The organism is Sphingomonas sp. PvP055 (assembly GCF_040546365.1).
GTDB lineage: Bacteria > Pseudomonadota > Alphaproteobacteria > Sphingomonadales > Sphingomonadaceae > Sphingomonas > Sphingomonas echinoides_A.
Genome location: NZ_JBEPNS010000001.1, coordinates 3363381 through 3594066, shown reverse-complemented (window position 1 = coordinate 3594066; position 230686 = coordinate 3363381). Strand labels below are relative to the sequence as shown.

195 protein-coding genes and 3 pseudogenes (2 of these 198 only partly in view) are annotated in these 230686 nt (G+C 65.8%); 92 read left to right on the top strand and 106 right to left on the bottom strand.

Annotated elements, in window-relative coordinates:
* Together ABIC16_RS16910 and ABIC16_RS16905 are read right to left on the bottom strand one after the other, a co-directional pair.
* On the bottom strand, positions 1 to 473 hold the 5' end (the start) of the coding sequence (locus ABIC16_RS16910; protein ID WP_354291954.1) for an ABC transporter permease. 784 nt of this gene lie to the left of the window's left edge; only the first 473 of its 1257 coding nucleotides appear in the window; it begins with the start codon at positions 471 to 473; its stop codon lies off the left edge, out of view.
* Positions 470 to 1408, bottom strand: a complete 939-nt coding sequence (locus ABIC16_RS16905; protein ID WP_354291953.1) for an ABC transporter ATP-binding protein — start codon at positions 1406 to 1408, stop codon at positions 470 to 472. Before ABIC16_RS16905 ends, ABIC16_RS16910 begins: the two co-directional genes overlap by 4 nt.
* 36 nt (positions 1409 to 1444) lie before the next feature.
* Between ABIC16_RS16905 and queG the strand changes: the two genes are divergently transcribed.
* The gene (gene queG, locus ABIC16_RS16900) at positions 1445 to 2527 is read left to right on the top strand and encodes a tRNA epoxyqueuosine(34) reductase QueG (RefSeq protein ID WP_354291952.1); all 1083 of its coding nucleotides are present in this window, start codon (positions 1445 to 1447) and stop codon (positions 2525 to 2527) included.
* A 227-nt stretch (positions 2528 to 2754) separates the two neighbouring features.
* Here the strand turns inward: queG and ABIC16_RS16895 are convergent, their stop codons facing one another.
* Both ABIC16_RS16895 and ABIC16_RS16890 read right to left on the bottom strand, forming a co-directional pair.
* Positions 2755 to 3168 carry a hypothetical protein gene (locus tag ABIC16_RS16895; RefSeq protein WP_354291951.1) on the bottom strand — a complete coding sequence of 138 codons (414 nt, stop codon included), beginning with the start codon at positions 3166 to 3168 and terminating at the stop codon, positions 2755 to 2757.
* A complete protein-coding gene (locus tag ABIC16_RS16890; protein WP_354291950.1) occupies positions 3149 to 3829 on the bottom strand; it encodes an EI24 domain-containing protein in 681 nt (226 codons plus the stop codon). The genes ABIC16_RS16895 and ABIC16_RS16890 overlap by 20 nt, the downstream gene beginning before the upstream one ends.
* Before the next feature lie 131 nt (positions 3830 to 3960).
* Between ABIC16_RS16890 and ABIC16_RS16885 the strand changes: the two genes are divergently transcribed.
* Entirely contained in the window at positions 3961 to 4959 is a 999-nt protein-coding gene (locus tag ABIC16_RS16885; RefSeq protein ID WP_354291949.1) for an adenosine kinase, read from the top strand.
* A gap of 184 nt (positions 4960 to 5143) precedes the next feature.
* Here ABIC16_RS16885 and ABIC16_RS16880 read toward each other — a convergent pair whose 3' ends face one another.
* From ABIC16_RS16880 to hisB, 9 genes are all read right to left on the bottom strand, one after another.
* The gene (locus ABIC16_RS16880; protein ID WP_354291948.1) at positions 5144 to 6697 is read right to left on the bottom strand and encodes an amino acid permease; all 1554 of its coding nucleotides are present in this window, start codon (positions 6695 to 6697) and stop codon (positions 5144 to 5146) included.
* Positions 6698 to 6786: 89 nt separating this feature from the next.
* A complete protein-coding gene (locus tag ABIC16_RS16875) occupies positions 6787 to 7164 on the bottom strand; it encodes a histidine triad nucleotide-binding protein (RefSeq protein ID WP_354291947.1) in 378 nt (125 codons plus the stop codon).
* An 11-nt stretch (positions 7165 to 7175) separates the two neighbouring features.
* The gene (locus ABIC16_RS16870) at positions 7176 to 7499 is read right to left on the bottom strand and encodes a phosphoribosyl-ATP diphosphatase (RefSeq protein ID WP_277967820.1); all 324 of its coding nucleotides are present in this window, start codon (positions 7497 to 7499) and stop codon (positions 7176 to 7178) included.
* Between the two features lie 32 nt (positions 7500 to 7531).
* Positions 7532 to 7657 carry a hypothetical protein gene (locus tag ABIC16_RS16865; protein WP_277967819.1) on the bottom strand — a complete coding sequence of 42 codons (126 nt, stop codon included), beginning with the start codon at positions 7655 to 7657 and terminating at the stop codon, positions 7532 to 7534.
* Between the two features lie 74 nt (positions 7658 to 7731).
* Complete coding sequence (hisF, locus tag ABIC16_RS16860) at positions 7732 to 8499, bottom strand: imidazole glycerol phosphate synthase subunit HisF (RefSeq protein WP_354291946.1); 768 nt, start codon at positions 8497 to 8499, stop codon at positions 7732 to 7734.
* A 127-nt stretch (positions 8500 to 8626) separates the two neighbouring features.
* Positions 8627 to 9361: a 1-(5-phosphoribosyl)-5-[(5-phosphoribosylamino)methylideneamino]imidazole-4-carboxamide isomerase gene (hisA, locus tag ABIC16_RS16855; protein WP_354291945.1), complete on the bottom strand. Its 735-nt coding sequence runs from the start codon at positions 9359 to 9361 to the stop codon at positions 8627 to 8629.
* On the bottom strand, positions 9358 to 9963 hold the full coding sequence (gene hisH / locus ABIC16_RS16850; protein ID WP_354291944.1) for an imidazole glycerol phosphate synthase subunit HisH: 606 nt from the start codon (positions 9961 to 9963) through the stop codon (positions 9358 to 9360). Before hisH ends, hisA begins: the two co-directional genes overlap by 4 nt.
* Positions 9960 to 10274, bottom strand: a complete 315-nt coding sequence (locus tag ABIC16_RS16845) for a YciI family protein (protein ID WP_354291943.1) — start codon at positions 10272 to 10274, stop codon at positions 9960 to 9962. The genes hisH and ABIC16_RS16845 overlap by 4 nt, the downstream gene beginning before the upstream one ends.
* Before the next feature lies 1 nt (position 10275).
* A complete protein-coding gene (gene hisB / locus ABIC16_RS16840; RefSeq protein WP_354291942.1) occupies positions 10276 to 10863 on the bottom strand; it encodes an imidazoleglycerol-phosphate dehydratase HisB in 588 nt (195 codons plus the stop codon).
* 71 nt (positions 10864 to 10934) lie between these two features.
* Here hisB and ABIC16_RS16835 point away from each other — a divergent pair, with 71 nt between their 5' ends.
* Genes ABIC16_RS16835 through gmk form a run of 4 tightly spaced genes read left to right on the top strand, consistent with a single transcriptional unit; the run spans position 10935 to position 13834 of the window.
* A complete protein-coding gene (locus ABIC16_RS16835; RefSeq protein ID WP_354291941.1) occupies positions 10935 to 11417 on the top strand; it encodes an SspB family protein in 483 nt (160 codons plus the stop codon).
* 46 nt (positions 11418 to 11463) lie between these two features.
* The gene (fumC, locus tag ABIC16_RS16830; RefSeq protein WP_354291940.1) at positions 11464 to 12849 is read left to right on the top strand and encodes a class II fumarate hydratase; all 1386 of its coding nucleotides are present in this window, start codon (positions 11464 to 11466) and stop codon (positions 12847 to 12849) included.
* Positions 12850 to 12906: 57 nt separating this feature from the next.
* On the top strand, positions 12907 to 13131 hold the full coding sequence (locus ABIC16_RS16825; RefSeq protein WP_277967811.1) for a hypothetical protein: 225 nt from the start codon (positions 12907 to 12909) through the stop codon (positions 13129 to 13131).
* Positions 13132 to 13177: 46 nt separating this feature from the next.
* A complete protein-coding gene (gene gmk / locus ABIC16_RS16820; protein ID WP_277967810.1) occupies positions 13178 to 13834 on the top strand; it encodes a guanylate kinase in 657 nt (218 codons plus the stop codon).
* A gap of 32 nt (positions 13835 to 13866) precedes the next feature.
* On the opposite strand, the gene ABIC16_RS16815 is transcribed toward gmk, so the two are convergent.
* From ABIC16_RS16815 to crcB, 6 genes are all read right to left on the bottom strand, one after another.
* Positions 13867 to 14559, bottom strand: coding sequence for an ATP12 family chaperone protein (locus ABIC16_RS16815; RefSeq protein ID WP_354291939.1), 693 nt, complete (start codon positions 14557 to 14559; stop codon positions 13867 to 13869).
* A complete protein-coding gene (locus ABIC16_RS16810) occupies positions 14556 to 14777 on the bottom strand; it encodes a hypothetical protein (RefSeq protein WP_354291938.1) in 222 nt (73 codons plus the stop codon). The genes ABIC16_RS16815 and ABIC16_RS16810 overlap by 4 nt, the downstream gene beginning before the upstream one ends.
* Entirely contained in the window at positions 14774 to 15451 is a 678-nt protein-coding gene (locus tag ABIC16_RS16805; protein ID WP_277967807.1) for an HAD-IA family hydrolase, read from the bottom strand. Before ABIC16_RS16805 ends, ABIC16_RS16810 begins: the two co-directional genes overlap by 4 nt.
* Positions 15452 to 15524: 73 nt before the next feature.
* A complete protein-coding gene (locus ABIC16_RS16800) occupies positions 15525 to 16124 on the bottom strand; it encodes an FMN-binding negative transcriptional regulator (protein ID WP_354291937.1) in 600 nt (199 codons plus the stop codon).
* A gap of 34 nt (positions 16125 to 16158) precedes the next feature.
* Entirely contained in the window at positions 16159 to 17280 is a 1122-nt protein-coding gene (locus ABIC16_RS16795; protein WP_354291936.1) for an RluA family pseudouridine synthase, read from the bottom strand.
* Entirely contained in the window at positions 17277 to 17651 is a 375-nt protein-coding gene (crcB, locus tag ABIC16_RS16790) for a fluoride efflux transporter CrcB (RefSeq protein ID WP_354291935.1), read from the bottom strand. Before crcB ends, ABIC16_RS16795 begins: the two co-directional genes overlap by 4 nt.
* A gap of 158 nt (positions 17652 to 17809) precedes the next feature.
* Between crcB and ABIC16_RS16785 the strand changes: the two genes are divergently transcribed.
* Positions 17810 to 18034 carry a hypothetical protein gene (locus ABIC16_RS16785; RefSeq protein ID WP_502958357.1) on the top strand — a complete coding sequence of 75 codons (225 nt, stop codon included), beginning with the start codon at positions 17810 to 17812 and terminating at the stop codon, positions 18032 to 18034.
* Between the two features lie 61 nt (positions 18035 to 18095).
* On the opposite strand, the gene ABIC16_RS16780 is transcribed toward ABIC16_RS16785, so the two are convergent.
* The 6 genes from ABIC16_RS16780 to ABIC16_RS16755 form a co-directional block, all read right to left on the bottom strand.
* The gene (locus ABIC16_RS16780) at positions 18096 to 18644 is read right to left on the bottom strand and encodes a glycine zipper 2TM domain-containing protein (RefSeq protein WP_354291933.1); all 549 of its coding nucleotides are present in this window, start codon (positions 18642 to 18644) and stop codon (positions 18096 to 18098) included.
* Positions 18645 to 18760: 116 nt separating this feature from the next.
* Positions 18761 to 19189: an OsmC family protein gene (locus ABIC16_RS16775; RefSeq protein WP_277967802.1), complete on the bottom strand. Its 429-nt coding sequence runs from the start codon at positions 19187 to 19189 to the stop codon at positions 18761 to 18763.
* Positions 19190 to 19266: 77 nt separating this feature from the next.
* Positions 19267 to 19590, bottom strand: coding sequence for a glycine zipper 2TM domain-containing protein (locus tag ABIC16_RS16770; RefSeq protein WP_277967801.1), 324 nt, complete (start codon positions 19588 to 19590; stop codon positions 19267 to 19269).
* Positions 19591 to 19765: 175 nt separating this feature from the next.
* On the bottom strand, positions 19766 to 20692 hold the full coding sequence (locus ABIC16_RS16765; RefSeq protein WP_354291932.1) for a bifunctional riboflavin kinase/FAD synthetase: 927 nt from the start codon (positions 20690 to 20692) through the stop codon (positions 19766 to 19768).
* 34 nt (positions 20693 to 20726) lie between these two features.
* Positions 20727 to 21899: a dipeptidase gene (locus ABIC16_RS16760; RefSeq protein WP_354291931.1), complete on the bottom strand. Its 1173-nt coding sequence runs from the start codon at positions 21897 to 21899 to the stop codon at positions 20727 to 20729.
* A 110-nt stretch (positions 21900 to 22009) separates the two neighbouring features.
* Complete coding sequence (locus ABIC16_RS16755) at positions 22010 to 22480, bottom strand: dihydrofolate reductase (RefSeq protein WP_354291930.1); 471 nt, start codon at positions 22478 to 22480, stop codon at positions 22010 to 22012.
* 244 nt (positions 22481 to 22724) lie between these two features.
* Here ABIC16_RS16755 and ABIC16_RS16750 point away from each other — a divergent pair, with 244 nt between their 5' ends.
* Positions 22725 to 23399 carry a tetratricopeptide repeat protein gene (locus ABIC16_RS16750; protein WP_354291929.1) on the top strand — a complete coding sequence of 225 codons (675 nt, stop codon included), beginning with the start codon at positions 22725 to 22727 and terminating at the stop codon, positions 23397 to 23399.
* On the opposite strand, the gene ABIC16_RS16745 is transcribed toward ABIC16_RS16750, so the two are convergent.
* Complete coding sequence (locus tag ABIC16_RS16745) at positions 23350 to 23847, bottom strand: TspO/MBR family protein (RefSeq protein ID WP_354291928.1); 498 nt, start codon at positions 23845 to 23847, stop codon at positions 23350 to 23352. The two genes, ABIC16_RS16750 and ABIC16_RS16745, sit on opposite strands and share 50 nt — an antisense overlap.
* Before the next feature lie 78 nt (positions 23848 to 23925).
* On the opposite strand from ABIC16_RS16745, the gene ABIC16_RS16740 reads away from it, so the two are divergent.
* Genes ABIC16_RS16740 through ABIC16_RS16725 form a run of 4 tightly spaced genes read left to right on the top strand, consistent with a single transcriptional unit; the run spans position 23926 to position 27710 of the window.
* On the top strand, positions 23926 to 24906 hold the full coding sequence (locus tag ABIC16_RS16740) for a magnesium chelatase ATPase subunit I (RefSeq protein WP_354291927.1): 981 nt from the start codon (positions 23926 to 23928) through the stop codon (positions 24904 to 24906).
* Entirely contained in the window at positions 24903 to 26615 is a 1713-nt protein-coding gene (locus ABIC16_RS16735) for a magnesium chelatase subunit D (RefSeq protein WP_354291926.1), read from the top strand. The genes ABIC16_RS16740 and ABIC16_RS16735 overlap by 4 nt, the downstream gene beginning before the upstream one ends.
* The gene (gene bchO / locus ABIC16_RS16730; RefSeq protein WP_354291925.1) at positions 26612 to 27526 is read left to right on the top strand and encodes an alpha/beta fold hydrolase BchO; all 915 of its coding nucleotides are present in this window, start codon (positions 26612 to 26614) and stop codon (positions 27524 to 27526) included. The genes ABIC16_RS16735 and bchO overlap by 4 nt, the downstream gene beginning before the upstream one ends.
* Positions 27527 to 27530: 4 nt before the next feature.
* A complete protein-coding gene (locus ABIC16_RS16725; RefSeq protein ID WP_354291924.1) occupies positions 27531 to 27710 on the top strand; it encodes a hypothetical protein in 180 nt (59 codons plus the stop codon).
* Here the strand turns inward: ABIC16_RS16725 and ABIC16_RS16720 are convergent.
* Together ABIC16_RS16720 and crtD are read right to left on the bottom strand one after the other, a co-directional pair.
* On the bottom strand, positions 27657 to 28475 hold the full coding sequence (locus ABIC16_RS16720) for a carotenoid 1,2-hydratase family protein (RefSeq protein ID WP_502958326.1): 819 nt from the start codon (positions 28473 to 28475) through the stop codon (positions 27657 to 27659). The two genes, ABIC16_RS16725 and ABIC16_RS16720, sit on opposite strands and share 54 nt — an antisense overlap.
* 14 nt (positions 28476 to 28489) lie before the next feature.
* Positions 28490 to 30079, bottom strand: a complete 1590-nt coding sequence (gene crtD, locus ABIC16_RS16715) for a 1-hydroxycarotenoid 3,4-desaturase CrtD (RefSeq protein WP_354291923.1) — start codon at positions 30077 to 30079, stop codon at positions 28490 to 28492.
* 80 nt (positions 30080 to 30159) lie between these two features.
* Between crtD and ABIC16_RS16710 the strand changes: the two genes are divergently transcribed.
* The 11 genes from ABIC16_RS16710 to ABIC16_RS16660 all read left to right on the top strand — a co-directional run bounded on the left by ABIC16_RS16710 (position 30160) and on the right by ABIC16_RS16660 (position 41270).
* Positions 30160 to 31284 carry a methyltransferase gene (locus ABIC16_RS16710; protein WP_354291922.1) on the top strand — a complete coding sequence of 375 codons (1125 nt, stop codon included), beginning with the start codon at positions 30160 to 30162 and terminating at the stop codon, positions 31282 to 31284.
* Positions 31285 to 31369: 85 nt separating this feature from the next.
* Positions 31370 to 32296 (top strand): chlorophyll synthesis pathway protein BchC, encoded by a 927-nt coding sequence (bchC, locus tag ABIC16_RS16705; RefSeq protein ID WP_354291921.1) that lies wholly within the window; start codon positions 31370 to 31372, stop codon positions 32294 to 32296.
* Positions 32293 to 33276, top strand: coding sequence for a chlorophyllide a reductase iron protein subunit X (locus ABIC16_RS16700; protein WP_354291920.1), 984 nt, complete (start codon positions 32293 to 32295; stop codon positions 33274 to 33276). The genes bchC and ABIC16_RS16700 overlap by 4 nt, the downstream gene beginning before the upstream one ends.
* A gap of 85 nt (positions 33277 to 33361) precedes the next feature.
* Entirely contained in the window at positions 33362 to 34858 is a 1497-nt protein-coding gene (bchY, locus tag ABIC16_RS16695; protein WP_354292366.1) for a chlorophyllide a reductase subunit Y, read from the top strand.
* Positions 34859 to 34991: 133 nt separating this feature from the next.
* Positions 34992 to 36437: a chlorophyllide a reductase subunit Z gene (gene bchZ / locus ABIC16_RS16690; RefSeq protein ID WP_354291919.1), complete on the top strand. Its 1446-nt coding sequence runs from the start codon at positions 34992 to 34994 to the stop codon at positions 36435 to 36437.
* A gap of 124 nt (positions 36438 to 36561) precedes the next feature.
* Entirely contained in the window at positions 36562 to 36723 is a 162-nt protein-coding gene (gene pufB, locus ABIC16_RS16685) for a light-harvesting antenna LH1, beta subunit (RefSeq protein ID WP_277967785.1), read from the top strand.
* Between the two features lie 33 nt (positions 36724 to 36756).
* Positions 36757 to 36939 carry a light-harvesting antenna LH1, alpha subunit gene (pufA, locus tag ABIC16_RS16680; RefSeq protein WP_277967784.1) on the top strand — a complete coding sequence of 61 codons (183 nt, stop codon included), beginning with the start codon at positions 36757 to 36759 and terminating at the stop codon, positions 36937 to 36939.
* A gap of 116 nt (positions 36940 to 37055) precedes the next feature.
* Positions 37056 to 37895, top strand: a complete 840-nt coding sequence (gene pufL / locus ABIC16_RS16675) for a photosynthetic reaction center subunit L (RefSeq protein ID WP_277967783.1) — start codon at positions 37056 to 37058, stop codon at positions 37893 to 37895.
* 12 nt (positions 37896 to 37907) lie between these two features.
* Positions 37908 to 38882, top strand: a complete 975-nt coding sequence (gene pufM / locus ABIC16_RS16670; RefSeq protein ID WP_277967782.1) for a photosynthetic reaction center subunit M — start codon at positions 37908 to 37910, stop codon at positions 38880 to 38882.
* Positions 38879 to 39976 (top strand): photosynthetic reaction center cytochrome PufC, encoded by a 1098-nt coding sequence (gene pufC, locus ABIC16_RS16665; protein ID WP_277967781.1) that lies wholly within the window; start codon positions 38879 to 38881, stop codon positions 39974 to 39976. Before pufM ends, pufC begins: the two co-directional genes overlap by 4 nt.
* 34 nt (positions 39977 to 40010) lie before the next feature.
* Positions 40011 to 41270, top strand: a complete 1260-nt coding sequence (locus ABIC16_RS16660) for a DUF3422 family protein (RefSeq protein ID WP_354291918.1) — start codon at positions 40011 to 40013, stop codon at positions 41268 to 41270.
* Positions 41271 to 41496: 226 nt separating this feature from the next.
* On the opposite strand, the gene hemA is transcribed toward ABIC16_RS16660, so the two are convergent.
* From hemA to bchF, 14 genes are read right to left on the bottom strand one after another with little or no spacing between them, the layout of a single operon-like run.
* On the bottom strand, positions 41497 to 42717 hold the full coding sequence (gene hemA, locus ABIC16_RS16655) for a 5-aminolevulinate synthase (protein ID WP_277967779.1): 1221 nt from the start codon (positions 42715 to 42717) through the stop codon (positions 41497 to 41499).
* 17 nt (positions 42718 to 42734) lie between these two features.
* Entirely contained in the window at positions 42735 to 43514 is a 780-nt protein-coding gene (gene puhE / locus ABIC16_RS16650; RefSeq protein ID WP_354291917.1) for a putative photosynthetic complex assembly protein PuhE, read from the bottom strand.
* Positions 43511 to 44572, bottom strand: coding sequence for a magnesium-protoporphyrin IX monomethyl ester (oxidative) cyclase (gene acsF / locus ABIC16_RS16645; protein WP_354291916.1), 1062 nt, complete (start codon positions 44570 to 44572; stop codon positions 43511 to 43513). The genes puhE and acsF overlap by 4 nt, the downstream gene beginning before the upstream one ends.
* A complete protein-coding gene (locus ABIC16_RS16640; RefSeq protein ID WP_354291915.1) occupies positions 44569 to 44865 on the bottom strand; it encodes an O2-dependent cyclase accessory protein in 297 nt (98 codons plus the stop codon). The genes acsF and ABIC16_RS16640 overlap by 4 nt, the downstream gene beginning before the upstream one ends.
* Positions 44862 to 45341 carry a photosynthetic complex assembly protein PuhC gene (puhC, locus tag ABIC16_RS16635; RefSeq protein WP_354291914.1) on the bottom strand — a complete coding sequence of 160 codons (480 nt, stop codon included), beginning with the start codon at positions 45339 to 45341 and terminating at the stop codon, positions 44862 to 44864. Before puhC ends, ABIC16_RS16640 begins: the two co-directional genes overlap by 4 nt.
* The gene (gene puhB / locus ABIC16_RS16630; protein WP_354291913.1) at positions 45338 to 45988 is read right to left on the bottom strand and encodes a photosynthetic complex putative assembly protein PuhB; all 651 of its coding nucleotides are present in this window, start codon (positions 45986 to 45988) and stop codon (positions 45338 to 45340) included. Before puhB ends, puhC begins: the two co-directional genes overlap by 4 nt.
* On the bottom strand, positions 45985 to 46758 hold the full coding sequence (gene puhA / locus ABIC16_RS16625; RefSeq protein WP_277967773.1) for a photosynthetic reaction center subunit H: 774 nt from the start codon (positions 46756 to 46758) through the stop codon (positions 45985 to 45987). Before puhA ends, puhB begins: the two co-directional genes overlap by 4 nt.
* Positions 46759 to 46774: 16 nt before the next feature.
* The gene (locus tag ABIC16_RS16620; protein WP_354291912.1) at positions 46775 to 48274 is read right to left on the bottom strand and encodes a BCD family MFS transporter; all 1500 of its coding nucleotides are present in this window, start codon (positions 48272 to 48274) and stop codon (positions 46775 to 46777) included.
* Entirely contained in the window at positions 48271 to 48954 is a 684-nt protein-coding gene (bchM, locus tag ABIC16_RS16615) for a magnesium protoporphyrin IX methyltransferase (RefSeq protein ID WP_354292365.1), read from the bottom strand. The genes ABIC16_RS16620 and bchM overlap by 4 nt, the downstream gene beginning before the upstream one ends.
* Positions 48954 to 49841: a ferredoxin:protochlorophyllide reductase (ATP-dependent) iron-sulfur ATP-binding protein gene (gene bchL / locus ABIC16_RS16610; protein WP_277967771.1), complete on the bottom strand. Its 888-nt coding sequence runs from the start codon at positions 49839 to 49841 to the stop codon at positions 48954 to 48956. The genes bchM and bchL overlap by 1 nt, the downstream gene beginning before the upstream one ends.
* Before the next feature lie 11 nt (positions 49842 to 49852).
* Positions 49853 to 53623 carry a magnesium chelatase subunit H gene (locus ABIC16_RS16605; RefSeq protein WP_354291911.1) on the bottom strand — a complete coding sequence of 1257 codons (3771 nt, stop codon included), beginning with the start codon at positions 53621 to 53623 and terminating at the stop codon, positions 49853 to 49855.
* Positions 53613 to 55223: a ferredoxin:protochlorophyllide reductase (ATP-dependent) subunit B gene (bchB, locus tag ABIC16_RS16600; RefSeq protein ID WP_354291910.1), complete on the bottom strand. Its 1611-nt coding sequence runs from the start codon at positions 55221 to 55223 to the stop codon at positions 53613 to 53615. The genes ABIC16_RS16605 and bchB overlap by 11 nt, the downstream gene beginning before the upstream one ends.
* 5 nt (positions 55224 to 55228) lie before the next feature.
* On the bottom strand, positions 55229 to 56527 hold the full coding sequence (locus tag ABIC16_RS16595; protein ID WP_502958325.1) for a ferredoxin:protochlorophyllide reductase (ATP-dependent) subunit N: 1299 nt from the start codon (positions 56525 to 56527) through the stop codon (positions 55229 to 55231).
* Positions 56524 to 57054 carry a 2-vinyl bacteriochlorophyllide hydratase gene (bchF, locus tag ABIC16_RS16590; protein ID WP_354291909.1) on the bottom strand — a complete coding sequence of 177 codons (531 nt, stop codon included), beginning with the start codon at positions 57052 to 57054 and terminating at the stop codon, positions 56524 to 56526. Before bchF ends, ABIC16_RS16595 begins: the two co-directional genes overlap by 4 nt.
* A gap of 283 nt (positions 57055 to 57337) precedes the next feature.
* On the opposite strand from bchF, the gene ABIC16_RS16585 reads away from it, so the two are divergent.
* The 7 genes from ABIC16_RS16585 (at position 57338) to ABIC16_RS16555 (ending at position 63947) form a co-directional block, all read left to right on the top strand.
* Positions 57338 to 58180 (top strand): cobalamin B12-binding domain-containing protein, encoded by an 843-nt coding sequence (locus tag ABIC16_RS16585; RefSeq protein WP_354291908.1) that lies wholly within the window; start codon positions 57338 to 57340, stop codon positions 58178 to 58180.
* A gap of 66 nt (positions 58181 to 58246) precedes the next feature.
* A complete protein-coding gene (ppsR, locus tag ABIC16_RS16580) occupies positions 58247 to 59671 on the top strand; it encodes a transcriptional regulator PpsR (protein WP_354291907.1) in 1425 nt (474 codons plus the stop codon).
* Positions 59672 to 59736: 65 nt separating this feature from the next.
* Positions 59737 to 60660: a chlorophyll synthase ChlG gene (gene chlG, locus ABIC16_RS16575; RefSeq protein WP_354291906.1), complete on the top strand. Its 924-nt coding sequence runs from the start codon at positions 59737 to 59739 to the stop codon at positions 60658 to 60660.
* On the top strand, positions 60657 to 62012 hold the full coding sequence (locus tag ABIC16_RS16570) for a BCD family MFS transporter (RefSeq protein ID WP_354291905.1): 1356 nt from the start codon (positions 60657 to 60659) through the stop codon (positions 62010 to 62012). Before chlG ends, ABIC16_RS16570 begins: the two co-directional genes overlap by 4 nt.
* Positions 62009 to 63193, top strand: a complete 1185-nt coding sequence (locus tag ABIC16_RS16565) for a geranylgeranyl diphosphate reductase (RefSeq protein ID WP_354291904.1) — start codon at positions 62009 to 62011, stop codon at positions 63191 to 63193. Before ABIC16_RS16570 ends, ABIC16_RS16565 begins: the two co-directional genes overlap by 4 nt.
* Entirely contained in the window at positions 63190 to 63693 is a 504-nt protein-coding gene (locus ABIC16_RS16560) for a TspO/MBR family protein (RefSeq protein ID WP_354291903.1), read from the top strand. The genes ABIC16_RS16565 and ABIC16_RS16560 overlap by 4 nt, the downstream gene beginning before the upstream one ends.
* 56 nt (positions 63694 to 63749) lie before the next feature.
* The gene (locus tag ABIC16_RS16555; RefSeq protein ID WP_277967762.1) at positions 63750 to 63947 is read left to right on the top strand and encodes a hypothetical protein; all 198 of its coding nucleotides are present in this window, start codon (positions 63750 to 63752) and stop codon (positions 63945 to 63947) included.
* 117 nt (positions 63948 to 64064) lie between these two features.
* Here the strand turns inward: ABIC16_RS16555 and ABIC16_RS16550 are convergent, their stop codons facing one another.
* The 3 genes from ABIC16_RS16550 to ABIC16_RS16540 all read right to left on the bottom strand — a co-directional run bounded on the left by ABIC16_RS16550 (position 64065) and on the right by ABIC16_RS16540 (position 67027).
* A complete protein-coding gene (locus ABIC16_RS16550) occupies positions 64065 to 64637 on the bottom strand; it encodes a c-type cytochrome (RefSeq protein ID WP_354291902.1) in 573 nt (190 codons plus the stop codon).
* 140 nt (positions 64638 to 64777) lie between these two features.
* Positions 64778 to 65929: an endo-1,4-beta-xylanase gene (locus ABIC16_RS16545; RefSeq protein WP_354291901.1), complete on the bottom strand. Its 1152-nt coding sequence runs from the start codon at positions 65927 to 65929 to the stop codon at positions 64778 to 64780.
* 84 nt (positions 65930 to 66013) lie between these two features.
* Positions 66014 to 67027 (bottom strand): aldo/keto reductase, encoded by a 1014-nt coding sequence (locus ABIC16_RS16540; protein WP_354291900.1) that lies wholly within the window; start codon positions 67025 to 67027, stop codon positions 66014 to 66016.
* Positions 67028 to 67259: 232 nt separating this feature from the next.
* Here ABIC16_RS16540 and ABIC16_RS16535 point away from each other — a divergent pair, with 232 nt between their 5' ends.
* Genes ABIC16_RS16535 through ABIC16_RS16525 form a run of 3 tightly spaced genes read left to right on the top strand, consistent with a single transcriptional unit; the run spans position 67260 to position 72980 of the window.
* Entirely contained in the window at positions 67260 to 68021 is a 762-nt protein-coding gene (locus ABIC16_RS16535; protein ID WP_354291899.1) for an ImuA family protein, read from the top strand.
* Positions 67936 to 69720 carry a DUF6504 family protein gene (locus tag ABIC16_RS16530; protein ID WP_354291898.1) on the top strand — a complete coding sequence of 595 codons (1785 nt, stop codon included), beginning with the start codon at positions 67936 to 67938 and terminating at the stop codon, positions 69718 to 69720. The genes ABIC16_RS16535 and ABIC16_RS16530 overlap by 86 nt, the downstream gene beginning before the upstream one ends.
* Positions 69717 to 72980 carry an error-prone DNA polymerase gene (locus ABIC16_RS16525; RefSeq protein WP_354292363.1) on the top strand — a complete coding sequence of 1088 codons (3264 nt, stop codon included), beginning with the start codon at positions 69717 to 69719 and terminating at the stop codon, positions 72978 to 72980. The genes ABIC16_RS16530 and ABIC16_RS16525 overlap by 4 nt, the downstream gene beginning before the upstream one ends.
* A 23-nt stretch (positions 72981 to 73003) precedes the next feature.
* On the opposite strand, the gene ABIC16_RS16520 is transcribed toward ABIC16_RS16525, so the two are convergent.
* Positions 73004 to 73681 carry a fumarylacetoacetate hydrolase family protein gene (locus tag ABIC16_RS16520; RefSeq protein ID WP_354291897.1) on the bottom strand — a complete coding sequence of 226 codons (678 nt, stop codon included), beginning with the start codon at positions 73679 to 73681 and terminating at the stop codon, positions 73004 to 73006.
* A gap of 40 nt (positions 73682 to 73721) precedes the next feature.
* Complete coding sequence (locus ABIC16_RS16515; RefSeq protein WP_354291896.1) at positions 73722 to 74618, bottom strand: thymidylate synthase; 897 nt, start codon at positions 74616 to 74618, stop codon at positions 73722 to 73724.
* A gap of 149 nt (positions 74619 to 74767) precedes the next feature.
* Here ABIC16_RS16515 and ABIC16_RS16510 point away from each other — a divergent pair, with 149 nt between their 5' ends.
* A complete protein-coding gene (locus ABIC16_RS16510) occupies positions 74768 to 75172 on the top strand; it encodes a JAB domain-containing protein (RefSeq protein ID WP_354291895.1) in 405 nt (134 codons plus the stop codon).
* A 5-nt stretch (positions 75173 to 75177) separates the two neighbouring features.
* On the opposite strand, the gene ABIC16_RS16505 is transcribed toward ABIC16_RS16510, so the two are convergent.
* The 4 genes from ABIC16_RS16505 to ABIC16_RS16490 form a co-directional block, all read right to left on the bottom strand.
* Positions 75178 to 75861 (bottom strand): class I SAM-dependent methyltransferase, encoded by a 684-nt coding sequence (locus tag ABIC16_RS16505; RefSeq protein ID WP_354292362.1) that lies wholly within the window; start codon positions 75859 to 75861, stop codon positions 75178 to 75180.
* 104 nt (positions 75862 to 75965) lie between these two features.
* Positions 75966 to 77093 (bottom strand): peptide chain release factor 2, encoded by a 1128-nt coding sequence (gene prfB, locus ABIC16_RS16500; RefSeq protein ID WP_029623721.1) that lies wholly within the window; start codon positions 77091 to 77093, stop codon positions 75966 to 75968.
* Positions 77094 to 77217: 124 nt separating this feature from the next.
* A complete protein-coding gene (locus ABIC16_RS16495) occupies positions 77218 to 79749 on the bottom strand; it encodes a penicillin-binding protein 1A (protein ID WP_354291894.1) in 2532 nt (843 codons plus the stop codon).
* Between the two features lie 96 nt (positions 79750 to 79845).
* On the bottom strand, positions 79846 to 80814 hold the full coding sequence (locus tag ABIC16_RS16490) for an N-acetylmuramoyl-L-alanine amidase family protein (RefSeq protein WP_502958324.1): 969 nt from the start codon (positions 80812 to 80814) through the stop codon (positions 79846 to 79848).
* A 490-nt stretch (positions 80815 to 81304) separates the two neighbouring features.
* Between ABIC16_RS16490 and ABIC16_RS16485 the strand changes: the two genes are divergently transcribed.
* From ABIC16_RS16485 to ABIC16_RS16455, 7 genes are all read left to right on the top strand, one after another.
* Entirely contained in the window at positions 81305 to 84190 is a 2886-nt protein-coding gene (locus ABIC16_RS16485) for a ribonuclease E/G (RefSeq protein ID WP_277967752.1), read from the top strand.
* Positions 84191 to 84478: 288 nt separating this feature from the next.
* The gene (locus ABIC16_RS16480) at positions 84479 to 85573 is read left to right on the top strand and encodes an AI-2E family transporter (RefSeq protein WP_354292360.1); all 1095 of its coding nucleotides are present in this window, start codon (positions 84479 to 84481) and stop codon (positions 85571 to 85573) included.
* 122 nt (positions 85574 to 85695) lie between these two features.
* Positions 85696 to 87051: a M48 family metalloprotease gene (locus tag ABIC16_RS16475; protein WP_277967751.1), complete on the top strand. Its 1356-nt coding sequence runs from the start codon at positions 85696 to 85698 to the stop codon at positions 87049 to 87051.
* Positions 87051 to 87776: a DsbA family protein gene (locus ABIC16_RS16470; protein WP_354291893.1), complete on the top strand. Its 726-nt coding sequence runs from the start codon at positions 87051 to 87053 to the stop codon at positions 87774 to 87776. Before ABIC16_RS16475 ends, ABIC16_RS16470 begins: the two co-directional genes overlap by 1 nt.
* Positions 87777 to 87867: 91 nt before the next feature.
* A complete protein-coding gene (gene crtY / locus ABIC16_RS16465; RefSeq protein WP_354291892.1) occupies positions 87868 to 89034 on the top strand; it encodes a lycopene beta-cyclase CrtY in 1167 nt (388 codons plus the stop codon).
* A 74-nt stretch (positions 89035 to 89108) separates the two neighbouring features.
* A complete protein-coding gene (locus tag ABIC16_RS16460) occupies positions 89109 to 90041 on the top strand; it encodes an ABC transporter ATP-binding protein (RefSeq protein WP_277967748.1) in 933 nt (310 codons plus the stop codon).
* A complete protein-coding gene (locus tag ABIC16_RS16455; protein ID WP_277967747.1) occupies positions 90038 to 90826 on the top strand; it encodes an ABC transporter permease in 789 nt (262 codons plus the stop codon). The genes ABIC16_RS16460 and ABIC16_RS16455 overlap by 4 nt, the downstream gene beginning before the upstream one ends.
* 18 nt (positions 90827 to 90844) lie before the next feature.
* Here the strand turns inward: ABIC16_RS16455 and ABIC16_RS21190 are convergent, their stop codons facing one another.
* Positions 90845 to 92983, bottom strand: a complete 2139-nt coding sequence (locus ABIC16_RS21190; RefSeq protein WP_502958323.1) for an autotransporter family protein — start codon at positions 92981 to 92983, stop codon at positions 90845 to 90847.
* 790 nt (positions 92984 to 93773) lie between these two features.
* Positions 93774 to 97547, bottom strand: a pseudogene (locus ABIC16_RS16440) (beta strand repeat-containing protein); the annotation flags it as partial.
* Positions 97548 to 98481: 934 nt separating this feature from the next.
* Here ABIC16_RS16440 and ABIC16_RS16435 point away from each other — a divergent pair.
* Positions 98482 to 99096: a phage tail protein gene (locus ABIC16_RS16435; protein ID WP_354291891.1), complete on the top strand. Its 615-nt coding sequence runs from the start codon at positions 98482 to 98484 to the stop codon at positions 99094 to 99096.
* A gap of 30 nt (positions 99097 to 99126) precedes the next feature.
* On the opposite strand, the gene ABIC16_RS16430 is transcribed toward ABIC16_RS16435, so the two are convergent.
* Positions 99127 to 99417 carry a DUF6916 family protein gene (locus ABIC16_RS16430; protein WP_354291890.1) on the bottom strand — a complete coding sequence of 97 codons (291 nt, stop codon included), beginning with the start codon at positions 99415 to 99417 and terminating at the stop codon, positions 99127 to 99129.
* Positions 99418 to 99523: 106 nt separating this feature from the next.
* On the opposite strand from ABIC16_RS16430, the gene ABIC16_RS16425 reads away from it, so the two are divergent.
* Positions 99524 to 100087 carry a GNAT family N-acetyltransferase gene (locus tag ABIC16_RS16425; protein ID WP_354291889.1) on the top strand — a complete coding sequence of 188 codons (564 nt, stop codon included), beginning with the start codon at positions 99524 to 99526 and terminating at the stop codon, positions 100085 to 100087.
* Positions 100088 to 100091: 4 nt separating this feature from the next.
* Here ABIC16_RS16425 and ABIC16_RS16420 read toward each other — a convergent pair whose 3' ends face one another.
* The 6 genes from ABIC16_RS16420 to ABIC16_RS16395 all read right to left on the bottom strand — a co-directional run bounded on the left by ABIC16_RS16420 (position 100092) and on the right by ABIC16_RS16395 (position 111136).
* Positions 100092 to 101525 carry a carboxylesterase/lipase family protein gene (locus ABIC16_RS16420; RefSeq protein ID WP_354291888.1) on the bottom strand — a complete coding sequence of 478 codons (1434 nt, stop codon included), beginning with the start codon at positions 101523 to 101525 and terminating at the stop codon, positions 100092 to 100094.
* Positions 101526 to 101618: 93 nt separating this feature from the next.
* A complete protein-coding gene (locus tag ABIC16_RS16415; RefSeq protein WP_502958356.1) occupies positions 101619 to 104399 on the bottom strand; it encodes a hybrid sensor histidine kinase/response regulator in 2781 nt (926 codons plus the stop codon).
* A 442-nt stretch (positions 104400 to 104841) separates the two neighbouring features.
* Positions 104842 to 105444: an alpha/beta hydrolase gene (locus ABIC16_RS16410; protein ID WP_277967740.1), complete on the bottom strand. Its 603-nt coding sequence runs from the start codon at positions 105442 to 105444 to the stop codon at positions 104842 to 104844.
* Positions 105445 to 105681: 237 nt separating this feature from the next.
* Positions 105682 to 107106 carry a glucoamylase family protein gene (locus ABIC16_RS16405; RefSeq protein WP_354291886.1) on the bottom strand — a complete coding sequence of 475 codons (1425 nt, stop codon included), beginning with the start codon at positions 107104 to 107106 and terminating at the stop codon, positions 105682 to 105684.
* 75 nt (positions 107107 to 107181) lie between these two features.
* Positions 107182 to 110112 carry a TonB-dependent receptor gene (locus ABIC16_RS16400; protein WP_502958355.1) on the bottom strand — a complete coding sequence of 977 codons (2931 nt, stop codon included), beginning with the start codon at positions 110110 to 110112 and terminating at the stop codon, positions 107182 to 107184.
* A 22-nt stretch (positions 110113 to 110134) separates the two neighbouring features.
* Positions 110135 to 111136: a LacI family DNA-binding transcriptional regulator gene (locus ABIC16_RS16395; protein ID WP_354291884.1), complete on the bottom strand. Its 1002-nt coding sequence runs from the start codon at positions 111134 to 111136 to the stop codon at positions 110135 to 110137.
* Positions 111137 to 111326: 190 nt separating this feature from the next.
* Here ABIC16_RS16395 and ABIC16_RS16390 point away from each other — a divergent pair, with 190 nt between their 5' ends.
* Positions 111327 to 113621 carry a glycoside hydrolase family 3 N-terminal domain-containing protein gene (locus tag ABIC16_RS16390; protein ID WP_354291883.1) on the top strand — a complete coding sequence of 765 codons (2295 nt, stop codon included), beginning with the start codon at positions 111327 to 111329 and terminating at the stop codon, positions 113619 to 113621.
* A 3-nt stretch (positions 113622 to 113624) separates the two neighbouring features.
* Here the strand turns inward: ABIC16_RS16390 and ABIC16_RS16385 are convergent, their stop codons facing one another.
* Positions 113625 to 114992: an MFS transporter gene (locus ABIC16_RS16385; protein ID WP_354291882.1), complete on the bottom strand. Its 1368-nt coding sequence runs from the start codon at positions 114990 to 114992 to the stop codon at positions 113625 to 113627.
* A gap of 112 nt (positions 114993 to 115104) precedes the next feature.
* Here ABIC16_RS16385 and ABIC16_RS16380 point away from each other — a divergent pair, with 112 nt between their 5' ends.
* The 4 genes from ABIC16_RS16380 to ABIC16_RS16365 all read left to right on the top strand — a co-directional run bounded on the left by ABIC16_RS16380 (position 115105) and on the right by ABIC16_RS16365 (position 119905).
* Positions 115105 to 116001: a diacylglycerol/lipid kinase family protein gene (locus tag ABIC16_RS16380; RefSeq protein ID WP_354291881.1), complete on the top strand. Its 897-nt coding sequence runs from the start codon at positions 115105 to 115107 to the stop codon at positions 115999 to 116001.
* Positions 116002 to 116106: 105 nt separating this feature from the next.
* Positions 116107 to 117633 carry a GH39 family glycosyl hydrolase gene (locus tag ABIC16_RS16375; protein ID WP_354291880.1) on the top strand — a complete coding sequence of 509 codons (1527 nt, stop codon included), beginning with the start codon at positions 116107 to 116109 and terminating at the stop codon, positions 117631 to 117633.
* A 566-nt stretch (positions 117634 to 118199) separates the two neighbouring features.
* A complete protein-coding gene (locus ABIC16_RS16370) occupies positions 118200 to 119174 on the top strand; it encodes a hypothetical protein (protein WP_354291879.1) in 975 nt (324 codons plus the stop codon).
* Entirely contained in the window at positions 119171 to 119905 is a 735-nt protein-coding gene (locus tag ABIC16_RS16365) for an ATP-binding cassette domain-containing protein (protein ID WP_354291878.1), read from the top strand. The genes ABIC16_RS16370 and ABIC16_RS16365 overlap by 4 nt, the downstream gene beginning before the upstream one ends.
* A gap of 317 nt (positions 119906 to 120222) precedes the next feature.
* On the opposite strand, the gene ABIC16_RS16360 is transcribed toward ABIC16_RS16365, so the two are convergent.
* The 3 genes from ABIC16_RS16360 to ABIC16_RS16350 form a co-directional block, all read right to left on the bottom strand.
* Entirely contained in the window at positions 120223 to 122916 is a 2694-nt protein-coding gene (locus tag ABIC16_RS16360) for a glycoside hydrolase family 3 C-terminal domain-containing protein (protein WP_354291877.1), read from the bottom strand.
* Positions 122917 to 122945: 29 nt separating this feature from the next.
* Complete coding sequence (locus ABIC16_RS16355; RefSeq protein WP_354291876.1) at positions 122946 to 124490, bottom strand: tryptophan halogenase family protein; 1545 nt, start codon at positions 124488 to 124490, stop codon at positions 122946 to 122948.
* Positions 124491 to 124551: 61 nt separating this feature from the next.
* On the bottom strand, positions 124552 to 127605 hold the full coding sequence (locus ABIC16_RS16350) for a TonB-dependent receptor (RefSeq protein ID WP_354291875.1): 3054 nt from the start codon (positions 127603 to 127605) through the stop codon (positions 124552 to 124554).
* A 265-nt stretch (positions 127606 to 127870) separates the two neighbouring features.
* On the opposite strand from ABIC16_RS16350, the gene ABIC16_RS16345 reads away from it, so the two are divergent.
* From ABIC16_RS16345 to ABIC16_RS16335, 3 genes are all read left to right on the top strand, one after another.
* On the top strand, positions 127871 to 128554 hold the full coding sequence (locus ABIC16_RS16345) for a SapC family protein (RefSeq protein ID WP_277967729.1): 684 nt from the start codon (positions 127871 to 127873) through the stop codon (positions 128552 to 128554).
* Positions 128551 to 129576 (top strand): cupin-like domain-containing protein, encoded by a 1026-nt coding sequence (locus ABIC16_RS16340; RefSeq protein ID WP_354291874.1) that lies wholly within the window; start codon positions 128551 to 128553, stop codon positions 129574 to 129576. The genes ABIC16_RS16345 and ABIC16_RS16340 overlap by 4 nt, the downstream gene beginning before the upstream one ends.
* Positions 129577 to 129698: 122 nt before the next feature.
* The gene (locus tag ABIC16_RS16335) at positions 129699 to 130808 is read left to right on the top strand and encodes an alpha/beta hydrolase (RefSeq protein WP_354291873.1); all 1110 of its coding nucleotides are present in this window, start codon (positions 129699 to 129701) and stop codon (positions 130806 to 130808) included.
* Between the two features lie 32 nt (positions 130809 to 130840).
* On the opposite strand, the gene ABIC16_RS16330 is transcribed toward ABIC16_RS16335, so the two are convergent.
* Entirely contained in the window at positions 130841 to 131608 is a 768-nt protein-coding gene (locus ABIC16_RS16330; protein ID WP_354291872.1) for a FadR/GntR family transcriptional regulator, read from the bottom strand.
* A 273-nt stretch (positions 131609 to 131881) separates the two neighbouring features.
* Here ABIC16_RS16330 and ABIC16_RS16325 point away from each other — a divergent pair, with 273 nt between their 5' ends.
* From ABIC16_RS16325 to ABIC16_RS16315, 3 genes are all read left to right on the top strand, one after another.
* On the top strand, positions 131882 to 132229 hold the full coding sequence (locus tag ABIC16_RS16325) for a response regulator (protein ID WP_354291871.1): 348 nt from the start codon (positions 131882 to 131884) through the stop codon (positions 132227 to 132229).
* A gap of 163 nt (positions 132230 to 132392) precedes the next feature.
* The gene (locus ABIC16_RS16320) at positions 132393 to 132884 is read left to right on the top strand and encodes a GAF domain-containing protein (RefSeq protein WP_277967725.1); all 492 of its coding nucleotides are present in this window, start codon (positions 132393 to 132395) and stop codon (positions 132882 to 132884) included.
* A gap of 137 nt (positions 132885 to 133021) precedes the next feature.
* Positions 133022 to 133849, top strand: coding sequence for a glycosyltransferase family 2 protein (locus ABIC16_RS16315; RefSeq protein WP_354291870.1), 828 nt, complete (start codon positions 133022 to 133024; stop codon positions 133847 to 133849).
* Positions 133850 to 133871: 22 nt separating this feature from the next.
* Here the strand turns inward: ABIC16_RS16315 and ABIC16_RS16310 are convergent, their stop codons facing one another.
* On the bottom strand, positions 133872 to 134768 hold the full coding sequence (locus ABIC16_RS16310) for a glycosyltransferase family 4 protein (RefSeq protein ID WP_354291869.1): 897 nt from the start codon (positions 134766 to 134768) through the stop codon (positions 133872 to 133874).
* A gap of 300 nt (positions 134769 to 135068) precedes the next feature.
* Between ABIC16_RS16310 and ABIC16_RS16305 the strand changes: the two genes are divergently transcribed.
* Positions 135069 to 136454, top strand: coding sequence for a hypothetical protein (locus tag ABIC16_RS16305; RefSeq protein ID WP_354291868.1), 1386 nt, complete (start codon positions 135069 to 135071; stop codon positions 136452 to 136454).
* On the opposite strand, the gene ABIC16_RS16300 is transcribed toward ABIC16_RS16305, so the two are convergent.
* From ABIC16_RS16300 to ABIC16_RS16270, 7 genes are all read right to left on the bottom strand, one after another.
* The gene (locus tag ABIC16_RS16300) at positions 136451 to 137872 is read right to left on the bottom strand and encodes an efflux transporter outer membrane subunit (RefSeq protein ID WP_354291867.1); all 1422 of its coding nucleotides are present in this window, start codon (positions 137870 to 137872) and stop codon (positions 136451 to 136453) included. The genes ABIC16_RS16305 and ABIC16_RS16300 overlap by 4 nt on opposite strands.
* Before the next feature lie 8 nt (positions 137873 to 137880).
* Positions 137881 to 141084, bottom strand: a complete 3204-nt coding sequence (locus ABIC16_RS16295) for an efflux RND transporter permease subunit (RefSeq protein WP_354291866.1) — start codon at positions 141082 to 141084, stop codon at positions 137881 to 137883.
* 133 nt (positions 141085 to 141217) lie between these two features.
* Positions 141218 to 142486, bottom strand: a complete 1269-nt coding sequence (locus ABIC16_RS16290; protein ID WP_354291865.1) for an efflux RND transporter periplasmic adaptor subunit — start codon at positions 142484 to 142486, stop codon at positions 141218 to 141220.
* Positions 142483 to 142902: a hypothetical protein gene (locus ABIC16_RS16285; RefSeq protein ID WP_354291864.1), complete on the bottom strand. Its 420-nt coding sequence runs from the start codon at positions 142900 to 142902 to the stop codon at positions 142483 to 142485. The genes ABIC16_RS16290 and ABIC16_RS16285 overlap by 4 nt, the downstream gene beginning before the upstream one ends.
* A 331-nt stretch (positions 142903 to 143233) precedes the next feature.
* On the bottom strand, positions 143234 to 143848 hold the full coding sequence (locus ABIC16_RS16280) for a TetR/AcrR family transcriptional regulator (RefSeq protein ID WP_277967717.1): 615 nt from the start codon (positions 143846 to 143848) through the stop codon (positions 143234 to 143236).
* A gap of 75 nt (positions 143849 to 143923) precedes the next feature.
* The gene (locus ABIC16_RS16275) at positions 143924 to 144838 is read right to left on the bottom strand and encodes an EthD domain-containing protein (RefSeq protein ID WP_354291863.1); all 915 of its coding nucleotides are present in this window, start codon (positions 144836 to 144838) and stop codon (positions 143924 to 143926) included.
* Positions 144839 to 145026: 188 nt separating this feature from the next.
* Positions 145027 to 146220: an MFS transporter gene (locus ABIC16_RS16270; RefSeq protein WP_354291862.1), complete on the bottom strand. Its 1194-nt coding sequence runs from the start codon at positions 146218 to 146220 to the stop codon at positions 145027 to 145029.
* Positions 146221 to 146326: 106 nt separating this feature from the next.
* On the opposite strand from ABIC16_RS16270, the gene ABIC16_RS16265 reads away from it, so the two are divergent.
* Positions 146327 to 147235, top strand: a complete 909-nt coding sequence (locus ABIC16_RS16265) for a LysR family transcriptional regulator (RefSeq protein WP_354291861.1) — start codon at positions 146327 to 146329, stop codon at positions 147233 to 147235.
* 1 nt (position 147236) lies between these two features.
* Here ABIC16_RS16265 and ABIC16_RS16260 read toward each other — a convergent pair whose 3' ends face one another.
* The 3 genes from ABIC16_RS16260 to ABIC16_RS16250 all read right to left on the bottom strand — a co-directional run bounded on the left by ABIC16_RS16260 (position 147237) and on the right by ABIC16_RS16250 (position 150527).
* Positions 147237 to 148499 carry an MFS transporter gene (locus ABIC16_RS16260; protein WP_354291860.1) on the bottom strand — a complete coding sequence of 421 codons (1263 nt, stop codon included), beginning with the start codon at positions 148497 to 148499 and terminating at the stop codon, positions 147237 to 147239.
* A 47-nt stretch (positions 148500 to 148546) separates the two neighbouring features.
* Positions 148547 to 149812, bottom strand: a complete 1266-nt coding sequence (locus tag ABIC16_RS16255; RefSeq protein ID WP_354292358.1) for an arsenic transporter — start codon at positions 149810 to 149812, stop codon at positions 148547 to 148549.
* A gap of 289 nt (positions 149813 to 150101) precedes the next feature.
* Positions 150102 to 150527 carry an organic hydroperoxide resistance protein gene (locus tag ABIC16_RS16250; protein ID WP_277967712.1) on the bottom strand — a complete coding sequence of 142 codons (426 nt, stop codon included), beginning with the start codon at positions 150525 to 150527 and terminating at the stop codon, positions 150102 to 150104.
* A gap of 157 nt (positions 150528 to 150684) precedes the next feature.
* Here ABIC16_RS16250 and ABIC16_RS16245 point away from each other — a divergent pair, with 157 nt between their 5' ends.
* Together ABIC16_RS16245 and ABIC16_RS16240 are read left to right on the top strand one after the other, a co-directional pair.
* Entirely contained in the window at positions 150685 to 151758 is a 1074-nt protein-coding gene (locus ABIC16_RS16245) for a glycosyltransferase family 4 protein (protein ID WP_354291859.1), read from the top strand.
* The gene (locus ABIC16_RS16240; protein WP_354291858.1) at positions 151755 to 152666 is read left to right on the top strand and encodes a glycosyltransferase family protein; all 912 of its coding nucleotides are present in this window, start codon (positions 151755 to 151757) and stop codon (positions 152664 to 152666) included. Before ABIC16_RS16245 ends, ABIC16_RS16240 begins: the two co-directional genes overlap by 4 nt.
* Here the strand turns inward: ABIC16_RS16240 and ABIC16_RS16235 are convergent.
* Positions 152582 to 153850, bottom strand: a complete 1269-nt coding sequence (locus ABIC16_RS16235; protein WP_354291857.1) for a glycosyltransferase family 4 protein — start codon at positions 153848 to 153850, stop codon at positions 152582 to 152584. The genes ABIC16_RS16240 and ABIC16_RS16235 overlap by 85 nt on opposite strands.
* Positions 153851 to 153974: 124 nt before the next feature.
* On the opposite strand from ABIC16_RS16235, the gene ABIC16_RS16230 reads away from it, so the two are divergent.
* Together ABIC16_RS16230 and ABIC16_RS16225 are read left to right on the top strand one after the other, a co-directional pair.
* On the top strand, positions 153975 to 155984 hold the full coding sequence (locus ABIC16_RS16230) for an HAD-IIB family hydrolase (protein ID WP_354291856.1): 2010 nt from the start codon (positions 153975 to 153977) through the stop codon (positions 155982 to 155984).
* Positions 155981 to 156826 (top strand): glycosyltransferase family 2 protein, encoded by an 846-nt coding sequence (locus ABIC16_RS16225; protein WP_354291855.1) that lies wholly within the window; start codon positions 155981 to 155983, stop codon positions 156824 to 156826. The genes ABIC16_RS16230 and ABIC16_RS16225 overlap by 4 nt, the downstream gene beginning before the upstream one ends.
* Before the next feature lie 15 nt (positions 156827 to 156841).
* On the opposite strand, the gene ABIC16_RS16220 is transcribed toward ABIC16_RS16225, so the two are convergent.
* From ABIC16_RS16220 to ABIC16_RS16205, 4 genes are all read right to left on the bottom strand, one after another.
* Entirely contained in the window at positions 156842 to 158011 is a 1170-nt protein-coding gene (locus tag ABIC16_RS16220) for a glycosyltransferase (RefSeq protein ID WP_354291854.1), read from the bottom strand.
* Between the two features lie 71 nt (positions 158012 to 158082).
* Entirely contained in the window at positions 158083 to 158361 is a 279-nt protein-coding gene (locus ABIC16_RS16215) for a DUF6916 family protein (RefSeq protein ID WP_354291853.1), read from the bottom strand.
* A gap of 133 nt (positions 158362 to 158494) precedes the next feature.
* Entirely contained in the window at positions 158495 to 161353 is a 2859-nt protein-coding gene (locus tag ABIC16_RS16210; protein ID WP_354291852.1) for a PAS domain-containing protein, read from the bottom strand.
* Positions 161354 to 161371: 18 nt separating this feature from the next.
* The gene (locus ABIC16_RS16205) at positions 161372 to 162820 is read right to left on the bottom strand and encodes an ATPase domain-containing protein (RefSeq protein WP_354292357.1); all 1449 of its coding nucleotides are present in this window, start codon (positions 162818 to 162820) and stop codon (positions 161372 to 161374) included.
* Between the two features lie 202 nt (positions 162821 to 163022).
* Here ABIC16_RS16205 and ABIC16_RS16200 point away from each other — a divergent pair, with 202 nt between their 5' ends.
* The 3 genes from ABIC16_RS16200 to ABIC16_RS16190 are packed head-to-tail and all read left to right on the top strand — an operon-like array spanning position 163023 to position 167238.
* A complete protein-coding gene (locus ABIC16_RS16200) occupies positions 163023 to 164684 on the top strand; it encodes an MFS transporter (protein ID WP_354291851.1) in 1662 nt (553 codons plus the stop codon).
* Positions 164681 to 165853 carry an HlyD family secretion protein gene (locus ABIC16_RS16195; RefSeq protein ID WP_354291850.1) on the top strand — a complete coding sequence of 391 codons (1173 nt, stop codon included), beginning with the start codon at positions 164681 to 164683 and terminating at the stop codon, positions 165851 to 165853. The genes ABIC16_RS16200 and ABIC16_RS16195 overlap by 4 nt, the downstream gene beginning before the upstream one ends.
* Positions 165850 to 167238: an efflux transporter outer membrane subunit gene (locus tag ABIC16_RS16190; protein ID WP_354291849.1), complete on the top strand. Its 1389-nt coding sequence runs from the start codon at positions 165850 to 165852 to the stop codon at positions 167236 to 167238. The genes ABIC16_RS16195 and ABIC16_RS16190 overlap by 4 nt, the downstream gene beginning before the upstream one ends.
* Positions 167239 to 167260: 22 nt before the next feature.
* Here the strand turns inward: ABIC16_RS16190 and ABIC16_RS16185 are convergent, their stop codons facing one another.
* Both ABIC16_RS16185 and ABIC16_RS16180 read right to left on the bottom strand, forming a co-directional pair.
* Positions 167261 to 168217, bottom strand: coding sequence for a Gfo/Idh/MocA family protein (locus tag ABIC16_RS16185; protein ID WP_354291848.1), 957 nt, complete (start codon positions 168215 to 168217; stop codon positions 167261 to 167263).
* A 59-nt stretch (positions 168218 to 168276) separates the two neighbouring features.
* Positions 168277 to 169002, bottom strand: coding sequence for a FadR/GntR family transcriptional regulator (locus ABIC16_RS16180; protein WP_354291847.1), 726 nt, complete (start codon positions 169000 to 169002; stop codon positions 168277 to 168279).
* Between the two features lie 160 nt (positions 169003 to 169162).
* On the opposite strand from ABIC16_RS16180, the gene ABIC16_RS16175 reads away from it, so the two are divergent.
* The 5 genes from ABIC16_RS16175 (at position 169163) to ABIC16_RS16155 (ending at position 174783) form a co-directional block, all read left to right on the top strand.
* The gene (locus ABIC16_RS16175) at positions 169163 to 170053 is read left to right on the top strand and encodes a 2-dehydro-3-deoxygalactonokinase (RefSeq protein ID WP_354292356.1); all 891 of its coding nucleotides are present in this window, start codon (positions 169163 to 169165) and stop codon (positions 170051 to 170053) included.
* 4 nt (positions 170054 to 170057) lie between these two features.
* Positions 170058 to 170684, top strand: a complete 627-nt coding sequence (locus ABIC16_RS16170; protein WP_277967698.1) for a 2-dehydro-3-deoxy-6-phosphogalactonate aldolase — start codon at positions 170058 to 170060, stop codon at positions 170682 to 170684.
* Between the two features lie 126 nt (positions 170685 to 170810).
* Positions 170811 to 171275, top strand: a complete 465-nt coding sequence (locus ABIC16_RS16165) for a MaoC family dehydratase (RefSeq protein WP_354291846.1) — start codon at positions 170811 to 170813, stop codon at positions 171273 to 171275.
* A complete protein-coding gene (locus ABIC16_RS16160; protein ID WP_354291845.1) occupies positions 171272 to 172162 on the top strand; it encodes an HpcH/HpaI aldolase/citrate lyase family protein in 891 nt (296 codons plus the stop codon). Before ABIC16_RS16165 ends, ABIC16_RS16160 begins: the two co-directional genes overlap by 4 nt.
* Before the next feature lie 287 nt (positions 172163 to 172449).
* Complete coding sequence (locus tag ABIC16_RS16155) at positions 172450 to 174783, top strand: TonB-dependent receptor domain-containing protein (protein ID WP_431358339.1); 2334 nt, start codon at positions 172450 to 172452, stop codon at positions 174781 to 174783.
* 110 nt (positions 174784 to 174893) lie between these two features.
* Here ABIC16_RS16155 and ABIC16_RS16150 read toward each other — a convergent pair whose 3' ends face one another.
* Positions 174894 to 176216, bottom strand: a complete 1323-nt coding sequence (locus ABIC16_RS16150) for a sugar MFS transporter (RefSeq protein WP_354291844.1) — start codon at positions 176214 to 176216, stop codon at positions 174894 to 174896.
* Between the two features lie 78 nt (positions 176217 to 176294).
* On the opposite strand from ABIC16_RS16150, the gene ABIC16_RS16145 reads away from it, so the two are divergent.
* Positions 176295 to 178091, top strand: coding sequence for an IlvD/Edd family dehydratase (locus tag ABIC16_RS16145; RefSeq protein WP_354291843.1), 1797 nt, complete (start codon positions 176295 to 176297; stop codon positions 178089 to 178091).
* Between the two features lie 186 nt (positions 178092 to 178277).
* Here the strand turns inward: ABIC16_RS16145 and ABIC16_RS16140 are convergent, their stop codons facing one another.
* Together ABIC16_RS16140 and ABIC16_RS16135 are read right to left on the bottom strand one after the other, a co-directional pair.
* Positions 178278 to 178799 carry a PEPxxWA-CTERM sorting domain-containing protein gene (locus ABIC16_RS16140; RefSeq protein ID WP_354291842.1) on the bottom strand — a complete coding sequence of 174 codons (522 nt, stop codon included), beginning with the start codon at positions 178797 to 178799 and terminating at the stop codon, positions 178278 to 178280.
* A 576-nt stretch (positions 178800 to 179375) separates the two neighbouring features.
* The gene (locus tag ABIC16_RS16135; protein WP_354291841.1) at positions 179376 to 179813 is read right to left on the bottom strand and encodes a winged helix-turn-helix transcriptional regulator; all 438 of its coding nucleotides are present in this window, start codon (positions 179811 to 179813) and stop codon (positions 179376 to 179378) included.
* Between the two features lie 69 nt (positions 179814 to 179882).
* On the opposite strand from ABIC16_RS16135, the gene ABIC16_RS16130 reads away from it, so the two are divergent.
* Positions 179883 to 180839, top strand: coding sequence for an aromatic alcohol reductase (locus ABIC16_RS16130; protein ID WP_354291840.1), 957 nt, complete (start codon positions 179883 to 179885; stop codon positions 180837 to 180839).
* A gap of 447 nt (positions 180840 to 181286) precedes the next feature.
* Here ABIC16_RS16130 and ABIC16_RS16125 read toward each other — a convergent pair whose 3' ends face one another.
* From ABIC16_RS16125 to ABIC16_RS16115, 3 genes and pseudogenes are all read right to left on the bottom strand, one after another.
* On the bottom strand, positions 181287 to 181982 hold the full coding sequence (locus ABIC16_RS16125; protein WP_354292355.1) for a FadR/GntR family transcriptional regulator: 696 nt from the start codon (positions 181980 to 181982) through the stop codon (positions 181287 to 181289).
* Positions 181983 to 182068: 86 nt separating this feature from the next.
* Positions 182069 to 183041 (bottom strand): annotated as a pseudogene (gene araD1 / locus ABIC16_RS16120) (AraD1 family protein).
* Positions 183038 to 184618 (bottom strand): aldehyde dehydrogenase (NADP(+)), encoded by a 1581-nt coding sequence (locus ABIC16_RS16115; RefSeq protein ID WP_354291839.1) that lies wholly within the window; start codon positions 184616 to 184618, stop codon positions 183038 to 183040. Before ABIC16_RS16115 ends, araD1 begins: the two are co-directional and overlap by 4 nt.
* Before the next feature lie 78 nt (positions 184619 to 184696).
* On the opposite strand from ABIC16_RS16115, the gene ABIC16_RS16110 reads away from it, so the two are divergent.
* A complete protein-coding gene (locus ABIC16_RS16110; RefSeq protein ID WP_354291838.1) occupies positions 184697 to 186370 on the top strand; it encodes a glycoside hydrolase family 43 protein in 1674 nt (557 codons plus the stop codon).
* Positions 186371 to 186427: 57 nt separating this feature from the next.
* Here ABIC16_RS16110 and ABIC16_RS16105 read toward each other — a convergent pair whose 3' ends face one another.
* The 3 genes from ABIC16_RS16105 to ABIC16_RS16095 are packed head-to-tail and all read right to left on the bottom strand — an operon-like array spanning position 186428 to position 189924.
* Entirely contained in the window at positions 186428 to 187126 is a 699-nt protein-coding gene (locus ABIC16_RS16105; protein WP_354291837.1) for an SDR family NAD(P)-dependent oxidoreductase, read from the bottom strand.
* 53 nt (positions 187127 to 187179) lie between these two features.
* The gene (locus tag ABIC16_RS16100; protein ID WP_354291836.1) at positions 187180 to 188538 is read right to left on the bottom strand and encodes a methyl-accepting chemotaxis protein; all 1359 of its coding nucleotides are present in this window, start codon (positions 188536 to 188538) and stop codon (positions 187180 to 187182) included.
* 42 nt (positions 188539 to 188580) lie between these two features.
* Complete coding sequence (locus ABIC16_RS16095; RefSeq protein WP_277967946.1) at positions 188581 to 189924, bottom strand: methyl-accepting chemotaxis protein; 1344 nt, start codon at positions 189922 to 189924, stop codon at positions 188581 to 188583.
* Between the two features lie 232 nt (positions 189925 to 190156).
* Here ABIC16_RS16095 and sdhC point away from each other — a divergent pair, with 232 nt between their 5' ends.
* From sdhC to sdhA, 3 genes are read left to right on the top strand one after another with little or no spacing between them, the layout of a single operon-like run.
* The gene (gene sdhC / locus ABIC16_RS16090; protein WP_277967686.1) at positions 190157 to 190576 is read left to right on the top strand and encodes a succinate dehydrogenase, cytochrome b556 subunit; all 420 of its coding nucleotides are present in this window, start codon (positions 190157 to 190159) and stop codon (positions 190574 to 190576) included.
* Position 190577: 1 nt separating this feature from the next.
* Positions 190578 to 190976: a succinate dehydrogenase, hydrophobic membrane anchor protein gene (sdhD, locus tag ABIC16_RS16085; RefSeq protein WP_277967685.1), complete on the top strand. Its 399-nt coding sequence runs from the start codon at positions 190578 to 190580 to the stop codon at positions 190974 to 190976.
* On the top strand, positions 190969 to 192771 hold the full coding sequence (gene sdhA, locus ABIC16_RS16080; RefSeq protein ID WP_354291835.1) for a succinate dehydrogenase flavoprotein subunit: 1803 nt from the start codon (positions 190969 to 190971) through the stop codon (positions 192769 to 192771). Before sdhD ends, sdhA begins: the two co-directional genes overlap by 8 nt.
* A 517-nt stretch (positions 192772 to 193288) precedes the next feature.
* On the opposite strand, the gene rplA is transcribed toward sdhA, so the two are convergent.
* The 4 genes from rplA to rplJ all read right to left on the bottom strand — a co-directional run bounded on the left by rplA (position 193289) and on the right by rplJ (position 195691).
* Positions 193289 to 193987 (bottom strand): 50S ribosomal protein L1, encoded by a 699-nt coding sequence (gene rplA, locus ABIC16_RS16075; RefSeq protein ID WP_354291834.1) that lies wholly within the window; start codon positions 193985 to 193987, stop codon positions 193289 to 193291.
* Between the two features lie 4 nt (positions 193988 to 193991).
* Entirely contained in the window at positions 193992 to 194423 is a 432-nt protein-coding gene (gene rplK, locus ABIC16_RS16070) for a 50S ribosomal protein L11 (protein WP_010160412.1), read from the bottom strand.
* A gap of 286 nt (positions 194424 to 194709) precedes the next feature.
* On the bottom strand, positions 194710 to 195087 hold the full coding sequence (rplL, locus tag ABIC16_RS16065) for a 50S ribosomal protein L7/L12 (protein WP_242139444.1): 378 nt from the start codon (positions 195085 to 195087) through the stop codon (positions 194710 to 194712).
* A gap of 70 nt (positions 195088 to 195157) precedes the next feature.
* Entirely contained in the window at positions 195158 to 195691 is a 534-nt protein-coding gene (gene rplJ / locus ABIC16_RS16060; RefSeq protein WP_277967682.1) for a 50S ribosomal protein L10, read from the bottom strand.
* 474 nt (positions 195692 to 196165) lie between these two features.
* On the opposite strand from rplJ, the gene ABIC16_RS16055 reads away from it, so the two are divergent.
* On the top strand, positions 196166 to 198046 hold the full coding sequence (locus tag ABIC16_RS16055) for an AsmA family protein (RefSeq protein ID WP_354291833.1): 1881 nt from the start codon (positions 196166 to 196168) through the stop codon (positions 198044 to 198046).
* Positions 198047 to 198168: 122 nt separating this feature from the next.
* On the opposite strand, the gene ABIC16_RS16050 is transcribed toward ABIC16_RS16055, so the two are convergent.
* On the bottom strand, positions 198169 to 200241 hold the full coding sequence (locus tag ABIC16_RS16050; RefSeq protein ID WP_354291832.1) for a catalase: 2073 nt from the start codon (positions 200239 to 200241) through the stop codon (positions 198169 to 198171).
* A gap of 290 nt (positions 200242 to 200531) precedes the next feature.
* On the opposite strand from ABIC16_RS16050, the gene ABIC16_RS16045 reads away from it, so the two are divergent.
* The 15 genes and pseudogenes from ABIC16_RS16045 to ABIC16_RS15975 all read left to right on the top strand — a co-directional run bounded on the left by ABIC16_RS16045 (position 200532) and on the right by ABIC16_RS15975 (position 218987).
* A complete protein-coding gene (locus ABIC16_RS16045; RefSeq protein ID WP_354291831.1) occupies positions 200532 to 201776 on the top strand; it encodes a tetratricopeptide repeat protein in 1245 nt (414 codons plus the stop codon).
* 78 nt (positions 201777 to 201854) lie between these two features.
* A complete protein-coding gene (locus ABIC16_RS16040) occupies positions 201855 to 202427 on the top strand; it encodes an ATP-dependent Clp protease proteolytic subunit (RefSeq protein WP_354291830.1) in 573 nt (190 codons plus the stop codon).
* Positions 202428 to 202566: 139 nt separating this feature from the next.
* A complete protein-coding gene (locus ABIC16_RS16035) occupies positions 202567 to 203352 on the top strand; it encodes a succinate dehydrogenase iron-sulfur subunit (RefSeq protein ID WP_277967677.1) in 786 nt (261 codons plus the stop codon).
* 52 nt (positions 203353 to 203404) lie between these two features.
* Positions 203405 to 203875 carry a PaaI family thioesterase gene (locus ABIC16_RS16030; RefSeq protein ID WP_277967676.1) on the top strand — a complete coding sequence of 157 codons (471 nt, stop codon included), beginning with the start codon at positions 203405 to 203407 and terminating at the stop codon, positions 203873 to 203875.
* 7 nt (positions 203876 to 203882) lie between these two features.
* Positions 203883 to 204993: pseudogene (gene zapE / locus ABIC16_RS16025) on the top strand (cell division protein ZapE).
* A 268-nt stretch (positions 204994 to 205261) separates the two neighbouring features.
* Complete coding sequence (mdh, locus tag ABIC16_RS16020; protein ID WP_354291829.1) at positions 205262 to 206224, top strand: malate dehydrogenase; 963 nt, start codon at positions 205262 to 205264, stop codon at positions 206222 to 206224.
* Positions 206225 to 206286: 62 nt separating this feature from the next.
* Positions 206287 to 207171 (top strand): succinate--CoA ligase subunit alpha, encoded by an 885-nt coding sequence (sucD, locus tag ABIC16_RS16015; RefSeq protein WP_010218020.1) that lies wholly within the window; start codon positions 206287 to 206289, stop codon positions 207169 to 207171.
* 103 nt (positions 207172 to 207274) lie between these two features.
* Positions 207275 to 210208, top strand: coding sequence for a 2-oxoglutarate dehydrogenase E1 component (locus tag ABIC16_RS16010; RefSeq protein WP_354291828.1), 2934 nt, complete (start codon positions 207275 to 207277; stop codon positions 210206 to 210208).
* Positions 210209 to 210341: 133 nt separating this feature from the next.
* Positions 210342 to 211598, top strand: a complete 1257-nt coding sequence (odhB, locus tag ABIC16_RS16005; protein WP_354291827.1) for a 2-oxoglutarate dehydrogenase complex dihydrolipoyllysine-residue succinyltransferase — start codon at positions 210342 to 210344, stop codon at positions 211596 to 211598.
* Between the two features lie 164 nt (positions 211599 to 211762).
* A complete protein-coding gene (locus tag ABIC16_RS16000) occupies positions 211763 to 211996 on the top strand; it encodes a GIY-YIG nuclease family protein (protein WP_354292354.1) in 234 nt (77 codons plus the stop codon).
* A 98-nt stretch (positions 211997 to 212094) separates the two neighbouring features.
* Positions 212095 to 213492, top strand: a complete 1398-nt coding sequence (lpdA, locus tag ABIC16_RS15995; RefSeq protein WP_354291826.1) for a dihydrolipoyl dehydrogenase — start codon at positions 212095 to 212097, stop codon at positions 213490 to 213492.
* Positions 213493 to 213616: 124 nt separating this feature from the next.
* Positions 213617 to 213901, top strand: a complete 285-nt coding sequence (locus ABIC16_RS15990; protein ID WP_277967671.1) for a hypothetical protein — start codon at positions 213617 to 213619, stop codon at positions 213899 to 213901.
* Between the two features lie 115 nt (positions 213902 to 214016).
* Positions 214017 to 216446 carry a ligase-associated DNA damage response DEXH box helicase gene (locus ABIC16_RS15985; RefSeq protein WP_354291825.1) on the top strand — a complete coding sequence of 810 codons (2430 nt, stop codon included), beginning with the start codon at positions 214017 to 214019 and terminating at the stop codon, positions 216444 to 216446.
* Between the two features lie 41 nt (positions 216447 to 216487).
* Positions 216488 to 217486 (top strand): aspartyl protease family protein, encoded by a 999-nt coding sequence (locus tag ABIC16_RS15980; protein WP_354291824.1) that lies wholly within the window; start codon positions 216488 to 216490, stop codon positions 217484 to 217486.
* Between the two features lie 91 nt (positions 217487 to 217577).
* The gene (locus ABIC16_RS15975) at positions 217578 to 218987 is read left to right on the top strand and encodes a M20/M25/M40 family metallo-hydrolase (RefSeq protein WP_354291823.1); all 1410 of its coding nucleotides are present in this window, start codon (positions 217578 to 217580) and stop codon (positions 218985 to 218987) included.
* 35 nt (positions 218988 to 219022) lie between these two features.
* Here the strand turns inward: ABIC16_RS15975 and ABIC16_RS15970 are convergent, their stop codons facing one another.
* On the bottom strand, positions 219023 to 219280 hold the full coding sequence (locus ABIC16_RS15970) for a hypothetical protein (protein WP_354291822.1): 258 nt from the start codon (positions 219278 to 219280) through the stop codon (positions 219023 to 219025).
* A 232-nt stretch (positions 219281 to 219512) separates the two neighbouring features.
* On the opposite strand from ABIC16_RS15970, the gene ABIC16_RS15965 reads away from it, so the two are divergent.
* Both ABIC16_RS15965 and ABIC16_RS15960 read left to right on the top strand, forming a co-directional pair.
* Positions 219513 to 219992, top strand: a complete 480-nt coding sequence (locus tag ABIC16_RS15965; protein WP_354292353.1) for an ankyrin repeat domain-containing protein — start codon at positions 219513 to 219515, stop codon at positions 219990 to 219992.
* A gap of 354 nt (positions 219993 to 220346) precedes the next feature.
* A complete protein-coding gene (locus tag ABIC16_RS15960; protein WP_354291821.1) occupies positions 220347 to 221141 on the top strand; it encodes a DODA-type extradiol aromatic ring-opening family dioxygenase in 795 nt (264 codons plus the stop codon).
* A 65-nt stretch (positions 221142 to 221206) separates the two neighbouring features.
* On the opposite strand, the gene ABIC16_RS15955 is transcribed toward ABIC16_RS15960, so the two are convergent.
* The 8 genes from ABIC16_RS15955 to ABIC16_RS15920 form a co-directional block, all read right to left on the bottom strand.
* The gene (locus ABIC16_RS15955) at positions 221207 to 221572 is read right to left on the bottom strand and encodes a response regulator (RefSeq protein WP_354291820.1); all 366 of its coding nucleotides are present in this window, start codon (positions 221570 to 221572) and stop codon (positions 221207 to 221209) included.
* On the bottom strand, positions 221556 to 223706 hold the full coding sequence (locus tag ABIC16_RS15950; RefSeq protein WP_354291819.1) for a PAS domain-containing protein: 2151 nt from the start codon (positions 223704 to 223706) through the stop codon (positions 221556 to 221558). The genes ABIC16_RS15955 and ABIC16_RS15950 overlap by 17 nt, the downstream gene beginning before the upstream one ends.
* Positions 223707 to 223932: 226 nt before the next feature.
* Entirely contained in the window at positions 223933 to 224721 is a 789-nt protein-coding gene (locus tag ABIC16_RS15945) for an acid phosphatase (protein ID WP_354291818.1), read from the bottom strand.
* 84 nt (positions 224722 to 224805) lie between these two features.
* Complete coding sequence (locus ABIC16_RS15940) at positions 224806 to 225447, bottom strand: DUF1826 domain-containing protein (protein WP_354291817.1); 642 nt, start codon at positions 225445 to 225447, stop codon at positions 224806 to 224808.
* Complete coding sequence (locus ABIC16_RS15935) at positions 225447 to 226664, bottom strand: GTP-binding protein (RefSeq protein ID WP_354291816.1); 1218 nt, start codon at positions 226662 to 226664, stop codon at positions 225447 to 225449. Before ABIC16_RS15935 ends, ABIC16_RS15940 begins: the two co-directional genes overlap by 1 nt.
* A 228-nt stretch (positions 226665 to 226892) precedes the next feature.
* A complete protein-coding gene (locus tag ABIC16_RS15930) occupies positions 226893 to 228632 on the bottom strand; it encodes a M14 family metallopeptidase (protein WP_354292352.1) in 1740 nt (579 codons plus the stop codon).
* 77 nt (positions 228633 to 228709) lie between these two features.
* On the bottom strand, positions 228710 to 230074 hold the full coding sequence (locus tag ABIC16_RS15925; protein ID WP_354291815.1) for an ABC transporter permease: 1365 nt from the start codon (positions 230072 to 230074) through the stop codon (positions 228710 to 228712).
* A protein-coding gene (locus ABIC16_RS15920) for an ABC transporter permease (RefSeq protein ID WP_354291814.1) crosses the window boundary here: on the bottom strand, positions 230071 to 230686 show its 3' portion. It continues 803 nt past the right edge of the window; only the last 616 of its 1419 coding nucleotides appear in the window; its start codon lies beyond the right edge, outside the window; it ends in the stop codon at positions 230071 to 230073. The genes ABIC16_RS15925 and ABIC16_RS15920 overlap by 4 nt, the downstream gene beginning before the upstream one ends.

Genomic DNA, 230686 nt, shown 5'->3' with positions numbered 1-230686 from the left:
CTCCGATCCGCGCGCACCACGTCCTCCGCCAGAAGCGCGAGATAATCGGCCGAACGCAGGCTCGTCGGCGTGTACAGCAGGTGCGGGGTGGTCAGTGGACCGTACAAAACCGCAACCACGTCGACGCGCGTGTCGTCGAACAGCGCGCGCGCCTGCGCTGCCGGGTCGGCGGCGGGGGCAACCGTCTCGAGCATCGGCGGCGCTTCCTCGGACTGGCGGTACAGCCGCCGCAGGCGCTGGTCGATCGCAGCGACGTCCGCGCTGCGCGCCGGATCGACGATCGCCATGATCCGCGTCTTGGCTTCCGCCCCCTTGGAGGCGGCGTTCGCGCCAAGCCCGCCGATCGCACCGAACGACCCCATCACCACGGGCGCGAGCAGGAAGATCAGGAAGGTCGGGGTGAACACCGTCGCGACGAAGTCCCGCCGCGCGATCGTCCAAATCTGGCGGAGCAAAATGCGAAACCGGCTCATGCGGTCTTCTCCCCGGCGGCATCGTCCAGCGCCGCCTGGCCGACGACCTTGACGAACACGTCGTGGAGCGACGGCCGTTCGATCGACAGGCCCGATATGCCATGTCCCGCAGCGATCAGCGCAGAGAGGATCCGCTCTACGCCGTCGTCGGGGACGGTAAAGCGCCAGCCGTCGCCGACCGGCTCTGCATCGGGGGGCAAATGCCCCGCAAGACCGCTATCGTTGCGCGTCGGCGTATACAGCGCGCGCATCGGCAGCATCGCGCGTGCGTCGCCGACGGTGCCCTCGAACCGGCGCTTTCCGCCCGCGATGATCGCGAGCCGGTCGCACAGTCGCTCGGCATGGGCCATGACGTGGGTCGAAAACAGGATCGTCGCGCCGCGGTCGCGTTCGGCGAGGATCAGCGCCTCGAGCCGTTCCTGATTGACCGGATCGAGCCCCGAAAAGGGTTCGTCGAGCACGAGCAGGTCGGGCTGGTGGACGACCGAGCCGAGCAACTGGACGAGTTGCGCCATGCCCTTCGACAGCTTGCGGATCTTGGTGTCGATCGCGTGGCCCAGCCCGGCGGTTTCGAGCAACGCTACCGCGCGCTTGCGCCCGGTCTTGAGATCGAGCCCGCGCAGCGCGCCCATGAACGCGATCGCGTCCTTCGCGCGCATCGCCGGATACAGGCCGCGTTCCTCGGGGAGATAGCCGACGCGGTCGCTCGCCTCGCGCGGGCGATCATGCCCGAGCAGGGTGCGATGCCCGGAATCGGGTTCGATGATCCCGAGCAGCATCCGCAGCGTCGTGGTCTTGCCCGCACCATTGGGCCCGAGGACGCCGTAGATCGCCCCCTTGGGCACCGCGATATCGACCCCGTCGACGACGCGCCGTCCGCCGAACAGCTTGACCAAGCCCGATGCGTCGACCGCCAGATCCTGCCGCAACGCCAATTCCCCAGATAGCCCCGCTCGTGGTAGCGGGGCCGGGTGCAGGAAGACAAGACACTGGTGCAGCGGCTCCGCGCCAAGGCGAGCGAATTGGGGTTCGTCGCCTGTGGGGTCGCGCGCGCGGATGCCGCCCCGCAAACCGCGGCGCGCCTCCAAGCGTGGCTCCGCGGCGGGATGCACGGGGACATGATCTGGATGGAGGAGCGCGCGCATCAGCGCGAGAGCCCTGCTGCGTTGTGGCCCGAAGTCCGCAGCGTGATCGCGCTCGGGATGAGCTATGCGCCCGCCGTCGATCCTTTGGCGCTGGCGGATCACGGCGAGATCGGGCGAATCTCAGTCTATGCGCAGGGGGGCGACTATCACGACGTGGTGAAGCGCGCGCTCAAGGCGCTCGCGCGGTGGCTGGTGGCCGAAGTGCCGGGGACCGACCTCAAGGTGTTCGTCGATACCGCGCCGGTGATGGAGAAACCGCTCGCCGCCGCGGCGGGGTTGGGATGGCAAGGGAAGCACACCAATCTGGTCAGCCGCGACCACGGGTCCTGGCTGTTCCTGGGCGCGATCTACACCACGCTCGAGGCTAGCGCGTTCGAGGGGGTTTCCCCGGCGGATAAGGGGGAGGGGGAAGAGCAAAATGTCATCGATCGGTGCGGGTCCTGCGACGCCTGCCAGCGCGCGTGCCCGACCGATGCGTTCCCCGCGCCCTACCGGCTCGATGCGCGACGGTGCATCTCGTATCTGACGATCGAGCATGCCGGCCCGATCCCGCATGAATTCCGCGAAAGCATCGGCAACCGCATCTACGGGTGCGACGATTGCCTGTCGGTCTGCCCGTGGAACAAGTTTGCCGAACGTGCCGCCGCGAACCGCGCGTTTCTGCCCCGCGCGGAAATGGTCGCCCCCCGGCTGGCGGATCTGCTCGCGCTGGACGACGCGAGCTTCCGTCAGGTTTTCGCCGGCTCGCCGATCAAGCGGATCGGCCGCAACAAGATGATCCGCAACTGCCTGATCGCCGCTGGCAACAGCGGGGACACCGAGTTGATCGAACGCGTACAGGCATTGCGCGACGATCCGGACACGGTCGTGGCGGAAGCCGCCGAATGGGCGCTGGCACGCCTCTCCTAGTCTAAAGCCCCTCCCCTTCAGGGGAGGGGTTGGGGTGGGGAAGTCCAGCAGAACGAACCTCTCTGCGAGACACAGCCCCACCCCCAACCCCTCCCCTGAAGGGGAGGGGCTTTAAAGCGGCCCAACCCAACCCAGTGTCGGGTCGGTCATGCTGCCAGCATGACCTCAAGAGCGCGGCGCGCTGTTCACCCGATACTCCTGAAGGGGAGGGGCCTGCGAGAAGCCCCCTACTTCCGGCGCCCGATCTGCAACGCCCCCACGCAACTCGCGCGGTCGATCGGCGATCCGTCGGTCTGCCGGGTGTCGAGATAGGTCACGACCGGCTCCGCTTTCCCCTTGGGATAGAGATAGGTGTCGAGGACGCAGGTCGCGTTGCTGAACTGGAGTTTGCGCGCGGTGCCTTCGCGCACGTCCGCGATCGGCGTGCCGAACATCCGCGTCAGGTTGGCCGCGGTCGCGCCGACGACCTGGCCGAGGCCCGTACCCGTCGGAATGGGAATGATCGGCGCACGCGCGACAGGGATGCTCGTCGCGGTGGACGCGCACCCGCCCAGCACCGCCAGCAGCAGGGCCGATCCCGCCAGCTTCCTCACGGTTTCCCCCGCTTCGTCACGCGTTTCGTCATACCGAACGTCTTTCATGGAACAAATGTGTCGCCATCGCCGCGCCCAGGATCGGGGCGAACAGGTTGAGGAACGGAACCATGAACAGCGCGGTCCCCGCAACCCCCAGTGCGAACCGGTCGACCGCGCCGGTCTTGCGCCAGTCTCGCATCATCGCAGACGGCACGTGCCGCGCGGCCACCATCGTCCCGAGGTCGAGCCCGAGCAGCCAGCCGTTGACGAGAAAGAACAGCAGCCAGGTACCGACCCCAGTGACGAGCAATGCGACATACACCGGCGCCAGCGCCAGGTTGATCAGGATCGCGCGCGCTGCGGAGCGCAGCCCGAGTCCGATCCCGCGCGCCATCGACAGGTTCTGCGCGGTGGCGAGCGCCTTCGGGTAATGCCGCGCCTCGACCGCGATGACGACATCGTCCGCGAACACGCCCATCACGCCGATCGCGATCGCGCGGAACAGCAGCCAGCTGACTCCGAAGGCGGCAAGCAGCGCAACGGCGCCGAGCAGCCCGCCCGATGTCGCGTCCCAACCCCATCTCGTCGCCAGATGCGTCGCGCCATACCATAAGGCGGCACCGAAGGCAGCGATCAACACTACCGTCACCGCGAGCGATTTGAGGAACACGGCCAGGATTCGGCGGTCGCCGAGCTGGGCCAGCGATAGGAGGAATGCGCGCACCATGTCAGTGCCGTAGCCGAATTCCTTACCGACAGGAATTCTTCTGTCGGGCACGCGAGACAGTGTTCCGGTTGCGCCGCAAGCACCCCCCCGGTACGGCGCGGCAACTGAATATTGGAACCGGAGATTTCCCTGTGAGCGAGCCAACCTATGATGTCGTCGCGATCGGCAATGCCATCGTCGACGTACTGTCGCAGTCCGACGATGCCTTTCTCGCTTCGGCGGCGATGACCAAGGGCTCGATGCAGCTGATGTTCTCGCCGGAAGAAGCCGACGCGCTCTACGCGAAGATGGGCCCGGGGATCGAGGCGAGCGGTGGCTCGGCGGCCAATACGGTGGCCGCGATCGCGGCGATGGGCGGCAAGTGCGGCTTCATCGGCCAGGTCGCGAACGACGAACTGGGCGACATCTTCGCGCATGACATCCGCGCGGTCGGGATCGATTTCACGACGGCGGCGCGCGAGGGCGACCCGACCACCGCACGCTGCCTGATCTTCGTGACGCCGGACGGCCAGCGCACGATGAACACCTTCCTCGGCGCGTCGCAGTTCCTCCCCGAGGCGGCGCTTGACCGCGAGCTGATCGCCAATGCGGCGATCCTGTATCTCGAGGGCTATCTGTGGGATCCCGAGGAACCGCGCCAGGCGATGCGCGCCGCGATCGACATCGCGCGGGCGGCGGGGCGCAAGGTCGCGTTCACGCTGAGCGACACGTTCTGCATCTCGCGCCACGGCGGCGACTTCCGCCAGCTGATGGCGGACGGCCTCATCGACATCATGTTCGCCAATGAAGCCGAGATCACCGCGCTGATGGAAACGTCGGACTTCGACGCGGCCGTCGCGGCGGCGGCGGCGGAAGTGCCGATGCTGGTGGTCACGCGCAGCGAACATGGCGCGATCGCGGTGACGGGCGGCGAGACCGTCCACGTCCCCGCCGAGCCGATCGAGCGCGTGGTGGATACGACCGGCGCGGGCGACCTGTTTGCCGCGGGCTTCCTGCGCGGACAAGCGCAGGGCAAGGACGTCGCGGCATCGCTCAAGATGGGAGCGGTCTGCGCGGCGGAGATCATCTCGCACTACGGCGCCCGCGCCCAGGTCGACCTGAAGGTGCTGGTGGAATCGAAGCTGGGGTAAGGGACACTCCAAGCCCCTCCCCTTCAGGGGAGGGGTTGGGGGTGGGGCAGTCTAGCAAAACCGTCCTCTCTGCGAGGCACAGCCCCACCCCAACCCCTCCCCCGAAGGGGAGGGGCTATAAGGCAGACAACAAAAAGGCCGGGGATCGCTCCCCGGCCTTTTGCATACCTAGCAATAACAAAGATTACCGCGGTGGCGGCATCCCCGCCAGCTCTGCTTCCTCCGGATCGTCCAGCCCGCGCCCGACATGGCTGCGCTGGCGGCTGTAGAGGAAGTAGATCAGCAACCCGATCAGCCCCCAGCCCGGCAACACCAGCATCGCGACCAGCGGCAGGTTGAAGAACAGGAACAGGCAACCGACGATCGTCAGCGGCGCAACGACCCAGGCGAACGGGGTGCGGAAGCTGCGCTTGCGGTTGGGCTGGACCTTGCGCAGCACGAGCAGCGCGATCGCCACCATCATGAACGCGTACAGCGTCCCGGCATTGGCATAATCGGCCAGCTGCCCCACCGGCAGGAACGCCGCCGCCAGCGCGACCGCGCAGCCCGTGATCATCGTCACGATATGCGGGGTCTTCCACTTCGGATGGACCTTGCTCCACGCAGCGGGCAGCAGCCCGTCACGGCTCATCACGAAGAAGATGCGGGTCTGGCCGAACAGCAGCACCAGAATCACCGATGGCAGCGCGATGAAGGCGGCATAGCCCAACATGTTGCCGACCTGGCCGAAGCCGATCTGGCGCAACACGTGCGCCAGCGCCTCGTTCGAGCAGACCAGCGCGTCCCGATACGCGGGCAGGGTGCATTGCCGCGCCAGCTCTTCCGACCCGGTGGGGAAGGGGATCCCGTTCGGGCCCATGATCGGCTGGCCGCCGACCGTGCCGATCGCGCCCGCCGCGACGATGATGTAGAAGATGGTGCAGAACAACAGGCTGCCGATCAGACCGATCGGGACGTTGCGTTGCGGGTTCTTGGTTTCCTCGGCCGCGGTCGAGACCGAATCGAACCCGACGTACGCGAAGAAGATCGTCGCCGCCGCACCGACCGCGCCGACGCCCGTACCGAACCCGCCGAACAGCCCTGCCGGCAGGAACGGATTGAACTGCGCCGGGTCGATCCGCGGCACGGTGAGGAACATGAACACCAGCAGCGCGGCGATCTTGATCATCACCAGCACCGCATTGACCTTGGCGCTCTCGCTCGTGCCGATCACGAGCAACCAGGTAACGAGCAGCGCGATCGCGACGGCGGGCAAGTTGATGAACCCGCCCGGCGCGCCACCAAGCGCAAGCGGCCCCGCCGCAAGGTAGGGGGGCAAATGGATCCCGAACGTATGTTGAAGGATCGTGCCCGAGAAATAGCCCGACCACCCAACCGCGACCGCGCTGGCGGCAACCGCATATTCCAGGATCAGCGCCCAGCCGACCGTCCAGGCGAGAAATTCGCCCATCGAAGCATAGGTGTAGGTGTAGGCGGACCCGGCAACCGGGATCATCGCGGCAATTTCGGCATAACACAGCGCGGCGACGATGCAGATCGCGCCGGCGATCGCAAAGGCGAGCATCAGGCCGGGGCCGGCCTTTTGCGCACCGGCGGCGGTCAGCACGAAGATGCCGGTGCCGATGACGCAGCCGATCCCGAACAGGGTCAGCTGGAACCACCCGAGCGAGCGGTGCAGCGATTTCTTTTCGGCTGTCGCAAGAATGGCGTCGAGAGACTTGATACGCCCAAATAGCATGCGGTGACTTCCCCTGGGGATGGGCGCGGTCTGGCGCCGCGCAATGATTGTGCGCGAGCCTAGCCGCAAATTACCCTCGCGCAAGACCCTTAGCGCGCGAGCAGTGGCCCGAGCCCGCGCCCTGCGAAGATATGCACGTGAAGATGCGGGACTTCCTGCATCGAATCCTTGCCCGCATTGGCGAGCAGCCGATACCCCGGCGCGACCAGCCCCGCGTCACGCGCAACGGCGCCGACCGCGCGGACGAAACCGCTGATCTCCGCGTCAGAGCCGCGCGCGCTGAAATCGTCCCATGACACATAGGCCCCCTTGGGGATCACCAGGATATGCGTCGGCGATTGCGGGTTAATGTCGGGGAAGGCGATCGCGAAATCGTCCTCATACAGCCGCTTGGCCGGGATCTCCCCGCGCAGGATCTTGGCGAAGATGTTCTGGTCGTCATAGGGCAGGGTGGCGTCGACGGGCATGGGGCTTCCTCTCAATCCGGTTTGCGCGCGGCCTTTTCGTCGATCCCCGACACGCCTTCGCGGCGTGCGATCTCGGCGCGGACGTCGTCGAGCGTCACGTCGCAATCCGCCAGCAGGACGAGCAGATGGAAGACGAGGTCGGTCGCTTCGCCGACCAATGCGGCCTTGTCCTCGGTCAGCGCGGCGATCACGGTCTCGACCGCTTCCTCGCCGACCTTCTGCGCGATCTTCCTGCGGCCCTTGCCGAACAGCTTGGCGGTGTAGGAGGTCGCGGGGTCGGCATCCTTGCGGGCAAGGATCGTCGCGGCGAGCGTATCGAGAATGTCGTCGGCCATGCGGTCGGGGCTGGCGCAACCAGGCGCGCGCGTCAATCCTTGGGTGGTCGCTTCAGGAGGCGTTTGCGCAGCGCCCGGCGGACGAGGAACACGCCGATCGCCGCGACGACGAACAAGGCGATGTCGGAGAGTGCGGGGCCAGTGCGCGGGGTGGCCACGCCGCTGTGCGGGGCAGCGAAAGCCTGGGTTGCCCCAAATGCCCCAATCAGGAAGATTTTGCGATGAGCAAACCTCACGCCACCGGCCGCCGCACGGGAATCCCCGCCGCCGCCAGCGCAGCATGCGCGTCCGCGATGCTCGATTCGCCGAAGTGGAAGATCGACGCCGCCAGCACTGCGCTGGCGTGACCGTCGACAATCCCCGCGACCAGATCGTCCAGCCCGCCGACGCCGCCGCTCGCGACGACCGGCACGCGGACCTGATCGGCAATCGTGCGAATCAGCTCCAGATCATACCCGCCGCGCGTCCCGTCACGGTCCATCGAGGTGACGAGCAATTCGCCCGCGCCGAGCTCGGCCAGCCGCAGCGCGTGCGCGATCGCGTCGATCCCGGTGGCGCGCCTGCCGCCATGCGTGAAAACTTCCCAACCGTCCGCAACGCGCCGCGCATCGACCGAGGCGACGACGCACTGGCTGCCGAAGCGGTCCGCCATGTCGCCGACCAGCTCGGGCCGTGCGACCGCGGCGCTGTTGACCGCGACCTTGTCCGCACCCGCCAGCAGCAGCGCGCGCGTATCGGCGACCGAGCCGACCCCGCCGCCGACGGTCAGCGGCATGAAGCACACTTCGGCGGTGCGGCGCACCACGTCGAGGATCGTTCCGCGCGCTTCATGACTTGCGGTGATGTCGAGGAAGCAGAGCTCGTCCGCCCCCGCCGCATCATAGGCGCGGGCTTGCTCGACGGGATCGCCCGCATCGCGCAGTTCGACGAAGTTGACGCCCTTGACGACGCGCCCGTTGGCGACATCGAGACAGGGAATGACGCGTGCACGGACGGTCATCGAAAGCCCCTCCCCTTTAGGGGAGGGGTTGGGGTGGGGCCGTCCAGCGCGCCGATCTCTCTACAAGGCACAGCCCCACCCCTAACCCCTCCCCTGAAGGGGAGGGGGAAATTCCCTGCGGCGCCCCTCACGCCGCCTTCGCCACGGCAAGCGCCGCCGCCAGATCCAGCCGCCCGTCATACAGCGCCCGCCCGGTAATCACGCCCTCAACCCCATCGCGGTTATGCAGCGCGAGCACATGGATCTCGGCAATCCCCTTGACCCCGCCGCTGGCGATCACCGGGATCCGCACGCTCCGCGCCAGATCGACCGTCGCATCCACGTTGCACCCCTTGAGCATCCCATCCCGACCAACGTCGGTGAACAGCAGCGCCGCCACGCCCGCATCCTCGAACCGCCGCGCCATGTCGATCACCTCGACCGTCGAGACATCCGCCCACCCCTTGGTCGCCACGAACCCGTCTCGCGCATCGACCGCAACGACGATCCCGCCCGGAAAATCGCGCGCAGCGTCGCGCACCAGCTCCGGATTCTCGAGCGCCGCGGTGCCGATCACCACGCGCGAAACGCCGAGATCGAACCAGCGTTCGATCCCCGCACGGTCGCGAATCCCGCCACCCAGCTGCACATGCCCCGGAAATTGCGAAACGATCGCCCGCACCGCATCGCCATTGACCGATTCCCCCGCGAACGCGCCGTCGAGATCGACCACGTGCAGATGCTCCGCGCCAGCCTCGGCGAACAGCATCGCCTGCGCGGCGGGATCATCGCCATAGACGGTCGCACGGTCCATATCGCCCTCGGCAAGGCGGACGACCTGGCCGCCCTTGAGGTCGATCGCGGGGAAAACGATAAGGCTCATGGCTTCCAGCTCAAGAAACGGGTGAGAAGATCGAGCCCATAACGCTGGCTCTTTTCGGGATGGAACTGGACGCCGAGCAGATTGTCCCGCCCGATCGCCGCGGTGACCGGCCCGGCATGGTTCGTTCCGGCGATCACGTCGGCGCCTTCGAAGGCGTAGGAATGCAGGAAATACGCTTCGCCTGGCACGATCAGCGGATGATCGCGGCTGGGCACCACGTCGTTCCAGCCCATGTGCGGCACCTTGGCGGACGCATCGTCGGGGGTCAGGTGGCGCACCGTCCCGCGGATCCAGCCAAGCCCAGCATGGGTGCCGTGTTCCTCGCCGGTTTCCGCCATCAACTGCATGCCGACGCAGATCCCGAGGAACGGCACCGCATCCCGTTGGACGCGTTGCTCGAGCGCCTCGACCATCCCCGGCACCGCGCGCAAGGCGGTGGCGCAGGCGGCGAACGCGCCGACGCCGGGAAGGACGATCCGGTCGGCGTTCGTCACGGCGTCGGCATCGGCGGTGATCAGCATGTCGGTGCAGCCGGCCGCCTTCAACGCATTGGCGACCGAATGGAGGTTGCCCGCGCCATAGTCGATCAGCGCGAGCGTCATGCCAGCAGCGCCGCAATCTCGGGCAGCGCGAAGCTCGCGTTGAACTGGACGACTCGCGCGGTCGCGACGCCGCTGGTGACGAACGGGTCGGTCGCGGCGAGAGCCTCCGCCTCGGCCTTGCGCCCGCGCGCGACGATCACGCCGCCGGTGCGCGGATCCTGCCGCCCGGCAATGAGGAACACGCCCTCCGCGAACCCCTTTTCGAGCCAGGCAACATGGTGCTTCAACTGCGCATCGACTGCTTCGAGCGAGGGGCCATAGTCGAGCAGGATCAGGCAAAGCGGCCCATCGGCGCGAAACGAAGCGGCCATGTCAGAGCGTCCCCTTGGTGCTCGGGATCGCATCGGCCTTGCGCGGGTCGATCTCGACTGCTTCGCGCAAAGCCCGCGCGACACCCTTGAACGCGGCCTCGGCAATATGGTGGTTGTTGCTGCCATAAAGCGTCTCGATGTGCAGCGTAACGCCTGCAGTCTGCGCGAAAGAGTGGAAGAAATGCTCGAACATTTCGGTGTCCATCTCCCCCAGCCGCTTCTGCGAGAATTCGGTCTTCCACACCAGATACGGCCGCCCCGAGATGTCGATCGCCACGCGCGTCAGCGTCTCGTCCATCGGCGACAGCGCATCGGCATACCGCCGGATCCCGCGCTTCTCGCCCAATGCCTTCAGGACAGCCTCGCCGATCGCGAGGCCGGTGTCCTCGACTGTATGATGCTGGTCGATATGCAGATCGCCCACCGTCTTGATGTCCATATCGATCAGCGAATGGCGCGAGAGCTGCTCGAGCATGTGGTCAAAGAAACCGACCCCGGTCGAGACGGTGTAACGACCGGTCCCGTCGAGGTTGACGGTGACGTCGATCGAGGTTTCGCTGGTACGGCGGCTGATGGTGGCGGTGCGCATGGCCTTCCCATAACGCTTCTTTGCACCCGTGCAATCTTGACCGGGGACCAAAGGGCGCTACCCAAGGGCGCATGAGCGATGGTCTTCCCGATAGCCTGATTCCCTACGACGATATCGTGCAGGAGGCACTGCGCGCAGTCGTCGGCCGCGTGCTCGGCTCGGTTGCCGAAAGCGGCGGATTGCCGGGGGAGCATCATTTCTACATCACCTTCAAGACCCAGGCCCCCGGCGTGGACATCCCGACTCGGTTGATGGAGCGTTTTCCCGACGAGATGACGATCGTCATGCAGAACCGCTATTGGGATCTGCTGGTCGATGACACCAAGTTCTCGGTCGGGCTGAGCTTCAACCAGGTTCCGTCGAAACTGGTCATTCCCTATTCGGCGATCACCGGGTTTAGCGATCCTGCGGTCAATTTCGAACTGCGGTTCCAGGCGGCGGAAGGTTCCGAGGGCCCCGAACCGCACGACGAAGCCGAGAATGACGGCCCCACCGCGACTCCGATCGAGGATGGATCGAACGTCGTCGCGGTCGATTTCAAGCGCAAGAAATAAGCCCTCCGGTCCCCGCTGACGGGCGCGGGGGCAGTGGAGACTGGCGATGACCGACACCCGTACCGAAACCGATTCGCTCGGCCCCGTAGAGGTTCCGGCAAGCGCCTATTGGGGCGCGCAGACGCAGCGCTCGACTGAAAACTTTCCCTTCCCGGCGACCGAGCGGATGCCGCTCGCGATCGTCCACGCGCTGGCGATCGTGAAACAGGCCGCCGCGCGGGTGAACCGCGCACACGGCCTCGACGCTGCGATCGCCGAAGCGATCGATTCGGCGGCGGCGGAACTCGCGGCGGGCAAGCTCGACGACCAGTTTCCGCTGGTGATCTGGCAGACGGGCTCGGGCACGCAGACCAACATGAACGTCAACGAAGTGATCGCAGGCCGCGCAAATGAGCGCATAACCGGCGCACGTGGCGGCAAAACGCCGGTCCATCCGAACGATCACGTCAACAAAAGCCAGTCCTCGAACGACAGTTTCCCGACAGCGCTCCACATCGCCGCCTCGATCGGCGTGGTTGAGCGGCTGTTTCCGGCGCTGGATCGGCTGCAGACCGCTTTGGAGCAGAAGGCGGCTGCGTGGAGCGGGATCGTCAAGATCGGCCGAACGCATCTGCAAGACGCCACGCCGATCACCTTGGGTCAGGAATTCTCGGCCTACGCCAATCAGTTATACCGCTGCCGACGCCGGATCGAACCCGCTGTCACGCACGGCACCAACCGTCTCGCCCAAGGCGGGACCGCAGTCGGCACCGGGCTCAATGCGCCAAAGGGCTTCGCGCGCGACATCTGTCTGGTCATCTCTGAGATCACCGGCCTGCCGTTCCATCCGGCGGAGAATGCGTTCGAGGCGCTCGCGTCGAACGATCCGATCGTCCAGCTGTCGGGGACACTCAACACGCTGGCGGTCGCACTCACCAAGATCGCCAACGATATTCGCCTTTTAGGCTCGGGCCCGCGTTCGGGGCTGGGCGAACTGCATCTTCCCGAGAACGAGCCGGGCAGCTCGATCATGCCGGGAAAGGTCAATCCGACCCAGTGCGAGATGCTGACGATGGTTGCGGCGCAAGTGATCGGCAATCATCAGGCGATCACGATCGGGGGCTTGCAGGGGCATCTCGAACTCAATGTGTTCAAGCCGATGCTCGGCGCGGCGCTGCTCCGCTCGATTGATCTGCTCGCGGTCGCGATGGAGAGCTTCGCGACACGCTGCGTCGAGGGGATCGAACCCGACGAGACGCGAATCGCCGAGCTGGTCGATCGCTCGCTGATGCTTGTCACCGCGCTCGCCCCTGAGATCGGTTACGATAAAGCCGCCAAGATCGCCAAGTATGCGCACCACGAGGGCCTGACGCTGCGCGAGGCGGGGCATGCACTCGGATTGGTGGACGATGCAACGTTCGACCGGCTGGTGCGGCCCGAAACCATGGTCTGACGCAGACGGAACCAACGCCGCGCCCGAACGCTACCGCTCCCGACACAGGAGATCATCATGAGCGTAACGACCCTTATCGGCGCAGCCATCGGCGCGGCAATCGACGGTTCCGACGGCGAAGACAGCAACCTCGACGGCGCGATCGGCGGCGCGATCGCGGCCAAGGTGATCACCGCGGTGATCCCACTCGCGCTGACCTTCGCGACCGGCTGGTTCGTCCTGCGCGGCATCGGCAAGCTCAAGGACGAAGTGTTTGGCACGGACGAACCCGTACGCCGCTGAGCGCCGGATGGGTTGACGCCTTCCGGCGTGCGCGCCACTAGCGGGCATGCCCGACCATCGCTCTTCGCAGCCCAAAAGCTTCAAACGCCGTGGATTGATGTTCGTCCTGTCCTCGCCTTCTGGCGCGGGCAAATCGACGATCGCCAATCGCCTGCTCAAGGAAGAGCGTAACAAGCTCAAGATGTCGGTGTCCTACACGACTCGCCCGATGCGAAAGGGCGAAGTCGAGGGACGCGATTATCATTTCGTCGACAAGGAAACCTTCCGTCACATGGCGGAGGACGACCAGTTCCTCGAATGGGCGCGTGTGTTCGACGAACGCTACGGCACGCCGCGGGACACCGTCTTCAAGGATTTGGAGCACGGGCAGGACATTCTGTTCGACATCGACTGGCAGGGTGCGCAGCAATTGTTCCAGCTCGCGGGCGGCGATGTGGTACGCGTTTTCATCCTGCCGCCGGGGTTGAAGACGCTGCGCGACCGGCTCGAGAAGCGCGCAACCGATTCGCAGGAGGTCATCGACCGCCGCATGGATCGCGCGCTTGCCGAAGTGAGCCATTGGGACGGCTATGATTATGTGCTGGTCAACGACGATCTCGACGACTGTTACGAGTGCGTCCAGACGATTTTGACCGCAGAACGGCTGAAGCGGTCGCGCCAGCGCGGAATGATCGGATTCATCCGGCGGTTGCCGGAGAAATAAGGAGCGGTTGGGGCGAGGCCTATGCCTAGAAATCAGTCCCCCAGCAACTCCAGCATCCGCACGCCGCCGCCGAAATCACGCCGCCGTGCGGCAATGCCCGCCTCGGCGAGCGGGTCGCGGCCCCAGCGTTCCGCCTGATACTCTTCGTCGAGCGTCACCGCGTCCCACACCTGTTCCGCCGTTGCCGCACGCTCGACCAAAGCGAGCGCAGCGATCAGCGAGCCGCCGATCGTCACCACCGGCGACAGCGCTGCCAGCGTGAACGCATCGCGCGCTGCGATCGCGTCCCCCAGCCGGGCGAGCGTCACAGCAGGCTGGGCGCGGTGAAGGATTCCGGTCGCGACTTCGATATGCGCATCGTAGCGCGCCCGCGCCCAGTCGAGCAGCGGATCCCACGCCGCCGCCTGCCGCGCGACCAGGTCCTCGGGCGAATCCGCCCGGTAACAGAGCAGATCGCTCTCGCCATAATGCGCGAGACCCGCCGCAAACAGCGCCTGGTCCGCGCCGACCCGGTCGATCGCGGCATTGCCGAGGCCCGTCAGCGGCATCGCGCGCGGGTCGATCTCCTGGCCATCCTCCACCGCACGCCATTCGTCGGCAACCGCCTCCGCCAGCGCCGCGGTCGGCAGCACGAGCGGCACGCGCCCCGGCGTCCGCAGCGGGCGCTCGTCGAGCCGGATCCCGCGCTCGGCATCGACCGCGACGTGTTTCCAAAAGCGCTTCATGGCTGCGGCGGGGTCCGCCAGCGCCGTGCCAGCGCGCGCGGGACGATCGCGATCAGCAGCAGCGCGGAAATCACCAGCGCGGTACCGATCGCCTTGGGGACAGTCGCGTCGGCGCGCGCGATCAGGACCAGCCCGAGCAGCGCGCCGGCCACGCCCAGCAGGCGCGCGCCGACCATCGCGAAATAGCGGTTGCGCGCGGTAGTATCCGGGTCGTTCATCGGTGTTCCATCAATCGGGGAAGCGCGGCGACCGTCTCTGCTATCGCATGCGCGCCCGCTTCGGTCAGTTCGTCGGCGGGGTGATAGCCCCACGCTACACCCAGCGCGCGCGTCCCCGCCGCGCGTGCCATCAACATGTCGTAGCTGGTGTCGCCGATCATCACGGTCGTTTCCGGCACCGCGCCCGCATCCGCCATTGCGGTCTCGATCATCGAGGGATGTGGTTTTGAAGGGTGACGGTCGGCGGTCTGGAGCGTGATGAAATGCGCAGCGATCCCGTGATGTGCCAGGATATGCGCAAGGCCCCGGTCGGATTTGCCGGTCGCAACGCCGAGTTTCCAGCCGTCCGCCGCAAGATGGTCGAGCACGTCGAGGATGCCGTCGTACAGCGGTTCGGCGCTCATCGCGCCCGAGGTCCGCATCTTGAAGAACGCCGCTTTGTAGTCGTCCGCCAATGTGCGGTGCAGCGCGGAGTCGCCTTCGGGCAACAGCCTCTCCATTGCCTCAACGAGGCTGAGGCCGACGATTCGACGGATTGCGCCGCGATCGGGCGCGATCAGATTTGCCCCGGTGAACGCTTCCTCGACCGAGCGACAGATATTGTCCTGACTGTCGACCAGCGTGCCGTCGCAATCGAACAAAGCGAGGCGGGCGGGAGAAGGGATGGCTGTCATACGATGCTCCGTTCCGCGGCGCAGGCCGGGGTCTCGTCGTGCTGGCGATCGGGCTGGGTGTTGCGTGCGGGCGTCATACGTTCCGCATCCAATGTGCGATCCCGCGTCGCCCCGCCGCTTCGACGCCATCCGCCGCCGCGAGCCGCGCCGCTTCGGGCTTGTTCTGCCCGAGCTTCAGCGTGCCCCGCCACGCCTGGACGGTGAGCGTGAACCCGAGGATTCCGCGCGTCATCCGCTCGAACAGCGCGGCATCCATCTTGTCGCGGGTCCACGGCGTCTTGGGCGCGAGCCGTTCCTCCTGCAGCGCCGAGACGCAGTCGACCTGCTCGACCAGCCCGTCATGATCAAGCCGCGCGATCCGGCCCTCCAGCTCGACCGCGACGTAATTCCACGTCGGCACCTGGTCGGGGCCGAGCCCGTACCAGTCGGGGCTGACATAACCGTCCGGGCCCTGCACCACGAATACGCCAGTCGCGCCGTCGAGATGCCGCGCGATCCCGTTGCCGCGCGAGACGTGGAAAGCGAGCGTTGTGTCGTCGTTCCACACCACCGGGACATGCGCCACGCGTGGGCCATCGGGCGTCGCGACGAACAAAGCGCCAAAGCCGAGTTCGCGCACCAGCGCGCGCATCGCGTTGCGGTCTTCCCAGCGAAAGGCCGGATCGGGATGCATCAGCCTAACGCATGCGCAGGAAGGCGGATGCCGATCACGTCGCCGAACCGCGCCGCCGCCGCTCGCCCTTGCGATCCTTGCGGTAGGTCTTGGCGTGCTGGCGCGCTTGCTGCTTCTTGACCTCGCGGCTGGGCGGCGGGGGCGATTCGAGCGGCATCATGTTGCCGAGCATCTCGTCGAACCCGAGCTGCTTGAGGCTCTCGGAAAAATGCGTCGGCAATTCGGCCTGGACGTCGATCGCACCGCCATCGGGATGGTCGATCCGGATCCGGCGCGAGTGCAGATGCATCTTGCGCGAGATGTTGCCGGTCAGAAACGCGGCCTGCCCGCCATATTTGCCGTCGCCGACGATCGGATGCCCGATCGCCGCAAGATGGACGCGCAACTGGTGCGTACGCCCGGTATGCGGGATCAGCTCTAGCCACGCAGTGGTCGTCCCCGCCATCTCGATCACGCGGTAGCGCGTGCGCGCGGGGCTGCCTTCCTTCTCGTCGACGTGCATCTTCTCGCCGCCGGTGCCGGGCTGCTTGGCGATCGGCAGTTCGATCATCCCGTCCTCGATCGACGGCACGCCGACGACCAGCGCCCAATAGGTCTTGCGCGCCGTGCGTGACGAGAAGGACTTGGAGAAATACGCCGCCGCGCGCGCGGTCCGCGCGATCAGCAACGCGCCGCTCGTATCCTTGTCGAGCCGGTGGACCAGCTTGGGGCGGCCCTCCATGTCGTCCTGCAACGCATCGAGCAGACCGTCGACATGCTCGATCGTCTTGGTCCCGCCCTGCGTCGCGAGGCCGGGTGGCTTGTTGAGCACGATCGCCTGCGCATCGCGGTGGATCACCATTTCCTGCGCGAAGGTGATCTCGTCGTCGCTCAGCGGCGGACGCTCGCGCTTTTGCGGCGCGTCGACGCGGACCGGCTCGGCCGGGGGCACGCGGATCGCCTGGCCGGCGACGACATGGTCGCCCGGCTTGGCGCGCGCGCCATCGACGCGGAGCTGCCCGGTGCGCGCCCATTTGGCGACGGTGGTGTAGCTCGTGTCGGGCAGATGCCGCTTGAACCAGCGGTCGAGCCTAATTCCGTCATCGTCGACACCGACGCTGAACTGGCGGACGTCGCTGGTGGCTTTGCTGGGTTTGTCGGGAGTTTTCGTGGTCATGCTGCGATCCGGGTAAGCCAGAGGCCGGCGAACAGCGCCAGCACCGCGCCGAGGACCGACGCAAGGACATAGCCGAGCGCGGTCATCCACGCATCGCGCTCGACCATCGTCACGACCTCAAGCGAGAATGAAGAGAAGGTTGTAAAGCCGCCGAGTACCCCGACGCCGAGCAGCAGCCGTGTATTCTCGTTGCCACCGACACGCGCAAGCATGCCCATCAGCACACCCATCGCGAACCCGCCGATCAGGTTGACCGCAAGCGTGCCGAAAGGAAAGACCGGGCCGAACGCGGCGACGGCGCCACGCCCGACGAGATAGCGCGCTGCAGTGCCCACGGCACCGCCCGCCATAACGAGGAAAAGCTGATACATTGCGGCTGCGTTAGCGCGGAATGAAGCCGTCGTCACCCCGGCCTGCGGAAACGTCGTGCGACGCACGTTGACGACCGCCGGATCGCCGTGGATCCACGTGGCCTTAGGGGCCGCACCTTGCATAAGCTCGCCCCCGACGTCATGTTCGCGTCATGGGTATGATCTTCAACATCGTTTCAGTTCTGGTCGGCCTTGTAGCCCTGCCGGTGGCACTCGTCGGGCTTGTGCCGTTTTTTGGCCTCGCCAATTACCTTGCGATTCCGATCGCGGTCGTTGGCGCTGCGCTCGGCATGCTGTCGGGACACAGGAGCGGGCGGAACTTCAATATCTTCGTGCTGATCGTCGCGGCGATCCGGCTGATGCTCGGCGGCGGATTGCTGTAACGCCGAACAAGAAAAAGGGCCCGGCGTCTGCACGCCGGGCCTCTTCATCCTGTCGATTACCTTAGCGGCAGACGACCTTCCCGCGGTCGACCGACTGGCCAAGCAGCGCACCCGCGCCGCCGCCGATCAATGTCCCAAGCAGACGCGAACCGCCACCTGCGATCGTGTTGCCGAGCGCACCGCCAGCAAGACCGCCGATAATCAGACCGGTGGTGCCGTCACCACGGCGGCAATAATAGCGATTGTCGCGACCGCGATAGATACGGTCGTTGCGAGTCAGGCGGCGCGGCTGGTAGTATTGGCCGTTGCGATAGTAATTTTCCGCGTAATACGCGCGCTGGCCATTCTCGAAACGATTGTAATCGTAGTTGCGATACTGGCGCCAATCACGATTGCGGTCGCGCCGAGCGTCGCGCACGTCGCGACGATAATCCTGGCGGGCGTCGCGGACGTCATCGCGCGAGTCGGCGTTGCGGATGTCGCGACGGTACTCCTGGCGGGCGTCGCGGACGTCCTCGCGATATTCGCGGTTGGGATTGTTCTGGGCGACTGCGGGAATCGCGGTGAGCGTGCTCGCTGCGATTGCCGCTGCCAGAATGAACGTACGCATTGGGATGAGCTCCTTGAACCAAATCCATGTCGTGGATCAGGATAGAGAACTCATCCCCCGCCGCTAAGTTGCGTGAACCGAAAACTACCGTTCGTTCACACTCTTGTCAGATAAAATTAAGCGTTAAGCGAATGGGTTAATGTAATCTCGGCATTCAGCACTTTGGAAACCGGGCAATTCGCCTTTGCGCCCGCTGCGATCTCTTCGAACTTGGCGGGGTCGATCCCGTCGACCGTCGCCTTGAGGTCGAGCGCGGACTTGGTGATGGTGAAACCATCGCCGTCCTTGTCGAGCGTAACCTTGGCGGTCGTCTCGAGCTTGCCGTCGGTGAAACCGGCCTTCGCGAGTGCAAAGCTAAGCGCCATCGTAAAGCAGCTTGCGTGCGCGGCTGCGATCAGTTCCTCGGGGTTGGTGCCGGCACCGTCCTCGAAGCGGCTGTTGAAGCCATATTGCGTGTCCGAAAGAACGCCCGACTGAGTCGAGACATGGCCCTTGCCGGCCTTGCCGAGGCCGTCATATTTGGCCGATCCGCTGCGTGTGGTCATCGTCATTCTCCTTGGCGCATAAAAAACGCGGGCCCGTTGGGGCCCGCGCTGGATATAGGGTGCGGATGTGACGGCTGTTAGTTGCAGCGACGGCTCGCCGTGCTGGCGCGGTCGATCGCGCGGCCACCGAACGCCCCTGCCACGCCGCCGAGGACGGTGCCCAGCGTCTTGTCGCCGCGACCGGCGATCTGGTTGCCGAGCAACGCTCCGCCGACGCCGCCGATGAGCAGGCCGGTCGTGCCGTCCGAATGGCGGCAATAGCGGCGACCGTCGCGCCCCTCATAGACGCGCGGCGCATAGCGGCGATGATGATCGCGCGCACTCGCTTCCGCGGTCGGGAACGCCATGGTTGCGGGGATGGCGAGCGAAGCGGCGCTGAGCGCCATCAAGAACGTACGCATGAAAGTTTCTCCCAGTTACACCGTGCTTGGATCAATTCCACAGCAAGAACGATCGCTGTTCTAGCAACGTTGCATGAACCTGAAACAACCTGCCGTTCAGCTACGCGCAGTGTGTCGGAAAATGCGGGGAGTACTTGAGAATATCGAACGAAGTCTTGGCGTTACCTGGTTAACGTCAGGCCGAGAGCAGGTCTCGCGCGCGCAGACAGTCGGCGTCCATCTGCGTGGTGAGCGCTTCCAGCGTGTCGAACTTCGCCTCTGGGCGGAGATATTCGATCAGCGCAACCTCGATTACCTGACCGTACAGATCGCCCGAAAAGTCGAAGAAGAACGGCTCGAGCAATTCCTTCGGCGGATCGAAGCTTGGGCGGATGCCAAGGTTCGCCGCACCGTCCACCATCCGCCCGTCCGCCAGACGTCCGCGCACTGCATAGATGCCGTAGGCCGGCCGGACATACTGCCCCATGTCGAGATTGGCCGTCGGGTAGCCGATCGTCCGCCCGAGTTTGTCGCCATGCTGGACGGTACCTTCGATCGCAAACGGGCGCGTGAGCAGGCGCGCGGCGCCGCGCGGATCGCCCTGCTGAAGCAAGGTGCGAATGCGGCTCGACGAAACCGGTGTATCGTCGAGCATCACCGGCGCCACCGTATCGACCGAGAAACCACGCGTCGCGCCAATCTCCGCCAACATTGCGACCGATCCGCTGCGGCCCTTGCCGAAGGTGAAGTCTTCGCCCGTAACCGCGCCGGCGATCCCGATCTGGTCGATCAGCAACTGCTCTACGAACGCCTCGGCCCCCAGCGCGGCGAGCGCGGTGTCGAAGTGGAACACCACCATCGCGTTTGCTCCGGCTTCCGCGAATAGGCGTTGGCGTTGATCGAGCGTGCTGAGCCGGAACGGAGCACTGTCGGGCACGAAATGGCGGATCGGGTGTGGATCGAACGTCCCGACCAACGCCGGACGTCCCTCGGCGCGCGCGCGCGCAACGGCACGGCCGACCACGGCCTGATGCCCCAGGTGAAATCCATCGAAATTGCCGAGCGCGATGATCCCGCCGCGCAAGCGCTCCGGAACCGCCGAGCTGCCGTCGAGCCGCTCCATGAATGCGGCCTATAAGCACGGCGAAGCGGCTGCGCTAGGCAGGTTTGTTCGGAACGATCCCAGCGCGGATCACGCGGAGCACATTGCCCCCCATCACCTTGCCGATCTCGGCACCGCTGAACCCGCGATCGAGCAGCGCTTGCGTGATCGCGGCAACGTGCGCCGAATCGAACGCCGTGGTGACCGCGCCGTCGAAATCGGAGCCGAGGCCGACATGATCCACTCCGACGAGATCGCGCACGTGGGCGATCGCCGCCGCAGCCGCATCCGGCTGCGTCGAGCAGATCGCGCCGTCCCAATAGCCGATTCCGACGACGCCACCGGTCCGGGCGACGCCGCGGATTTCCGCGTCGGTCAGGTTGCGATTGATCCGGCACGTCGCTTGGACGCCGCCGTGGCTCGCGACCACGGGGCGGCGGGCCAGCGCGAGCACGTCGGCGATCGTCGCGTGACTGGAATGGGCGATATCGACGATCATCCCCAGCGCTTCCATCCGCCGCACCACCTGTCGTCCGAGCGGCGTGAGACCTGCCTTGCGCTCCCCGTGCATCGATCCCGCGACATCATTGTCGAAGAAATGCGCAAGCCCCGCCATCCGAAACCCGGCGCCGTGCAGGACGTCGAGATTGGAAAGCTGACCTTCGAGGTCCTGCAACCCCTCGATCGACAGCATCGCGCCGACGACCTTGGCGCCTTCGACTCGATCGGCGAGCAGGCGGTCGAACTGCGCGGCGGACCGGATCACGCGCAAGCGTCCGTTCGAGGCGGCGGCAAAACGATCGAGCTTGCTGGCATGCCATAGCGAGCGTTGCAGCAGCGATCCCCACGTGCGCGGTGGCTGCAATTGGGCGATGGCGAGCGCGGTTATGGTGTCGCTGTTGGCCGGGTTCGAGTCGTAATTCTGCCGTTTCGGTGTCTTCGTGACCGACGAGAACACTTGCAGCGCGACATTGCCTTTCAGCAGTCGGGGGACGTCGACCTGTCCCTGCCGCGACTCCGTCAGCAGGTCGCGGTTCCACAGCAGGCTGTCGGCATGCATGTCGGCGACCTGCAACCGCGCGTGCAGCGCCGCGGCGCGCGGCGAGATCGGTAAGGGCAGCGGTGCCACGACGTTCATGCTGCGCTCGACCATGCCGGGCGCGAGCATGAAGAACAGGATTGCCGCAAGCGCGACGATGCCGGCCACCGCCCCCAGGACTTTGCGCATCGGCACCGCTCTCCATCATGCAGGACTTTTATGCGGCATCCGCGATGCCACGTCCGGTCACGCCGTCGGTATGCGGTCTGGTAACGGTGGCGACAACCCCGCGCCGCGTTTCAAAGTCTTGCGGAGGTTACAAAGCTGTACGCCGGTTGCGATTCGGTCGCGGAATGGTCTTCCCGCGCGGTTTCCTGCCAACCGACGAAGCGCGGGACGGTCACGTCGCCTACGGGCGAGGCATGGACTTCGGTGAGTTCAAGCTTGTCGGCGAGCGGTTCGAACAGCGCGAACACCTCGGCGCCCCCGATCACCGCAACCGCTTCGTCGCCGGCGCAAGCGAGTGCGGCGTCCACGTCGTAGACCGGTTCCGCCCCGTCGGCGCGCCAGTCCCGGTCGCGGGTCAGCACGATATGGCGCCGCCCCGGCAGCGGCGCGGGGAAACTGTCGAAGGTTTTCCGCCCCATGATCATGGGTTTGCCCATAGTCAGCGCTTTGAAGCGTTTGAGGTCGGCGGGAATGTGCCACGGCAGCGCGCCGTCCCGACCGATCACGCCATTCGTGGCGCGCGCCAGAATCAGCGTGATCATTGCGGCGTCCCGGGGTTGAATGGCTTGGTCACAATGGGCTCCTCCTGCGCCGGTCATAGCGAGCCGGGTCGGTCGCGGTCGATCTGTTTGCGCTGCCGATCTGCCGCTCCTTTGAAATTGTGGCGCTCGGATCGAAGGAAGCGTATCCCGTACCGGTGTCGAAATGTCCTGCCCTGGCCGATATGGCGGATCGGTTGGTCGGGGTGGAGCGCATCGGCACGGCAACCGTGCGGGGCGTGATGCTATGAACATGGTGATGCTGGCATTGATGGGGGCGGCGACCGCGGGTCTGCTGTGGTCGCTGGGAATCGCGCGGTCGCTCGCGATGCTGGTCGGCGCTACGCTGATGGTCGGGGCGACCGGGTTTGCGGTGCAGGCAGTTCGGCACCAGCCGGGGATCCCGGTCCGCGCCGCCAGCGTACCGATTGCGGTGGATCCCGGAATGGTGGCGTTCCGGACGGCGGTGTTCGCGCCGCAATCGCCGGACGCGCTCGCGCTCGCCAGTGCGGATGGACGGCTCGAGACGGGGGATACGCACGCCGCCGCGCAGGGGCTGTTGCAGGATCTCGCGCAACGTCCGCGTGATTCGGCGTTGTGGACCGAACTCGGCTATGTCCTGGCCTTGCACGATCGCGCGGTGTCGCCCGCCGCAAAATTCGCGTTCAGCCGAGCGGTGGCGCTTGCGCCCGGCACGCCGGGGCCGGCGTTCTTTCTCGGAATGGCGTATGTCGACGCGGGCGATCTGACCGCGGCGCGTCCCTTCTGGGCGTATGCGCTGGCGGTGACGCCGGCGGGCGCGCCCTACCGCGCCGACATCGTCGAGCGGGTCGCCGCGATCGACCAGTTCGCGCGGATGGCGGCGGCGCAGTCTAGGACTGGGCGCGCGGTGCCCGATCCGCTTGTCCGAACGGCGCGTTGAGGCGCACGATCGCCCAGTTGAGCACCGCAGCGAAGCTGACCCACAGGAAATAGGGCACGATCAGCAGCGCGGCAAAGCCTGAGATCGGCGCAAGGCCAACGAGGAGCGCGACGAGCGACCCCCACAGGAACACGACCTCGATGAGGGCCCAATCGGGACGGCGAAGCGCGAAGAACAGCGGGCTCCACAGGAAATGGAACAGCGCGTTGACCGCGAACAGGATGACCACCGTGGTGCGCCCCGCCGCATCCGGAGCCGCAGTCCACGCGATCGCCGCCGACCAGGCCGCGAGGCCCAGCAGAATCGTCCATGCCGGACCGAACAGCCAATTGGGGGGCTGCCAGCTCGGCTTGCGCAAATCGCGGTACCAAGCGCCGATCGGCGTTGCGAGACCGCCGGCTACGAGAAGCACGATCGCACAGGCGCCGGAGACATAGAGCGGATTCATCGTAAATTCCTTGAAGCATCGCGCCCCGAAACACCAGTGTCCACTTGCCCGGTGTCAAGTGTGTGATACACCAAGCGTATGGGCAAGGCCTTTCCCTTTTCGGCGATCGTCGGTCAGGACGAGATGAAGCTCGCGCTGCTGATCGCCGCGGTCGATCCGCGGATCGGCGGCGTGATGGTGTTCGGGGATCGCGGGACGGGCAAGTCGACCGCAGTGCGGGCGCTGGCGGCGCTACTTCCGCCGATGTCCGCCGCGCTCGCGGGGTTCCATCCGGAGGGCGCAGTACCGCCGCCGGCGAAGGCCACCGTACCGGTCCCCTTCGTCGATCTGCCCTTGGGCGCCACCGAGGACCGGGTCGTCGGCGCGCTCGATCTCGAGCGTGCGCTGGGGGCTGGCGTGAAAGCGTTCGAGCCTGGTCTGCTGGCGCGCGCAAATGGCGGGTTCCTGTATATCGACGAGGTCAATCTGCTCGAGGACCATATCGTCGACCTGCTGCTCGACGTTGCAGCCTCGGGCGAGAATGTCGTCGAGCGGGAAGGGCTGTCGGTACGGCATCCCGCACGCTTCGTGCTGGTCGGCAGCGGCAACCCCGAAGAAGGCGAACTGCGTCCGCAATTGCTCGACCGCTTCGGCCTGTCGGTCGAGGTGCGGACCCCGCAGGACCTGGCAAGCCGAGTTGAGATCCTGAAGCGGTGCGACGCGTTCGAGCGAACCCCCGAAGCCTTTGCCGAAAGCTGGCACAGTTCCGAAAAGAAGACGGTGAAGCGGATCGCGCGCGGACGCGCAGCCGTGTCCGCGGTGGCAGTGCCAGACGCGATGCTCGCCCGTGCGGCTCAATTGTGTATGGCGGTTGGGGCGGACGGGCTGCGCGGCGAGCTGACGCTGATGCGCGCGAGCCGCGCACTCGCGGCGCTGGAAGGCGCAGGGTCGGTCGCGGCGGATCACATCGCACGGGTCGCGCCGCTCGCGCTGCGGCATCGATTGCGGCGTGGGGTGCTCGACGAAACCGGATCGACCGTCCGTATCGAACGCGCGCTGGAAGACCTGGCGGCGGCATGATCGCCGAGCCTTCGGCGCTGGACGATGCGCTGATGGCAGCACGTTTATGTGCAATCGATTCGGTCGGGCTGGGCGGAATCATCCTGCGGGGCGGCGGAGATCTGCGCGACGAGGTGGTCGCGGCCCTGCACGCGGCGCTTCCGGACAACGCCCCGCTGCGGCGAATCCCTGCGCATGTCGATAGCGACGGACTGGTCGGCGGGCTCGATCTCACCGCAACGCTCGCGCTTGGCCGACCGGTGCGGCAACCCGGCGTGTTGGCTGCTGCGGACGGTGGCGTGGTCGTGCTACCGATGGCGGAGCGTATGAGTGGGGCGACGGCGGCGCAGATCGCGGCGGTGCTCGATGCGGGGGCGGTGGATGGCGCACCCGTACGGCTTGCGGTGATCGCGCTCGACGACGGCGTCGAGGAAGAAGCACCACCGCCCGCGCTGGTCGAGCGGTTGGCGTTTCGGATCGATCTTTCCGAATGCAGACTCCCGGATGCCGCTGTCCCGGGCACGCTCGCGGAACAGCGCATGGCGGCGCACCCGCCTGTTTCGACAAGCGGCACGGAAGACGACTCTTCCGCGATCGACCCCGTCACGATCCTCGCCGCGACCGCGCTGGCGCTTGGCGTCGAGTCGGCGCGCGCACCGGTATTCGCGCTCCGGGCGGCTCGCGCCGCCGCAGCATTGGCCGGGCGTTCGACGATCGACAGCGATGACGTGCTGCTCGCGGTGCGCCTCGTCCTTGGCTCGCGCGCGACCCGGCTTCCACCGACGTCCGAGCCCGACAGGACCACCGCCCCACCACCGCCGCCGCCCGAAAACAACGAGGGCGAGGGGGAGCAGACCGGATCCGAGCTTCCCGAGGATGTGATCCTCGCCGCCGCGCTGGCGACGCTTCCGCGCGACGTGCTCGAACGCCTTGCGCTCGGACGGGGACCGCGCGGGAGCACTCGGTCGCGGGGCGCGGGGGAACGGCGCAAGTCCGCCGTGCGCGGACGGCCGTTGAGTGCGCGCGCAGGGGTGCCGCGCGGCGGATTGCGGCTCAGTCTGATCGATACGCTTCGCGCCGCTGCGCCGTGGCAGGCGCTGCGCGATCGGGGGGACGGCCCGATCCGTATCCGCCGGGACGATTTGCGCATTCGCCGGTTCGAGGCGCGCGCGGAAACGCTGACGATCTTCGCGGTCGATGCATCGGGATCGGCGGCTGCCGCGCGACTGGCGGAAGCCAAGGGCGCGGTCGAACTGTTGCTCGCCCAGGCCTATGTGAAACGCGCGCAGGTCGCGCTGATCGCGTTTCGCGGGACTGCGGCGGAGGTGTTGCTTCCGCCGACGCGCTCGCTGACGCGTGCCCGGCGCGTATTGGCGGACTTGCCCGGGGGCGGAGGAACGCCACTGGCCGCCGGCCTCGATGCCGCGCGCGCGCTGGCGGAAGCGGCGCGCGGGCGGGGACGGACGCCGTTTCTCGTCGTCCTCACCGATGGTCGCGCGAACATCGCGCTCGACGGCAGCGCGGTCCGCGCGCGCGCCGAGCAGGAAGCCGAGCTGGCGGCGCGCTCGATCGGGCAGGCGCGGATCGGGGCGGTGTTCATCGATACCGCCGCCCGTCCGCGGCCTGAGGGCGCACGGCTCGCGCTGGCGATGGGCGCGCGCTACCTGCCGTTGCCGCGCGCCGATGCCGCGGCGATGCACCGCGCGATCGCGGCGGTACAGGCAGCATGAGTCGTGTGACCTGGTCGGACGAGGGGCGCGACTGGCCCAACCGCGCGGCGAGCCGTTTCGTCGATACCGGGCGGATCCGCTGGCACGTGCAGGTCCTCGGCGCAGAATTAGGCACTGCGCCGGTAGTGCTGCTGCTACACGGTACGGGCGCGGCAACGCACAGCTGGCGGGCGCTTGCCCCCTTGCTCGCGGCGGACTTCACGGTGATTGCCCCCGATTTGCCGGGGCACGGCTTCACGACCGGGCGTCCGACCGGTGGTCTGGCGATGCCCGCAATGGCGCGGAGCGTCGGCGACTTGCTCCGGGTGCTCGGGGCTGCGCCCGATCTCGTCGTTGGGCATTCCGCCGGTGCCGCGATCGCGTTCCGGATGGTGCTGGATGGCATCGTCGCGCCGAACGCCGTCGTCGGCCTCAACCCGGCGCTGATGCCGTTTCCGGGGCTGGCCGCGAAGCTGTTCCCGACCTTCGCCCGGATGCTGTTCGTCAACCCCTTCGTACCGCATCTGGTCGCGGGGCTCGCCCGCGGACCGGGGGATGCGGCGGCCTATCTCCAGCGCGCGACGGGGTCGCGGATCGATCCCGTTGGGGTCACCTTGTACCGTCGGCTCTTCGCGACGTCGGATCACGTCGAGGGAGCGCTGACGATGATGGCCGCGTGGGATCTCGACACGTTCGCGCGCGACTTGCCCCGGATGACCGTGCCAGCGCTACTGCTCCACGGCGGGGCGGATGCGGCGATCCCGCTGGCGTCGGTCGAGCAGGCGGCGAAACGGATGCCCGCCTGTCACGTGCAGGTCCTGCCGGACCTGGGGCATCTGGCGCATGAAGAACGGCCCGCCGACGTCGCGGCGATCCTCCGCGCCTTTGCAGCGGAATCGGCATCGACGCCGGTCCCCCAAGCGGTGTCGTAGCGCAATGCCTGCCGGCCTGTTCGCGTTGATGGACATGGCGATCGTCGGAGTGCCGACGATCGTGTTCGTCGTCTGGCAGCTCGTCTCGATCAACCGCGAGATCGCGCGGGACAAGGCGAAGAAGGCGGAGTCACCAGAAAGCGCGGGGCATGCGGTAGGGGAGCATCGACTGGACGATGGGTGAGCGGAAACGCCCCAGCGACAGGCTCTCGTGCACCGCCCGCACGGGCTCGCCGAACAGCTGCGTATCCAGCGCGGAGCGGGCGTAGAAGGGCGCATCGATCCAGGTCTTCGCGACTTTCGGGTGCGATCCGACATCCGCGCGAGTCGCCCGCGACACTAGCCAGCCCGTCCGCGGCAGGGCGACTCGCGGTGGTGGCGCAACATCGTGCCAGCGCCCCTGCCGGTCGAACTTGAGCGCGAGATCGAACGGCTCGCCACTTCGGCGGCGGCCTTCATAAAGAACCGCGACGTCGCGTGTCAGATGCGCGCGCGACCAATGCCAGTCGTCGAACCCGGTCTCGAGCGGCTCGTCCCCGAAGTTCGAATCGAAATATCCGTCCCCCGACCAGCGCATGTCGGGATGGATCATGTCGACCTCGACGCGCGCGCGCGGGGCGACCGGGTGCCAGCGATGCCGCGCTGCCGGATCGAGCGCGAACGCGGTCGTGCCGATCATCTCGGGCTTCACGCGGATTGTGCCGCGCACGGGATAGGGCAACGGAGCGGAAATCTCCGCAATGTCGATCACCAGCGTATCGCCGTCCCAGCTCAGCGCGCTCGGTCCGATCGCGAGATGGTCCGCGTCGCGCCGCACGCGTTTGTGCCCGCGTTCGGTCATTGCCCACGCCCCTCCGCGCGGCCCGCAGAGCGACACGTTGATCGCGCAATGATTGTCGGGCCGTTCGCGACCCGAGAGTTTGTAATAGGGGGAGAAGACGCTCCCCACGAACGCGATGATGGTCAGGCCGAAGCGGCGGTCCGCGCTGAAGGCATCGACGTACCACCAGGCATAGCCACCGGGTGCGACCGCGCCATCGAAGCGTGGTCCGTGAGCAGGGATGCGACGGCTAGGCGGGCGGACAAGGCCGCCATCGGGACGCCCGCGCCCGGATGGGTACTCCCGCCCGCGCAATAAAGCCCAGGGATCCGCGTCCGGCTGCCCGGGCGGCGGAAGGATGCCGCCCACCCGTGCGAGGCCGGTCCATAAAGGGCTCCACCCGTCTGTGGGAACAGCGTGGCGAAAGTAGCCGGCGTCGTGAGAACCGTCGCTTGTGCCGGCAAGTCCAGCGTCAGGCCGGCGCGGCGCAGCGTTGCGTGCATCGACTGGGTACATTGGTCCGTCTCCGCTTGAGTCAGGGGGGAAGTGTCGCCGGTGGGTGGCGCGTTGACGATGATCTGGAAGCGCTCGGGGTTCGGCGTGCGCCCGTCGGGGGCGTCTCCGGACGCGTGCTCCGACCGGTCTGCGCCGCGATCCTGCGCGCAGACGTAGACGCTCGGGTCGTCGGCCAGCCGGCCCGCCGCGAGCGCACCGAATTCGGCCTGGGATTGCCCGGAGAAGAACACGTTATGGCGGACCAGCGGAAATCCGTCGGCGGTTCCGCGCGCGCACCACACCAGCGCCGACAGCGACCGCCGCTCCGGTGCGACGCCGGAAACGGCCCGGCGGACGGAATCCCCGAAGGCTCCTGCGGCAAGCGCCGCAGGATCGGCGTTGCACACCACCGCGGCGGCCGGGATCCGTTCCCCCGATGCGAGGATGACGCCCGCCGCCCGTCCGCGGTCCACCATAATCTCGCGAACCGGCACGCCGTATCGAAAGGTCGCGCCATTGCGGATCGCGAGCGCTTCGAGCGCACGGGCCAAGGCGTGCATCCCGCCGTCGATCAGCCAGACCCCCGCTGCCTCGACATGCGCGATCAGCATCAGCGTTGCCGGGCAGGCGTACGGCGACGATCCGGCATAGGTCGCGTACCGCCCGAACAATTGCCGGAGTCGCGGATCCTGGAAATGGCCGGCAAGCGCCCGCGACAGCGTTTCATACGGGCGAATGCGCGTGAGGTCGGCAAACCCCCGCCACCCCATCCGCCACGTCAGTCCGAGCGGATTGGTGGCGGGCGCGCGCAGGAAGGGACGGTCGAGCGTCTCGAAAATGTGCTTCGCCTCGGCCCGGAAGGCGCGATAGCCCGCCGCTTCGCGTGCTCCCGCAAAGGCACCGATCGCAGCTTCGCTTTCCGCGGGGTCGGCGAACAGGTCGAGCCGATCGGCTCCCCAGGCGTGGCGGGTAAAAATAGCGGCGGGGCGCAGCGAGAGATGGGCGTCGAGCGTCGAGCCGCAGCGTTCGAAAACCTCGTCGAACACGTCGCGGAGCGTAAACACGGTCGGTCCCGCATCGATCGCAACCCCGTCTGCAACGATCTCGCGCAGCTTGCCCCCGGGGGCTACGCCAGCCTCTACCACCGTGACGCCGATGCCGCGTGCGGCAAGCAGGGCAGCACTCACCAGTCCGCCGATCCCGGCCCCGATGATCACGGTATTGTGCTGCGATACCATCGAACGCGCTCCCGCCAGTTGACCGAAGCAGGATTTATGTCCAATCAACTGGACATATGGTGTCGTCCACTTCAAGCAACATGTCAAAGGGCTATCTGTTGCGGATGCGGACGGCGTGGGTCGGCTGGCGCAACCGGGTGCTGGCGTCGCCGCGCTTTCAGCAAGCGGCGACGCGCTTCTGGCCGACCCGGCCGATCGCCCGTGCGCGCGCACGCGAATTGTTCGATCTGGTGGCGGGGTTCGTCTACACGCAGACGCTGACGGCATGCGTTCAGACCGGGCTGCTCGACCTGTTGGCGCGCGGGCCGACCAGCATCGAGCACGTTTCGGAGCACTGTGCCTTGCCGCCACCCGCGGCGCTCCGGCTGCTGCGTTCGGCGGCGGCGTTAAGGCTGGTCGAACACCTCGGCGAGGATTGGGCGTTGGGGCGTGCCGGGGCGGCGCTGTGCGGCAATGCGGGTATCACCGAAATGGTCACGCATCACCCGATGCTCTACGCCGATCTCGCCGATCCGGTCGGGTTGCTGCGTCGGGGCGGGGGCGGCGGACGCCTGGCCAACTATTGGGGCTATGCCCGGACGGACGACGCCTTGGAGTCGGCGGAAGTCGACCCGTATTCGCGGCTGATGGCCGCGTCGCAGCCGCTGGTCGCCGCGCAAATCGTTCGATCCTATCGGTTTTCCAGGCATCGGCGCATGCTGGATATCGGCGGTGGGGAAGGGCGGTTTCTCGAAACGGTCGCGGGTACGGCCAAGGCGCTCAACCTCGGCCTGTTCGATCTTCCCGCCGTCGTCGAGCGCGGGCGGGCGCGACTCGGCGAAGCGGGGCTCGAATCGCGAACGACGTTCCATGCCGGAAGTTTTCTGGGCGATCCGTTGCCGCGGGGGTATGATCTGATCACGTTGGTGCGCGTGCTGCACGATCATGACGATGCACCGGCGCTCCGCCTGTTACGCGCGATCCACGACGCGCTCCCGGCAGGAGGACGCCTGCTGATCGCGGAACCGATGGCGGGAACGCGCGGGGCAGAACCGGCGGGGGACGCCTATTTCGGAATGTATCTGTTTGCGATGGGGTCCGGTCGCCCGCGGACGTCACACGAAATCGACGCAATGCTCCGGCTGGCCGGGTTCGCAACGGCGCGCATGGTCGCGACCGCCTTGCCGTTGACGTGCAGCATCATCGTCGCGTCGCGCGGTAATTGATCAACGATATTGACAGTCAGAAATGTCCAACTAAAATGACACTCAACGATATCGCTGGTTCGGCGGTTGGTTTGGGAGAGGCGCGGTGGAGACACTGGCAGTGGTTTTGGAGGCGCCGGAACGGCTGTTGCTCCGTCCGCTCGCGCTGAACCCGATCGGCGCCGGAGACGTGCTGATCGAAGTCGCCTGGAGCGGGATCAGCTCGGGCACCGAGAAACTGCTGTGGTCGGGCCGGATGCCCGCCTTCCCGGGCATGGGGTATCCGCTGGTGCCGGGATATGAGTCGGTGGGGCGTATTGTCGATGCCGGATCCGATGTGCGGGGGCGGATCGGGGAATGGGTCTTCGTCCCTGGCGCCAATTGCTACCGGGACGCGCGCGGCTTGTTCGGGGGAACGGCACGCCGGGTCGTACTTCCGTCGCTCCGTGCCATGCCGATCGACGAACGTCTCGGCGCCGACGGAACGCTGACCGCTTTGGCGGCGACGGCCTATCATGCGGTGGCGGGGGGCAATCCGCCGGATCTGGTGATCGGTCACGGGATCGTCGGACGCCTGATCGCGCGGATCGTGGTCGCGCTCGGCGCACCCGCGCCGGTCGTTTGGGAAACCAATCCGGCACGCCAGGACGGCGACGGCTATACGGTGATCGACCCGAGTCAGGATGACCGCCGCGACTATGCGACGATCTGCGACGCCAGCGGCGCGGCCGACATTCTCGATCTGGCCGTGTCTCGCCTCGCCAAACGCGGAGAGATCGTCCTCGCCGGGTTTTACGACCGGTTGAGCTTCGCGTTTCCGCCGGCTTTCCAACGCGAGGCACGGTTCCGCATCTCCGCCGAGTTCACGCCAGCGGATGTCGCCGCCACGACCGCGCTGGTGGCGACCAAAGCTTTGAGGTTCGATTCCCTGATCAGCCACGTTCGCCCAGCCGCCGATGCGGCCGATGCCTATCCGGCGGCGTTCGGCGACCCTGCCTGCCTCAAGATGGTACTCGACTGGAGAGCCGTATGACGATGCTCGATCCCGGCCCCCTGCGCGACGAAGCCGCCCAGGAACCGGACCCGGTCCCGACCGGCCCGGTCACCAAGGAAACCCAGATCATCGCGATCTACGGCAAGGGCGGCAGCGGGAAATCCTTCGCGCTCGCCAACCTCAGCTACATGATGGCGCAACAGGGCAAGCGGGTTCTGCTGATCGGCTGTGATCCCAAGAGCGACACCACGTCCCTGCTGTTCGGCGGGAAATCCACACCGACGATCATCGAAACTTCGTCGCGCAAGAAACTCGCGGGCGAGGAGATCGGGATCGAGGACGTCTGCTTCCAGCGCGACGGCGTGTTCGCGATGGAGTTGGGCGGACCCGAGGTCGGGCGCGGATGCGGCGGGCGCGGGATCATCCACGGGTTCGAGACGCTCGAGAAACTCGGCTTCCACGAATGGGGCTTCGACTATGTCCTGCTCGACTTTCTGGGGGACGTGGTGTGCGGCGGCTTCGGCCTGCCGATCGCGCGGGACATGTGCCAGAAGGTGATCGTGGTCGCCTCGAACGACCTGCAATCGCTCTATGTCGCGAACAACGTGTGCAAAGCGGTCGAATATTTCCGCAAGATGGGCGGCAATGTCGGCGTCGCGGGGATGATCCTCAACAAGGACGACGGCACCGGCGAAGCGCAGGCGTTTGCCGCAGCGGTCGGCATCCCGGTGCTGACTGCGATCCCCGCGAACGAGGACATTCGCAAGAAAAGTGCGAACTACCAGATCATCGGCAAGCCCGGCGGGCAATGGGCGAGCCTGTTCGAAGAGCTTGCGGTCAACGTTGCAGAAGCCCCGCCGCTACGGCCGTCGCCGCTGGATCAGGACGGGTTGCTGGGGTTGTTCTCGGCGGACGTGACGGGGGCGGACTATGCCCTGAAGCCCGCGAGCCAGGCGGACATGCGCGGTGTTGCCTATGTGTCGAAGCCGACGCTCGAGGTCGTGTACGATGCCGTCTGAGGGCCAAGATCTTCTCAAGCCCCTCCCCTTCAGGGGAGGGGTTGGGGGTGGGGCCGTGCCTGCTTCCGGCGGTGTGTCTGCTGGACTGCCCCACCCCAACCCCTCCCCTGAAGAGGAGGGGCTTGCGTGTTCGAACGGCACCACCCTCCGAGAAGCTGCCGAGCTCGCTGGAAAATCCGACATCCTAGCCCGCTACGACGCCGATTACCCCAAAGGTCCTCACGACCAACCGCAATCGATGTGCCCCGCTTTCGGCTCCCTCCGCGTGGGCCTGCGGATGCGCCGCACAGCGACCGTCCTCTCCGGTTCGGCCTGCTGCGTGTACGGCCTGACCTTCACTTCGCATTTCTATGGCGCCAAACGCAGCGTCGGCTACGTCCCCTTCTCGTCCGAGACGCTGGTGACGGGCAAATTGTTCGAAGACATCCGCGATGCCGTCCACCAACTGGCCGACCCGGCGCTGTACGACACGATCATCGTCACCAACCTCTGCGTCCCCACCGCCTCAGGCGTGCCGCTGCAATTGCTCCCCGACCAGATCAACGGGGTGCGGATCATCGGAATCGATGTCCCCGGCTTCGGGGTGCCGACGCATGCCGAGGCAAAGGATGTCCTGGCGGGCGCGATGCTCGCCTATGCGCGCAAGGAGGCCGAGCTCGGCCCCGTCGCTGCGCCCAAGCAACGACCGGACCGGCCGACCGTGACTCTCCTGGGCGAGATGTTTCCGGCCGACCCGCCAGGAATCGGGCTATTGCTCGAACCGCTGGGCCTCGCGGCCGGCCCGGTCGTTCCTACGCGCGAATGGCGCGAACTCTACGCCGCGCTCGACGGCGCCGTCGTCGCGGCGATCCACCCCTTCTACACCGCGAGCATCCGCGAGTTCGAGGCGGCGGGGCGCACGGTCGTCGGCTCGGCGCCGGTCGGCGCGGACGGGACCGCGGCGTGGCTCGACGCGATCGGCGCGGCCTGTGGCATCGCGCAGGACAAGGTCGATGCGGCGAAGAATCGCTTCCTCCCCGCCATTCGCGGCGCGCTTGCGGCCAAGCCGATCGCCGGGCGGATCACCGTCTCGGGGTATGAAGGCTCCGAGCTGCTCGTCGCGCGGCTGTTGATCGAAAGCGGCGCGGACGTGCCCTATGTCGGCACCGCCTGCCCGCGCACCCCCTGGTCCGAACCCGACCGCGACTGGCTGGTCAGCCGCGGCGTCCAGGTCCAGTATCGCGCAAGCCTCGAACAGGATCTCGCCGCGGTCGATGCCTTCGGCCCCGATCTGGCGATCGGCACGACTCCGGTGGTGCAGCATGCCAAGCAGAAATCGATCCCCGCGCTGTATTTCACCAACCTCATCTCGGCGCGCCCGCTGATGGGCCCGGCGGGGGCGGGGAGCCTTGCGATGGTCGTCAACGCGGCGCTCGCCAATCAGGCGCGCTTCGACAAGATGACGGCGTTCTTCGAAGGGGTGGGCGTAGGTGCGACGGCTGGCGTGTGGGAAGACACGCCAGTCGACCGGCCCGAGTTCAAGGCGAAATACGCCGCCAAACGCATCGCTGCGGCCAAGGCCGAAGAAAGCGTCGGGGTATGAGCGGCCCCCTTCTTAGCCGTCACCCTGAACGCGTTTCAGGGTCCACCGCGCAACAAGGGCAGACTGCCATTGTGACGCGGTGGATGCTGAAACAAGTTCAGCATGACGGAGCATTCGGGGGGGAGGTAACGCAATGACCCTCATCCTCGATCACGACCGCGCAGGCGGCTATTGGGGCGCGGTCTACGCCTTCACCGCGATCAAAGGGTTGCAGGTCATCATCGACGGCCCGGTCGGGTGCGAGAACCTCCCCGTCACCTCGGTGCTCCACTATACCGATGCGCTGCCGCCGCATGAATTGCCGATCGTCGTGACCGGGCTCGGCGAACAGGAACTCGGGCGCGACGGGACCGAAGGCGCGATGAAGCGCGCTTGGGCGACGCTCGATCCGGATCTGCCCGCGGTGGTGGTGACCGGCTCGATCGCCGAGATGATCGGCGGCGGCGTCACCCCCGAAGGCACCAATATCCAGCGCTTCCTCCCGCGCACGATCGACGAGGATCAGTGGCAGTCGGGGGACCGCGCGCTGACCTGGCTGTGGACTCAGTTCGGGCCGAAGAAGGTCCCGGCGCCGCGTCCGCTCAAACCGGGTGAGCGTCCCAGGGTCAACATCATCGGGCCGATGTACGGCAGCTTCAACATGCCCTCCGATCTTGCGGAGATCCGCCGCCTGATCGAGGGGATTGGCGCACAGGTGGGCATGGTCTTCCCGCTCGGCAGCCATCTCGCCGATGTCCGCAAACTCGCTGACGCGCAGGTCAACGTCTGCATGTACCGCGAATTCGGGCGCGGCCTGTGTGAGGCGCTGGAGCGGCCGTATCTGCAGGCACCGATCGGGCTGGAAAGCACGACGCTGTTCCTGCGCACGCTCGGCGATCTGCTCGGTCTCGATCCCGAGCCGTTCATCGAACGCGAGAAGCACACCACGATCAAGCCGCTCTGGGACCTGTGGCGCTCGGTCACGCAGGACTTCTTCGGCACCGCAAGCTTCGGCATCGTCGCTACTGAAACCTATGCGCGGGGAATCCGGAACTTCCTCGAAACCGACATGGGGTTGCCGTGCCATTTTGCGTTCGCTCGGTCGGCGGGCGTGAAGCCCGATAATCAGGCGGTGATCGACGCAATCCGCACAAATCCGCCGCTGATCGTGTTCGGCAGCTTCAACGAGCGGATGTACATGGCCGAAGCGGGTGCGCGCGGGGTCTATATTCCCGCAAGCTTCCCCGGCGCGGTGATCCGCCGCCATACCGGCACCCCGTTCATGGGCTATGCCGGTGCGACCTATCTGATCCAGGAAGTGTGCAACGCGTTGTTCGACGCGCTTTTCCACATCCTTCCGCTCGCTGGGCAGCTCGATCAGGTCGATCCGACACCGGCACGGGTTGATCGCGCGGTCGCCTGGGAGGACGCCGCCAAGGCGGCGCTCGACGCAGCGGTCGAGCGGGAGCCGGTGCTGGTCCGGATCTCCGCCGCCAAACGCATTCGCGATGCCGCGGAACGTGGCGCCCGCCGTGCAGGCGAGGAATCGGTCACCCCGACTCGCCTTGCGCACGCCCTTCTCGAGAGCCGCGGCGGATGACTCCGCGCGCGCTCCCTGCCGCGGCAACGCGGACCCCAGATCCCCACGGTGCAACGCCGCGCGGATGCAGCCGGGGAGCGCATCCGACGCTCCTGATATTGGTCGTCACGATGGAGGCGGAACAATGAGCGACAAGAGAGACGAGAGATTCGGTCCGGGAACCTACCTGACCCCTGAAGAGGCGAGGGAGTTCCACAAGATCTTCATCACCAGCTTCGCCCTGTTCACGGCGGTTGCGATCGTCGCGCACATTCTGGTGTGGATGTGGAAACCGTGGATCCAGTGATCGCCTGATACAGATAAAAGGGAGACTTCCACCATGTGGAGAATTTGGCTCATCTTCGATCCGCGACGGACGCTCGTCGCGCTGTTCGCCTTCCTGTTCGTGCTGGCATTGTTGATCCACTTCATCCTGCTCAGCACCGACCGGTTCAATTGGCTCGACGGTCCGCATCACGCGCAGGCGGTGGCAACCGCGCCAGCGGCGCCGCCGGCGCAGTGAAACGCAGACATTCGGTGCGGCGGGTGCGGAATATCCGTTCCCGTCGCAGCGAACCGCAAAGACTGTAAACCCGGGTCTGGGCCGTCCGCGACCTTCCGGGGGAGGAGGAAGTCGTCATGGCGTTGCTGAGTTTCGAACGGAAATACCGTGTCCGAGGAGGCACGTTGCTCGGCGGCGATCTTTTCGATTTCTGGGTCGGGCCGTTTTACGTGGGCTTCTTCGGCGTGACGACCGCGCTGTTCGCGGGGCTTGGCACGGCGTTGATCGTCTATGCCGCGTCGCTCGGGCCGACGTGGAACATCTGGCTGATCAGCATCGCGCCGCCAGACCTGTCCTATGGCCTGTCGCTGGCGCCACTGCGCGAAGGCGGGTTCTGGCAAATCATCACGATCTGCGCGGTCGGGTCGTTCGTGTCCTGGGCGTTGCGCGAAGTCGAGATCTGTCGAAAGCTGGGGATCGGCTATCATGTGCCGATCGCTTTCGGCGTCGCGATCTTCGCCTATGTCTCGCTGGTGGTGATCCGCCCGTGGCTGCTCGGGGCGTGGGGCTTCGGCTTTCCGTACGGCATTTTCAGCCATCTCGATTGGGTGTCGAACACCGGCTACCAATATCTCCATTTCCATTACAATCCCGCGCACATGCTCGCGGTGAGCTTCTTCTTCACCACCACGCTCGCGCTCGCGCTGCATGGCGGGTTGGTGTTGTCCGCGGTCAACCCCGCCAAGAACCCCGACGGGACGCAAGGCGAGGTCAAGTCGCCCGAATATGAGGACGCCTTCTTCCGCGACACGATCGGCTATTCGATCGGGACGCTGGGGATCCACCGGCTCGGGCTGTTCCTCGCGCTGAGTGCGGGGTTCTGGAGCGCGATCTGCATCATCATCTCGGGGCCATTGTGGGCCCGCGGGTGGCCGGAATGGTGGAGCTGGTGGCTCAACCTGCCGATCTGGTCGTGAGGGGGAAAGACGATGGCACGCTATCAGAACATCTTCACGCAGGTGCAATTGCGCGGGGCACCGGAAATGGGCCCGCTGCTCGGGCCCTATGACTTTCCGCGGCTCGGCAAGCCAGGCTTCTCCTACTGGATCGGCAAGATCGGCAATGCGCAGATCGGCCCGATCTATCTGGGCGGGCTCGGTATCCTGTCGCTGTTCTTCGGGTTCCTCGCGTTCGAGGTGGTCGGGCTCAACATGTGGGCGTCGGTCGGGTGGGATCCGGTCCAGTTCGCGCGGCAACTGCCGTGGCTGGCGCTCGAACCGCCGGGGCCGGAATATGGCTTCCAGCTGTTCGTGCCGCTGGCCAAGGGCGGCTGGTGGCAGATCGCCGGGTTCAGCATGAGCGCGTCGGTGCTGTTATGGTGGCTGCGCACTTTCCGCCGCGCCAAGGCGCTGGGGATGGGGACGCATGTCCCATGGGCGTTCGCCAGCGCGATCTGGTTGATGCTCGTCCTGGGCTTCATTCGTCCGATGCTGATGGGCAGCTGGGCCGAAGCGGTGCCGTTCGGGATCTTCCCGCACCTGGATTGGACCGCGGCGTTCTCGATCCGCTACGGCAACCTCTTCTATAATCCGTTCCACTGCCTTTCGATCGTGTTCCTCTACGGATCGACCCTGTTGTTCGCGATGCACGGCGCGACGATCCTCGCGGTCGGGCGCTATGGCGGCGAGCGCGAGATCGAGCATATCACCGACCGAGGCACCGCCGCCGAACGCGCCGCGCTGTTCTGGCGCTGGACCATGGGGTTCAACGCGACGTACGAATCGATCCATCGCTGGGCATGGTGGTTCGCGGTTCTGACGACACTGACCGGCGGGATCGGGATCCTGCTGACCGGCACCGTTGTCGACAATTGGTATCTGTGGGCGATCCAGCACGGCTATGCGCCCGCGTATCCGGGCCCGGGCGTGATCGATCCCGCCACGCTTCCGGGAGCATCGCAATGAGCGGTCTTGGCAGGATAGTCGCGGCCACGGGGCTGGTGACCGTAACCATCGCGCTTGGCGGGTGCGAACTCGGGCCCAAGCAATCGCAACAGACCGGCTTTCGCGGGACCGGAATGGCGCAGATCGTCGATCCCGACCATGTCGCGAAGCTCGGTGCGATCCCGCCGCCGCCCTATGCGCTTCCCGACGACAGCGGGCCGCGCGCGCGGGAGGCCTATCAGAATGTCCAGGTGCTGGGCGACGTGTCGGCAGAGCGGTTCAATCACCTTATGGCCGCGATCAACCAGTGGGTCGCGCCGCCTGAGCAGGGGTGCAATTACTGCCACAACCCCAACAACATGGCCTCGGACGAAAAATACACCAAGGTCGTCGCGCGGCGGATGTTGCAAATGACCCGGACGATCAACGGGAAATGGTCGAGCCACGTAAAGGGCACCGGCGTGACCTGCTACACCTGCCACCGGGGCAACGCGGTGCCGACGTACAAATGGGCGATTGCCGAAGGCGTGGCCGATCCCGATACGATCGTCCGCAACAAACATGGGCAGAATTCTCCCAACGTCAGTGTCGGCTACGCTTCGCTGCCTTATGATCCGTTCCAGACCTATCTGGCGGGGAAGGCGCAGATCCGCGTTGCGGCGAGCAGCCAATATCCGTCGCCCAACCATGTCGTGTCGATCAAGGAAGCGGAAAAGTCCTATGGTCTGATGATGCACATGAGCACCGCGCTCGGCGTCAATTGCACCTATTGCCACAACAGCCAGTCGTTCCGATCGTGGAGTCTGAGCCGGCCGCAGCGGGCGACCGCTTATTACGGGATCCGCATGGTCCGCGATGCGAACGAGGGCTATATCTCCCCGCTCGCCGCGGTGTTCCCGGCCTATCGCAAGGGACCGCATGGCGACCCGTATAAGGTCAATTGCCAGACGTGCCACCAGGGGCAGTCCAAGCCGCTCGGCGGGTACTCGATGCTCAAGGACAACCCGACATTGAAGGGGCCACCGGTGCCGACCGCGGCACCCGAGGGTGGTGCGGCGGGGGCTGCGGTTCCCGCAGTGCTGGCCAATCCGCAGGCGATGACGCGGCGGCAATGACCGCGCGCCGCCCGCACGCGCCGGGCGCGCGCGCATGGATGGGTTGAGCCTGCACAGCCATCCGCTGCGCGCCGCGCTGGCGGAAGAAATGCACGTCCGGCGGTTGCCGCGCTTCGCCGCGCCGTGCCGGCTGATGCAAGTGGTGACGGTGCTTGGCGAGGCAGGGGCGGCAAGCGCGGGGGCACATTTCGAAACGATCGCCGCGCGGCTTGGGGTGCCGCTTCCCGCCGCCACCAAATATGCGGTGGTCGATGTCGGCGCGATGAAACTGGTGCTCGAGCGGCACACCGAGTTCGCAAGCTACACGTTCGTCCGGGAAGGTCCGTTCGACCAGCCCTTTGCCAGCGGGGTGTTCGATCCGGCAGCGTCGACGATCCTCGCCGACATGCCCGGTGTCGTGATCCGCGCGACGCAGATCGCTTTCTATCCCTGCGGAACCGATTTGCCCGACGAAGCGGCGCTCGACACGCTGTTCGTCCCGGAGGCGCTGATCCTGTGCGACGTGAGCGACGCCAAGGCGCGCGTCCTGTCCGATTTCCGGTTACACGCGGATGGGTTCGGGCGACTGCTGTTGCTTGACCAGGGGCTGCTGCGCGACGAGCCGGCGCAGCTCGTGCTCCGTCTGCAGGAACTCGGGAATTACCGGAACATGGCGCTTCTGGGCCTGCCGCTCGCGCAGCGCCTGACCCCCGATGTCTCGCGGCTGGAGGCGCGGCTGGCGAGCCTCACCGCCTCGGTGTCCGAACGGGTGTCGCAGGACGACAGCCTGCTCGACGAACTGACCTATCTCTCGGCCGAGCTCGCGCGCCTGCTGGCCGAAACGCGCTATCGGATGAGCGCGACCAGAGCCTATGCGCAACTCAGCCTCGACCGGCTCGAGACGCTCGGGATCGGCCGGATCCCTGGCTATCAGACGCTCGCCGATTTCACCGAGCGGCGGCTGACCCCGGCGGTGCGGACCTGCGACAGTTTTTCCGCACGGCTCGCGGACTTGTCCCAACGCGCGGCGTGGACCAGCGAACTGCTTCGCACACGGATCGACATCGCACTCGCCAAGCAGAATCGCGATTTGCTCGAATCGATGAACACGCGGACGCAGCTGCAATTGCGGCTGCAGCAGACGGTCGAAGGATTGTCGGTGGTCGCGATCAGTTATTATGCGGTCGCGCTGATCGGCTATCTTGCCGCCCCGGCGCATGCCTGGAAGGAATGGGTGATGGTCGCCGCGGTGCCGCTGGTGTTCGGGGGCGCATGGCTTTTTGCGCGGCGGTTCCGGCGGGGGCTGTCGGAGTAACGCGGCTGGGTGACCGCTCCCTTGAACACGCTATCTGCAGACATTGTGTTCGTCGGTAACCCGGGCATGATCAGGGGTGTGGGAACGTGCACGTCCAACCGATTACCCCTCGTTCGCGTCGAGCGGAGCCTTGCCGAGAAACCCGGTTCCAGGTTTCTCGACGATGCCCGAAACGCCCCCCCAAACGAACGGGGAGAGTGTAATCGTTACTTCGCGCAGCCCGCGCTCACGCCGCCATTGCCCGCCTGGCCAGCGCGCATTGCGACCAGATTTCCGATAGCGCACTCACCAGCTTGTCGACGTCGCCATCCGAATGAACCGGTGACGGGGTCAGCCGCAACCGCTCGGTCCCGACCGGCACGGTCGGATAGTTGATCGGCTGCACGTAGATGCCATGGTGTTCGAGCAGCCAGTCGCTGATCATCTTGCACTTGTGCGCATCGCCGACCATCACCGGGATGATATGGCTGGGGTTGTCGATCGTCGGGATGCCGATCGCATCCAGCCGTCGCCGTACTTGCGCTACCCGCGCCTGGTGTTGCGCCCGCTCGACGGCGCTGTGCTTGAGATGGCGGATGCTCGCGGTCGCGCCCGCCGCCAGCGCGGGGGGCAGGGCGGTCGTGAAGATGAACCCGCTCGCGAAGCTGCGGATGAAGTCGCACAACGCGGCCGAGCCCGCGATATAGCCGCCCATCACGCCGAACGCCTTGCCCAGCGTCCCCTCGATCAGCGTGACCCGCGCCATCAGCCCCTCGCGCTCGGCGACGCCACCGCCGCGCGGCCCGTACAGCCCGACGCCGTGCACTTCGTCGAGATAGGACATCGCGCCGTGGCGCTCGCACACGTCGAGGATCTCGGCGATCGGCGCGATGTCGCCGTCCATCGAATAGACGCTTTCGAACGCGACCAACTTGGGTCGGTCCGCCGGAATCTGGGACAGCAGTCGATCGAGATCGGCCGGATCGTTATGCGCAAAGCGGATGCACTCCGCCCGGCTATGGCGGATTCCCTCGATCATCGACGCGTGGTTGAGTTCGTCCGACAACACCACGCAATTGGGCAACCGCGCGGCGAGCGTGCTCAGCGCCGCCCAGTTCGACACATAGCCGGACGTGAACAGCAACGCGGCTTCCTTGCCGTGCAGATCGGCAAGCTCGGCTTCGAGCAGCACATGCGCATGCGTCGTGCCCGAAATGTTGCGCGTGCCGCCTGCGCCGGCGCCGCACACGTCGAGCGTCTCATGCATCGCGGCGAGCACCTTGGGGTGTTGCCCCATGCCGAGATAGTCGTTCGAGCACCACACGGTGACCTCGTCGACGCCGTCCTCGCCATAATGGCGGGCGCGGGGGAAGTGCCCGGCGCGGCGCTCGAGCTCGGCAAAGCTGCGATAGCGCCCGTCTTCTTTCAGCACGTCGAGCTGAACCTGAAAGAATGCCTCGTAATCCATTGCATACCCTCCCGCTTCTAGTCGTTGGCAGCGGCTTTTGCCGCTTTGGTCTTTGCCGACGCCCACTGCCACAGTTTGGCATCCCTAAGCGGCAACACAAGAAAAAGATGCTCCACCATCCCAAGGGCGGACAGTCCCGCAAGCAGCGTCGCGGTCACCGCAGCGCCGCTCTGCACGGGCGCGGCTTCGGCGAGCGTCCACGTCCACACGGCGAGCGCGCCTGAACCCAATATAGACGCCGGCAGCAGCGGATTCCCCGCGCGCTTGCGAAAATAGCTCTTGAGATAAGCGAGATGCGCCGGAAACACCTCGTCGCTGAGGTTGGGCACACCGAGATACAGGTTGAACTTGGCGCTCAGCCGCAGGACGAACAGCAGAAGGAAGGTCAGCGGCGCGGCCTGGTTTGGCTCGCCCCACGTCAACGCGAACAGCAGCAGCGCGGTGAGGGCGATCGCGATCTCGTGATGGATGACCGTCGCGGTCGCGCTCCTGAGCCGAGTCCAGCCGGTTGCACCGGGGGGGCAGGGCAAGCGGTTGGGCCCGGCGACGAACCCCATAAGGAAGGCCAATTCATGCCATCCCCAGATCAGGATCGCGGCTGCGAAACCACAATAGGCGCCGCCCCAAGTCGCATCGGCGGCAGACCAATATACCGCGCCCGTCGCGATCGCCGCCACGATCCCTGCCAGCGTGAAGCTGGTGCGGAACGTCGCGCGCGGGCGGCTGTCGAGCCACACCACCGCTGCGGTGCCGATGAACCACATGACGAGCGCGAACAGGAGCGGCGGAATGCTCACCAGGCCGGGACCAGCCGTGCCGAGGCGGGGATCGCGTTGCGCTGGACCGGCGTCAGGTACAGCCGCACGAACGCCACCCCCGCCGCGCCGATCAGGCCGATCCGCTTGAGCCCGCCGATGACGCCACCCTGCGCCTTCGCCGCATCGATCCGTGCGGCGATCCGGCGCATCCGCTCCAGCCCAGCGCGGAACCCGGGGGAGTCGGTATCGAGCACGACCGGGAAAACCTGTCGCGTGATCTGCGAGCAGACCGTGAAGACGCGCTGGTCATAGTCGGTCGGGTCGATCCCGAGCGCGGTGTGGAAGGCGGGGCGATTGTGGTCGCGCACATACATGGTGGTATAGACCGCAACGAGAAAGAACCGGATCCATAGCACGTTATGCCCGCGCAACAGCTTGGGATCGGTCCGCATCAGGATCGCGAACGCCTCGCCGTGGCGGAACTCGTCGTTGCACCATTCCTCGAACCAGTTGAAGATCGGGTGAAAGCGCCATTCCGGATGCTGCGCGAGGTGCCGGAAAATCGTGATGTACCGCGCGTAACCGATCTTCTCGGACAGGTATGTCGCGTAGAAGATGAATTTCGGGCGGGAATACGTGTATTTCTTGGTCTTGGTCAGGAAGCTGAGGTTTACCCCGATCCCGGCGTCCTTGAGCGTATCGTTGATGAAGCCGGCGTGGCGGCTTTCGTCGCGACTCATCAGCTTGAACAGCGCCTTGATGTCGGGGTTCTGCGCGCGCTTCTGGATCTCGGCGTAGAGGATGCAGCCCGAGAATTCGGCGGTGAGCGAACTTACCAGGAAATCGATGAATTCCTCGCGCAACCCGGCGGGGAGGGATTCGATCACGCCGTCGAACGCATCGGTCCGGCGGAAGTGGCGGCGGTTGGGGTCGGCGACCATCTCCGCGATCAACTGGTCCCATTCGGCGCGCACTGGCGAGACGTCGATCCGGTCCATCGCCGCGAAATCGGTGGTGTAGAAGCGCGGGGACAGGACGGTGTCCTGCCGCGCGATCCGCATCGTGTCGGCGGGGGCGAACGGGGTGACGGCGTTCATGACAGTCTCCGATCCGAAAAGCTGACTTCGTAGAGTTCGGTCATTTCGAAATGGCCGCAAAGCCGGGTCCACAACCGCTCGACCAGGCCCGCTCGCTCAACGGTGGCGAGCCGTTCGATCACCCGCGATTCGCCGAATGCGACATGGATCGGGTCGCCGTGGACGCGCACCCGGTCGCCCGGGTTGATCGCAATGCCATCGGCAAGCTCGACATGCGCGCACAGGAACTCGTCGCTATGCTCGACCTCGATCCGACAGGGCGTGTCGAAGGAGGTGCGGCGGAACGGCATCATCGTGCCGCCTCCGGTCCATCGAGCAACGCGGCGAACGCTGCGCGGTTCGTGGTGCCAAAGGCGTTGAGCTCGATCGAACGCCCCGTGGCGGTATCGGTCAGCGTCAGTTCGCCGTCCTGCCACCGAGTCAGCGTGAACGCGGGCGCACTTCCGATCCCCCGCATCCGTCGCTCGCGCGCCAGCCCGCGCATCACGCCGCGAATGAAGCCGGTCTGCTGCCCGGGTACGATCACCGATGCGGTCTGGCCGGTACCGACATCTTCGATCCGTACGCCGCGGTCGGCCTGATCGACGAAGCGCAGGTCGCGCGACCGGACCGGCGCGATATGCTCGGCGCTGCGGAGCAATGCCGGCGAGGCTGCGGGCGCGACATGCGCGATCCGCATGCCAGCGGTGAGCGTGAACGCGAAGGCGACGAGCGTCCCGGCGAGGATCAGCGCGCTGCGCGGCACGTCTTCGGGGTGCGCTCGGGTCATGCTGCCACCGCCTGACCGAGCGCTTTTTCGCGAGGCGCGTCCGCGGAGGGGCGTGCCATTGCGCCGTTCGGATTCACCGAAACGCACGCGCGGGCGACGAGCGCGGCGACGTGGCGCGCGTCGGGGACCGCGCGCAGCATCGGTTCGGGCGTGGCGACCCGCCACGGTCGGACATGCGGCCACAACGCGAGGAAGCCGAGCTTGCGGTCGCTGCGCAGCGCAAGCGGCAAGTCGCCCGATCCGTCGGCGTGCACCGCCAGGCCGACGGTGTCGACCAGCCGCAACGGCAGGTTGATGCATTTCGAGAAGGCGATCCCGATACGGAATACGATCCGCCGGTTGGTCAGCGTGTACAAGGTCGTGCGGGCGGCACTCCAGGCGAGCCCGTTGAGCAGACCGAGCGCGATCAGGCCGAACCCGGCGGTTAGCGCAACGCCCGAAAGATCGCCGATCCCGTCGATCCCGCGTCCCAGCGCACCCCCGAACGACCACCCCGCCAGCACCACGAAATAGGCGGTGACGATCCGGGTGTGATACGCGGTCCGCGCCAGCATCCGCCAGTCGGGTGCCCCTTGCCAAAGGATGCGCTCGTCCTTGGGCAACACGCCCGGCAGCCCGGGAATGGGTTCGTGGTCATGCTCAGTCACAGAAAAGGCTCCTGCCGATCGGGTGTGGCGTAGAGATATCCACCGCCGAAATAGCCGAGCACGCGATCCTCCTCGTACAAAGTGATCCGGTCGGTGGCCTCCAGCCGTGGCGCGTCGGTGAATTGTGCCGCGGTGATCGCGTCGCACACCACGCGCCCGTGGCGGCGCTGGACATCGACCATCATCATCGGCACCAGCACGGTCCCGCTGCCCGACGCCAGCGCGACGGCGAGGTACCGGATCAGGCGGTCCGCGCGGTCGATCCACAGCTCCTGGACCGTCCCGGCGACGACGCCGTCACATCCCAGCACCGCCATCCCGCGCGGATCGGGGTCGCGGCGTTCGATCGAGAAATCGAGCGCGGTGCCCATCGGGACGATCCGCGGATGCCCTTCCAGGTCGATGTCGGGATGGTTGGCGCGGTTGGCGAACGCTGCCGGGCCGATCCCGTCGATCAGCGGGTTGCCGGTCGGTGCATAAGGCGCACCCGCGAAGCGATCGGTAAAGCGCGCCGCGATCTCGACCGGTTCGCGGTCCTTGGTCGGCGTGGTGACCGTCCCGCGATCGAACGGGAGCTTGAACGTCTTCGGCAGCGCGGTCAGGAACGGTCCGCCCTCGGATTCGAGCCGCCCGGTGAATTCATGTTCGAGCGGATAGCCTTCGCGCCGGTCTTCGCGGCGCAGGTAGAAGACGAGGCACAGGAAGAACAAGACGAACGCATAGAAGACCAGCAACGCGACATCGATGCCGGGGGTAAGGGTCGGGTGCATGCTCTGTCTCCCCTGTTCAGGCCGGAAATTCGGCAAGGCCGAAGCGCGTTTGGCCGAAGCGGATTCGGCTCGGGTCGGTGGCCGGGCGAACCAACGGTCCGAGCACGATCAGCGTCGCGATCAGCAACGCGATCTCGACCCCGTAGACGATGCCATAGCCCGTCGCGGGATCGGCGAGCGTCGGACCGAGCGCATGCGTGACCGCGGCGGCGGAGACGACGTCGCGCAGGATCGCCCCGATCGCGATCGCGGTCCCCGCGCAGGTCGCCTGCACCGCACCCCAGGCGCCAAGCGCCAGGCCGGTCCGCCCGCCAAGGTCCTTGGCGTCCGAAATCGCCATCGCCGCGGTGAGCGTGCCGACCGAAAACAGTCCCCCGCCAAACCCGATGATCGCCGCGCCGACCGCCAGCAATCCGGTGGCGTGCAGCGGCGCCGCGAAGATGACGCTTAGGAACGCCGCGATCCCCGCGACTCCGCCGAAGCCTGCGAGCCGGTGTGGCTCCGCCCCCTTGCCGAGCGCGCGGGCGGCGAGCGCGAACCCGCTCAACATCCCGATCGCCCACAAGGCGGTGAGCGACGTCGTCGCGCCGACCGACAGCCCCAGGATCTGGCCGCCATAGGGTTCGAGCAGCACGTCCTGCATCGAAAACGCCGCGGACCCGATCCCGGTCGCGACCAGCAACCGCATCGTCCGTGGCCGCGCGATGAAGATCGCCCATATCTCGCGGAATCGCGCCGGGCGCTCCTCGGTCACCGTGCCGCCGCGGCGGCGCGGTTCCTGCTTCCACAAAGCGGTGATGTTGAGCACGACCGTCAACACCGCCGCGCCCTGGACGATCTGGACGAGATGCGTCGGCGTGAACTGGTCGAGCAAGCGCCCGATCACGATCGCGCTGACCATCATACCGACCAGCAGCATCACATAGAGCAGCGCGACGACGCGCGGGCGACTGTCGGGCGGCGCCAGATCGGTCGCGAGCGCGAGGCCAGCGGTCTGGGTCGTGTGCATCCCCGCGCCGACCATCAGGAAGGCGAGCCCCGCACCGAGATGCCCGACGATTTGCGGACCATGCCCCAGCCCGGTCATCACCAGCAGCGCGAAGGGCAGCAGCGCGAACCCGCCGAACTGGAGCAACGTGCCGAACCACAGATACGGCACGCGCTTCCACCCGAGCAGCGACTGATGATGATCCGACTTGAAGCCGATCAGCGCGCGCAGCGGCGCGAACACCAGCGGCAGCGACACCATCGCGCCGACCGCCCAGCTCGCCATCCCGAGTTCGACGATCATCACGCGATTGAGCGTACCGGTCAGCAGCACCGCGGCCATCCCGACCGACACCTGGAACAACGACAGCCGCAGCAGCCGCCCGAGCGGCAGTTCGACGGTCGCGGCATCCGCGAACGGCAGGAAACGCGCGCCCAGCCGGTTCCAGAACGCACCGCTGCGCAACGCGCCAAACCGCGCGGGTCGCGGTTGCAGCGACGCCTTGAGCGCGGTCAGGTCGCGCGTCACGGCAGCACCTCGAGCGCGTGGCTGGTATAGAAGCTCGCCGACACGCGCCGGTCGCGCCCGATCTGTGCGGTCGGCAGCGCGGTCTTGATCCGCGTGCGGAGCAATCGGTCGCGCACCGGCAGGATCGCGGGCGACCGGTTGCTGCGTGGGAACAGTCGCCCCATCCCGAGCATCGCCAGCAGCAGCGGCGTTTGCGGCGCGAAGGTGAAGACGATCGATCCGCGCGTCCGCGCGGCGAGATGGTGCACCACGCTCACGATATCGGCGACGGGATAATGGATCAGCGAGTCCATCGCGACGACGTGATCGAACGTCCCGAGCGCCGGGTCGAGCAGATCGCCGACGCGCCAGTCGATCGCAAGGCCGGCCGGCGCGCGGTCGCGCGCGATCTGGACGAGGCTCCCCGCGACGTCGATCGCCACCACCTGCGCCCCGCGCTCCGCCGCCGCGACCGCGAACGCGCCGGTTCCGCATCCGGCGTCGAGCAGCCGCAGCCCGGTCATGTCGGCGGGCAACCACGACAGCAACGTCTCGCGCATTTCGGTGCGCCCCGCGCGAACCGTCGCGCGGATCCCGCTGACCGGCGCGTCCGAGGTGAGCTGTTCCCACGCTTTCGCGGCGGTGCGATCGAAATAGGTTTCGAGGTTGCCGCGGAAGTGGGTGTAGCTCGCCGTGCGCATCATTCGAACCCCAGGAATTCGAAGATCTCGCGATCCTTCATCGGCTGCGCGTCCAGCGGCTCGCAACCCGCCCACATCTGCGCGGCGAGGCGTTTGTATTCGAGGCAGGCGGCATCGACCTCGGGGGTCGAGTCCATCTCGAACAACGTGCATTTCTTGAGCCGCGAGCGGCGGATCGCATCGAGATCGGGGAAATGCGCGAGCCGTTTGAGCCCCGTCGCCGCATTGAACCGGTCGATCTCGTCGGTCGCGGCGGAGCGGTTGGCGATCACGCCCGCCATCCGCACGTCGTAATTCTTCGCCTTCGCCTTGATCGCCGCGACGATCCGATTCATCGCGAAGATGCTGTCGAAATCGTTCGCCGCGACCACCACCGCGCGCTCGGCATGTTGCAGCGGGGCGGCGAACCCGCCGCACACCACATCGCCCAGCACGTCGAAGATCACGACGTCGGTTTCCTCGAGCAGATGGTGCTGCTTGAGCAGTTTGACGGTCTGCCCGACGACATAGCCGCCGCACCCCGTGCCCGCCGGCGGTCCCCCCGCCTCGACGCACATCACGCCGTTATACCCCTCGAACATATAGTCTTCGGGGCGCAGTTCCTCGGCGTGGAATTCGACCGTTTCGAGCACGTCGATCACGGTCGGCATCAGCTTCTTGGTCAGCGTGAAGGTGCTGTCGTGCTTCGGGTCGCAGCCGATTTGCAACACGCGCTTGCCGAGCAGCGAGAACGCCGCGGACAGGTTGGAGGAGGTGGTCGATTTGCCGATCCCGCCCTTGCCATAGACCGCGAACACCTTGGCGTTGCCGATCCGGTCACCGGGATCGAGCGCCACCTGGAGCGAGCCTTCGCCATCCAGTCCGCGGGGGGGATCGAGTAGAGCCATTCTCTTTTCCTTCAGGCGGCGACGGCGACGACCCCCTCGAGGCGGTCCTCGAGTTCGTCGCTGGCGGCATGGAGTGCGGCGAGCGTCGCCGCGTCGGGGGACCAGTAGTTGCGCTCGCTCGCCTCGATCAGGCGGTTGGCGACGCGCGCAGATGCCTTGGGGTTGAGCGCAGCGATCCGTTCGCGCATCGCCGCGTCGAGGACATAGGTCTCGCTGATCCGCTGATAGACCCACGGATCGACTTCGCCGGTTGTTGCCGACCAGCCCATCGTCGTGGTCACGCTCCCCTCGATCTGGCGGACGCCTTCATAACCGTGGCGCAGCAGTCCCTCGGTCCACACCGGGTTGAGCACGCGCGTCCGAGTTTCGAGCGCGACCTGCTCCTGGAGCGAGCGGACCTTGCCCGTCCCTTGCGTCTGGTCGCCAATATAGACCGGCGCGGTCTGCCCGCCCTTCGCGCGCGTCACCGCGCGGCTAATTCCGCCAAGCGTATCGACATATTGATCGATGCTGGTGATGCCGAGCTCGACGCTTTCGAGGTTCTGATACGCGCAATCGACGGTCTGCAGCGCGGCCTTTAGCACGTCCGGTTGCCGGACCGGGGCGCCCTTCACCCCGTACGCAAACCCCTTCTGCCGCTCGAAACTGTCGGCCAGTTCGTCCGGGTCGGTCCATGCGCCGGTGTCGATCATCAGATTGACGTTGGCGCCGTAAGCCCCCTCGGCATTGGAGAAGACGCGCAACGCTGCTGTTTCGATGTCGCACCCCTGCGCGGAGGCGTGTGCGCGCGCATGCCGACGGACGAAATTGTGGCTGTCCGGCTCGTCCGCCTCCGCCGCAAGCAGCGCGGCTTGCGCAAGCATACGGGTCTGGAGCGGCAACAGATCGCGAAACACCCCAGAGAGCGTGACCACTACGTCGATCCGCGGCCGGCCCAGTTCCGCGAGCGGGACGAGTTCCGCCCCGGCCAGCCGGTTGTAGCTGTCGAACCGCGGTCGCGCACCGAACAGCGCCAGCGCCTGCGCGATCTGCGCGCCTTCGCTCTTGAGATTGTCGGTGCCCCACAACACCATCGCGACCGTCTCGGGAAGATGCCCCGAGTCCGCGAGGCTGCGCTCGATCAACCGCTGGGCCTGCGCCGCGCCGTCGCGGACCGCGAAAGCCGAAGGGATACGGAACGGGTCGAAGCCGTGGATGTTGCGCCCGGTCGGCAGGATCTCGGGACTGCGGAGCAAATCGCCGCCGGTAACCGGGTGAATGTAGCGTGCGTCCAGCGCCGCGACGATCCCATCGATCTCGGCATTGCGCGACAGCGCACGGTCGAGCGCAGCCATGTCGGTCAGCAGCGGCGTGTCCGGCGTGATCGCGCCATCGATCAGCGCGACGATGATATCATGCGACAGCGTCTCCCCGCGCGCGTCGGACGCGGCGGCGAGCATCGCGATGCGTTCCTCGCGGGTCGCCGCTTCGCCCGCGACGTGAAGCCCCTGCGGAATGAGTTCGCGTTCGATTTCATATAGTTTGGCGGCAAGGTCCGCGATCGCTGCGTCCGCATGGTCCTGCGGGGGTTGGTACGGCGCGCTGCCCTCGAATCCCGTCCTTCCGGCGTCGCTCAACAGCGGCGCAGACGCCCGATCGAGATCGAGTTCGGCCGCCTGATCGTGGATCAGTTCGGCCAGATCGCGCGCCTCGTTGCTGCCCGGCTCCGCCACGCGCCACCGTTCGATCGACGCCTTGAGCGCGGCGAGCCCCTTGTAGACTCCCGCATTGGTCAGCGCAGGCGTCAGGTACGACACCAGCGTCGCGCCCGACCGCCGCTTCGCCAGCACGCCCTCCGACGGATTGTTCGCGGCATACAGATAGATGTTGGGCAAATCGCCGATCAGCCGGTCTGGCCAGCACGATGCGCTCAGCCCGCTTTGCTTGCCCGGCATGAATTCCAGGCTGCCGTGCGTGCCGAAGTGCAGCACCGCATGCGCGCGGAAATCGTCGCGCAACCACCGGTAGAAGGCGGCAAAGGCATGCGTCGGCGCAAATCGCCCCGCAAACAGCAACCGCATCGGATCGCCTTCATAGCCGAGCGCGGGTTGCAGCCCGACGAAGACGTTGCCGAATTGCCGTCCGAGGATCTGGACCGAGGTGCCGTCCGATTGCAGCTTGCCCGGCGCCGGTCCCCAGCTTGCTTCGATCTCGGCCAGCCATGTCTCGCGCGCGACGATCGTGTCCGCGCCGACCTTCGCGTGGACGTTCGCCTCGCTCCCGAACCGTGCGGCATTACCGCCGAGGATCGCCTCGCGCAGCGCATCGACATCGGCGGGTATTTCGACTCGGTACCCCTCTCGCGCCAACCGGTGCAGCGTCGCGTGGAGCGACGCGAATACGCTGAGGAATTGCGCGGTCCCGGCGGCGCCCGCATTGGGCGGGAAGTTGAACAGGACGATCGCGACGCGCTTCTCGGCATTCTCCGCGCGGCGCAGCGCGACGAGGCGGTCGACTCGCGCGGCGAGCATTTCGGCGCGGTCGCTGCACGCGTGCATCGCGCGGACTTCGCTCGCCGGGGGGAAGGTGCAGCCGCGCGCGCACCCGGTGCAGGGCGCATCGGACCCGTCCGAGCGACCGCCGAACACCATCGGCACGGTGCCCCCGTCGAGCTCCGGAATCGCGACCATCATCGTCGATTCGAGCGGCAGCAGCCCCTGGCGGTTGGCGCCCCACGCCTGCAGCGTCTGGAATTCGACAGGGTGCGCGGCAAGATACGGCCGGTCGAGCCGCGCGAGAATCGCTTCGGCGGCGGCGGCATCGTTATAGGCTGGCCCACCGACCAGGCTGAACCCGGTGAGATTGACCACCGCGTCGACCGTTGCGACCCCGTCGCGCATAAACAGCGCCTCGATTGCGGGCCGACCGTCGAGCCCGCCCGCAAACGCCGGGATCACGTCGAGCCCCCGTGCTTCGAGCGCCGCGATCACGCCGTCATAATGGCCGGCGTCATTTGCCAGCACATAGGAGCGGAGCATCAGCAGCCCGACCGTGCCCTTCGCGCCGCGGCGCCGCGGCAGCTCGGTCGCGGTCGCCGCGATCCGGTGGGGGAGGGCCGGGTGATAGACCCCGACCTCGGGATAATCGCGCGGGGCGTGGGCCTTCATCGTCCCGCGCAAGGCGACACGCGGCCCGGCGGCGTAGCGATCGACCAGCGCGCGGATCATGTCGACGACATTGTCGTCCGACGCGGCGAGCCAATATTGCATCGTCAGGAAATAGGCGCGGACGTCTTGCGCCGTGCCCGGAACGAATTTGAGCAATTTGGGGAGCCGCCGCAGCACCGCCATCTGGCCCGCGCCCGAGCTTCCCCCGGTCTTGCTGGTGCCGCGCAGTTTCTTGATCAGCGCGAGCATCCCCGAGGCGGGTTTGTCCATGCGATAGTCGCCCATCCGCGTGAGCTTGACCACGTCGCCCGCCGACATAAGCGCGATCATCGCGTCGCACGCGTCCCGCCGCGCCTGCAGGTCCGGCAGGATCGCGCGGATATGATCCTCGAGGAACAGCATCGTCACCAGCACCACGTCGCCGCGCGCGATGTCGGCGCGGACCGCATCGAGGCTGGCGGGCTTTTCCTCCCAGTCGGCGGCGGCGTGGAAGCCGATCGTGATTCCGGGATTTTCGCGTGCGAGCCGGACCTGCGCGCGCTGCACCGCACCCGACAAATGATTGTCGAGCGTGATGATCACCACGCGCACGGGGGGGCTGCCAATGGGGGCGGGCGAGGGTGCGCTAGCGGGCATAATGCGCCTTTGCATCGTAAAGCGTGTCGAGCGTGATCGCGGCAATGCCTTGCTCTGCGGCATAGCGTTCGGTGTTGCGCCGCGCCTTGCCGCGGACGAAGAACGGAATCTTGAGCAGTTCGCGCTCGGCTTCGGCACTCCATCCTCCCCGCCCGCTCGCGGGAGGGGTCGGGGGTGGGCTCGCGGCATCACCGTCATCTTCCGCCGAGGGTGCGGGCGCACCCCCAGCCGCTCCCGCTTGCGGGAGGGGGGCAGAAGAATGCCCCAGGTGGCTCGCCCCAGCGCTGTCCGAAAATTCGAAATCGTCGCGGAACATCGTCAGCAAATGTTCTTCCAGCCCCATCACCAGCGGATGAACCCAGGTGTCGAACAGCACGTTGGCGCCCTCGAACCCCATTTGTGGGGAATAGCGTGCGGGGAAATCCTGGACGTGGACCGGCGCCGAGATCACCGCGCACGGAATGCGCAGCCGCTTGGCGATGTGGCGCTCCATCTGCGTGCCCAGCACGAGTTCGGGCTGGAGCGCCGCGATCGCCTGTTCGACCGCGAGATAATCGTCGGTGATCAACGGATCGAGCCCGTAGCGCTGCGCGGCGGCGCGGATGTCGCGGGCGAATTCGCGGTTGTAGCAGCCCAGCCCGACGACCTCGAACCCGAACTCGTCCCGTGCGACACGCGCGGCGGCGATGGCATGCGTCGCATCGCCGAAGATGAAGACGCGTTTGTTCGTCAGGTAGGTCGAGTCGACCGACCGGCTCCACCACGGCAACCGCGAGGTGTCGAGCGCGGCGGCGGGGTCGACGCGCGCGAGCGCAGCGACCTCGGCGATGAAATCGCGCGTCGCGCCGTGACCGATCGGGACGGTGCGGACGGTCGGCTGGCAGAACGTCCGTTCGAGCCAGCGGCACGCGGTATCGGCAATTTCGGGATAGAGGCAGATGTTGAAATCCGCCGCCGACAGCCGCGCCAGATCGTCCGGGCTCGCCCCCAGCGGCGCGACGACGTTGACGTCGATCCCGAGGGTGCCGAGCAACCGCGTGATCTCGACCACGTCGTCGCGGTGCCGGAACCCGAGCGCGGTCGGACCGAGGATATTGGCGCTGGGGCGCTTCGCCAGGTTCCCCTGCGCCGGAGAAGCGACGTCCTCGCCGCCGGGTTGCGGCGCTGCCAGAGTCCGCACCAACTGATAGAAGGTCTCCGCCGCGCCCCAATGTTCCTTGCGTTGATAGCTCGGCAGCTCCAGCGCGATCACCGGGATCGGCAACCGCAACGCCGCGGCCAGCCCGGCGGGGTCGTCCTGGATCAATTCCGCCGTGCACGACGCGCCGACCAGCAACGCCTTCGGGGCGAACCGGTCGACCGCGTCCTGCACCGCGGTCTGGAACAAGGCGGCGGTATCCTTGCCAAGGTCGCGCGCCTGGAAGGTCGTGAAGGTGACCGGCGGACGTTTGTCGCGGCGTTCGATCATCGTGAACAACAGGTCGGCATAGGTGTCGCCCTGCGGCGCGTGGAGCACGTAATGGACGTCCTTCATCGCGGTCGCGATCCGCATCGCGCCGACGTGGGGCGGTCCTTCATAGGTCCAGACGGTCAGCTGCATCGCGGCTATACCTTCAGCACGTCGCGCCGCCGCAGCGGCCGCGCGAACAGATCGGCGAGATCACCCGCCTGGTCGAACCCGTGGATCGGCGAGAACACCAGTTCGATCGCCCATTTGGTCGTGAACCCCTCGGCCTCGAGCGGGTTGGCGAGCCCGAGCCCGCAGACCGTCAGGTCGGGGCGCGCGGCGCGAACACGGTCGAGCTGGCGGTCGACGTCCTGCCCTTCGCTGATCACGGTATCGGCGGGAAGCAACGCCAGTTCGGCCGCCATATGCGCCCGGTGGAGATACGGCGTGCCGACTTCGAGCGGGGTCATCCCCAGTTCGCGCGCGAGGAACCGGGCAAGCGGCAGTTCGAGCTGCGAATCGGGAAGAAAGAAGATGCTCTTTCCGGCAAGCTGTTCCCGCGCATGGGCAATGGCGCGCTGCGCGCGTTCGCGGCCTGGCGCGATCACCGAGCGGAAGTGCATCTCGTCGATCCCGAACGCGCGGGCGGCGGCGTGAAGCCAGTCGCTCGTCCCCTCGGCCCCGAACGGAAACAGCGCATCCAGCCTCACCGCGCCGCGATCGGCAAGCGCGCGGGCAGTCTCGCCGAGAAACGGCTGGGCCAGCAAAAAGCGCGTGTTCGGCCCGACCGGGGGCATCGTGCCCGCGCGGCGCGCAGGGAAACTCCGGACGGTCGCGATTCCCATTTGCGCGAACAGCCGGAGGAACTGATCCTCGACCACATCGGGCAACGCGCCGACGATCATCAGTTCGAGCGCTGCATCGGGTGCGGTCGCGGCAAGCTCCGGCGCCAGTGCGGCGAGGCACGCGTCCTCGCCCTCGGTAAAGGTCGTCTCGATCCCGCTGCCGGAATAGTGCAACACGCGCGTGCGCCCGACATGCTCGACCGACAACCGCTGCGCCGCGCGCGCGAGATCGAGCTTGATGACTTCGGAAGGGCAGGAGCCGACCAGGAACAGCAGTTTGATGTCCGGTCGGCGCAGCAACAGACGGTCGACGACTCGGTCGAGTTCGTCGTTGCAATCGGCCATGCCGGCAAGATCGCGTTCCTCGATGATCGCGGTCGCAAAGCGCGGCTCGGCGAACACCATCACCCCGGCCGCGGATTGCAGCAGATGCGCGCACGTGCGCGACCCGACGACGAGGAAGAACGCATCCTGGATCTTGCGATGGAGCCAGATGATCCCGGTGAGCCCGCAGAACACCTCGCGCTGCCCGCGTTCGCGCAGGATCGTCGTGCCCGCGATGGGCGCGGCCTCCGTGCCGTCCGGCGCGACGCAAGGGGCCAGCGCGTTCACGCTGCCACCGTATTGCGGTTCGCGGGCGCAGCCGCCGCCTGCAGGCGCGCGGCGCGCAGTTTGAGCAGGAACTGCGTCGCGTTGATTGCGTAGGTCGCATAGGCTGCGAGTGCGAGCAGCATCCGGTCGCGTTCGGTCCCCAGCCCGCCGATCAGCATCACCAGATACGCAGTGTGCAGCGCCAGAACGAGGAAGCTGAACACGTCTTCCCAGAAGAACGCCGGTGCGAACAGCCAGCGATCGAACACGACCTTCTCCCAGATCGATCCGGTGACCATGATGGTATAGAGCGCCAGCGTCTTGACCACGATCGAGACCGTCGCCGCCAGTGCGCCCTCGCCGGTCGCGAGATACCGGAGGACGAGCCCGAGGCTCACCAGGAAGATCGCAAATTGCAGCGGTGCCAGGATGGCTTGGACGATCGTCCAGACGGTCGCATCGCGCCGTTGCTTCTGCTCGGGCGTGTACAGCGGAGCATCCGCGGATCGCCGCGGTGTCTTTGCCAGGACTGGACTGTTTGTCCGCATGGTTGCCTCGCCTCTCGCTGCGCAACCTATCGCCGTACCTTGCAAAGTGTCAACACATCTTGACGTAAAGAAAGATCGACACATGCCGCGATGCAGCAACGTTTGTCCGTTGCAAGGTCGTTTCGATCGGGATACGCTGCGAGTCGCCGGACCAGCCAAATATGGTGCGTTCGACCGCTTCGCATGTTCAACCAGACCGGAGGGGGTCAGGATGACTTCGCTTACCGGACTTGAACATTTCTTTCGAAGTGGTTGCGGTTGGCTCGATCCGAAGCGAAGCGCCATGATGCGTGGCGCGACGATGCCGGACCGGAAGGTCGAGGCCGTCAATGAGCAGGCCCGTTCCCTTACCCGCCTGATCGAAGGCGAGATCATCCCCCGCTTGTTGGCAGCGCATACCAGTGGGCCGCTCTTCGAGAGTGCAGGCGAGCCGCTTTCCATGATTACGGCAGAAGAAGTCGCGGCGTTCGCGCCGCTCGCCCTTCAGGTCGAAGCAGACGAACTGCTTCAGCATGTCGAGGGACTGGTCGCCCGCGGAATATCCTATGAAATGTTGCTGGTCGACCTGCTCGCGCCCGCCGCACGGCATCTTGGCGAATTGTGGGATGACGATCGCTGTGACTTCGTCGACGTGACGATGGGATTGTGGCGGCTGCAGGAAGTGGTCCACGAACTTTCGGGCAGCAGCCGGACGGGGGTGCACGACGACCATCGCTTCCGCCGCGCGCTGTTCGCATCGCTGGAAGGAGACCAGCATAGTTTCGGGACGGTCGTGATCGATGAGATATTTAGTGCCAACGGCTGGCTCACCGATCGGCTCAACGAAGTGTCGACGGATGAATTGTTCCGGTATGTCCGCGCCGAGGCGTTCGACTTGATCGGATTGACGATCACGTGCGACTGCCATATCGCCGCCTTGCCTTCGATCGTCCGCGGCGTGCGGGCGTCATCCAGAAATCCTCGGATTTGTGTGATGGTCGGTGGACGGGTCTTCGCTCAAAACGCGGACCTTGCCGCCGCAATCGGTGCGGACGGGACGGCCCCCGACGCAAGGGTAGCGGTTCGCGTTGCCGGGGAACTGGTCGACGCGGTCGCGCGGGAGGCGGTTTCGGCCATGACCGGTTGATCGCGATCGGGGGTCGCGGGCAGGGTACGAACCGCGACACCAGTTGCAGGAGCAAATTGTTCGTCGATGAACGATCGTCCCATCCTTTTCGCCCCGCATGCCTTTACCAGCCCCTCCGCTGTCGCGGATACCCTTGCGCCCGATGTCGCCGCTGCGTTGCTCGCGTCGGCAGGGGATATTTCGCTGGTCCTCGGGTCAGACGGTATGATCCGCGACATAGCGATCGCCAATGCCGATCTCCTTGCGCAGGGTTTCAGTGACTGGATCGGCCAGAACTGGATCGACACCGTAACGGTGGAAAGCAGGACCAAGGTCGTCCAGATGCTCGCCGACAGCGCTGGCTCGGAGCCTGCGCGTTGGCGCCAGATCAACCATCCGACGCATGGCGGCGATGTCCCCGTACGATGGCTGGTGATGCGGCTCGCGCAAGGCGGGGCAATCGCGATTGGGCGGGACATGCGCGCCACTGCAACGATGCAGCAGCGCTTGCTCCAGACTCAGCAATCGCTCGAACGCGACTATATCAAGCTTCGCCAGGCGGAGGCACGCTATCGCTTGCTGTTCGACCTCGGAACCGAGCCCGTATTGATCATCGATGCGGCAACGCGACGGATCCGCGAGATCAATCCCGCAGCCGCGGATCTGATCGGCGTAAAGCCCGACGCCGTGAACGACCAGCCCGTCGGGACGATCGTCGACGCCGCCGATCGCGATGCATTCATCGCGCATCTGGGCGCGGCTGGCGCAAGCGACGATCTGTCCGCGATTTCGGTACGGCTGGCGAGCGGGCGAGAAGTCGCAATCTCGGCGCGTCTGTTCCGGCAGGGGCGTGCGGCGCTGCTGCTCGTGCGGTTGTTGCCGACGCAGGTTGCCACCGAAGACGCTGGCCATACGACGGCGATGGGCGATGTCATCGAACATATGCCCGACGCGTTCGTGCTGGTCGATTCGGCGCTGAATATCCTGTTCGCGAATGGCGCGTTCGTCGAGCTTGCGGGGGCGGCGTCGGTCGCGCGCGTGGTGGGTGCACCGCTGGCGACGTGGCTTGGACGCCCCGGGATCGATCTGGACCTGATCGTCAACCAGATGCGCGAACACGGCGTGGTCCGCAACGTCGCCACGATCCTGCGCGGAACCGGCGGTGGTCACGAAGAAATCGAGATTTCAGGCGTGGTTGCGCCGAAGGATGGCGACCATTGCTACGGTTTCACGATCCGCAACGTCGCGCGTCGGCTGCGTGTCGTCCCCACCACGGAACGGGAAACGCCGCGGTCGGTGGAACAGTTGACCGAGCTGGTCGGGCGCATGTCGCTCAAGGACATCGTGCGCGAGTCGACCGACATGATCGAACGGCTCTGTATCGAGGCGGCGCTCGCCTACACGTCGGACAACCGTGCTTCGGCGGCGGAGATCCTCGGGATCAGCCGGCAGAGCCTCTATTCGAAGCTCCATCGGCATGGGCTGGGCAATCTGGTGTCGGGGGAAAACTGACGCGGTTGCCGTGCTGACTGTCAAATAGATTTGACGACATCGACTGTCCATATTAGCCTTCTCTCATGGCACGTATGGCAACCCATCGGCTCACATCCCGCTCCGCACCCGGCGCGCGGCCCCGCGCTCGTGATGTCCTGGAATTGCTCAAGCCGATCACCTGGTTCCCCCCGATCTGGGCGTTCCTGTGCGGGGTGATCTCGTCCGGAGTCGCGGTTTCGAGCCGCTGGCCGTTCCTCATCGCCGGGGTGCTGCTGGTCGGGCCGCTGGTGTGCGGGACGAGCCAGGCCGTCAACGACTGGTTCGACCGGCACGTCGATGCCATCAACGAGCCGGGCCGCCCGATCCCGTCGGGCCGAGTCGGCGGGCAGTGGGGGCTGTGGATCGCGATTGTCGGCACGGTGCTCGCGATCGGCGTTGCCGCGGCGACCGGCATTTGGGTCGTACTCGCTACGGGCGTCGGTCTGGCGTTCGCCTGGGCGTATAGCGCGCCGCCGTTCCGGCTGAAGCGCAGCGGGATCTGGGGACCAGCCGCGGTCGCGCTGACCTATGAAGGGCTCACCTGGTTCACCGGAGCGAGCGTGATGGCGGGCACGCTCCCCAATGGGCCCATCCTCATCCTGCTCAGCCTCTACAGCGCCGGCGCATTCGGAATCATGACGCTCAACGATTTCAAGGCGGTCGCGGGGGACCGTGCGATGGGAATCCGCTCACTGCCGGCGACTCTCGGGGTCGGTCCGGCGGCACGGATCGCGTGTGTCGTGATGGCAGTGCCACAGATCGTCGTGGTCGCGTGTCTTGCATGGTGGGGACACATGCTGGTCGCGGCGGTGGTCGGCGTGCTGCTGGCCGGGCAACTCGCACTGATGCCGCGGCTGTTGCGCAATCCGTTGCGCGAGACGCCCTGGTACAATGCGACCGGGACGAGCCTCTACGTCCTTGGAATGCTTGCTTCCGCATTCGGGCTCGGCGGAGTGCTGGGGTTATGAGCGCGGGTCGGTCTGGCGCGTCGCTGACCTGGCTGGAGATCGTCCGGCTTGGGCTGGTGCAAAGCGCGATCGGTGCGATCGTGATGCTCGCGACGTCGCTGCTCAACCGCGTCATGGTGGTCGAATATGCACTTCCCGCGGCACTTCCCGCAGGTCTCGTCGCCTGGCATTACGCGGTTCAGCTGTCCCGTCCGCTGTGGGGACATGGGTCGGATAGCGGACGCCGTCGGACGCCGTGGATCATCGTGGGAATGGGGATGCTGGCAGCAGGGGCGGTTACCGCCGTCTGGGCGCTCGGGGTCATCGCAGGCGGTTCCACCTTTGGTTATGCGCTGGCGGTGCTCGCCTTCGCGGTGATCGGTGCGGGGGTCGGCGCCGCAGGAACGTCGCTGCTCGCGCTGCTGGCGCGCCAGGTCGCGCCCGACCGGCGGGCGGGGGCAGCGGCGGTGACGTGGATCATGATGGTCGCGGGGATCGCCGTGTCCGCGGGGATCGCCGGGGCGTTGCTCGATCCGTTCTCGTTCGCGCGCCTGCTGCGGGTCGTTGCCGGGGTGGCGGGGGTCGCGTTGCTCGTCGCGATCCTCGCGGTGACCGGGATTGAGCGCGGGTCGCTGACCGCGGTCGATGCACGCGTTGCCCCTCCGCAAGCGCGTTTCTGGGATGCCCTTGCAGCAATGTGGGCGGACCGTGAGGCGCGGCGGTTCACCGGCTTCATCTTCCTGTCGATGCTCGCCTATGCGATGCAGGATCTCATTCTCGAGCCGTTCACCGGCTTGCGCTTCGGTCTATCGCCGGGCCAGTCGACGCAGGTGTCGGGCATCCAGCATGGCGGGGTCCTGCTCGGCATGATTCTCACCGGGGTCGCGGGGAGCGGGGCCAGCGGTCGTACCGCGGCGGGGATGCGGCGCTGGATCGTCGGGGGATGTGCGGGCTCGGCGATCGCGCTGTGCGGGCTTGCGATCGCTGCGCGAGTCGGTCCGGGCTGGCCGATTCTCGCCAACGTCTTCGCGCTCGGTTTTGCCAACGGGGTGTTCGCCGTTGCCGCCATCGGCGCGATGATGGCGCTGGCCGGCGCGGGGCCGACCGGAAAATCACACGGCAATTCGCACGGGGAGCCGCACGGCGAAGGCCTTCGCATGGGCATCTGGGGGGCGGCGCAGGCGATCGCCTTCGGGCTCGGGGGCGTGACCGGCGCGGTCGCGGTCGACGCGGGACGCGCGCTGACGGGGTCTGTGCCCAACACGTTCATGGTCGTCTTCGGCGTGGAAGCTGTGCTGTTTCTGGCGGCGGCAGCGGTGTCGCTCCGCTCTCCGCCCCGGGCGGTCCGCTTCGATCGGGAGGTTGTGCTATGAGCACCATATTCGATTGCATCGTCATTGGCGGGGGCCCGTCCGGCGCGACCGCCGCGACCGATCTCGCGCGCGCCGGGCATACGGTGCTGCTGCTCGATCGCGCCGGGCGGATCAAACCGTGTGGCGGGGCGATCCCCCCGCGCGCGATTGCCGATTTCGCAATTCCCGATCATCTGCTCGTCAGCAAGGCGACGATGGCACGGATGGTCGCGCCGTCTGCGAAAACGGTCGACATGCCGGTCGGCGACGGTTTCGTCGGGCTGGTCGATCGCGAGACGTTCGACGAATGGCTGCGCGCGCGGGCCGCACTTGCCGGGGCCGAACGCCGCAAGGGAACCTTCGAGCGGATCGAGCGCGATGCGCACGGGCATGCGGTGGTGGTCTACCGCCCTGACCGCGGCGAGCCCGAACAGCGCGTGACGGCGCGGACCGTGATCGGCGCGGATGGCGCACGCTCCGGCGTGGCGCGGTCCGAACTGAAGGGCGCGGAGCGGATGCGCTACGTCTTCGCCTATCACGAGATCATCGCCGCGCCGCCCGACGGCAGCGCCGATTATGCGCGGTCACGGTGCGATGTCATCTATCAAGGCAAGCATTCCCCCGATTTCTACGCCTGGGTCTTTCCGCATGGCGACACCGCGAGCATCGGCGTCGGCAGTGCGCAGAAGGGGCTCGCCCTGCGCGACGCGATCGCTGCGCTGCGCAAGCAGACCGGGCTGGACGGCTGCGCGACGCTGCGCCGCGAAGGCGCGCCGATCCCGCTCAAGCCGCTGCGACGGTGGGACAATGGCCGCGATGTGATCGTCGCCGGGGATGCCGCCGGGGTGGTGGCGCCGGCATCGGGCGAGGGGATCTATTATGCGATGGCGAGCGGTCGCCACGTCGCCGAGGCGGTCACGCTGTTCCTTGCGACGGGCAAGGTGTCCGCGCTGAGACTGGCGCGCAAACGCTTCATGCGCGACCATGGTCGGGTGTTCTGGATCCTGCGGATGATGCAGTATTTCTGGTATTCGAGCGACACGCGTCGCGAACGCTTCGTCAAGATCTGCGAGGATCCGGACGTCCAGCGGCTGACGTGGGACGCTTATATGAACAAGCGACTGGTCCGCGCCAAGCCGATCGCGCACGTCCGCATTTTCCTGAAGGACGTGCGGCATCTCCTCGGGCTAGCACCGGCATGAGGGTTCGCGCGCCCGGGGTCCACCGCTCGTGGGGGTTGCCGATCAGCATGGCGGCGATCGCGGCGGTTGCCGTCGTCGCCATGGGCGCCACGATCACCGAGATCGACCCGTGGTATCGCACGCTCGTCCAGCCAAGCTGGGCCTTGCCCGAGCAGGTCTACGCCGTGGCGTGGACCGCGGTCTATCTGTGCACCGCATTGGCGGCGGTGGCGGGGTGGCGCGGCATGCCGGACCAGTCGGCAGCGGAATGGATGATTGGCCTGTTCGCGCTCAACGGCTTCCTCAACATCGTGTGGAGCGTGCTGTTGTTTCGCCTCCACCGCCCGGACTGGGCGATGGTCGAGGCGGTCGCGTGGTGGGCGGCGATCGCTTTGTGGATCTACGTCATCTGGCCGCGCTCGGTCGCGACGGCGCTGTTGTTGCTGCCCTATCTCGCCTGGGTGACCTATGCGGGGTATCTGACGATGACGCTCGCCCGGTTGAACGGGCCGTTCGGCTGAACGCGATCGGGCACTGGCTGTTCGGGCAGGCCCATGCCGTCGACCTGGTCCTCGTCGTGATTCTGGTCGAATGGGTCGTCCTGACGCAACGCCTGAAGTGGACGGTACGCGCGGCGACCTTGCGGTTGCTCCCGGGGGCGATGATGTTGCTCGCGCTGCGCGCCGCCCTCACCGGGCTTGCCTGGCCGTGGATCGCGCTTGCGCTTGCGGCGTCGTTTCCGGCGCATCTCGCAGATCTCGCGCGACGGCGCTGATACGGCAGGGTCGGGAAGGAAGGGCGGGCGACCGCAGCGCTGGACGTCCAGTCGTGCGGACAGGCGCACGGTTCGCCGGACGGGATCCGGCCTCGCGCCGGATCCCGTCCGAACGCATCAGGACTGGGTCTTGAGGTAAGCGATCACGTCCGCACGCTTTTGCGGATCGGTCGGCCATCCGGCGAAGGTCATCTTGGTGCCGGGAACGACTCGCTGCGGGTTTTCGAGATATTGGAACAGCTTTTCTTCGGTCCAGGTGATGCCGCTGTTCTTGTTCGCAGGCGAATAGGTGAAGCCGGGGATCGTTCCGGCCGCGCGGCCCACCACTGCGTGGAGCGAAGGACCGATCCGGTTCACCCCCGCTTCGATCGCATGGCAGGTCTTGCACGTGACGAAGTCGACTGCGCCCTTCGCGGCATCGCCGGTATAGGCCGCAAACTTCACGCCGGCGACCGTATCGGTATTGTCGGGCGCAGGTGCCTTGGCTGCTGCGGGCGCAGCGGCGGGTGCGGCTTCGGTCGCCGCCGGCGCGGCGGTTTCCGTCGTGGCGGCGGTGGTGGTCGTGGTGCTGGTTTCGGTGGTTTCGGCTTTCTTGCCACACGCCGTCAGCGCGAACGCCGCACAGGCAAGGCCAAGACCCAGCCGTCCATAAGACGTCCGGAAAGACGGTGTCGATCCTAGATTCATCATCCTGCTCCTGTTGGTCGGTTACGACTCTCCCGCTGGCTCCTGTTTCTCACGACCCACCCCTGACTGTCCATAGCTTTTGACACGCGGGTGCACCGGAAAAATCGACACCATTTCAAGCGTGTGGCGTTTGGCTGGTCCGATCAGCGCGTGGGGGCGGCGGCAAAGGCGGCTGCGACCGCGTCGCGCATCGGCTTTGGCCGGAAGGTGGAATCGTACAGCGTCGGGCGCCGGGTCGCCTTGTCCTTGCGCGGTTCGAACCCCTCGATCCAGCTGTACCGGTCGCACAGGCCCCAGCTCACCACGTCGCGCACCGCGGGATAGCTCAACGTCACGTCGAGATAGCCGCGCGTGAAATCCGCGACCGCGCGGTCGCGGGGCGTGATCTCGGCGGGCAGGTTGTTGTCGCGGACGTCGAGTTCGGTCAGCACCAGGGCATAGCCCATCTGCGTCACCGCATCGAGAAACGCCCGCCAGTCGCGCTCGAGCCGCGTGACGCTCGCCTTGGCATCGAGGCCCTGGGTCATCAGGTGCGATTGGACGCCGAGCGCATCGACCGGAATCCCGCGCCGCTTGAACCCCTCGAGCAGCTTGAGCACGCCCGTGCGGTGCGCGGCGTTCCCGGGCTCCCAGCTCATATAATCGTTATACACCAGCTCGGCCTTGGGCGCCGCGGCGCGGGCGATGGTAAAGGCGAGGTCGAGCGTCGCCTCCGCCCCGCCGATCGCGCGGGACAGGCTCGTTTCGTACAATTGCCCGTCCTCCGGGCGAACCGCTTCGTTGACCACGTCATAGCTCGCGATCCGTGTCTTGTAGCGTCCGAGGACGGTCTCGATATGCGTGGTCAGCACGCGTTCGCCGTCGCGGTGCGGTGTCGCGCCGAAGTCGTAGCTGTTGAGCCACTTGGGAAACCATTTGGACTGGTGCCACAGCAGATTGTGGCCGCGCGTCACCATGCCCTGGCGTTCGCCCCAGGCGAGGATCGCGTCGAACCGTTCGAAGGCGAAGGTCGTCGGCGTGGGGCGCACCGCCTGCCATTTCAGTTCGTTTTCGGAAACGATGACCCCGCATTCCGCCGCAACCAGACGCGCATAGGCCGGGTTGGCGATCGACCCGCGATCCGCGCCAGCCGCCGACCAGTTGATCGCGGAGCCGAACCGCAACCCCTTGCGCCGCGCCAGCGCATCGAGCGAGGTCGCAGACCGTGTCGCCGCCCGTGTAGTCGCCGGGAGCGATGCCGCCGCGGTCCCGAGGACGGCGGCAAGCGTGATGTCGCGACGTGTGAAATCGCGCATGCGATCCCCTCCTTTATCGTTGATATCGTTACCTTCGATCGTGGGGGAGGGGGCGTCAAGAACAGTATTCCGGAGCCTTGACGGTCAGACACCACCCGGCAGTGGCGCGGCCGGATCGACCAGACCAGCGCCACGCAGATCCTGCCAGAACGGCGCGGGGATCACTTCCGTCAGCGCTGCGCGATCCTCGGCGATCCGGCTCGGGCGACTGGCCCCGGGGATGACCGCGGCGACCGCCGGGTTCGCGAGCGGGAACTGCAGCCCTGCCGCCTTCATGCTCACGCCATGCCGGTCGGCGATCGCCTTGATCCGCGCCACCTTGTCCAGGATCGCCGGCGTGGCGGGCGCATATTCGAAGTTGGGACCGCCGACGAGCACGCCAGAACTGTACGGTCCGCCGACGATGACGCCCAGCCCGCGCTCGGCAACCGTCGGCAGGACGCGCTGGAGCGCCCGCGAATGATCGAGCAGGGTGTAGCGGCCAGCGAGCAGGAAAGCATCCGGGCGCGGCGCCTTCAAGTCGAGCACGGTTTCGATCGGCTCGCACAGGTTGACGCCAAGACCCCAGGCCTTGATCACGCCCTCGTCGCGCAGACGGTCGAGTGCCCGGAACGCCCCCGTGCGGGCTTCCTCGAACCGTGCGATCCAGGCGTCGCCCCAGAAATCGCGCGCGAGGTCGTGGACGAAGACGATGTCGACATGGTCGGTCCGCAAGCGCTCGAGACTGCCCTCGATCGAGCGCAGCGTCGCATCGTGCGAATAGTCGTTGACGACGGTGTTGGCGCGCCCGTGTGCGAAGACGCCGGTCTTCTCGCCCTGTTGCCGTGCGCTGACGTCTTCGACCTCGTCGAGGATCACGCGGCCGACCTTGGTGCTGATGACATATTGGTCGCGCGGCTTGCCGGCGAGCGCTTCGCCCATCCGCAATTCGGCAAGGCCCGCGCCGTAGAAGGGGGCGTTGTCATAGTAGCGGATACCATCGTCCCACGCCGCCTGGACGGTCGCTAGCGCCTCGTCGTCCGGGATGTCGCGGAACATGTTGCCGAGCGGCGCGGCGCCGAAGCCGAGCGTATCGGGGAGAACATCCTTGAGCGCCATGATCCATGTCCTTTCAGCTAGTCCGTAGCGCTCGCGCGCAAGGCCTGCTCGGGTTGGGGAAGGCTTGGATGTATGCGTCGCGTGGGCTTCTGCAACCGGTAGCGTGGCACGCCCGCCCGGCAGGTTTTCGTTTCGATTCCGTTCCTTTTGAATCGATGAGCCGATCGGATCCGACCTTGACCAACTTGGTTTTGAGGTGGAACATAATAGGAACAAACCGAGTCTGTACCCAATGTCCGTCGCCCCCGATTCCCTTGCGCCCAGAATAGAACAGCTGCGGACGATCGCCACGCCGGTGACCGATTATCGCGTCCTGCCGTTCGGGGTGGAGGCGATCGATCGTCGGCTTGCGGCGGGCGGGTTGCGCGCGGGCGCCTTGCACGAGGCCACCGCGCGCAGCGGTTCGATGGCGGACGATGGCGCCGCGACGCTGTTCCTCGCCGGGATCGCCGCGCGCGAAGCGGCGAGCACCGGAGGCCCCGTGCTGTGGGCAACGTGCCGCTGCGACCTGTACGCGCCGGGGCTCGCGCAGGCGGGGCTGTCCTCCGCCAGCGTCCTCTACGCGCAACCCGCGGACGATGCGGCGCTGCTCGCGGTGATCGAGGATGCGGTGCGCGACGGAACGCCGTCCGCGATCGTCGCGGAAGCGAGCAAGGTCTCGATGGTCGCGACCCGCCGCCTGCAACTGGTCGCGGCGGAGGCGGACATGCCGGTGCTGCTGCTGCGCCGCCGCCGCGCACGCGATCAGGACCCGTTTGCCGAGCCGTCCGCCGCGTGGACGCGCTGGCGGATCGGTTCCGCCCCTTCGGCCCGGCTCGATGTCGCGGGAGTCGGGCGCGCGCGCTGGTCGCTGGACCTCGCGCGGCAGCGTGGCGGCGAATCCTTTTCCCTGATTGTGGAGGGCAGCGATGAGACGGGTCGTCTCGCTGTTCCTGCCGAACTTGGCCATCGAGCGGCTGAGACGGTTGGAACGGCCCGCCATGCGGCTGCCTGAACGGGCGGTCCTGCACTGTCCGGTCGATGACGATCCGGGGGACTGCTCCGCGCCACGGCGTGGTGGGTGGCGACCCGGCGCGCGCTGGGCCCGCCAGGATACGCCGTCGCATGGCGACGTGGCGGCGCAGATCGCGGCGCTCCCGACGCATGCCCAGCCCCCGATGCGCGAACTCGGGCGGCGATCCGAAGCGGCGAGCCATCCGTACAAGGCTGGCGTGCCGACCCGGCGCATCATCGCAACGGTCCCGCAGCCGTTCGAACAGGCGCCGCTCGCGCTGGTCGGCAAGGTCGGGCGGCGCGAGGAGGTGGTCTCCGCCTGCGTCGGGGCACGCGCGCTCGGCATCCATCCCGGCATGGCCGCCACCCATGCGCGCGCGCTCGTGTCCGACCTCGATTTTCGGCCCGCCGAACCAGCGGCGGATGCCGCGCTGCTCGACCGGCTCGCGCTGCTGGCGGTGCGGCGCTGGTCGCCGATCGCGGCGGTGACGCCGACCGACGGGCTGTGGATCGACCTTGCCGGCTGCGACCATCTGCATGGCGGGGAGGAGCGGTTCTGCGCGCGCCTGATCGCTTTCTGTCGCCGCGCCGGCTTTACCGCGCGCGTCGCGGTCGCGGACACGGCGGGCGCCGCGCATGCGCTCGCCCGCTTCGGCAGCGACGAGCTGACTCGAATCGAACCGCGTGCCACCGCCGAAGCGATCGCACCCTTGCCCGTCGCGGCGCTGCGACTGGCGCCGTCCGCGCTGGCGGCCGCGCGCAAGTTCGGGTTCGAGCGGATCGCGGACCTGTTGCCGGTCGCGCGGGGACCGCTGGCGCGCAGGCTCGGCCTCGCTGCGATCACGCGGCTGGATCAGGCGCTCGGCGCGGTCGCCGAGCCGATCACCCCGCGCGAGGATGCGCAGGTTCCGGTGGTCGAGCGACGCCTGCTCGAGCCGATCGGCACGGCGGAGGCGATCGAGCAGGTGATGCGCGATTTGCTCGGCGATCTGGCGGTGGTGCTCCAGGCACACGGGCTCGGCGCGCGATCGCTGCGGCTGACCGGTCTGCGCGTCGACGGCGGCGAACAGGTCGTGGCGGTCGGCACCTCACGCCCGACGCGGGAGGTGTCGCACCTGTTGCGGCTGTTCAAGCTCAGGATCGAACGGATCGATCCGGGAATGGGCCTCGAACACTTCCGCCTGGTGGCATCGCATACCGAGCCGCTCGACGCGGTCGATCTGGGGGCGGTGCTTGCCGGGGAGACGCTGGTGCGCGATCCGGCGCGGCTGGTCGACGTGATCGCGGGGCGGATCGGCGTGCGCTCGGTGTTCAGGATCGCACCCGTCGAAAGCCATGTGCCCGAGCGTGCGGTCGTCCACTCCGATCCGAACGAGCGGCCCGGCAACTGGCCCGCGTGGCAACGCCCGATCCGCCTGTTCGCACGGCCCGAACCGCTGTCGCATGTGATGGCGCTGTTGCCGGACCAGCCGCCGCGGCGGTTCGAATGGCGCGGCAAGACGTACACTGTCGTGGCAGGCGATGGCCCCGAGCGCGTCCACGGCGAATGGTGGCGGCGGGATGCGGAAGTGTGGGCCGTCCGTGACTATTACCGCGTCGAGGATGAAGAAGGCGGGCGCTACTGGCTGTTCCGTCGCGGCGACGGCTTCGAAGAGGACACCGGGGACTTGTCCTGGTGGATTCACGGGCTGTTCGGATGACCGCCTATGTCGAGCTTCAGGTGCTCACCCACTTCTCGCTGCTCCGCGGCGCGTCCGCGCCCGACGAGCTGTTCGCGGCAGCAGCGATGCTCGGCTATCCGGCGCTTGGGGTCAGCGACATCGGCACCGTTGCTGGCGTCGTGCGCGCCTGGGAAGCGCAGAAGGCGACCGGCGTCCGGTCGATCGCGGGCACGCGCGTCGACCTGTCTTGCGGCCGGAGTCTGTTGTTGTACCCGACCGACCGGCCCGCCTGGTCGCGGATCACGCGCCTGCTCACCACCGGCAAGAAGCGCGCGGGCAAGGGGAAATGTCTGCTCTACTGGGCCGATCTCGCCCCCTGGTCGGATGGCGTGATCGCCATCCTGCTGCCGCGCGAGCCGGATTCGGAGAACCTTGCCGCGCTTGCGGACCTGAAGGCGGTGTTCGGGCGGCGCGGCTATATGGCGCTGTTCCAGCGGCGGCGTCCGGGGGATGCGGTGCGGATCGACGCGCTGGCGCGCCAGGCGGGGGAAGCGGGAGTGCGCGCGGTCGTGACCGGCGACGTCCTCTATCACGCCCCCGAAGCGCGGCTGTTGCAGGACGTGGTGACCGCGGTGCGGGAGAAATGCACCGTCGACGAACTGGGCTATCGCCGCGAGGTCAACGCGGATCGCGCGCTCAAGGCCCCGGAGGAGATGGTGCGGCGTTTCCGTGCCTATCCCGATGCGTTGCGCGCAAGCGTCGACATCGCGCGGCTCTGCACCTTCGATCTCGGCGAACTCGCGTACCAATATCCGCACGAACGGCTGATCGACGGCCTGACCGCGCAGGAGGCGCTCCAGAAACTGGCGAGCGATGCGGTCGACCGGATGTTTGATGGCGCCGTGCCCGCTGCCTATACCGACCAGATCGCGCATGAAATGCGGCTGATCGGGGAGCTTGGCTATGCCCCCTATTTCCTCACCGTCTATGCGATCGTCCGCGAGGCGCGGCGGCGCGGGATCCTGTGCCAGGGGCGGGGGTCCGCGGCCAATTCCTGTGTCTGCTTCGTGCTCGGCGTCACTTCGATCGACCCGATCAAGCACGAGCTGCTGTTCGAACGCTTCGTCTCGGCCGAGCGTCGCGAACCGCCCGATATCGACGTCGATTTCGAACATGAACGGCGCGAAGAGATCATCCAGTGGATCTACCAGACCTATGGCCGCGACCGTTCGGCGCTGACCGCGGTCGTCACGCGCTACCGCGCGCGCGGCGCGGTCCGCGACGTCGGCAAGGCGCTCGGCCTGCCCGAAGATCTCACCTCCTCGCTGGCTGGGCTGGTATGGGGCTGGTCGGCCGAAGGCGTCGGCGACAAGCATGTCGCGGAGCTCAACCTCGACATGGCGGATCGCCGGTTGCGCCTGACGCTCGAGCTCGCGCGCAAGCTGATCGGCGTGCCGCGCCACATGAGCCAGCATCCCGGCGGGTTCGTCCTGACGCACGATCGCCTCGACGAACTGGTCCCGATCGAACCCGCCGCGATGGAGGATCGCCAGATCATCGAATGGGACAAGGACGATATCGATGCGCTGAAGTTCATGAAGGTCGACGTGCTCGGCCTCGGGATGCTCGGCTGCCTCAACCGCGCGTTCAACATGCTCGCGGCGGACAAGGGGCTGCGCGTCGGGCTGGCCGATTTGCAGGACGACGATCCCGCCGTCTTCGCGATGATCGCGAAGGCCGACACGCTCGGCACCTTCCAGATCGAATCACGCGCGCAGATGTCGATGCTCCCGCGGATGAAGCCCAAGAAATTCTACGACTTGGTGATTCAGGTCGCGATCGTGCGGCCTGGGCCGATCCAGGGCGACATGGTCCACCCGTATCTGCGGCGGCGCGAGGGGCTGGAGAAACCCGAATATCCGCGCCCCGAGCTCAAGGCCGTGCTGGAAAAGACGCTCGGCGTCCCGCTGTTCCAGGAACAGGCGATGAAGGTGGCGATCGTCGGCGCCGGGTTCACCGCGGCCGAGGCGGATCAGTTGCGCCGCGCGATGGCGACCTTCAAGTTCACCGGCGGCGTCAGCCACTTCAGCGTCAAGCTGATCGAGGGCATGGTCGAACGCGGCTATCCCCGCGAATTCGCCGAACGGACGTTCCGCCAGCTCGAGGGCTTCGGTTCCTACGGATTTCCCGAGAGTCACGCCGCATCGTTCGCCAAGATTTCCTACGCATCCTCGTGGATGAAGCATCATCATCCCGACGTGTTCTGCGCCGCGCTGATGAACGCGCAGCCGATGGGCTTCTACGCCCCCGCGCAGATCGTCCGCGACGCGCGCGAGCATGGCGTCGAGGTGCGCCCGCCCTGCGTCAATGCGAGCCGATGGGATTGCACGTTGGAGCAGGGCGGCGGGCGGTATCTGGCGGTCCGGCTTGGGCTGCGGCAGATCCGTGGCCTGTCCAACGCCGACGGCGCCAGGATCGTGGCGGCGCGCAGCACTGCCGCGTTCGAGGCGGTCGAGGACGTGTGGCGGCGATCCGGGGTCCAGCGCGCGGCGATCGAGAAGCTTGCGGACGGAGACGCGTTTCACACCTTCGGCACCGATCGTCGCCAGGGTCTGTGGAAAGTGCGCGGGCTGGGCGAGGCACCGCTGCCGCTGTTCGCCGCGGCCGACCGCGCCGCCGAGACCGCCAGCGCGGAAGGGGTCGAGCCCGACGTCGCGCTACGTCCGCTGACCGACGGGCGCGAAGTGATCGAGGATTATCGCGCGCTTCAGCTATCGCTGCGCGCGCATCCGCTGACTTTCGTGCGCGACGATCTTTCCCGGCGCGGCGTCACGCGCTGCGCGGATCTCGCCACGATCCGCGACGGGCGGCACGTCGAGGTCGCCGGGATCATCCTCGTCCGCCAGAAACCGGGCAGCGCCAAGGGCGTGCTGTTCATCACGATCGAGGACGAGACCGGAATCGCCAACGGAATCCTGTGGCCCGACCGGTTCGAGAAGCAACGCCGGACGGTGATGACCGCCGCGATGGTCGGCCTCAAGGGGCGCGTGCAGAAGGAGGGCGAGGTGATCCATGTCATTTGCGACCGGATCATCGATCATGGCGACTTGCTTCACCGCGTCGGGGAAATGTCCTTCCACCACGTCACCGGTCGCGGTGACGGCGCGCGGCATGCGGGGTCGCCCGATCGCGGCGATGCGGGGTGGAGCCCCGGACCCCGCAATTGCTACTGGCCGCCGCATGCCGACGGGATGGACCCGGAAGAGGTCGTGCGGTTCAAGTCGCACGACTTCCATTGACGGCCGCGCCTCCCGTGTCGGGTTCAGTCCGCCACGCGGATCTCGATCGGGGGAAGCCCGGCGATCGTGCCGCGCATCCCCTCGCCGCGCGCAACCGGACCGACGCCTGCGGGGGTGCCCGTAAAGATCAGGTCGCCGCCCGCCAGCGTCACATAGGTTGACAGGCTCGCGATGATCTCCTCGATCGTCCAGATCATGTCGGACAGGCTGCCGCGTTGCCGCACCGCACCGTCGACCGAAAGCGCGATCTCCGCCGCCGCGTCCGGGCGCGTGGTGACGAGCGGACCGACCGGCGCCGACCGGTCGAACCCCTTCGCCATGTCCCACGGGCGCCCCGCCTTCTTCGCTTCCGCCTGAAGGTCGCGCCGCGTCAGGTCGATCCCGACGCCGTAGCCGAAGATCTTTGAAGCCGCGTCCTCGATCGCGATGGCGCTGCCGCCCGCGCCGAGCGCGAGCACGAGTTCGACCTCGTGATGAAGCTCCGCCGTCCGGTTCGGGAAGGGCAGCACGCTCCCGCTGTCGATTACGGCGTCGCCCGGCTTGGTGAAAAAGAACGGCGCTTCGCGCGTAGGGTCGCCCCCCATTTCGCGCGCATGGTCGGCATAATTCCGACCCACGCAAAAGATCCGGCGCACCGGGAAGCGCGCGTCGGTGCCGGTGATCGCGATCGAGGGCATGTGAACCGTGGGCAGGGGGAGCATTTCGGCAAATCCTATGCGTGTTTCCAGTGCAACGGCGCGGCTAGACCGCCACGTCGCCGTGGATCGAGGGATGCGGATCGTAGCCCGTCACTTCGAAATCATCGATCGTGTATCCATCGATCGAATCGGCTTTCCGCACCAGTCTCATCGTCGGCATGGCCCGGGGTTCGCGCGCCAGCTGGGCGCGGACCTGATCGTGATGGTTGTTGTAGATGTGGACGTCGCCCCCCACCCACACTAGCTCCCCGGGCTCCAGGCCCGCTTGCTGTGCCAGCATCAGCAGCAACGCCGCGCCCCCGGTGAAATTGAACGGCGCCCCCAGGAACAGGTCGCACGACCGCTGGAAGATCAGGCAGTTCAGCGCACCGCGCGAACTGACGTGGAACTGATACACCATATGGCACGGCGGCAGCGCCATGCCCGAAATCTCCGCCACGTTCCACGCGTGGAACAGCATCCGGCGGCTTGACGGGTTGGTCCTGAGCGTTTCGATCAGCGTCGCGATCTGATCATGTTCCTGCCCGTCCGACCCCAGCCAGCGCCGCCATTGCTTGCCGTACACCGGGCCCAGATCCCCCCAGCGCGCCGCAAACGCGTCGTCTTCCACGATCCGCTGTTCGAACGCCGCCTGCGCGATCGGATCGCCCGTCTCGCGGCGGTAGCTGGCGAGCGGCCAGTCGGACCAGATCCGGACATTGTCGCGCAACAACGGTTGGATGTTGGTGCCGCCGGTCAGGAACCACAGCATCTCGCGGACCGCGGTCTTCCAATAGACGCGTTTGGTGGTGAGGATCGGCACGTGTCCGCCCGACAGATCGAACCGCACCATCGCGCCGAAGACGGAGCGGGTGCCCACGCCGGTGCGATCCACGCGTTCGTCGCCCCGATCGAGCACGGTCTCGAGCAGGTCGAGATACTGATATTCCGGGTGTCGCATGTCCTGCCTCATTGTCGTGTCGCCGGTCGCCCGTCGGACGACCTAGCATCTTTCCCGCGAGCGGCCAGCGTGGCCTTTGCGGCGGCACACACTCCGTAACGGATAAGGCTCGGCTGGGCGGATGCGGTGGCGCCGCGTCTAGATCGGGGATGATCGCCTATCCTCCAGAAAGGGTCGACGGGGCTGTCGCCGCTGCGCTGCGGCGGCTCGACCGCCACTTCGCGCCGCTTGCCCGCGCGGCGCAGGAGGTTGCGATCCTTGCCTATCTTGATCCGGAATGGAGGGTTCTCGGCATGCGGCACGTCGCTGCGGGGAATGCTGCCTCGCTGGCGCTATCGCTGCGCACCGTGGTGGCCGATGCGATCGCCTTCGATGCCGTGGCCGTCGCAATGGCGCATAACCATCCAAGCGGCGATCCGACCCCAAGCGTCGCGGATTACCAGATCACGCGCCGGCTGGCGGTGACGCTCGACGCAATCGGGGTGCGGCTGGTCGAGCATGTCGTGCTCGCGCGCGGCGGGTGCGACCGGTTCCGCGCGCGCGGGTTGCTATAGCAGGGTCAGGGCATCCGGCAGGGCTTGATCGACGCCGGCTCCGGCCGCGGTCCCTGCGGGCGGAAGGTCGCCAGATAGCCGCCCGCCGAGGGCATGTCGTACGTCCCGACCTGAACATAGCCCACCGCGGCGAATTCGCACCGGAGCAGTGCGGGCGGGGTGCCGTGGTCCTGCGTCCGCCGGTCGGCATCGACCACCACCACCAGCCCGTCGGGGCGCAGCGACGGGCGCAGCCGCCACAGGAATTCGTAAGGCTGCTCGATCTCGTGATACATATGGACCATCACCACGCGGTCGAAGCTCGCGTCGGGCAGCTTCGGGTCGTTCACCGCGCCAAGCCGCACGCTGACCGATTCGAGCCGCTCGCGCGCAACGCGGAGCGCAAGGCTGTCGCGAACCGCGGGGATGATGTCCTCCGCCAGCACGCGGCCTTCCTTGCCGACACGCGCGGCGAGACGGATCGTGTAATAGCCTTCGCCCGCGCCGATGTCGGCGACGGTCATCCCGCGCTTGATCCCGGCCTTGGCCATGACCTCGCTCGCTTCGTTGAGCCGGTCGCGTTCCTCTTCGGTCGACCAGCGCGACGAGACGACCGGCGCGACCGGACGGTCCGGCGCGGGGAAGGGGCCGGCCTTCTCGGTCCGGTCCGGAACACGCGCCGGGCCGCCATCGCACGCGGAGACGAGCATGAAGGCGGCGAGGGCGGCGCGGCGGAGCGATCCACGCTGGCTAATCACCCCGACATACGCCGGGGCGGCACCGCCTAGGAAACCCGAAATGCGCCGTCCCCCCACTATTCGACGTCCTCGACCTCGACCGTCTCGCCCGTGACCCGCTGCGACAGCGCCGCCGCCATGAACGCATCGAGATCGCCGTCGAGCACGTCCGACGGGCTCGACGAGGTGACGCCGGTGCGCAGGTCCTTTACCATCTGGTACGGCTGAAGCACATAAGAGCGGATCTGATGACCCCAGCCGATGTCGGTCTTGCCCGCATTCTCGGCATTGGCGGCAGCTTCGCGGATCGCCAGCTCGCGCTCGTAGAGACGCGCGCGGAGCTGGTTATAGGCTTCGGCCTTGTTCTTGTGCTGCGATCGCTGGTTCTGGCACTGCACCACGATCCCGGTCGGAATGTGCGTGATGCGCACCGCCGAGTCGGTCGTGTTGATGTGCTGCCCGCCCGCACCCGACGCGCGGTACGTGTCGATCCGCAGGTCGCTTTCGTTATACTCGACCTCGATATTGTCATCGACGACCGGGTACACCCACACGCTCGCGAACGAGGTGTGACGGCGTGCGGCGCTGTCATACGGGCTGATCCGGACGAGGCGATGGACCCCGCTCTCGGTCTTGGCATAGCCGTATGCGTTCTCGCCCTTGAGCAGCAGCGTCGCCGACTTGATCCCGGCCTGCTCGCCCGAATGCTGGTCGATCAGCTCGACCTTGAGGCCGTGGCGCTCGCCCCAGCGCGAGTACATCCGGCTGAGCATCCCCGCCCAGTCCTGGCTCTCGGTCCCGCCTGCGCCGGCGTTGACCTCGATATAGGTATCGTTGCCATCGGCTTCGCCCGCGAGCAGCGCCTTGACCTTGTCGGTGTCCGCCCGGCGCGCGAGATCGGCGAGCGCGGCAACGCCTTCGCTCTCCATCTCGGTATCGCCTTCGGCTTCGGCCATTTCGATCAGCTCTGCGGTATCGTTGAGTTCGCTCTCGATCGCGCGCGTCGCGGTGATCGCCTCATCAAGACGCCGCCGCTCGCGCATAACCGCCTGCGCGGCCTTGGGATCGTTCCACAAGGCCTGGTCCTCGACGCGCGCGTTGAGCTCGTCGAGCCGCCGCAGCGCGCGGTCCCAGTCGAGGAACCGGCGGAGCAGCGCGAGCGCGTCCTTGATCGAGTCGATATGAGCCTGCGCTTCAGCGCGCATCGGAAAACCTTCCAGAAAACAGCGTTTCGTCATTCCCGCGGAAGCAGGAACCCATGATTTCGACCGTAAGACGGGCATGGATCCCCGCCAATGCGGGGACGACGTATATGGGCCGGGGGTGGTGCTAGTAAATACCACCCTGTCTTTGCAAGAAATCGCTGTCGCGGCGCGTGTCCTTCTGCGCCTCGGCCGCGGCGCGCGCTTTCGCCGCGGCAGCGGCGGCAGCGACGGGGTCGGGAACGGTCGCGTCGCGGTGGATCACGCGGCGCGGTTCGCTCTCGGGCTTGAACGCTTCCCAGATGACGGGGGCCCTGGGGTCGTCGGTCGGCCATGCACCGAACACCGGACGCCCGCTGCCGCGATCGATCCGCACCATGCGGATTCCGGCAGGCGCGCGGAACGGAATCTTGGGCAGGCCCTCATACGCCTTGACCGCGAACGCCTTGAAGATCGGCGCCGCGACCGTGCCGCCTTGCGCCGCGCCGCCGAGCGAATGCGGCTGATCGTAGCCGATATACAGCCCGCCGATCATCTGCGGCGTGCCGCCGATGAACCACACGTCGGTCGGCCCCGAATTGGTCCCGGTCTTGCCGAACATCGGCCGGTCGAGATCGCGCAGTACGGTCGCGGTGCCGCGCTGGATCACGCCCTCGGCGATGTGGATCATCTGATACGCGCTCATCGCGCTGACGATCTGCTTGCCCCGCACGACCGGGCGCGGCATCGCCTTGCCGTTCCAGTTGGGCGCGTTGCACCGGTCGCACGCGCGCCAGTTCTCGGGCCAGATCACCTTGCCGTGCCGGTCCTGGACGAAATCGACCAGCGAGGACGGATGCGACTGCCCCTGGTTGGCGAGGATCGCATAGGCGTTGACCATCCGCGACACCGTCGTCTCGCCCGCACCGAGCGCATAGGAGAGGTAGGGCGGATATTTGCCGACGCCGATCCGGTCCATCAGTGACACGATCCGCGGCATACCGGTCGTCGCCGCGGTGCGCACCGTCATCAGGTTGCGCGATTGCTCGACGCCCCAGCGCATCGTGTGTGGTCCCGCGCCACGCATGTTGCCGAAGTTGCGGAAGCACTTCTGCCCCAGCCGTGCGCCCTGATAGACGCAGAACGGCCCGTCGACGATGATCGAGGCGGGGGTCATCCCGCCCTCGAGCGCGGCGGCATAGACGATCGGCTTGATCGTCGAGCCCGGCTGGCGCTGCGCTTGGGTGGCGCGGTTGAACGCCTGCAAACGTGAATCGAATCCGCCCTGCATCGCCAGCACGCGGCCGGTCTGCGGTTCCTCGACCACGAACGCGCCCGAGATCTTGGGCACCGACCGCAGCGCGAAGCTGCCGCCTTCGGGCGCGACCGCGATCAGGTCGCCGACCTTGAGCGCGGCATATGCGGTGCCGCCCCCGCCCCGCACCGGCATTTGCGCGGCGGACCGCGGCATCGTTCCGGTCTCACCGTTGGCGAACCCGAGCGTCGCCGCGCTGGTATCGAGCGCGATCACGATCGCGGCGCGCCAGTCGTCGTAATCGACTCCGATGTTCTTGTTGAGAAACGCGCTCTGCCACGCGTCGCCGTCGATCTCGGCATGATCGAGCCGCCCGGACCAGCCGCGTCCGCGATCGAACCGGAGCAGGCCTTCGCGCAGCGCGGTCTGCGCATAATCCTGCATCTTGGGGTCGAGCGAGGTGCGCACCCACAGCCCGCCGGCATAGACGCTGTACGGACCGGTGAGCGCGTCTTCGCCGAATTTGCCCATCAACTGGCGGCGGACTTCCTCGACGAAATAGCCTGCGCCCGCGGTTTCGCGCTTGGGGGTCTGGCGCGGAACGGTGCCGAGCGGTTCGGCCAGCGCGCTATCATGCTGGCTCTGCGTGATGAACCCGTTCTTGAGCATCTCGCGCAGCACATAGGCGCGACGGTCGAGCGCGCGCTGGGTGTGGCGGACCGGATCGTAATTGGACGGACCCTTGGGCAGGATCGCCAGATACGCCATCTGCGCAAGGTCGAGATTGTTCAGATCCTTGCCGAAATAGGCATAGCTCGCCGCCGCCACGCCAAAGGCGTTCCGCCCCAGCGCAATCTGGTTGAGATACAGTTCCAAGATCTGTTTCTTGGTCAGCGCGCCTTCGATCCGGTACGCGAGGATCGCTTCCTTGATCTTGCGGCTGTAATTGGGCGCGTTGCCGATCAGCAAGTTCTTGGCGACCTGTTGCGTGATGGTCGACGCGCCCGCCGGACGACGGCCAGTGCTGAGGTTGCGGAACGCGGCGCCGGCGATCCCGAGATAGTCGACCCCGTGATGTTCGAAGAACGACTTGTCCTCGGCGGCAAGGAACGCCTTCACCAGCATCGGCGGATATTCGGCGTAGCTCAGTTCGACCCGTCGTTCGCGTGCATAGGTGTAGATCGGCGTCCCGTCGTTCCCGCGGACGTTGCTCGGCAAGGGCGGCTCGTAGGTGCGCAGCTTTTCGACCGCGGGCAAGTCGGACGCGAAGACATACCAGCCCACGCCTGCGCCGATGGCGGCAAGACCTGCCAGAATCGCGAGCGTCTTGACCCACCAGCGTTTCCAGGCGCGCCGAAGAAAGCCTTCTGAGCTCCCCTCTTCCCGACGAATACGGAATGTCACGGTGGAGTCGGGCTCGGCCATAAGTCACGAGGCTCTAGCAACTTTCGCGTCGCTTGCCAGCCGCCTTATCCCGCGCAGCCCGATACCCGTCGCATCGCGGGGGTCTGCGTACGTCGTTCAGCGGTTTGCCATGCGCCGCGCGAAGTGGATTTCGACGGCGCGCGCGACGCTTTCCGCGATCCGCTGGCGACCATCCTCGCTGTCGATGAACTCCGCGTCGGCGGGGTTGGAGATATAGCCGGTTTCGAACAGCACCGACGGCATGTCGGGCGCCTTCAATACCATCAGCGATGCCATCCGGTGGAAATTGGGTTTGAGCGGGACGCGATCGCGCGCCTCGCGGCCGAGCAGCCGCGCGAACCCCGCCGACGCGTTCATCGTCTCGCGCTGGGTCAGGTCGATCAGGATCGAGGAGATGTCCGCGTTGGTCGACGCGAGATTGACGCCCGCGATGATGTCGGACTTGTTCTCACGCGCCGCCAGCCGGGCGGACTCGCGGTCGGAGGCGACCTCGGACAGGGTGTAGACCGACGCTCCCGTGGCCGCGCCCGAGCCGACGCTGTCGCAATGGATCGAGATGAACAGCGCTCCTCCCAGCCGCCGCGCGATCCCGTAGCGTTCGCGCAGGATCAGGAATCGATCATCCTCGCGCGTCAACGCGACCCGGACGCGCCCGGCGCGGACCAGTTCGTCGCGGATCGCGCGCGCGATCTTGAGCGTCACGTCCTTTTCGCGCCGCCCGTCGATCGGCGAGATCGCGCCGGGGTCCATGCCCCCGTGCCCCGCATCGATCACGACCAGCGGGCGACGCTCGTCCTCGCCATAAATCCGCGGCAGCCTCCCGCGACGCTGCGGTGCTGGCCGGGGGAGGGCTGCAGCGGATCGGCGGGTCGCTGGCATTTTCGGCGTCGTGGTCTTGATCGCGGTGGCCGGAACACGATCTGTCTCTTGTGCGGTTGCCTCGGCAATCGCAGGCGCCGTCCCCAGGCTGATCGTCGCCACGCAGAAACCGGCGGTAAACGTGCGACGAACGGCTCGAAAAGGGCTGCCAGCGGGTGCAAACCTGGCACGGATCGACGCAAACATGGCAGAAAACACCTGCACCAAGCGCACTACGCACACCTTCTCGGATCCCCCGACGACCATTTCGCGGGTGATAGCGCACAAACGTTAACGTGTCGTCCAACCATAGAATTACCCGATATCGTCGCTAAACGTGCCGGTTGCTGCGCGCGCAGGTCGGTGCTAGGCAATAACCAGTACCTGATCGTTACCCAAGTAACGGATGCGACAGGTCCACTCGGCCGCCCCGGTGTTCTCTGGCCGCGGCCTATCCAGGTTGACGTTCGCATGATGCATGGTTCCCGTTTCTCGTTTCCCCCGGTTGCTACCGGCGGGAACGCGACTGCGCGGGATGCCCAGGGCCGGAAGGCCGGGCATGCAGAGCGAACAGAGGCGATTTTAGCAACCCACCGCGCGAGCGAAACCGGCGGCGTTACCGCCCCTCGCTCCGCGTACCTTTATTTCGCGCGGCTAGCGCCATGGCGCAGCCGGCCGCGTGTCCGGAGATATTTACATGACCACGCGTATGCTGATCGACGCACGGCACCGGGAAGAAACCCGTGTTGCCGTCGTCAAGGGAAACCGGATCGAAGAGTTTGATTTCGAATCCGCTGAGCGCAAGCAGCTCAAGGGGAACATCTATCTGGCCAAGGTGACGCGCGTCGAGCCGTCGCTCCAGGCCGCGTTTATCGATTACGGTGGCAACCGCCACGGCTTCCTCGCTTTCAGCGAAATCCACCCCGATTATTACCAGATCCCCAAGGAGGATCGCGACGCGCTCCTGCGCGAAGAGGCCGAGCATGCTGCTGAAGAAGCAGCCTTGCGCGCCCAGCAGGACGCCGAGGACGATCTGGAAGCCGACGACGAAGGCTTCGAGCCCGACGAGGATGCGATCGAGCGGTTCGAGGATGATGGCGAGCACGACGCGGACGAGATCGTCCCTGATCGCGAAGTCGCGTCCGAAGGCGAAAACCCCGGCGAGGGCCGTGGCCGTCGCCGCCGCAAGCGCTCGGCATCGGACGATGCCGCCGACGATCTTCGCGAGCGTCGCACCAACCTGCGCCACCGCTACAAGATCCAGGACGTCATTCGTCGCCGCCAGGTGCTGCTCGTCCAGGTCGTCAAGGAAGAACGCGGCAACAAGGGTGCCGCGCTGACGACCTATCTGTCGCTGGCGGGTCGCTATTGCGTGCTGATGCCCAACACGTCGCACGGCGGCGGCATCAGCCGCAAGATTTCGAACGCGGGCGATCGCAAGCGTCTGAAGTCGATCATGGCGGACATGAAGCTGCCCCCGTCGATGGGCTGCATCGTGCGGACCGCAGGGCTCCAGCGCACGCGTCAGGAGATCAAGCGCGACTTCGATTATCTCGCCCGGCTGTGGGACGGGATTCGCGAGGCGACGCTGTCCTCGTCCGCGCCGGCGCTGGTGTACGGCGACAGCGACCTGATGAAGCGCGCGATCCGCGACATCTACAATCGCGAGATCGACGAAGTCATCGTCGAGGGCACCGAAGGCTATCAGCACGCCAAGGATTTCATGCGCTTGCTGATGCCGAGCCATGCGCGCAAGGTAAAGCATTACAGCGACCCCGTGCCGCTGTTCCAGCGCGCGGGCGTCGAGGAGCAGCTCTCCGCGATGTATCACCCGGTGGTCCAGCTCAAGTCGGGCGGCTATCTGGTGATCAACCCGACCGAGGCTTTGGTGTCGATCGACATCAACTCGGGACGTTCGACTCGCGAGCATTCGATCGAGCAGACCGCGACCGCGACCAACCTCGAGGCCGCTGCCGAGATCGCGCGCCAGTTGCGCCTGCGCGACATGGCGGGTCTCGTCGTGATCGACTTCATCGACATGGATAACGGCTCGAACGTCCGCAAGGTCGAGAAGGCGATGAAGGAAGCGCTCAAGAACGATCGCGCGCGGATCCAGATCGGTCGCATCTCGTCGTTCGGCCTGATGGAAATGAGCCGCCAGCGCCTGCGCACCGGCGTGCTCGAGGCATCGACCCGTCCGTGCCCGCATTGCGAGGGCTCGGGCTTTGTCCGTACCGCTTCGTCGTCGGGCCTGTCGGCGCTGCGTCTGCTCGAGGACGAAGCCGCGCAAGGTCGCGGATCGCAGCTGTTGCTCCGCGCGAGCCAGGAAGCGGCCTTCTACCTGCTCAACCGCAAGCGCGCCGAACTCGCCGAGATCGAGGAACGCTACGGCGTGATGATCGAAGTCTCGCCCGACGGCGAGCAGGAAGGCGCGCGTATGTCGGTCGAGGTCTCCGGACCGCCGCCCGCCTACACGCCGCGCTTCGATGCGCCGATCGAGGACATCGAAGAGGACATCGCCGACGAGGAGTATGAGGACGAGGTCGACGACGTCGTCGAGGAAGAGGAAGAGCCCAAGGCGGCGCGCGAACCGCGCGAGCGTCCGGAGCGGACCGAGCGGGCGGGCGACGACGAGGGTGGTTCGCGCCGCCGCCGCCGCCGTCGCGGGCGTCGCGGTCGCAATCGTCCCGAGGGGGAGGGCGAGGTCGAGGGTTCGCCCGACGGCGAAGCCATGGCGGACACCGACGAGGATCGCGGCGACGCGGTGTCGGAAGCGTCCGATGTCGCCGAGCTGCTCGGTGCCGACATCATGCCCGAGTCCGATGGTGACGAAACGGCTGCGAGCGCCGAAGGCGATGCCGCGGCAGGTGAGGGCGGCAAGCGCCGTCGCGGTCGTCGCGGTCGTCGCGGCGGTCGTCGTGCAGAGGGCGAGCAGGCTGCGGTCGAGCCGTCGAGCGATGCCGCTGCTGAGGAAGCCCAGCCGGTCGAAGTTGCTGCGGAATTGCCCGCGGTCGACGTCGAGACGATGGTTGCGCTGACTGAGGCGGAAGCACCGGCTGAGCCTGTGCTCGAGGAAGAGGCGCCCAAGAAGGGCCGTCGTCGTCCGAAGGCCCGCAAGCCCGACGCTGACGCCAAGCCCGCAGCCAAGGCTGCAGCGGTCGAAGCGCCGGTCGCCGAGACCCCGGTGGTCGAGGCTCCCGCCGTCGACGCCGAGGCCGATGCCAAGCCGAAGCGCCGTCGCACCAAGAAGGCCGTCGCCCCCGAGGCTCCCGCGGAAGCCGTCGTCGAAGCGCCGGTCGCGACCGTCGCCGAGGAAGCGCCTGCCAAGCCCAAGCGCACGCGGCGTCCCAAGGCGAAGGCCGAAGTCGTTGCCGAAGCACCAGTCGCGGACAGCGCCCCGGCGATTGACCCGGTCGTAGCGGTCGAATCGACCCCGGCGATCGAGCCTGCCCCGGAAGCCACCGCGCCCGCCGCGGACAGCGACCGTGCAGCGCCGGCCCCCGCGCCGACCGCGATCGATCCCGATCCGGGCGAAGCCGGCACGCCGCGTCGCGGTTGGTGGCAGCGCACGTTCGGCGCGTGACTCTGACCCCGCGTCCTCCGGCATCGTGCCGGGGGACGCGGGGGCTTCCCAGCGAGTCGGCGACGACACGCTGCTGATATTGCACCGTTCCGGTCCGCCGCGGTTTTGCCTGAGGGGCGTCTCGCGCCGAACGCGTGCCGCATGCGGCGACAGGCCAACCTCCCGCGCCAATCTCCCTGCTAGCATTGCATCTTAAGCATGACCGCTTCGCGTGGAGCGATTTGCACGGTTGAGAGTTTCACCCCCGCAACGACCCAGACGGTTGCCCGGCTCGGTGTGCTCGTTTTCATGTTCAAGGATAAGACAATCGCTATCGAACGGCAGCGCGTGGAAAATGGCGGACTTATTGTCTTCCTCGTCCTGATCACCATCGCGCTGGGGCTGGTCGTGACCAGCTTTCTGGGCGCGTTGCTCTGGGCGACACTGGCGGCGATCCTGTTCCAGCCGTTGTTCCAGCGGCTGCTCGCGCGCTGGCCCGGGCGACGCAACCGCGCGGCGCTTGTCGCACTGCTGATCATCACGGTGGCGGTGATCATCCCGGCGTTGATCGTGGGCAGCATGATTATTGATCAGGCTGCCGGCGTTTATGGTCAGTTCCGCGCCGGAAAGATCAATGTCGCGTCCTATTTCGAGCAGGTTCACGACGCTTTGCCGCAGCGTTTGCAGCAGATGCTCGACAGCAGCGGGTTTGGCAGCTTCGAACGCGCGCAAGCGCAGATATCGGAAGCGGTCTCCAACAGTGCAAGCATGCTGGCGGGGCGCGCGTTCTCGATCGGCGCGAACGCCGCGGCATTCCTGCTGGCGTTCGGTGTCGGGCTGTATGTCACCTTCTTCCTGCTGCGCGACGGCGAGCGGCTTGGCCCGGCGGTCATGCGCGCGCTGCCGCTCGAACGGGACGTGGCACAGCGGTTGACCGATAAGTTCGTGGCGGTCGCGCGCGCGACGATCAAGGGGTCGGTTGTCGTGGCGCTGGTGCAGGGCGCGCTCGGCGCGATCACCTTCTGGATCGTCGGGCTACCCGCGGCATTGCTGTGGGGCGTGCTGATGGCGATCGCCGCCTTGCTGCCCGCGATCGGTCCGGCGATCATCTGGGGGCCGGTCGCGATCTATCTGTTCGCGACGGGTGCGATCTGGCAGGCCTGCGTGGTGATCGTATCCGGGGTGGTGGTGATCGGCCTCGTCGACAACATCCTGCGGCCGATCCTCGTCGGGCGCGACACCGGCATTCCGGACTGGCTGGTCCTGGTGACGACATTGGGCGGGATCGAACTGGTCGGGCTGAGCGGGATCGTCGTCGGCCCGATCGTCGGCGCGCTGTTCCTGACCGGATGGAGCGTCCTGACCGAGAAGCGGCTGGGCGCAGACGCAGCGGGTACACCATAACGCCATCGTGCCGCGCGGCTTGCGCGCTGGTCCGGCGCTCCCTGGCTTCACCCGCCGTTCAGCCCGCTGCGCGCAGTGCCGCCACGGTTGCCCGCACGCGCAAACTCGGGGATAGGAGAAGCATGAAGCGGTACATCGCGGGACTCGCGGCCTCCCTCCTGCTCCTCGCACAACCGGCAACAGCACAGTCGATCCTGCGCGATGCCGAGACCGAAGCGATGTTCAACGACATGGCGCTGCCGCTGGTCAAGGCGGCGGGACTGTCGCCCGCGGCGGTCAAGGTCGTCCTGATCAACGACGATTCGGTCAACGCCTTCACCGCGGGCGGGCAGACGATCTACGTCCATTCGGGGCTGATCCAGGCCGCCGACAACGCCAATCAGGTCCAGGGCGTGATCGCGCACGAGCTCGGCCACGTTGCCGACGGGCATGTCGTGCTGATGGACGGCGGCGCACGCCCCGCGATGGGCATTTCGATCCTCAGCATGGTGCTCGGCGTTGCGGCGATCGCGGCGGGCGCGCCCGAGGCGGGGGCGGGAATCCTGTCGGCGGGCACCAGCGCGGCGCAGGGCAAGTTCCTCGCCTATACGCGCGTCCAGGAGTCGACCGCCGATGCGACCGGCGCGAAATTTCTCCGCGAATCCGGGATTAGCGGGAAGGGCATGCTGACCTTCTTCAAGAAATTGCAGAACGAGGAATATGCCTACGGGCTGAACAACATCGACCCGTTCGCGCAGAGCCACCCGCTGTCGGGCGAACGCATCGCCAACCTGACCGCCGACGTCCAGGCTTCGCCTGCGTATAACAATCGGCCCGATCCCGGGCTCGAGGAACGCTTCAAGCGGGTGAAGGCCAAGCTGATGGGCTATGTCGCCGACCCCAAGGCGACGCTGAACAAATATCCCGAGCAGGACCAGAGCGTCTATGCGCATTATGCGCGGGCGTACGCCTGGCATAAATCCGGCTATCCGCAGAAGGCCGATGCGGAGGCCGCTGCGCTCATCAAGACCGCGCCGCATGACCCGTATTTCCTCGAGATCCAGGGCCAGATCCTGCTCGAGGCGGGCAAGCCGAGCGAGGCGCTTGCGCCGCTGCGCGAGGCGACAGACCTGTCGCGCAACAGCCCGCTGATCGCGACCACCTTCGGCCACGCGCTGATCGCGACCGAGGACAAGGCCAATTATCCCGAGGCGATCAAGGTGCTGCGCCAGGCGGTCGCGCGTGACGACGACAATCCGTTCGCCTGGTATCAGCTCGGTACCGTCTACGAGGCGTCGGGCGACCAGACCCGCGCGCTGCTCGCGACCGCCGAGCAGGCCAGCCTGACCGGCGACCAACGCACCGCTGCCTATAGCGCGCGTGGCGCGATGGCGGGCCTGCCGCCCAATTCGACCGACTGGATCCGCGCGCAAGACATTGCCATGGCCGCGCAGAACGAGATGTCGGACAACCCCAAGAAATACAAGAAAAGACGCTGATGCGCCCTTATGCAGGTTCCTTCGCGGTGGCGTTCGTCGCCGCCATCCTCGGCGCGGCGACGTTCTGGGCGCTCGCCCGGTTCGTCCCCGCAAACTCGCCCGATGCAGCACGGACCGAGCAGGTGGTGCACGATTATCTGCTGCGCCATCCCGAGATCATCCCGCAAGCGATGGACGCGTTGCGCGACCGCGCACATGCCGACGTCATCTCGGCGAACCGCGACGCGATCCTGAAACCGTTCGGCAGCGCCTGGATGGGCAGCGCCAATCCCGACGTCACGTTGGTCGAATATTATGACTATAATTGCGGCTATTGCCGTGCCAGCCTCCCGACGATCGCGGCGCTGCTCAAGAGCGACCCCAAGCTTCGCGTGGTGTTCCGCGAATTCCCGGTGCTGAGCGATGCGAGCGTCGACGCAGCGCGCATGAGCCTTGCCGCCGCGCAGCAGGGCAAGTTCAAGGCATTCCACGACGCGCTCTACGCGGCGGGCCCGGTGTCGCGCGAGACGATCACCGCATCCGCCAAGGCGGCGGGCGTCGACCTTGCCAAGGCGGCAGCGTTCGCTCCGCAGGCCGAGGAGCAGATCGCCTCCAACATGGGCATCGCACGGCAATTGGGGCTTACGGGGACGCCGAGCTGGGTGATCGGCAACAGCGTGGTGTCCTCCGCGCTGACGCTGGAAGCGTTGCAAAAGGCGGTCGCCGAAGCCCGCGCGGCGAAATAGCCACGGCGTATTGCGTGCCGCACCAGCCGCTACTTTCTGGTATGGTCAGCGGATAAGCCATCGGTCGGGATGGCCACGCGAGGGGGCGCCGTTGGTCTTCGATATCGTACTCGTCGGGGGCGGTCTGTCGAACGGCCTGATCGCGCTGCGGCTGGCACAGCTTCGTCCCGAGATTTCGGTCGCGATCGTCGAGGCGGGGGATACGATCGGCGGCGATCATATCTGGTCCTCGTTCGACGACGACATGGAGCCCGAGCAGCGGCGCTGGACCAATCCGCTGATCGCCTATCGCTGGGACGAATACACCGTCCGCTTTCCCAAGCGCGTGCGGAGGATCCGCGCCGGGTATCGCACTGCAACGAGCGTGCTGCTCGACACCGCGGTGCGCGCGGCGGTGCCACCCGATCACATCCTGACTGGAACGCGCGTGGTCGCGCTGGAGGCGACCTCGGTCACGCTGGCGGACCAGCGGGTGCTCCGGAGCAAGGCGGTGATCGACGGACGCGGTCTTCCGCGCGATCATCCGCTCGACCTGCGCTGGCAGAAGTTCGTCGGGCTCGAACTGGAACTGGAAGCGGATCACGGGCTGTCGGGCCCGATCGTGATGGACGCCACCGTCGCGCAGAAGGACGGCTATCGCTTCGTCTACACGCTCCCGTTCGGCCCGCGTCGCCTGCTGGTCGAGGATACCTATTTCAGCGATGATGCCGATCTGGCGAACGACGCGGTGCGTGCGCGCGTGCTCGCCTATGCCGCCGCGCAAGGCTGGCGTGTCGCCAGCATCGTCCGCACCGAAGCGGGGGTGTTGCCGATGGCGATCGGCGGGGACGCGGCGGACCTGTGGGACACGGCACCCGAGGGCGTCACGCTGTCCGGGCTCCGCGCGGGGCTGTTCCAACCGGCGACCGGCTACAGCTTTCCCGACGCGGTGCGGACCGCTGACCTGATCGCCGCCCTCGACGTGATCGATGGCACCACGATCCATGCGGCGCAGCGCCGCCATAGCGAAACCGCCTGGCGCGCGCGCGGCTTCTATCGCTTTCTCAACGCAATGATGTTCCTCGGGGCAGATCCGCAAGAACGCTATCGCGTCATCGAGCGTTTCTACGGCCTGCGACCGGCGCTTGTCCGCCGCTTCTATGCGGGGCGTTCCACGCGGCTGGACAAGATCCGGACGCTGGTCGGCAAGCCGCCGATCCCGCTGGGACGCGCGATCGCCATCAGCCTGTCGGTCCTGCGTCGTCGGATCGGGCGCTGAAGCGCGGCGCATCTAAGCCTGCCTTGTTGCGCCGCACCAGCGCCCCTATCTCCGGGACAACACATGGGGGCTTGATGGACAGCATACTTTCGGTCGCGGGGGTCTCCAAGACCTACGCATCAGGCCACCACGCGCTCCAGCCGATCGATCTGTCGATCAACCGGGGCGAGATCTTCGCGCTGCTCGGTCCCAACGGCGCGGGCAAGACGACGCTCATCTCGATCATTTGCGGGATCGTCACCCCCACGACCGGTAGCGTAACCGTGCTGGGTCATGACGCGCTGACCGACTTCCGCAGCGCGCGCCGCGCGATCGGGCTGGTCCCGCAGGAACTGTCGGTCGACATGTTCGAGACGGTCATCGCCACGGTCCGCTTCAGCCGCCGCCTGTTCGGGCGCGGCGCGAACGAGGCGTATCTCGAACAGGTGCTGCGCGACTTGTCGCTGTGGGACAAGCGCAACGCCAAGATCATGGAACTGTCGGGCGGCATGAAGCGCCGCGTGCTGATCGCCAAGGCGCTCAGCCACGAACCCGACATCCTGTTCCTCGACGAACCTACCGCGGGCGTTGACGTCGCCTTGCGCCGCGACATGTGGAAGCTCGTCCACCGGCTCCGCGAGAAGGGGACGACGATCATCCTGACGACGCATTACATCGAGGAGGCCGAGGAAATGGCCGACCGCGTCGGCGTCATCAACAAGGGGCAGTTGATCCTCGTCGAGGGCAAGGCCGAGTTGATGAAGAAGCTCGGCAAGCGCCAGATGCTGATTTCGCTGCAGGAACCGCTGGCTACGCTCCCGACCGAACTCGCGGAATGGGACGTCGCGCTCGAGAATGACGGGAAGACCTTGCGCTACATCTTCGATGCGCAGGCCGAGCATACCGGCATCCCTTCGCTGCTGCGCAAGCTTGCCGAGCTCGGGATCGGGTTCAAGGATCTTGAGACCTCGAAATCGAGCCTCGAGGATATTTTCGTCGACCTGGTCGAAAAGAAGGACGCGGCATGAGCGGTACGCACAAAGCCCCCGCGATCAACGTCAACGGCATCTGGGCGATCTATCGTTTCGAAATGGCGCGGGGCTTGCGCACCTTGTGGCAGAGCCTCGTCACCCCGGTGATCACCACGTCGCTCTATTTCGTCGTGTTCGGCGGCGCGATCGGTTCGCGGATCAGCACGGTCGGCGGGGTCGGCTATGGCAGCTTCATCGTGCCCGGGCTGATCATGCTGTCGCTGCTGACGCAAAGCATCGCCAATGCCTCGATCGGCATCTATTTCCCCAAATTCACCGGCACGATGTTCGAGCTTCTCTCCGCGCCGGTCTCGGCGATGGAGATGGTAGTCGGCTATGTCGGTGCCGCCGCAACCAAGTCGATCGTGATCGGGCTGATCATCCTCGCAACCGCGGCGCTGTTCGTGCCGTTGCAGATCGTCCACCCGTTCGCGATGCTCGCGTTCCTGGTATTGACCAGCGTGACCTTCAGCCTGTTCGGGTTCATCATCGGCATCTGGGCCAAGGGGTTCGAACAATTGAACTTCATTCCCGCGCTGTTGATCACCCCGCTGACCTTCCTCGGCGGCGCCTTTTATTCGATCGACATGCTGCCGCAGCCGTGGCGGACGGTCAGCCTGTTCAACCCGGTGGTGTATCTCGTCAGCGGGTTCCGCTGGGCGTTCTTCGACAAGGGTGACGTTTCGGTCGGGCTGAGCCTCGGCGTCACCGCGCTGTTCCTGGTGCTGTGCCTCGGCGTCGTCGGCTGGATCTTTCGCAGCGGGTGGCGGCTCAAGAACTAGTGCGGGGGACGGTGCGGTTCAGAAACGCTTGCTGATCCGCAGCCGCGCCTGTGCCGCATGTTCGCCCGCGGCACCGCGCATGCCGAGCTCCATGTCGATCATCCACCGGACCATCAGGCTCCAGCGGCTGCCGATTGACACTTGATACTGTTCGCGCTGCCACCCGGTTCCGCGAATGTGGTAGGTCGATGTGCCGGTGAAATCGGCATAGTCGAGGCTCTGTACCCCGGCCGTCTGGAACTCATGCAGCCATTCGGCCGCGATCCGGGGACTGACCCGCGCAAAGCCTAAGTCCTGGGCGACCTCCAACCGACCCCCGACGACGCCGGTGAGCGAGCGGACGCTTCGCGTGTCGAACCGCAGCGCATAGCGCGTCGCGCCCGTCTCGCTATAGGCATCGAGCTTGCCGTTCAGCCATTCGAGACGGCCGTAGCCCGACCAGCGCAGATCGTCCGTCTCACGGTCCACGCCCGCTGACACGGCGCCAAAGGTCATGTGCCCGTCACGCCGCCCACGCGCCAGTTCCCCGGTCGAGGCGACCAAACGGCGTGTCGTGTAGTCGAGACTGCCATGGCCGACCATCGCGTCGACGAAGGCGCCGTCGATCGGGGCAAAGCTCCCGTAAGCAGCGAAGACCTTGGTCTCGCCGCGAACCCGCGCTGCTTCGCCGTCGATCAGGCTGACGTCGCTGCCATAGCCGCCGCCGAGCCCGAACGTGGCCCAGTCCGCGATCCGGATATCCGCGCCGGTCGACAGCCCACCGCTCGCCAGCGTGATCTTCGCCCGACCCGACCGCCGATCGAGCGTGCCGATCTCGATCGATCCCCCGGTCCACAGCGCGACATCGCCGATCGGGCGCGGACCGGCTGTCGACCTATCCTCCTGTTCGTGGCCAGCGGTGTCGGAACCGCGCAGCGCATCGAAGGATCGCTCGTCTGCGGGCGCGTTGCCGATCGATCGTCCCGGCAAGGTCGCTTCCGCGACGCTTCTGGACACGAAGCGGTTGCGCCCGGTCGGCGACACCGCGGAATCGTCCGCGACCGTGTTCGGCCCGCCCGGGGTCAGGACCGCGTCACGCAAGTTGAGCGCGATCCCGAGCGGGTTGGTCGCGCCGCCGCCGTGGTGAAGCTGTTGCGCGCGGGCCATGAAGTTCGAAACCTGCGTGCGGGCGAAGCGGCGGGCGGTTTCCGCCTGCGCGTCGGCGATCGCGCGGACCACGGGGTCGGCCGACGGGTCCGGGCGTGCGGTAACCGTGACGGTCACCTCGGCGGGGGCGGACAGGCCGAAGACGTTGCCAAGGCGATAGCGCACGATCACTTTTCCGCCGAAATGCGCCTGGGTGGTCAGGTCGAGCCGGTAGCTCGGTTGCGCGGCGGTGCCCCCTTGCACGATGCGGGCCGTGGCGGCGTCCGCCGGGGTGATTCCGTCGATCGTTGCCGTGGTGAACGGGGCGCCGATCGCACCCTCGGTCAGCTCGACCGAAACGGTCTGCGCGTCGCCCGTCATGGCAGTCTTGGCGAGCGCGGTCGGGGGCTGGCCGCTGACAGTAATCTCGACGACCGCGGGCAGCGACCGTCCACCTGGGCCGACCGCGACGAACTGGAAACTGTCTTTCCCGGCGTAGCCAGCCTGTGGCGCATAGACTGCGATCCAGTCGGCAACGGCAAGGAGCCCCGCGTCGCCGCCGCTCCGCGCCCCCGATGCGCGTGCCGCGCCGGGTGGGCGCAGCGTCACGATGCCGTGCGCCGGTTGCGTCACGATTTCGATCGTCGCGAAGGTCCCCGATATGAGCTTGGCAAGATCGATGCCGACGCTCGCGCCCCCCTCCACCGTCGTCCCGGCTGCGGCCACGTCGATTGGCGCGGCGACTGGCGGTGGCGGTGCTGCGATCGATACGCTGACGGTTCCGGGCGCGGAGGTGCCGCCGGGCCCGGTTGCGGTATAAGTGAAGCTGTCGGCACCGAAGCTTCCCGCGTTCGGCACATAGAGCGCGGTCGTGCCGGTGATCGTCACCGTGCCTTTGGTCGGCAGGGTCGCCAGACCGAGCGTCGTATGGACTCCGCTGGGCGTGAGCGTGATCGGCTGGCCGCTGCTGCCGAACGCGACATCGGCGGAGACGTTCGCCGCGCCCGGCGCCGCGGGGGTGGCAATGGTCACGCTGACGGTTCCGGGCGCGGAGGTGCCGCCAGGGCCGGTCGCGGTGTACGTGAAGCTGTCGGTGCCGAAGCTTCCTGCGTTCGGCACATAGGTCGCGGGCCGTTCCGGCGATCGTCACCGTGCCCTTGGTTGGCAGGGCCACCAGATCGAGGGAGGTATGGACTCCGCTGGGCGCGAGCGTGATCGGCTGGCCGCTGCTGCCGAACGCGACGTCGGCGGAGACGTTCGCCGCGCCCGGCGCAGCGGGGGTGGCAATGGTCACGCTGACGGTTCCGGGGGTGGAGGTGCCGCCGGGTCCGGCCGCGGTATAGGTGAAACTGTCGGCGCCGAAGCTTCCCGCGCCCGCGACATAGGTTGCGGTCGTTCCGGCGATCGTCACCGTGCCCTTGGTTGGCGGGGTTGCCAGCGTAACACTGGTATAGACCCCACTCGGAAGGAGCGCGATCGCCTGACCCGTGGCGCCGTACGCCACTTGCGCGGTCGTGTTTGCGGCACCGGGTGTTGCGGGGAGTGCGATCGTGATGGCGATCGTGGCGGGTGGGGACGTCCCCCCGGGTCCGGTCGCGGTATAGGTGAAGCTGTCCGCGCCAAAACTGCCCGGTGTCGGGATATACGTCGCGGTCGTGCCGGCGATCGTGACCGTCGCCTTAGTTGGCGCGGTGGCGATGGCAAGGCTGGCGAAGACACCGCTTGGTTGGAGCGGAATCGCCTGTCCCGGACTGTCGTACGCGACATCGGCGGAGCCCGCTGCTGCGCCGGGAATCGCGGGCGTCGCGACGGTGATCTGCACCGTCGCGGGGGCGGATGTTCCGCCCGGCCCGGTCGCGCTGAAGGTGAAGCTGTCCGCACCGAAATAGCCGGAGGCCGAAACATAGGTGACGGTGTCCCCCGCCACGGTCGCGGTGCCGTGCGTCGGTGGGGTGACGATCGCGATGCTGCCGTGCGCCCCGCCGCCGATGCTCGAGGAAAGATCGATCGCAGTGCCAGCCGCGTCATACGGCACCGCGACGGTGCGATCCGCCGTGGTCGGGGCGGCAAGAACCGTGATCGACTGGTTGACCTGCGATGCGGCGTCATAGTCGTTGGTTCCCGCCTGGTCCGCGAGGATGACGCAGGTTCCGGCGGCCACGAAGCTCACGGTCGATCCGGCGAGGCTGCACACGCCCGAGCTTGCGGACTCGATCGCGTAGCTCGGCGACAAGGTGGCCGATGAAACCGCCACGACGGCGTAGCTGCCGCCGACGATCGCGGGGACGGGTGGGGAAGAGGTGAAGGCGAGCGTCTGGCTCCCCTTCGCGATGCTCCCGCCGAACGCGCTGCCGGTGACGGTCGACGGCGGTGCGGCGGAGTCGCTGACCGAGAGGGTGTAGCTGAACGCACCGGCCTGGGTCGGGCTGCCGCTCACTGTTCCGGTTGCGGCGTCGAGGCTAACGCCCGGCGGCAGCGCGCCCCCCGCGAGCGTGAAGTGGTACGGAGCGACGCCGCCCGTCGCGGTATTGGTCTGGGTATAGATCGTGCCGACCACCGCCGTCGCGACCGATCCGCTCGATACCGCGAGCGTCACCGGCAGCACGGTGAAGCTGCGCGTCACGGTCGGCGCGTCATTCCAGTTGACGTCGCCCGGCTGGTCCGCGGTGACGGTACAGGTGCCCTGGGAAACCAGCGTCAGGGCCGTCCCCGCAACGGTGCAGACCGCGCTCGTGCTGCTGGCGAATTGGACGACCAACCCCGACCCCGCGGTGGCGGAAAGCGACAGCGGGGACGCGGAGAGCGAGGCATTGCCCAGCCCAGAGAAGGTGATCGTCTGGTCGCCCTTGGCGACGGTGACGCTCTGCTGGACTTGCGGAGCGGCGGCATATCCCGCGTTCCCGGCCTGATTGGCGTCGATCAGGCACGTCCCGGCTGCGGTGAATGCGATGCTGCTGCCCGACAGCGTACAGATCGCGCTGCTACCGGCATCGATCGTCAGGACGACCGGAAGCCCCGAGGTCGCGGTCGCCGCAGGGGTATAGTCCGCGCCGCCGACGCGCGCCGTCCCCGGCGCACTCGTGGTGAAGCTGATCGTCTGGCTCGCCATGCCGACGGCGAAACTCTGCTGCGCTTGCGGTGCAGCGCCATAGTTCGCGTTGCCCGGCTGGTCGGCATTGATGCGGCACGTCCCCGTGCCCGTAAAGCCGACGACACCCGCGCTGTACGTGCAGATCGCGGTGCTCGACGAGTCGATCGTGAAGGCGACCGTCAGGCCGGAGGTGGCGGTCGCGGTCGGTGTGTAGCCTGCGCCGCCGACCACCGCAGCCATCGGCGCGGTCGAGGTGAAGGCGATCGTCTGGCTTGCGGCCCCGACCACGAAGCTCTGCTGGACCTGCGGCGCGGCCGAGAAGCTGGCGTTGCCGGACTGGTCGGCGTTGACCCGGCACGTGCCCGCTCCGCTGAAGCTGACCACGCCTCCGGCGATGGCGCAAACCCCGCTGCTCGAGCCGTCGATCGTGAAGGCGACCGTCAGGCCGGAGGTGGCGGTCGCGGTCGGCGTGTAGCTTGCGCCCCCGACCACCGCAGCCATCGGTGCGGTCGAGGTGAAGGCGATCGTCTGGCTTGCGGCTGCGACCACGAAGCTCTGCTGGACCTGGGGCGCGGCCGAGAAGCTGGCGTTGCCGGACTGGTCGGCGTTGACCCGGCACGTGCCCGCTCCGCTGAAGCTGACCGCGCCTCCGGCGATGGCGCAAACCCCGCTGCTCGAGCCATCGATCGTGAAGGTGACCGTCAGCCCCGAGGTCGCGGTCGCGGCCGGCGTATAGCTTGCGCCCCCGATCACCGCAGCCACCGGCGCGGTCGAGGTGAAGGCGATCGTCTGGCTTGCATTGCCGACGCTCAGGCTGAACGTCCGCGCGTCCGACTGGGGGAGGGCGTCGGTTGCTGTCACGGTGAAGGTCGTCGGGGACAGCGTAGCGGTCGGCGTGCCGGAAAGCTGCCCGGTCACCGTGTCGAAGCTCAGGCCAGGGGGCAGGGTGCCGCCGCTCAACGCATAGCTGATCGGCGCCAGCCCCCCGCTGGCCGTAACCGGCTGAACGGGCGTGAGCGCGGTGTTGATGGTCGCCGACACGCTCGCCACCGCCTGGGTCGCGGTGAGCGCCGTCACGGCCGTAAAGTTGCTGACCGCGGAATCGGTGGAGACGTTGCCCGCCGCATCGGTGCTGTGTGCTTTCACCGTGTGCGGGCCGGCGGTCAGGGCGGTCAGCGTAAAGCTCCACTGACCCGATCCAGCGGTCGTCGTCGTCCCGTCCGGCGTGCCGTCGAGATAGACCGTAACCGTACTCGCTGGCTCGGCCGTTCCGCTGACTCCGCGTTCAGACACGGCGCGGCTCGATCCGTTGGCGGGTGTCGTGACCACAGGTGCGGCGGGCGCGCTCGCGTCGATCGTCCAGTTATACGAGGCGGGCGCCCCCGTCAGCCCGCCATTCGTCGCGCGGACTTGAAATACGTGCGCGCCATCGGAGAGCCCGCTGAACGTGACCGGGCTGACGCACGCGGTGAAGCTGCCGTTGTCGATCGCGCATTCCGCGGATCCATTGGCGATCGTGAACTGGAAAGTCGCACTGGCGCTGTTCGACAGCGCAGGTGGCGCGGAAGGGATGGTCGGCGTCGCCGGAGGGACCACGTAGGTGAATTGCGTGGCGCCACTCGTCGCACTGGTGCCGCCGGGGGTGGTGACCGTCACGTCCACCACGCCCGCACTCGCCGCCGCCGTGGTGGCGGTGATCTGGGTCGCGCTATCGACGATAAAGCTGGTAGCGCCCGCCCCGCCGAATTGCACCGCGCTGGCGCCAGCCAGATTGGTGCCCGTCACCACCACCGAAGTGCCGCCCGCCGTCGTACCCGATGTGGGGGTGATCGCGGTTACGGTCGGCAACCCCACGACCGCCGTGTTCGACAGGCTGAAGGTCGCGGACACCGAGCCCGCCGTCGCAAGGACCGAATAGGCCCCCGCGGTCGCATTGGCGGTGAACGTTCCCGAGCTGGCGACGCCCGCGCCGGACGCGGTGACGGTGATCGTGTTGCTGGTGTTGGTAAAGCTCCCGCTCGCCCCCGATGCGGGCGCGGTGAAGGTGACGGCCGCGTTGGGAATCACGGCGTTGGCCGCATCCCGCACGGTCACGCTCAACGGCGTGGCGAACGCGGTTTCGGCGGCGGCGGTCTGGTTGTTGCCGCCGTCGACGCTCACCGATGCGGCGGTTTGCGCGATCGTGGTCGGGTCGCTTGCGTTGGCCGCGTTGCCGGCATTTCCGCCGGAAAGCGTTACGCTCGGGGTCAGGCTCGTGCTGGCGGTGCTCGCGACGTTCGCGCGCAGGGTCAGCGGGTTGCCGCTGGCACCCGAACCGATCGCGTTGCCGTAGGTGCAGCGTGTCGAGGTGCAGCTCCAGCCGGAGCCGGAGCCCGAGGCGAAGCTCAACCCGGCCGGCAAGGTGAAGGCGAGCGTCAGGTTGGTGCCGGTGCTTGCGCCACTCGCGCTGGGGGTGATCGTATAGTCGACCGTGCCGTTCTGCGCGGGCGTGCCGCCGTGCGTCATCGTGACGCCGAGCGACAGGCCGGGGTCGACGAACGGAATGCAGGTCACCACCGCGCTACTGACAGAATTTCCGCTAACCGTGTCCACCGACATGCCAACCGCCTGCAACCCGGCCGGGACCGTGTAACTGCCGGTAAACGTCCCGGGCGTGCTGGTATCGACACGCGCGCCGGACCCCGTCGCCGCATAACCTCCGCCGCTTGACCCCAACGGGGCGGAGCGGATGCGTATCCGCGTGGTACTGGTGACGGAGGACACGGTCGTGTTGAAAACGACCCTGTCCCCCGTCACGAACGCGTAGGTCGTCACGCCGTCGGGCACGAAGGACGATCCGGTGACATTGTCGGTATAGGCCGTCGTCGTCCGCATCATCGAGAGCGCGACATGGATCTGATAGTTGCTGGTCGTGCCGGAAGTCGGCTCGCCATTGGCGAACACGGATTGAAAATCGAGCAAGCCGCCATTGATCGCGGAGCACCCGCTACTCTGCGCGTGCGCCTGTGCGGGGAAAAAGGCGGCGGCCAGGATTCCTGCCGCGATCGCCATCCTCGCGGAGCGACGCGCACCACCTGAGAAAGCATCGTGCAAACGAAAAACGACGCCTTCCAGCATCCAATTCCCCCTCGGTCCCCTGGCACCCACACGTTGAAACAGACTGCTGCCTGAGGATTGCCGACGATCCAGCCTTGCTCAGGGTTTAATTCGAGACGTATGGTGGTAAATTTGTAGAGCCAGTATTCATGTTAATAACGGTTGGTCTGAAAGACGGCAGGCAAAGCAAAACCAGGTAATAAAGTTACCTCAATTGAAGACTCTAGTGAATGATTATGCTCCAAACTGAACCAGTAATACCAAGTGTAGGAGGCACTCACACTATAGTATAATCGCCTATTGGTAGTGGGAGGCGACATTGGATCCGTTCATAGGTCAGATCATGCAAGTCGGTTTCAGATATGCTCCAGTCAACTGGCTGGCATGCAATGGCGCAATTCTCCAGGTCAACCAGTACAACGCCTTGTACGCCTTGCTGGGGAACACCTTCGGCGGGAACGGCAAGACCGATTTCGGATTGCCGGACGCACGCGGTCGGACGATGCTTGGGACCGGGCAGGGACCGGGACTGACACCGCGCAACCCGGGCGCCAACGGCGGGGGGGAAGCGGTCGCGCTAAACATCACGCATTTGCCGGTGCACAATCATAGCGCGACGTTCCAGATGACGGGCACCCCCAGAGTCGCCGGTACGCTGACCGCGCTTAAGGGCCTGACGCCGTCGCAGCAGGTCCCAGACCCCGAAAACAACGCGTTCCTGGGGAAGGTGCAGGATCCCGACGTCACACCCACGCTGTACGTACCGGCGGCGAACGCGAGCTTGCCGGGCGTCGTGCCGGTTCAGCTGGCCGGCGTCACGGGGACGATCGCGGGGCTGTCCGGCGCGGTCACCGTCGGGCAGGCCGGTCAAGGCGCGGCGTTTAGTGTGATGTCGCCGTTTCTTGCGGTGACGACGATCATCGCGACGGTCGGGATCTGGCCCGAACGACCCGATTGAGCCGCAATGCGGCGTCGGCGGTCCTGTCGGTCAGGCGAAAATCGCCTGATACCGTCGCGTCTGTCCCCGCGGGAGGATTTGCGTCACGTGAAAGGCGTGGGGACCGCCGCGACCGCAGTCGAACACATAAGTGGCATCCAGCAGCACCACCGGCCATGATCCTTCGAACAGCATCGAAAAGGGCTCGCGGAAATCCGCACCCACGATCGGCGGCATGCGGTCGAGCTGCGCGAGCACCAGCTCGACCGGTCGCGGGGCGGTGTCGACCCGCACGCGCCGGCCGACCCAGGGTTCGAAGTCTTCGGGTTTCACCAGGCGCATTTCAGGGCATCCTCCACAGGCGGAACGGCGGTTCGATCGTTTCTTGCCGAAGAATGCGCGCCTCCAGAAGGCGATGGAACGACAACGGATACGGTTGGCAGACCGCATGACACGCGGATCCACCACCCCGCCGTTGCCTTGTCGGCCCGGGTCGGACGTGCGCTTGCCGGACGATCTCAGGCTCCGTCCCGTCAGACGCGCGGACAGGCCCTTTCTGCTGACACTTTACGGCAGCGTTCGGGCACCGGAGTTGCGCGGATGCGCATGGCCGGAAAGCCGCAAGCAGGCCTTCATCGCGGACCAGTTCCGCCTGCAACAGGCGCATTATCTAGCGGCGTACCCTGCGGCCGATTACTGGCTCATCGACCGCGGCCCGGCGACCGAGCCGATCGGCCGGCTCTCGCTCGACCGAAGTCGGCGCGCGTGGCACGTCATCGAACTATCGCTTCTCCCCGAGGAGCGCGGGAACGGGCGCGGGTCGGCGATGATCCGATGGGTTCAAGGCATGGCCGAAGCGGAAGCGGCCGAATCCGTCGCGCTGTACGTCGCGTCGGAGAATGTCGGCGCGCTCCGCCTGTACACGCGGTCGGGTTTCGGGCGACTCCCGTCGCGTTTCCCGACGCACGCGTTTCTGCGGTGGGCGCCGCCGCGTGCGTCGGGGACGGTCTAGCCGGTCACCGCGCCGGCGGCGGTGCGGCCTCGATCTCCGCGCCCCACGGGTCCTTCTGCGGCTGCGCGGTTCCCGCCGGGGTGAAGTCCATCAGCGAATCGGTCTCATGGCGATAGGCCGGCCAGGCTGGCAAACCGGCCCCGTTCGGATTGCCGGTCTTCGCGAAATTGACGATGTACGCGCTGATCGTCTTGCCCATCGCGGCGTCGCGCGGCGTCGTCGCGGCACCGTATTTGATCGCGGCATTGTCGAAGAAGAACGGAATGTCCGAGGCATGGTCGGCGCCCGGGCGATCGACCGAAGTGGCGACGTAGGAGAAGCGATATTCGTACGTCGGCACACCCTTGTCCGACACCGCGATCGCCGCCGCACGGGCGCCGCCGATCATGAACCCGGTCTTGCCCCCCATGTCGAGGCTGGTCGCGCCGATCATCATCGGCACCTGTGCAAACGCGCCGCTGGCATAGGCCTTGCCCGTATCGACCGCGACCGTCCCGTCGACGATCGGCCCGGTGAAGGTCTTGGGGCCGGGGGCAGGGCGGAACAATTGCATCATGCTCAGCCCGTCGGTGACCTGCTCCGCGCTCAGCGCGCGCAATTTGCCCATGGCATCGGCATCGCCCGCCGCCACGCCGTGTGCCTGCGCGAAGTTGACGCCGATCTGCTCAGCCGATGCGAGCGTTGCCTCGGGCGCGGTCTTGCCCGCGCCGCCCGACATCACGATCGCCTTGGCGATCAAGCCCTTCGCCAGCGGCGACGTCACCATCGCGTGGACCGACATGCCGCCTGCGCTTTCGCCGATGAGCGTGACGTTCGCCGGATCGCCACCGAACGCCGCGACGTTGCGCTGGACCCATTTTAGCGCGGCGATCTGGTCCATGAACCCGTAATTGCCGAGCATCCCGCCATCGGGATTCTGCCGGGTGAGTTGCGGATGCGCGAACGTCCCGAACCGCCCGACGCGATAGTTGAAGCTGACGAACACCACGCCCTGCTTGGCGACATTCGCCCCCGCATAGGTCGGCGGGGAGGCCCCGCCGTTGACGAAGCCGCCGCCGTAGATCCACACGATCACCGGCAGCTTGCCGCTTGCCTGCGCGGGCTTCCAGACGTTGGCGTACAGGCAATCCTCGGCGGGTTGCGTGCCAAGCGGGGCGGCGTCGCTGGGGAAGGGGACCTGCATGCAATCATGCGCGTAGGTCGTCGCGTCGCGCACCGTCTTCCACGCCGCGACGGGCTGCGGCGCGCGCCAGCGCAACGGGCCGACCGGGGCGGCCGCGAACGGAACCCCCTTCCAGCTCAGCACGCCGTCCGCCAGCGCACCCCGGATCGGCCCGCTGTCGATCGTCACCGCTTCCGCGGTCGGCGGGGTGGCGGCGGGGAGAGGGGCGGTGCTGACAAGCACGCCGGCGATGGCCAAGGGGAACAGGGATTTCATCGATCGTCTCCTCCGTTTTTAGTATCAATGGAGCGCAGGTCGCGCGAAACGCAGAACAGGACCTGGCGGTCGTCCGGAAACGGGGACGATCGGTCAGTCGGATCGTGGGGCGCCGGTATCGAACCTTTCGACCACGCCAAGCGCTTTTTCGACAGAGGCCACGAGATGGATCGGCCGATAGGGCTTGGGCAGTTTCACCGCCGCCACATCCGTTTCGATGACCGTCAGGTCGCCGCTGGCGAACACGATCCCGAGTTCGGGCCGTTGCGCGCGCGCCGTCCGCGCCAGCTCGAGGCCGGACATCCCCGGCAGGTTGATGTCGGTGACGAGCACGTCGATCGGAACCGTCCTGATTGCCGAGATCGCCTCTTCCGCGCTCGCTGCGTCGACCACGGCATAACCGCTTGCCTGCAGCATCTCGGCGCTGTTGCGGCGGATCATGTCATCGTCCTCCACCAGCAGCACCGTCCGGCGTTGCAGGCGCGCCGCGGCACCGTCGTCCGACCCGACCGAAGGCGCCATGGCGGCGTCCTGCTCGGCGCGCTGGCGATGGTTCGCCAGCACATGCTCGAACTTCCTCGCCAGTGCTTCCCGGGTGTAGGGCTTGGACAGCAGCTCGACCCCGGCGTCGAGCTTGCCGCCGTGCACGATCGAGTTCTCGGTATAGCCCGAGGTGAACAGCACCGCGATGTCGGGCAAGCGTTCGCGCGCTTTCCGCGCGAGTTCGGGGCTCTTCATCGGGCCGGGCATCACCACGTCGGTGAACAGCACGTCGATCGCGATCCCGCTTTCGATGACGCTCAGCCCGCTCGCCGCGTCCACCGCCTTGAGCACCCTGTAGCCAAGGTCGGCCAGCATCTCGACCACGGTGGTGCGGACTTCGGCATCGTCCTCGACCACGAGGACGGTCTCGTTTCCGCCGACGATCGGGCCCGCCGCGGTCATCACCTCGACGTCCTCCGACTGGATCGCACGCGGAAGATAGAGCTTGATCGTCGTTCCTTCGCCGAGCTCGGAATAGATCTTCACATGGCCGCCCGACTGCTTGACGAAGCCATAGACCATCGAGAGTCCCAGCCCGGAGCCCTTGCCCTCGCTCTTGGTCGAGAAGAACGGTTCGAAGACCTTGTCGATCACGTCGGATGGCATCCCGCTGCCGGTGTCCGACACCGCGAGCATGACATATTGCCCCGGCGTCACGTCGTCGTTGGCATCGGCGTAGCCGTCATCCAGATGCGCATTGCCGAGCTCGATCGTCAGCCGACCTTGCCCGTCCATCGCATCGCGTGCGTTGATTGCCAGGTTGAGCAGCGCGTTCTCGATCTGCGCGGGATCGATGAAGGTGTTCCACAATCCGCCGCCGACGATCGTTTCCACTTCGATCCCCTCGCCGATCGCGCGGCGCAGCATTTCGTCCATCCCGCGCACGAAGCGCGTGACGTTGACGACCTTTGGCTCGAGCGCCTGCCGCCGACCGAAGGCGAGCAATTGCGCAGCGAGCTTCGCGCCGCGCGACACCCCCGCCATCGCATTGGCGACGCGCCGCTCGGCACGGTCGTTGCCGGCGATGTCCTTCGCCAGCAATTGCAGATTGCCCGACACGACCTGGAGCAGGTTGTTGAAATCATGCGCAACGCCGCCGGTCAGTTTCCCGACGGCTTCCATCTTTTGCGACTGTGCGAGTTTCGCCTCGGCCTGGCGACGCTCGTCGATCTCGGCGATCACGCGCGCCTCGAGTTCTTCGTTGAGCGCGCGCAGTTGATCTTCCGCGCGCCGACGATGCGTCGCCTCACGCGCAAGCTTTTCGGCCTGCTCGCGTAGCGCGGCTTCGGCGGCGCGCTGGTGCGTGATGTCGGTATGGACGCCGACCCATTCCCGGATCTCCCCGGTATCGTCGAACAACGGCAGCGCGCGCACCGCGAAGGTGCGCCACGTGCCCGAATGGTGCCGCGCGCGATGCTCATGCACGAACATGGATTTGGCGGCGACGGCGGCCTGCCAGGCGCGCGTGGTCGGTTCGACATCGTCCGGATGGAGCGCGTCGGTCCAGCCATAGCCCTGATACTGTTCGATCGGTTGACCGGTGAGCGCAGCCCACCCCGGCTGTTCGCCGATCATCCGGCCATCGGGACTGTTGGTCCACAGGACGCCGTGAATCGCATCCATTGCGGTGCGAAACCGACCGTTGCTGATCGCGAGCGCCGCCTCGCGTTGGGCACGTTCCTCGATGTCGATCGCGAGGATATGGACCCCTGGGATCGATCCGTCGGCATCGATGTGCGGAATGTAGCGCACCTCGCTGCGCTTGGGCGTTCCGTCGCGGTGGAACAGCGTTGCTTCGGAAGAAAGACGCTCGCCCGCCAACGCGCGTTCGATCGACGGGCGGCGCAGCGCGTACAGTTCCGGACCGAGCACCTTTTCGACCGTCTCCCCGATCATTGCGTCGGGGTCGATGTCGAGCCAGTCGCGATAGCAGCCGTTGGCGAACCGGTAGATCTGGTCGCGATCGACGTAGGACACCAACATCGGCACCGCATCGGTGATCCGGCGCAATTCCGCCGCGGCCGCGGCGACGCGGCGTTCGGCGTCGACTCGGGCGCTATTGTCGAACAGCGTGCACATGATCCCGCCGACCTGCCCGTTCGCGTCGTGAACGGGGGTGTAGAACAGGTCGAGGACCATCGTTTCCGCCCCGTCTGGGCGGTTGAAGACGATCGTCTGGTCGCGATGCGACAAACGCTCGCCGCGAAAGCCCGCTTCCAGGATCGGTCGGTTCCAGTCCCATACGTCGGGGAAGGCAGTGGCGACCGGCATACCCAGCGCCATCGGATGCCGGTCCCCCGCGATCGCGAGATAGGGATCGTTGTACAGCATAATATGCTCGGGACCCCACATCAGCACCTTGGCGATCGGCGAATGCAGGATGTTGGTCACCGTCGTGCGGAGTTCGGCCGGCCAGTCGGCGATCGGACCCAGCACGGTCCTGCTCCAGTCGCGCGCGCGCAGGATGCTGCCGCAGTCCCCACCTTCATGGGGCCATGGGTGTGCGCCGGGCTGGGGCTGTATATCTGCGGGTTGCGCGGTCTCTCGTGCCCGCAACAGATCCAACGCCGCCGCGACGACGGATTCGGAATCGCGATAGGCACCGGAAGCGACCTGCTCCTCGATGAAGCTGGTGTATTGCGGTGGCAGCGACGGCGGTTCGGACTGCGGGAAGCTGGGCACTTCCTCGAGTGTGGTTTAGGTCCGATCCCTTGTCAATCAAAGGTATGAGAGCGTTGCCGGGCAAGCGGAGATCACCGCGAAGCGGCGCCGGTCAGCGCCCGATAGTCCCGATAAGCGTTTGGGATCGAAACCACTTTGCTGGTTCTGGAGTCTCACGACCGGTCCGGTCCAGCAACTGCGCATAGGTCAGCAACATCGCCGTGCCGTCCGAGGCTGCGTGGCGGTTGGTATGGTCCGCAATCATGTCCGACGGTTGCGTCACAAGCTGGCTGCCCCATTTGTCGGCGAGCGCCAGAACCTGTTCGATCTGGAAGGATCCGTCGCTGACGACGACCGACGGGAAAGGCAGCCGATAGGTCGGTCCGGTGCGGATGCTCGCGGCTGCCGCGACATGGTGGAAATCGACGGACAAGGGGGATTCGAACACCGCACCCCGCACTTGCCGCAGGTAACTGCGGGGCGACAGCTGTGCCCACCACGATACCGCAAGACAGGCGAGCCCCCGCGCCAGGATAACGACCGGGGTCTGGCGCCGGGTAAAAGCGGCGTCGAGCTCGAGCGCCCAGCGACCATTGTGGAATTTGGAGAGGTCCAGGATGACGTGCTCGATCCCGGCCGGCGCGGGCGGATCGCCTGCCACGCTGACGAGGATCGCCCGGGGTTCCGTCGCATGTTCCCTTACGTCGCGGTCCATGACTACTCTCCTGTCCGTACGTCGGATCAGACGCCCGGTCTTACGGTGCGAATCGATCCACGACGTGTGACCCAAGGCTATTCCTACGGAGGTGATGGGCAATAGCGCTGCGCCAGTCTGCGGTCGGCGTGCGCCGAACCGATCCGCATGTCCCGGATGGTACACCAATCAGAAAGGTTTCGTTCAGGGGGCCGGGCAGGGACGGGGACGGGGACGGAACCTCCTTGCCGACGCCTGTCAGGCAAGCCAGCCGCCGCTGAACCCTGCCCGACGTAGCCCCCGGCGCAAATGCGGATTGCGGTGCATCGTGCGCCAGATCAGCCCGGTGCGACGGTTCTCGATCATCGCGACGATTGGCCCCTGGTCGATCCCGATATAATCTTGATCGATCCAGCCGATCCCCGGGTCGACATGGCCGGCGCGCATTCCGGGCGGTGCGGCGGTCAGGGTCGGATTGAACGAGTCGATGAACCCGTAGCGCTGGTAGATCCCGCTGCCGTAGCGCTTGTGCAACGCACCCGCTGCCGGGAGCACGATCTCGGGCGCAAACGCGATCGAACCGAGCGCCGCGGTCGGGGCGATCGTGCCGTCGTCCCGGTCGCCGGGGCCGCGCGCCGAATAGCTGAAGAACCGGCGCTCGACGTCGTTGACCGTGACCGTGAAATCGCCGGGTCCATCGCAGGCGGTGAGCCCCCAGCACGCCGCGTCATAGCCGACGAACTTGCCCGGGTTGGCGATCGCATACTCGCGCTGGGCATAGGTCGCCCGGCGGCTGTTCTCGAAATAGTCGAGGCCTTTGGTCGCGATGAAGCGGTCGCGGATGCCACGGAAATCGACCCAGGTCTGGCTGTATTGGTGCCCGAACAACGGCGGGAAGGCGAGGTGCGGTTCGCCCCAGCGGTCGCTCCAGGCGGCGGCGAAGCGATCGGTCCAGGCGTTCCACGTTTCCGCCGGCAGCGGGTGCGTCGGCGATCCGAGCGCGAGCAGGTACATCATCAGCGACTCATTGTAGATGTCCCAGTCGCTCGGGATGTAGCCGCGTTCGGGGTGCCAGCCCATCGACACGAACGGCGCGCGCGGGGTGAACCACGTCCAGTCGACCGCGGCATAGATCTGCTCCGCCAGCGCGCGGATCTGCGCTTCGTCGGGATGGTCGCTGTCGAACCAGCTCTGCGCGAACAGCACCCCGCCCAGCAGCAGCGCGGTGTCGATCGTCGACAGCTCGGTCTGGCGAAAGCGCGTGCCGCTCTGCATGTCGAGGAAGTGGTAGAAGAAGCCCTTGTGCCCAGCGGTACCGCTCGGGGCGGGGCCCTGCGGCGCATTGGCGAAGAACCGCAGCGTCGCGAGCGTTCGCGCGCGCGCCTGATCGCGGCTGATCCAGCCATTGACGACACCGACCGGATAAGCGGTAAGCGCGAAGCCGGTCGCGGCGATGCTCGCAAACGCCGGCGTCGGCCAGCGATCTGGCGCGAGACCCGTCACCGGGTCTGTCGTGTCCCAGAAATATTGGAAGGTGCGGCGTTGCAGGTCGCCGATCAGCGCTTCCTCGGGCGCAACGACCGGTTTGGGTCGGACCCGCCGCCGTTGCGCGGCCATCCCGCCGCTTGCCAGCCCGACAAGCGCCAGCCCACCGGAGCCGAGGAAGTGACGCCGGTCGATCATCGGGTAAGCCTCGCGCAACGCAGTCAGAAAGAGGGGCGGACAGCGCCACTGCACCGTCCGCCCGGCAGAAACGCCTTAGAAACGATACCCCAGACGGAACTGGATCCGCCGTGGCAGTGACAGCAGCGAATTGCCGATCCGCGCCGGATCGAGCGTATCGGTGACGCGCCCGGTGGCGGGGTTGATCGTGTTGTTGAACGCGTCGTCGAAGCCCGAGAAGTTGTTGTTGTTGAAGACGTTGAGAACGTCGACCGCCGCCTCCAGCGTATCCTTGCCGAGCACCGGAATCTTCTTCGAGAGCGTCACGTTGATCTCGCAGAAGGCGAACACGCCCTTGATGCAGTTCTTCTGCGGGTAGCGCGCGCTGAACGGGCTGATCCCGGCGGTGCCGTTGGTCCCGTCGATCACGCGGAACGCCTGTCCGCTGCCCAGCGTGCTCAGCGTCGCAAACTGGAAGCCGAGCGGGAGATCGACCAGCCCCGACAGCACGACGCGATGCCGTTCGTCGCCAGTGCGCGGGCGCCACCCATAGGAATCCGGCGTGACGTTATCGAGGCTGAACAGTCCGTCGCCATTCTGTTCGCCCTTGGACAGCGTATAGGCGATGTTGAGCCCCCAGCCCGACGCCTTGGTGTAGTTCTTGTCGAGCGTGAAGAAGATCGCCTTGTAGCGGGAATCGAGCCCGTCATAGCCGATCAGCGCGTTGGAATAGCCAAGCGGCTCGATCGTCGAAACGTTGCAGCACGTCCCCAGGCCGTTGGTGTTCCGCGTGGCGTAGATGTTGGTGTAACCGTTGCGACCGCGTTGATACGATCCGGTCAGCGATGCCTCGAAGACGCCGATCCGCTGCCGGACGCCCAGGCTGATCTGGTCGTTGACCGGGGGCTTGGCGTTGTTCTTCACCGCGAACAGTTCGGACGCCCCCGCCGTCGCCGAGCTGGCGCGCAGCGCGAGCAGGCCGTCGCGGGTGGCATAGGACGGGTCCCAGCGGATCGTCGACAGGCCATTGCGCGGCAGGCCGTCCGCCGAGAAGCGGAAGATGCCGATCGGGTTGATCGCCCGCGACAGTTCGTCGACCGTGTTGTTGAAGTTGTTGCGGTCATAATACCGCCCGAACCCGCCGAAGACGACCGTCGACCGATCGCCCTTCACGTCCCAAGAAAATCCGACCCGCGGGGCGACTGCGCCGGCAAACGGTTTGCGGTTGGACCCGGTCGAAATGTAATTCTCGGGGTTGAAATAGGGCGAGGTGGGCAGCGATCGCAGCGCCGCCGCGGCGGAGGCGGGGGTGACATAGTCGTTGTTGACCGCATTGGTCTCATAGTCCCAGCGCACGCCGAGATTGAACTGCAGCCGGTTGGTCAGGTTCCAGTCGTCCTGCGCGTACAGGCCGATCTGCGTGTTCGAACTCTGGATCAGGCCGCTGCCGAGCCCGAGGCGCGCTTCCGACGGGAAGGAAAAGGTGAGGTTGGTCAGCGGGTCGCGCCGGAAGGTGTAGCGCGGCTGGACGTACGTCTGGTTGTCGAACGACAGATCGGTGATCTCGACGCGTCCGCCGACCTTGATCGTATGCCCGTCGATCCCCGAAAAGGTGAAATCGTCGCGCAGCGTATAGCCTCGCTGCACTTGCTTGCGGGTTGAATCCTTGCCGCCGAAGACGATCACGCCGTCATAGTCATAGGTCGGCAGGTCCGGATTGATCGACGACGGATTGAACGTGTATTCCAGATAGTTGGCATTGAATTCGTTGACGAAGTTGTCGCCCTTATACGCCCATTTGAAAAGGTAGGTGTCGACCGTGTTGCGCTTGTTCTCGGCATTCTCGAACGAGACGTTGCCGCCGAAATTCTGGATGTCGCTTTCCTGGCGGCGGCTGAACGAAACGTCGAAGGTCTGGCGATCGTCCGGCGTCAGCGTCAGTTTGCCGAAGTAGAAGTCGCCGCGGAACGGGCTGATGAAAGCGCCCTCGAAATCTCGCAGACGACGGCCGGACACCTGCTCGAATTCGGTGACCGCGTCGGCCGAACCAGAGCTCTTGACGTTGAACGCGCGGTTCTGGTCGTTGCCTTCATAGGTCCCGAAGAAGAACAGGCGGTCCTTGATGATCGGCCCGCCGAGCGCGATGCCGTACTGCTTGCGCGTAAAGTCGGGCTTGGGGTTGCCGTCGCGCTTGTCGAGGAACGACGTTTCGGACAGGCCCTTGCCGGTATATTGGCCGAACACCTCGCCGTGGAATTCGTTGGTGCCCGACTTGGTCACCGCGGTGATGATCGCGGACCCGGCCTGTTCGTATTCCGCCTTGTAATTCTGCGTCAGGACGCGGAATTCCTGGACCGCAAGCTGCCCGAACGGGTTGCCGCGGCTGTTCTGCTGGCCGGCGATGCCGCCTTCGCTGATCTTGTTCTTGAGGCTGACGCCGTCGATGAAGACGTTGACCTGGCTCGCGGTCGAGGCACCCGACTGGATCCCCTTGTCGGTCTCGCTGTCGTTATACTTCACGCCGGGCGCGAGCGCCGCGAACGACAGGAAGTTGCGGTCGGTCTGCGGGAGAGCGCGGATCTGCGCCTGGCTGACGTTGGTCGCGATTTCGCTGGTGCGCGTCTCGGTCAGGCGGCTGCCGGTGACGACGATGTCCTTGCCGGTCGAGGGGGCGGCACCGGGGGCTTCGACCGTCGCGTCGAGCGAGGCGGTCTGGCCGATCGCGACGGTAATGAGCTGGGTCGTGGTCTGGCCGTCGGTCGCGGTCGAGGTCACCTGATACGATCCCGGACGCAGCCCGTTGAGCGCATAATTGCCGCTCGCATCGGTGGTCGCGCGAAACGTCTGGTTGGTGTCGCTGCTGACCGCCGCGACGCTCGCGCCCGCGACCGGTGCGCCCGCGGCGTCGGTCACTTGCCCGCGGATTGCGGCGGTGCTGGTCTGCGCAAAGGCGGGGACGGCGGCAACGCTCGCGGCGGAGATGGCTGCGCTCGCAAGCAACAGCCGGAGAGACTTCTGGTTACGCATGTTCATACTCGTGTTCCCTGCTTTACGCCCGACTGACGCGGGCTTTTTGTGTCGTTTCTCGTACCATCAGCTCGGGCAACGACATCTCGAGCTGGTAATCTTTCGATCCTGCGATCGCATCGGTGAGCCGCGCGACCGCGCGCTCCCCGATCCCGGCGATATCGACGTGCATCGTGGTGAGCGCGGGCGAGATCAGGCGGGACAGCGGGATATCGTCGAAACCGGCGAGTGCGATTTGCCCGGGCACCTCGATCCCTGCGGCACGCAGCGCGATCAGCGCGCCGATCGCCATCATGTCGTTCGCGGCGAACAGCGCGTCCATCTCGGGATGATCGCGCAGGATCTGCGGGGTCAGCGCGGCGCCGGTTTCCTGCATGAAGTCGCCGGCGACAATCCGATGTTGCAGCCCGGCGGCATCCATAGCGGCGCGGTATCCTTCGATCCGCTCGCGCGCTTCGGCGTTGCTCTCCGGCCCGGAAAGATGAACGATCTGGCGGCGCCCGGTCGCGATCAGATGCTCGGTCATCACGCGCGCACCCGCGACGTTGTCGACTTGCAACGTCGGGCGATCCTTCCCTGGCGCAGCGCAATTGACCAGAACCGCCGGGATGCTCGACGGCAAGCCCGCCAGCAACAGCGCTGGATCGATATGCGGCGCCATGATGATCAGCCCGTCGACCCGACCGCGCATCGTGTGCAGCATTGCCACCGCGCGGTCACCGTCGTGCAGGTTGGACAGCAACAGCTGCAGCCCGCGTTCGGACGCGGCGCGATCCATCCCGCGCAGCGTTTCGGAGAAGAACTCGCCGTGCAGGTCGGGCAGGACCACGCCGATCGCATTCGCGCGTGCCATACTAAGGTTGCGCGCGCCCGCGTGCGGCACATAGCCAAGCGCAGCGGCGACCGTTTCGACATGGCGGCGCAGCTCCGGACGGACGTTGCTGTGCCCGTTGAGCGCCCGCGACACGCTCGCGACCGATACGTCGGCTTCACGCGCAACATCGCGGATCGTGGCGTTCGCCATGGGTCGAGAACATCCTTCCTGAGAGCGCTGCGGAGGGCGCCTCCGCTTTGCATTCCGCCGACTGGGACAGAGGCCCTGCCGATCTCCCTGCTTGATGTAACCGGTTACATCATTCATTAACGCTGTTCAAGACCGGGCATTCCGGTGCACGGGCTGGGCGGCGGAAGTTCCCCCAACAGGAGGATAAGCGATGGAATCGTCGGGCATTTCACGGCGCGCAATGCTGCTGGGGGCAGGGGCCGTGACCGCTTGGGCGGCAAGTCCCGCGCGGGCGCTGCTGGCCGGGGCTGATGCGATCGCCGGTTCGCCGATGATCGAGTCGCTGCTCGCCTCAATGACGGTCGCCGAGAAAGCCGGGCAGTTGACCCTGAACGCCGCCGCTTGGGCCGGCGGCGCGGCCAACGCCCTCAACCCGACCAAGGCCGGAGCGACGTTCGATGCGCAACTCGGCGAAGTCCGCGCAGGCCAGCTCGGCGGCGTGTTCAACGGCCACGGTACCGACATGGCGCAGCGGATGCAGACCGCCGCGATGCGCGAAGCACGGCTCAAGATCCCGCTGATCTTCGCCGCCGACGTCATCCACGGTTTCCGCACCGTCTTCCCGGTCCCGCTGGCGGAAGCGGGAAGCTTCGATCCCGATCTCGCCGAACAGACCGCGCGCGCCGCGGCGGTCGAGGCGTCTGCCGCCGGGATCGACTGGACCTTCGCGCCAATGGTCGACATCGCACACGACCAACGCTGGGGACGGGCAGTCGAAGGCGCGGGCGAGGACGTGTTGCTCGGTCGCGTGATGGCCGCCGCGCGTGTCCGCGGGTTCCAGGGGACCAAGGGGCTTACCGCCGACGATGCGGTGATGGCCTGTGCCAAGCATTTCGCGGCTTACGGTGCGGCGGAGGCGGGGCTCGACTATAATTCGGTCGACGTGTCCGAACGGACGCTGCGCGACGTGTACTTCCCGCCGTTCCAGGCGGCGTTCGGCGCTGGCGTGGGATCGACGATGGCGTCGTTCAACGAAATCTCGGGCGTCCCCGCGACCGCCAACCCGTGGCTGCTCGACACGGTCTTGCGCAAGGAATGGGGCTTCGGTGGACTGGTCGTGTCGGATTACACCGCCGACGAGGAACTGATCGCGCACGGTTTTGCCGCCGATGCCCGCGAGGCGACTCGGCTGGCGTTCATGGCTGGCGTCGACATGAGCATGCAGAGCAACTTCTACCGCGATCATCTGCCCGCGCTGGTCGCATCGGGCGCGGTGCCGATGGCGCGGCTCGACCAGGCGGTGCGGCGGGTATTGCTGGCGAAGCAGGCGCTCGGCCTGTTCGACGATCCATTCCGCCGGATCGACCCCAAGCGCGAACGCACCCGCGTGCGGACCAAGGCGCATCTAGCGCTCGCGCGCGATGCGGGGCGGCGCTCGATCGTGCTGCTCAAGAACGACGGCGACCTGTTGCCGCTGCCCCGCTCGGGCAAGCGGATCGCGTTGATCGGCCCGTTCGCGCAAGGCCAGCGTGAGTTGATCGGCCCGTGGAACGTCTACGGATCGGACAAGGAAGCGGTCGACCTGTTGAGCGGGGTACGTGCGCTGGTCGCTGACCCCGCCTCGGTCACCGCGACCGACGGATCCGGGATCGACGCGCCGCTTCCCGGCGGGATCGAGGCGGCAGTGGCGGCGGCAAACGGCGCGGATATCGTGATTCTCGCCGTCGGTGAGGCGCAAAACATGTCGGGAGAAGCGCAATCGCGTGCCGATATCGTCGTCCCGGCGGCGCAAATGGCGCTCGCTGCGGCGGTCGCGGCGACCGGCAAGCCGATCGTCGTCGCGCTGCGCAACGGGCGCGCGCTGGCCTTGTCGGGCGCGGTGCTCGATGCCCCTGCAATTCTGGTGACATGGTTCCTCGGGTCGCAGTCCGGCCCTGCGATTGCCGACATCCTGTTCGGGATCGCCGCGCCGTCCGCGCGGCTACCCGTCAGTTTTCCGTATGCAACCGGGCAGGAACCGTACCATTATGCGCACAAATCGACTGGTCGTCCCAACCCCGACGGGCCGCGGGTCGACTATAAAGCGCACTATCGCGAAGTTCCCAACGCCGCGCGCTTCGCGTTCGGGCACGGGCTGACCTACGGCAAGATCGGTTATTCCGACCTGCAACTGGCGGGCGGCAAGCTGGCGTGGGACGGAACGCTCGAAGTCCGCGCGACGATCACCAACAGCGGGACGCGTGCGGCGGAGGAAGTCGTTCAGCTTTATATTCATGACGTTGCGGCCAGCATCACGCGGCCAGTACGCGAGCTCAAGGCGTTCCGCCGCGTCCGGCTCGCTGCGGGGGCGCGGCAGGACGTGGTCTTCACGCTCAAGCGCAGCGACCTGCAGTTCGTCGGGCTCGATCTCAAGCCGACCGTCGAACCGGGCCAGTTCCGCCTGTGGGTCGCTCCCTCGGCGCAAGCGGAAGGCGTTAGCGCCTCCTTCGAACTGGTTGCGGCCTGATCCTCAGGCGTCGGCGCGGCGTGCCAGATCCTCGACCAGCGCGGCATGGACGCCGCGCTTGAGCGGATTGCCCAGCATGACCAGCGCCGACGCCACCAACCCCGCCGAGCAGGCATAGAGCATCAGGTCGCGGATCCCCGCAGCGGTGGCCGCGCTCTGGGTCGCGCCGGCGACATAGCCTATGTGTCTGTAAAACAAGCCAAGTCCTCCCGCCGCTGCGGCGAGCCCGATCTTCTGCCACAAGGCCGCGACCCCGAACGCCAGCGCCTCCACCCGCGCGCCTGTGCGATCTTCGCCATATTCGACCGTGTTGGGCAGCATCGACCAGAACACCAGATTGAACCCGGTAAACGCCGCCTGCAGCACCGCGAGCACCGCGATCGTCGCCACGCCACCGGGCGCGAAGCCGAACAGCGCCAGGCACAGGAGCCCCCAGGCGACCGCCGCGAACCAGACGCCGCGCAACCCGATCCAGCGCGTGACGAGCAACCACACGGGCACCGCGATCGCCCCCGCAACCGCCATCAGCGCAAGCGTCTGCGGCCCCTGCGCCGGCTGCGCTGCTACGTGCTTGAAATAATAGAGCACCGATTGCGTCAGCACCGCCGCCGCCAGCCCCGCGACCATCGCCGCCAGGTTGAGCGTGACGAACGCTCGATTGGCGAGCAGCAACCGCAGGCACGTCAGCAGCGGTGCCTGCGCCCTGGACGTCGCCGCCGGCAAAGCCTCCCGCGCGCCAAAAGCCAGCGCAAGCAACAGCCCAGCACCAACCGTGCCGTAAACGATCGCCGCGCTGGCGAACCCCGCCTGACTGGTCGCATCGCCCGTCACGCGCAGCGCGATCCACGGCGTTCCCATCGTCACGACGAGCGCCGCGATCGTCCCGAACAGCATCCGCACCCCCGCGAGCGTCGTCCGATCGCGACTGTCCGGGCTGAACCGCGCGGTCCAGGCCGCATACGGCACGTTGACCAGCGCGTAGAGCGTGCGGAACAGGATCTGCGTCGCGCCGATCACGCCCGCCAGCCACGCGCCGGTCAGGTCCGGGGTGGAATAGAGCAGCACGAACGCGATCCCCAACGGCACCGCACCCCAGGCGATGAACCGCCGATACCGCACCCCCGGCCGCTGCGCCGCAATCCCGACAAGCAGGTCCGCGATCCCGTCCCACAACGCGCCGATCATGTAGAGCGTACCGCCAAGCGCAGCCGACACCCCGAGCACGTCGGTGTAGAAGAACAGCAGGTACAGCGAGACGCTCTGCCAGTAGAGATTGCACGCGAAATCGCCCGCGCCGAACACCACGAACTGCATCGCGCTAGGGCGGTTCTGGCTGCGTCGCATTGCCGGGTTCTCAAGCGGGCGTGGCATGATCGTCCGCCTGACGATTGCGGTTGCGCCGGTCAACCGTGCCGTGCGGGAGGCTTGATTGGTTTAACTGCACCACGCTGGAGCAACCACGCAGTTCATGTGTTGTTGCGAAATGGAAACAAAGCCCCTGCCGCGCGAAGCTGCGCTGATCATCAACGCGCATTCGCGGAAGGGCCAGGATCTGTTCGAGACCGCACGCGACAAGCTGGTCGCCGCGGGCGTGATCCTCACCGCGTGCCACGCGGTCAAGGACCCGGACGAGATGGAACAGACGATGCGCACCGTCGTCGCCAGTGGCGTGCCGATGGTAATCGTCGGTGGCGGGGACGGGTCGCTTTCGGGTGTAGTCGATGAGGTGGTCGGAAAGGATTGCGTCTTCGCCGTGCTCCCGCTCGGCACCGCGAACAGCTTCGCGCGGTCGCTGCATCTGCCACTGGATCTTGACGGCGCGATCGACGTGATCGCCAACGGCCAACGGCGCCGCGTCGATCTGGGCATGATCGACGACGATTACTTCGTGAACGGTGCTTCGATCGGCCTGTCGACGATGATCGGCGAGACGGTGCCGCACAAGCTCAAGCGCTATGCCGGGCGCGTCGGGTATTTGATGTGGGCGCTCAAATGTTCGGTCCGGTTCCGGGCGTTTCGGCTGACGATCGACGACGGGACTCAATCGCAAACGCTGTGGGCGACCGAATTGCGCATCCTCAACGGGCGGCATCACGGCGGGGTTGCGCTGTCGGATACGGCGGACGTCGGCTCGCGCAAACTGTTGCTGCAGGCAGTGGTCGGGCAGAGCAAGGTCGCGCTGGCGCGGGACTGGTATGCCAAGTTCTTCAAGCTGCGGGACAAGGATGCGTGCAGCCGCGATTTCGTCGGCGAGTGTTTCAAAGTGACGATCGACCCGCCGCAACGCATATCGATCGATGGCGAAGTCCTTGCCTGTACGCCGGTGACCGCGAAGATCGCCCCCGGCGCGATCGAAGTGGCCGTATCGGCAACAGGTTAAGGCAAATCCTTCAAGACAAGTCGTTTTGACTTGGCAGGTTCCGTGTTAGCGCTCTCCCGGACGGACACGCACAAAGATTGCGGCCCGACGACAGGGAGATGGACGATGCGGTTGAGCAGCTTTGCAGTCGGGGTGAGCGCAGTGTTGCTGTCGAGCGGGCCGGCAACCGCCGCTCCATCCGCCGAGCTGCCGCCAATTCCTGTGACGGTTCGCGTCGATTCAGACCGCATTGTCGCGCCTTTGCCGCCGATTTGGCGCTTCTTTGGCGCGGACGAGCCCAACTATGCGACTGCACCCGACGGCGCCGCGCTGATGCGCGAACTCGGGGAGTTGCGACACGACGCGGTCTACTTCCGCGCGCACAATCTGCTGACCACCGGCGACGGCACCGCCGATTTCAAATGGGGCAGCACCAACGCCTATACCGAGAAGAACGGCAAGCCCGTCTATGACTGGCGGATCGTCGACGGGATCATCGATAGCTATCGCGCGCGCGGGGTGCGCCCGTATCTCGAGATCGGGTTCATGCCCGAGGCCTTGTCGTCCGCACCCAAGGGCGTTCCCTATCGCCGCGCGTGGAAGCCCGGGAACGACTATAAGGGGATCACCGCGGGCTGGTCCTACCCGCCCAACGATTATGCCAAATGGGGCGAGCTGATCTATCAATGGACCCGGCACAACGTCGCACGCTACGGCCGCGCCGAGGTCGAACGCTGGTATTTCGAGGTGTGGAACGAGGCCAATCTCGATTTCTACTGGTCGGGCAATCCGGAGCAATTCTACCGGATGCACGATGTCGCGATCGACGCGGTGCGGCGCGCGTTGCCGACCGCGCGGGTCGGCGGACCCGACGTCGCCGGGTCGGGCGATGCGTTCATGGACGGCTTCCTCGCGCATGTGACGATGGGGAAGAACTACGCGACCGGCAAGGTCGGGACGCCGACCGATTTCGTCTCGTTCCACGCCAAGGGCCAGCCGAGCGTGGTCGACGGGCATGTCCGCATGGGGATCGCCAACCAGTTGAAGACCGCGGATGCCGGGTTCGCCAAGATCGCCGCCGTACCGTCCCTGGCGCACAAACCGATCGTGATCGGCGAGAATGATCCCGAAGGCTGCGCGGCGTGCCCCGGCCCGGCGAACGCCTATCGCAACGGGCCGCTCTATGCGAGTTACACCGCGGCGAGCTATGCGCGGCTGTGGACGCTGGCGCGGCGGCGGGGCGTCACGCTGGAGGGCGCGCTGTCGTGGTCGTACACCTTCGTCGGGCAACCGTGGTTCGCCGGCTATCGGCAACTCGCGAGCAACGGGGTCGATCTCGCGGTGCTCAACGTGTTCCGCTTGTTCGCAAAGCTTGGCGAAAATCAGATGGCCGCGACGAGTGACGGCGAAGTCGCGCTCGATACGATCGTGCGGGATGGCGTGCGGGCGGCGCCCGACGTCGGCGCGCTGGCAACGCGCGATCGCGCGGGCAAGGTCGCGATTTTGCTGTGGAATTATCATGACGACGACGTGCCGGGGCCTGCCGCCGCGGTGCACGTCGCGCTCGGCGGAAAGCACGGCACGACCGCGCGGCTGTGGCCGGGTCGATGCGACGCACGCCAACGCGTTCGGCGAATGGCAGAAGCTGGGTAGTCCGGCACAACCGAGCGCAGCGCAGGTCGCGCAGTTGAAGACCGCCTCGCGCCTTGTTGCGGAGACGGTCGCGGTGACGCCGGGCGGGATCGACGTGACGATCCCCCGGCAAGGCGTGGTTCTGGTCGAGCTTCAACCATAGCTGTAGCGGCTCGCAAGGATGCGCGGCCAGAACTGCAAAAGATGGCTTTTTCGGGCCCGGATCATGTAAGACGCTGGCGGCTGGGAACGCACGATGGCTGAGACGCAAATCCCATTCGGCGCGACGAACGCGAGACGCTCGGTGCGCGGGCACGAATGGCAATAATTGGTGGAAAACAGAACGTCTGCTTTCGGGAAGGCGGTTGGCATAGCCGACATTGCGCACGGCTAGCGCCTTTCCCTTAAAAGGGACCGGACGCCGGTATTCAGCAATCCTTCCATTATGCCGTCTGTGATCTCGAAGCGGGAAACATCGTGATCCTATTTGAACGACACCGCCTTGGCTTAACCGGCCTGATTTCTAGAATGCCCAAATGGTACAATCATTAGCGGGTGCCCAATCGGGCCAAAGGAAATCGAGGCGCTTGTTCCTTCAGGATCGATTGATCGTCCGGAACACGATTTGTGCAGCTTTTGCGAGCTGGCGCGATCGGGTAGTCGCCGCGTTCGTGCTGCTGGCTGCGCTGGCGGTCGCCCGCGCCTGGTTATCCGACCGCCCCTGGACGATAGCGGCATGGGCGGCACTTGCTACCGGCACCGTGATCGGCATTGGGGCGGGACGTCTTATCGCAACGCGCCTCGCGTTCCACGCCTTCGATGGAGTCCTCGCTGCCGATGCCCTGCATCCGCCGACACGCCGGAGCTACATGGCTGCATGGCATGGCGTCGGATTGACGCTGTTAATTGTTGTCACGCTGATCGCCCGCCCGTCACTGCTGGTCGTTAGCGTTCCTGCTTACCTCGCGGGGGCTGTGGTGGTTGGAATGATGAGTGACGTCAGGATGCCAAGACGCATCCCTCGCACAATACGGCCGGGATGGACGATCTGGGCATGGGCTCATCGACCGATCGCCGGGGTGTGGGCCGCAACGATCTTGCTCATGTCGCTGCTGCCCGCACGCACGTTGGGGGCGAATGCACTGATGGCGATCGTCGGCATTGAGGCGGTACTGCTCGCACTACTGCTGACCAGCGTCGATGACGCCATTGTTCGCTTCATGGCCATTGCTGGACACAAGGCACGACGCATCATCGTTCGCCATGCCAGGGGGGCGGCGTCCTTCCTCGCGATAGCGGTGCTGGGATGCTGGACTATGCTCGGACCCGTCGCGGCCGGCATCGTCGCTGCCGCGGGCGTCGCGACGCTGCTGCTCTTGACCTTACGAATCCTCGCCTATCGGCTGCACGCCAAACGGTTCGCCGATCTCCTCGTCTCCAGTCTTACCGGACTGCTCTTGCTTGTTGCCTACTCGATGCCCGTAGCCTTGCCCGTCATTGCCATCGCTATCCTCTGGCAGTTGCAACGTCGGGGGCGGGCAAAAACGTGGCTGCTGGCATGAACCCCGCTGTCGAACTTGCAGAGGTAGCCGTTGAACGAACAGGACAGCGTGTCGTCCAAAGCGTCAGTTTCACGATCGCGCGCGGATCGTGGTTCGGTCTCATCGGCGCGAACGGATCGGGCAAAACCAGCCTGCTGAGGGCGCTTGCCGGCAGACTGGCCTTTGCCGGCGGATCGTGCCGAGTGGATGGTGAGGAACTGGCCGAAGATCGTACCGGACGCGCGCGGCGTTTTGGCTTCTCTCCGCCAGCCGACAAATTGCCAGATGCGCTGCGTGGACGCGACGTTCTCGAACTCGTCGGCGGGAGCATGGATGATGTACGCTTCCGTTTGGGTACGCTACACGAAGCATTGAACTTGGCTCCGCTGCTTGACCGCTGGGTGGGCGACTGCTCGGCCGGGATGCGACAACGGATCGCGATCGCTGCGGCGTTCGCGGGCGGTCATCCGCTCGTGATCTTGGACGAGCCGTTCAACTGGCTCGACCCCGTGGCGATTTTCGATCTGCGCTCAGCTTTGCGCGAACGGGTTGATGGTGGACTGACGCTCATGACCGCCCTGCACGACCTCGGCACGCTGGCATCCTCGTGTGACGTCGGTCTCATGCTTGCCGATGGCAAGGTCGCAATGGCGCTGGAGGAGGACATGCTCCGGACTGCCAAACTGAACCTGGATGCTTTCGAGCGGCAGACGATTGATCGCCTGCGGTCCGGATCCATGGCGTCGCAATAGGTCGGCTCTCCCTACAGACTAAACCATGCGGGGTAGTCGCGTTAGCAATGGCGCCGGGAGCCGTCCCGGCATCCGCTATCGCAAAGTCCGCTCCCGATCCTCTTTTACCGAAATTGCCAGTCGGAGATGGGAAAGCGGGAATGATCGCGATTAACGAATGGCTGCTTTCAGGCTCATAGATCGCCAAGCTAAGTGTCCGAGGGTGGGCGCAAACTGCCGTTTATTGCCGTTCCGAGCTATTATCCTCGCGAGCACTCCACATAGCCGATTGCCCTGGCTTTTTGGGTGCAAGCCAGGGCAATAGCCGGTAGGTGCCCTTACAACGGCAGCGGCACCGTACGGTCGATCTTGAAGTCCGCCGACTGGACCGGGACACCGGTATCGGGCTGGCCGGACCCAACGCTGACGTGGAACTGGCCCGCCATCACTTGCCGTACCCCGTCCACGCCGACCGCGCTCAAATCGCGCGGCGACAGGTCGAACGTCACGCTCTGGCGCGCGCCGGCGGCGAGCGTGATCCGCTTGTACCCGCGCAGCGCGATCCGCGGCGCGCCCGGGACGGTGGGGAAGGTAAGGTAAAGCTGGGCGACCTCGTCGCCCGCGCGCTTGCCGGTGTTGCTGACCTCGGTGGTCACGCGAAGCCCCTGGTCCGCGCCGCCCGCAGCGGGGGTGACCAGCAGCGGCGTATAAGCGAAGCGCGTGTAGCTCAGCCCGTGCCCGAACGGGTACACCGGCGTACCGGTGAAGTAGCGATAGGTGCGCCCCGTCATCGCATAATCGTCGAACGGCGGCAGATCGGCGACGCTGCGGTAGAAGGTCAGCGGCAGGCGCCCGCCCGGATCGGTCTTGCCGGTCAGCACGTTGGCGACCGCGAGCCCACCGGACTGGCCTGGATACCAGGCTTCGACGATCGCGGCGGCATTGTCCTTCGCCCAGGCGAGGTTGATCGGGCTGCCGTTCATCGCGACGACGATCACCGGCTTGCCGGTGGCCTTGGCGCGTTCGAGCATCGCCACTTGCTCGGCGGGCAGATCGAGCGAGGTCTTGTCGCCACCCTTGAAGCCCGGAATGTCGGTGCCGGTCTCTTCGGCTTCCAGATCGGAGGTAAGGCCGACCACCGCGACGAGCACGTCGGCGCGCGCGGCGGCGGCGTCGAGCGCCGCATCGGGCTGCGTCGAGATCCGTTTCCACACCAGATCGGTATTGCCGAACCCGCGCGCGGTCGAAACGACGCGCAGGCGGTAGCGATGGCCCTTTTGCAACGTCACGGTCTTGAGCGAGGGCAGCGGCCCGCGATGATCCGCCCCGACATCGAGGAACGTCTTGCCGTCGAGTTCGATCAGCCCGCTGCCGCCGAGGCCCAGGCGGTAGCTGCCGGTTTCGGGGGGGACGAGGAACCCGGTCCATTCGGTCCGGTGATAATCGTTGACGGTCGGCAGCAGCAGCCCGCGCGCCGCGACATCGTCCTCGCGCCGCGTGACGACGGGGCGATCCTGATAGGTCAGCGCCGCCATCGCGGCGCGATCGGTGCCGGGGGCGAAGGGCAGGGTGGGGGGCGTCACGGGGTTGAAATAGCGCGCGAGCAGCCCGGGCTTGCCGTCCGGCGTGCGCAGCGCGACCGTGGGAATACGATCGCCATCGGTGATCGATTCCCCGAACGGCACCAGCGTGACCGATCGTGCCCCGGCGGCGCGGCGCAATCCTTCGACCATCGAAATGGGGGTGGCGGACTGGGGCGAGGAATAATTGCCGCGCAGGACGCGCGTCGCATCCCCGAGCGGGCCGATCACCGCGATCCGGGCGCCGCGGCGCAGCGGCAGCACGCCGTCGTTCTTGAGCAGGACCAGGCTCTTTTCCGCGGCCTCCAGCGCGAGTGCGGTGTGATCGCGCGTCAGGATCGCACGAACCGGCACCACGTCGGGGGCGCCGGCGATTCCCGGCAGGTCGCCGTTGCGCAGCCGCGCCGAGAACAACCGCACCAGCGCGCGGTCGATGTCGCCCTGCGAGATCAGGTCGCGCCGCAAGGCGTCGCCGAAGCGTTCGGGCAAGCCGCCCATGTCGCCGATCGTCTGGGTGTGGCATTCGTTGTCGGTGCCTGCCTTCATCGCCGCCGCGATCGCGGTTGCCTGGTCAGGCGCATATTTGTGGCCGTCGGCAATGTCCTTCACCGCGTCGCAATCCGACACGACATAGCCGGTGAACCCCCAGGCGCCGCGCAGATGATCCTTGAGCAACAGATCGTTCGCGCACGCGGGCTGGCCGTCGATGCGGTTGTACGCGCACATGATCGACCCCGCGCGTGCCTCGACGATCGCGGCGCGGAAGGCGGGCAGATAGGTGTCCTCCAGATCGTGCGGCGAGACATAGACGTTGGCGCCGTGCCGGGTCGATTCCGGGCCGCTGTGGACCGCGAAATGCTTTGGCGTGGCGATGACGTTGGGCATGTCCGGGTTGGGGCCCTGAATCCCGGTGATGAACGCCATGCCCATGTGCGCGGTCAGATACGGGTCTTCACCGTAGGTTTCCTGACCCCGGCCCCAGCGCGGATCGCGGAATATGTTGATGTTGGGCGACCAGGTATCAAGCCCGGTGCCGATCCGGCCAAGCTTGCCGGTCTGGCGCCCGAGCGTGTGGAGCGCGCGGACCTCGGTGCTGATGAATTCGGCGACCCGGTGGACGAGCGGCGCGTCGAAGCTGGCGGCGAGACCGATCGGCTCGGGGAAGTTGGTGGTCGGCACCGGGCCGATCGCGCCGTGGAGCGATTCGGTCCACCAATTGTACGCGGGAATCCCGAGCCGCGGGATCGCGGGCGCGACGTTGAGCAATTGCGGCAGTTTCTCCTGCGGCGTCATCCGCGCGACGATCGCGGCGGCCATGCGATCGGCCTCCGCGCGGACGGGGGGCTGCGGTGCGGTTTCAGCGGGTGCGGTCTGTGCATGCGCGGTCATCGCCGCGACGCCGGCTCCGACCAGAAGAATGAGACGCGCAGTGCGCGAGACGGTCGATGCCATGCTGTACCTCTGGTCGGGGAAAGGAGACGTCAGATCGTCGGCAACCCGCGCTCGACGATCTTGCGGATGAGGTCGCGGTGGCGCGGCAGGCCGTGGCGCATCCGTTCGGTCTGGGTCGCGGCTTCGCGTCGTGCCTGGTCTGCGATCCGCCGGTCGCTCGCGATCGCATCGCGCGCGACTTCGGTGTGGAAGCCCATGCCGTAGAGGACATATTGGTAGCTTGCCGCGGGGAAGACTTCCTCGACCCGGTCGAACTCGTCGTGGAACCACGGCGGCTGGTAGCGCCACAGCGTCAGCAGGTCCTGCAGCCGATCCGGGATCGTCTCCGGGCGCACGTTTTCGCGCCAGAAATCGCTGTCGGTGCGCTTGGTCAGCACATAATGCAGCTTGAGGAAATCGATGATCCGCCCCCAGCGATAGTGCGTCGTCGCGTTGAAGCGCGCGGCGAGAATATCCATCACTTCGCGACACACCGGCATCTGCTCGGCGATCAGCTTGGCGGACAGTTCGATCAGCACGATCGCGGACGCCTCGAGCGGTTCGAGGAACCCTGCCGCCAGCCCGACCGCGACGCAATTGTTCTTCCAGAAGGTCTCGCGGTGTCCGGCGCGGATCGCGAGCTTGCGCACCGGCAGGTCCTTGCCCGCCGGGCCGAGATAGGCGCGCAGTTCCTGTTCGGCGGCGTCGTCCGAGATGTGGCTGCTGGAGAAGACATGCCCGACCCCGCGGCGGGTCGGCAAGCCGATGTCCCAGATCCAGCCCGAGGATTGCGCGGTCGAGATGGTGTGCGACGCGATCGGGCCGTCGGGGTCCTCGTGCGGCAATTGCACCGCGAGCGCAGTGTCGCAGAACAGCGTGTCGGCGCAGCTCTTGAAGGGCACGCCGAGCGTCTTGCCGATCAGGAGCGCGGCGAAACCGGTGCAGTCGATGAACAGGTCGCCCGCGATCTCGCCCGCCTGTTCGGTGACGACGGTGAGGATGTCGCCATTCTCGGCCTGGGTCGCATGCTGCACGTCGGCAAGGACGTGGCGGACGCCGAGCTTCTCGCAGCAATGCCGCTGGAGGAAGCCCGCGAATTTGCCCGCGTCGAGGTGGTAAGCGTAATTGGCGACCGCATCATATTCGGGGGTGGCGATCGTCTTGGGGGCGAGGCCGTCGTCGCAGAGCAGGCCTTGCGGCGACACCATGTCGCAGAAGCTCTGGCCCTTGGGATCGGCGAGCCAATGCTCGGCGAGATTGACGCGGGTGAAGCCCTGCGGGAGCATCAGCGGATGATAATAGCCCTCATCGGGCTCGCCGGTGGTCCAGCGGGCGAAGCGCGCGCCTTGCTTGAACGAGGCGTTGCACTCGCGGAAGAAGTCGCTTTCCGACACGCCCATCTTGGAGAGTGTGGAGCGGAGCGTCGGCCAGGTGCCTTCGCCGACCCCGATGATCGGGGTGTTGGGGGATTCGACCAGCGTTACCGTGAAGGTTCCAGCGGCAATCCGCCCCTGATGGCGCGCGGCGATGATCCCGGCGGTCAGCCAGCCCGCGGTTCCGCCGCCGACGATCACGATGTTGCTGACGGTCTGCATGGCGCCCGGTTCGTACCAAAAAATGGGGGGTGCCGATACGACACCCCCCGGGGGAGGAACATCAGAAGCGGTAGCGTGCTCCCGCTACGAAGCGGCGGCCATAGTCGTACACGTCCAGCAGCTGGTTCGCGAAGCGACCATGCGTGCTCTGCTGGTTGTTGTTGACGTTGATCGCCTCACCAAACACGCTGAAGTGCTTGTTGATGTCGTAGCTCGTCGACAGATCGAGCTGGAGGCTCGAATTGACGAAGGTCGGTTCGGCACCGAAGTTGCTGGTGTTCTGGTTCTGGCCGAACTGGAGCAGATACTTGTCGCGCCAGTTGACCGCGGCCCGGAGCTGGAAGCCCTTCTTGTCATAGAAGCCGACGAAGTTCGCGGAGTTGGCCAGGCCCGTGACGGCGAAACCAGTCTGCGAGATGTTGGTCGGATCATACGGCTTGTTGGTGCCGACGAACGTCGCGTTCGCGTTGAACCCGAAGCCCGAGGTGCCGAACACCTGCTGCCACGCCAGCTCGACGCCGCGGACCGTCGCGTCCGGCCCGTTGACCTGCTGCGAGACCGCGAAGTTGGCGAGCGAACCCGTCGTCGGATCGATCACGCCGTTGATCGCCTGCCGCGTCACGCCGCCAACGATGAAGTTGCTGACGTTCTTCAGGAAGAAATCGATCGAGAGGTACGAGTTGCGCTGGTAATACCATTCCGCCGCGACGTCGAAATTGTCCGCGAGGTACGGCTTGAGGTTCGGGTTGCCGCCGCTGCCGGTGAGGGCACCGACACGCTGGCCGACGCCGACTGCCAGCACCGGGTTGAGGTTGCCGAGGCCCGGCCGCGTCAGCGTGCGCGACGCATCGAAGCGCAGCTGGAGCTTGTCGGTCACTTCAAGCCGCGTGTCGATCGACGGCAGCAAGTACGAATAGTTGCTGCGCGCGCTGATCGGCGAGATCGCGCCGAAGTTGAGGTTGAGCAGCGTCGGATCCGCCGTGCTGGTCGAGATCGAGGTCGGCAGGCGGCCCTGGCCGACCGAGACGAGATGCGTATTCTCGTTGCGGACGCCCGCCGCGAAGTGGAACGGCATGCTCGCGATTTCGGTCTGGAACGCGACGTTCATGTAGAGCGACCACGTCTTTTCGGTGATCTGCTGGACGCTGTTCGGATCGACCTGCTGATCGAACGTTCCGGTGAAGCCGTTCAAGCCGTCGGTCGTGTTGCTCGGGTAGTTGAAGCCCGGAACCCGCGTTGCCTGGGGATTGCCCAGACCCGTCAGATAGCTCTGATACGCAGCCGGATCGAACACGATCAGCGACGACGGCAGCGTTCCCTTGAAACCGGGGATGAAGTTGCTGCCGAGGTTGACCGTGCCCTGATACAGGCTGGACGGGAGCGGCGCGATGCCCGAACCCTGTGCGGACGGGCCACCGTAGCCGGCATAAGCCTGCCAGAAGTTGTTGGTGAACGTGCTCTTGTTACGAAGGTTGAACTTGTCTTCGTAATATTGACCACCGAACTTGATCGTCAGGTCGTCCTGCTTCCAAGTCGCGGTCAGGCGGCCCTGCTTGAGCTCGTCGACGTTGTTCTGCGTCTGGTTGACGGTGACGTGCGAACCGATCAGCCCCTGGTTGAGGAAATTGGCGGCATTGCCCTGCGGACCGAAGGCGGTGAGCGACGGGAAGCTGTTGTTGCTGTTGCCGGTGATGGAAATACCGGCGCTGTTTGCCTGCGCGCCGCCATAGCCGATGTCGCCGTTCTGGCTGCCGATCGTGTCGCCGTCCGGGTTGAGCCAGCTCTTCGCCCAAGCAAGGTCGCCGTTGACCGAGAAGTTGTCCGAGACATCCCACTTGACGTTGCCGCCAAGCTGGTTGGTCTGGAGAACCTGCGTGTTGCGTGCCGCGGTGAAATCGGTCGGCGAACCGCCCGGCTGACTGAAGTTGACCGCCGTGCCGTTGCCGTCGAGCGTGACGTTGCGCAGCGCACCCTGGTTGAACCACACGCCAAGCGCGGGGACGTTGGTGACGATTTCCTGACGCGAGTAATTGTCGTCGATGGTGACCATCACCGACTCGGACGGATGCCACTGCAGGGCGATCCGGCCGTCGACGCGCTCGTCCTTAACGGCTTCCTGGCTGATCACATATTGCTGCGGGAACCAGCCGGTGATGTTCGCACGGTTGCCCGGTGCCGCCGTGATGTTGGTCGACGGTGCGCAGGTCGTGGTGGTCGCTCCGGCCAACTGGCACGGTGCGTAGAAGCCGCCGGCCCAGCCCGAGACCGAGACGCGGTTGCTGGTGGTGTCGCGGCGCGTGTAGATCACGTCGGCGAGAACGCCGAGCGTATCGTTGGCGAAGGTATTGCTGAGCAGCAGCCCTGCGGTCGGCACGACCTTGCCCGAACGATCCTGGATCGAACCCGAACCGCTTGCCGCCATGCGGAAGCCGGGGTGATCGAACGGCTTGGGGAATTCGATATTGACGGTCGCGCCGATCGAGTTGGACGACAGCGTCACGTCCGGCGTCTTGAACACGCTCAACTGGCCGATGAAGTCCACGCCGACGGTCGAGAAATCGATCTGGCGTCCGCCGGTTGCGGTCGAGATACGGCGGCCATCATACAGCGTCGTGTTGAAATCGCCGCCGAAGCCGCGAACGGTGATGCCGGTCGGCTCGCCGCGGTTGCCCGAGCGCTGGATCGACACGCCGGGAAGACGCTGGAGCGATGCTGCGACGTTCGAATCCGGGAACTTGCCGATGTCTTCGGCCGAGATCGCGTCGACAACGCCGGTGGCGTTGCGCTTGATGTCGAGGTTGCGCTGGAGCGAGCCGCGCAGGCCGGTGACGATGATGTCGTCGCCTTGCGCGCCTGCGGTGTTTCCGGCGGCGGGGGACGTTGCCTCATCCTGCGGCGTACCGGCCTGCGCGGCCGTCACCGTGCCGGCGGGGGCAGCGACTGCGGGCTGGACCGGAGCGGGCTGGTTCGTCGTTGCGTTCTGCGCGTCTGCGGTTTGGGCGAGCGCTGGAGTCGCAAGTGTGAGCGCAACCAAGCTGGTGGCACCGACGAGCATGCACCGGCGGCGCTGGCGCGCCGCAAAATTAAAGCCGTCGTGCTGGATAAATTTCTTCATCGATCCCCTCCTCTATGAGATTTTTCTCATTATTCGTTCAGGACACCGTACCGAACCGTCGAAACGACCGACTCGCAAGTGCCCATGGACCGCGATCGTTTGTGCGATCATCGAGCCGTTAGGGTTGGTATCGCTACCACAATTAGGATGCAAGCGATTTGTCCGTGTATTATAGAATAACGAGTACGAGCCTTGCGGTCGCCGCCATGCCGCGTATTCGGAGGGCGTACCGCGGGTCAGCCGTGTGACGGAGAGGGAGCCAGGCATGGCGACGTTGGAATTGCTGAACATTCACGCGCACGACTCGCTCCAGATCACGCCGCCGGACGCGGGCGACCGCCATTTCGTGCAGATCGTGACGAGCGAGATCGAATCGGTAGCAGCACACTTCCCAATTCTGTTTTGCAAGAATGCCGACACCGGCGAATTCTACGCCGGGGCTATGCTGGGCCTGCAACCGGGGCAGAACCTCGTTCGTGGCGAAGCGGATGGCGATCACGCGAATCGCCTGAACGACGTTGTTCGTGAAGGATTTTACATATCCGACGAGGCGATCGCGATCGATCCGCAGCATCCGCGCTTCGGGACCGGATATGGTACGCCCGTGTTCGAAACCGATGGTTCCGCGTCGCCAGCGCTGCGCGGAATCCAGCGCGCGTTGGGGCAACTGCATTCCGGGATTGCGCCGACCAATGCGTTTATCGCGCGGTTGCTGTCGTTGAAGCTGGTCGAGCCGATCGACCTGACCTTCACCTTCGATGATGGCGAACGGCTGAGCGTCGAAGGACTCTATACCGTAAGCCGGGATTCGCTTGCCGAACTGTCCGACGCGGTCGTGCTCGAGCTGTTCCGATCGGGGGATCTGGAACGGATCCACGGCGTGATCGCCTCGCTCCAGCATGTCCGTCGCCTCGCGCGGTTGCGCAACGATCGTCTGGCTACCGGATGATGGAACGCGGCCCGGAACCCCGCAGCGTCGACGCCGCGACCATCACGGATCTCGCGGCGTTCGTGCGGGACATCGCCCAGCCATGCCTGCCGGTCGTGGTGCGCGGGCTTTGCCGCAACTGGCCGGTCGTTACCGCGGCGACCCGATCGAGCGCGGCGCTGGTGGCGTATCTCGCGCGGTTCGATGCGGGGCGCACCGCGGAAGCGTTCGTCGGCGATCCGGCAATCGCCGGTCACTATGCCTATGGCAAAGACCTTGCCGGGTTCAATTTCGCGCGGGAAAGCCTGCGGTTCGGGGATGCGCTGACGCGGATCGTTGCCGCTGCCGATGCACCGGAGACCGAGTCGGTCTATCTCGGATCGCTGCCGACCGATGCCTATCTCCCCGGCTTTGCGGCGGAGAACATCCTGCCGATCGTGCCGGCCACCGCGCGTCCGCGAATCTGGATCGGGACCGCTTCGTCGGTTGCCTGTCATTACGACACGTTCGATAACCTCGCCTGCGTTGTCGCCGGGACGCGCCGGTTCACGCTGTATCCGCCGGATGCGATCGGCCAGCTGTACGTCGGCCCGATCGACCATACGATGGCGGGGCAGCCGATCAGCCTCGCGGCCAACGCACCACCCGGCGACCCGCGCTATCCGAACGTTGCGACGGCGCGCGCCCGCGCGATGGTGGTCGATCTCGCACCGGGCGACGCCTTGTACATGCCCAAGCTGTGGTGGCATTCGGTCGAGGCGACCGCGCCGTTCAACGTGCTGGTCAATTACTGGTGGGACGCTTTCGCCGCGGGGCCGGACGCGCCGTATACCGCGATGCTGCTGTCGATGATCGCGATCGCCGAACGCCCGCCCGCCGAGCGTGCCGCGTGGCGCGCGTTCTTCGATCATTACGTCTTCCGGCCGGAGGGGCATCCGCTCGCGCATTTGCCGGAGGCGCAGCACGGCATTCTCGGACCGCTGGGCCAGGGCAATTACGGTCGGATCCGGGCGTGGGTGATGAAGATGCTGCGCGGGGGATAAGATCGGGATGGTCGACCGTCGCGGGGTTTGACGATCGGGTCGTTTAGACGGACAAGGCGCTGCCGCGCGATCAGGGTGGTGGCGCACGCCAAGCACACAGAAACGACAATGGGGGGATGCAGATGCGGTACGATCGTTCAGCACTGGCGCGGGGTGCGCGCCGGACCGTTTTTGGCGGCGTTTGCGCGCTTGCCGTGACGGCAGCGGTGGCTTTGCCGTCCGTGGCGCAAGTGCCGACGCACGTGCCTGCGCCCGTTGCGGGGGCGCGCGCGGTCGTGATGGAACGCATCAAGGTCCACGCGCCGAGCCTCGTCGGCAATCTCGAAGGGAATGCGGCCGACCGCGACGTGATCGTGGTCCTGCCGCCGAGCTATGCCGCCAACCCAACCCGGCGCTATCCGGTGCTCTACGCCTTGCACGGCTATTCGATCGGCGCGGAGCAGTGGATCGGCGAGATCCACGTACCGCAGACGATCGAAGGCGCGTTCGCGAAGGGCGCGCCCGAGATGATCGTCGTGATTCCGGATTCCAAGACGGTCCACAACGGGTCGATGTATTCGAGTTCGGTCACGACGGGCGATTTCGAGACCTTCATTACGCGCGACCTAATCCGCGCGATCGATGCGAAGTACCGCACGCTCGCTGACCGGCGTAGCCGCGGGCTCGCCGGGCATTCGATGGGCGGGTATGGCACGACGCGGATCGGGATGCGGCATCCCGATCTGTTCGCGGCGATCTACATGATGAGCCCGTGCTGCCTGTCGCCGCGCGATCCGGCGCAGTTCGACGCGAAGGCCGGGGCGGCGCTGGAGGCGGTGCAGACGCGCGAGGCGGCGGCGGCGTTGCCGTTCGGCGGGCGCGCGCAATTCGCCACGGCTGCCGCCTGGTCGCCCAACCCGAAGAACCCGCCGTTCTTTCTTGACCTGCCGACCAAGAATGGCGTGGTGCAGCCCGACGTGCTCGCGCGGTGGACGGCGAATGCGCCGCTTGCGATGGTTGACCAATATGTCGGCAACTTACGGCAGTATCGCGCGATCGCGATCGATGTCGGGGATCAGGACGGGTTGAAGGACGACGCCGCCAAGCTGCATGCGGCGATGGATCGCTACGGCATTGCCAACAGTTTCGAAATCTATCCGGGCACGCATGTCAGCGACGTCGCTGGCCGCTTCCAGGACCATGTGATTCCGTTCTTCGGGAAGAATTTGGTCACCACGTCCAGTCGTCGCTGACGGGGGCTGGCGCGGTCGGATGGCGTGCTGGTTTAGCGCGCCATCGCGTTCTGCGTGTCTTCGAGCGCGAGATCGACCAACTGGCGCATCGCCGCGCTGGCGGCGACCGGATCGGCGGCGACGATCGCGTCGTAGACGACGACGTGATCCGGGATCGGATTGCGCGGAAGGGCGCGCAGCCGTTGCTTGAACTGCGTGGTCCAGCTGACCGCCGCGCCGATCGAGGCGCTCAACACCCGCAAGGCATCGTTGCGCGTCGCCCGCAGGATCGCGTCGTGAAACTGCCGGTCTGCGGCGCGGCCAAGATCGGTCGCGAGCGAATGGCGGCGCATCGCGGCCAGCGCTTCCTTCATCTGTTTCAAATCGGCACGATCGCGGTTGGTCGCGGCCAGCCCCGCGGCGGCGGGCTCGATGATCGCGCGCAATTCGAACAGGCTGCGGACGAGTTGCGGATCCGGCTCGCCGGCGAATGCCCAGGCAAGGACGTCGGGGTCGAGCAGGTTCCACCTGTCCCGCTGCAGGACACGCGTTCCGGCTTTCGGGCGGCTTTCGACCAGCCCCTTGGCGATCAGGACCTGAATCCCCTCGCGGTACGCGCTGCGCGAAACGTCGAGCGATTCCGCGAAGACGACCTCGCTCGACAGGGTCTCGCCCGGCGCGAATTCGCCCGACAGGATCGCCACGCCGAGCTTGTGCGCGATGGCGCCGCGTAACCGCCGCCCTTTGCCGCGCGGCTGGCGGGCAGGGGGATCGACCGCGGGGGCGGCGTCGCTGTCATCGGCTACGGGAGGAAACTTCACATTGTCCACCGCCACAGCCTAGCAGGCGCACGCGGCAACGGAAACCGGAACTATTGCCGGACGGTCGGACGCGCGGACCTGGCCGAGCCACGCGCGCGGCGGCAATCGCGCGACCTGTCGAACACCGTTTCCAAGCCCTTGAATGGCGGCAACCTTTCCGCGGAACCCGCAAAGCGCTGCGCATTTTGCAAACGCTTGTAAAAGGGCTGCGATCGTCCCTATCGTAGATGTCATAATCGGGATGAGAAGGTGCGTATGACGAAAACGGTCTTGGTGATCGAAGATAACATGCTGCACCGCAAATTGTTCGCGGCGTGGCTCCAAAAGGCGGGGCATGAACCGGTTCTGGTTCCCGACGAACGGCTGGCTTATCTCGAGGCGGTTTCCCGGCAGCCCGACGCGATCATAACCGATATCCGGCTGCCCTATGTCGACGGGCGCGAGATCATCCGGCAGCTGAAGGCCAGCCCGCTGACGCAGCACATCCCGATCATGGCGATCACGGTCCTGAGCGGTAAAACGGACGAGGACTCGTGTCGCTCTGCGGGTGCGGATGTTTTCCTCACCAAGACGATCCGGATGGCGGCCTTCATCAAGGAGGTCGATGCCATCACGGCGTAACCGCTGCTGATGGCGTTTCACGCTTTGGTCGCGCGGCGCGGTACGAGGACAGCCCCGCCCCATGGACACAAAGATTTTTGTCGCAGGAACAGGTCGATACGAACCGTTAAGGATTGCGACAGCAAAGGTGGGGAAGCGGACTTGATGTACGGAAGCGTAGACGATGCAGCATTTTGAGAGCCGGGACGGCGCGGCGCTGGAATTGCGACGCCAGATGGCGGTCGATGCTGCGCGCAAGACGACGACCGAACGCGAAGGGGAGCTGAAACGGATCGTCGAGCAGGCCGCCGCCCTCGCGCGTACGCCGATCGCGTCGGTGTCGATCATCGACCGGAACCGGCAGTGGATTGCGGCAGGGCATGGTATCGACGTGACCGAGACGCCGCGGTCTTCCGCGATCTGCGACCGAGTCATCCTGCGTCCGGGGGAGCCGCTCGTCATCCTCGATGCGCGGAAGGACGAACGGTACGCATCGTTTCCGACCGTCGCGGAGGCGCCGTTCGTGCGGTTCTATGCTGGCATTCCGCTGGTCAATCGCGCGGGATATGCGCTGGGCGCGCTCTGCGTCGTCGACATGGTTCCGCGCGATGAAGCCCCCGACCTGATGGCGCTGGGGCGGCTGGCGCGCGAAGCGGAACGGTTGATCAGCGGCTAGTCGCCGCGATCGGCTGGACCGGTCAAGAACAATGGTGCATGGAGTCGAGACATCTGGAGTCTCGATCAATCGTGCTTGCGAAACGGCGCCCTTCTCTGGCGATCATCATCGCGAGTACCGGGCGACCCCGCGAGATCTTGCAGTGGAAAGACCATCTGCAACGCCAGACTCGCCTTCCAGACCTGTTCTGTATTGCGGTGTCCGGTCCCGATGACTTGCCGGTCCTGGACGATTGGCCGTTGCAATGCGACGTGGTCTTCAGTCCCAAGGGATTGCCGATCCAGCGCAACGCCGGGTTGGCCCATGCGATCGATCGCGCGGACATCATTGCCTTTTTCGATGACGATTATGTCCCGTCGCGGACGGCGGTGGCGGACATCGTCGCGCTGTTTCACGCCAATGACGATCTGATCGCGGCGTCCGGGCATCTGTTGCTCGATGGCATCGGCGGGGCGGGGCTGTCGTATGCGACCGCGCTTGCCGAGGTCGACGCTTATGATCGCTGCCCGCCGCCACCGGTCTGGGTGCGGGCGCATCCAGGCGGGCTCTACGGGTGCAACATGGTCTATCGATCGCGCGCGATCGGGGATGTGCGGTTCGACGAGCAGCTTCCGCTGTACGGATGGCTGGAGGACGTGGACTTCGGTTGCGCGCTCGTCGGGCGGGGCTTGATCGCCTACACCAACGCCTTCGCCGGCGTTCACCAGGGGATCAAGCACGGGCGGACGAGTGGCGTGAAGCTGGGCTATTCGCAAGTCGCGAACCCAATCTACCTGTGGCGGAAGGGCACGTTGCGCCGGACCGCGATGCTCCGTTTCATCGCGCGCCATGCGGCCAAGAACCTCGCGCGGTCGTGGTTTCCGGAGCCGTGGATCGATCGCGCGGGACGGTTGAAGGGCAACGTCCTCGCGCTGCGCGATCTGCTTCGCGGGCGATTGCACCCGACCAACATTCTGGACCTGTAGCGCGACCGGGCCGGCTTGCTCGCTACCCCCGGCCGATCTCGCTCAGCGCTTCTGCAAAGACGGTTTCATACTCGAGCGCGCTTCTTTCCCACGAAAACCGCGTCGCGTTGCGATGCCCGCGCGCGCGCATCACCAATCGCAGCGACGGCTTGTGGATGACTCGCTCCAGCAAGCGCGCCAAGGCGGCAACGTCGCGCGGATCGAACCGCAACCCGCCGATCCCGCCGATCTCCGCAGTGCCGGGCGCGTCCGCGAAGATCACGGGGCAGCCATAGCGTTGCGCCTCGAGGAGCGGCAGGCAAAACCCTTCGTACAGCGACGGCGTCACCAGACACAGCGCCGACCGATACAAAGCCGCGAGCGCGGGATCGGAAATGCCGCGCTGGCGGACCAGCCGGTCCGACAGGCCGTGCTCCGCCATCACCGCCGCCAGACGGTTCGCCGGATCGCTCCCGACATGGACGAGCAGCAGGCCGGGTTCCGCCCCGGCGACACGGCAAAAGGCGTGTCCGAGCGTTTCGAGGTTCTTGTTGGGGCTGGCGTTGGCGACCGCGAGGACGAAGCGCTGGTTTGTCCACTGCGCGAGCGTTGCCGGGTCCGGCGCGGCATCCATCGCCGTATCCGACAGGATGACGCGGACGCGGCGTGCCAGATGGGGGAAGTGCCGTTTGATGTCGTTCCCGGTGGACTCCGAAATCGCGACGATCCGCGTGCTGCGGTTGAGGACGAGCCGATAGACCAGCCACGCCTTTGCGATGTCGAACCGGCTGTACAGCGCCGGCATCGTCGCAAAGTACAGGTCGTGGACGATCGTGACGCGCGCGCGCCCTCCAGCGAAGATCCCGAGCGGATCGATATTGACGATGAGGTCGTTCGATCGAAACACGCCATGAAAGGGCGAATAAAGCGAAGATTCCACGACTTCGCGCGCAAACTGCCGAACGCGACCGATCGTCTCGACGCGCTTCAAACCTGAAAACGAAGGATCGAGGTCACTCTTCAAGAATTGTGACCGCAAGGAGTAGGCGTGCGTATTTCGCGACAGCAACTGTCGAGTCAGTTCAAGTCCAAATCGCCCTACACCCCCCGGTCTGTCCGATGCTTGACTCGGCATGTTCAAGAGGACCTTCATACAGTATGGATACCGCAGACCTGCGGTATTGGTAACAACGAAATGGTCCTTGCGCTGTTCTGGGCATTTGCCGTTCTCGCGATCGGCATGCCAATCCGAATTCTCGTCTACGGTCTGTTTGCGAGTATGAGTCTCGGCACGATCGCGGTCGTACCGTTGACGATGAGCGGTGGGATAAACCTCATTCCGCCGACGATCCTGTCTTCCCTCCTGATCGTCCGGCTGATTTTGAAGAGCGATCCTGCCGCCGTGTGGGACGCTGCGCTCGACTGGCGACATCTGGGGATTCTGATCGCCTTCGTGCTCTACGCCATCCTGCTCACCGGGGTGGCGCCGCGACTTTTTGCCGGGGTTCCGACGATGGGGCTCAACATCCAGCAAGCGATGCCACTCGCGCCGGGCACCGGAAATCTCACGCAAGGCCTCTACCTGACGAACTCCTGCCTGATGACGCTGGCGCTGTATCTGCTGCTGTCCGACGAAAGCGGGCGTGAGATCTTCCGGAAGGGGCTGATCATCGGCGGAATCGCGGTGGTGCTCAGTGGCGTCGCCGATATCGTCACCTACGGCAGCAGCGTGCTGGAGCCGTTGCGGACCGCTGGCTATGCGATGCTGACCAACGCCGACATGGCGGGCACGCGCCGCGTCGTCGGTTTGCAGCCCGAGGCATCGAGCTTCGGCTATGTCACGCTGTCGTTCGGCGCGATGATCGTCCTGATGCGTCCGGCAGCGATGCTCGATCGCGCATGGCGCTGGCTTGCTCCGCTCACCGGCTGGGCCTGTCTCACGATGGCGGCGATGTCGACGTCGTCGGGCGCACTGTCTGGCCTGCTGGTGTTTTTGCTGGTCCTGACGTCCGATACGATCGTCCTCCTGATGCGCGGACAGGGCGGTTCGGAGGCCGGGCGTCTGGTCGGCAACCTCACGGTGCTGGCCGGGCTTGCGATCGCGGCGGGGCTGATGATGACCGTATTGCCCGGCGTCGGCGCGCATCTGCTCGAGATCTTCGACGCCGCAGTCGTGCAGAAGACCACGACCGGATCGTTCGAGGAACGGCTGTACTGGAACACGGTCAGCCTCGAAGGCTTTTTCGCGACGGGCGGGGTCGGGCTCGGCGTCGGTTCGACTCGCGCGTCGAGCTGGATCATCGCGCTGGTGTGCGGGACCGGGGTGATCGGAACGGCGCTGTTGGGGCTGTTCCTGCTCAATCTCGTGTTCCAGCCGATCGTGCGTGCCGGGTTCGCGGATCGGCTGTTGGTCGCGGGCGCCAAACGGAGCTTGCTGATCAGCATGGTGCCCTTTGCGGGGAGTGCGACGTCGGTCGACTTCGGCTTGCAGATCGCGGTCCTGTTCGCCGTGCTGACCGCGATCCCCGCAGCGAGTGCGCCCGAGCGCCCGGTCCCCACAATCGCGGCGCGGTACCGTGGCCGCGCCGCGCCGGTCGGCCGCGTTCAGCGGTCGATGGACCGTTAACCGAGCGTTGGGCGTGCCCTATCGGGTTGCTGCCAGCCGCCGCCGAGCGCGCGGAACAGGTCGACTTGCGCGTCCGCGATGCGGGCGTCGGCGCTGGCGAGATCGGCATCGCTGTCCGCGAACGTGCGTTCGGCGTCGAGCACTTCGAGGAAGTCGATCGTGCCCTCGCGTTGTCGCGCCCGGGTGATGCGCGCGGCGGTCGCGGCACTGTCGCGCGCCGCCTGCAACTGAGTCCGGCGGTCGAGCTCGCGGGCGTAATTGGACAAGGCGGTCTCGGTTTCCTCGAGCGCGACCAGCACGCTGCCGTCGAAGCTGGCGAGCGCACCGCGCGTATCCGCCTGCGCACCCGCGATCCGCGCCCGCGCCGCGGACTGGTTGAGCGTCCAGTTGAGCAAGGGCCCGACCAGCCAGCGGACCGGACCACCGGTGAAGATGTCCCCCACCGTCAGCGCGGTCGAGCCGATCGATCCGCCAAGCGAAATCTGCGGGTAGAGCTGCGACGTCTGCACCCCGATCCGCGCGGTCGCGGCGGCGAGGCGCCGTTCGGCGGCGCGAACATCGGGACGTCGCGCGAGCAACGCCGCACCGTCGCCGACCGGGATCGGCTGGTCGATTCGCGGCGTCGTGGTGCGTGCACCCGCGGTGGCGGGAAGATCCTGCGGGGTGCGCCCGGTCAGCGTCGCGAGCCGGAACAGCGCCGCTTGCCGCTCGGCTTCGATTTGCGGGATGAGCGCGGCGCGCTGGCTGCGCAGCGCGGCGATCCGCACTTCATCGAGCCTGGCGGCGCGTCCTGCCTCGACGCGCTTGCCGGTCAAGGTCGTGGACTTGTCGAGCAGGTCGACGATGCGGCGGGCGACGCCGAGCCGTTCGGCGGACGACGCGGCGTCGACATAGGCGCGGGTGGTCGCCGCGACGATCGAGACGCGCACCGCATCGGCATCCGCCTGCGCCGCGCCGACATCCCCGCGCGCCGCCTCGACATTGCGGCGGACACGTCCGGCAAGATCGACTTCGTAGCTCACGTTGAGTCCGACATCGTAGGTCGCGCGCTCGCGGTTGAGACCGGGGAGGTTCTGGAGCTGCGAGGTGCGCGCATAATTGCCGCTCGCGCCCGCGTTGATCTGCGGTTCGCGATCGGTCTTGGCGCCGCGCAGCGACGCGCCCGCGCTGTCGAGCCGCGCGACCGCGACGCGCAGGTCGGTGTTGGCGGCGAGCGCATCCGCGACCAGGCCGTCCAGGACGGGATCGCGGTACATCCGCCACCAGTCGTCGTCGGGCGCGGCGGTCACGGTCGCGGCGCTGGTGGTGGCGAATGCGGCCGCCGCCTTGGGGGACGGGAGCGGCGCGACGTAGGTCGGCCCGGCGGCGCAGGCGGAGAGCGCGAGCGCGGAGAGGCCGGTGAGCAGAAGGATTTTCATGAGCGGTCCTATTCGGCTGGCTGGAGCGCGTGCGGCGCTACCGGGCCATATGGCGCGGCGGGCGCTGGGGTTGGGCGGCGGCGTTCGAACCGCTGCGCCAGTGCCCGCGCGACGACGTAGAAAGTGGGCGTGAAGAGCAGGCCGAAGCCGGTCACGCCGATCATCCCGAAGAACACCGCGGTGCCGAGCGCCTGGCGCAATTCTGCACCAGCGCCCTCGGCGATCACCAGCGGCACCGCGCCGAGGATGAAGGCGAAGCTCGTCATCAGGATCGGGCGCAACCGGTCGGTCGCGGCGCGCACCGCCGCCTCGACCGGGGAGAGGCCATCCTCGTCCTCGGCTTGCTTGGCGAACTCGACCACGAGGATCGCGTTCTTGGCGGCCAGCGCGATCAGCACGACCAGACCGATCTGCGTGAGCACATTGTTGTCCATCCCGCGCAGGTTCACGCCGGTCATGGCGGCGAGCAGGCACATCGGCACGATCAGGATGATCGCGAGCGGGAGCGTCAGGCTTTCATATTGCGCGGCGAGCACGAGGAAGACGAACACCACCGCCATGCCGAAGACGAGCGCGGCGGTGCTCCCCGCCGACTTCTGCTGGAACGCGATGCCGGTCCATTCGTGCGCATAGCCGGTGGGCAGGGCGGTATCGGCGAGCTTCTCCATCGCGACGAGCGACTGGCCGGAGGACGAGCCCTTGGCGGTATCGCCGTCGACCTCGACCGCGGGGAACATGTTGTAGCGCACGACGCGGTACGGCCCGGTCTTGTCGCGGAAGGTAGAGACCGAGCCGATCGGCACCATCTCGCCGGTGTTCGAGCGCGTCTTGAGGTTGGCGATGTCGGCGGTGGTGTTGCGGAACGGCGCGTCGGCCTGTGCGGTGACGCGGTAGGTGCGCCCCAACAGGTTGAAGTCGTTGACGAACGCCGAGCCGAGATAGACTTGCAACGCCTCGAACACGCGCTCTGGCGGCACGCCCAGCATGTTCGCCTTGGTGCGATCGACATCGGCGAAGATGCGCGGCGTGGCGGTGTCGAAGAAGGTATAGACCTGCGCGAGACCCTTGGTCTGGTTGGCCTTGCCGATCAGGTCATAGGCGGTCTTGCCCATCTCCTGATAGCCGTGGCCGCCCTGGTCCTGCACCATCAGCCGATAGCCACCCGCCGAGCCGATCCCCTGGATCAGCGGTGGGGGGACGATCAGCAAGCGTGCCTCGTTGATGTCGGCGGTGACCTTCTGCGCCTCGCCCATGATCGACGCGAGCGTGACGCCGAGTTTGCGGCGCTCCTCGAAACTCTTGAGCGGGATGTAGGCGGCGGCGCTGTTGGGCGCGAGCGTCTGCGACGGACCGTCGAAACCCGCGAGCATCACCGCGCCTTTGACCCCGGCGAGCGGGAGGATGCGCTTGGCGACCTTCTGCATCACCGCATCGGTGCGTTCGACCGACGAGCCCGGCGGGAGCTGGATCACGGTCAGGAAATAGCCCTGATCCTGCGCGGGGACGAAGCCTGCGGGGGTGACGGTGAAGACGACCGCGGTGAGCGCGATCAAACCGCCGTAAACCAGCATCATTCGGCGCGGCGCTTGCACCAAACGGGCGGTGAGACGACCATAAGCGGCGCTCATTCGCTCGAAACCGCGGTTGAATGCGTCGCCTGCGCGCCGCACGAGCCGGGTGAGGCGACCGCCTGTGCCGGTCGAGATATGGGGCTTGAGCAGCATCGCCGCAAGCGCCGGCGACAGGGTGAGCGAGAGCAGCAGCGAGATGATCGTCGCGGTCGAGATCGTCACCGCGAACTGGCGGTAGAACGCGCCCGACAGGCCGGTCAGGAACACGGTCGGAATGAAAACGGCGCACAAAACCAGTACGATGGCGACAAGCGCCCCCGACACTTCATCCATCGACTTTCGCGCCGCGTCGAGCGGGGAAAGCCCCTGTTCCAGGTTGCGCTCGACATTCTCGACCACGACGATCGCGTCATCGACGACGATCCCGATCGCGAGCACAAGTCCGAACAAAGACAGGTTGTTAAGTGAATATCCGACCGCCGCTAGCACCGCGAATGTGCCGATCAGCGAGACCGGGATCGCGACGATCGGGATGATCGCGGCGCGCCATTTCTGCAGGAAGACGAGGATGACGAGGACGACGAGAATCATCGCCTCGATCAGAGTATGCTTCACCGCGTCGATCGACTGCGCGATGAACTCGGTCGGGTTGTAAATGACCTTGTACGCCAGCCCCTTAGGGAACTTCTTCGACATCGTCTCCATCTCGGCGGACACCGCCTGCGCGGCGGCGAGCGCGTTGGAGCCGGGACGCTGGAAGACCGCGGCAATGACGGTCGGCTTGCCGCTGAGATAGGTGTTCGCGCCATAATCCTGCGCGCCGAGCTCGACCCGCGCGACGTCGGACACCTTGACCTGACGGCCGTCGGTGTCGGTGCGGATCACCACGTCGGCGAACTGTTTGGGGTCGGTCAGGCGGCCCTGCGTCTCGACGTTGAGCTGGAACGCGTTGCCCGTAGCGTAAGGCGGCTGGCCGAGCGTACCCGCGGCGACCTGGACGTTCTGGGCGCGCAAAGCGGCGACGATTTCGCCCGCGGTAAGATCGAGCGCGGCGGCGCGACCGGGGTCGATCCACACGCGCATCGAATAGTCGCGTGCGCCAAAGAGTTGCACGTCGCCGACGCCGTCGATGCGGCTGAGGCGGTCGCGGACTTGCGTCAGCGCATAGTTGGAGATGTATCCGCGATCGAGCGAACCGTCGGGCGAGACGAGGTTGACGACCATCAGGAAGTCCGGCGACGTCTTGCGCGTCACCACACCCAATCGCTGCACATCTTCGGGCAGGCGCGGGACGGCGACCGCGACGCGGTTCTGCACCAGCACCTGTGCCGCATCGAGGTTGGTGCCGATCTTGAAGGTGACGGTGATCGTCACCTTGCCGTCGCCGGTCGATTGCGACGACTGGTACAGCATGTTGTCGACGCCGTTGATTTCCTGCTCGATCGGCGCGGCGACGGTCTCCGCGACCGTCTCGGCGGATGCACCGGGATAGACCGCGCTGACGGTGACGGTCGGGGGTACGATGTCGGGATATTGCGACACGGGGAGCCCCAAGTAGGCGATCAGCCCGACGATGGTGATGACCACCGCGATGACTCCGGCGAAGATCGGCCGGGTGATGAAGAAGCGCGAGAAGCGCATGGTGCGAGTTCCTATTCCGCGGGCACACTCCCTCCTTCCCCGGCGGAGGCCGGGGTTCAGGAGTGGAACGGCAGTGAATGGAGCCGAGAGTGCGTCCCGACTGGGCCCCGGCCTTCGCCGGGGTAGAAGGCGGCTATTTGGTCAGCGTCGCTTCGCCCGCGATCGGCTGCGCCATCGGTGCGGCTGTATCCGCTGACACCGCGATCTTGCCCAGCGTCGGCGCGACCTTGGCCCCGGGCATCGCCATTTGCGTGCCTTTGATGATGATCCGGTCCTTGGGGCCGACGCCCGAGCGAATCACGCGCATCCCGTCGACCACCGCGCCGACGACGACCGGTTTGGCGGTGACGACATTGTTCGCATCGACCGTCAGCAGCACCTTGCGCGCCTGATCGGTCTGCACCGCATCGTCGGGAACGAGTAGCGCGGGTTTGGTCCCGGCGCTGGCGAGCCGCATGTTGCCGAACATCCCCGGCGTCAGGAACAGCCCCGGATTGGGCAGCACCGCCCGCCCGCGGATCGTCCCCGAATGCGTGTCGAGCCCGTTGTCGGTAAAGTCGAGCTTGCCCTTCCAGCGATGCGCGCTCTCGTCCTGCAACTGGATCTCGACCGCGGGCGCGGCGGCGCCCGGTCGGCGGGCGCGCTGGGTCTTGAGGTACAGCGCTTCGGACCCGTCGAAGGTGAAGTAGATCGGGTCGAGCGCGTTGATCGTGGTCAGCACGTTGCCGCCGGTGCCTTCGCCGCCCGCAACCTGATTGCCCGCATCGACCTTGCGGTCCGAGATGCGTCCGCCGATCGGTGCGCGGATCTGGGTGAACGACACGTCGAGCGCCCGCGCGCGGACGCGTGCCTGCGCCGCGGCGAGCCCCGCTTGCGCCGCCTTGAGCTTCCCACGCAGCGCATCGACTTCGCCCGCCGAGACCGCTTCGTCATCGATCAGGCGTGTCGCGCGACCAAGGTCGGTGCGCGCGAGAACGAGCGCGCTCTGCGCGCTCGCTTCGTTGGCGCGTGCTTCGGCGAGCGCCGCCGCGAACGGGCGCGCATCGATCGTGAAGAGCAACTGGCCCGGGCGGACCACGTCGCCATCATGGAAATGGACGCCAGTCACTTCGCCGGCGACGCGCGGACGCACCTCGACCGAGCGGCTTGGCGCGAAACGGCCGACATAATCGTCCCACTCGCTGATCTGGCGGACCAGCGGGGTCGCGATCGTCACCGCAGCGGGGGGCGGGGCGGCGGCGACCGCGTCGGAATGGTCGAACAACTTGACGCCAAGGACGCCCGCGATCGCGACTGGCACGAGGATCGCGCTGCGTTTCTGCCAGCGGGTCCAGCGTTTCGGCGGCGTAGCGTCGATTTGCGCGCTGTGCTCGGTCGTCGCGATCGGTGTGATCATGTTCATGCGGACGTACTCCGGGCTGGCTTGCCGATCCGCAGGCCAGTGATGCTGGTGACGAGCGTCTCCATCTGCGCCTCGGAGAAACCGTTTTCATGGAAGTTGCCAATTTCGGTGACGGGCATCGCATAGCCGCGATGGCGCGCGTAGACGGCGGCGCGGCGGAGCGCTTCGAGCTTGGGATCAGCGAGACGCGATGCGGTGCCGCGCCCGAATACCGTGCCCAGCGCGCGGGACATGCGACCGGGCGTGTTGAGGCTGCCGAGCGTATCCCGCTGCGCCAGCGCGATGACGCTCCATTCGAGCGCGGAGAAGCCGGCGCGTGCGGCGGTCGTCGGCTCGGTTGGCAGGGCCGCCGACGCGGTCTGGCTGCGCGCGGGGACGGGTGCGGCGAATGGGTGGTTGATGTCGAAATAGGCCATGGAAATTCCCCCTTCGGGTCTTTGCAGGACGCACGACCGGCATCGCGGACGAACCATCGTCAACGGTGGGAAGGTCGCAAGGCGTGGTGATGCCGCTGACGGAGACGCACGGCGCGCCGTCTGGCGGTTCGGATGATGAGGAATACGGGCGCGCGCTGGGTGCGCGGGCCGGATCAGGTGGTTGAGAGAATCATGGGCAGGAACCCCTTTGCCGGCACCAGGTCCACAGTAGAACCCGGCTTCAGTACCAGTCGGTATATAAAGGGCTGAAGCATTCCGTCAACTGCATTCTATACCGGTCCGAATATTTATCTCAAGGGGGCTGATAGCCCTACTTGGTCGGCCAGACCGCCATGCTCGTTGCAACCAGCTCGCTCAGTTCCGTACACGTCGCACCCGAGCCGCCCTGCAGGGCGAGACCCTGCAGGATCGCAAAGAGAAACCGGGTAAGCGCCGCCGGTGTCATGCCCTCGGGCAATTCGCCCGCCGCCTGCGCTTCCTCGAACCGCCGAATCAGGGCTGCCTCCGACGAAGCACGACGCTTGACCACCGCGGCCTTGATCGTCTCGGCTTCCGCGCCGCACGTCGCCGCGCTGATCACGCCGAGACATCCCTTGGGATCGCACGTGCTCATCTGCATCTCGAGCGCGCCGCGCAACAACCGCTCGGCCACGCCGCGCGCGCTGGGGGCATCCAGCGCGGACGTCATATAGGCCAGCTTCTCGCGTTCGTAGAGATCGAGCGCCTTGTTGAACAACGCTTCCTTGTTGCCAAACGCGGCATACAGGCTGGGCTTGGTAATCCCCATCGCGCTGGTCAGTTCGGTCATCGACGCGGCTTCATAGCCGTTGCGCCAGAACACGAGCAGCGCCTTGCCGAGCGCGACGTCGATGTCGAACTCGCGGGGCCGGCCTTTCGGGGCGGAGATGGAACACACGCTATTCATACCGAGCGGTATATAGGCATGGCCGCGCAAACGTCCAGCGATACGCCGCGAACCGCCGTGGCCGCGGTCGTTCGATCACGGCCTGCCGGTCAGCATCAGCCGGCGTACGTCGTCCGTGGTCTGGTTGTTCGCGCCCAATCGTTCGATCAATTGCGCCGGACGGCTCCCGCGCAGGCCGGCGAGCGTCAGCGTCTTGTCGCGGACATAGGTATAGACCCCGCTGACCGCGAAGGCGGTGGCGTGGCGGATATGGACGCGCTGCGCCGCCTCGGTCGCGCGGAACGCTTCGCTTTCGAGGAAGGCACGCCGCGTCAATGGTGTCGCGAACGCGAGCTCCAGGATCGCGATCGCGGTGCGTTCGGGCGGGACCTGGTGATCGACCTTGGGGGCGGGCGGTGCCGGATTCGCATTGTCGTAGCGCTCAGGCAGATGCAGTCGCACCTTGAGCACCGCTGCCGACGCCGCGAGCATTTCCGCGAACTCGGTGAGGAAGGCGCGGAACGCCGCGAGATCGTCGCCCGCCGCGCCGAAATGGACATGGATTCGGTCGAACCCATCGTCGGCATTGGGGATCGGATCGGGAATACGGTCGATCAACGTGCGTGACCCATCCGGGAGCGCATAGGCGACGGTGGCGGCGAAGATGTTCTGTTCGTCCGAGAACAGGATAGGACTGGCGTCGTTGAACGTCGCCTGGTCCGCGGCGGAGGCGAACCCGATCTCCACGCCGCCGTCGAGCGCATAGTCCGGGAAGGGCGTTATGCCGTCGACGGCGGGCCACAGATGCGCATCCTGATCGCGGTCGAAATGATTCTGCACGTACCAGCCGAGGCCGGGAATCCGCGCGCACAGCGGGCCGTGGACGTCGCGCCAATAGGTGGCGAACAGGTCGTGCGGGACATGCGGTCGCCGCAGCACGGTGGTGTAGCTGTTGATCGCAATGCTGGCGTCGCGGGCCGCGTAATCGTGATCGGTGGCTGGCTTGGGCATTCGGATGCTCCTTTGACGCAGCGTCGATGGTCAACGCTGGGAGGGTGTTCGGGCTGCAAAGACCTGTGCCTCCCCTCCCTGGAAGGGAGGGGCCGGGGGTGGGTCGGTGTGAGGCTGGCGGTGCGTTCGATTTGCGGGCCGACCCACCCCTCGATCCCCTCCCTTCCAGGGAGGGGAGGCAAACGGGATCAGCGCTTCAGCCGCGCGACCAGCGGGGTCAGCACCACCGCCAGCAGCGCGACCGCCGCCGCGACGTAACCCACGCTCGGCAGGCCGCTATGGACGATGATCGTTCCGCCGATGATCGCGCCGAGGCCGATCCCGGCATTCGCCATCGAGACGTTGAGCGTCCCCGCGAGCGCCTGTGCGTGGCTGGCCGATTGCATCACGCGGACCTGGCAGATCGGGTAGAGCGCGGTGTTCGCGACACCCCACACCGCCAGCGCCACGCCGAGCCACACGGGCGATCCGACGAACGCGGTGGTCGCCGCGATCCCGACCGCGAGCACCAGCGCCGCAACCGCGGTGACCTGCAGTGGTCCCTTGCCGACGAAATGCCCGCCAAGCCAGTTGCCCGCCAGCCCGACGATCCCGAACCCCATCAGCCACCAGCCGACCTGACCCGCCGGGATTCCGGCAAGCTGCTGCAGCGTATCGGCAAGATAGGTGTAGGCGGTGAACATCGCGGTGAAGACGACGACCGACAGGACGACGTTGCCGAGGAAATACGGGTCTTTCAGGATTTGCGCCTGTTCGGCGAGCCGGACCCGAGCGGGGCGCGCGAGCGTCGGCATGACGAAGAACAGCAGCACGCCCATCAGCAGCGACAGGGCCGACAGCCCCCAGAACGTCCCGCGCCAGCCGAACGCGTCCGACGCGAGGGTGCCGAGCGGAATGCCAAGCACCATCGCGCCCGAGATTCCGAGGTAGACGTTGGCGACCGCCTTGCCCGACCGTTTGGGCCCGGCGAGCGCGCCGGCGGTTTCGCTCGCGGTGCCCCAGAACACCGGGAGCGCGAGCGCGGGCAGGAACCGGGCGAATCCGAGGATCCAGATGTTGGGAGCGGCGGCGGCTAACGCGTTCGCACCCGCAAAGAGCAACAGGATGACGACGAATAGCCGCTTGCGTTCGAAATGCGAGAGCATCGCGGTCAGGAACGGACCCGCAAGCATGACGGTGAAGGCGAACAGCGTCACCAATTGTCCCGCCACCGCGACCGAAACGCCGAGGTCGCGCGCCAGGCTCGGCAGCAACCCGACGATGATGAACTCGGTCGTGACGATCACGAACGCCGAGATCGCCAGCAACAGTACGGCAAGGCTGTTGCCGCTCGTCTGCGGCGGTGCCCCGGCATGGGCGGTAGATAGAGTGGTAGGGGGCATCGGGACGTCTCCAACGGAAGCTCTCCGATGTAGGATGACGAAACGTCTCGTCACGCGGCAAGAATTCGCCTAACTTGTGACCAATCGTCATCAATCGTGAGCCAGCATGATTCCGTCGGAACGCCTCAAGGGCATCGAGGCCTTCGTCAGTGCGGCGGATGCGGGGAGTTTCACCACCGCGGGCAAGCGGCTCAACCTGTCGAGCTCGGCGATCAGCAAGACGATCGCGCGGCTCGAGGCCCGGCTCGGCAGTCGCCTGTTCGACCGGACGACACGGCGGCTGACGCTGACCGAGGCGGGCGCCGCATTCTACGACACGTGCGTGCGGGTGCTGGCGGATCTGGTCGAGGCGGAGGCGGTGCTCGCGGCGCATCGCTCCGAGGCGGTCGGGCGGATCAAGGTCGACGTACCCGTGGCGTTCGGGCGGATGCGCGCGATGCCGCTGATGCTGGCGTATGCCGAGCGTAACCCAAACGTGCGGCCACATGTCACCTTCACCGATCGGCTGGTCGACATCGTCGAGGAAGGGGTCGACGTCGCGGTGCGGATCGGCACGGTGGCGGCATGGCCCGATGCGCTGGGGCACCGCCATCTCGGGACCGAACGCGTGATCGTCTGCGCGTCGCCTGCGTATCTTGCGCGGCATGGCGTGCCGAAGACGATCGACGCGCTGATGCAGCGGGACTGCATCCTGTACGGTCGCGCGGATGGCAGCACGATCGCGTGGCGGTTCGCGGATGGCGCGGGCGGGGTCGAGCATCGCCCGATGGAGCCGCGGATCGTGCTCGGCAGCGCGGAAGCGCAGGTCGAGGCGGTCAAGGCGGGGTTCGGAATCGCGCAGCTCGCGACCTGGCTGATCGCGGACGAACTCGCGCGGGGCGATCTGGTGGAGGTGCTGCCAGACCAGGCGACCGATGGGTTGCCGCTCCACCTGGTCTGGCAGCGCAGCCGTCAGTTCAGCCCAAAGGTCGATGCGTTGCTGGAGGTGCTGAGCGCCGGGTTGCGGATCGACTGAGTCACGCCCGGTCCTTCTTCGTCTCGGGCATCGCGAGCAGATACAGCGTGAACCCGGCTGCGGCGATCGCGGAGAGCGTCAGGAAGCTGACGCTGTACCCCGCCCAGACGATCACGCTGCCAGCAAGCGATGCGGAGAGCGCAGCACCCAGCCCCTGGGTCGTGGCAACCGCGCCCTGGCTGACGTTGAACCGCCCGCTGCCCTCGGTGAGGTCCGCGATCACGACCGGGAACAGCGCGCCGAAGATCCCCGCGCCGACGCCGTCGAGCGCCTGCACGCCGACCAACCAATACGGGTCGTTCGACACCGTATAGAGCGCCCCGCGCGCCGCGAGGAAAGCGAAGGCGAGCAGGAAGATCGGTTTGGTCCCGAACCGTTCGGTGCAGCGCCCGACGACGATCGCGACCGGGACCATCACGAGCTGCGCCGCCACGATGCACGCCGCGGTGAGCGAGGTCGCCTGATCCTTGCCCACGGTCTTCGCGAGCAACTGGCTGACCGAGGTGAGCATCGCCGCGTTCGACAGGTGGAACAGGAACGCGATGGCGGCGAACAGCATCAGCGGGCGGTTCTCGACCAGCGCCTTCCAGCCGCTCGGCTCTTCACAGCCCTCCTCGGGTTCGCAATCGAGCCCGCGCGCGACCGCATTGTCGATGTCCTTGTTGCGGATGCGGAAGGTGGTCGCGACGCTGGCGACGGTCAGCCCCGCCATCAGCCAGAACACGACGACCGGCCCGAACTTCCACGCCAGCGCGCCCGCAAGCGCGGCGGACACGGCGTTGCCCGCGTGGTTGAACGCTTCGTTGCGCGCGACTCGCTTGGCGAAGAGCTTGGGTCCGACGAGCCCAAGCGTGATCGCGGAGATCGCGGGCGCGAACACCGCCCCTGCGACCGCGGCGATCGATTGCGTCACCGTCACCGCCGCAAAACCCGATACGACCGGCAGGGACAGGCTGCTGATCGTTACCAGCAGCGCGGCGATCATCACGATCCGCGGCTTGTTCTTGCTGCGATCGATCAGTCCCCCGGCGGGTGTCTGCGCAAGCAGCCCGACGATCCCGGCGATCGTCAGCACCAGGCCTACGGTCGCTTCGTTCCAGCCGTGGGCTGGCCCGCGGACTGCGACGAGATAGATCGCGAGATACGGGCCGAGCCCATCGCGGACATCGGCAAGGAAGAAGTTGAGGGCGTCGAGCGTCGTGCCCGGTTTCGAACGCCCGGGAGCGGCGCCTCCGGACTGGGGAGGTGCGAAGGCAGTGGCCATAAAGGGTCTCGCGCAGTGAAGGGGGGGCGGGGCAGGTAGGGAGAAAGTCAGGGGCGGCAGGTCAGCCCAGGGCGACACGCCGCCAGCAGCGCGGCGGCGAGGGCCGGAATCATCGTGATCGCGCCAACCTTGAGGAAGCGCCAGAAGCCGACGTCTTCCCCCTCGCGGCGGATCGCCTGCAACCACAGGATCGTGGCGAGCGACCCGGTGATCGACAGGTTCGGGCCGAGATCGACCCCGATCAGCAGCGCGTCGATCACCATCCGCGGCGGGTGCGCCTGCGCCACCGCGCTGCTGGCGATCAGCCCGGCGGGCAAGTTGTTGATGAGGTTCGACCCGAAGGCGAGCACCGTGCCAGCGGTCAGCGCACCCCAAGTGGGGTCGGCGGCGACATCGCGCAGCATTTGCGCGACCTGCCGGATGACGCCGGTATGATCGAGCGCCTCGACCAGCACGAACAGCCCCGCGACGAGCGGCAGCACGCTCCACGACACGTCGCGCGCCACCGCAAGCGGTGAGGTCCGCGTGTACATTGCGACGACCAGCGTGGTCGCCACCCCGGCGATACAGGTCGGCAGGCCGAGCTGAATGTCGAAGGCAGAAGCCGCCAGCAGCGCGATCGCGGTGGCGATGATCCCGCCCAGCGCGATCTTCCCGCCGGTCGTCAGCGGCGTGCGCTCGACCCCGGACAGGCATTCCCCGACGATCCGGGTACGCTCGACTTGGCGCAGCACCAGGAAGGTCACCACGATCGCCGCGATCGAGGGGAGCGCGAACGAGCCGAACCACTGCCCGAGCGGGGGCATATGCCCCCCATAGAGCACGAGATTGGCGGGGTTCGAGATGGGCAGCACGAAGCTCGCCGCGTTGGCGATCAGCGCGCACGCGAAGAGCAGCGGCAGCGGCTCCGCCTTGGCCTTGCGCGCCGCAGCGTAGACTGCGGGCGTCAGCACCACCGCGGTGGCGTCGTTCGACAGGAACGTCGTCGTGACGACGCCGGTCGCATAGACGAGCAGGAAAAGGCGCGCGCGAGACCCGTTGGCGTGGTTCACCGCGGTTGCTGCGACCCAGTCGAACAAGCCGCGCTGGCGACAGGTTTCGCTCAGCAGCATCATGCCGATCAGGAACAGATAGACGTCCGCCCCCTTGCCGACCGCCGCCAGGGCTGCCTGGAGCGGGAGCAGACCGAGCTCGAGCAATAATCCGGCGCCAAGCGTGGCCCAGATCGCCTCGGGCCAGCGGAACGGGCGCGTGATGACGCCAGCGGTGGAGGCGGCGCAAATTCCCCAGGTCAGGCCGGTCGCAAGTGTCACCGGCAAGGGCGCGCGCGAACGGTCGACACACGCCTAAAACATTCGATCATCACGCAGAGCTCCGAATCCCAGCCACCGTAACGTAAAGGGGCCGATATGGTCGCAACGGTACGAAGATTGTTTTCCGGCGGATGTCGTCGGGAGGCATCGTCTCGTCAAAGCCCTGATATCAAGGCATTGACAGCGATCGACTGAACCGCGCCGTTCAGCTTCAGTTTAGGTTGAGCGTTTGCGGATGGCTGTGGCGGACCCCGGTCGACGCTCTGCGCCGACCGGGGTGCTCAACCCATTACGCGATGTTCAGACCGACATCGACGTTATTGCGGGTCGCGTTGGAGTATGGGCAAACTTCGTGCGCGGCATGCGCAAGCTTTTCAGCGTCGGCCTTCTCGACACCTGGCAGCGTGATGAAGAGGTCCACGGTGATGCCGTAGCCGCCCTCCGAGCGCGGTCCGAACCCGACTTCCGCCGTGACACTGGCGTCGGTAGGAACCTTGACACCGGCCTTGCCCGACACCGCCTTCATCGCGCCGAGGAAGCAGGCGGAATATCCTGCCGCGAAAAGCTTCTCCGGATTGGCACCGACACCGCCGGGGCCGCCCATTTCCTTGGGCACGACCAGCTTGACGTCGACGGATCCGTCATCGGAGCGGGTCGATCCGTCACGACCGCCCGTGGCGGTGGCCTTGGTCTTGTAGATAACGTCGATGGACATACGGATGCCTTTCGTTTGGGTTGCGCTGGGCAAACGGTTTTCGCTGCATTTGGGTGCATCGATCCATGCGGGCGTCGACGAGGCGTGTGGGAACCGACCACCACGCGCGTTCGTCCACCCCCCGGATCGGGGATTGGTGCCCCGGCGCAGGGGAAGCATGACCGACGCAGCAACGAACCACCGCTTGCGGATCGCGCAAGTCGCCCCGGTGATCTTTCCCACGCCGCCCACGGGATCGGGCGGGACCGAGCGGGTCGTGCATGATTTGACCGAGGCACTGGTGGGGCAGGGGCATGACGTCACGCTGTTCGCGCCGTCGGACAGCGTCACGTCGGCGCGGCTGATTTCTGCGGGACCGAGCCTTGCGGCGCTCAAGCGCTCGCGCGGGGACGTTGCGCCCGGCGTGCCCGCCGCGCTGGAGGCGATGCAGCTCGATCTGCTCGGCGCGCGGTTGGACCGGTTCGACATCATCCATTGTCATGGCGAGTTTGCGCATGCGGCAGTGCTTGGCGCGGCGCGGTCGCGGAGCATCACGACGGTGCACTGGCGGCTCGACGAATGCGACCGGGAACTGTTCTTCGGGCACTTTGCCGATTTGCCCGTCGCTGCGATTTCGGCATCGCAAGCGTCTGCCCTACCGCGCGCGAACCTCGCGGGGATCGTCCACCACGGGATCGCGCGCGACCGCTATACGCTCGGCGATGGGGCTGGCGGCTATCTCGCCTTCATCGGGCGGATGACCGACCAGAAGCGCCCCGACCGGGCGATTGCGATTGCCACGGCGGCGGGGATGCCGTTGCGGCTGGCGGGTGCGGTCGATGTCGGCAATCCGACCTATTTCGAACGCCACGTCGCGCCCGCGCTCGGCGACACGATCACGCATGTCGGCGAGTTGGACGACAAAGCGAAGCAGCAGTTGCTGGGCGGTGCGGTGGCTTTGCTGTTTCCGATCGACTGGCCCGAGCCGTTCGGTCTCGTGATGATCGAAGCGATGGCGTGCGGGACTCCGGTGATCGCCTGGGACAAGGGCAGCGTGCGTGAGATCATCGAGCCGGGCGTGACCGGGTTCATCGTTTCCAGCAAGGCGGACGCGATTGCCGCGGTGGCGCAGGCGGCGGCGCTCGATCGCGGTGCGATCCGCCGCGCGTTCGAAGCGCGCTTCACCGCGGAGCGCATGGCGCGCGCCTATGTCGATTTGTACATGGCGCAGATTGCCGGGGCGACGGCATGACCGTGCGGCACGCCGCACGCTGGCGGTGTCCGGTGTGCGGCAATCCCGACTGGCACCAACGATTCGACGATGCGGGGACGCACGGCGAGGAATGCACGCACTGCGGGCTATGGGTCGCCGCGGACGTTCCGCTGGACGGGGTCGAACGCGCGATCCGGGGCCGGCTGGCGGACGGGACGGCGCGCGCCCTTGGCACGGATCCCTGGTCGATGACTGCGGAAGCGTGGCGCAACGCCGCGTGGCGGTTCGGCTATGTGGTGGAGCAGGGGCACGCATCCCCGGCGCAAGCGCGCAATCATACGATCACGCTCGGGATCATCACGCAGCCATCCGAATGTGACGCGGCGGCGGCGCTCGTTGCGACATTACCGGAGTTCGGGCGGCGGATCGTGCTGATCGATGCGCCGGATGCGGCGCCGTGGGCGGCGCGGTTTCCCGGCGTGGAAGTGCATGCCCATCCCCTCGACGGAAATTTCGCGGCGCAGCGCAACCGGGTTCAGGCGCTCGCCGGGGACGGGTGGGTGCTCCAGCTCGACAGTGATGAACGCCCGGACCCGCTGCTGCGCGAAAGTCTGGGATGGCTCGTGTCGGCGGCGGAAGCGGACGGGCTACGGTCGCTCGGGTTGGCGCGGCGCAATCTGGTCGACGGTGTGGCGTCGGCGTTGTTTCCCGACATCCAGTATCGGCTCAACCGCGCCAACGTGCGGTTTTCGGGAGCGGTGCACGAACGTCCGGTCGTCCCGTTCGCGCAGACCTCGCTCGCGCTGGTGGGTGCGATCGAGCATCGGCTCGATTCCGCGCGGGTCCGTGTGCGCACGTTGACCTATGCCGCCATGTCGGCCGACGGCGCGCGCGCCGAGGACGAGGCGCGATTGCTGCGGCCATTCGATCCGATCGCCGATCGGTAAGCCGCGATGGTCTGTTCGCCGAGCGTCCGCCGGGTGAATTGCCCCGATGCCGCGCGGCTGGCGGCGGCATAGCGCGCACGTACGGCGGAATCGGCGATCAGCGGACGCAGTGCGGCGGCGACAGCTTCGGCGCTGCAGCGGGCCGCCAACGCGCCGGCGCCGCTTTCGCCGACGAAGAGCCGTGCGCTCGCGTCCTCGGCGCAGGCGACCACGGGGCGACCAAACATCATCGCTTCCTGGTACACGAGACCGAAGCTCTCGTAGCGCGATGGCGCGACCACGACGTGTGCCGCTTCGAATAGATCGTGCAACGCAGTCTCATCGACACGGTGGAACAGACGCAGAAACGACTGTGCTTGAGCGGGAAGCATGGCGACATCCTCCGCCTGTGCCCCGACCAGCGTCAGGCGGAACGCCGGCAGGCATCCGGCGGCCGTGTCCGCTGCAAGCAGGGCGACGGCGCCGCACAGCGCGTCGAAGCCCTTGCGCGGCTCGTTCCGGCCAACGAACAGCAGTTCGACCGGATTCTGACTGGTCGGGTACGTCGCTCGCCGACCGCGCTCGGTGATCGCCTGTGGCAAACTGAGGCCGATCACAGCGTGGCGCGGTCCAGGGGGCGGCACGTCGTAGAGGTCCGCGATGGTATCGCCATGCGCGGCAGTATTCGAAATCAACCCGCCGCTCCAGCGCGCCGACAGGCGTTCGATCAGCGTCGCGCCCGCCCGATCGAACCGGTTCCGCAACGTCGGGTCCTGCGCCAGCGAGATCGCCGCGGGCGTCGAATTGCGCGTCACCAGTGGCATCCTCCGGGTCGCGGCGATACCGGCGCCGGGGGCGTACCAGTTGGTCGCCTCGATAACGTCGAAGGGACGCAGGCGATGCTCCGCCATCACTGCACCGCGAAACGCGAGCGGTGCAGCAAGATGCCCGAACGCGGCCAGCCGCCGCAACGTAGCGAGCCCGCCGCGCGGCGCACAGCCGATGATGTCGAGTGCGCCATCTCGCGTTCGCCCGTGTCGGTCGAGCGTAAACACGCGAACATTCGCGCCAGCCTCGGCCACCGCATGCGCGATTTCGAGAGCCGCGCGAGAAAGCCCGCTTTTCTCGGGTGGTAACGCCCAAGTCAGCAGCCCGACCTGCAACGGCGAGGAGACTTGCTCTGGATCAGGTAGATTCACGACCATCGTGCCGGAACTGCGATGAGCGCGGATCTGTTCCCTGTTTCTGTATCTCCAGTGAACGGTAACCATGTTCGTACTTCACATCGCATTGCAAGGCTGCCTTCGCGGGCACGATGTGGAATATGGCATGACGGCCGACACCGGCGGACACATCCGCTATCTACTCGATCTCGTCCGCGCGAGCGATGCCCATCCGGCGATCGACCGGATCGAGATCCTGACGCGGGCCTTCGTCGACCCGGAGCACGGCGAATGTTACGATCAGTGGATCGAGACAATCGACGATCACACGCGGATCGTTCGTTTGCGGAGTGCCGATCAGGCCTATCTCGCTAAGGAACAGCTCTGGACCCAGCACGATAGTCTGGTCGAGGCGGCCGTCGCGCATATCAGCGCGCTCGATCGTTGGCCGGACGTGATCCACGCGCATTATGCGGACGCCGGCGCCCTTGCTGCCGAAATCGAAGCGCGATTGGGCATACCGTACGTCTTCACGGCGCATTCGCTGGGACATGTGAAGCGCGCGGCGTTCGACGGTCCGTGCCGCGAAGTTGACGGACTGGAGCGCCGCATCGCGATCGAGGATCGCGCCATTGCCGGTGCATCGGCGATCATCGCCTCGTCGCGCGACGAGGCGGAACTGCAATATGCGCTGTACGATGCGTATGATCCGGGCCGGATTCGCATCATTGCGCCGGGCAGCGACGTTCACGACTTCGCCGAAGCGAAGACGGACCCAGCCATCGACGCATCGATCGGTCGGTTCCTTGCCGATCCGTCCAAGCCGACCATCCTTGCGATCGCACGCCCCGTTTCGAAGAAGAACCTAGCGGGACTGGTCGAGGCCTACGGCCGTTCCCCGGCGTTGCAGGAAGCGGCCAATCTGGTGATCGTTGCGGGGACGCGGGAAGACCTGCGCACGCTCGAACCCGAAGTGCGCGACAATCTCGCCGAACTGCTTATCCTGATCGACCGGTACGACCTGTACGGCAAGGTTGCTTATCCCAAGACGCATCGGCCCTGCGACATTCCCGCTGTTTACGCGCACGCCCGCACGCGGCGGGGGGTGTTCGTCAATCCGGCTCTCAACGAGCCGTTCGGACTGACTCTGCTGGAAGCGTCGGCATCGGGCCTCCCGGTCGTGGCGACCGACAGCGGCGGGCCGAACGACATCGTAGAGACTTGTGGTAACGGCCTGCTGGTCGATCCGCGCTCGCCCGATGCGATTTCCGACGCGCTGCTGGCGATCCTGGGCAATGCAGCTCGCTACGAGCAATATGTCGCTGGTGGTCGCACCGCGATGCGCGTTTACGACTGGACCGCACATGTCGCGATCTACGCCGACTTGCTGGCCGAAGTCGCCGCCGCCCCAATGGCGCAATCCGTTGGGCACAGGGATGCGGACCATCTGCTCGTGTCCGATATCGACGGCACGCTGCTCGGGTGCAGCGATGCTTTGTCGGCGTTTCGGCAGTGGCATGGCGATGAGCGCGCGCTCGTCTTCGCGGTGGCGACTGGCCGCAGCTTCCACAGTGCGATGGCGGTATTGGCGCAGCATCATGCGCCATTGCCCGCGATCGTGATCTCCTCGGTTGGATCGGAAATCTACCATCGCCAGCCGGGTGGTGTGTATGCGCGCGATACCGCTTGGGACGCGAAGGTTGCCGCGGGTTGGGACCGCGAATCAATCGCGCGCGTCATCGCTGAGGAAGGCGGGCTGACACCGCAAAGCCCGCTCGAGCAACGCCGCGCCAAGCTCAGTTACATGATCCAGGGTGATCCCGATGCAGGTCGGCGGCTGCGGACTTTACTCGACTCCCGCGGTCTCTCGTGCACGATCATCCAGAGCCACGGGCGGTATCTTGACGTGCTGCCGTTCGCGGCATCCAAGGGCACGGCGGTTGAGCATGTCCGCCAGGCGCTCGGGCTCGCGGCGGGGCAAGTCGTCGTTGCGGGGGACAGCGGCAACGACATCGAGATGTTGCGGTCGGTCCCCAATGCGATCATCGTCGGCAATCATTCGGACGGGCTTGCCGAGCGGAAGGACCTTAGCCGCTGCTACGTCGCGCGCAGCAGTTACGCCAACGGCATTCTCGAAGGCGTTGCGCACTTCCGCAAGACCGCCCAGCGCGCGTGACGATCAGCGTTTTGACGATCGTCCGTGGACGATCGGCGCACCTCGCCAATCTGATCGCGGGGCTCGATCGGCAAACGCGCCTGCCCGACGAGCTGGTGATCGCGTGGATGCAGGACACGCCGACGCCCCTGCCGGCGACCCGCTTCCCGGTGCGATCGGTAATGGTCCCCGGCGATCCGATGCCGCTCGCGGCTGCGCGCAACCGCGCCGCAGCCGCTGCACGGGGCAAGCAATTGATCCTGCTCGATGTCGATTGCATTCCGGCGCGGGGACTGGTCGAACGCTATGGCGCGACGGCGGACGCGGCGGGTGTCCGGCTTGGCGAGGTGCTGTACCTGCCGCCAGGAGACCCCACGGGGGCGAGCGATTCTGCGCTCGACCGGATCGGCGTGCGGCACCCGGCCAAACCCGCGATCGCCGAGGACGAGGTTCGCCCGACACCGAGCCACGGCGAATTGTGGGGCCTGTCGTTCGCGATGTCCGCCGCCGACTGGGCGCGAACGGGTGGTATGGACGAGCGATATGTCGGTTACGGCGGGGAAGAGACCGACTTTGCCGCGCGGCTCGAACGCGCGGGGGTGACGATGGCGTGGGTCGGCGGTGCGCGGGCGTATCACCAGCATCATCCGATCCATATTCCTCCGCTCCAGCATTTCGAAGCGATCCTGCGCAACGCGCGGCTGTTCCATGCGACATGGGGGCGGTGGTGCATGGACTATTGGCTGGGCCAATTCGCCGAGCGTGGCCTGATCACGATCGAGGATGCGTGCCTGACCGTACTGCGGCATCCTACCCCGGACGAAGTCGCCGCGACGCTGGAGGCGTCCGCGCTGTTCAGCTGAGCAGGACGGCGGCGGTTACGCCGCCGATAGCAACGGGGGCGCGTCGTTCCCTACGCCCTGCGCGACCTGCGTCGAAATCGGTGTCTCGTTCGCCCACAAATCCACCGCCATCCGTTCGAGATAGGTCGCGGCTTTCTGCGCTGCGGTAGAGTCGTACAGGGCCGCTAGCGCAGCCGGGTCGAGCGCTTTCGCAGCATCCAGGATCTTGCGCCACGGCGCGAGCGCACCGGGCCATTCCCGCAGCATGACCGCGGCGCCCACTTCGGCGAGCCGTTCGGCCTTGCGCGTCTGTTCGGCAAAGTATCGCCATTCCGGGGCACACACATAGGGCCGCCCGACGCGGGCGATTTCGTGGACGGTATTGTCCCCGGCGGAGGCGATGACGACGTCCGCTGCGGCGATGTAATCGGTCACGCCCGCGACCCAGCCCAGCTCGCGCAGATTCCCGAAATCGGTTTCATGCCCCTCGCGATGCGTCGGCCCGAGTACCAGCCACAGCGCGTTCGGAACCGCGCGCGCCGCCATCGTCAACGGCGCATAGGGCGTCCCGGCGCCGCCGCCGCCGGTGAGGACGACGATGATCTCCTGCGTTGGGTCGAGCCCGAGCTTGGCTCGTGCGGCCTCCCGCGTGGGGATGGCGTCGACGGTGGTGCACAACCCGCCGGTGTAGCACGTCGTATCTCTCACCCAATCGGGCGTATCCTCCTGTTCGAGCGTGCGGTCGAACGGCGCGAGCAACCCGACGCTGGCCTGATACGCGCCGAGATGACCCGGATCGAGCCGATCGCCATGCATCCGCAAACTGATCGCAGGGACGCTCGCGATCCGCGCGAGCATCGCAATTTCGGCGGAAACGTCGACCACGAACAGCGCGGGATCGGCATCGTCGAGATGGTCGAGGATCGTCCGCATCGTGCCGCGGGTCTTGGCGACGCCGAGCGGGACACAATGCATGATCTCGGGCGTGGGTTGCGCGAACAGGCCGGGGGCGGGGACGGGCGCGCCGATCATGTTGGGAAGCGGGACGATCTCGATCGGCCGGTCGAACCCGTCGAACAACTCGGGGCGCGCGCACAAGACGCTGACCGGACGCTCCGCCGGGAGTTCCCGGATGATCGCCATCGCGCGATTGGCGTGGCCGCGGCCCTGATGATGGATGAAGAAGCTGATCGGTTTGCGCGTCATGTCGGGCCAACGCGACGCGGCCTCTTCGGTTGCTTCCCTGCGACGGGAAAACACGCCGTTTCGCGCGACGGTCAGTCGAACGTTGCGACGTAATCCATGCCATTCTCGACGCGGCGGAACGGAACGAGAAAAATGTCCACCTTCCCCATCACCGGGTGAGTCAGGTGATAGGTCGACTGCGGCAAGGTTTCCCCGGATGAACTCCGGAAGACGAGCGAGAAAGGCGCCCGGCCGATTCCCCCTCCGCGTTTGCGTGACGCTTCGACCAACGTCAACGGCATGCCGTCCAGCCGGGGAGGGCCGAGCGAGAAGGTCGTCCCGACGTGCCCGGCGAAGTCGTTACACGTCATCAAGCGCCCCGTTATTTGCCTTGGCCCGTCCATCCTATCAGTCCCCTCAGCACGGTGCTGGAGTATCGAGGAAACGGGATGACGGCGCAATGCGCGGGGGCGACTACCCTTTGAACTACTCCTAATTGAGTATCTACGATGCGGTGAGCTGTTGTATTCGCGCGGACAGAACATCCATCCCAAACGGTTTGGTAAGTATATGCATGCCTGGGTCGAGGTGTCCATTTCCGACTGCCGCATTCTCTGCGTAGCCGGTAATGAACAGGATCTTGAGGTCTGGCCTTGCCAATCTTGCGGCATCTGCGACCTGCCGCCCGTTCATCCCCTTCGGCAATCCGACGTCGGTGATCATCAGATCGATCACGTCCGTGGAATGCAGCAGCGTCAGCGCGCTTGGCCCGTCGCCCGCCTCCAGCACGGAATGGCCGAGATCGGCGAGCGTATCGACGACCAGCGCCCGCACGTCCGGTTCGTCGTCAACGACGAGGACGGTCTTTCCGCTGGATGCACCGATGGCGTCGGGCGCTACCTGATCCTCGAGATCGGCGGAAGCGACTTCGTCAGAACGCGGCAAATACAGCCGCATCGTGGTTCCATGCCCAATCTCCGACGTGATCCGCACCTGGCCGCCCGACTGGTGGACGAAGCCGTAGATCATCGACAAACCCAGTCCGGTCCCTTCGCCCAGCGGCTTGGTCGTAAAGAACGGGTCGAACGCACGCGCGATCGTCGCTGGGGTCATCCCCGATCCTGTGTCGGTGACGCTCAGCGTGATGTATTGCCCCGGCGCCATGTCCTTTCGACGCGCGGCGGTTGCATCGAGTGCCGTATTGCCGGTCTCGATCGTGATGCGTCCGCCGTCCGGCATGGCGTCGCGCGCGTTGATGCACAGGTTCAGGACGGCGTTTTCGAGCTGGTTCGGATCGACCAGCGTGGTCCACAACGCTTCATCGCGAACGATGACCAGTTCGATCGACGGCCCGACCGATCGTTGCAACAGCTCCTCGAAGCTCGCGATCAGTCGGTTGATGTCGGTCGCGCGGGGGTCGAGCGTCTGGCGCCGCGAAAAGGCCAGCAACCGATGCGTAAGCGCGGCGGCGCGTTTGGCGCCTTGTTGCGCCATCCCGATGTAGCGATCGACGTCGTTGATCCGGCCCTGCTTGATGCGCGCCTGGATCAGTTCGAGACTGCCCGAAATCGCCGTCAGCAGGTTGTTGAAATCATGCGCAAGCCCGCCCGTGAGCTGGCCGACGGCTTCCATCTTCTGCGCTTGGCGCAACTGGTCCTGTGCGCGTTCCAGATCGGCATGCGCCTCGCGCTCTGCGGTGATGTGACGACCGCTGGCATAGATCCGGTCGCCTTCGAGGGTCGCGACCCAGGCGATCCAGCGATAGCTGCCGTCCTTGTGCCGGAACCGATTCTCATATTGCCGCAGCGGCGCGGCCAAAGTTTCTTCCCGTGCGGTTTCGTTGGCGGGTACCTCGTCGGGATGACCGAACACGAGATGGCTGCGCCCGACGATCTCCTCGGCAGTCCAGCCAAGGATCTTGGTCCAGGCGGGATTGATCGACAGGATGATCCCGTCGTCGGAGAGGATCGCAAGCATGTCTTGCGAATTCTGCCAGGTCCGATCGCGTTCGCGCGTGCGTTCGGCGACCTGTCGCTCCAGCGTCTCCGCCAATTGGGCCAGCGCGTCCTCCGCGCGGCGACGTTCGATCGCGGCTTGCGTCCGGTCCGCCACGTCGCGGACGAAGGTGAGATCGTCCTTCGTCCAGATCCGCGGTTGCCGGTTGGTCAGATACAGTAGTGCCGAAAACGTCCCGCGCTCGGTCAGGGGCAGGTTGACGACCGCGCGCGCGTCGATTGCTTCTAGTGCGCTGGACGTGGTCGCTGTGCGCGGATCGGTACGCGCATCGGCAAACGCGACCAACTCGCCGCGCTTCAGATTTTCGATGTACGAACCATAGTCGCGGAAGTGCAGCACGCCGGCGAGCGTCGGAATTCCCGGCATGCCCCAATCGCGCTCGATCGTAATCGTTTCGGCGACCGGGTCGGTGATCCCATAGCCGGCACGGCTGACCCCAAGCGTGCTGCCGAGGATCGCCGCCGCCTCGAACGACATCGCTTCGGTGTCGGGCGCCTCCCGCAACCGATCGCTCAGCGACAGCAGCGCGCGCTGCCGCAATTCGATAACCCGGCGATCGGTGATCTCGTGCGATACGCCGACGACGCGCACTGGCCGTCCCGCGGGGCTACGCTCGACCCGACCGTCGACCTGCAGCCAATGGAGCGACCCGTCGCGCCACAGGCAGCGGACTTCGGCGCGATAATCCGATCCGTCCGCCAAAGCGCGTCGTACGCCCGCAACGGTATCGTCACGGTCGTCGGGGTGGATCGCGGCGAGCAAATCGAGATAGTCGAACGGCTCGTCCGCGGTGCGACCGAACTGCGCCTTGGTATCGGGCTCGACGTGGAGCGTGGTGGTCGTCATGTCGAGCGTCCACGCCCCCAGTCCCCCCGCCGCGATCGCGAGTTTGAGGCGTTCCTGCCCGGCGTGAATATCCTCCAGCCGGTTGCGGGCTTCATACTGGCGCAGACGCGCGCGCCGCGCGGCACGGGCAAGCGACAGCAGCGTGGTCGGGTGAAACGGACGTTCGAGGAAAGTGACGTTGCCGAGCGCCTCGAGCAGCCGGACTGCCCCAGGATTGCGTTCGAGGCCGCCACCGCGTTCGGTCAGCACGATGAACGGCAGGTCCGACCATTCCGCCTGCTGCGCCAACACGGCCGTCAGCTCTCGCAAGTCCGCGCCGCGTAGCGCTTCCTCCGTCAGAATGGCGTAGCCGCATCCGCGCGCGACCATCGCCGCCAGCGCCGGCAAGTCGCTGGCAACCTCGGCCTCGAGCCCGCCTTCCTCCAGCATCGCCCGTGCAATCGCGGAATCGCGACCGCGCGGAGCGAGGATGATGGCGCCTTCGGCGAGCGTGCGGTTCAAGAAGCGGTCTTGCGCATGTCAGTCCAGCAACAGTTCATCGTCTTCGCCAATCAACGTCGGGACGCCGCGTAGAACACCCTGGAAAGCCGTCAGCGGGCTGCCCAGGGTAATCCCCGCCTGCCCAATCCTGAATTCGCGGATCGTGTCTTCGTGCCTTCCCATACGTTTCTTAACGACCGAGATCGCGCGTCGGACCCGACCGGTCGCTTCGAAATATCGCAACAGGATCACGGTGTCGGCCAGATAGGTCACATCGACCGGGGATTTCATGTCGCCGACCAAGCCGTGTTGCGCGACGGTCAGGAAGGTCATCACGCCCTGCCGGTTCAGATATTGCAACAATTCATGCATGTGCAGGATCAACGCCTGCTCTTCCGGCATGGCCGCCTGATAGCCGTTGAGGCTGTCGATCACGACGGTCCGTGCCTTGTAGCGTTCGACACAGATCCGCACCCGCTCCGAGAATTCGCCTGGCGAGAGTTCAGCCGCGTCGATCTGCTCGATCACGAGCTTGTTCGCAGCGACCATCGCTTCAAGGTCGATCCCGAGACCAAGCGCGCGGCTGAACAACAGCCCGAGTTCCTCGTCGAAGACGAACATCGCTGCGTTTTCGCCCCGCTCGACGGCCGCCTTCACAAAGCTCAGCGTCAACAGCGACTTGCCCGTGCCCGCCGGGCCGAGCACGAGGGTGCTGGCGCCGCGTTCGAAACCGCCGCCGATCAGCCGGTCGAACGCCGCGTTGCCGACCGGAATACTTTCCCGCGAAAACGCGCCACGATGCTCCGCCGAGACGAGGCGCGGGAACACGCGGATCCCGCCGGTGTCGATGACCAGATCGTGATAGCCCCCGCGATAGCGCCGGCCCCGATATTTCAGGACGCGCAATCGCCGCCGTTCCGCGCCGTACGTGGGCGACAATTCCTCCAGCCGGATGACCGCATGCGCGACCGAATGGACGGTCTTGTCCATCATGTCCGCGGTCAGATCGTCCAGCATCAGGACGGTCGCGTCGTGCTGCGCGAAGTAATGCTTGAGCGCGAGGATCTGCCGGCGATAGCGCAGCGAGCTCTGCGCCAGCAGACGGATTTCGGAAAGGCTGTCGAGCACGATCCGCGACGGCTTGATCTGCTCGAAAATCTCGAAGATCCGCTTTGTCGTTTCTCCAAGTTCCAGGTCGGACGAATAGAGCAGGCTTTGCTGGTGGTTGTCGTTGAGCAGACTTTCGGGAGGGACGAGTTCGAACACGGTAAAGCTGGGGGGAAAGGTCCAGCCGTGGGATTCTGCGCCTTCGCGCAACTCCTCCTCGGTTTCCGACAAGGTAATGTACAGCACCCGCTCGCCCGCCTCGGCCCCTTGCAGCAGGAATTGGGTCGAGATGGTCGTCTTGCCGGTGCCCGGGCTGCCTTCGAGCAGGATCAGGCGGCCGCGCTGGAGTCCTCCGGCCAGAATGTCATCGAGACCCGCCACGCCGGTTGGACAATCTGCCACACAATTTCCCCTTTGACGGGGGTCGTAACGCCCACGCCGATTTTATGGACTGATATGGATCAAGAGCGCGGACGAACAACCGTTTTTTGATCGGGAAGGACGCGCGTTGCATCCTCCCTATCGGGCGATCGCCCATAGGGATGGATTGATCCGATCCCGGTCAACCGCGTAGGGAAAGACGATGGCCGCCAGTCGCATTCGCCGTTTCCTGACCGAGGAAAACTGGACCTTCGCGCCGCATGAGCGGCCCGCACTGCCCGGCTCGCCCGCATCGCCCGAACATTCCGCGGTCGTCCGCTTGGCGTATGGCGCGATTGCGATCCTGGTGGGGTTGACCGGCGGGCTCGGCACCGCGCTGATTTCGGTCAACACCATGACATTGCAGGGCTCGCTCGGGTTCGATCCGACCGAGATCGCGTGGTTGCCGACGGTGTACGTGATGACCAATGCGTCGATGAACCTGTTGCTGATCAAGTTCCGCCAGCAATACGGTCTGCGACCCTTTACGATCATTTTCCTTGGATTGTACGTGCTGCTCGCGTTCGCGCACCTGTTCGTCCACGGGTTCTGGTCGGCGATCGCGGTGCGCGCGGCGAGCGGGATGGCGGGCGCCGCGCTCAGTTCGTTGAGCCTCTATTACATGATGCAGGCGTTGCCGACGAAATGGCGGTTGCGGGCGCTGGTCATCGGGATCGGGATTCCGCAATGCGCGACCCCGCTGGCGCGACTGTTTTCGCCGGAACTGCTCGCGATGTCGCAATGGCGCGCGCTGTACCTGTTCGAATTCGGGCTGGCATTGCTGTCGCTGGTCGCGGTCAGCTTGCTGCGTTTGCCCCCGACCGAACGCAAAAGCGCGTTCGAACCGCTGGATTTCGTCACTTTCACGCTGTTCGCCGTCGCAATTGCGCTGTTCTCGGCGGTGCTCGGGCAGGGGCGGATCGTGTGGTGGTTCGAGGCGCCGTGGATCGGCTGGTCGCTGGTCGTCGCGATCCCGTTGCTCGCGACGGCGCTGGTGATCGAACATGGGCGCGCCAACCCGCTGCTCAACACGCGCTGGCTGGGCAGCGCCGATATCGTGCGTTTCGCGGTGGTGACGCTGATGGCGCGGCTGGTGCTGTCCGAACAGACCTATGCCGCGGTCGGGTTGCTCACCGTATTGGGGCAGAACAACGACCAGTTCGGGACGCTGTTCGTCATCATCTTCATCGCCTCGATCGCAGGCGTCATCGCGAGTGCGGTGACGCTCGACGTCAACCGGCTGACGCATCCGGTGATGCTCGCGATCGGCCTGGTCGCGGTCGCGGCCTATGTCGATTCACTGTCGACCAGCCTGACGCGCCCGCCGCAGTTGTACCTGACGCAAGCGGTGATCGCGTTTGCCGGCACCTTCTTCCTCGGCCCGTCGCTGCTGTTCGGCATGACCCGCGCGTTGAAGGCGGGCGCAGGGCACATCATCAGTTTCCTCGCGCTGTTCGGGATGGTCAATGCGATCGGCGGGCTCGGCGGGGCGGCGTTGCTGGGGACGTATCAGACGATCGCGGAGAAAGCGCACAGCGCGGCGATCGTCCAGTCGATCGACCCGACCGATCCGATCGTGGCTGCGCGGATCGCGGCGGGGGGCGGCGCGGTCGGGCGGGTCGTCGGCGATCCGACGTTGCGCGCCGCCGAGGGCGGTGCGCTGCTCGCCCAAACCGCGACACGCGAGGCGAATGTCCTTGCCTATGACGATACGTTTCGGCTGGTGGCGGTTCTCGCCGGGCTGACCACCGTCTATCTTGCGATTCTCCTGATTCGCCGCACGAGGCGCGAACGTCGCGCGGCGCTTGCCAAGGCTCCTGCATGACCGACACGCGCCAGACTCCGCAAAATCCCGTCGCAGCTACCCCCGTCACCGAGGCCCGCGCCGAGGAGAACGCTGCCGCCCCCGCCGCCCCCGCTGCGCCGGTCGGATCGGGCTGGCGCCCGCCACGTCCCTCGCGCGGGGCGTTGATCGTCGCGATCGTATTGTCTGCGGTCGGGATCGGCGCGGTGCTGTATGCGTGGCGCCTGCCGCCCTTCGCCACCGCGAACCAGGCGACCGACAATGCCTATGTGCGAGGGCGCACCACGGTGATCAGCCCGCAGGTCAGCGGCTATGTGACCGCGGTGCTGGTGCGCGACTTTGCGAGCGTGACGCAGGGACAACCGCTGGTGCGGATCGACGACCGGATCTACCGCCAGCGTGTCGATCAGGCCAAGGCGCAGGTTGCCGGGCAGGAAGCAACGCTGGCGAACAGCGACCAGACCGCCCGCGCGCGCGCCGCCAGCTTGCAGGCGCAGGATGCGGCGGTGGCCAACGCCAACGCTCAGCTGCTCCGCGCGCAGGCGGACATGAACCGAGTCAACGACCTCGTCACCGATGGGTCGGTGTCGCTGCGCGAACGCGACCAGACGCTGGCGGCCCTCCGGCAAGCGCAGGCGGGCGTGTTGCAGGCCAAGGCCGCGCGCGAGATCGCGCGGCAGGACATCCGCACGGTCGAGGTCGGACGCGGCGGGCAGCAAGCCGGCGTCAGCGGCGCGGAGGCGGCGCAGCGGCTCGCGCAGATCGATTTCGACAATACGGTGGTGCGCGCGCCTGAAAGCGGGCGGTTGAGCGAAGTGGGCGTGCGGGTCGGGCAATATGTCACAGCCGGGTCGCAGCTGATGTTCCTCGTGCCGCCCGAAACCTGGGTGATCGCCAATTACAAGGAAGCGCAAACCGCGCGCATGGCGGTCGGGCAACCCGCGAGCTTTACCGTCGACGGTCTCGCCAACGCGCGGCTGACCGGTCATGTCGAGCGGCTGTCGCCCGCCGCCGGTTCCGAATTCGCGGTGCTCAAGGCGGACAATGCGACGGGCAATTTCACCAAGGTGCCGCAGCGCATCGCAGTCCGGATCAAGATCGATCCGGGCCAGCCGCTCGCGGCGCGGCTGCGCCCGGGAATGTCGGTTCAGACGCGGATCGACACGTCCTCCGGGCCGCGGATCCGATGAGACGCGCGCTGGGCGTGGTCGCCTTGGGCGTGCTGGTCACGGGCTGCGTCGGTCCGCGGCCCGCGGCACCGGTGGCGACCGCGATCGTCGCGCCACCGGCATGGCGGACCGCGCTCGGTCCGGGGTCGCCGGTCCGCGCGGAATGGTGGAATGCGTTCGGCGATCCGGTGCTGACGCGCCTGGTGGCCGAAGCGCTTGCCAACAATCCCGACCTGGGGATCGCAGCGGGGCGCGTCGACGAAGCCCGCGCGGCCGAGCGGTTGGCGCGCGCGCAACTGTCGCCGACCGTCAGCGTGGGGGTGCCGACGACCGACTCACGCGCGCTCAATGCCTTTGGCACAGCGAGTACCAATCTAACGGCGACGCCGTCGATCACCGCCAGCTACGACCCCGACCTGTTCGGGCGGTTGCGCAACGCCAGCGCCGCCGCGCGCGCGCAATTGCTCGCGAGCGAAGGCGCGCGCGACGTCGTGCGGCTCGCCATCGCGAGCAGCGTCGCGAGCGGGTACATCACGCTACGCGCGCTCGACGCGCGGCTGGCGGTCGCCCGCGATACGCTTGCGGCGCGCGGCGATGCGCTGCGGATCGCGCGGCGACGGGCGGAGACGGGCTATACGTCCAATCTCGAACTGCATCAGGCGGAGGGCGAATATCGCGCGACCGAACAGCTGATCCCGCAGGCGCAACTGGCGATCACGCGGCAAGAGGATGCGCTGAGCCTGTTGCTCGGCGCGACGCCGCGGGCGATCGGGCGTGGCGCGGCGTTGACCGCGCTGGTCCTGCCACCGATCCCCGATGGGCTGCCCGCCGATCTGCTGCGCCGCCGGCCCGATCTGTTCCAGGCGGAACAGACGCTGGTCGCCGCCGACCGCAGCCTCGACAGTGCGCGCGCGGCGTTGCTCCCGAACATTGCGCTGACCGGTTCGGCGGGGGTGATCCTGACGACCGCATTGGCCAATCCGGTCGGGATCTTTTCGCTCGGCGGGAGCGTGCTGTCGCCGTTGTTCGACGGCGGGCGGCTGCGCGCGAACGTCGATCTGACCGTCGCGCGGCGGGACCAGGCGGCGTTCAGTTATCGGCGGTCCGCTTTGACCGCGTTTCGCGAAGTCGACGACAGTCTCGCCGGGGTCCAGCGCTCGGGCGAGCAGGCCGTCGCGATCCGCGGGCAGCGCGATGCCTATGCCGCCGCGCTCCGCAACGCATCGAACCGCTACCGGGCGGGCTATTCGTCGTATCTCGACCAGCTCGATACGCAACGCGGGCTGCTCACGGCAGAGCTTGCGCTGGTGCAGGCGAATGCAGATCGGCTGACGTCCTATGTCGCGCTGTACCAGGCGATGGGGGGCGGGTGGACCGAAGCGGACGTGGCGGCGGTGCGGCGGTAACGAAGGCCCGGGCGAGCGACGCTCAAAACGTGAAGGGCGCGACCGTCGTGCGATCCGCGATGCGCAGCGCGTCTTCGACCAGTCGCAGCGGCGACAAATCGACTTCGGACTCACCTGCCGCCACCAGATCCGCAAACCGCGCGTAGATCGAGCGATACTCGATGTTCTCCGACTTGCGCGGTGCTTCCCCGTCGATCGCGATCGTCGCGCCGCCGTCGCTGAGGAACAGGCTCCCGCGATCGGTATCGATCCGCATGTCCCAGCTTTGCTGGCCGGTTTGCAGGAAGTCGAAATCCGCCGTGATCCGGATGTCGCCTGCCGCCATCGCGAGCGTCGCGGCGATCGGGGCACCTCGGCCTTCGGGGATCGCGATACGCGCGGTTTCGATGCGAACGGGGTCGGGCAGGATGAAGGTAAGGATCGACAGCGCGTTGATCCCAGGATCGAACACGCCCAAACCGTCCTCCGCTAAGATCCACTCCTGTCCCGGGTGCCAGCGGCGGATGTCTTCCTTCCACACGATCTCGACCGCCACGACGTTCCGTTCGGCAATCCATGCGCGCGCTTCGGCGACCGCGGCGGCCTCGCGCGAGTGCCAGGTCGCCATCAGCGTCGTGCCGGCGGCGGCGGCGTGCGCCACGATCGCCTCGGCTTCCACGAGCGTTGCGGCGGTCGGCTTTTCGAGCAGCACCGCCAGCCCCGCATCGATCGCGGCGGTGGCGATCTCCGCCCGGTACGACGGCGGCGTGCAGACGGCGACCGCGTCGAGATCGGGCACGGCGGCCAGCATCGCCGCCAGATCCGGAAACGCCGCGACACCCGCCAGGCTGCCGTGCGGATCTGCGGTCCCGATCAGGGCAAAGCGGCGATTCGCCAGGATCGCGGGGACATGCTGATCGCGCGCGATCTTGCCGATGCCGACGATGCCAAGACGGAGGACACCATCGCGCGGCGGAGCGGGGTCGGTCGCGGTCGGCATGGCGGCACTCGTATTTTGTATGATGATTGCCGCGCTCCTAGGCGGCGGCGGGGGCGGCATCAACCCGTCGGCGATCCGTCCGTCCCTTCGACTCGGTCGATCAGCTCGATCACGTCGCCGATCAGATGGCGCATCGCCGCCCGCGCCGCGACCGGATCGCGCGCGACGATCGCGTCGCGGACGGCGGCGTGATCGGTAATGCTCGCGTTACGCCCCTTGATGCGGTTGGTGAAGCGGATCGAGGTGCGCAGCGCGGTGGCGACGACATCGCGGAATTGCCCGTAGAACGGATTGCGCGACGCCTTGAGGATGGCGATGTGGAACGCGATGTCGGCGTCCAGCGGATCATCCGCTTCGCGATCGGCGGCGATCATCCGGTCCAGCCCGGCATCGATCTGCCGCAAGTCCGCCGCCCCGCCGAACTGCGCCGCCAGCGCCGCCGCCTCGGGTTCGATCGCGATCCGCAACTGGCTGAACTGACGCAGCAGATCGACCGAGAAAGTGCGCTCGAGCATCCAGCGCAGGACGTCGGTGTCGAACAGGTTCCACGTTTCGGCCGGGCGGACGACCGTGCCTTGCCGTGGACGGGCGCTGAGCAGGCCCTTGGCGGTCAGCATCTTGACCGCTTCGCGGGTCACCGAGCGGCTGACTCCGTGTGTCTGCGCAAGCTGCGCTTCGGTCGGGAAGGGCTGGGTTTCATACTGGCCGGTGACGATCGCGAGCCCGATCGTGTCGAGCAGACGATAGGTCAGGTTGCGCGCGGGCGGCTGTGTCTGCTGGGCCATAAGCGCCCATTCTGACCGTTTGTTGGGGCACTGTCACCATCCAGACCCGTGCGGATCCGCTGGACACACGGAATAAGTCAGATAAATACCGCAGCAGCCCGCAACCGCTTAGCGCGGGCGTGATCGCCGCCGTCGGTGCGAAGGAGTCCAAGCGTTGACCATGTCCGTATCGTCGGCCTTCACCGATGCCTTCCTTGCGGTCGATTGGGGAACGACGAACCGTCGCGTCTATCGGATCGAGGCGGGCAAGGTCGTCGCCACCGACCGCGACGCGCGCGGCGTCACCGCCGTGGCGAAGGATGGGTTCGCCAGTGAAGTCGCCGATATCCGTGCGCGCTTCGGGGATCTTCCGATGCTGCTTGCCGGAATGGTCGGGTCGACGATCGGCTGGCGCGACTTGCCCTATGTCGCGGTGCCTGCCGGGTTCGCGACGCTCGCGCAGGGGCTCGGCTGGATCGACGACCGGACCGCGATCGTTCCGGGCCTGTCGGTCCTCCGGGGTGGCCGGGCGGACGTGATGCGCGGCGAGGAAGTGCAGTTGCTCGGCGCGGCCGAGGCGGGGCTCGTGCCGCGCGACGGCCTGCTCTGCCAGCCCGGAACCCACTGCAAATGGGCGCGGATGGCCGATGGGATCGTCGTGGATTTCACCACCGCGATGACCGGCGAACTATTCGCGCTGCTGCGCGGTCACGGATTGTTGTCGACCCAGCTCGTCGGTGCGGTCGTTCCCGGGGCGGCGTTCCGCGAGGGCGTCGAAGCGGGCAAGCGACGCGACCTTTCCGCCGCGTTGTTCGGCATCCGCGCGAGCAAGCTGCTCGGGCAGCGCGATGACGCCGACGCCGCCTCTTACGCAAGCGGTCTGCTGATCGGCAGCGACGTTGCGGTGCGGCTCGAAACCGGGGCGGGCGATGTCCATATCCTGTCCGATCCCGACCTGGGCGGGCTGTATGCCCTCGCGGTCGAAGCGAATGGCGGCACGCCCCATGTCGTCGACAGCCACGCCGCGTTCGCGGCCGGAATCATCGCGCTGGCAAAGGCGCTTGGAGAATGATCACATGACCATGGTTTCCGATTTCGACGCCGCCTTCGCACGTTGCCCGCTCGTTGCCATCCTGCGCGGAGTCCGGCCCGACGAGGTCGAGGCGATCGGCGAGGAACTCGTCGCGGCGGGGTTCACGCTGATCGAAGTGCCGATGAACTCGCCCGACCCGCTCGACAGCGTCGCGCGTCTGGCGAAGCGGTTCGAGGGCCGCGCAATCATCGGGGCGGGGACCGTGCTCGATACCGACGGCGTCGCCGCGGTGCAGGCGGCGGGCGGGACCATGATCATTTCCCCCAACATGAACCCGCGCGTCATCGCAGCGACGGCGGCGGCGGGGCTGGTGTCGCTGCCGGGGATCGCCACGCCGAGCGAAGCATTCCTCGCGCTCGAAACCGGTGCGACTGCGCTCAAGCTTTTCCCGGCAGAGGCGGCAAGCCCGACGATCCTGAAGGCGATGCGCGCGGTGTTGCCCAAGACGGCGCGCGTCCTGCCGGTCGGTGGAATCACCCCCGAGGGGATGGCACCGTGGACCGCGGCGGGCGCTGCCGGGTTCGGCCTGGGCGGTGCGCTCTATTCGGTCGGCGCGACCGCCGAGCAGGTCGGCGCGAACGCGCGCGCGTTCATCGCCGCACTGGGGTAAGCACCCCTTCTCCCCGAACGGTTTGGGGGAAGGCCATCCCGCCCTAGCCCTTCCGAAAATCGCTGGTATGGCCGGTCTTGCAACACAGCAGGCCCGGCACAGGGCGGTAATTGGGAGCGGCAGGCGATGGCGGGATTGTGGTTCGAGCAGTTGGAAGTCGGGCAGACGTTTGCCCACGCGATCCGGCGGACCGTGACCGAGACCGATAACCTGTTGTTCTCGACGCTCACGCATAACCCGGCGCAGCTGCATCTCGACGCTGAATACATGAAGGACAGCGACTACGGGCGGATCATCGTCAATTCGACCTTCACGCTCGGGCTGATGGTCGGCGTTTCGGTCGGGGATACGACGCTCGGCACCGCGGTCGCCAATCTCGGGTGGGATGAGGTGCGGTTTCCCGCGCCGGTGTTCATCGGCGATACGCTGCGGATCGAGACCGAAGTGGTCGAGCTGCGCGAGTCCCGCTCGCGGCCCGACGCGGGGATAGTCACCTTCGTCCACCGCGCGTTCAACCAGCGGGAGGAACTCGTTGCGTCGTGCAAGCGGACCGGATTGCAGCGCAAGACCCCGGTGGAGGCAAGCGCATGATCGACCTGCGATCGTGGCTGTTCATCCCGGGCGACAGCGAGAAGAAGCTCGCCAAGGCCGACAGCACCAGTGCGGATGCGCTGATTTTGGATCTCGAGGATTCGGTCGCGCCTGAGCACAAGGCACGCGGGCGCGATCTCGTCGCGGGGCTGCTGGCGGATCGGCCGCAGGCGGCGCGGACCAGCCAGTTGTGGGTCCGGATCAACCCGCTCGACAGCGGGATGGTGCTCGACGATCTGGTCGCGGTGGTGGCGGCGGCGCCCGATGGCGTGATGCTGCCCAAATGCGGCGGGCCTGCCGATATCGCGCAACTGTCTTTCTATCTCGATGCGCTCGAGGCGCAGGCCGGGGTCGCCGCCGGATCGATCGCGATCCTGCCGGTCGCGACCGAGACTGCCGCCGCGCCATTCACGCTCGGCGACTATGCCAAGGTGCGGCAGGCGCGGCTTGCCGGGCTGACCTGGGGGGCGGAGGATCTGGCGGCGGCGCTGGGCGCGTCGACCAATCTCGATCCGGCGGGGGGATGGGCGCTGACCTACCGCACCGTGCGGACGCTGACGCTGCTCGGCGCGAAGGCGGCGGGGGTGCAGGCGGTCGATACGCTGTACGTTGATTTCCGCGATGACGCCGGGTTGCGGGCGTCGTCTCGCGCATCGCGGGCGGAGGGGTTTACCGGGCGGCTGGCGATTCACCCGGCGCAGGTCGCGGCGATCAATGAGAGTTATCTCCCCGATGCGGAGGAGGTCGCGTTCGCCGAGCGGGTGGTCGCGGCATTCGATGCGGCGGGTGGCGCGGGGACGGTTGGGCTCGATGGGCGGATGCTGGATATTCCGCATTTGAAGCAGGCGCGCGGGGTGTTGGCGAAGGCCGGGGCTTACGGGGGGTAAGGCTCCGTCCCCGCGCGGTCCGCGTCCCAGGGTGTACGATACGGAGAGCGACCCACCCCCAACCCCTCCCTTCCAGGGAGGGGAGGCAGTTGAGGCAACCGTTCTCCTCCCCTCCCTGGAAGGGAGGGGCCGGGGGTGGGTTGGCCAGCAGCCGAAACGCGGCCCTCGCCACACGCGCACCCCTCGAACCGTCGCGGATTAGACCCGAAACGGTCATGACCCCGCAACACAAAGTCGGCATGCGCCACGACGAGGCCGACAATCGGCCCGTCAGGGAGTTTCCAGCAATGACGCTTCGTTTTCACCTGCTTGCGGGTTCGATGATGCTTGCCCTTTGTTCGACCGCTGCGGTCGCGCAAACCGCCGCGCCGGTCGAGCCGCAGGCGACCGACCTCCCCGCAAGCGACGCCCCCGCCGCCGACACGTCCGACATCGTCGTGCTCGGCTTCGGGCAGGCGCGGCAGGTGCAGACGGTCAGCAATCTCGACATCGAACGCCTGACCCCCGGCTCGACCCCGCTCAAGGCAATCGCCAAGCTTCCCGGCGTCAACTATCAGGCAGCCGACGCCTTCGGCGCGTACGAATGGTCGTCGCGGATCACGCTGCGCGGGTTCAACCAGAACCAGCTCGGCTTTACGCTCGACGGCATTCCGCTCGGCGACATGAGCTACGGCAACACCAACGGTCTCCACATCAGCCGCGCGATCATTTCCGAGAACCTCGGCGTCGCGTCGGTCGCGCAGGGCGCGGGGGCGCTCGGCACCGCGTCGAGCAGCAACCTCGGCGGAACGATCGAATTCACCTCGCTCAAACCGTCGGACACGATGGGGATCGTCGCGTCGGGCACCTATGGCAGCAACGAGACGTATCGCGGGTTCGTCCGGCTCGAGAGCGGTGACATCACCGGGCAGGGGCTCAAGGGCTATATCAGCTACGGCTATCTCAAGACCGACAAGTGGAAGGGCTTCGGCGAACAGCGCCAGCATCAGGTCAACGCGAAGATCGTCCAGGATCTCGGCAGCCGCGGCTCGATCACCGGTTTCTTCGATTATTCGGACCGGCGCGAGCAGGACTATCAGGATCTCAGCCTCGATCTGATCAAGCGGTTCGGCTACAACCTCGACAATATCTCGAACAACTTCCCGCTCGCGACGCAGCTGGCGCAAGTCTATGCGAACCAGAACACCGCCACCGGCCGCCCGCTGCCCTATCCGGCTGCGGGAACGACCTTTCCGGCACCCTATAAGACGGTCGACGACGTCTATTACGATGCTGGCGGGCTGCGGCAGGATTATCTCGCGGGCGCGACGTTCGACAGTCGGCTGACCGACCATGTCTCGCTCAAGCTGACCGGCTATTATCACGACAATCACGGGCAGGGCGTCTGGTATCTGCCCTATACGCCGACGCCGGGCGGCGCCTCGCTGTCGGTACGCACGACCGAATATGATATCCATCGCGGTGGCGTATTGGGGCATGTCGCGGTCGACACCGGGCCGAACCACCTCGAAATCGGCGGCTGGTACGAATCGAACGATTCCGAGAATGCGCGGCGGTTCTACGGTCTTGCCAATCAGTCGACTGCATCGCTGCCGACGCTTCAGTTCAAGAGCAATCCGTTTTTCACGCAGTTCGATGCCAAGTTCAACACCGAGACGCTGATGTACTACGTCTCCGACAAGCTGACGCTGGGCGACCTGACGCTGACCGGCGGGTGGAAGGGTTTGCAAGTCGTCAACCGCGCCAAGGCGATCGTCGGCACGCTCGCTGCCGGAAAGATCGAGTCGAAGGACTGGTTCCTGCCGCAGGTCGGCGCTTTGTACCGGATCGGCGGCCAGACCGAGGTGTTCGCGACCTTCACGCAAAACATGCGCGCGTTCACGTCCGGCGCGGTCGGCGGGTCGCCCTTCGCTACGACGCAGGCCGGGCTCGACCTGATTCGCAACACGCTCAAGCCTGAGCGGTCGGACAGCTACGAAGTCGGCGGGCGCTTCCGGATGGCCGGGTTCCAGGCGTCGATCGCAGGCTATTATGTCGACTTCTCGAACCGCTTGCTGTCGCTGGCGAACGGAACGGGCGGCGCGGGCAACCCGACGACGCTGCAGAACGTCGGTTCGGTGCGCAACTACGGCGTCGAAGTGACCGGCACGTACAAGGTGATGCCGGCGGTTTCGCTTTATGCCTCCTATTCCTACGGCAAGGCGGAATATCGCGACAACGTCATCAGCACCGCGGTCGGCTCGGTCGGGCAGATCGATACCGCGACCAAGGGCAAGACCGTTCCCGACAACCCCGAGCACATGCTGAAGGGCGAGGCGGTCTATGACGACGGCCACTTCCTCGCGCGGGTCGGCGCCAACTATATGTCAAAGCGCTACTTCACCTATCTCAACGACCAGTCGGTCCCGGGCCGCGTGCTGGTCGATGCGACGATCGGCTACACCTTCCGGGGTGAGGGCGTGCTCAACGGACTGGGGATCGAGGGCAGCGTCACCAACCTGACCGACCTCGGCTATGTCGCGACGATCGGGTCGAACGGCTTCGGCAAGAGCGGCGACAGCCAGACGCTGCTCGCCGGCGCCCCGCGGCAGTTCTTCGTGACGGTGAAGAAGGGGTTCTAGGGGAGCGCTTCCCCCGTATGGGGGAGCTGTTCCACAACCTAAGAAAAACCCGCCGTGCGCATGGCGCACGGCGGGTTTTGTTTTGAATAAGACGGGGCGCTAAGCCTTCGTCACTCCTCAAGCGGCTGACCCGGTACCGATGCGATCTCGGTCGTCCGACTGCCCCACAGGGCGTAGAAAAGGATGTACAGTTCGCACGCCGCGGTCAGCAGGAAGGACGTCTGCAACCCATAGGCATCCGCAATCTGCCCCTGCACGACGACCAGAGCACCGCCGGCAATTGCCATGATCAACAGCCCCGACCCTTCCTCGGTCAACGGGCCGAGGCCCTTGATCCCGAGCGTGAAGATCGTCGGGAACATGATCGAGTGGAACAGCCCGACGAGGATCAGCGCCCACATTGCCATCGGCCCGGTCGTGAAGACGGTGACCAGCATCACGACGAACGCGCCGATCGAGAACGCCGCAAGCACCGTCTCCGCCGGGATCTTCTGCATGATGAACGAGCCGAGGAAGCGACCGATCATCATGAAGCCCCACAGGAAGGTGAGGTAGCGACCGGCCTGCTCATGCGTCAGGTCCGCGATTTGCGGCTGGCTGACGAAATTGACGAACAGGTTGGCGACGCCGATCTCGGCGATCAGGTAGATGAAGATCGCGGGGATGCCGAACACCAGGTTGCGGTGCTTCCACAGCGAATGGTTCTTGCGGTCGGCCTTCGCCATCCGGCTGGTCGAGGTGCCCATCGCAGGCAACGGGAACCGCGCGATCACGACCGCGAGGATGACGAGCACGATCGCCACCAGCACGTAAGGCAGGACCACCGACTGCGCATCGGCGAGCCGCTCGGCCTGGGTGAACACCGCGCCCGACTTGGCGGTCCCGCTGGTCGAGCGCCCGAGGATCAGATACGCACCGAACAGCGGCGCAAGCATCGTCCCGGCGGAGTTGAGCGCCTGGACGAGGTTCAAGCGCGCCGACGCTGTCTCGGGCGACCCGATCACCGCGACATAGGGGTTGGCCGCGACCTGCAGCAGCGTGATTCCGCTCGCGATGACGAACAGCATGACGAGCGTGACGCCGTAGGACGGAATGCTCGCGGCCACCGTCATGCCGACTGCGCCGGCTGCCATGATGAGCAGACCGACGACGAGCGACTTCTTGTAGCCGATACGTTCGATCAGCTTCGCCGAGGGGATCGACGCGAAGAAATAGGCGATGAACCACACGCTCTCGATCAGTGTGGTCTGTGTATAGCTCAGCTCGAACACGCTGCGCAGATGCGGCAGCAGCGTGTTGTTGATGACGGTGATGAACCCCCACATGAAGAACAGCGTGCCAAGCAGCACCAGCGCGCTGACATAGGAAGGGCGCACGCCGCCCTCCGGTGGCGCCTCGGTCAGCGTCGGTTGCCGGGTGGGTGTTATTGCCATGGGCACGCATCCTCATTGATCTTATAAATGTCTGAGTATATCTCGATCTGGATAGCGTCAAACGCGGAGTTCCCGAAAATGTCTGAGTCCACACCTCCCCAGCTCCGCAGCCGTGCGTGGTTCGATAATCCCGATAACATTGATATGACCGCGCTGTATCTCGAGCGGTATCTGAACTTCGGGTTGAGCCTTGCCGAGCTGCAGTCGGGCAAGCCGATCATCGGCATTGCGCAGACGGGCTCCGACCTCAGCCCGTGCAACCGTCACCATCTCGTGCTCGCCGAGCGGCTGCGCGAAGGCATTCGCGAAGCCGGTGGCATCGCGCTCGAATTCCCGGTCCATCCGATCCAGGAAACCGGCAAGCGCCCGACCGCGGGCCTCGATCGCAACCTCGCCTATCTCGGCCTGGTCGAGACGCTGTACGGCTATCCGCTCGACGGCGTCGTGCTGACGATCGGCTGCGACAAGACCACGCCCGCCTGCCTGATGGCGGCGGCGACCGTGAACATCCCGGCGATCGCCTTGTCGGTCGGCCCGATGCTCAACGGCTGGCACAAGGGCGAGCGCACCGGCTCCGGCACGATCGTTTGGAAGGCGCGCGAGCTGCTCGCGGCGGGCGAGATCGATCACGCCGAATTCATCCGTCTCGTCGCGTCGTCGGCACCGTCGACCGGCTATTGCAACACGATGGGCACCGCGACGACGATGAACTCGCTGTGCGAGGCGCTTGGCATGTCGCTGCCGGGTTCGGCCGCGATCCCCGCGCCGTATCGTGATCGCCAGGAAGTCGCCTATTTGACCGGCAAGCGCATCGTCGAGATGGTCGCCGAGGACCTCAAGCCTTCCGACATCATGACGCGTGACGCGTTCCTCAACGCGATTCGCGTCAACTCCGCGATCGGCGGATCGACCAACGCGCCGATCCATCTCACCGCCATCTCGCGCCACATTGGCGTCGATGTCCCGGTCGAGACGTGGCAGGAGCATGGCCTCGACATTCCTTTGCTCGTCAACCTGCAGCCCGCCGGTGAATATCTCGGCGAGGATTTCTACCGTGCGGGCGGCGTTCCGGCGGTCGTGTCGCAGCTGATTGACCAGGGGTTGATTCTCGAAGACGCGATGACCGTCAACGGCAAGACGATGGGCGAGAATTGCCGTGGCGTGGCGATCGAGGACGAGAAGGTCATCCGTCCATTCGCGACTCCGCTGATGGAAGCGGCGGGCTTCGTCGTCCTGTCGGGCAACCTGTTCGAGAATGCGGTGATGAAGACGAGCGTGATCTCGCCCGAATTCCGCGAGCGCTATCTCTCCAACCCGGACGACCTCGATGCGTTCGAAGGTCCGGTCGTGGTGTTCGACGGGCCGGAGGAATATCATCGCCTGATCGACGACCCCGCAACCGGGATCACCGCGGAAACGCTGCTGGTGATGCGCGGCGCCGGGCCGATCGGCTTCCCGGGCGCTGCCGAAGTCGTCAACATGCGCCCGCCGGCGCATCTGATCCTCGATGGCGTCCACGCGCTGCCGTGCATTGGCGACGGTCGCCAGTCGGGAACGAGCGGCAGCCCGTCGATCCTCAACGCCTCGCCGGAAGCAGCTGCGGGCGGCACGCTCGGCTTGCTGCGCACGGGCGACCGCGTGCGGATCGACCTCAACCGCGGCACTGCCAACGTCCTGATCGACGACGCCGAAATCGCAGCGCGGCGCGAAGCGCAGAAAGCGGCCGGGGGCTATGCCTATCCAGCGTCGCAGACCCCGTGGCAGGAAATGCAGCGCGCGGTGGTTGGCCAGCTCGGCACCGGCGCGATCCTCGAAGGGGCGGAAGCGTATCAGCGCATCGCCCAGACCCGTGGGTTGCCGCGCGACAACCACTGAGATCCATGGGGGATGCCAGGCCTGTCCCGGCATCCTCATGGCCCGCGTCCTTCGGTGAGGGGCGCGGGACCATGATGCACCACGGGGCGTCTAGGAAGGTATCGAGCGGACGTCCTTTGGAAAGCGAACCGCAGAAAGCCGCCGGCTTTTCGGCCAGCGGCTTCAGCGTTCGCAACGGCAAAGCCTCTATGCGTAGCTTGCAATCGTTTTAACCGACTGGCGACGACGCACCGCAAAGCCGATCATGCCGAAACCCGCGAGCATCATCGCCCAGGTCGCGGTTTCAGGAATGGCGCCGGCAGTTGCCACTGGGCTGGACGATGCGGTCCCGAAAGCAGAGATCGTGCCGTTACCGTTTATCCGGTATATATCGGCAGCGACGTTATCCTGATGGAAGAAGGCGACGCCCCGTGCCGCGCCTGCGTTGACGTTCACTCCGCTACCGTCCAGAAACGTCGGACCTGACGTAAAATAATAGTATGTCGGACTGCCCGGTGCGTCGAATAGACCGCTGATTGCGACTCCGTTGATCGTTCCGGAGATGCCCGTGATCGCAAGAGCCGTTTGTCCAAATCGCTGAACCGCCGTGTCCGAGGTCGTAAAAATGCCGCGTGCCGTCTGAAAAGGGCCGCCGAACAGGGTGCTTGTGGTATCAAAGCTGAAATTGAATTGCGCCGCGTTTGCGGGGAGTGCGATGATCGCGGCCATTCCTGCGATCACTAAAGCAAGCTTTTTTATTTCACTCTCCCACTATTTTTACAGACGGAGCTTTTTTGATTTGCCACGCCGGGGGAAGCTACGTGAGGCCTCGTTAAAAGGTTGCTCCGAAATTAACCAAATTCATCACAGTGTTCCAAGCGCGCGGCCCTTCCGAGCCATCAACGGGCCCTCAAGGCTTACTCGTCGTGATCGGGGACGGAATTCTGGTGGGAGTGCAACAGGCGTTTCGATCAAAAATGCGTCGTCGTTCTTCCGCATACGCTGAGTGTTTTGGTGTGCGACTTGGCGGGTGCAAACGTTTTGGCCTTCGGTGAAAAGCAGCCTGTCTATCTTGTGGGGGGGGATTGGGCGTTTCCTGTCCGTCCGTTTCACCGTCCGAAAGCTGCCAATCGGCTTTCACGAACCGTTGGCACGCTAGAAGCGCCTGAACTTCCCGGCCTGGTGGAAAGCGGACTGTCTGCTTACGGCGAGGTTTATTCCGATAGCAGCAGACATAGCGGGGCGCCGCCTTTCCCGAACACGATGGTATTTCTGGAGCGCTAAGCCCGTAAGCCGATTTCGCCTTCAGTGCTCTTCTCCCGCGTGTTCCCGATCAAAGATCTCCCGTGATGTCCGAAAGCTGTCGACGTTCTCGACGATCCACGTCCAAAGCGGAACCATCCTGACCAGTAGCTTCAATCCGGTTTCGGACAGAGCATATTCTACATGAGGAACGACCTCCTCGAAGTCGTGACGCACCACCAATCCATCGCGCTCCAGATGGCGCAGCGTGCGCGTCAGCATCCGCTGCGTGATACCGTGCATCCGTCGGCCGATTTCCGCGTGGCGAAGCTGGCCGTACACGCCAAGCGTATGGATGACACCAAGCGACCAGCGGTTGCCGGCATGCGCCAACACCTCACGGCGCACCCCGTCGTCATCGTCCCGCAGGCCATCGCACACCGTTTGCGAATATCGGAGGATGTCCTCCTCGCTTAGAGATTGAACGGCAGTATCACGCATGTACCCATCTTTCACGCTTGCCCGTGGCTTGCCAGATGACCGGCATCCGAGGCGAAACGAGTTAGAACGATGAACGATACAGTCTCCAGCGTGAAATCCCGCAATATCCTTGTCCTGGGTGCCGGCGAGCTTGGCATGCCCGTGCTCCGCAATCTGGCGCGTCACGCCAAGGGGATCGACGGTGCCAGGATCAGCGTCCTTCTCCGCGAGAGTGCCGTCGAGTCGGGGGATCCCTCCAAGCAGCGTGACATCGCCGAAATCCGCGAAGCCGGGATCGAGATCGTGCTCGGCGACCTGGTGAACGACACGATCGATGAGCTGGCATCGCTCTTTTCGGACTACGACACGGTGATCGGCTGTGCAGGCTACGCAGCCGGGATTAACACGCCGATGAAGCTCGCCAAGGCGGCGCTGCAATCCGGTATCCCGCGCTATTTCCCGTGGCAGTTCGGCGTCGACTTCGACGCGATCGGCCGCGGCGGGCCGCAGGACATCTTCGATGCGCAGCTCGATGTGCGCGAGTTGCTGCGCTCGCAGGACAAGACCGAGTGGGTCATCATCTCTACGGGCATGTTCATGAGCTACCTGTTCGAGCCGGACTTTGGTGTCGTTGATCTGGAGAATAGCGAAGTTCACGCGCTCGGCAGCCTTGATACCGCTGTGACGCTGACGACGCCGGATGACATCGGTATGCTGACCGCCGAGATCGTGTTCTTCGAGCCGACGATCCGCAACGAGATCGTCTTTCTGGCCGGTGACACCGTTAGTTATGGCGAGGTCGCGGACAGGTTGGAGGTGGCACTGGGCCGGGTCTTCAAGCGGTCGGTTTGGACCGTGCCTTTCCTGATGGAGGAGCTAGCGAACGATCCGAAAAACATGATGCGCAAGTACCGCGCCGCCTTCGCGATCGGTCGCGGTGTGTCCTGGCCGAAGGCAGGCACGTTCAATGATCGGCATGGCCTTCCGGTCACCGACGTCGCGGCCCTGATCGATGCCGATCTGCGAGGGGCGCAACAAGAAAAGTGATGCAGGCGGGGTGACTGTAGAGACCTTCCCAAAGACAAACCTAGAGTGGGACACGCCCCGGCGATCACGCAGACAGCCATCCGGGGCAACCTCCCTTCTGAAATCCGCCCCCAATTGGCCAATCGCAGACGGAGAAACGGGAAAGATCGCGCTTAACGAAGGCCGTTATCTGAAGGCTGGATCGCCAGCTTGAACGTCCAGGTGTAGGCGTTTGCGGTCAGTTCGCCTTCGGTTGCCCGAAAGAAGCCGGGCCTCTGCGGCTTAGACCATACCAGGCATGTTCCGGCCAAGGCAGGGGCCAGTCGCGCCAGTCATTGTAGGGGGCAGCAGGCCCCGACGGTAAAGGACTACGGAACCTCGGCACGAGGCCGGTGTGCCGCATGAACGACCGGTTCCAAGACGTTCTGATACGTCTCGCCGCCGCCGGAGACCGGACGGCACGCCGCTTTACTCCCGCTCGGTCAGCCCCATGTCGCCGAGCGCGAGCCGCAGCAAGTCCACCATGGCGCGGTGCGCAGCCTTGGCGTCGCCTGCGACGATCGCGTCGTGGACGCGCTCGTGATCGGGGAGGGGGTCGCGGGGGAGTGCGTGTTTGCGTTGCTTGAACGTCGTCGTCCAGCGCACCGCCGCCCCGACGCTGTTGGCGAGCGCGGCGAGTGGTTCATTGCGCGCCGCCGCCAGGATCGCCCGGTGGAACCGCTGGTCCGCGGTCTGCCCGCGCGAGTCCTTGAGCCCGTACAGGCGCATCGCCGCGATGCCTTCCTCGAGATCCACCAGATCCGCGTCGCTGCGCCGCCGAGCCGCGAACGCTGCCGCCGCGGGTTCGATCACGCCGCGCAGTTCGAACAGGTCGATGATGAAGTCGGTGTCGGGCTCGCCCTCGAACGTCCACGCCAGCACATCGACGTCGAGCAGGTTCCAACGGCTGCGCGGGGTGACGCGGGTTCCCGCTTTCGGGCGGCTTTCCACCAGTCCCTTCGCCGCGAGGATACGGATCGCTTCGCGATACGCGGTGCGCGAAACGCCCAGCGCTTCGCTCGCTTCGATCTCGCCGCCAAACACCGCGCCTGGCTGGCGCACGCCGCTGACGATCTCGACGCCGATGTCATGCGCGATGATGCCGTGGATGCGGAGCCCGGGCAGGCGATCGTCTTCGCCGGTCGTGCCGCTCCCCGGCGGATCGGCGCGACCGTGTCCGTCGTGCGCCGATGTCGGGGAGCGGCGCGCCGTTATAGCGTGCGGACCTGTGGCACCGCGGCCTCGCCGACCGCGAGCGGATTGCGGACCGGCAGGGTGAACGGCGCCGCTTCGATCTCGAACACGTCGCCCGGCTGGGTCTGGAACCCTTCGCTGAACGACAAGGTGGCGGTGCCGAAGAAGTGGACGTGGACATCACCCGGACGCCGGAACCCGGCATATTTGAAATGATGATGTTCGAGGTTGGCGATGCTGTGCGACATGTTCGCCTCGCCCGACAGGAACGGCTTTTCCCACACAGTCGCGCCGTCGCGGACAATCCGGCTGGTGCCCCGCACGTCGGCGGGAAGCTCTCCAAGCAACAGCTCGGGGCCGAGCGACGCCGGACGCAATTTGGAATGCGCCAGCCACAGGTAATTGCCGCGTTCGGTGACGTGATCCGAAAACTCGTTGCCAAGCGCGAATCCGATCCGGACCGGCGCGCCGTTCGCGTCGATCAGATACACGCCCGCGATTTCCGGTTCTTCTCCGCCATCCAGCGCGGAAGCCCGGCATCGTCAGCTCATCGCCGGGTGCCGCGAGGATCGCGCCGTCGCCCTTGTAGAACCACTCGGGCTGGACGCCTTCGCCGCTCGCGGCGGGCTTGCCGCCATCGACGCCCATCAGGAACATCTTCATCGAGTCGGTCGGCGCCGGATTCTCGACCGCGGAGCGATGCATCTGGTCCCGCCCCTCGGCCGAACCGAGATGCGTCAGTCCGGTGCCGCTGACGAGCAGATGCGCGTCGTCGACATGGTCGATCGGGACCAGCAACCGGACGCTCGCCAGATCGACCGCGTCGCCGAGCCGGGTTTCCGCCAACGCCGCCAGCCCGATTTCGGACTGGACCGCGAGTTCGGCGAGCTCGAGCACGGTCGATACCCCGATGACGCGACGCGCGCCATCGGAGGTCATTGCCGCGACGCCACGTGCGCCGTCATCGAACTGTACGAGCGATGCGATCATCGAGCGGACGCTTCCCGCACACCGTCGATCCGGCGTGCAATATCCCACGGATTTCCGTCGCGAAGCGCTGCAGGAAGCATCGCTTGCGGTAGATTTTGGAACGAAACCGGTCGCAGGAAGCGGTAAATGGCGAGCGTTCCGACCGAAGTGGTGCGTCCATCGCTGGTCGCAGGGAAGGGACCGCCATGCACCATCGCATGGCTGACCTCGACGCCCGTCGGCCAACCGTTCGCAAGGATGCGCCCAACGCGCCCGGCGATGATCGGGACGATCCCCGCCGCGGCTTCGGCGTCGCCGTCGTCGATCTGGACCGTCGCGGTCAGCTGGCCTTCGAGCGATGCGATGACATGGCCGACTTCGGTCAAGTCCTTGCAGCGCACCACGACCGAGGACGAGCCGAACACTTCATGCCCAAGCGCACGATCCGCGAGGAAGCTCGCGGCGTCGGTTTCGAACAGCGCGCCGATTGCCTGGTTCGGGCCGGTGGTGTCGACCCCGCGCGCGACGGTGCGAACCGCCGCATGTCCGCTAAGTGCCTCAACGCCCTTTTCATAGGCTTCGTGGATCCCCGGCGACAGCATCGTCGACGCGGCGCTGCCGGTGAGCGCTTCGCCAGCGGCAGCGACGAACGTGTCGAGATCAGGGCCTTCGACCGCAATCACCAACCCGGGATTGGTGCAGAACTGCCCTGCCCCCATCGTCAGCGACTGGACATAGGCCGCGCCCAGCTCCTTCGCACGCGCGGCAAGCGCGGCGGGGAACAGGATGACCGGGTTGATGCTCGACATTTCGGCATAGACCGGGATCGGCTCATCGCGTTCTGCTGCGATCTTCATCAGCGCAAGGCCACCGCCGCGCGACCCGGTAAACCCGACCGCCTTGACGCGTGGGTCCGCCACGAGCGCGCCACCGAGCGCATTGGTATCGCCGGGAAGATAGGAGAACACACCCGCCGGCAAGCCGCTCGACCGAACCGCCGACGCGATCGCACGCGCGACGAGTTCACCGGTGCCGGGATGCGCCGGATGACCCTTGACGATCACCGGGCAGCCCGCGGCCAGCGCCGATGCGGTGTCACCGCCAGCGACCGAGAAAGCGAGCGGGAAGTTGGACGCGCCGAAGACCGCAACAGGTCCAACCGCGACGTTAATGCGGCGCAGGTCCGGACGCGGCAGCGGGGCACGGTCGGGGAGCGCCGGGTCGATCGTCGCATCGAGGAAATCGCCCTGGCGGACCATCTGCGCGAACATGCGAAGCTGGCCGACGGTACGGCCGCGCTCGCCTTCGAGGCGGGGGCGGGGCAGGCCACTTTCGGTCATCGCACGGACGATCAGGTCGTCGCCGATCGCAAGGATCGCCTCGGCGATCGCTTCCAGGAACGCTGCTCGCGTCGGCAGGTCGGTCGTCGAATAGACCGGGAATGCTTCCTCTGCCAGTGCGGCAGCCTCCGCGACTGCGTCAGGACCGGCAGCCGAGAAGTTCGGCTCGAGCGTTTCGCCGGTCGCGGGGTTGATTGCGGTAAACCGCGTATCGGCCTGACGAACGTCAGTCCCGATCAAAATTGCTCCATCGATCACGAAAAGCCCTTCCATAATAACTCAGACATAATAGGGTTTGCCGCGACCAACTGCAAGGCGAGACTGACCATGCGCGCTATGTCCCGACCGATTTCGACGACGATCCGATCCGCTGCAATCGCAACGGTGGTGATCGCTTCGGTCGCAGGCAGCGCGCAGGCGGCGGGCCCGGCGCGGTTCGACTGGGTGGAGTATCGCGGCACCGACGGGACCGCGGTCCCGGCGGGAAGCTATCGCAATCCGATCCTCGCGGGCTATCACCCCGACCCCAGCATCGTCCGCGTCGGCGCGGACTATTATCTGGTCAACTCGACCTTCTCCTGGTTCCCCGGCATCCCCGTGTTCCACAGCCGTGACCTCGTCCATTGGCGGCAGATCGGCAACGCGATCGACCGGCCGGGCCAGCTCGATTTTACCGGGCGCGGCATGTCGGAAGGCGTGTTCGCGCCCGCGATCAACTATCATGCGGGACGGTTCTATATCGTCAACACTTGCGTTCGGTGCGGCGGAAACTTCGTCATCACTGCAACCAATCCGGCGGGGCCGTGGTCGGACCCGGTGTTCCTGCCGACGGTCGAGGGGATCGATCCGTCGCTGTTCTTCGATACCGACGGCAAGGCGTGGCTGATCAACAACCGTGAACCCGTCGGCGGATCGACCTATGATGGGCATCGCGCGCTGTGGATCGAACAGTTCGATCCGGTTCGCCTCAAGATGCTCGGCAATGCCAAGATGGTGGTCAACGGCGGGGTCGATCTTTCCGCGAAGCCGGTCTGGATCGAAGGACCGCATATCTACCGCGTCAAGGACGCCTATTATCTGACCGCGGCGGAGGGCGGCACCAGCGTCAATCACAGCCAGGTCGTATTCAAATCGGACTCGGTGACCGGACCCTATGTCCCCGCACCGCGAGCGATCAACCCGATCCTGACCCAACGCGACCAGCCCGCCGGTCGCGCCGATCCGATCAGCGCGACCGGGCATGCCGATCTGGTGCAACTGCCGGATGGGCGCTGGTGGTCGGTGTTCCTCGGGACCCGGCCGTATGCGCAGGACTATTACAACATCGGGCGCGAGACCTTCCTGCTGCCGGTCGACTGGTCATCGGGCTGGCCGGTGATCCTGCCCAAGGGCCAGACCGTGCCGCGTGTGGTGCGCGCACCGTTGCCGGCGGTGACGGCGCATTCCGTGCCGCTGACTGGGACCTTTTCGGTTCGGACCGATTTTACGGGGCCGCGGCTGGGGCTTGAGTGGATGACGATGCGCGGTGCGCCGTATCAACTTGGCGGAGGCACGTTGCACCTTGATCCGCTGACCGACGGAATTGGCGATTTTGGTAAGCCTGCGTTCGTCGCGCGGCGACAGGAACACAGCACCGCGAGCGTCACCACCGAGGTTCGCTTCACGCCCGGTGAGGGAGAGATGGCGGGGCTCGCCGCGGTCCAGAACGACGCCTATTTCCTGACGATCGCGCTGACCCGGCATGACGGCAAGACCTTCATCCGCGCGGCGCGCCGTGCCGGGAAAGATGAACCCCGCACCGGCGTGACTTTGGCAGAGCGCGCTGTTCCGGTGGCGGGGCCGGTGCGTTTCCGGATCTCGGCGCGGGGCGGGCGGTACGATCTCGCTTATGCGCTCGGGAAACAGTGGGTAACGCTCGCGCCAGACGTGGACGCGACCAACCTCAGCACCAACAAGGCGGGTGGGTTCGTCGGGACGATGATCGGACCGTTTGCGCAAGGGAAGCGGTGATCGCCTTGCGCGGTTTCCAGGGGAATTGATTCGTTCCTGGTGCGCAGCCCGCCGTCGTTACCGCACGTAGCTCGCGCCGTTTACGTCGAGCACGGCGCCGGTCATGGACGCTGGCGCCTCCAGCGCAAGAAAACGCGCAACATCCGCGACTTCGTCCGGCGCGGCGACGCGGCCGAGCGGAATGTCCGCCAGAAGTTTGTCGCCCCCGCGGCTCGACAGATAGTCGTCCGCCATGCCGGTCATCGTGAGGCCGGGGCATATGGCGAAGGCCAGAATGCCTTCGCTGGCGTAGCCACGCGCGATGCTCTTGGTCATTGCTACCATTCCCGCCTTGGACGCGGCGTAATGCCAGTGCGCAGGCGAATCCCCGCGATAGGCAGCGCGGCTCGCGACGTTGACGATTCGACCGCCGGTGCCACGGCTTTGCCAGTGCAGCACCGCCAACCGGCATAGCTCTGCGGCGGCGGTAAGGTTGATGCGCATCGTGCGGTCCCACGCCTCGACCCATGCGTGATCGTCGTTTTCCAACGGGTTGGCGTCGAACACCCCGGCATTGTTGATCAATACGTCGATCGTGCCGCCAAGCCGTTCGAGCGCTGCATCCCACAAGGCGCGCGGCGCGGCGGGATCGGCGAAGTCTGCCGGGATGCCGCTGCGGGTACCGTGCCCGACGATCGCGACGTCGGGACGATCGAGCGTTGCTGCGATGGCGGCACCGATGCCGCGCGACGAACCGGTGAGAAGAATGTTGGTCATGTGCCTGTCCTACCGGGGACCCGCGGCGCAACCAACCCTCGCCGGACGCGATATCAGGCGGCGGCGCTCGCCGAAAACGCGTCTGCCGCGCCTTTCAGATCCCGCAATTGATCATCGACCTTGCCAAATTCGCGTTCAAGCGTGTCGATTTCACCAGCGATATGGTCGGTATCCTCGCGGATTGCGACGATCGTGTGCGACATTGAGTCCGCTGCGAGCGCGGTTTCGTCAACTGCTGCGGTGATGGCCGTCACCGTCTGTGCTTGCGCTTCCATGGCATGGCGGATGCGGATCGCGCTTTCCTGAACTTCGCCGACGGTCGCCTTGATCGACGCGTTGGTGGCGACGGTCGAGCGGGTGGCGGACTGTATGGCGGAGATTTGCGACGCGATATCGTCGGTCGCGCGCGCGGTCTGGCTCGCGAGGCTTTTCACTTCCTGCGCAACCACGGCGAACCCGCGACCGGCATCGCCCGCGCGCGCGGCTTCGATCGTGGCATTGAGGGCGAGCAGGTTGGTCTGTCCGGCGATGTCGCGGATCAGCCCAAGGATCGATTCGATCGACTTGGCGTGATCGCTGAGCGTCTCCGACATACAGACCGCGGTCCCCGCCTGGGTCGAGGCGCGTGTCGCGATCGCGGTTGCCGCCTCGACTTCGGTGCGGGCGTCCTCGATCGCGCGAATCAGGCCGGCGGCGGTCTGTGCCGCCTCGCGCATGGCGGTGGCGGATTGCTCTGCGGCGGCGGCGACCTCGCTGGTCTTGCCGGTCATTCCGCGCGTCGAACAAGCCGCACCCTGGGCCTGGACCCGCAAGCGATTGCCCAGCGCCACGGTGCCTTCGATCGACGTGGCGATCGTTTCGCTGAAATGCGCGGAACGGTCGCGGCGTTCTGCGCGTGTGCGTTCGGCGTCGTGCGTGCCGAGATGTGACGCCATGACATCCGCCTCGACCAGCGCCAGCCGTTGCACCGCATCCGCCAGGATGCGGAGGCGGGGCGATCCGACGCCAATCTTTTCCTCGATCAGGCGCAGCGTGCAACTGTGCGCGAAACTCAACGAGGCCAGCAGCGCTTGCAACGGGATTCCCGCGTTTTGCGATCTGGCGACGTGGTGCGTCGCCATGCGCGCCCACTCCTCGCTCTTCGGTGCCGCATATTTCAGGAGCGTATAGCGACCGCTTTCCGCGACATTCGATGCGAGCGCGGCTTCGTCGAACATCGGACGAATATGGGCCGATACCGGCAAAGCCAGATAATACTCCCAGAACGTCCGCGAGATCGCCAGCTCGTCACCACTAATGATCGTAGCGATTTCGGCGCTCGCCGCGATCAGCGTATCGTCCCAATCATAGTCGGCGACCCGTTGCGCAGCGGACCGGTTCTCGCCGCTCCATCTGCCCACTTGACTCGTCATCGTCTTACTCCCTGGAGCGCCACAAGACCCGCTCGATTTCGGTTACGCTGCGACCTTGGTCACGAATTCTCCGGCGCTGTTCTTGAGTGCCCCAAGCTTGCTGTCGAGCGAGTCGAAACCGCGCCCGACGCTGTCGATCTCGGAGGCCACGGATTCGGTGTCTTCCCGGATCGCGGTGATCGTGTTCGACATGGAATCCGCCGCCAGCGCGGTTTCGTCGACCGCCGCAGTGATTGCGGTCACGGTCTGGGCCTGCGCTTCCATTGCATAGCGGATCCGGTTCGCGCTCTCCTGGACTTCTGCAACGGTCGATTTGATCGACGCGTTGGTTTCGACGGTAGAGCGCGTGGCAGACTGGATCGCGGCGATCTTGGCGGCGATGTCGTCGGTAGCGCGGGCGGTCTGGCTGGCGAGACTCTTCACTTCCTGTGCGACCACCGCGAAGCCGCGCCCCGCGTCGCCGGCGCGGGCCGCTTCGATCGTAGCGTTGAGCGCGAGCAGGTTGGTCTGGCCGGCAATGTCGCGGATAAGTCCGAGGATCGATTCGATCGACTTGGCATGGTCGCTGAGCGTTTCCGACATGCCGACCGCTGCGCCCGCCTGTGTCGAAGCGCGGTTCGCGATTTCCGCGGCGGCTTCCACTTCGGTCCGGGCATCCTCGATCGCGCGGATCAGGCCGGCGGCGGTTTGTGCGGCTTCGCGCATTGCGACCGCGGACTGCTCGGCGGCAGCGGCGACTTCGCTGGTCTTGCCGAGCATGCCGCGCGCGGACGTGGAGGTGCGCATCGATTGGCCGCGCAAGACTTCGGATTCCTGGGTCGCTTTCTCGACCGTCAACGCGATCCCCTCGCGGAACTCGGCCGCAAGCCGATCACGCTGGCCCGCTGCGCTATGCGCGCAAAAGGCATTGTAGATTTCGACCGTGATCTCGCTTTCGAGACCAGTCAGCCGCAACACGGTGTCGATAAAGGCGGGGAGACGCGGGTCGCCCGGTTCGATCCGCTTGAACAGGATCGTCAACGCGGCGCGGTCGCTGGCGCAGGTCATCGACAGAAGCGCCATCGTCGAGACGCCTGCGGCATAGCCCGCGGCAACCGAACGCTCCATCGATTCAACCCAGGCACGACCGCTGACATCGCAGAAGCGATTGCGCAGATAGGCGACTCCGAGCTCGACCATCCTGGTTTCCTCGTGCGGTTGCCAATTGGTCTCGCCAAGTCCGGCGCGGCGCCATTGCCCCCAGAACGCACGGGCGATCTCGGGCGCATCGGGTTCAAGCACCGCCCATACGGCGCGCGCTGCGGCTTCGAGCGTATCGTCGAAGTCGAACGCCCGGAGTCGTGCGCGGATATCGATGGTCGCGGCAATCTCTCCGGGAGCGGGCAATGTACTGAGGTTCAACGTGGACGCTCCGTCTCTGGCAAGGCCGGCGCGCGAAACGCCCGCCCTTTGAGTAACGCCTGCTGGTTAACGCAGTGTAACCGGCAAAATGGATGATTGTGTCGGATGCATCTGCGGTATCAGCCAGAATCCTTGCATCATCGGCTCGTCGGATTAAGAGGGCACCAACCCGCATTCGATCGGCAATCGACCCTGCAATTGATGAGGACATGCCGCCTTGGCCAGCACGACACCAACGACCAAACGCGCCCGACCGCTCAGCCCGCATCTGAGCATCTGGAAATGGGGGCCGCACATGACGGTCTCGATCCTGCACCGCGTCACCGGCAGCGGGATGGCGACGGTCGGCACGCTCGTCATGGTATGGTGGCTGGCCGCGATTTCGGGCGGAGCCGAAAGCTACGCCACGTTCCATCATGTGTTCGGCGAATTCGCCGGCGGCGCGCTTGGCTATCTGTTCGGGATCGGGCTGACGCTGTCCTTCTTCCAGCATATGGCCACCGGGATCCGCCATTTCGTGATGGATACGGGCGCGGGCTATGAGCTCAAGCGTAACAAGTCCGGTGCCCTTGCCACGATGGTCTTCTCGGTTGCGGCCACCGCGGTCGTCTGGGTCTACCTGCTGGGGGTCAAGTAACATGGCATATGGAACCGAACTCGGCCGCGTGCGCGGTCTCGGCAGCGCCAAGGAAGGCGCGCATCACTGGTGGCAGCAACGCCTGACGGCGGGCGCCAACCTGTTCCTGATGCTGTGGTTCTTCCTCGCGATCCTGCGGTTGCCGGCGTATGACTATGACACGGTCCATACGTGGCTGTCGTCGAGCTGGGCGGCGATTCCGATGATGCTGTTGATCGTCTCGGTCTTCTACCATTTCCGGCTCGGCCTGCAGGTCGTGATCGAGGATTACGCCCATGCCGAGAGCCGCGTGCTCGCAATGGTCGCGCTCAACTTCTTCACCGTCGTGACCGCCGGCATCGCCATTTTCGCGATCCTCAAGGTCGCCTTCACCGCTACCACCGGAGTGCCGCATGCCTGAGGCATATAAGATCATCGACCATACCTATGACGCCGTCGTCGTGGGTGCGGGTGGCTCGGGCCTCCGCGCGACCATGGGGATCGCGGAGAGCGGCCTAAAGACCGCGTGCATCACCAAGGTCTTCCCGACGCGCAGCCACACGGTGGCGGCGCAAGGCGGCATCGCGGCGAGCCTCGGCAACAACTCGCCGGACCATTGGTCCTGGCACATGTACGATACCGTCAAGGGATCCGACTGGCTCGGCGACCAGGACGCGATCGAGTATATGGTGCGGGAAGCGCCGCAGGCAGTGTACGAGCTCGAGCATGCCGGCGTGCCGTTCAGCCGCAACGACAATGGCACGATCTACCAGCGTCCGTTCGGTGGCCACATGCAGAACATGGGCGAGGGGCCTCCGGTCCAGCGCACCTGCGCCGCGGCCGATCGTACCGGTCACGCGATGCTCCACGCGCTGTACCAGCAGAGCCTGAAGTATAATTCCGATTTCTACATCGAGTATTTCGCACTCGACCTGATCATGGAAGACGGCGTGTGCCGTGGCGTGATCGCCTTGTGCATGGACGACGGATCGATCCATCGTTTCCGCGCGCATTCGGTCGTGCTGGCGACGGGCGGCTATGGCCGCACCTACTTCTCGGCGACCTCGGCGCACACCTGCACCGGCGACGGCAATGCGATGGTGCTACGCGCTGGGCTCCCGCTGCAGGATATGGAGTTCGTCCAGTTCCACCCGACCGGTATTTATGGCGCGGGCGTCCTCATCACCGAGGGTGCACGCGGCGAGGGTGGTTACCTCACCAACTCCGAGGGCGAACGCTTCATGGAGCGCTATGCCCCATCGGCGAAGGACCTGGCGTCGCGCGACGTCGTGTCGCGCTCGATGGCGCTCGAGATGCGCGAAGGCCGCGGTGTCGGCGAGCATAAGGACCACATCTTCCTGCACCTCGATCACATCGATCCCAAGGTGCTGGCAGAGCGGCTTCCGGGCATCACCGAGACGGGTAAGATCTTCGCCAACGTCGACCTGACGCGCCAGCCGCTGCCGGTGACGCCGACCGTCCATTACAACATGGGCGGCATCCCGACCAATTATCACGGCGAAGTCGTCAACCTGCGCGACGGTAACCCTGACTCGGTCGTCCCCGGCCTGTTCGCGGTCGGTGAAGCGGCGTGCGTTTCGGTCCATGGCGCGAATCGCCTCGGCTCCAACTCGCTGATCGATCTTGTGGTGTTCGGCCGTGCGACGGGTCTGCGTCTCAAGGAGACGCTCAAGCCCAACACGCCGCACAATCCGCTCCCCAAGGGGTCGGAGGACATGGCGCTCGGTCGCCTAGATACGTTCCGCAACGCCACGGGCAGTTCGCCCACCGCGCAGATCCGGACCGACATGCAGCGCACGATGCAGAAGCATTGCGCGGTGTTCCGCGACAACGAGCTGCTCGCCGAGGGGCAGCAGAAGATCACCGCGACCTATCAGCGGCTGCAGGACGTGCACGTCACCGATCGCTCGCTGATCTGGAACACCGATCTGGTCGAGACGCTCGAGCTGGACAACCTGCTCGCGCAGGCGGTCGTGACGATGGAGAGTGCAGCCAACCGCAAGGAATCGCGCGGGGCGCATGTCAACGAGGATTATCCCGATCGCGACGATGCGAACTGGATGAAGCACACCACCGCGACCTTCAACGGCTGGGGCGGCAAGGCGGGCAAGGTCGATATCGGCTATCGCCCAGTGCATGACTACACGCTCACGGACGATGCCGAGTATATTAAGCCGAAGAAGCGCGTTTACTGATTGCTGTCGGCAGCGGTGCCGGACTTCCTGCAATTGCAGGGGAACGGCACCGCTCCGATCTTATGGAATCGAATGTCTTGCGTCGCATAGCGTGACGCTAGCGCTGGCGCCTTCGTCGCCATCGGATACGTCGGCTTAGCCCGCGTCCCTCTTCCATTATCCTGCATTAGAAACACTTTTGCGAAGGTCTTCGTTGCCTCAGGCTGGTCCCGGGGGCCACCGCCATTTGTGTTCTTGAGTCACCCCGATATTCACACGGTGGACCCCGCCGCAAGGCCGGGGTGACGCAGCAAGAGACTGTGCGACGATCCCCACAAAGGTTTCGCGCAGGGAGATCAGAGGATCGTCTCAGGGCGTTGCCCCATTCGGCTCCTGCGTTCGCAAGGATGGCATCTGCGTAGACCAGTGCCCACTATCGAAGAACGTCTCGCCTCGCAGCCGATGCCCTAACTTCAGCCCATACAAAAAGGGCCGGAGTTTCCCCCGGCCCTTTCGGATTGCTTGAGGCAGGAAAGGCTTACGCCGCCGAAACCTCGGCGGTGTCGACCTTGATGCCGGCGCCCATGGTCGAGCTGACGGCAACCTTGCGGACATACTTGCCCTTGGCACCCGTCGGCTTGGCCTTGACGATCGCATCGACCAGCGCGTCGAAGTTTGCGCGCAGGTCAGCAGCCGGGAACGACGCCTTGCCGATGCCCGAGTGGATGATCCCGGCCTTCTCGACGCGATATTCGATCTGGCCGCCCTTGGCTGCCTTGACCGCTTCAGCGACGTTCATCGTAACCGTGCCGAGCTTCGGGTTCGGCATCAGGCCCTTCGGACCGAGCACCTTACCGAGGCGACCGACGACGCCCATCATGTCCGGGGTCGCGATGCAGCGATCGAAATCGATCGTGCCACCCTGGACGATTTCCATAAGGTCTTCCGCACCGACGACGTCTGCACCAGCGGCACGGGCTTCGTCAGCCTTGGCACCCTTGGCGAACACGCCGACGCGAACCGTCTTGCCGGTGCCCTTAGGCAGCGTGACGACGCCACGGACCATCTGGTCCGCGTGACGCGGATCGACGCCGAGGTTGAGCGCGACTTCGATCGTCTCGTCGAACTTCGACGTTGCGTGGGTCTTCGCCAGCGCGATCGCTTCGTCGATGCCGTACAGCTTCTCGCTGTTGATTGCGGTGCCGAGCGTCTTTGCCTTCTTGGTCAGCTTTGCCATGATCTCAGCCCTCCACCACTTCGAGGCCCATTGCGCGGGCGGAGCCTTCGATGATGCGGGTTGCCGCGTCGATATCGTTGGCGTTGAGATCCTTCATCTTCGCAGTCGCGATTTCCGAAAGCTGCGAGCGCTTGATCTTGCCGGCAACCGTCTTGCCCGGCTCCTTCGAGCCCGACTTGAGGCCAGCGGCCTTCTTGATCAGGAACGTCGCGGGCGGCGTCTTGGTCTCGAACGAGAAACTGCGGTCGGCATAGACGGTGATGACGGTGGGGAGCGGCGTGCCGACTTCCTGGTCACCGGTCGACGCGTTGAACGCCTTGCAGAATTCCATGATGTTGACGCCGCGCTGACCCAGCGCAGGACCAATCGGGGGCGACGGGTTGGCCTTGCCGGCCGGCACCTGAAGCTTGATGTAGCCTGTAATCTTCTTTGCCATAAGGCGGTCTCACTCTGTCATAGGGCGCAGCGCCTAAGCGCGACGCCCGGTTCAAGTTTAGCGGTTCAAGCGACGCCTCGGTAAAGAGCCGCCTCCCGCAAAGTCCATCGATGTCTCGTTGGAAGGGTGCGCGCATAGCCGAACGGGGGCGAGGATGCAACAGGGCCGCGATCCATGAGGGCACCCGAACGCAAAAAGGGCGACCCCTTCGCAGGGGCCGCCCTTTTTGGTTCGAACCAAGGTCCGGTGGGGAAGGGCGCCGGTTGCCCGCCGCCCTTCGTCCGCCTTACTTGACTTCGACGGTCGCGCCAGCTGCTTCGAGCTGGGCCTTGATCTTGGCTGCTTCGTCCTTCGAAACGCCTTCCTTGACGGCCTTGGGAGCCGACTCGACCAGCGTCTTAGCTTCGGTCAGGCCGAGCGAGGTGATCGCGCGGACTTCCTTGATGACGTTGATCTTCTTGCCACCGTCGCCGGTGAGGATGACGTCGAATTCGGTCTGCTCTTCAGCTGCCGGAGCAGCTGCGCCGCCGGCTGCTGCGGGTGCTGCTGCGACTGCCGCAGCGGCCGAAACGCCCCACTTCTCTTCGAGCATCTTCGACAGGTCTGCTGCTTCGATGACGGTGAGAGCCGAAAGCTGGTCAACCAGCGCGTTGAGGTCTGCCATGTGTAGTCTCCATTGGTCGGGGCGTCGCCCCATGGTTTCAGTTCAAAAAGTCTCGAATACCCGACAGATGTCAGGCGTCCGCCGTTTCCTTTTCGGCGTCCTTCTCGGCGTAGGCCGAAAGCACACGAGCGAGCTGAGCCGCAGGCGCCTGCGCAATCGTCGCGAGCTTGGTTGCAGGTGCAACCAGCAGGCCAACGATCTTGGCACGCAGTTCGTCCAGCGACGGCATCGTCGCGAGTGCCTTCACGCCGTCCACGTCGAGGACGGTCGCACCCATCGCACCACCGACGATTTCGAACTTGTCGTTCGTCTTCGCGAATTCCACGGCCACCTTGGCGGCCGCGACGGGGTCGATGGAACTGGCGAGACCGACCGGACCGGTGAGCATGTCGCCCAGCGGGGTGTAGTCGGTGCCGTCCAGAGCGATCTTGGCAAGCTTGTTCTTCGAGACCTTGTAGGTCGCACCGGCATCCCGCATCGCGTTGCGCAGCTTGGTCGACTGGGCAACGGTCATGCCGAGGTTACGGGTGACAACCACCACGCCAACTTCGGCAAAAGTGCGGTTCAGCTCGGTAACGAGCTCGGTCTTTTGAGCGCGATCCATGCCATTCTCCACTTATGGTCGCACCGCGAACGGCACGACCGGTTACGAACCGAGACGCAGTTGCGCCTCGGAAGGTGTCCAGCGATGGGGAATGGAAGCGACGCCAACCTCCGACGAAGCGGTGGGTAGGCGGCAAGCCGTCACGCCGGAAAACCGGTGTGCGGTGAAATCCTGTCCCCGTCTCGGCAGGGCATTAAGACCGACGAAATTCGGCCACCTGCTGTCTCGGACGGTCCCGGCCCAAGCGAACTCGGATCAGGAGAGCGGCGGCCAATAAAGGGATGTGGGGGAAAGTCAACGGGGGCGGGCGAAAGGGGCAAGGGGCTTCGCAATGTTGAACGAGACACATACAGATACGCTGGTGAAACCAACTGACGGTTCTAGGGTTGTTGAAGCGTGATCGATCTTCCCGCTTCGGCCCCTTCCGAGCAGCCCGCCCTTCCTTCCACATCCAAATCGCGATGGCGTTCGCGGTTGCTGGCGACCGCTGCGGTAGGCGGCGGGATCGTCGTCATCGCGCTGGTTGCACTCGGGGCGTTTCCCGTCGGGATGATGCGCGGCGTCGTTGAAAACCGCTTGTCCGCGGCGCTCGATACCAAGGTACAGGTCGGCTCGGTCACGCGCGACACGCTGTTTTCCTACACGCCGACCGTATCGATTCGCGACGTTTGGATCGCCCAGCCTGCATGGGTTGGACCGGGGGATTTCGTTCGGCTGGATAGCGTGAGCCTGCGCGTGCCGGTGTTCCGGTTGCTGACAGGCGCTTTCAAGCCCGATCGGATCAGCGTGGACGGCGCACGCGTGGCGCTGGTGCGCGACGTGTCGGGGCGCAAGAACTGGGAACCTGAGCGCAAGACGCCCAAGCGTGGGGGAGACAGCCGCCCGAGCTTGTCCGATCTGACCGTCACCAACAGCCAGATCGTCATCCGCGATGCCAAGCGCGGGTTGACGGTTTCCGGTCCGTTAAGCGTCGATGCTGCGCGTGGCCTACAATATGCGGCGACAGGCACCTTCCAGAATACGCCTGCCCGACTGGAGTTGCACGGCGGCAAGATCACCGGGATCGACCCTACCGCGTCCTATCCGTTCGCCGTGTCGCTCGCATCGCCGGCATTGCGCATGACGGTGAAGGGGGCGATGCGCGGTGTACTCGACACGCGCCATTTCACCGCCGACGTCAGCACGCAGGCGCCGACGCTCAAGAACCTCGACCGGATCATCGAGGCGGGGCTGTTTGGATCACAACCGATCGATTTTCGCGGCAAGATCCGGCATGATGGACGTGACTGGTATGTCGACCGGATTGCCGGGAGTATGGGGCGATCGCGCTTCTCTGGCCTGGCGACGATCCATAAGGATGGTGCGCGAACCATGATCGACGCGAAAATCGATGCAAGCCAGTTCGACTTCGACGATCTGGCGGATACCGAAGGTCGCGCGAAATCGGCGGCGCGTAAGGCCGCGATCGGCGCACGCGTGATCCCGCCGACGCGGATCAACCTGTCCAAGCTCGGCAAGACCGACGGGCGGCTGGTGTTCGCCGCGCACAAGTTGCTTTCGAGTGGCGGGACGGTATTCAAGAGCCTGTCGGGCACGCTCACGCTCGATCACCGGACGGTGACGGTCAGCAACATCGTCGCGACGCTGGCGAGTGGTCGAATGACCGGGACGGTCAAGGTCGATCATCGCAGCGGCAATCCAAAGCTCGGGGTCGACGTGCGTCTGGCCGGGCTGACGCTGGACGCATTGGTCGGCCAGCCGAAGATGATCTCGGGGCCGGTGCGCGGGCATATCGTGATGAACGGGCAGGGTGATACCGTGCGCGAGGCGATGGCGCACGCCAGCGGCAAGGCGGCGATCGTCGCGACCGACGGGCACGTCCAGCGGATGGTCGCGGATGTCCTCGGGCAGAACCTGAGCGGCGCGGTGTCGCACGCTATCAGCGGGCCGAGCCAGGAAGTTCCGCTGCGCTGTCTCGTCGCGAACTTCCGCGCGACGCGGGGCGTGCTGACGCCAAACCCGCTCGCAATCGATACGGGCGCGTCGGTCGGGCGCGGTTCCGGGCGGATCGTGCTCGACGGCGAACGACTCGATCTGACCCTAGCGGGGGCGAGCAAGAGCCACGCGTTGCTGCGGATTACCGATCCGATCCATGTGCGCGGGACCATGAGTTCGCCAACGGTGTCGGTCGCGGGGATCGGCGCAGCGGAGAAGCCGACCGCAGGCGGGGTGCTTCGCGTGCTGGGGCGCTCGATCGGGGAGGCGCTGGGGATCCGGAAGACGCCATCCTCGGCGGAAGGGCGGCCGCCGACGACGATTAATTGCTCGGCGGCTGTGGCGGCGGCGCTGCGGTAATCCCTCCGTATGCCGCCCGATGAGTTCAGGCAAAGCAAGGGTGCCCGGCATGACGCCGGATCAAAAAAAAGGCCCGGTGCAAATCGCACCGGGCCTTTTCCTTCAGACTATCGTTTTGCGAATCAGGCGAGATCGCGCACGTTCGGCTCACGCGCCCAGAAGCGCTTCGCCGCTGCCTTGGCGAAGTCCGCGCCCAGATCAGTCACGCCTTCGTCCTTCTCTACGCCGGCCTTGTCGAGCAACGGCTGTGCCGCTGCGCTCGCACCGACCGCCTTGAGGTGCCCGAACGCGTCCATCGCGAACTGGACCGCCGCGCCCTGCTTGAGCAGCATCGCGCAACCCTCTGCCGACAACGCGATCGCGACCGCGTCGAAGATCTGCGACGGCGTGCCGGCGAGCTGGCCATCGGCCTTGCGCTTGCTGCCGTCCGACAGCGTTGCGCCGCCGACCTTGGGCGCGACCAGCACGGCCTTGCCCTTGGCGTCCTTGATCGACGCAACCAGCGCGTCGAGTTCGGCGGCGTCGGTGCCGTCCGCGATCAGAATGCCGACGACGCGGCCTTCCAGCGTCTCCTTCATGTTCTTCTGGATCGACAGCGCGTCCGAAGGCTTCATGTCGACCGGCTCGCGCGCGGCCTTCGCCTTCTCGGGCAGGTCGATGTTGAGGCCGTCCGCGACACGCTGCGCGAGACCCTCATCGACGTTGCGCAGATTGGCGACCATCCGCGGCGGAACCTGATCGAGCAGACCGACCTTCGATAGCTCGAACACGAACGACGACGCGATATGCGCCTGCTCGTTTTCGGTCGCCGAATTGAAGAACAACCGTGCCTGGCTGTAGTGATCCGCGAACAGTTCCGAACGGACACGGAGCTTGTCGCCCGTCTCATTGTCGCCGGTCGCGGCATTGGTCGTCACATAGCCCTTGGTCGCGCTCTCGCGCGGGCCGCCATCCTCGCCGTGCGCGGCAAGGCTGTTGGGCTCGTAATTCGCACGGCCCTTGGGGACCTTGGTCTGCATCATCCCGTCACGCTGGAAGTTGCCGGCCGGCGAGCGCGGGCTGTTGATCGGGATCTGGTGGAAGTTGGTCGTCCCCAGACGCGACTTCTGCGTGTCGAGATAGCTGAACAGGCGACCCTGGAGCAGCGGATCGTTCGAGAAATCGATCCCCGGCACGACGTTGGTCGGCAGGAACGCGACCTGCTCGGTCTCGGCGAAGAAGTTGTCGACGTTACGGTCGAGCACCATCCGCCCGATGATCCGGACCGGGACGTCCTCTTCCGGGATCAGCTTGGTCGAATCGAGCACGTCATACGGCTGCGCTTCGGCAAACGCCTGGTCGAACACCTGGATGCCGAGCTCCCACTCGGGGAAATCGCCGGTGTCGATCGCCTCGAACAGGTCGCGACGGTGATAGTCGTTGTCGGCGGCCTGAAGCTTGAGCGTCTCGTCCCAGATCGTCGACTGGAGGCCGAGCTTGGGCTTCCAGTGGAACTTGACGAAGCTGCTGTTGCCCTCGGCGTTGACGAGGCGGAAGGTGTGGACGCCGAAGCCTTCCATCATCCGCAGCGAGCGGGGGAGGGTACGATCCGACATAGCCCACATCAGCATGTGAGTCGCTTCGGGCATCAGCGATGCCCAGTCCCAGAAGGTGTCGTGCGCGCTGCCGGCCTGCGGATAGGCGCGGTCGGCTTCCATCTTCACCGAATGGATCAGGTCGGGGAACTTGATCGCGTCCTGGATGAAGAACACCGGGATGTTGTTGCCGACGAGATCCCAATTGCCTTCGGTCGTGTAGAACTTGACCGCAAAGCCGCGCACGTCACGCGGGGTATCGACCGAGCCTGCGCCGCCGGCGACGGTCGAGAAGCGGACGAAGACCTCGGTCTTCTCGCCCTTCTTGAACACCGCTGCGCGCGACAGGTCCGAAATGTCGTCGGTCGCTTCGAAATAACCGTGTGCGCCCGAACCGCGTGCGTGGACGATCCGCTCAGGGATCCGCTCGTGGTCGAAGTGGAAGATCTTCTCGCGCAGGACGAAGTCCTCGAGCAGCGTCGGGCCGCGCGAACCGCTCTTCAGGCTGTTCTGGTTGTCGGAAATGGGGACGCCGTGGTTGGTCGTCAGGACCGGCGCATCGCCTTGCGCCTGCTGGTGCGTCTCGCCACCGTTGCCGGTGACCGTGTCGAAATCTGCCATGTAGGGAGCCTTTTTGGGGGTTCGGGCAGACGACGAACGCGGGGCGGGTAGGTTCCGTAAAAGATGGTTGATGCAGATTGAGGTGAGCGAAAGCTGCGGTGTGCGGCTGACCCATGGCCCGTCGTCACGGAGCCGAACTAGGCATAACCTTGCCGGCAAACACATTCCGGATGTTGGACTATCAAAAGAGGTTTTCTACCGGTCTCTTAAATGGAATAGAAGTGCCTGGGGTGGTTGAGACAAGTTGGGGGGTAGGGGTGCCGATCGAGCTATATCGTAGCAATACGCTTGTGGTCAGGCAGGTGGCGATCGAGGAATGTGACCGATGGGTCATCACGTTCGATCATCATAGTATCGGGGATGGCTTTGATCGCGAAGGCTTTGGCGAAAGCTTCCTGAAGGCAAACGGCATATCAGCGATTCACATGCTCGGCCGCGGTAATGATTGGTACCAATATGACGACATCTTCGCGGCGGCTGCGGTCGTTCGTGCCGCGACGAGCCGCGCGGTGCGACGGGTCGCGTATGGATCGAGCATGGGGGCATATGCTGCGGTTCGCTTAGCCGATGCGATCGGGGCCGAGGCCGTCTTGGCGCTCTCGCCGCAATGGTCGGTCGATCCCGCGATCGTAAGCTGGGACAATCGCTGGTCGCAGGATGCGAATCGCATCCGCTGGTTGAGTACGATGGCCGGGCCGCTGCGCTGTCCTGCATCCACCGTGCTCGTCTATGATCCACACCTGCCGCTGGACCGCCGCCATGCCCAACTGATCGCTGAGCATACCGGATCGCGACTGTTGCCGGTGGCGCATTGCCTGCACCCTGCCAGCACGTTTCTAGGCGAAGTCGGTCTGCTGCGTAGGTTGCTCGAGGACCTGCTGTATGACCGGTTCGATGCGAGCGCCATGGCGATGGAGATCCGGGCGAGACGCGCATACAGCGCGGTCTATCTGGGCGCGCTGGCGGAACGGCAACCGGCTGTCCGTCCACGTACTGCGATCGCGCTTGCCGGCAAGGCGCGGCTGGTACAGCCCGATTCGGAGCTTGGCATGCTCAGTCTCGCCAAAACCCTGACGCGGACCGGCAATCACGACCAAGCACTGGCGATCCATCGTCAGATCGCGGTCAAGGTTAAGCGTCTGCCGATGTATCTCGTCCCGTTCGCCAATGCGCTGGTCAGTGCGGGGGACGGACAGGAGGCGATCGCGGTTGCCGGGGAAGTGGTGGATGCCGAGCCTGACGTCGGTCACCTGCGGAACTGGTATGCGACGATGCTGTGGCGGCGGGGTGAGCGCGCAGCAGCCGTCGTGCAGATGGCGCGGGCGGTCGCGCTCAATCCGACGGAGCGGCGTTATCGCCGGAAGCTCTTCCGATATCGCCTGGCACGGCAAGCGTGGACGATTCTTGACGTCATGACGTTGCAGGCGATCCGCGAGGGGGCGGCGAACCGGAAGCGCATGGGTGCGCTGGCCGCATCTGCAATTCCGGGACGCCTCGGCGTTCGCGCCGACGTAGGCGATGTGGCCGGGTCGTGACTCCGGTCTGATTGCGATCGATCGTGGTTAATTACGATCGGGAGGAACCGCAGGCTTTGTATGCGGGTTTCGGCGGCCATGACCCAGACCTCAGATCCTACGCGCTATCCGCTGCTCGCCAACCCGCACATTCGTCTGTCTGGCACGGTGGACCAGTTAATGTACGAGAACTTTCGCGCACAGCTCGGCAATTGCCCGAAGGACGGTACGCTTGTCATCGCGCTGACAACGTTGGGCGGCGATCCCGAAGTTGCGCGGACGATGGCGGACGATATCCGGCTGCTTGAGGATCACGACGGACGCGAGATCCTGTTTCTTGGCAAAGTCGCGGTCTATTCGGCGGGTGCGACCTTCATGTCGGCTTTCCCGGTCGCGCGTCGCTTCTTGACGCGCCACACCCGGCTGATGCTGCACGAACGGCAAATCACCAAGCAGATCGACCTCAACGGGCCGTTACGGATGGTCGTCGCGTCCATCAAAGCGGCGCTCCACGAGGTCGAGCATTCGATCGAGATTGAGGAAGAAGGCTTTCAGGCGATCGTCCGCGACAGCCAGGTTTCGTTCGAGGAACTGCGCCAGAAGGCCCCGTCCAACTGGTATATCGAAGCCGAGGAAGCGCGCGATCGTGGGCTCGTGCTCGACGTCATCTGATCGGATGAGGCCGCGCCCCGCAATCGCACTTGCAGCAATTCGATGCCGCAAGGGTTTGCGGGGCGGGCATTGCTTGTGTACGGCTACCCGCACAACCCGGCGGTAACCCGCCCTCCTGGATGGAAAACGCGAGCAAGCGATGGCCGAATTCTTCCTCCCCGCCAACTCCAAGCCCAAGTCGGGTGGCAAGGTTCATAAAGCGGCGCCCGAAGCGAAACGTATCAAGAAGTTCAAGATCTATCGGTACGATCCCGATGCGAACGCGAACCCGCATTACGACACGTTCGAGGTCGATCTCGACTCGTGCGGCCCGATGGTGCTCGACGCACTAATCAAGATGAAGGGCGAGCAGGATTCGTCGCTCACCTTCCGCCGTTCGTGCCGCGAAGGCATTTGCGGGTCCTGCTCGATGAACATCGACGGCAAGAATGGCCTGGCGTGCACGACCGCGATCGAAGACGTGAAGGGCGACATCCGCATCACGCCGTTGCCGCATATGGAAGTGATCAAGGACCTCGTTCCTGACTTCACGCATTTCTACGCGCAATATTCGTCGATCAAGCCGTGGCTGCAAACGGTCACGCCGCCGCCCGCCGGCAAGGAACGACTCCAGTCGCCGGCCGAGCGCGAGCAGCTCGATGGTCTGTATGAATGCATTCTGTGCGCCTGCTGTTCGACGGCATGCCCGAGCTACTGGTGGAATTCGGACAAGTTCCTCGGCCCGGCGATCCTGTTGCAGGCCTATCGCTGGCTCGCCGACAGCCGCGACGAGATGACCGGCGAGCGACTCGACGAACTCGAGGATCCGTTCCGCCTGTATCGCTGCCACACGATCATGAACTGCGCGAACGTCTGCCCCAAGGGTCTCAACCCCGCCAAGGCGATTGCCGAAATTAAGAAGATGGAAGCAGAACGCGTCGTATGAGCAGCGCCGCCCCGTCCGTGAGGACGGGGCCACGCCCGAGGATAAACGACGTTTGACCGCTCCGTTCACGTTCGACGATGATCCGGATCTGGCCGGATGGAAGCGGTGGCAGTTTCACGACGCCACCCGCTACAATGCCTTCCTGGAACCGCTTCAGGTTCGGGTCGAAGGCGAGATCGCACGAGTCCGAATGATGCCGCGGCAGGCACATTCCAATATGCGGGGCCATGTCCATGGCGGTGCGCTGCTCGGATTCATGGATGTCGCGCTGTTCGCCGCGGCGCGCGGGTTCGATGTCTTGTCTGCGGGCGGGGCGGTCACGCTCGACCTGTCGGCGCAGTTCATCGGGGGTGGCGCGTTGGACGTCCCGCTCGAGGCGCGGATCGAACTGCTGCGCGAAACCCGTAACCTGCTCTTCCTACGCGGCCTGATCGTCCAGGACCATACTCCCACGATCGCCAGCTTTTCGGGCACGCTCCGCAAGTCCGCGTCCCCGGCTGCGACGCTTCCCCAACCAGAATGATCCCGGCATGACCAATGTTATCGCGCGCTATGACGCGCTGATCGCCTCCGGCGAACTCCGTCCCGACGCTGAGCAGGCAGCCGCGGCGCGGCGCCTGGCGGAATTGGCGACCGCACTGGAGGCAACGCCCAAGCGCGGCTCGATGCTATGGCGCGTGCTCGGTCGTAAGCCGGAGCCTCCGCGCGGCGTGTACATGTGGGGCGGGGGTTGGTCGCGGCAAGTCGATGCTGATGGACCTGTTCTTCGACGCGCTCGACATCCGCCGCAAACGGCGCGTCCATTTCGCCGAATTCATGCTCGAAGTGCACCAACGCCTCGCGGTCGAGCGCGCCAAGGAGCTGGGGGACCCGATCCCACCGCTGGCGAAAGCGATCGCCGAGGAGGCGCGGCTGCTCGCGTTCGACGAAATGATGGTGACCAACAGCCCCGACGCGATGATTCTGTCGCGGTTGTTCACGCTGTTGCTGGAGGAGGGCGTGACGGTCGTCACGACTTCCAACCGCCCACCCGCCGACCTGTACAAGAACGGGCTCAACAGGGAGCATTTCCTGCCCTTCATTGCGCTGATTGAAGCGCGGATGGATGTGATTACGCTGAATGGACCGACCGACTACCGCCGTGATCGGCTGGGATCGGTCGACACTTGGCTCGTCCCGAACGGCCCCGAAGCGACCCGACTGCTCTCGGGCGATTTCTTCCGCCTGACCGACTTCCCGGTCGAGGACCGCGCGCATGTCCCGTCCGAGGATCTGGTGGTGCAGGGGCGCAGCGTCCATGTTCCGAAGGCGCTCAAGGGCGTCGCCGTGTTCAGCTTCAAGCGGTTGTGCGAGGAGGCACGCGGGAGCGCGGACTATATCGCGATCGCGCGGCGCTATCATACCGTTATCCTGGTCGGCATTCCAAAGTTGGGGCCGGACAATCGCAACGAGGCGGCGCGGTTCGTGGCGCTGATCGACGCGCTGTACGAACAGAAGGTCAAGCTGCTCGCCGCCGCGGATGCCGAGCCGCAGGACTTGTACGAAAGCGGGGATGGGCGGTTCGAGTTCGATCGGACGATCAGCCGGCTGGAAGAGATGCGGTCGGAAGAGTATCTTGCTGCGGGGCATGGCGGGGATTGAATCCGACGCGTCGTAAGAAACTGTTTCCCAGCGAAGGCGGGGATCCAGAGCCATACGCGTCGCATCTCCGTAACGCTGGGCTCGCGCCTGCGGAGGATCCCGATAAAGGCTAATTGCACTTGCGAATGAATTGCAATACTGTGGCAAATCCTTTGTCTCACGGGTTGCCCAAATGCGAAAACCCGCCTAAGGCGACGCCCGGCAGAGCTCGCCCGATCGCTCTTGAGTTATTAACGCCCTGGGCGGGCCTAAGCGAAAAGGATCCCGGATGGCTCGCAAGAAGATCGCGCTGATCGGCGCCGGCAACATTGGCGGCACGCTCGCCCATCTCGCAGCGCTCAAGGGCCTCGGAGATGTCGTGTTGTTCGACGTCGTCGAAGGCGTACCCCAGGGCAAGGCGCTCGACCTCAGCCAGTGCAGCCCCGTCGAAGGCTTCGACGCGACCATCACCGGCACCAACGATTACAAGGACATCGCAGGTGCGGACGTGATCATCGTCACCGCTGGCGTCGCGCGCAAGCCCGGCATGAGCCGCGATGATTTGCTCGGCATCAACCTGAAGGTCATGAAGGCGGTCGGCGAGGGCATCGCTGCCAACGCACCCGACGCGTTCGTCATCTGCATCACCAACCCGCTCGACGCGATGGTGTGGGCGCTGCGCGAATTCTCGGGGCTTCCGCACAACAAGGTTGTCGGCATGGCCGGCGTGCTCGATTCGGCCCGCTTCAGCCACTTCCTCGCCGACGAGTTCAAGGTCTCGGTCAAGGACGTCACCAGCTTCGTGCTTGGCGGGCACGGCGACACGATGGTCCCGGTCATCTCCTATTCGACCGTCTCGGGCATCCCGGTGCCCGACCTCGTCGCGATGGGCCGTTCGACCCAGGAAAAGATCGACGCGATCATCAAGCGCACCCGCGGCGGCGGCGGCGAGATCGTTGCGCTGCTCAAGACCGGCTCGGCTTATTACGCGCCTGCCACCAGCGGCATCGCGATGGCCGAAGCCTATCTGTACGACCAGAAGCGCGTCCTTCCGGCAGCGGCACACCTGACCGGCCAGTACGGCATCGAAAATCTCTATGTCGGTGTCCCGGTCGTGATCGGGGCGGGCGGCGTCGAGGAAGTCATTGAGATCAAGCTCGACGACGAAGCGAAGCAGAACCTCAGCGTGTCGGTCGATGCGGTCAAGGAACTCCTCGTCGCGTGCAAGGCGATCGACGGGTCGCTCAACTGATATTCTCTGCGGGGCGCGCGACAGCGCGATCCCCGCATTCTCTTAATTAGGAAGAGTGCTGCATGAGCATCCTCGTCGACAAGAACACCAAGGTTATCACCCAGGGCATGACCGGGGAAACCGGCAGCTTCCACACCAAGGCGGCGCTGGAATACGGCACCAAGATGGTCGGCGGCGTTACCCCGGGCAAGGGCGGCACGACTCACCTCGACCTGCCGGTGTATGACACCGTGGCCGAAGCCGTCGCGATGACCGGTGCGACCGCGTCCGTGATCTACGTTCCGCCCCCCTTCGCGGCGGATTCGATCCTTGAGGCGATCGACGCGCAGGTTCCGCTAATCGTCACGATCACCGAGGGTATCCCGGTGCTCGACATGGTTCGCGTCAAGCGCGCGCTGTCGGGGTCCAAGTCGCGCCTGATCGGCCCGAACTGCCCCGGCGTCCTGACCCCCGGCGAGTGCAAAATCGGCATCATGCCCGGCAGCATCTTCAAGCAGGGCTCGGTCGGCGTTGTCAGCCGTTCAGGCACGCTCACCTATGAGGCGGTGTTCCAGACGTCGAACGCTGGTCTCGGTCAGACGACCGCGGTCGGCATCGGTGGCGATCCGGTCAACGGCACGAACTTCATCGACGTGCTCGAGCTGTTCCTCGCGGACGACGCGACCAAGTCGATCATCATGATCGGCGAAATCGGCGGTTCCGCCGAGGAAGAGGCAGCGCAGTTCCTGATCGACGAGGCCAAGCGTGGCCGCAAGAAGCCGATGGCCGGCTTCATCGCGGGCCGTACGGCACCTCCGGGTCGTCGCATGGGCCATGCCGGGGCAATCGTCTCGGGCGGGCAGGGCGGCGCGGAAGACAAGATTGCGGCGATGGAGCGCGCAGGCATTCGTGTCTCCGCATCGCCGAGCGAACTGGGCACGACCTTGCTGGAAGTGCTCAAGGGTTAAAGGCACGTCGCCCCGGCGTCATGCCGGGGCCGCCGTGTCCAGTCGGGCGCGGCGGTGTCCCACTACTAAAGACCCCAATGTTCCGGGGTGACGAGGACTCGCTATGGGCTACGAGAACCAGGACTTCGGCGATATCGCAGGCGGCGTCAGCCCCGCGTTCATCGAGACGCTCTACGCGCGTTTCCGCACGTCCCCGGACAGCGTTGAGCCGGCCTGGCGTGGCTTTTTCGAAGGACTCGAGGGTTCGTCTTCGGGTCCGAGCTGGCAGTCGGCCAAGTGGCCGCTGTCGACCACGGACGATCTGACCGCCGCGCTCGACCCGACCCAGATGGAGCCCGCGCCCAAGCCCATGAAGGGCGGCGCCAAGCCTGCTCCGGCCGCGGCCCCTGCGGTCAGCCAGGACGACATCATCCGCGCGGCAGGCGACTCGATCCGCGCGATGCTGCTGATCCGCACGTACCGCGTGCGTGGCCATCTTGCCGCTAATCTCGACCCGCTTGGTCTTTCGCAGCGCGAGATGCCGGCCGACCTCAAGACCGAATATCACGGCTTCTCTGATAGCGACATCGATCGTCCGGTTTACCTCGGCGGCACGATGGGGCTGCAATGGGCGACCGTGCGCGAATTGATCGACACGCTGCGCGCCAATTATTGCGGCAACGTCGGCCTCGAATACATGCACATCGCCGACGTCGAGGAGCGCCGTTTCCTGCAAGACCGCATGGAAGGCAAGGACAAGGCGATCGAGTTCACCGACCTCGGCAAGAAGGCGATCCTCAACAAGGTGATCGAAGCCGAGCAGTGGGAACGCTTCTGCGGCAAGAAGTATGTCGGCACCAAGCGCTTCGGCCTCGACGGTGGCGAGAGCATGATCCCCGCGCTCGAATCGGTCATCAAATACGGTGGCTCGCTCGGCGTAAAGGAGATGGTCTTCGGCATGGCGCATCGCGGGCGTCTGAACGTCCTTACCAACGTGATGGCCAAGCCGTTCCGCATCATCTTCCACGAATTCGGCGGCGGTTCGGACAATCCCGATGACGTAGCGGGTTCGGGCGACGTGAAATATCACCTCGGCACTTCGACCGACCGCGAGTTCGACGGGATCAGCGTCCACATGTCGCTGGTCGCCAATCCGTCGCATCTGGAAGCGGAAGATCCGGTCGTGCTCGGCAAGACCCGCGCGATCCAGACGATCGCGAACGACCTGACCGAGCATAAGGCATCGCTCCCGGTGCTGATCCACGGCGACGCGGCGTTCGCGGGGCAGGGGATCGTATGGGAGACGCTCGGCTTCTCCGGTATCCGCGGGTATAACACCGGAGGCTGCGTCCACTTCATCATCAACAACCAGGTCGGCTTCACCACCAGTCCGCAATTCGCGCGCTCGTCGCCCTATCCGTCGGATGTCGCCAAGGGCGTCCAGGCGCCGATCTTCCACGTCAACGGCGACGACCCAGAAGCCGTCACCTTCGCTACCAAAATGGCGATGGAGTTCCGTCAAAAATTCCATCGCGACATCGTGATCGACATGTGGTGCTACCGCCGCTTCGGTCATAACGAAGGCGATGAGCCGGGCTTCACGCAGCCGCTCATGTACAAGGCGATCAAGGACCATCCGCCAGTCAGCGAGATCTACGGCAAGAAGCTGATCGAGCAGAAGGTCATCGATTCCGCGTGGATTGACGAGAACATCAAGCAGTACACCACGCTGCTCGAAGGCGAGTTCGAGGCGGGCGCGAGCTACAAGCCCAACAAGGCGGACTGGTTCGCCGGGCGCTGGTCGGGACTCCATGCGCCGGCCGATGCGGAGACCGCGCGTCGCAACGTCAATACGGGCATGGAGCAGAAGCTGTTCGACTCGCTTGGTCGTACGCTGACGACGATCCCCGAGGGACTGACCGTCCACAAGACGCTCAACCGCGTGCTCGATGCCAAGCGAGAGATGTTCAAGTCGGGTAAGAACTTCGACTGGGCGACCGGCGAGGCGCTGGCGTTCGGGTCGCTGCTGTCGGAAGGTTATGGCGTTCGTCTGTCCGGACAGGATTCGGGTCGTGGGACGTTCTCGCAGCGCCATGCCGTCTGGGTCGACCAGACCGACGAGCACAAATACCGCCCGCTCGAGACGATCCCGCACGGTCGCTTCGAGGTGCTCGACAGCCCCCTGAGCGAATATGGCGTGCTCGGCTTCGAATATGGCTACGCGCTGGCGGACCCCAAGACGCTGGTCATGTGGGAAGCGCAGTTCGGCGACTTCATGAACGGTGCGCAGATCATGATCGATCAGTTCATCGCGTCGGGCGAAGCCAAGTGGCTCCGCGCCAACGGTCTCGTCATGCTACTGCCGCACGGCTACGAAGGGCAGGGGCCAGAGCATAGTTCAGCGCGGATCGAGCGCTTCCTGCAGTTGTGCGCGCAGGACAACATGCAGGTCGCCAACTGCACGACCCCGGCCAACTATTTCCACCTGCTGCGCCGGCAAATGCATCGGTCGTTCCGCAAGCCGCTGATCGTCTTCACCCCCAAGTCGCTGTTGCGGCACAAGATGGCGGTGTCGCAGGTCGACGAGTTCCTCGGTGACAGCCACTTCAAGCGGTTGCTGAGCGATCCCTCCGCGCCGGCGGACGTCGAGGTCAAGCGGCTCGTCCTGTGTTCCGGTAAGGTCGCCTACGACCTGATCGAAGCGCGAGACGCAGCGGGCGATACCAACACCGCGATCGTACGGGTCGAGCAGCTCTATCCCTTCCCGGGCGAGCCGCTGGTCGAGCGGATGAAGCGGATGCCCAACCTCGAGACGGTGGTGTGGGCACAGGAAGAGCCGAAGAACAACGGCGCGTGGAGCTTCGTTGAGCCGTTCATCGAAGAGGTTCTGACGGAAGTCGGCGGTTCGGTGACGCGGGCGCGCTATGCGGGCCGTGCGGCTTCGGCTTCGCCCGCAACCGGATTGATGAAGCGGCACCAGACCGAGCAGGCGGCACTCGTCGCCGATGCGCTCGGACACAGCGTCCGCGAGGAAATCCGCCGCACGCGGAAAGTTTGATTCACCCTCACTGCTTCCCCGGCGCAGGCCGGGGCCCAGTAGTGAGGCATAAGGTAATTTCGCGCGGCGCTTGATCAGCGAGCGTTGCGCACCTGGGCCCCGGCCTTCGCCGGGGAAGATAAAAGAGGCGCATATGGCAACCGAAGTCACAGTACCGGTACTCGGCGAATCGATCACCGAGGCGACGCTCGGCGAATGGCTCAAGCAGCCTGGCGACAAGGTCGCAGCGGACGAGCCGATCGCCAGCCTCGAGACGGACAAGGTCTCGGTCGAGGTACCGTCGCCGGTCGCCGGGATCATGGGCGAACATGCGGTCAAGGTTGGTGACACCGTCCTGGTTGGCGCGATGCTCGCGACGATCGACGCAGGCGACGGTGCGGCTGCATCGATGCCTGCCGCCCAGCCGGCGGTCACTGCAACGTCAGACGCCGCTCCCGCTCCCGCCTCTGACTCTCCTGCCGCAGCCGCGGGCCAGCAGGCTCCGTCGTCGTCGAGCGATGGCCCCGCTGCGCTCAGCCCGTCGGTACGCCGCGCGGTGCTCGAGCATGGCGTCGACCCGTCGACGGTCAAGGGCACCGGCAAGGACGGCCGCCTGACAAAGGACGACGTCGCCGCCGCCGCCGCCTCGACCCCGGCCCCTGCCGCCGCGCCAGCGCCTGCCGCGGCTCCCGCACCCGCTGCAACGGGCGGCCGCAAGGAAGAGCGCGTGCGCATGACGCGCCTGCGTCAGACGATCGCCAAGCGCCTCAAGGAAGCGCAGAACACCGCCGCGATGCTCACGACGTTCAACGACGTCGACATGACCGCGGTGATCGCGGCGCGCGCGAAGTACAAGGACCTGTTCGAGAAGAAGCATGGCGTCCGGCTTGGCTTCATGGGCTTCTTCGTGAAGGCCGCCACCATGGCGCTGCGCGACATTCCCAGCGTCAACGCGTCGATCGACGGCGACGACATCGTCTATCACGATTACGCCGACATCTCGGTGGCGGTGTCGTCGCCGGGTGGCCTCGTCGTTCCGGTGATCCGCGATGCGGACCAGATGTCGGTCGCGCAGATCGAGAAGACGATCGGCGACTTCGGCAAGCGCGCTAAAGACGGCGCGCTCAAGATGGACGAGATGAAGGGCGGCACGTTCACCATCTCGAACGGCGGCGTGTTCGGCTCGCTGATGTCGACCCCGATCATCAATCCGCCGCAGTCGGCAGTGCTCGGCCTTCACCGTATCGACGAGCGGCCGGTGGTGGTCGACGGACAGATCGTGATCCGTCCGATGATGTACCTCGCGCTCAGCTACGATCACCGGTTGATCGATGGTCGCGAGGCTGTGACGTTCCTCGTCGCGCTCAAGAATGCTATCGAGGATCCGACGCGGATCTTGATCGACTTGTGATCTGACCGTTGTGCTCCCGCGCAGGCAGGAGCCCAGGGTTTCGAACGCTGTACTGCGTAACTCTGGGTTCCTGCCCTTGCAGGAACACGACGAAGGACAGGAGAGGTCATACGAAACCGGGCTGCGTCTATTTGATGGCAAGCCAGCGCAATGGGACGCTCTAACTGCGCGTCACCAGCAACTTGCTGGCCAGAGCCTACCAGCATCGCAACCGGTTGATCGACGGCTTCACCAAACAATACAATTGCACGCATCTTGTCTGGTACGACGCGTGTGACGATCTTGAGGCAGCGCGGTATCGCGGGCTTCAGATGAAGAAGTGGCAGCGGGCCTGGAAGATCGCGTTGATCGAACAGGACAATCCGCAGTGGAAGGATTTGTACGAGACGCTGTTCTGAAAATCCGTTCTCCTGCGAAAGCAGGAGTCCAAGGTTTCAAACGGTGCCCCGCGTAACTCTGGGTTCCTGCCTACGCAGGAACACAAGTGGAGCATAAAATGGCTGACTATGATTTCGACGTTCTGATCATCGGTGCCGGACCCGGCGGCTACGTCGCGGCGATCCGTGCGGCACAGCTCGGGCTGCGCACGGCGTGCGTCGAGAGCCGCGAGACGCTTGGCGGCACCTGCCTCAACGTCGGCTGCATCCCGTCCAAGGCGATGCTCCACGCGTCCGAATTCTACAACGACGCGAAGAACGGCATGATGGCCAAGCTCGGCGTCAAGATGGACAACGTCTCGCTCGACCTCGACACGATGCACGAGCAGCGCCGCGACGCGGTCAAGCAGCTGACCGCGGGCGTCGCCTTCCTGTTCAAGAAGAACAAGGTCGAATGGCTCAAGGGCCAGGCGAGCTTCACCGGCAAGGACAGCGTCGAAGTCGCGGGCAAGACCTACCGTGCCAAGAACATCGTGATCGCGACCGGATCGTCGGTCACCCCGTTGCCGGGCGTGACGGTCGACCAGAAGGTCGTCGTCGATTCGACCGGCGCGCTCGAACTGGCGAAGGTGCCCGAGCATATGGTCGTCATCGGTGGCGGTGTGATCGGGCTCGAGCTCGGTTCGGTATGGAAGCGGCTTGGCGCGCGCGTCACTTGCGTCGAATATCTCGATCAGATCCTCCCCGGCTTCGATGGCGAGATTCGCAAGGAATCGAACAAGATCTTCAAGAAGCAGGGGATCGAGTTCAAGCTGTCGACCAAGGTCACCGGCGTGACGGTCGAGGGCGAGAAGGCGACGATCACCGTCGAGCCCGCTGCGGGCGGCGCACCCGAGACGATCGAGGCGGATACCGTGCTCGTGTCGATCGGGCGGCGTCCCAACACCGATGGCCTCAACCTCGAAGCCGCGGGTCTCTCGACCAACGCGCGTGGGCAGGTCGAGACCGACCACCGCTTCCAGACGTCGGTCCCCGGCATCTGGGCGATCGGCGATGTCGTCCCCGGCCCGATGCTCGCGCACAAGGCCGAGGATGAGGGCATTGCGGTCGCCGAGAACATCGGGGGGCTCACAGGCATCGTCAATCACGATGTCATCCCGTCGGTCGTCTACACTTGGCCCGAGATCGCAGGCGTCGGCCTGACCGAAGAAGCCGCGCGCGAGAAGGTCGCTGAGATCAAAGTCGGGAAGTTCCCGATGGCTGCCAACAGCCGCGCCAAGACCAACCACGAGCCGGATGGCTTCGTGAAGGTGATTGCAGATGCCAAAACAGATCGCGTCCTCGGCGTGTGGGCGATCGCGAGTGTGGCGGGGACGATGATTGCCGAGGCCTGCACGGCAATGGAGTTCGGCGCGACCAGCGAAGACATCGCATATACGTGTCATGCCCATCCGACGCACGCCGAGGCTATGAAGGAGGCTGCGATGGCCGTACGCGGCAAGGCGATCCACGTCTGAAGCAGCCGCACGTCGGGGCAGATCGCGTCGCGCGGTCTGCGCCGATGCGGAAGCGGAACGATCTTTCGCGTTGCCGGTTCTCCCGTGCGTGCCGAGTTAAGGCATGTGTAACGGGGACTAGCCAATGAAGAATACGATGTTCGTCGCGCTTGCAGCGCTCTCACTCCCGCTGGCCGCGTGTGGCGGAAATGGCGATGGAAAGCTCGCCAAGCAGGTCGAAAAGGCAGCGGACAACCGCGCCGATGCGATGGAAGCACAGGCCGAAAACCTGGAGCAAGCCGCCAAGGCCGAGCGAGAGACTGCCGATGAGCGCGCAGACGCAATCCGCGCCGCCGACGTGAATGCCCAGGCAATGACCCCCGAACAACGTGGCGAAGTCATCGCAAACGAGGCCGCGGCGGTCCGTTGATTATCCGGCGCGCGACGCATTTTCGTCGCGCGCCGATTACCTCGGGGCGAGTGCCACAAAGGTTGCGTACCTCTGAGGCACAGGACGGCTGGTACCGTTCCGGTCGACGCCCCATATGACGCAAGTGCCACCACCAGCGTCGTCTCTTCCATCTGACCTGACCAACTGGTTCTCGGCCAAAGGCTGGGCGCCGCGTCGGCATCAACTCGATATGCTTGCAGTGGCGCGGAACGGCGAACATGGGTTGCTCGTCGCTACGACGGGCGCGGGTAAAACGCTCGCCGGTTTCCTGCCGACGCTCGCCGAGCTGATCGAGAGCCCAATCGAAGGGCTTCACACGCTCTACGTTTCCCCGCTCAAGGCCCTCGCGGTTGATATCCAGCGTAACCTGCTCGCGCCGGTTGAGGAAATGGGGCTGGATATCCGGATAGAGACGCGTACGGGCGATACCCCCAGCGACCGCAAGGCGCGGCAGCGCATTCGCCCTCCGCAAATCCTGCTGACCACGCCTGAATCGCTCAGCCTGTTGCTTAGCTACCCCGATGCAGCGACTATGTTTGCCGGGTTGAAGACGATTGTCGTCGACGAGGTCCATGCTTTTGCAACCGGAAAGCGCGGCGACCTGCTCTCTCTGGGAATGGCACGGCTGCAGGCGATCGCCCCCGGTTTGCGTCGTGTCGCGCTGTCCGCGACGGTTGCAGACCCTGACGGCTACCGCGCGTGGCTCGCCCCCGATGGCGACATCGATACGGTGACGCTGGTGCAGGGCGATCCCGGTGCGCCGCCGAACATCGCAATCCTGCTGCCCGAGGGCCGCATTCCCTGGTCGGGCCATTCGGGGCGTTACGCCGCCGAACAGGTGATCGCTGAAATCGAGACGCACAAGACCACGATTGTCTTCTGCAATACCCGCGCCCTTGCCGAATTGATTTTCCAGGATTTGTGGAAGGCCAATGCGATGAACCTGCCGCTTGGTGTCCATCACGGTTCGCTCAGTTTGGAGGCACGCCGCAAAGTCGAAGGCGCGATGGCGGACGGAAAGCTCCGCGGATTGGTCGCGACCGCGAGCCTGGATCTTGGCGTAGATTGGGGCGATGTCGATTGTGTGATCCAGATGGGGGCGCCCAAGGGATCGTCGCGGTTGTTGCAACGGATTGGCCGTTCCAACCACAGGCTGGACGAATCTTCGGAGGCAATCGTCGTCCCTGGCAATCGCTTCGAATATCTGGAGGCGCGCGCCGCACTGGATGCGGTGGAAGCTGGTGAGCTTGACGCTGACGTCTTTCGCATGGGTGCGCTCGACGTCCTCGCGCAGCATGTGATGGCGTGTGCCTGCGCCGCACCGTTTGATCAGGCGGTGCTGCTCGACGAGATCCGGTCCGCGCTGCCCTATTCCGCGCTGACCGCGGAGACGTTCGACCAAGTGCTGCACTTCGTTCGCGACGGGGGATATGCGCTTCAGGCCTACGACAAGTTCAAGCGGCTGACCCAGGACACGGACGGGATGTGGAGAATCACGCATCCCAAATTCATCGCGCAACATCGGCTCAACGCCGGGATCATCGTCGAGGCGACGATGCTCAGCGTTCGCTTCAAGAACGGGCGTACGCTCGGGCGAGTCGAAGAGGCGTTCGCCGCGACGATGAGTCCCGGCGACACCTTTTTCTTCGCTGGGATGAGCCTGGAAGTCGAACGGATCGATACCGAGGATCTGGTCGTCCGCGCCACCGCCCGGCCTGCGCGGATTCCGAGCTACGGCGGGTCGCGAATGCCGCTGTCGACCAACCTGGCGGATCGGGTGCGCGGGTTCCTCGCCGACCCGTCCGAATGGGCGCGCTTTCCTGATGACGTACGCGAATGGCTGGAGGTGCAGCAGGCCCGTTCGATCCTGCCAAGCCCGGGCCAGTTGCTGGTCGAGACGTTCCCGCGCGAGGGGCGCCACTACATGGTCGCCTACAGTTTCGAGGGGTGGAACGCACACCAGTCGCTCGGCATGCTGGTCACGCGGCGCATGGAAACGCAGGGGCTGCGGCCGATCGGCTTCGTTTCCAACGACTATGCGCTCGCCTGTTTCGGACTCGACCCCATTCCTGATCCGCGCGCGCTGTTCTCGCCCGATATTCTGGAGGACGAGTTCGTCGACTGGGTGCAGCAATCCGCGCTGCTCAAACGTGCGTTCCGTGAAGTCGCGGTGATTGGCGGGCTGGTCGAGCGCCAAATCCCGGGGAAACGCAAGACCGGCCGGCAAGTTACATTCTCCACCGACCTGATCTACGACGTGCTGCGAAAGTACGAGCCGGCGCATATCCTGCTGCAAGCGGCATGGGCGGATGCGCGTGCTCGCATGACTGATGTCGGGCGGCTCGCCAATCTGCTCGACCGTGCGGCGGATACGATGCTGCACGTCGATCTGCCGCGCATTTCACCGCTAGCGGTCCCGGTGCTGACGCTGATCGGGCGGGAGAAAGTCGCGCAGGGAATGTCTGACGATGCCTTGTTGGAGGAAGCCGAAGTGCTCGTGGCGGAAGCCATGCGGGTCGACTGACGTTGCTTGTTCAGAAGGCGGAACGAGCGTAGCTTGCAGGAATGTTTCTGGCGTTGCTTCTTGCCGCTCCGGTGGTCGCCTTGCTCGGCTCCATCCAGACCGTAGTGCAGCCCCTGCCGCAGGAAACCACCCAACCGAAAACACCGGTACAACCCCAGACCGAAGACCAGCCAACGGAGCAGCACGCGTTGGCGGAAGAGCTTGGTTTCGGGATCGACCAGACGCGCATGACGGTGCCGGTCGAGATCGGCGACGACGGCCCGTTTCCGTTCATCGTCGACACCGGGTCGGAGCGGACCGTGCTGTCGCAGGAACTGGCGACGCGATTGCAGCTGTCGCCGGGGCCACGGGTTCGCGTAACCGCGATGGCGGGAACGGTTCCCGTTGGGACTGTATTGGTCCCGATGATCGTCGTGGGATCGCCCAAGGTGGGAGCGCATCTTACGGGATCCCGCATCGAGGCGCCGGTGTTGTTCGAACGCCATCTGGGGGCGTCCGGACTCGTCGGTATTGATACGTTGCAAGGGAAATCGATTCAGATCGATTTCGCGCGCAACGTAATGACCGTAACCCCGGCAACGCGCCGAACCCGGCTCGAGCGTTTTGGTCGCGACGACATTGTCATTCGCGCCAAGAACCTGTTCGGTCAGCTCGTCGTCACTGATGCACGCTATGGTGGACAGAGAATCCGCGTGGTGATCGATACAGGGGCGGTCGTCAGCATGGGGAATATCGCGCTCCAGCGGCTCGTCGCCAAGAGCAGCGGTCCGATGACCTCGGTAAGTCTGCTTAGCGTGACCGGAGCCACGCTGCAGGCGCAATACAGCATCGTGACGGGGGTAAAGATCGGCGAGATCGAATTGGCGAACCTGCCGATCGCCTTTTCGGACGCCGCCCCGTTCACGCGGCTTGGCTTGGCGGACCGGCCCGCCTTGCTTCTCGGGATGGATGCATTGCAGTTGTTCGGACAAGTCCGGATCGACTTCGTCAACCGTGAACTCCATCTTGCACGCCCGAAAAAGGCGCCTGCACGGTTATGACCGAGCCAGGCGTGACAGCGCCGTTCATCGCACCCCGTTGCGTTCCCCGCTCAGGGCGTTAGCCTCGCTAGATCAGCAGGCAGGGGGCAACATGCGCGCGACTACTTTGGCGATCCTTCTCGGTACGACGGCAGCGGTGGCCGGGTTCCCCTCCGCAGCAACGGCGCAGGACAGGCCGGACCAGAAGGCCTTCTTTGAGATCTACAAGGAACTGGTCGAAACCAACACCACGCTTTCCGTCGGGAGCTGCACGCAAGCCGCTGCGCAAATCGGTGCGCGCCTGAAGGCGGCGGGCTATGCTGACAGCGACATCACCTATTTTTCGGTGCCCGATCATCCCAAGGAAGGTGGCCTCGTCGCCGTACTGAAGGGCAGCAATGCGCGCATGAAGCCAATGCTGCTGCTCGCGCATCTCGACGTGGTCGAGGCCAAGCGGGAGGATTGGACGCGCGATCCGTTCAAGCTGGTCGAGGACGGCGGCTATTATTACGCGCGCGGCAGCACCGACGACAAAGCGCAGGCGGCGATCTGGTCGGACGCGATGATCCGCTTCAAGACGGGCGGCTATCACCCCAAGCGCACGATCAAGCTCGCGCTGACCTGTGGCGAGGAGACGACCTTCGCGTTCAACGGCGCAGAGTGGCTGGCGAAAAACAAGCCCGACCTCATCGCTGCGGAATTCGCGCTCAACGAAGGCGGTGGCGGATTGCTGACCGAACAGGGCGAACGCAAGACGTTGTTTCTCCAAGTGGGCGAGAAGGCCGCGCAGAACTTTACGCTGCTCGCCACCAACCCCGGCGGGCACAGCTCTCAGCCGACCCCCGATAACGCAATCTACCAATTGTCCGACGCGTTGAAGGCGGTGCAAGGGTATGAGTTCCCGATCCGCTTCACCGACACGACCCGCGCCTTCTTCGCCGGAAATGCGGCGGCACAGCCCGGACCAATGGGTGATGCGATCAAGCGGCTGCTAGCCGATCCAACCGATACTGCGGCGGATGCGGTGGTGAGCGCGAACAAGACCTTCCATTCGGTCCTGCGCACCACCTGCGTTGCGACGCTGGTCAACGCCGGCCATGCCGAGAACGCGCTGCCGCAGCGCGCGATCGCCAACGTCAATTGCCGCATCTTTCCCGGCGAAACCGTCGATGCAACGCTGGCGAAGCTGAAGGAACTGGCGGGAGACAAGGTGACGGTCACTGCCAACCAGCCAATTCGCCCGACCGCGGTTCCGCCGACGCTCGATCCCAAGATCCTGGGACCTGCGAAGACCGTTGCGGCGAAGCATTTCCCCGGCGTCCCGATCCTGCCGATGATGTCGACCGGCGCGACCGATGGTGTGTTTCTAGAGGCAGTAGGGATCCCGGTGTACGGCGTGCCGGGGATGTTTATCGCGTCGGACATCAACCGCGCACACGGTCTCAACGAGCGGATGAACGTCAAGTCGCTGTATGACGGGCGCGATTACCTGTTTGATGTGGTCAAGGCGTACGCGGGGTAGGGCCAGCCAACGGGGCGCTGGCATGCCAGGACGCGTTAGAGCCCCGCGCTGTCCAACGCGGCAGCGAGTTCATCACTCATGCCGTCGTCCTGCTTGGGCGAAAGCCGGTTCAGCACCGTTTGCACGCGCTTCTGGGCGACTTGCAGTGTTTTGTGCCGGACTTCGCGCGTCTGGTTGGTCCGCCACGACGGGCTTTCCCCAAGCAGCGCCGCCCATTTGGCTTCCTCTGCGGCGAGGATGGCGATCGCCAGTCTAAGCCCGTCACGGCGTCCGTGGTCGTAATCGTTGGACATACGCACATCCCTGCGAGCGAAGCCGGTCTGATGCGGAACGGCGGTGCCTCGTGGCTTATGATGGCGACGCGGTTCGGTCAAAGCCGTGTGTCCGTTTTGCCCGGGCATTGTGTTCGATCGTGGGAGCCTGTTTCGTTGCGAAATCGTTGGTGTGGATCAGCCTTGTTAGGAACTTCCTGTGTCAGACGCACAAATCATGACCGACCAGCCACCGTTGCCGTCGCCGGAGCGGTTGCAGGACCTGTTGCATCAGGCCGCACGCTTGGGACGGGACGACGTCCTTCCCGCGCTGCTTCAGGCTGGGGCAGATGCTGAAGCGCGCGACGCAAAAGGATATACGCCTCTGATCCTGGCCAGTTACAACGGCCACGAAGGCGCGACCGCGGTGTTGTTGGCGCATGGCGCGGATACCGCTGCCGGGGATGGTGCTCGGGGGAATACCGCGCTGATGGGCGTCGCCTTCAAAGGCTATGCTAATATCGCGCGTCTGTTGCTGGATGCCGGTGCAGACGCGAACCAGCGCAATCTCGCGGGTCAAACCGCGCTGATGAACGCGGTAATGTTCGGGCACAGTGCGATCGTCGAGATGTTGCTCGCCGCGGGTGCTGAAACCGCGGTGATCGACGTCGCGGGGAACAGCCCGGCGAGTATCGCGGCCGGACAGGCCAACACTGCAATGGCGGATCTGCTCGACCGTGCGACCAGTCGATAAAGAGTGAGCCCCCTTTTTGGGCGGGGCGTCCTGGATTTCGATCGGGATCAGCTGTCCGCCAGTGATGGGTGCCGCGACGAGATGTTCCGGCATTCGGCACGATCCGACGCCAGCAAGCCGGAAGTCGAACTGTCGGTTGAAAATCACAAAGCCACACACGCACGCGCGGCTTCAGGTCACCCGGTCCTGCGGAGCGTTTCAAAGCTGCGAGAGGATCACAGGGGAGCGATCGGGACGAGCGTGCGAACCTGTTAAGGGCTCGACCCGGCCAATCATTACCGAACATCTCCGACGACGGAGACGATCATGATTTGACCACTCCTGCAATGCGGTCGCGACGCCTATATCAAGACGATGCAACCGACGTTCTTCATCAACCACGGTGGTGGTCCGTGCTTTTTCCTCGATCCCGGTCCGATGCGGGAAGCATGGGCGGAGCTAGAGGAATATCTCCGTGATTTTGCTACAGCACTCACCGAGCAGCCCAGCGCGATCCTCGTCATTTCAGGTCATTGGGAAGAAGCGCGAGCGACAGTCAACGCCGCCGCTGCGCCGCCTTTACTGTTCGACTATGGCGGCTTTCCCGACCACACCTACCGGCTGACATGGCCCGCCCCCGGGAGTCCGGAGGTGGCAAATTGGGTGCGTGGCCTGCTCGGTCTTGCCGGTATCGAGAGCGGTGCAGACACGGTGCGCGGTTGGGACCATGGTGTCTTCGTACCGCTCAAGGTCATGTTCCCTGAAGCCAACGTTCCAACGGTCCAATTGTCGCTCACACGTGGGCTGGATCCCGCAGCCCATCTCGCCATCGGTCGCGCGCTTAAGCCGCTGCGAGAAGAGGGCGTACTGATCCTCGGCAGCGGCCAGAGCTACCACAACATGAGCGGCTTCATGGGCGGTAGCCGACCAGCTGAGCCGGATGCCGAGGCATTCGACGCATGGCTCCGTGAAGCGATGGTGGACGGCAACACGCGGGACCGTTCGTTGATTGCCTGGGAACAGGCTCCCGGCGCTCGTCATGCGCAGCCACGGGAAGATCACTTGCTGCCGCTGATGGTGGCGGCGGGTGCTGCGTCCGGAGAGCCCGGCCGGACCGACTTTCACGGACATGCCCTCGGAAAGCCGATCTCCGGCTTTCGTTTCGGATAATCATCTCCCCAACGAAAAAGGGACGCGCGCCGACGTTGCCCCGGTAAAGTGGAACGCTTGTGGATCTATTCTTCCGCTCGCTTCAGCATGCTCGCAACCTTTGACGACAGCGCCTCGAGGGTGAAAGGTTTCGTGAGCAATTCCATGCCGTGTTCCAGATGGCCATTGCCGACCGCAGCATTCTCAGCGAACCCGGTGATGAACAGCACCTTCAGCCCGGGCCGCAATCGCCGCGCTTCGTCCGCGACCTGACGACCGTTCATGCCGTTGGGAAGGCCAACATCGGTGATGAGTAGGTCAATGTGAGCGCCCGACTGTAGGACCTTGATACCGGCGGCACCGTCGGCTGCGCCAATGACCGTGTAGCCGAGCTCATCCAGCACCTCGTCGATCAGATGTCGGATCGTTGCCTCGTCATCGACCACGAGCACCGTCTGGCCCCATTGTTCCGTCGACAAGTACACCTTCGGTATCGGTGCCGTCGGATTCCGCCTGGCCGTGATAGCGCGGGAGGTAGATGCACACCGTCGTTCCATGGTCGATTTCGGAATAGATGCGAACCTGTCCTCCGGACTGACGCGCGAAACCATAGATCATCGATAGGCCTAGGCCGGTCCCCTGGCCAATGGGTTTTGTGGTGAAGAACGGCTCGAAAGCGCGCCCGATTGTTTCTGCGCTCATGCCTGTGCCCGTATCGGTCACGCACACGGAGATATACTGTCCCGGAGGCAGATCCCGCTCGCGACTGGTGCGATCATCGATCCACTTATTCGCAGTCTCGATCGTGAGTGTTCCGCCATGCGGCATCGCATCGCGTCCATTGATACACAGGTTCAGAATGGCGTTTTCGAGCTGACCGGCATCAATTTCGGCAGTCCATAGACCGGCTGCGCCGACGATCTCGATGTCCGTGGTCGCCCCAACCGTGCGTTGGAGCATCTCCTCCAGACCGAAGATCAACTTGTTCACATCGGTGGGCTTCGGATCGAGCGTCTGCCGACGCGAAAAGGCGAGCAATCGTTGCGTCAGCGAGGCAGCGCGCCGGCCCGCACCTTGGGCTGCATTCACAAAGCGGTCTAGATCATCGTGCCGACCACGGGCAACACGAAGTTGCAGAAGTTCGAGGTTCCCCATCATGCCAGTCAGCAAGTTGTTAAAGTCATGCGCCAAACCGCCGGTCAACTGGCCGACGGCCTCCATCTTTTGTGCTTGGCGGAGGGCCTGATGGGTTTCGGCAAGCTCTGCCTCGGCCCGCAGTCGAACAGAGATGTCGCGGGCATAGTGAAATGCGCCGACGACCTGGTTACTGGCGTCCCGCAACGGCGAGTAGGAGACTTCCCAAACAGGCTTGGCGAGGTCAGGATTTCCAAAGGCTTCGCTGATGGTATAGCTTTCCCCGGTAAGAGCACGTTCCATGAAGGCCCGCATTATCGGTGCCTGGTCCGGTGGGAACAGATCGGGGAATACCTCCCCCAACTGAACTTCATGATGGAAGATCCGAAAGATTTCGTCGCTGTGCGCCTTATTGAAGGCGATCAACCGGCATTCGGTATCGAACGCGCAAATCGGATCGTTGCTGGCCTCAATGATGTCTTGGGACAGTTGAAGCTGCGCTGTTCGACTCGCCACCTCCTGCTCGAGTGTTTCGTTGAGCGCTCTTAGCGCTTCTTCTGCGCGGCGGCGCGCAGAGATGTCGTTGAACAGAATTGCGATCCGCCCCTCACCCGCTTCTCCGATGCGAAAGGCGTACACGTCGAACCAGCGTCCGAGGGCCTGCGAACCCTGTTCGAAACGGATCGGCTCACCGGTAGAGGCCACACGGCCGTAGATGTCGAACCAGTGCTCCTCGAGCTCGGGTACAGCCTTTCGCAACCAGGTTTCTCGGATCGTCTCGTCGAAGCCGGTCTGTCGGAAGAAGGCGGGGTTTGCGTCGGTGATACGGTAATCCGTTAGACCATCCGCGTTCCGCTGGGTGACTTCAGCCACACAGAAGCCGGATTCGATGGAATCGAACAGCGTGCGGTAACGCGCCTCACTTTCGCAGGCCGCATTATACTGGCGCTCCCGATCGAGCACGGCCCGCCGGAGGTTGAGCTGCGCCATGACCTGTCGGGACAGAATTTGGAGCGTATCCAGCTGAAGCTGAGTCAGGTCCCGTGGACGAAAATCAAGGACACATAGCGTTCCGATCGGGACGCCTTCCTCGCTCTTGAGAAGAACCCCTGCGTAAAATCGGATGTGTGGCTCACCGATGACGAGCGGGTTGCAGGCGAACCGGGGGTCTTGCGCCGCGTCCTGAACGAGCAGGAAGTCTTCTTCCAGAATGGCTTTGGCGCAGAACGAGCTTTCAAACGGAGTCTCGCGGACGCCAAGACCCACCTCCGCCATGAAGAACTGTCGATCGGCGGCAATCAGATTGACGACGGCGATCGGCGTATCGCACAGCTTGGCAGTGAGCTCCGCAAGCTCATCGAACGACTGATCGCGCGGCGCATCCAGCACCGCATAGCAAGTCAGGGCGGCAACCCGCTGCGCCGTCCGCTCGTCAGCCACTTCCGCCGTCATCGTGGTCCCAATTCCGTTCTCTATGCCATGTGACAGATTACGGGGTTAGCGCCAGAGTAGAGAAGGCGTAACACTCATCTTTTCGCGCGCGATCGACGCGCGGTGATACGGCACGATGCTACCGCGGTGTGAACTGCCGACCGACGTTTCGCAGGTCGGTAATCGCAATTGGTGGCGAGGGTTTTTTACCAATAGAATCGCCAGCGGGCGAAGTTTCAGTAGCTCGTCAGTAGAGGCGCTGGGCAACCAGTTTCGCTTCACGCGTGCAAGCCGGAGTGTCGTGTTTTGCTGCGCCTGCGGCCTTCAGAAGTGCTGCAACCTCGTGCTTGGACGCTGTGAGATCGGCGGCGAAGGCGGGCTCGCCCTGCATAGCCGTCAATGTCGACGAGGCCGAAAGACGCGCTGCTTCGACCGCGCTGGCATTGTGGACACCGCACACGACCCGACTTTCGCCGTAAGCCCGGCCGCGCGCTAGCAGCGCGGTTGCGCGGTCCGGTGCGACCTGCGCCAGCAACGTCGCCATGGTCCAGCCCGCCGTCGCATGGCCGGATGGATAATCATAACTATCCGCCACTTCCGCCGCGGGCTGGCAGATCGGCCCGCTGTCGATCTGGAATGGGCGCTGTCGCTTGTAATATGTCTTTGCAGTGCCTGTCTGGCGTCCCGTATCGAACATGGCGCGCCGAAGCAGCGCGGCGGTTCGCGGGGCGTTTTCGGGTGTCAGCGTGATGCCAAGTGCGCAACTGAAGTCAAAGAACAGGTCAGACGGGGCGGACTTGACGTCGTTTACCGCCATCTCCCAACGAGGACTGCCCTGAAGCGCGCGGGTCGCCTTGAAGGTCGCGCGATCGGCGATACCCCGGGGATCGGTCGGCGTCGGGGCAGGTGGTAGGACAGCCAGCACGTCGAACGCGCCCGGCCTCAAATAACCCCCCGGCCCGAGCGACTGTTGTGCGCCGGCAATGGCGCCAGCACTTGCGAGGATGGCGGCGATGAGTAGCGGCAAATGAGTCACGGAGTGTCGATCCTCAAGGCTTGGGTCATCGAAAGGGTAAGGATACTCTTGCCGATCGCATACCGATGATGGCCTGCGAATATGTCAGCCACTTTGCATCGCTCGGTTCCAGAGCGCGGCGGTGTCCGCTGGTGGTGGACCGTCAATCACCAGCAGCAACCGCTCTTCGCCCGTGCCCGCGATCGGCGGGGAGCGATGGACGATGGCCTCTTCACCGGCGAGGTTCCGGCCTTTGAAGAGGCCGACCGCGCCTGGAGAAAGCGATCGGGGCGTCTCGACCACCAATGCATCGGTGCTGTCGACCGACCGTTCGATCCACTGTGTTCCCGACCCGCGATAGGTGCAGATCAGCCGGACGGACACGTAATCCGCGTGCCAGCGCTTGCACGCGTCGCCGACCACCCGCTCCAGGCGGATTGCGACATGCGACAACGCCATGATCACTGCAAAGGCTGCGCTGAGTGAAGCGATATCGGTAGCGATATCCGAATGCCAAGCGGCGGGTGGCTGCCGTGCGAACGCCTCCGTCAGCGCTGCGTGCGCATGATCGATCGCGGTCGTCATCTGGATGGTACCAAAACCGTCCAGAGGCCCGACCGGCACCATCGAAGGCCTCTCCCAGATCGCGAGATTCACTCTGGGATCGAGGATCGCTGTAAACGCATCGATGGTGGGCGCTCGACGAACGTGCGAGCGGGAAGAGGCAAGTATCGACGCGCCGTTCATCAGGCCACCTCTCGCACACCCCAGGCGGGGAACGGATCGGGCATTCCCTCCCATAGCCGGGGCGTGAAGGCGGCGGCGGGTATAAGACACGCATCGAGGCGGCGTCTGATCTCGGCCTCGTCCATGTCGATGCCGATGAAGACAAGTTCTTGCCGTCGGTCGCCCCAGATCGGCGACCATCTGGCAGCCACCATCCGGTCCCATGCTTCGCCGCTCGGACGCTCCGACGCGGGGATGCAGGCCCACCAGCGGCCGAGCGCTTCCGTCACCGATTGGGCTCCGGCTTGAGCGAGCTCTCCGCACCAATCGGGACGCGTCGCAAGCCAGAAATGGCCCTTCGCCCGCACCACACCCAGCCACCCGCCCCGCGAAAAATCGTGGAACTTAGCCGGGTCGAAAGGTGCGCGAGCCCGGTAGACGAAGCTTTCGACACCGTATTCCTCGCTTTCGGGACGGTGATCGGCGTGGCCGTAAAGTTCCTTCGCCCACAGCGGATGCAATTCCGCCTTTTCATCGTCGAACAATCCGGTTTCGATCACGGAGTCGAGCGGCACCGCTCCATGTCGTGCCTCGACGATGCGGGCGTCGGCGTTGAGCGAGGCCACCAGCTTGCGCACGGTCGCCAGTTGTGCGGCATCGACGAGATCGGCCTTGGTAATGACGATCACGTCTGCGAACTCGATCTGCTCGACCAGCAACCCCACGAGACTGCGCCGATCATCATCGCCGAGCGCTTCGCCGCGATCGGCGAGAAAGTCGGTGCTTGCATAGTCACGCAACAGGTTTGCGGCATCGACCACCGTCACCATCGTATCCAGACGCGCGACATCCGACAGGCTTTCGCCCTGTTCGTCCTCGAACGAGAAGGTGGCAGCGACCGGTAACGGCTCGGAGATACCCGTGCTTTCGATCACGAGGCAGTCGAACCGCCCGGCGTCTGCCAGCGCGCGAACCTCGACGAGAAGATCCTCGCGCAGTGTGCAGCAGATGCAGCCATTGGTCATTTCGACGAGCGTGTCCTCGCCGCGTGAGAGGGCGGTATCCCCACTGCGGACCAAATCCGCATCGATGTTCACCTCGGACATGTCGTTGACGATCACGGCCACCCGCCGGCCCTCTCGGTTGGCGAGGATGTGATTGAGCAGCGTCGTCTTTCCAGCGCCCAGGAATCCGGACAGGACCGTCACCGGCAAGAGAGCCTTTACATCTTGAACCATCGAACTGCACCCTACGTCATGATATGTTGTATCATTACGACATGAGGGTTGGTTTTGGCAAGACGAGAACCACACGGACTCACGATACCAGTCAGTGCGATCTGCTGCCTGCCGGATGGGCGGCGTGCGTGGTCCGTTGCTACGCGCCGCAACCCCCCGTGGAGGTAGTGCCAGCGGTTTTCGCAGCCATCGCTCTATCCGAGGCGGACTCTCGTCCCCTTTCAGCGCTCAATCGACCTCGCGGGCGATGGGATAGCGGAGAGGGTACGGATGTCCGGGGCCGGCGCGTTCGTAGAACCAGGCAAGTCGCGCCTCAGGATCAGTCGCAAAGCCAGGCTCGGCGACCAATTTTGGCTCGAACGCGCTTTTGATCGCGGGATCGGTCGCGAGCATGCGATCGCCCAAGGCGGCGAGAACGAACGCATCCGTGCTCGGCGCTGGCGCCATCATCTCGGGGAAGAAGCCCCACGCAAGAAACGAGTCCTGACTTTCCGGTTCCAGCAGCGCCGCGGCTAATAGTCCCAATTCCTGATCCGCGGGTACGCGGACGCTGCCGACGGGCATTACCTGCTCGCGCCGTTCATGCGAGAAAGTAGCGGTGATCGGCACGCGTCCTTCGCTTGGCTGGGACAGCTTCGCATCGATCAACCTGACCTGATCGACGTCCAGCGTCCGCGAGACGGTGCTTGTTTCCAAAGTGATGCCATGAAGACGCAGCCGTTCGATCACATCAGTCTGCGCGGCCGGGACCCACCACGCCTTGGGGAGTTGCACCGTTTGCGTAGCGCGCTGGCCAATGATCGGCATGCGGAACGTAAGGGGTTTTCCAAGCCACCGTTGCTCCATGCGCCCGGATGCTGGAGACAGGTAGGTGTCGAACGCCACCCCCTTGAAGCGTTCGATCCAGCCGATCGGCTGTTCTGCGGGAGACCAGCGGGTAAGAAGCTCGGTGGGACGGGTGGCGCGGTCGTTCCGCTTCGCTGTAGCGATGCGTTGTGCATCCTGCGCTGCAATCTTCAAGGCGGCTTCGAGCAGGACATAGGTGCCCAGCACACGTTGACGATAGGGTTTGAGCATGTGGTTTTCGACCAGCACCGTCGGCACGCCGATAAAGTCGCCGTAACCCGTCGAGTAGCGTGGCCCCTCTGGACTGAAACGGATGCCCTTGGTGGGCGCGCGCGTGTCGATCGGGCTTGGATAGATGCTCGGCGTATGCCCGGCCATCGTCAGAGCGGCGGTGACAGCTGGCCCGAAGCGACCTTCCAACCAGTCTGCGGTCGCTCGGTGCCGGGCGTATTTGCCCCAGCCCGCATAGGTGAAGGTTACGTCATACTGCATGTCGAAGCCTTCGCTGACGTGGCAGTCGACGTAGAGGATCGGGTCGAGCGCCCGTAACAGTCCGATCATGGCGCGGGTCTCTGGCGCATCCGCCTTTGCGTAATCGCGATTGAGATCGATATTGCGTGCATTTGCCTCGCGCCCCTTCTGGGAGGGGCCACGGATATGGACGAAATTATACGCGCTCATCTGTTCGTGACCGTCGATGTTGTAGATCGGCACGAACACCAGATCGACCTTGTCGAGCAGATCCTCCTTTCCGCGCAACGCGATGTCGCGCAGCAGCATCAGCCCTGCATCCTTCCCGTCGATCTCGCCCGAGTGGATTCCCGCCTGCACCAGCACCACTGGCTTGTTCGCGCCGCCCTTGCTCGCGCGCACGTACAGCAGATCACGCCCCTCGCCCGTACGACCAAAGCTGCGCACGGTGATCAGCGGCGAGGCCGCATCCAGCCGCGCAAGCCACGCTTTCACGTCGGCATAAGGCGGCGTTGACTTGAACCCAGACGCTTCTGCCGGGGTAATCCACGGATCGTCGCCTTTAACGATCAACGCTTCGCTCCTGCCAGACCACGGCAGAGTTGGCGGCAGGGGAGCGGGGCCCTGCGCCGCGAGCGGTGCTGCGACCATGAGGAAAAGAAACGCCAAGTTGGAAGGTTTACGAGGGGACACGGATAGACTTTCGGGAACGATGGTAGGGATCTGGTTCAACGGGAATCGTCGCGGCTGATCCCGCGTATCTGAACTGCGTTCGCTGCGAGGATAAGGCCCGTCACGATCAGCAACAGCAGCATCGGGATGGCTGGCCAGGAAGCCGTGCCGCTACGGGCGTGGTAGCTTGGCAGCAAACCGAAGTCGGCACGCGTGAAGGGCCGATCGAGGAAGAGATAGGGGTAGAAGAACGAGCGCAGCTCCTTGTGGAACGCACCGATGCTGTCCTGATAATCGAGCTGCGCGACAAGATCGGTGTCGGCGAGCCGATGCAGGACTCCCTGCGCCGCGACATTTGGCAGGAGCCAGCCAAGCCGGACTGTCCAGCTTTCGCGGTCGAGCAGGCTGGCACGATAGGCAGCAACCTGCGCCGCCACGGCTTCGTCGCCGACCTGATGCATGGCGAACAGCCATTTCCAGTGGAACCGACCCTTGAAGGTCTCGTGACCACGCCATTCGGGATGGGTCGCCAGAAAACGATCGAACGTTGCAGGCTTGGGGATGTCCCAGCCGTGATGAACGATCTCACGCTGCGCCAAGGTCAAGTCGATGCCCTTGCTGACTGGCACAGCGCGCGCGATCGCGGCATTGGCGAGGGTGGGGAGCAGCAGGGTCAGCACAATCCAGCATCCGACGGAGCCTGCTGCCGCCGTTGCCGATGCACGCACCCGGCTGGCGACGAGCACGCTGAGTCCGAACCAGAAGGCAAGGTACACTGAAACCACGGCCATGATCCCAACTCCGAGCATGGCAGGGGCGCCGGTAGCAACAAGGGCAACAGCGGCCGGTGTCAGCAGCGACAGCGCGACAAGCAGGTAGCGAAGACCAATCCGCCGCCGCCACAAACCGGTGCCCGGCATCGACAGCAGCAGGCGGAGCCGTCCGCCTTCCCGTTCGCCGGTGACCAGATCGTGAGTCAGCGCGATTACTACCAGGGGCGCGAGATAGATCGCGACGAAGGCGAAGTCGAACACACCCGGGAGTGCCTGTTCGGCATTCAGCGTTTCAGATTCGTAGAGTTGCTGCTGCAAGCTCAAGGCTCGAACCCGAAGGACTGCCGGTTGGACGTCACGCTGCCCCAGCGCGAGAAAGGCGAGGGGCGAAGGTCGGTCGTGAGTCAGCAGAAACGAATAATATGCGGCATAGCCTGCCTCACCGTCCGGCTTGCCATATTCCTTGGCCACCGCCGCAAGATCGCGTGCCTGTTCGGCGGTGACACGCGCGATCGTGGCGTCTTGCCGGTCGACCGCCGATAGGCCGGACCAGATCGAAAGCGCTGATAGCAAGAACAACAACCCAAGCGCTGCCGCGGCGAGACGGGAGCGCAGGATAAGGCGCAGCTCTACTCGGGCCAAGCTCATCGTGTTGCCTTTCCCAGACGGCGGGCAATTGGCACTGAAAGCAGCCCAAGGCCCGCCAGCCAGCCGCCGAGCACCAGCAGGTTCGGCCAGATCATCGCGGAAGTTGGCACGAACGGGCGATACTGGAAGCGGGGGATGGTCTTCCAGTTGTCGGCGGAGACGCGCGGATCCTCGCCGGCGTTTACGACCGGGATCTTCTCCGCCTGCATCCAGTTGAGCGCCTGCACGAACCGGTAGCGGAACGCCTCCGCCTGGTTGAGAAAGTCCTGATGAGCGGCAAGGCCAGTGCCGGTGAGTGCCATCGACAACTGCCGAACTGCGATGAGCGGGCTGATCGTCCCGAAGGCGCGAACGAAGTCGTTCTGCTCCCCCTCGCGCGCCTCGATTGCCCTCGCCGACTTGGCGTAGAGGCCGGTCGTCAACCGTTCGCCTTCCATGCCGACAAGACCCGCATATTGTACCGGCATGTCTTCGACACGCGACACTCCGTACCGGGCAAGTGCGCGCGCCTTGAAGGCGGCGAAATACGGATCGTCGGGATTATGCGCGTCACCGATCTGCTTGAGCGCACGGTGCAGCGTGATCTCGGTCTCGATTTTGCTCGGCAGCACG

Bases quoted from the DNA above. Each gene is read 5' to 3' on its own strand.
- ABIC16_RS16895 (WP_354291951.1), bottom strand. From the start codon at position 3,168: ATGAAAGACGTTCGGTATGACGAAACGCGTGACGAAGCGGGGGAAACC.
- ABIC16_RS16890 (WP_354291950.1), bottom strand. From the start codon at position 3,829: ATGGTGCGCGCATTCCTCCTATCGCTGGCCCAGCTCGGCGACCGCCGA.
- ABIC16_RS16880 (WP_354291948.1), bottom strand. From the start codon at position 6,697: ATGCTATTTGGGCGTATCAAGTCTCTCGACGCCATTCTTGCGACAGCC.
- ABIC16_RS16875 (WP_354291947.1), bottom strand. From the start codon at position 7,164: ATGCCCGTCGACGCCACCCTGCCCTATGACGACCAGAACATCTTCGCC.
- ABIC16_RS16870 (WP_277967820.1), bottom strand. From the start codon at position 7,499: ATGGCCGACGACATTCTCGATACGCTCGCCGCGACGATCCTTGCCCGC.
- hisF (WP_354291946.1), bottom strand. From the start codon at position 8,499: ATGACCGTCCGTGCACGCGTCATTCCCTGTCTCGATGTCGCCAACGGG.
- hisA (WP_354291945.1), bottom strand. From the start codon at position 9,361: ATGAGCCTTATCGTTTTCCCCGCGATCGACCTCAAGGGCGGCCAGGTC.
- hisH (WP_354291944.1), bottom strand. From the start codon at position 9,963: ATGACGCTCGCGCTGATCGACTATGGCGCGGGCAACCTCCATTCGGTC.
- ABIC16_RS16845 (WP_354291943.1), bottom strand. From the start codon at position 10,274: ATGGCCGCTTCGTTTCGCGCCGATGGGCCGCTTTGCCTGATCCTGCTC.
- hisB (WP_354291942.1), bottom strand. From the start codon at position 10,863: ATGCGCACCGCCACCATCAGCCGCCGTACCAGCGAAACCTCGATCGAC.
- ABIC16_RS16835 (WP_354291941.1), top strand. From the start codon at position 10,935: ATGAGCGATGGTCTTCCCGATAGCCTGATTCCCTACGACGATATCGTG.
- fumC (WP_354291940.1), top strand. From the start codon at position 11,464: ATGACCGACACCCGTACCGAAACCGATTCGCTCGGCCCCGTAGAGGTT.
- ABIC16_RS16825 (WP_277967811.1), top strand. From the start codon at position 12,907: ATGAGCGTAACGACCCTTATCGGCGCAGCCATCGGCGCGGCAATCGAC.
- gmk (WP_277967810.1), top strand. From the start codon at position 13,178: ATGCCCGACCATCGCTCTTCGCAGCCCAAAAGCTTCAAACGCCGTGGA.
- ABIC16_RS16815 (WP_354291939.1), bottom strand. From the start codon at position 14,559: ATGAAGCGCTTTTGGAAACACGTCGCGGTCGATGCCGAGCGCGGGATC.
- ABIC16_RS16810 (WP_354291938.1), bottom strand. From the start codon at position 14,777: ATGAACGACCCGGATACTACCGCGCGCAACCGCTATTTCGCGATGGTC.
- ABIC16_RS16805 (WP_277967807.1), bottom strand. From the start codon at position 15,451: ATGACAGCCATCCCTTCTCCCGCCCGCCTCGCTTTGTTCGATTGCGAC.
- ABIC16_RS16800 (WP_354291937.1), bottom strand. From the start codon at position 16,124: ATGCATCCCGATCCGGCCTTTCGCTGGGAAGACCGCAACGCGATGCGC.
- ABIC16_RS16795 (WP_354291936.1), bottom strand. From the start codon at position 17,280: ATGACCACGAAAACTCCCGACAAACCCAGCAAAGCCACCAGCGACGTC.
- crcB (WP_354291935.1), bottom strand. From the start codon at position 17,651: ATGTATCAGCTTTTCCTCGTTATGGCGGGCGGTGCCGTGGGCACTGCA.
- ABIC16_RS16785 (WP_502958357.1), top strand. From the start codon at position 17,810: ATGATCTTCAACATCGTTTCAGTTCTGGTCGGCCTTGTAGCCCTGCCG.
- ABIC16_RS16780 (WP_354291933.1), bottom strand. From the start codon at position 18,644: ATGCGTACGTTCATTCTGGCAGCGGCAATCGCAGCGAGCACGCTCACC.
- ABIC16_RS16775 (WP_277967802.1), bottom strand. From the start codon at position 19,189: ATGACCACACGCAGCGGATCGGCCAAATATGACGGCCTCGGCAAGGCC.
- ABIC16_RS16770 (WP_277967801.1), bottom strand. From the start codon at position 19,590: ATGCGTACGTTCTTGATGGCGCTCAGCGCCGCTTCGCTCGCCATCCCC.
- ABIC16_RS16765 (WP_354291932.1), bottom strand. From the start codon at position 20,692: ATGGAGCGGCTCGACGGCAGCTCGGCGGTTCCGGAGCGCTTGCGCGGC.
- ABIC16_RS16760 (WP_354291931.1), bottom strand. From the start codon at position 21,899: ATGCGCAAAGTCCTGGGGGCGGTGGCCGGCATCGTCGCGCTTGCGGCA.
- ABIC16_RS16755 (WP_354291930.1), bottom strand. From the start codon at position 22,480: ATGATCACGCTGATTCTGGCGCGCGCCACGAATGGCGTGATCGGTCGG.
- ABIC16_RS16750 (WP_354291929.1), top strand. From the start codon at position 22,725: ATGAACATGGTGATGCTGGCATTGATGGGGGCGGCGACCGCGGGTCTG.
- ABIC16_RS16745 (WP_354291928.1), bottom strand. From the start codon at position 23,847: ATGAATCCGCTCTATGTCTCCGGCGCCTGTGCGATCGTGCTTCTCGTA.
- ABIC16_RS16740 (WP_354291927.1), top strand. From the start codon at position 23,926: ATGGGCAAGGCCTTTCCCTTTTCGGCGATCGTCGGTCAGGACGAGATG.
- ABIC16_RS16735 (WP_354291926.1), top strand. From the start codon at position 24,903: ATGATCGCCGAGCCTTCGGCGCTGGACGATGCGCTGATGGCAGCACGT.
- bchO (WP_354291925.1), top strand. From the start codon at position 26,612: ATGAGTCGTGTGACCTGGTCGGACGAGGGGCGCGACTGGCCCAACCGC.
- ABIC16_RS16725 (WP_354291924.1), top strand. From the start codon at position 27,531: ATGCCTGCCGGCCTGTTCGCGTTGATGGACATGGCGATCGTCGGAGTG.
- crtD (WP_354291923.1), bottom strand. From the start codon at position 30,079: ATGGTATCGCAGCACAATACCGTGATCATCGGGGCCGGGATCGGCGGA.
- ABIC16_RS16710 (WP_354291922.1), top strand. From the start codon at position 30,160: ATGTCAAAGGGCTATCTGTTGCGGATGCGGACGGCGTGGGTCGGCTGG.
- ABIC16_RS16700 (WP_354291920.1), top strand. From the start codon at position 32,293: ATGACGATGCTCGATCCCGGCCCCCTGCGCGACGAAGCCGCCCAGGAA.
- bchZ (WP_354291919.1), top strand. From the start codon at position 34,992: ATGACCCTCATCCTCGATCACGACCGCGCAGGCGGCTATTGGGGCGCG.
- pufB (WP_277967785.1), top strand. From the start codon at position 36,562: ATGAGCGACAAGAGAGACGAGAGATTCGGTCCGGGAACCTACCTGACC.
- pufA (WP_277967784.1), top strand. From the start codon at position 36,757: ATGTGGAGAATTTGGCTCATCTTCGATCCGCGACGGACGCTCGTCGCG.
- pufL (WP_277967783.1), top strand. From the start codon at position 37,056: ATGGCGTTGCTGAGTTTCGAACGGAAATACCGTGTCCGAGGAGGCACG.
- pufM (WP_277967782.1), top strand. From the start codon at position 37,908: ATGGCACGCTATCAGAACATCTTCACGCAGGTGCAATTGCGCGGGGCA.
- pufC (WP_277967781.1), top strand. From the start codon at position 38,879: ATGAGCGGTCTTGGCAGGATAGTCGCGGCCACGGGGCTGGTGACCGTA.
- ABIC16_RS16660 (WP_354291918.1), top strand. From the start codon at position 40,011: ATGGATGGGTTGAGCCTGCACAGCCATCCGCTGCGCGCCGCGCTGGCG.
- hemA (WP_277967779.1), bottom strand. From the start codon at position 42,717: ATGGATTACGAGGCATTCTTTCAGGTTCAGCTCGACGTGCTGAAAGAA.
- acsF (WP_354291916.1), bottom strand. From the start codon at position 44,572: ATGAACGCCGTCACCCCGTTCGCCCCCGCCGACACGATGCGGATCGCG.
- ABIC16_RS16640 (WP_354291915.1), bottom strand. From the start codon at position 44,865: ATGATGCCGTTCCGCCGCACCTCCTTCGACACGCCCTGTCGGATCGAG.
- puhC (WP_354291914.1), bottom strand. From the start codon at position 45,341: ATGACCCGAGCGCACCCCGAAGACGTGCCGCGCAGCGCGCTGATCCTC.
- puhA (WP_277967773.1), bottom strand. From the start codon at position 46,758: ATGCACCCGACCCTTACCCCCGGCATCGATGTCGCGTTGCTGGTCTTC.
- bchM (WP_354292365.1), bottom strand. From the start codon at position 48,954: ATGCGCACGGCGAGCTACACCCACTTCCGCGGCAACCTCGAAACCTAT.
- bchL (WP_277967771.1), bottom strand. From the start codon at position 49,841: ATGGCTCTACTCGATCCCCCCCGCGGACTGGATGGCGAAGGCTCGCTC.
- ABIC16_RS16605 (WP_354291911.1), bottom strand. From the start codon at position 53,623: ATGCCCGCTAGCGCACCCTCGCCCGCCCCCATTGGCAGCCCCCCCGTG.
- bchB (WP_354291910.1), bottom strand. From the start codon at position 55,223: ATGCAGCTGACCGTCTGGACCTATGAAGGACCGCCCCACGTCGGCGCG.
- bchF (WP_354291909.1), bottom strand. From the start codon at position 57,054: ATGCGGACAAACAGTCCAGTCCTGGCAAAGACACCGCGGCGATCCGCG.
- ABIC16_RS16585 (WP_354291908.1), top strand. From the start codon at position 57,338: ATGATGCGTGGCGCGACGATGCCGGACCGGAAGGTCGAGGCCGTCAAT.
- ppsR (WP_354291907.1), top strand. From the start codon at position 58,247: ATGAACGATCGTCCCATCCTTTTCGCCCCGCATGCCTTTACCAGCCCC.
- chlG (WP_354291906.1), top strand. From the start codon at position 59,737: ATGGCACGTATGGCAACCCATCGGCTCACATCCCGCTCCGCACCCGGC.
- ABIC16_RS16570 (WP_354291905.1), top strand. From the start codon at position 60,657: ATGAGCGCGGGTCGGTCTGGCGCGTCGCTGACCTGGCTGGAGATCGTC.
- ABIC16_RS16565 (WP_354291904.1), top strand. From the start codon at position 62,009: ATGAGCACCATATTCGATTGCATCGTCATTGGCGGGGGCCCGTCCGGC.
- ABIC16_RS16560 (WP_354291903.1), top strand. From the start codon at position 63,190: ATGAGGGTTCGCGCGCCCGGGGTCCACCGCTCGTGGGGGTTGCCGATC.
- ABIC16_RS16550 (WP_354291902.1), bottom strand. From the start codon at position 64,637: ATGATGAATCTAGGATCGACACCGTCTTTCCGGACGTCTTATGGACGG.
- ABIC16_RS16545 (WP_354291901.1), bottom strand. From the start codon at position 65,929: ATGCGCGATTTCACACGTCGCGACATCACGCTTGCCGCCGTCCTCGGG.
- ABIC16_RS16540 (WP_354291900.1), bottom strand. From the start codon at position 67,027: ATGGCGCTCAAGGATGTTCTCCCCGATACGCTCGGCTTCGGCGCCGCG.
- ABIC16_RS16535 (WP_354291899.1), top strand. From the start codon at position 67,260: ATGTCCGTCGCCCCCGATTCCCTTGCGCCCAGAATAGAACAGCTGCGG.
- ABIC16_RS16530 (WP_354291898.1), top strand. From the start codon at position 67,936: ATGAGACGGGTCGTCTCGCTGTTCCTGCCGAACTTGGCCATCGAGCGG.
- ABIC16_RS16525 (WP_354292363.1), top strand. From the start codon at position 69,717: ATGACCGCCTATGTCGAGCTTCAGGTGCTCACCCACTTCTCGCTGCTC.
- ABIC16_RS16520 (WP_354291897.1), bottom strand. From the start codon at position 73,681: ATGCTCCCCCTGCCCACGGTTCACATGCCCTCGATCGCGATCACCGGC.
- ABIC16_RS16515 (WP_354291896.1), bottom strand. From the start codon at position 74,618: ATGCGACACCCGGAATATCAGTATCTCGACCTGCTCGAGACCGTGCTC.
- ABIC16_RS16510 (WP_354291895.1), top strand. From the start codon at position 74,768: ATGATCGCCTATCCTCCAGAAAGGGTCGACGGGGCTGTCGCCGCTGCG.
- ABIC16_RS16505 (WP_354292362.1), bottom strand. From the start codon at position 75,861: ATGCTCGTCTCCGCGTGCGATGGCGGCCCGGCGCGTGTTCCGGACCGG.
- prfB (WP_029623721.1), bottom strand. From the start codon at position 77,093: ATGCGCGCTGAAGCGCAGGCTCATATCGACTCGATCAAGGACGCGCTC.
- ABIC16_RS16495 (WP_354291894.1), bottom strand. From the start codon at position 79,749: ATGGCCGAGCCCGACTCCACCGTGACATTCCGTATTCGTCGGGAAGAG.
- ABIC16_RS16490 (WP_502958324.1), bottom strand. From the start codon at position 80,814: ATGTTTGCGTCGATCCGTGCCAGGTTTGCACCCGCTGGCAGCCCTTTT.
- ABIC16_RS16485 (WP_277967752.1), top strand. From the start codon at position 81,305: ATGACCACGCGTATGCTGATCGACGCACGGCACCGGGAAGAAACCCGT.
- ABIC16_RS16480 (WP_354292360.1), top strand. From the start codon at position 84,479: ATGTTCAAGGATAAGACAATCGCTATCGAACGGCAGCGCGTGGAAAAT.
- ABIC16_RS16475 (WP_277967751.1), top strand. From the start codon at position 85,696: ATGAAGCGGTACATCGCGGGACTCGCGGCCTCCCTCCTGCTCCTCGCA.
- ABIC16_RS16470 (WP_354291893.1), top strand. From the start codon at position 87,051: ATGCGCCCTTATGCAGGTTCCTTCGCGGTGGCGTTCGTCGCCGCCATC.
- ABIC16_RS16460 (WP_277967748.1), top strand. From the start codon at position 89,109: ATGGACAGCATACTTTCGGTCGCGGGGGTCTCCAAGACCTACGCATCA.
- ABIC16_RS16455 (WP_277967747.1), top strand. From the start codon at position 90,038: ATGAGCGGTACGCACAAAGCCCCCGCGATCAACGTCAACGGCATCTGG.
- ABIC16_RS16435 (WP_354291891.1), top strand. From the start codon at position 98,482: ATGCAAGTCGGTTTCAGATATGCTCCAGTCAACTGGCTGGCATGCAAT.
- ABIC16_RS16430 (WP_354291890.1), bottom strand. From the start codon at position 99,417: ATGCGCCTGGTGAAACCCGAAGACTTCGAACCCTGGGTCGGCCGGCGC.
- ABIC16_RS16425 (WP_354291889.1), top strand. From the start codon at position 99,524: ATGACACGCGGATCCACCACCCCGCCGTTGCCTTGTCGGCCCGGGTCG.
- ABIC16_RS16420 (WP_354291888.1), bottom strand. From the start codon at position 101,525: ATGAAATCCCTGTTCCCCTTGGCCATCGCCGGCGTGCTTGTCAGCACC.
- ABIC16_RS16415 (WP_502958356.1), bottom strand. From the start codon at position 104,399: ATGCTGTACAACGATCCCTATCTCGCGATCGCGGGGGACCGGCATCCG.
- ABIC16_RS16410 (WP_277967740.1), bottom strand. From the start codon at position 105,444: ATGGACCGCGACGTAAGGGAACATGCGACGGAACCCCGGGCGATCCTC.
- ABIC16_RS16405 (WP_354291886.1), bottom strand. From the start codon at position 107,106: ATGATCGACCGGCGTCACTTCCTCGGCTCCGGTGGGCTGGCGCTTGTC.
- ABIC16_RS16400 (WP_502958355.1), bottom strand. From the start codon at position 110,112: ATGCGTAACCAGAAGTCTCTCCGGCTGTTGCTTGCGAGCGCAGCCATC.
- ABIC16_RS16395 (WP_354291884.1), bottom strand. From the start codon at position 111,136: ATGGCGAACGCCACGATCCGCGATGTTGCGCGTGAAGCCGACGTATCG.
- ABIC16_RS16390 (WP_354291883.1), top strand. From the start codon at position 111,327: ATGGAATCGTCGGGCATTTCACGGCGCGCAATGCTGCTGGGGGCAGGG.
- ABIC16_RS16385 (WP_354291882.1), bottom strand. From the start codon at position 114,992: ATGCCACGCCCGCTTGAGAACCCGGCAATGCGACGCAGCCAGAACCGC.
- ABIC16_RS16380 (WP_354291881.1), top strand. From the start codon at position 115,105: ATGGAAACAAAGCCCCTGCCGCGCGAAGCTGCGCTGATCATCAACGCG.
- ABIC16_RS16375 (WP_354291880.1), top strand. From the start codon at position 116,107: ATGCGGTTGAGCAGCTTTGCAGTCGGGGTGAGCGCAGTGTTGCTGTCG.
- ABIC16_RS16365 (WP_354291878.1), top strand. From the start codon at position 119,171: ATGAACCCCGCTGTCGAACTTGCAGAGGTAGCCGTTGAACGAACAGGA.
- ABIC16_RS16360 (WP_354291877.1), bottom strand. From the start codon at position 122,916: ATGGCATCGACCGTCTCGCGCACTGCGCGTCTCATTCTTCTGGTCGGA.
- ABIC16_RS16355 (WP_354291876.1), bottom strand. From the start codon at position 124,490: ATGCAGACCGTCAGCAACATCGTGATCGTCGGCGGCGGAACCGCGGGC.
- ABIC16_RS16350 (WP_354291875.1), bottom strand. From the start codon at position 127,605: ATGAAGAAATTTATCCAGCACGACGGCTTTAATTTTGCGGCGCGCCAG.
- ABIC16_RS16345 (WP_277967729.1), top strand. From the start codon at position 127,871: ATGGCGACGTTGGAATTGCTGAACATTCACGCGCACGACTCGCTCCAG.
- ABIC16_RS16340 (WP_354291874.1), top strand. From the start codon at position 128,551: ATGATGGAACGCGGCCCGGAACCCCGCAGCGTCGACGCCGCGACCATC.
- ABIC16_RS16335 (WP_354291873.1), top strand. From the start codon at position 129,699: ATGCGGTACGATCGTTCAGCACTGGCGCGGGGTGCGCGCCGGACCGTT.
- ABIC16_RS16320 (WP_277967725.1), top strand. From the start codon at position 132,393: ATGCAGCATTTTGAGAGCCGGGACGGCGCGGCGCTGGAATTGCGACGC.
- ABIC16_RS16305 (WP_354291868.1), top strand. From the start codon at position 135,069: ATGCCAATCCGAATTCTCGTCTACGGTCTGTTTGCGAGTATGAGTCTC.
- ABIC16_RS16300 (WP_354291867.1), bottom strand. From the start codon at position 137,872: ATGAAAATCCTTCTGCTCACCGGCCTCTCCGCGCTCGCGCTCTCCGCC.
- ABIC16_RS16295 (WP_354291866.1), bottom strand. From the start codon at position 141,084: ATGCGCTTCTCGCGCTTCTTCATCACCCGGCCGATCTTCGCCGGAGTC.
- ABIC16_RS16290 (WP_354291865.1), bottom strand. From the start codon at position 142,486: ATGAACATGATCACACCGATCGCGACGACCGAGCACAGCGCGCAAATC.
- ABIC16_RS16285 (WP_354291864.1), bottom strand. From the start codon at position 142,902: ATGGCCTATTTCGACATCAACCACCCATTCGCCGCACCCGTCCCCGCG.
- ABIC16_RS16280 (WP_277967717.1), bottom strand. From the start codon at position 143,848: ATGAATAGCGTGTGTTCCATCTCCGCCCCGAAAGGCCGGCCCCGCGAG.
- ABIC16_RS16275 (WP_354291863.1), bottom strand. From the start codon at position 144,838: ATGCCCAAGCCAGCCACCGATCACGATTACGCGGCCCGCGACGCCAGC.
- ABIC16_RS16270 (WP_354291862.1), bottom strand. From the start codon at position 146,220: ATGCCCCCTACCACTCTATCTACCGCCCATGCCGGGGCACCGCCGCAG.
- ABIC16_RS16265 (WP_354291861.1), top strand. From the start codon at position 146,327: ATGATTCCGTCGGAACGCCTCAAGGGCATCGAGGCCTTCGTCAGTGCG.
- ABIC16_RS16260 (WP_354291860.1), bottom strand. From the start codon at position 148,499: ATGGCCACTGCCTTCGCACCTCCCCAGTCCGGAGGCGCCGCTCCCGGG.
- ABIC16_RS16250 (WP_277967712.1), bottom strand. From the start codon at position 150,527: ATGTCCATCGACGTTATCTACAAGACCAAGGCCACCGCCACGGGCGGT.
- ABIC16_RS16245 (WP_354291859.1), top strand. From the start codon at position 150,685: ATGACCGACGCAGCAACGAACCACCGCTTGCGGATCGCGCAAGTCGCC.
- ABIC16_RS16240 (WP_354291858.1), top strand. From the start codon at position 151,755: ATGACCGTGCGGCACGCCGCACGCTGGCGGTGTCCGGTGTGCGGCAAT.
- ABIC16_RS16235 (WP_354291857.1), bottom strand. From the start codon at position 153,850: ATGGTCGTGAATCTACCTGATCCAGAGCAAGTCTCCTCGCCGTTGCAG.
- ABIC16_RS16230 (WP_354291856.1), top strand. From the start codon at position 153,975: ATGACGGCCGACACCGGCGGACACATCCGCTATCTACTCGATCTCGTC.
- ABIC16_RS16220 (WP_354291854.1), bottom strand. From the start codon at position 158,011: ATGACGCGCAAACCGATCAGCTTCTTCATCCATCATCAGGGCCGCGGC.
- ABIC16_RS16215 (WP_354291853.1), bottom strand. From the start codon at position 158,361: ATGACGTGTAACGACTTCGCCGGGCACGTCGGGACGACCTTCTCGCTC.
- ABIC16_RS16200 (WP_354291851.1), top strand. From the start codon at position 163,023: ATGGCCGCCAGTCGCATTCGCCGTTTCCTGACCGAGGAAAACTGGACC.
- ABIC16_RS16195 (WP_354291850.1), top strand. From the start codon at position 164,681: ATGACCGACACGCGCCAGACTCCGCAAAATCCCGTCGCAGCTACCCCC.
- ABIC16_RS16190 (WP_354291849.1), top strand. From the start codon at position 165,850: ATGAGACGCGCGCTGGGCGTGGTCGCCTTGGGCGTGCTGGTCACGGGC.
- ABIC16_RS16185 (WP_354291848.1), bottom strand. From the start codon at position 168,217: ATGCCGACCGCGACCGACCCCGCTCCGCCGCGCGATGGTGTCCTCCGT.
- ABIC16_RS16180 (WP_354291847.1), bottom strand. From the start codon at position 169,002: ATGGCCCAGCAGACACAGCCGCCCGCGCGCAACCTGACCTATCGTCTG.
- ABIC16_RS16175 (WP_354292356.1), top strand. From the start codon at position 169,163: ATGTCCGTATCGTCGGCCTTCACCGATGCCTTCCTTGCGGTCGATTGG.
- ABIC16_RS16170 (WP_277967698.1), top strand. From the start codon at position 170,058: ATGACCATGGTTTCCGATTTCGACGCCGCCTTCGCACGTTGCCCGCTC.
- ABIC16_RS16165 (WP_354291846.1), top strand. From the start codon at position 170,811: ATGGCGGGATTGTGGTTCGAGCAGTTGGAAGTCGGGCAGACGTTTGCC.
- ABIC16_RS16160 (WP_354291845.1), top strand. From the start codon at position 171,272: ATGATCGACCTGCGATCGTGGCTGTTCATCCCGGGCGACAGCGAGAAG.
- ABIC16_RS16155 (WP_431358339.1), top strand. From the start codon at position 172,450: ATGACGCTTCGTTTTCACCTGCTTGCGGGTTCGATGATGCTTGCCCTT.
- ABIC16_RS16150 (WP_354291844.1), bottom strand. From the start codon at position 176,216: ATGGCAATAACACCCACCCGGCAACCGACGCTGACCGAGGCGCCACCG.
- ABIC16_RS16145 (WP_354291843.1), top strand. From the start codon at position 176,295: ATGTCTGAGTCCACACCTCCCCAGCTCCGCAGCCGTGCGTGGTTCGAT.
- ABIC16_RS16140 (WP_354291842.1), bottom strand. From the start codon at position 178,799: ATGGCCGCGATCATCGCACTCCCCGCAAACGCGGCGCAATTCAATTTC.
- ABIC16_RS16135 (WP_354291841.1), bottom strand. From the start codon at position 179,813: ATGCGTGATACTGCCGTTCAATCTCTAAGCGAGGAGGACATCCTCCGA.
- ABIC16_RS16130 (WP_354291840.1), top strand. From the start codon at position 179,883: ATGAACGATACAGTCTCCAGCGTGAAATCCCGCAATATCCTTGTCCTG.
- ABIC16_RS16110 (WP_354291838.1), top strand. From the start codon at position 184,697: ATGTCCCGACCGATTTCGACGACGATCCGATCCGCTGCAATCGCAACG.
- ABIC16_RS16105 (WP_354291837.1), bottom strand. From the start codon at position 187,126: ATGACCAACATTCTTCTCACCGGTTCGTCGCGCGGCATCGGTGCCGCC.
- ABIC16_RS16100 (WP_354291836.1), bottom strand. From the start codon at position 188,538: ATGACGAGTCAAGTGGGCAGATGGAGCGGCGAGAACCGGTCCGCTGCG.
- sdhD (WP_277967685.1), top strand. From the start codon at position 190,578: ATGGCATATGGAACCGAACTCGGCCGCGTGCGCGGTCTCGGCAGCGCC.
- sdhA (WP_354291835.1), top strand. From the start codon at position 190,969: ATGCCTGAGGCATATAAGATCATCGACCATACCTATGACGCCGTCGTC.
- rplA (WP_354291834.1), bottom strand. From the start codon at position 193,987: ATGGCAAAGCTGACCAAGAAGGCAAAGACGCTCGGCACCGCAATCAAC.
- rplK (WP_010160412.1), bottom strand. From the start codon at position 194,423: ATGGCAAAGAAGATTACAGGCTACATCAAGCTTCAGGTGCCGGCCGGC.
- rplL (WP_242139444.1), bottom strand. From the start codon at position 195,087: ATGGCAGACCTCAACGCGCTGGTTGACCAGCTTTCGGCTCTCACCGTC.
- rplJ (WP_277967682.1), bottom strand. From the start codon at position 195,691: ATGGATCGCGCTCAAAAGACCGAGCTCGTTACCGAGCTGAACCGCACT.
- ABIC16_RS16050 (WP_354291832.1), bottom strand. From the start codon at position 200,241: ATGGCAGATTTCGACACGGTCACCGGCAACGGTGGCGAGACGCACCAG.
- ABIC16_RS16040 (WP_354291830.1), top strand. From the start codon at position 201,855: ATGACCCAGACCTCAGATCCTACGCGCTATCCGCTGCTCGCCAACCCG.
- ABIC16_RS16035 (WP_277967677.1), top strand. From the start codon at position 202,567: ATGGCCGAATTCTTCCTCCCCGCCAACTCCAAGCCCAAGTCGGGTGGC.
- mdh (WP_354291829.1), top strand. From the start codon at position 205,262: ATGGCTCGCAAGAAGATCGCGCTGATCGGCGCCGGCAACATTGGCGGC.
- sucD (WP_010218020.1), top strand. From the start codon at position 206,287: ATGAGCATCCTCGTCGACAAGAACACCAAGGTTATCACCCAGGGCATG.
- ABIC16_RS16010 (WP_354291828.1), top strand. From the start codon at position 207,275: ATGGGCTACGAGAACCAGGACTTCGGCGATATCGCAGGCGGCGTCAGC.
- odhB (WP_354291827.1), top strand. From the start codon at position 210,342: ATGGCAACCGAAGTCACAGTACCGGTACTCGGCGAATCGATCACCGAG.
- lpdA (WP_354291826.1), top strand. From the start codon at position 212,095: ATGGCTGACTATGATTTCGACGTTCTGATCATCGGTGCCGGACCCGGC.
- ABIC16_RS15990 (WP_277967671.1), top strand. From the start codon at position 213,617: ATGAAGAATACGATGTTCGTCGCGCTTGCAGCGCTCTCACTCCCGCTG.
- ABIC16_RS15985 (WP_354291825.1), top strand. From the start codon at position 214,017: ATGACGCAAGTGCCACCACCAGCGTCGTCTCTTCCATCTGACCTGACC.
- ABIC16_RS15980 (WP_354291824.1), top strand. From the start codon at position 216,488: ATGTTTCTGGCGTTGCTTCTTGCCGCTCCGGTGGTCGCCTTGCTCGGC.
- ABIC16_RS15975 (WP_354291823.1), top strand. From the start codon at position 217,578: ATGCGCGCGACTACTTTGGCGATCCTTCTCGGTACGACGGCAGCGGTG.
- ABIC16_RS15970 (WP_354291822.1), bottom strand. From the start codon at position 219,280: ATGTCCAACGATTACGACCACGGACGCCGTGACGGGCTTAGACTGGCG.
- ABIC16_RS15960 (WP_354291821.1), top strand. From the start codon at position 220,347: ATGCAACCGACGTTCTTCATCAACCACGGTGGTGGTCCGTGCTTTTTC.
- ABIC16_RS15950 (WP_354291819.1), bottom strand. From the start codon at position 223,706: ATGACGGCGGAAGTGGCTGACGAGCGGACGGCGCAGCGGGTTGCCGCC.
- ABIC16_RS15940 (WP_354291817.1), bottom strand. From the start codon at position 225,447: ATGAACGGCGCGTCGATACTTGCCTCTTCCCGCTCGCACGTTCGTCGA.
- ABIC16_RS15935 (WP_354291816.1), bottom strand. From the start codon at position 226,664: ATGGTTCAAGATGTAAAGGCTCTCTTGCCGGTGACGGTCCTGTCCGGA.
- ABIC16_RS15930 (WP_354292352.1), bottom strand. From the start codon at position 228,632: ATGGTCGCAGCACCGCTCGCGGCGCAGGGCCCCGCTCCCCTGCCGCCA.
- ABIC16_RS15925 (WP_354291815.1), bottom strand. From the start codon at position 230,074: ATGAGCTTGGCCCGAGTAGAGCTGCGCCTTATCCTGCGCTCCCGTCTC.